This is a genomic window from Yoonia sp. 72, from assembly GCF_034652275.1.
In the GTDB taxonomy this organism is placed as follows: Bacteria; Pseudomonadota; Alphaproteobacteria; order Rhodobacterales; family Rhodobacteraceae; genus Yoonia.
This window is the reverse complement of the sequence record NZ_JAXIWG010000004.1, coordinates 1-223,314: the sequence shown is the minus strand read 5'-3', so window position 1 is coordinate 223,314 and position 223,314 is coordinate 1. Positions and strand designations below refer to the sequence as shown.

The following is a 223,314-nucleotide window of genomic DNA, read 5'->3' as shown; positions in this document are numbered from 1 at the left end:
AGATACGCAATGGCGCAAGCATTGATGGAGCTCAACGACCGGTCTTTGGGGAAGAACCGCATCAAGATGAGCGATGAATCCATCACTGCCAATATGCCGATGATCCGCGAATATGCCGCTGACTATTTGGAAAAGGACTGTCCAAATCCCGCCGCTGTCGAAAAGCTCAGGAAATACCGCGACGGCACCGGCAAGAAGCCTCGCGGTGGCGGGGCATCGCTGACTCCAGAGGCCGCAAACGCGCGGACCATCCGTAAATGGGTGGCTTTGGTCAAGGCGGGGGGCAAGTGGGCTTTGATCGACAAATGCGCAAATCGTGGAAATCATTCCAGCTATTTTTCACCCGAAGAAAATGCGCTGATGATGAAGACCGTCAACGAGTTCTACTTGCACCTGAACGGGCATTCGCCAGGAGCCACCGCTCAAGAAGTGCGCAAGGTATTCACAAAAGAAAACGAGGCCCGTCTTGAAAAAGGGCTGTCCGCTTTGCGCATACCGAGCCGGGAGGCAGTAAGAAAGCTGATCAATAGTCTGGACAAGTTCATGGTTTTGGTCGCGCGTCGCGGCCAGAAAGAAGCCATAAAGTTGATGAAGCCGGTAGGCCAAGGCCTGACGGTTTCAAGACCCTTTGAGCGCGTCGAGATCGATGAGACCAAGATCGATCTGATCACGATCATGGCGCAGAGCGGCCTTCTCGGACTGTTCACCACCGAAGAGCTGACCGAACTCGGTCTGGACAATACAAAAGATCGCTGGTGGCTCGTGGTGGCTATCGATTGCCGCACCAGGATGATCGTAGGGATGCAGCTGACACGCAATCCTACGACCTCGGCAGCACTTGAGTGCTTGCGGATGACCATGACACCAAAAGGGCATTTCGCAGATGCTGTCGGCGCTTTGACGCCTTGGAACGCGAGCGGCAAATGCGAGACCTTGGTCGCAGACAACGGCGTGTTCAAATCCATCCGGTTTACGGATGCCTGCGCCGATCTCGGTGTTGATGTGCTACGCACAATCGCTGGCAGCCCTTCCATGCGCGGCACAATCGAACGACTTTTCCGGACCGCGTCCATGAAGCTGTTCTCCCGGCTGTCCGGCCGGACATTTTCGAACGTCCTGCAGCGCGGTGATCACCCCTCAGAGGATCGTGCTTGCCTTTACCCCGAGGATTTGTGCTTCGCTCTGGTGCGCTGGATTGTGGACATCTATCACAACACCTCACACGAGGGCCTTGGCGGCAGAACCCCCCTGCAACAATGGGAGGCAGACCACGAAGCTGGAAACTACCCGCTCCACGCACTGCCACTGCGGGAACATCAGCGGCTTGCATTTGGCCTCCCACTGACACGACAGTTGCGAAAAGATGGCATCACCATCCTTGGTCTGCGGTATCATTCTGAAGAACTTGCCCGTTGGTTCCTGATCTACGGCAATCAGGACGTTGATGTGCGCTGGGATCATCAGGATATCGGTGCAGTCTCTGTCCATCTCGATGGTCGTTGGATGGAAGTGAAAACCGTCCATGAAGTCAGCCGTCATGATCAACCGTTTGATGGGCTCAGCGCTGCCGAGTGGACTGCCACCAATCGTGCGCTTCGCACTGGTGATCCAAAGCGCAAAGAGTGGGATGAGAACGTTGTTTTCGCCGCGCTCGACGCGATCAAAGACATGAATGCCCAGAAACAACAGGCGTTCAAAATCGTCGATCGCAATTGGAACGAGAAAACGTTCATCGACCGAGAAGCGCTGTTCAGCGGCTTTTCGATCCAGAGGTCCGCACCCAAAACACGCGATTCCGAGGACGGCTTTGGGCGCAGCATTGAGCCACGCGCGCCTCAGAGCGATGCGGTCACAGCTACCGATCCTGCGATCACTCGAAAGTCCAAAAGTGCGGCCCCCAGCAAAATGAAAATCAAGGAGTAACTTCACATGACAACTGATACAGACGCCACGTCGAACGCCGCCGCGCAGATCATCGAACGCCTTCGTGTCATCCACGTCGAAACAGAACGTGACGACGAAATCCGGAAACAATTGAGGCGGCTTCTGAAGGTCGGCCAAGATGGAAATCTTACTGCTGAACCTGCGCGTTTCACCGCGGAACTGGAAACCCATGGGATCCTGCTGATCGAGCCTACCGGTGGGGGAAAGACAACCGCGATCGCAGAGGTCCTCAACAGCTTTGACGTTCTGGAGATCAGTGCAGAAACTGGCGCGCCGCGGGTCGTGCAATGTGCAGTGGAAAATCCAGCCACGCAGAAGAGCGTTGCGATTGCCATCCTGCGAGAACTCGGGATCTCGCGAGTCTCTGACAGGGAAAAGGCGTGGACTTTGTTCGATATGGTGCGGCGGCGCATCGAGGCGACCGGTGCTACGGTCCTGTGGATTGACGAGGCACAGGATCTGTTCCTGTCAAAATCTGCCCGTGAAATCGAGGACACAGTCAAAAACCTGAAAAGCCTTATGCGAGGTCGTGCCGCCGTAATCCTGATCCTGAGCGGCACCGAGCGGTTGGCAGAGATTACCAGCTATGACTCTCAGATTGATAGGCGTTTCTCGAAGATCATTCCCAAGGACCTTGTAATCGGCACTGACGAAGATGCGTTGGACGAGATCATCCGCAATTACTGTGAGCGTGCAAAACTCACCTTCAATCCGGACGGTGCTGTCGTCAGCCGTCTGATCCACGCGAGCAGAAATCGTTTCGGGCGTGCGATCGAAACAACCATCAACGCGATAGAGCAGGCACTGCTTGACGGTGACTCGATACTTGAACGTCAGCATTTCGCCGAAGCTTGGGGCATGAAGGAGACCTGCCCGTGGGATCGCAACGTCTTTGTCGCAGAGGCCTGGCGCAGTATCGAACTTGATGTTCAGGCGAAGGCATTTGAAGCCGCACGCACAGCCCGGCAACTCCGCCGACTTGCATTGGGATAAATCATGGCAATGCTTCCCCAAGTCCCGATTGAAGATGGTGAAAGCCTGGTATCCTGGGCAGCGCGCTCTGCACGGGCCCAGACCAGGATGGACCTGATCTCACTCCTTTCTTTTACCGGCCTGAACCGCACTGCTGTCTTGACGCCCTCGGACCATGACATCGACTGCCTCGCCGACCTGTTCGGCGGCCACGTCGTCCAGATCGCCAATGCCGCAGTCGCGCCTGTCGGCGACTGCATGCGAAGGTTTCAGGCCGAAGTTTTTCGAGCAGACTTTTTGTCTTGGCAAGTCGGCGTTTACTGCCCGGCATGTATTGAAGAGGACACACGCCCTTTTGGTCGTGTTTTGTGGCACCTCGAATCGACAAGGATCTGTTCCCGGCACAAGACCCTGTTGGCAAAATGGGACCTTGCGGCCCCTGATCATATTTTTATGTCGCCGGACCATCTATATGCGGTCAATGGCAGCGTGAAGATACCCAATGGCGACTCGCGCACCGAGGTTTTCGCACCGATGCAGCAGTATGTGGAGGATCGCGTTGCTGGCAATGTTGGACCTTCATGGATGGACCGGCAGCGCATTGATCAGGTCGTTCGCGCGGCGAGGGTTCTTGGCACATCGTTGCTCTACGACCGTCACACCAAACCTGAAGATCTGAGCATTGAACACCTTCTTGAGGCGGAGCGTGCCGGATACGACATTGTGTCTGGCGGAGAGGCCGACGTCATTTCCTGTCTTGGAGATATCTGCCTCGCCGCACGAAAGGCAGGGGCGAAAATCACGCCCCAGTCATCAATGCGGATGCTGACTCAATGGGCTGAACGCAACGAAGATGCCGGCCCCTTCCGCCTGCTTCTGCGTGCATTCATTCTCGAGAACTTCCCGATCGCCGCCGGCACGATCTTGCTGGGGACCGCCGTTCCGCAACGATCACGCCATACCATCGCTACACTTGCATCCGAGTTCGGTATTTCGCGTTTCACCCTCGAACGTGGCCTCGTCCACGAAGGAATTTTGAAGCCCGGAGGCATCAACTCCCGACCCACTATGGTGTTTGACAGCACCGCTGGCGATGCGGTCGCCGTCAGGATCAAGTCATCCATACCCTTTGCGGGTTTAAGCGATTACCTCGGCTGCGAACCGATCGTTGCACGTGCGATCGCGCTGGAGTGTTTTGCAGAGCGGGCATTTCCTGAGGAGCCCAAGGTGGATGAGCGCGAACCGGATATGTTACATCGCTTTACCATCACCTCTCTCGATAAATTTCTGACCGCACTTTTTCGGCGAGCGACCACGGTTGCAGCCGTTCCAAGAGCCGCAGTGCCTTTGGTGCGCGCATCGAAAGAGATGCGCTGGATGGTGGCATCAATCATTAAGTTGGTCGTCAACCGAAAACTGGCAGTGTATCGACTTCGGGATCGGCGAGATTTCGGCGGCCTTCTGATTGATCCAGCAGACCTGAAAAGGATCCTCTATGCGTCACCGGTGTCCCCTCACGTCACAAAAAGCGAAGCGGCGCGACGGCTCGGCGTAGAGGGACTTGCTGTTTCACGGCTGCTCGCGACCGCGAAAAGCAATGGCAGCCCATTTCTTCGTCGTGTCCCGATTCCACTAAACCAGCGCCAGATAAAGATGAATGTATCTCGAGACGACCTCGAGAAGTTCGCCAAAACACACATTTCACTTGGAAGGCTTGCCGACCGTCAAGCATTGCCTGCCCAGAAATTGCTAGCCCAACTCGAGGCAAAGTCGATCCATCCGATTCCCTGCAAGGTCAAGACTGAAGACCTGTTCTATCGCCGATCTGACGTCTAACCGACCGATTCACCTGCGTTTCACTAAGGCCACCCTCTCAGGTGGCCTTTTTTGTTGTCCGAAACCTGGTATTTCGATGGACGCCAATTACCTTGCAAATAGGATATCCTCGCCGCTCCACACAAAATGGGGTGTTGAAAACATAGGCTTTTCAGCTCTTGAATGGGCTTCAATTGACTGGCATTTCATCTTGCGCATGGACATCACCGGCACCCGGTCCTAACTAATCCAGATGACAACCTTACCCGATGTCCGGCTGTTCGACCGGACGACCCCGCCCCACATCCTGACGCTGATCCTGATCACCGGTATCTCGGCGCTGAACATGTCGATCTTCCTGCCCTCCCTGGCGGCGATGACAAGTTATTTCAACACCGAATACGCAATCATGCAGGTATCCCTGTCAGGCTATCTGGCGGCAACGGCGGTGCTGCAGATCTTTGTCGGGCCGCTGTCGGACCGGTACGGACGACGCCCGATCGTGATGGGATCGCTTGTGATCTTCATCCTTGCCACCATCGGCGCGCTTTTTTCCACAACGGTCGAGGCGTTTTTGTTTTTCCGCATCCTGCAAGCGGCGGTCGCCACCTGTATGGTGCTGGGCCGCGCCATCGTGCGCGATATCGTCCCCGATGCGCAGGCCGCATCGATGATCGGCTATGTCACGATGGGCATGGCGCTGGTGCCGATGGTCGGCCCGATGATCGGCGGCGCGCTGGAACAGGCGTTCGACTGGCACGCGACCTTTGTGTTTCTGGTGCTGGCGGGGATCGGCACGCTGGCGCTGGTGCATTACGATTTGGGCGAGACCTTGGCCCAAGGCGGCATGGGCTTTCGCGCGCAGGTGCGGTCCTATCCCGAACTGTTCCGGTCCCCCCGCTTCTGGGGCTATGTGATGTGCGCGGCCTTCGGGTCGGGGGCGTTTTTCGCGCTGCTCGGGGGTGCGTCCTTTGTCGGCACCACGATTTTCGGCCTTTCACCGGTGTGGAACGGCGTGGCCCTCGGCGCGCCTGCTGTCGGCTATGCGATGGGCAATTTCCTGTCGGGGCGTTTTTCGGTCCGGCTGGGGATCAACAAGATGGCGCTCATCGGCACCGGCATCACGATTGTGGGTCTGGGCACCTCGGTCCTGCTGACACTGGCGGGGGTCATTCATCCGCTGGTGTTCTTCGGCTTTTGCACCTTTCTGGGGCTGGGCAACGGGCTGACCTTGCCGAACGTCATGGCGGGCTCGATTTCCGTGCGCCCGCATCTGGCCGGCACGGCCAGCGGGCTGGGCGGCGCGATCATGATCGGTGGCGGGGCAGCCCTGTCGCAATTTGCAGGCAGCATCCTGACGGTCGAATCGGGCACCCTGCCCTTGCAACTGATCATGCTCGTGACATCGGTGCTGGCCTTCCTGTCGGTGGTCTTTGTGGTCTGGCGGGAAAAGCGGATCGCTTGACGCGCGCTTTGCAGCGGCTAATCATAGCCCGCAAAGTTGCAAAGGTGCGTGATGGCGATCCAGAAACTCTATGCGGGTGCCAAGCTGCGCGAATTGCGCGGACGGCTGGCGATGACGCAAAAGGCCTTTGCCGACAAGCTTGGCGTGTCGCTGCCCTATCTCAACCAGATGGAAAACAACAATCGCCCCGTGTCGACGGCGGTGGTGCTGGGGCTGGCGCAGGAATTCGGGTTCGATGTGACCGAACTGCAATCGGGCGACGAGGCGCGCTTGGTCGGCGACCTGCGCGAGGCGCTGGCCGATCCGGTGTTCACCGGCACCGCCCCCGCCTTGGCCGATTTGCGGCTGGTGGCGGCTAATGCCCCCGCCTTGGCCCGCGCCTTTCTGGATCTGCATCGCGGGTATCGCCAGACGCATGAACGGCTCGCATCCCTCGACGAAGCTTTGGGCCGCGAGGACGCCCGCTTGCGCCCCAGCCCTTGGGAAGAAGTGCGCGATTTCTTTCATTATTGCGACAATTACATCGACGCCGTGGACCGCAGCGCCGAGCGGATGGCAGGCCAGTGCAAGCCGGACGAGACGATCGCGCAAGCCGCCACCCGCTTGCTGGGCGCAGCAGGGATCGGCGTGCGCTATGCCGCGAGCGATACGCTGCGCGCCTTTGATCCCGCGACACAGCTGTTGACGCTGTCAGCTTCGGCACATCCGGCGACGCAGACCTTTCAACTTTTGCTGCAACTGGCGCTGGTGACGCAGGCTCCATTGCTGGACGCCACGCTCGACCTCGCGCGGTTCCAGTCCGAGGAGGCACGCAGCATCGCCAAGGTCGGGCTGGCAAACTATTTCGCAGGGGCAGCGCTGATGCCTTACCACGCCTTTCTGCAGGCCGCCCAAGACACGCGGCACGATCTGGAACTGCTCGCAGCACGGTTCGGCGCGTCGCTGGAACAGGTGGCGCACAGGCTGTCCACCCTGCAGCGCCCGGGCGCCAAAGGCATCCCGTTCTTCTTTGTCCGCGTCGATCAGGCGGGCACGATCACCAAACGCCATTCCGCCACGACCCTGCAATTCGCGCGCTTCGGGGGGGCCTGTCCGCTCTGGAACGTGCATCAGGCGTTTGAATTGCCGGGGCAATTCCTGCGGCAACTGGCCGAAACACCCGACGGCGCGCGCTATTTCTGTCTGGCCCGCGATGTCAGCAAATCGGGCGGGTCCTATCATGCGCCCACCCGCCGCTATGCCATCGGGCTGGGCTGCGAGGTGCGGCACGCAGGCGCCATCGTTTATGCCGATCACATGGATATCGCAGCACCTGACGCCTATGCGCCGATCGGGATATCCTGCCGGATCTGCGAACGGCGCAACTGCCATCAACGCTCGGTCCCGCCTTTGGAACGGCATCTGCGCGTGGATCCCAACACCCGCGGGCTGTTGCCCTATCAGCTCGACTGACCAGACTTCTTTTTTCCAAAAATACGGAGCCTGTCCCGGACTTGATCCGGGGAGGTGAGCGCCGGACAGCGTCCGGTGCGAGGGGCTGCGCCCCTTTTTTTGCGGCAAAGCCGCAAACGCTCCGCGGGGGATATTTGGGCTCGGAAGATGCGAAAGATGGGGATTGCAAAATATGTGCCATCCGCCGAATATCACCGCAAGCGGGGAGGATCATCATGGAACTATCGGGCAACCGCGTGATCGCGGCGGATATCAATGCGGTCTGGGCGCATCTGAACAACCCTGATACCCTACGCGCCTGTATTCCGGGCTGCGAGGAATTGACAGGATCGCCCGAGGAAGGGTTCGCAGCAACCGTCAAGCAAAAGGTGGGCCCCGTGTCGGCCACGTTCAAAGGCGAGGTGACGCTGGAAAATGTGATCCCCGGCCAGAGCTACACCATCGTTGGCGAAGGCAAAGGCGGGGTCGCAGGTTTTGCCAAAGGCAGCGCCGATGTCGTGCTTGCCACCGTCGAAGGCGGCACGGAACTGACCTATAACGCAACGGCCAAGGTCGGCGGCAAGCTTGCGCAACTGGGCAACCGGATCATCGGCGGTTTCGCCAAGAAAATGGCCGACCAGTTTTTCGAACGGTTCCAGCAAACCGTAGAAGGCACGGACGCCTGATCAGGCGGCGCGCAGGGCTGACGCGATCGCATCTTTCAGACCCAGCCGCGTCTTGCGCATCGTGATCATATGCGCGTCGTCGGTCGGTTCCACGTCGGTTTCGGCGCGGTGGATGGCGCGGTTGATGTCGTGATACTGGTCGCAAAGCTTTGCGAAATGCGCGTCGGATGTCTTGAGATCGTGCAAGGCTTCGGTCTGGTCGGGAAATTCCTCGTGCAATTCATGCGGAGTATGGGTCATGGGGCGTCCTTTCACTGTGACTGCCCCGACCATAGGCGCGCCACACAGCCCGCGCCTTGATCCCGATCAATTCCGCGCGGCGCGCCAGCCTGCGGCGCGGGCTTCGGCCTCGGAGCAGAACCAGCGTTCGCCTTGTGCCTCGTTGATCACCGTGCGGTCGTAATCGCGGTTGCCGGGGCGGTGGTAGATCCGCCCGCTGTTCGAAATATTACCCTTGATGTTGCAGGCTGGATCGGGGGCGGCAGGCGCGGCATTGCTGGTGGCACGGAAGTCTTCGGGCGCCTCCATCGTCATGGCCCAGAGCCCGCGCGCCGCGACGACGGCGGCTTTTTCGTCCAGATCATAGAGCATTGAATACCGCCGATAGGCGGTGGCCCAGCCCTCAGTGACGATCACCTGCCCCAGATCGACGCCACCGACATCGCAGGTCGCGACCTGTCGGCCATAGCGGTCCACGTCGCGCGTGGTGCAGCGGGCGCGCTGGCCCTCAAAGCGCGCGCGCACCTGATCCGTGACCCAGCGCCCGCAGTCGAATGTCTGCCGCCCCAGCGTGCAGGGTTGGCCCAGTTCGGGGGCATCCACGCCGAAAAGCCGCACCCGTTCGCCGCCGATATCGAACGTGTCGCCATCGATCACGCGGATCGTACCGCTCGGGTTGGCATGGGCCGCCGTCGCAAAAGCAAGGCTCAGAACAATCAGGATTTTCCACATACCCCCGCCCTAGCGGCGGACGGGGGGCCGGATCAATAGACTTTCTTAACCAAGGTTAAGATTTCGTTAAGATCACCTTTGGCTGGTCTGCCAGTCGGGGTGAATCCACGGCTGGTCATTGGCTGGCGGTAGCGGGTTGCGCTGCAGGATGTGATCAGCCGCCTTTTCGCCCACCATGATCGAGGGCGCGTTCAGGTTGCCGTTGGTGATGCGCGGAAAGATCGAACTGTCTGCCACGCGCAATCCGTCCACGCCGATCACACGGGTTTCGGGATCAACCACGGCCATCGGATCATCCACCGCCCCCATCTTGCAGGTCCCGCAGGGGTGATAAGCGCTTTCGGCATGGTCGCGGATGAAGGCGTCAAGGTCCGCGTCCGACTGCGCGGCGTCACCGGGCTGGATTTCGTGCCCGCGGTACTCATCAAAGGCAGGTTGCGCGAAAATCTCGCGCGTGAGCCGGATGCAGGCCCTGAAATCGACCCAGTCCTGCGGGTCGGACATATAATTGAACTGGATGCGCGGATTATCGTTCGGATCAGACGACCGCAGCGTGACCTGCCCGCGCGACGCCGACCGCATCGGCCCGACATGGGCCTGAAACCCGTGGCCTTCGGGCGCGACTTTGCCATCGTAACTGACGGCGATGGGCAGGAAATGGAACTGGATATCTGGGTAATCGACGCCCGCCCGCGACCGGATGAACCCCGCGCTTTCGAACTGGTTGGAACTGCCAAGGCCGGTTTTCCAAAGCAGCCATTCCGCCCCGATCCGCGCCTTGCCCCGCAGGTTCCAATAGGCAAAAAGCGTGACAGGCTTGGTGGCGGCCTGCTGGATGTAAAGCTCCAGATGGTCCTGCAGGTTCTGGCCCACGCCGGGGCGGTCGGCCACGACGGGAATGCCATGTTCGGCCAGATGTGCGGCTGGGCCGATCCCTGACAGCATCAGCAGTTTGGGCGAATTCAGTGGCGAGGCGGCGATGATGACCTCGACATTCGCGCGGATGACCTCGATTTTCTTGCCGCGCGATACCTCCACGCCGACAGCGCGGCCATTCTCGATCACGATACGGCGGGCAAAGGCGCGGGTCAGCGTGCAGTTGGGCCGCGTCAGCGCGGGCCGCAGATAGGCGCTGGCGGCGGACCAGCGGTGGCCTTTGTAGATCGTGGCATCGAACGGGCCGAAGCCTTCCTGCTGTTCGCCGTTGTAATCAGCGGTCAGCGGATAGCCTGCCTGCGCCCCTGCCTCGACAAAGGCGCGGGTCAGCGGGTTTTTGCGCGGGCCACGGGTGATGTGCAGCGGGCCGTCCTTGCCGCGCCAGTCTGGATCGCCGCCATGGCCGCCGTCGTGCCAGTGTTCCATCCGTTTGAAATAGGGCAGCACATCGGCATAGCCCCAGCCCTGCGCGCCGGTTTCGGCCCAATGGTCGAAATCACGGGCATGGCCGCGCACATAGATCATCCCGTTGATCGAGGATGACCCACCGATAACCTTGCCGCGCGGTGTCACCAGTTGCCGGCCGCCCAGATGCGGTTCGGGTTCGGATTTCAGCCCCCAGTCGTACATTTTCATGTTCATGGGATAAGACAAAGCCGCAGGCATCTGGATGAACGGGCCACGGTCGGACCCGCCATGTTCGATGACCAGCACGTTCTTGCCCGCCTCGGCCAGACGGTAGGCAATGGCGCAACCGGCAGACCCAGCGCCGACGATGACGTAATCAGCCTGCATCAGAACGGCGCCTCGAGCTTGTCCATGCGCACATAGACGCTCTTGATCTGGCTGTAGTGGTTGATCGCCGCCTTGGAGTTTTCGCGCCCCACGCCGGACAGTTTCATGCCGCCAAAAGGGGCCTCGACCGGTGCATCGTTGTAGGTGTTGATGTAGCAGGTGCCTGCCTCGAACCCCGCCGCCATGCGATGCGCGCGGGCGAGGTCCGCGGTGAACACGCCAGCGGCCAGCCCGTAGGGCGTGTCGTTGGCGCGGCGCAAAGCTTCTTCTTCAGTGTCGAAATCGAGCACGGACATGACAGGGCCAAAGATTTCCTCGCGCGCGATGGTCATATCGTCGGTGACATCGGCAAAGACGGTGGGCGTCAGGAAAAAGCCCGCCATGTCGGGGATCGTGCCGCCGGTGACAAGCCGTGCGCCTTCGGCCTGTCCTTTGGCAATGAAGCTTTTAACGATGTCGCGCTGGCGGGCGCTGACCATCGGGCCGTAATTCGTGACGGGGTCCTGCGGATCGCCCATAACGACGCCTTGCAGACGTTCGGTCAGGCGGGCCAGAAACGCCGCTTTGATGCCCTTTTGCACGAAAACCCGCGTGCCGTTGGAACAGACCTGCCCCGAGGAATAGAAATTGCCCAGTATCGCGCCCGAGACGGCGGCATCCAGATCGGCATCATCAAAAATGACGAGCGGGGATTTGCCCCCCAACTCCATCGTGACATGGCGCACGCCTTCGGCGGCGGCGGCATAGACCTTGCGGCCTGTCGCGACCGAGCCTGTCAGCGATACCTTGTCGACGCGCGCATCGGTGATGAGGGCTGCCCCGACAGCGCCGTAGCCTTGGATCACGTTATAGACGCCTGCGGGCGCGCCTGCCTCGATCAGGATTTCCGCGACTTTCAGCGCGCAAAGCGGGGTCACCTCGGAGGGTTTGAACACCAAAGCATTGCCGCAGGCCAGCGCAGGCGCGCCTTTCCAGCAGGCGATCTGGGTGGGATAGTTCCACGCGCCGATGCCGACGCAAACGCCCAAGGGTTCGCGGCGGGTATAGACGAAATTGTCACCCAAGGGGATGTGTTCGCCGGTGATGCTCCCCGCCAGCCCGCCAAAGTATTCGAACGCATCGGCACCGGATGTGGCATCGGCGACGGATGTTTCCTGATAGGGTTTGCCGGTGTCATAGGTTTCCAGCATCGAGAGTTCGTGGTTGCGGTCCCGCATAATATCGGCGGCGCGGCGCAGCACGCGGCCACGCTGCGTGCCGGTCCAGCTGGCCCATTCCTTTTGCGCGCGCTTGGCGGCATTCAGCGCCTGTTCGATAATCGCTGGGGTCGCGGCGTGCAGTGTGGCGATCACCTCGCCGGTGTAGGGATAGACCACCTCGATCACGTCACCGGCGGTGTCTTCGACGTAGTGGCCATCGATGAAATGGCTGGCTTTGGGTTGGGTCGTCATAAATCCTCGTCTCTCCACCATTTAGCGGTTTGGAACGCCTCGGGCACTTCACCCGAAAGCGCATCTTCAATCCCCATGGCATCCATGCGATCAAAATACAGGTCGCTTAGGTCCCGCTTCTTGTCACCACACCACGGGCAATAATTGATCGAAGTGACCCACGTTGACCCAAACCGCGCGTAGAGCGCGTAGCTGTCAAATCGCGGGTTGTATTTCACAAGCGCATCTTCGCAGTCGAAGGGGTTGGGATGGTGCGCACAATTGGGTTCGATGTATTTCGCCATGATGTCACAGCAGTGGACCTTTTCTTGTGACAATTTACTCACCCCTCGGGAACCGCTGGTTTTCTTCGAGCACGTTGAGGTCCATGTGGTTGCGCATGTAGCGTTCAGATGCCTTTTGCAGCGGCTGGTAATCCCACGGATAATAGTTGCCGTTGCGCAGGGCCTCGTAGACGACCCAGCGGCAGGCTTGGCTCTGGCGCACATCGGCATCGAAACGGGTAAGGTCCCAGCGGGCGTCCGCCTTGGCGCGCAGCTGCATCAGCGTGCCTTGGTGGGCGGGGTGGTCCGCCAGATTGGTCAGTTCCTGCGGGTCCGCGTCCATGTCGAACAGCTGGTCGGGGTCGAGCGTGCAGCGATTGTATTTCCATTTGCCGTAGCGCAGGCTGACGAGCGGGGCCTGTGACGCCTCGGCGGCGTATTCCATGGCGACGGGTGTGTCGCGGGTGCCGCCCTGCCCCAAAGGCACAAGGCTTTCGCCGCTGGTCCACGGCATGACCTCGGACATATCCACGCCTGCCAGATCGCAGAGCGTCGGCGTCACGTCGATGGTGCTGACGGGGACCCTGTGCAGGCCGGGTTCCATGACGGGGCTCGCGATCATCAGCGGCACGCGGGATGATCCGTCGTAGAAACACATCTTGAACCAGAGGCCGCGTTCGCCCAGCATATCGCCATGGTCGGAGACAAAGAGGATCGTGGCCTCTTGGCGCGTGTCGTCCAGCACTTGCAGGATTTCACCGATCTTGTCGTCCAGATAGCTGATATTGGCAAAATAGGCACGGCGCGACCTGCGGATGTCATCATCGGTGATGATGAAATTGTTCCGGTCGTTGGCGTCCAGAATGCGCTGGCTGTGCGGGTCCTGATCGGCATAGGGGATGGGACCGACCTGCGGCATCAGGTGATCGCAATCCTCATACAGATCCCAGTATTTGCGGCGCGCCACATAGGGGTCATGCGGATGGGTGAAACTGACCGTCAGGCACCAGGGCCGCGCGTCATGGCCGCGCCCCAGATCATAGAGCTTTCGGGTCGCGTGATAGGCGACCTCGTCGTCATATTCCATCTGGTTGGTGATCTCGGCCACGCCGGAGCCAGTGACGGACCCCATGTTGTGATACCACCAGTCGATCCGTTCGCCCGGTTTGCGATAGTCCGGCGTCCAGCCGAAATCGGCAGGGTAGATATCGGTGGTCAGCCGTTCCTCGAACCCGTGCATCTGGTCGGGGCCGACGAAATGCATCTTGCCCGCAAGGCAGGTCTGGTAGCCCGCGCGCCGCAGATGGTGGGCATAGGTGGGGATGGAAGAGGCGAATTCGGCCGCATTGTCATAGACGCCGTTGCGCGATGGCAATTGACCCGACATGAAGGCCGCCCGCGCGGGCGCGCAAAGCGGTGAGGCGGTGTAGCTGTTGGCGAAACGGGTGGACCGCGCGGCAAGCGCCTTGAGATGGGGTGCATGCAGCCAGTCCGCCGGCCCGTCGGGGAACAGCGTGCCGTTCAACTGGTCAACCATGATGATCAGGATGTTCGGCTTGGTCATTGTGTGATGTCTTTCAATTCCATCGCCAGCAGCGCCAGCACCTGTTCAGTCGCATCCGTCGGCCCGGCTCGCCCGCGCGCGAGCCCCTGCCGCAGGTAGGACCCATCGATCAGCCCCGCGATGCGGATTGCGGCGTTTTCGGCGCGATCCCCGATCAGCGGGCGCAGGTCATGCACCAGATTGCTGTGCAGCCGCCGCTGGTAGATGCGCAACAGGCGGTTGGCATCCTCGGATGTCTGCGCGAGGACGTAGAAATTCAGCCAGGCGGCAATCACGTCGGTCTGAAAATTGCCGGAACTGAAGCCCGCGCGGATCACCGCCTCGACCCTTGCCCGCGATCCGTGTGCGCGGCGCAGAGCCTCGCGCACTTCGGCCGCATAGACGCGCAGAACGTGCCGCATCGCCGCCAGAAAGATCTGTTCCTTGCCGCCAAAATAGTGATGCGCAAGCGCCGACGACATACCCGCCCGCTTTGCAATCGCGCTGACGGTCACATCAAGGTTGCCCACAGCGCCGATTTCGTCAATCGTGGCCTGCATAAGCGCGGCGCGACGGATCGGTTCCATTCCTAGCTTGGGCATGTGATCCTCTTTCGGGTTGCAACAAACATCTAATTCGTTCTTTATTGACTCGTCAATCAAGAAAAAACCACAGGGAGTTCACGATGAAACTGAAATCAAGCCTGTCGGCGCTTGCGATTTTTGCCGCACTGCCGGCCTTTGCCGAATGCGATCTTGTCACCTTTTCCGACGTTGGCTGGACCGACATCACCGCCACCACCGCCGCGACGACAGTCGTGCTGGAGGCGCTGGGCTACGAGACAGAGACCAAGATCCTGTCCGTGCCCGTGACTTATATCTCGCTGGCCGAAGGCGATGTGGACGTGTTCTTGGGCAACTGGATGCCGACGATGGAAGCCGACATCGCCCCCTACCGCGAGGCTGGCACCGTCGACACCGTGCGCACCAACCTTGAAGGTGCGAAATACACGCTGGCCGTGAACCGTGCCGCCGCCGATCTGGGGATTGCGACCTTCGCCGATATCGCGGCCAATGCCGATGCCTTGGGCAACCGCATTTACGGGATCGAACCGGGCAATGACGGCAACCGCCTGATCATCGACATGATCGCCGCCGACGCCTTTGGCCTTTCGGGGTTCGAAGTGCTGGAAAGCTCTGAACAGGGGATGCTGGCACAGGTGGACCGCGCATCGAGCCGGTCTGAACCTATTGTCTTCCTTGGCTGGGAACCGCATCCGATGAACGCCAATTTCGATATGGAATATCTCGAAGGCGGCGATGACTGGTTCGGCCCCGACCTGGGCGGTGCCATCGTGGCCACCAACACGCGCGCGGGCTATGTCGAAAGCTGCCCTAATGTGGGCCAGTTCCTGCAGAACCTCGAATTCACGCTGGCCATGGAAAACGAGATTATGGGCGCGATCCTGAATGACGGAACCGAACCATCGGCCGCCGCTACCGCATGGCTGACCGCCAACCCCGAGATCCTGACCGGCTGGCTGGACGGTGTCACAACCCGTGACGGCGGCGACGCGATGGAAGCCGTGAACGCAGCATTGGGTCTGTGATCTGACAGGTGAGGCCCGCATCAGGGCCTCACCCCCAAGCCGGAGGAAGTCGCGTGAACTGGCTGACCGACAATAAAATCCCCGTAGGGCCATGGGCGAAATCGGTCTTTGACTGGCTGAACGCCAATCTGGGCTTTGTCTTCGACCGGATTGCGGCGGTACTCGAATGGCTGATCGACAGCATCCTCTGGGCGCTGCAGACACCGCACCCTTTTGTCGTGGTCGCGGCATTTGCGGCACTGACATGGGTCTTGCAGCGTAGCTGGAAAACCACACTGCTGGTCATCCTCGGCTTCTTCTTCATCCTCAACCAAGGCTACTGGCGCGAAACGATGCAATCGCTGACGCTGGTCTTGTCGGCCTGCGTGGTCTGCATGGGGATCGGCGTGCCCATCGGCATCGCCGCAGCGCACCGCCCGCGGCTTTACCGCGCGATGGTGCCGGTGCTGGACCTGATGCAGACGCTGCCGACATTCGTTTACCTGATCCCCGCCATTGTGTTTTTCGGCATCGGCATGGTGCCCGGCCTGATCGCCACGGTGATCTTCGTGCTGCCCGCACCGATCCGGCTGACCTATCTCGGCGTGGCCTCTACGCCCACCGCCCTGCTGGAGGCGGCGCAGGCCTTTGGTGCCACCAAAAGGCAGGTCCTGTTCAAGGTCGAACTGCCCTCGGCCCTGCCGCAGATCATGGCGGGGCTGAACCAGACCATCATGCTGTCGTTGTCGATGGTGGTGATCGCGGCGCTGGTTGGTGCCAGCGGGCTGGGCGTGCCGGTGATCCGCGCGCTGAATTCGGTGAACACGTCACTGGGGTTTGAATCCGGCTTCGTCATCGTCGTGGTGGCGATTATGCTCGACCGGATGTTGCGGGTGAAACAGAAATGAATGCCGTTGAATTCGACAATGTCAGCATCGTCTTCGGATCGCGGCCACAGACCGCCCTGCCTCTGATGGACGAAGGCCTGCACCGGGCCGAGATCATCGCCCGCACCGATCAGGTCTTGGGCGTTCACGATTGTTCGCTGACCGTCGCACAGGGCGAAATCCTTGTGCTGATGGGCCTGTCGGGGTCCGGCAAATCCACGCTGCTGCGCGCGGTCAACGGGCTGAACCCCGTGGTGCGCGGGTCCGTGCGCGTGCATGACGGCGATCACAGCTACGACGTCACCCATTGCAGCGCGACCGATCTGCGGCGGCTGCGGCAGAAATCGGTGTCGATGGTGTTCCAGCAATTCGGCCTGCTGCCGTGGCGCACGGTGCGCGACAACGTGGGGCTGGGGCTGGAACTGGCCGGGCTGGACAAGGCCAAACTGCATGCCCGCGTCGATCAGGAACTGGCGATGGTCGGCCTGTCCGAGCGCGCGGATGCGCTGGTCGGTGAACTTTCGGGTGGCATGCAGCAGCGCGTGGGCCTTGCCCGCGCCTTTGCCACCGACGCGCCAATCCTGCTGATGGACGAACCTTTCAGCGCGCTCGACCCGCTGATCCGCAGCAAGCTGCAGGACGAACTGCTCGATCTGCAAAAACAGCGCGGCCGCACGATCATCTTCGTCAGCCACGATCTGGACGAGGCCTTCAAGATCGGCAACCGCATCGCCATCATGGAAGGCGGGCGGATCGTGCAATGCGGCACGCCGCGCGATATCTACACGAACCCCGCGAACGACTACGTCGCTGACTTCGTGGCCCACATGAACCCGCTCGGCGTGCTGACCGCGCGCGACGTGATGATCGCGGGCACCAATGACGGGCCGCAGATTGACGTCGACACGCCGGTGCAGGCGATCCTGCAAAAGATCGGCACACAGGCGCTGCAAGTCATGGAAAACGGCCTTCCTATCGGCCAGATCACGCAAAGCTCGCTCATCACGCGCCTCGCGCCCGCGTAAGCTGCCTCTTTCGACTTCTTTTTTCCAAAAATACTCCCGCCGGAGGCGCGCCGGCAGGCGCTCCCTAAACCTTGGTCTGCGTCACCACGGGTGTGACCTGCCTGCGCGCCACCGCCTCGCGCCATGTGATGAAACTGACCGAGGCCATGATGACCAGCCCCCCGAACACGACCCAGCCGTCCACCGCCTCGCCAAAGACGACAGCACCCAGCACCACCGCCCAGACCAGTTGCAAAAACGTCACCGGCTGCGTGACCGTCAGGGGCGCTGCGGCAAAGGCCAGCGTCATCGTGTAATGGCCTGCCGTGGCGAAGCAGGCGACCAGAAACAGCCAGCCCACCTGTTCCATCGTCGGCGTGACCCAGACCGCATAGGCGAAAGGGGCCAGCCCGATGGTGACCGTGATCGACAGCATTCCCACGACGACTGCCGCCGACACCTCGCCCGACAATTGCTTGGCCAGAAGATAACCCACCGCAAACAGCACAGCCGTGCCGAGCATGGCGATATGGCCGGGCTCGACCGCGCGCATCCCGGGGCGCAGGATGATCGCCGCGCCCACCAGCGCGATCAGCACCGCGATCAGGCGACGGGGTGGCAATTTCTCTCCCAGAAACAACGCCGCCCCAAGCGAGACATAGACCGGCGAGAGGTAATTCATCGCCGTGACCTCGGCGATGGAAATGCGCGCCATGGCGTAGAACCACAGGATTACCGCCAGCGTATGCACCACACCCCTGATCCCGAACATCTTCATCTGCCGCCCCGTCAGGCCCGCCGAGAGGATCGGGCGGATCATCGGCAACAGGAACACAAGCCCTAGCACATAGCGCAGGAATGCCGCCTGAGCGGCGGGCACATCATCGCCCACATGTTTGACGATGGCCGTGACGGCGACGAACATCACGCCGGTCAGGACCATCCACATGACGCCCGCAATCGGGCGCGCTGGCTGCAAATCACTCATGTCTTTGGGTCGCACCAATAAACGCCGGATACCAGCGACATTTTCGCACTGGCACAGGGCGCGATCCGCCCTTACCAAAGGGGCATGAAGATACTTTTCCTCGGCGATGTCATGGGCCGGTCAGGCCGGACCGCGATCACCACCCACCTGCCCCGCCTGCGCGCCGACTGGCGGCTCGATTTCGTTGTGGTCAACGGCGAGAACGCGACATCCGGCATGGGTCTGTCCGCGCCGCACGCCAAACTGCTGCTGGAAGCCGGGGCCGATGTCATCACGCTGGGCGATCACGCTTTCGACCAAAAGGACATGCTGGCTTTCGCCGCGCAGGAGCCGCGCATCATCCGGCCTCTGAACTTTTCCAAGGCCGCCCCCGGCGTCGGCGCACGGGTGTTCAATGCCACCAACGGGCGCAAGGTTCTGGTCGCGCAGGCGCTGGGTCAGGTGTTCATGAAACGCCCCTTCGACGACCCCTTCTCGGCGCTTGATACCGTGCTGCGGCAATATCCGATGGGCGGTCAGGTGCAGGCCAGCCTGATCGACATCCATTGCGAGGCGACCTCCGAAAAGATGGCGCTGGGCCATTTCTGCGACGGGCGCGCCAGTATCGTTGTCGGCACCCATACCCATGTGCCCACGGGCGACGCGATGATCCTTGGCGGTGGCACGGCCTATCAGACCGATGCAGGCATGTGCGGCGATTACAATTCGGTCATCGGCATGGACAAGGCCGAACCCCTGCGCCGGTTCATCACCGGCATGCCCAAAGACCGGTTCACCCCTGCGGAAGCCGATGCCACGCTGTCGGGGCTTTACGTCGAAACCGATGACCGCACCGGCAAGGCCACCCGCGTCGCAATGGTCCGGCAAGGCGGCAAGCTTGCGCCGAGCGGTCCTGCATGAGCCGCGAACACGGCACGCTGACCCTTGCGCTGGTGGCCTTGGGTGCTGGCTGGGGGCTAACGCAGCCGCTGACCAAGATCACCGTCACGGGTGGCTATGAACCGTTCGGCATGATCTTCTGGCAGATGCTGACCGGCACGCTGCTGCTTGGGACGTGGCGCTGGCGGACGCTGGGGCGGCTGCCTGTTACACCGCGCACGCTGGCCTTCTGGCTGATGATCGCGACGCTCGGCACGCTGATCCCCAATTCCGCCAGCTACCGCGCGGCGTTCCATCTGCCGGCAGGCGTCATGTCCATCGTGATCTCGACCATTCCGCTGGTGGCTTTTCCGATCGCGCTGGCGCTGGGCAATGACCGTTTTTCGTGGCGGCGGATGGTAGGGCTTGCGCTGGGGCTGGCCGCCGTCGCCTTTATCGCCCTGCCCGAGGCGAGCCTGCCGGACCGCGCCATGGTCGCCTTTCTGCCTTTGGCGCTGATCGCGCCTTTCTGCTATGCGGTCGAGGGCAACATCGTCGCGAAATGGGGCACGGCGGGGCTGGATCCGGTGCAGGTGCTGTTCGGGGCATCCGCCATCGGCGTGGTGATCGCGCTCCCTCTGGCGCTGGCCACGGACCAGTTTCGCGTGCCCACGGCCCCTTTCATCCTCGCAGACTTCACGATGCTACTGGGTGCTCTTATCCATGTTGTCGTCTATACCGGCTATATCTGGCTGGTCGGGCGCGGCGGAGCGGTTTTTGCAGGGCAGATCAGCTATCTTGTTACAGGATTCGGGGTGGTCTGGGCGATGCTGCTTTTGCGCGAACATTATAGCTTGTGGGTCTGGGCAGCGCTGGCCGCGATGCTGGTGGGGCTGACACTGGTGCGCCCGCGCGTTGCCGAAGCGCCTGTGACAGGCCGGGCTTTGGCCCATGACTGACCTTTTCACGCTGTCCCAGACGCAAGAGGCCTGGCTGACCCTTGCCGTGGTCGTGGGCATGTTCGTGCTGTTCCTGCGCGAGACCTTCCCGACCGAGGTTGTGGCCATGTTCGGGGTCACTGTGCTGCTGGTCACGGGCGTACTGCCCTATCAGGCGGCGGTGGATGCGTTTTCGAACCCCGCGCCGTGGACGATTGCGGCGATGTTCATCATCGTGGGGGCCTTGGTGCGCACAGGGGCGCTCGATGCAATGACGCGGTTGGCAGAGCGGCAAGCCAAGGTCAGCCCTGCGCGCGCCATCGGCGGTGGCCTGCTGTTTGTGGCCTTTGCCAGTGCGATCATGAACAACACGCCGCTGGTCGTCGTCATGATCCCTGTCTTTATCCAGCTTTCGCGCAGTTTGGGAGTTTCGGCCTCTAAGCTGCTGATCCCGCTGAGTTATGCTGCCATTGTGGGCGGCACGCTGACCCTGATCGGGACATCGACGAACCTGCTGGTGGACGGGGTCGCGCGGGCCGCGGGGATGGAACCTTTCGGGATTCTCGAGATCATGCCCGTCGGGCTGGTCGTCGTAGCATGGACCTTTACCTATATGTATTTCATGGGTCCGCGCCTGTTGCCCGACCGGCAGAGCATGGCCACGATGCTGTCGGACCGGTCCAAGAAAAAGTTCTTCTCCGAGGCGGTGATCCCCCCCGACAGCAACCTGATCGGGCGTGATGTGACCGGTGTGCAGCTGTTCAAGCGCGACGGCGTGCGCCTGATCGACGTGGTGCGGGGCGATCTGTCGCTGCGGCGTGATCTTGCGAATGTGACCTTGCAGGTGGGTGACCGCGTGATCCTGCGCACGGAAATGACGGAACTGTTGTCGCTTCAGGCTAACAAGGAATTGCGCCGCGTCGATCAGATCTCAGCTGTGGAAACCACCACGGTTGAGGTGCTGATTACCCCCAACTGCAAGATGGCTGACCGCCGTCTTGGGTCGCTGCGGTTGCGGCGGCGCTATGCGGTCTATCCGCTGGCCGTGCATCGGCGCGACGCCAATATCAGCCAGCAGATCGACGATATGACCGTGCGCGTGGGCGATACCCTGCTGCTTGAAGGTGCGCCCGCCGATATCCAGCGTCTGGCCGAGGATATGAACCTCGGCGATGTGTCGGCCCCGTCGCAGCGCGCTTACAGGCGAGGGCATGCCCCGGTCGCCGTTGTGGTTCTGCTGGCCATCGTCGGACTGGCCGCTCTGAACGTGGCCCCGATCCTGATGCTGGCGATGATCGGTGTGACGGTCGTGCTGATAACCGGCTGCATTGACGCGGACGAGGCGTTTTCATTCATCGAAGGCCGGTTGCTGGCGCTGATCTTTGCCATGCTGGGCGTAGGATCGGCGCTGTCATCCTCGGGGGCGGTCGAGATGATCGCAAACGCTGCCTCACCCTATATGATGGCGCTGCCGCCGTTTCTGGTGGTGCTGGCGGTCTATTCACTGGCCAGTCTGCTAACCGAGATGGTGTCCAACAATGCCGTCGCCGTCGTGATGACGCCCATCGCTATCGGACTGGCGGTGGCGTTGGGCGTGGACCCCCGCCCGCTGGTCGTGGCTGTGATGATCGCGGCCAGTGCCAGCTTCGCGACACCCATCGGTTATCAGACGAATACCTTGGTCTTCGGGCCGGGCGGTTACAAGTTCGCCGATTTCCTGCGCTTCGGTATCCCGCTGAATGTCACACTTGCACCCGTCGTGTCTTTTGTGATCCCGCTGGTCTGGCCTTTGTGAGCGGGCTTGCCCCTGCCCTTGCGCTTGTCTTATAGAGGCGCAGATTTACACCTGAGATGACAAGAGGTTTCCGATGGCGGGCCATTCCAAATGGGCGAATATCCAGCACCGCAAGGGCCGGCAGGACAAGCTGCGCTCCAAGCTGTTTTCCAAGCTGGCCAAGGAAATCACCGTGGCCGCCAAGATGGGCGACCCTGATCCCGAGAAGAACCCGCGCCTGCGGCTGGCGGTGAAAGAGGCGAAATCGAACTCTTGCCCCAAGGACGTGATCGACCGCGCGATCAAGAAATCGCAAGGCGGCGATGCCGAGAATTACGACGAAATCCGCTATGAAGGCTATGGCCCCGGCGGGATTGCCGTGATCGTCGAGGCGATGACCGACAACCGCAACCGCACCGCATCGACCGTGCGGTCCACCTTTACCAAGAACGGCGGCAATCTGGGCGAGACCGGATCGGTCGCCTTCATGTTCGACCGCAAGGGCGAGATCGTCTATCCGGCTTCCGTCGCGGATGCCGATACGGTGATGATGGCCGCCATCGAGGCGGGTGCCGAGGATGTGCAAAGCGACGAGGACAACCACGTCATCTACTGTGCGGATGTGGACCTTGCCGAAGTGTCGAACGCACTGGAACCGGCCTTGGGCGAATCGATCTCGACCAAGCTGATCTGGAAGCCCAACATGACCACCGAGGTCGATGCCGAAGGTTTGGCCAAGCTGATGAAACTGCTCGACACGCTGGAAGACGATGACGACGTGCAGCGCGTCACCGCGAATTTCGAGGCGTCCGACGCCGTGATGGCGGCGTTTTCGGAAAGCTGAGTGCTGAGAAACTTTTAAGCCTCCGGCGGGGATATTTGGGCTCCGACGATGATCAGTATGGGTTTAGGCGGGACGCGCAGGTAGCCGACATAGAAATCCTGTGGGGCGCAGGGCTGGTCGGGATTGGGGACATGCCTGCCGTTCATCCTGTCAGGTCATTTACGGGTCGTATTGCCGGTAGCAGGCAGAAAGCCTGCGTAAAGCTGTCAGCGACCGCTATGGCATGTGCTAGGGGAGACGAACGCAGCAGGGTCCGCAAAACCTGCGAGCCCTGCCGCTATTCAACCCAAGCGGGAGATCTAGGCACCCGGCGCGACGCGAACAGCGGGGTTGCGGCCTGAAAGGGTTTTGAGTTCCGCTTCCGTGCTTGTCGGCCCCCCGAGGATCGTCACCAAACGCCATGTGACGCGGCTGACATTGTCGACGGACCTACTGACAAACGACTCTGCGGCCTGAGAACCGGGCATGAACACCCCGTTCTTGTCAAAGAGATAGTATTGCCAGACCGTATATTGGTCCTTGGGAATGTTTGGATCAAAAGATTCAGCCAAGGCATAAAGCCCTGCAGGGTAGTGATTTCTTTCGACCCGTGACTGGAAAGGTGATGCGTATTTCGCAGCAATTGCCGACATTGTCGCCGTCGATGTCGGCGTGTCGAGATGGGTGCTATAATTGAACGCAGCCGCACCGTTGATGCTGCCGCTGTTGCCACCGGGGTTGGCTCTTGCGGCATCCATGACATCTTTGACCGTCTGGCCGGTGTCGGGGATCGTCAACATGACGTTGTAAAAGATCCCGACGACTTGAAGCTGAATATTCATGTCTACTCCTCTGAAAATAAACCTCAGGTGGGAATCATTCTACCTAAGGTTGCATAGAAGAGACTGCATCATTCGTGGTGACGCAAGGTAAATCATTACCATCATCGGGTCTGCAGTTGCGGGTGAGGCTTGCGCAATATCGCCATGACACAGCGACCTGCGGGATGGTCAGGGCGTGATGATCCCCTGCTCGGTCACGATCAGGTCCAGCGGCTGGTCGGTGGACTCAATCGGCAGCGCGGGGTCTTCCTGCGCGGCATAGGCAAAGCCTACGGCCATGACAGGACCCTGTGCGCGCAGCTGTTCCAGCGTGCGGTCGTAAAACCCCCCGCCATAGCCAAGCCGCCCGCCCGTGCGGCTGAAGGCGACCAGCGGCACGATCAGGATTTGCGGGGTCATCTAATCGCCTGTCGCGGGGATCTGTGCGCCGAAAGGGCCGGGCACCATCGCACAATCGGGCTCCCACAGGCGAAAGCGCAAGGGCTGGCCTTTGGCGGTAATGACCGGCACGCCGACGGGGCCGTGGGCGGATGCCTCGGCCATGGCGGGGGTCGGGTCGATTTCGGTGCGCATCGCCATGTAACCCGCCAAGGGGACGCCACGGTAACCCGCCAGAACCTCGCTCAGATAGCCTGCGGTAGCCGCATCAGGCCGATGCACGGCAGCGCGGCGCGCAAAGGCCGCGGTGCGGGCGGCGGATTTGTCCATCACAGCAGCATGATCGAGGCAAGCCCAAGAAAGGCGAAGAAGCCCACGACGTCGGTGACGGTCGTCACAAACGTGCCTGAGGCCAGTGCCGGATCGATCCCGAAACGGTCCATCACCACAGGCACGCCGATGCCGGCAAGCCCCGCGACCAGCAGGTTGATCACCATTGCGACCGCGATCACCACGCCCAGCATTGGCGCATCGAACCAGACCGTGCCCACCACGCCCATCACGACGGCAAAGGCCAGCCCGTTCAAAAGGCCGACCATCGCCTCGCGCCGGATCACCCGCCAGACGTTGGACGGCGTCAGATCGCGTGTCGCCAGCGCACGTACTGCCACGGTCAGCGATTGCGTGCCCGCATTGCCGCCCATGGACGCGACGATCGGCATCAGCACGGCCAAGGCCACCAGCCCCGCGATGGTTTCCTCGAACAGCGAGATCACCAATGACGCAAGGATCGCCGTCAGCAGGTTGACCGCCAGCCACGGAAACCGCTGTTTCGTCGTCTCATAGACATTGTCCGACAGGCTGCCTTCGCCGACACCGGCAAGGCGCAGGATATCTTCCTCGGCCTCTTCTTCGAGGAAGGCCATCGCGTCGTCGATGGTGATGACACCCACGACACGGCCGTCGTCATCGACCACGGGGGCGGTGATCAGGTGATAATGGTTGATCGCCTGCGCCACCTCTTCCACGCCTTGCGCGACGTGGAAGGTGCGGAATGTTTCTTCGGTCAGATCGCGCAGGGGCGTGGCGCGCGGATGGCTCAGGATACGGCCCAGCGTGACATAGCCCACGGCCTTGAGGCGCGGATCGACAAGGATGATGTGGTAGAACTGGTCCGGCAGCACCACGTCCGAGCGCAGGTAATCAATCGCCTCGCCCACGGTCCAGTGTTCGGGCGCGCGCACCAGTTCGGACTGCATGTGCCGGCCGGCCGATTCCTCGGGGTAGGATAGCGCTTGTTCCACCACGATCCGGTCGCTCGCGTCGAGCGCGTCGAGCACGGCCTCTTGCTGGTCCTCGTCCAGATATTCGACCAGATCGACCACGTCGTCGCTGTCCAGATCGCGCAAGGCGGTGGCCAGTTCGGCGGGTGCCAGTTGCTGGATGATCTCTTCGCGCAGGTTTTCATCAAGTTCGGACAGGATGTCGCCGTCGATCCCGCCCTGCCAGAGCGTCAGCAGGTCGCGCCGCTCGCGGCTGTCGATCAGTTCGATCAGATGCGCAATATCGGCAGGGTGCAACGGGTCAAGAAGCGCATCCACCGCCGCCGCATCGCCCTGCATCACAGCGTTCAGCACCTCGGCCACGGTCCGGTCGGTGATGCCGAAGGCCCCTGCGTCTAGCTCGTTGTCGATATCCGCCATCTGGCACCTCCGTTGTCGCGCGCAGCATAGTCAAAGCCACCCCGGGGACAACGCCATTCCCCGATTTACGCAGGCTTTTGCGCAGCCTATAGGGGGTGGATGACAAAACATTTACTTCTTGGCCACACACTGGGGTTTTCCGGTAATCCTCTGTCGGGCGATTGGGCCGATGCGGTGCGATACGACCCCGCAGGTGGCGTGCTGGTGGATGCAGGCCGGATCGTTGCCGTGGGTGACGGGGCGACGCTGAGCAACGCCCATCCCGAAGCGCAGGTCGTGGATTACGCGGGCAAGCTGATCAGCGCGGGCTTTGTCGATGCGCATATGCACTATCCCCAGACCGCCATCATCGCGAGCTGGGGCAAGCAGCTGATCGACTGGCTGAACACCTATACCTTCCCCGAAGAAGCCCGCCTTGCCGATCCCGCCTATGCCGCCGAGATCGCGGTGCGGACGGTTGATCTGGCCGTGGCGCATGGCACCACGACGCTGACCAGCTATTGCACGATCCATCCCGCGAGCGTCGATGCGTTCTTCACAGCCGCTTCCGCGCGCGACATGGCCGTGGTCGCAGGCAAGACCTGCATGGACCGCAACGCGCCCGCCAATCTGCGCGACACGGCACAGGCGGCTTATGACGACAGCAAGGCGCTGATCGCGCGCTGGCACGGCAAGGGACGCGCGAGTTATGCGATCACGCCGCGGTTCTCGCCCACCTCGACGCCGGACCAGCTGGCCGCCCTCGGCGCGCTCTGGGCCGAAAACCCGACCTGCCTGATGCAGACTCATCTGAGCGAGCAATTGCCCGAAATCGCATGGGTGCGCGATCTGTTTCCGGATGCCCGCGACTATCTGGACACCTACGAAGCTTTTGGCCTGCTGGGCGCGCGCGGTCTTTACGGCCATGCGATCCATCTTGAGCCGCGCGAGATTGCGCGGCTGGCCGAAGTCGGTGCCGCCGTCGTGCATTGCCCGACATCGAATACCTTTATCGGGTCGGGGCTGTTCGATCTGATGGGGCTGGCGCGTGCAGGGCTGACCATCGGGCTTGCCACGGACACAGGCGGCGGGTCGTCGTTTTCGATGCTGCGCACGATGGCCGCGGCCTATGAAATCGGGCAGCTGCGCGGTGTGGCCCTGCATCCCGCACAGCTGATGTGGCTCGCGACCGAAGGATCAGCGGCAAGCCTGCACATGACAGGCCAGATCGGGCATCTGGGCGCGGGGGCTGCGGCGGATATCACCGTGCTCGACCTTGCCGCGACCCCCGCCATCGCCCAGCGCAGCGCGCGGGCGGATGACATCTGGGACGCGCTGTTCCCGACGATCATGATGGGCGACGACCGCGCGATTGCCGATGTCTGGATCGCGGGGGTGCGGCAGGGCGCATAAGCGCTGGTTGCATTTCAACTGACAGGTTTTGTCAGTTGTGCAAGGCTATGACGTGATGGCGACATCAACCGGCTTCAGGAGAATCCCATGCCCCACGTCATCGAAACCGTCACCTTCAAGATCAACGACACCGCTAGCCCTGCCGCATTCGTCCAGCTTGCGGCGGCGATGAACAGCTATCTGACCACCTGTCCGGGTTTTCTGTCCCGCCGCCTGTCCGTTTCGGATACGGGCGTCTGGATCGACAATGTCGCATGGGCGGATATGGATGCCGCCAAGGCTGCCGCGGCCAGTATTGAAACAGCGCCGGAGGCTGCGGCCTTCATGGGTGCCATCGACGGGCCAAGTGTCACGATGCTGCACAGCACCGTCGCTGTCGCGGTGAACTGACCACCTATGCAGCGCAGCACGCGACTGGCGGACATTGTGGAGATCATCCGTGACGGACGGCTCCATCTTGCGCGTGATATCGCGGCTGCGCTGAACGTGTCGGTGCGCACGGTTTATCGCGACATCGACACGCTGGTCGCGTCCGGCGTTCCCATCGAGGGTGAACGCGGTGTCGGCTATCTGCTGCGCGATCCGGTATTCCTGCCGCCTTTGGCACTGTCGCTGGCAGAACTGGAGGCGCTGCATCTTGGCATGGCCATCGTGCGCGAAGTGGCGGATGTAGAATTGAAGACGGCGGCGAAAACCCTGCTGGACAAGGTTGGCGAACATGCGTCCAACCGGCGCCGCACGCCCAAGTCATGGGGCTTTGGCGTCTATGAATTCAAGCGCGCGCAGGGCGGGTTCCGGCACATGCCGCTGCTGCGCCGCGCGATCCGTGACGGGCTGAAGCTGCGTATCCTCTATGACGCGCTGGACGGCACCCCGACAGCGCGGATCATCCGCCCGCTGCAAACCGAATACTGGGGGCAAGTCTGGACCTGTTCGGCATGGTGCGAATTGCGCGCCGATTTCCGCGCTTTCCGCATCGACCGCATCACAGACTGCACGGCGACAGGGCAAAGCTTTCGGCCAGAGCCTGGCAAGACCATCGCAGATTACCTGACGCAGGTCGCCGCACAGACAGATCGGGAACCGGACATCGGGTAACCGGATTGCCCGACCTTGGCGAAGAGGTTTAAGGCCTCAACACCCGTCCGCGAATTTCAGCACCCAGATATCGCCCGACCGACCCAGGCCGTAGCTGCGATAGCGCGGGCCGAGCATGTTCGTCAGATGGCCCTGCGACGCGACCCAGGCAGCAAGCACTTCGGCTTCGGAGCGTTGGCCTTGGGCGATGTTCTCGGCCATGGCACCTGCGCTGCATCCGGCGGACCTGATCCTTTGGGCCATCGTGTCACCGTTCGGCCCGCCGGGTGATTGGTGCGCAAAATAGCCCGCCTGCGTCATGTGATCCGCATGGGCCTGTGCGGCGCGCGTCAGACGCGGGTCCTGCCCAAGACCGGACAAGCCACGGCTTTCGCGCAGGTCGTTCAGCGCACCGCCGAATCCTTGCGTGGCGATTGTGGCGGGGACCGACCGTGTCACGGCCTGCTGCTGAGGGATAGGCACCACCACAAAACACCCCGACAAAGCAACAGACGCCACCAAAGCGATTGTGATTCTCATCCCACGCGACCCTTTTGTTCAGATATCTTTTACAACCAGAGAGTTGCGGCAAAGCCAAGGCAGTATTCGGGCATTCGCTGGATGATGCCTCTACCCATACCTGCGCAGGATCGCGAGTGCCGCGGCATGGATCTGGCGATTGGCGGCAGCAAGTACCTGTCCGCCCGCATGCACAGGCGCACCTGACCAATCGGTGACGATCCCGCCAGCCGCCTCGATCACGGCAATGGGGGCCTGTACGTCATAGGCATTCAACCCCGCCTCGATCACCAGATCGACCTGCCCTGCCGCCAAAAGCGCATAGCCATAGCAATCCATGCCATAGCGCGTCAGCCGCACTTGTTGCGATACGGCCTGAAACGCAGCCATCTCGGCGGCGGTGCCGATTTCGGGAAAGGTGGACAGCAGGATCGCCTGATCAAGCGCGCGCGGCGCAAGCGTGGCCAGTGGTGCTGTGCCCATCGGCCCCGTCACATGCGCCTGACCAAAACCGCCCGCGAAACGTTCCGCGATATAGGGCTGGTCGATGATACCGTAAACCGGACCATCCGCGCCACCCACGGCGATCAGCACACCCCATGTGGGCGTGCCGCTGATATAGCCGCGCGTGCCGTCAATCGGGTCAAGCACCCATGTCAGCCCGGATGTGCCCGGGGTCTGGCCATATTCCTCACCAAAGATGCCGTCATGAGGGCGTTCGCGCGCCAGAACCGCGCGCATCGCCTGTTCGGCCGCGCGATCGGCGATTGTGACAGGGTCGAAATGCGCCTCGGCCTTGTTGTCGGCCAGCAGACCGGAGGTGCGAAAATGCGCGAGCGTCACAGGGCGCGCCGCATCGGCCAAAAGATGGGCGACCCGGATCAGGTCGGACTGCGTTGATTGATCCACTTTACCTGCCACCTGTGCTGTGTCCGCAGCCTTGCGGTACCCCAGCACAGTTTGACAGACAAGAGGCGCTTAGGCCGCTTCGCTCAGCACGCGGGCCAGATCGAACAGGCGGCGGCGCTGGTTTTCGGGGATCGCATAATAGGACCGCAGCAATTCCAGCGCTTCCTTGTCGGTCAGGATATCGCCCGGCATATCGTTGCCGGCGACTTCTGCCGCAGGTTGCGCATCATAGCCTTCAAAGAAGAACGAGACAGGCACGCCAAGCACATTAGCGATATCCCAAAGCCGCGAGGCGCTGACGCGGTTCATGCCGGTTTCGTATTTCTGGATCTGCTGGAATTTGATACCAACATTTTCGGCAAGCTGTTGTTGCGTCGTCCCATTCATCCAACGGCGATGCCTGATCCGTTTGCCCACATAGACGTCGACAGGGTGCTTCATCATTATTTCCTTATCAGAAAAACGGCCCGATGATGTGTCATTCAGCGCCGCGATAGTTACCAAAAAAGTGAAAACGCACGGGTTTTCTTCCTGTAATCGATGATGACACCTTTCAGAGCGAACACGCAACGGTTGCAGTCGCTGTCCTGACCTTAAAGACAGGTCACGCGCGAAAAGCAGCGCCCGTGGTCGCGTTGACCGGTCACAGGGTGCTAAAGCTGGAGCTGTCTCACCGTGAAAGGATTCGGACCCATGCGCGCATTTCAGGTATCGTCATTCACCAGCCCGCCCGCCTTGGCCGAAGTCGCAGTGCCAGCCCCCGCTGCGGGCGAGGTCTTGCTCGACATTGCCGCTTGCGGATTGAACTTTGCCGATCTGCTGATGGCCAAGGGATCTTATCAGGACACGCCTGCCCCGCCCTTCACGCTGGGAATGGAAGTGTGCGGCACGGTGATCGCGCAGGGCGAAGGTGTGACCACACCCGCCATCGGCGCCCGCGTCGCGGTGTTCGGCGGCCAAGGCGGCATGGCCGAAAAGGGTGTGTTTCCCGCAGCCCTCTGCCGCCCTGTTCCCGACAGCATGACCGCCGATGTCGCGGCGGGGTTCATGGTGGCCTATGGCACATCGCATCTGGCCCTGACGCAGCGCGCACGGCTGCAACAGGGTGAAACGCTGTTGGTGCTGGGCGCCGCAGGCGGTGTCGGGCTGACGGCGGTGGAAATCGGCAAGGTCATGGGCGCGCGCGTGATCGCCGTGGCACGGGGTGCGGACAAACTGGCTGTGGCGCAGGCGGCTGGCGCGGACCATGTGATCGACAGCGACACGCAGGACATCAAGGCGGCGGTCAAGGCGCTGGGCGGGGCCGATGTGGTTTATGATCCGGTGGGCGGCGATGCGTTCAAGGCCGCGCTTGGCGCGTGCAAACCGCTGGCGCGCTATATCGTCATCGGCTTTGCCAGCGGCGATGTCCCGCAGGTGCCTGCCAATATCCTGCTGGTGAAAAACATCGACCTGATCGGGTTCTACTGGGGCGGCTATCTGAAATTCCGCCCTGATCTGTTGTCCGATTCGCTGGCCGAATTGCTGGGCTGGCTGGCAGAGGGGCGGCTGACCCCGCATATCAGCCACACCCTGCCCTTGGATCAGGCGGCAGAGGCGCTGGAATTGATGCGTAGCCGCGCCTCGACCGGCAAGGTGGTCATTGTGCCATGACAGGGGCTTTGAGCGTATAGAACCCGTCGCGGATGAACCCCGCCAGATCGCGGATCACCGGATTGTCGACGTCGGCGTGATAGAGGTTGATGTTGAAATCGCGCAGATCAGGCAGCGCCCCGCCATGCGCGATCCGTTCGAAATGGCGCGGCTCCGCTCCTGCAAGCATCGTATGAACGGCCAGATCGGCGCTGACCGTCGCTTCGATCGTGCGACTGGAATGGCTTTCGACGGCCATTTCCCAAGGGATGCCCGCCTCGTCCAGACGGCGCTGGACAAAGCCGCGAAAGATGCAGCGGTGTTCATAAGCCAGCCGCAGGGGGCGTTCCTTCCAGACCTGCCCGCCGGGCGCGCCCAGCCAGATCAGCGGGATTGCAGTCAGCGTCTCGCCGTCCTGCCCCACGCTGTCCTCGGTCGTCAGGATCATGTCGATCGCGCCGCGTCGGTATTCGTCCAGCAGGTTGCTAGTAAAGGATGATGACAATTGCACCCGCATCCGCGGATAGGCGGCGGCGAAACGGCGCAAAACCTGCGGGATCACCGGATAGATGATGTCATGCGGCACGCCCAGCGTGACCTCGCCCTCATAAGCCACCGAGGTCAGCTTGCCATAGATCTCGTCGTTCAGGATCAGCATCCGCCGCGCATAGCTGAGCAGCTGTTCCCCCTGCGACGTCAGCGCGATGCCCCGCCCTGTCCGGTCGAGCAGCGGCGCATCAAGCGATTCCTCCAGCCGTTTTAGCTGCATCGACACCGCCGATTGCGTCAGATGCAGCAGGCCCGCCGCCTTGGTCACGCCGCCGGTATCGGCCACCGCCACAAAGGACCGCAGGGCGGTCAGGTCCAGATTGCGCGCCATATCAATATCCCTGATGCTTTACCCATCAAACATTCATTTCTCTTATGACACGCGCACCTCTACATATCAAGCATCAAGATACATACGGCGCTATTCATCAGAAAAGGAAATGTCATGACCAGTCTTTCACAGGCACACACTTGCCCGCAGCCCAAACGGCCCGCGCGCCCGTCTTTTTGGGCGCAGATCACGCAGTCTATCGGCCTGATCCGGCAGCGCCGGTCGCTGGCGGCGCTTGACGCACATATGCTGCGCGATATCGGGATTACCCCCGACGAGGCACAGGCAGAGGCCGCCAAACCGCTCTGGGACGTGCCGCGTCATTGGCGGCTGTGACGCGGATTTGCGCCAGGGTGCGACATTGTTGCGCAAAACGCTCGGATAAGGGGGCTCTTGGGCCGGAAAGTCTTGAATAACGGGGGCATCCTGCCAATATGACGTGCAAGGATGCCGTACCCCGGCGCCGCTGTTTTATTCTGGAGGAAAACATGGCTCAATACGAGACAATTCGCACGGCCGGTGGGGTCCGCACGGCCGCAATCGACGAAGGCCTTCGCGCCCATATGAACAAAGTCTACGGCACGATGTCCGTAGGCATGTTGATCACCTTTGCCGTGGCTTGGGCCGTGGGCACCGCGCCTGCCCTGCTGGGCATGTTCCGTGACCCGATCACGCTGCAGCCCAACATTCTGGGCTGGATCATCATGTTCGCACCATTGGCGATGATCTTTGGCTTCGGCGCCATGATCAACCGCTTCTCGGCTGCTGCCGCGCAGACGTTCTTCTACGCTTTCGCGGCCGTCATGGGCCTGTCGATTGCATGGATTTTCGTGGCCTTCACCGGCATGTCGATCGCGCAGATCTTCCTGATCACCTCGATCGCTTTCGCGGGACTGAGCCTTTATGGCTACACCACGAAAAAGGACCTGTCCGCATGGGGCACGTTCCTGATGATGGGCGTGATCGGTATCATCGTCGCGATGATCGTCAACCTGTTCCTGCAGTCGCCTGCGATCATGTTCGCGATCTCGATCCTCGGCGTGCTGATCTTCGCAGGACTGACCGCCTATGACACGCAGCGCATCAAGTCCGAGTATGTCGCACATGCCGCACAGGGTGATGCGGAATGGCTGGGCAAGTCCGCGATCATGGGCGCGCTGAGCCTCTATCTGAACTTCATCAACATGTTCATGTTCCTGCTGCAACTGTTCGGCAACCGCGAATAAGCGCAGGCAAGACGATCACAGGGGCCGGTGGAAACACCGGCCCTTTTTTGTTGCGCGGGGCTTCGTCACGCAAAAAAAAGGCCGCGCGAACTGCGCGGCCTTTTCACTGTCCCCAAGGGGTCAAGATCACTTACTTGATCTTGCCTTCCTTGTATTCGACATGCTTGCGCACGACGGGATCGTATTTCTTGATCGCCATCTTTTCGGTCATCGTGCGTGCGTTTTTCTTGGTCACATAGAAATGCCCGGTCCCCGCGGTGGAGTTCAGGCGGATCTTGATCGTGGTTGGCTTCGCCATGTTCACTTCTCCGGCTTCGCGGGGCTGGGCCCACGGGTGTATGATTGAAGCTGCCTTTTACCGCGAAGCCCGGCCGAGTCAACCGCAAAGGGGTGTTTCATTGTCGCAGTTTTGCACAACGAACACCCGCACAGGCCCAGCGTGTGTCACCCGCCGCGCGCGCAACCCTGACTATCGATATGTGACGCTAGGTAACAACAGACCACCGAAAACTTCGCAGACCATACGGTTAGCCTTGGTGGCGAACGAATCCAGCGATGTATGAGAAAGCATTCACTTATCACATTCCCGCGAGGACGACATGCAAAGATTCCTTTATTCCGCGACCAGTATCCTGGCACTGGTGACTGCTGCCAACGCACAAGAGACAGGCAATGCGTGGGACGGGTGGTACATCAGCGGCCAGTTCGGCGTGTCACAGCATAAAACCACATACGAAGATATCGACTATGACTGGTACGGGTCGACGATGGACATTCGGTCGTTCGGTGGGCTGGCAGGTGTCGGGGGCGGCTACAACCTTGTGCGCAACAACACATTGATGGGGCTTGCCGCGGACCTGAGCTTTCTGACCAACTCCCGGCAAGATATCTTCTCTACAGACGTGCAGATCCAGAACGATGCCGACCTGCTCGCGACATTGCGCGGGCGTGTCGGCCATGTCGTCGGAGATACGGTTGTCTATACCACGGCAGGTCTCGCCTATGCCAACTTTGAACGCTCCTGGATCGAGTTTGAAGACATTCCTGACAGCTGGCCCGATCTCGGTGCAGGCAAGCTGGGTGTCGCCCTAGGGTTTGGTGTCGAGCAGGCGGTCAACGAGCGGTTATCGATCGGAGGATCGTTCATCACGAGCATCTACGGCGAAAACGACAGTACCAACGAGCTTGACTACACGCTCCGCATCAATGACCGCATCCACACCCTTGCAGTGACCGCAAACTACAGGCTGGGCGACATCGCCAGTCAGCAAGGTGCAACACCTGCTTATGGCACACCGGCCGATTTTTCAGGGGCCTATGCGGGTGCACGCCTGAACGGCGGATTTGCAGATATCGCGACGAGCGATATCGACTTTAACAACCATGGCGGCACCTATGATGTGGGCAATACCGCGGCAACCGGCGCGATCTTAGGCGGGTATAACTGGCAATTGGGTGCAACCGTTGTCGGTGTGGAACTCAACGCCGCGTTTGGCGACATGAGTGCAAGCTACGAAGCCTACAACGGCGACGTCAGCACCTCGATGGACCAGGTGATCAGCCTGCGTGGCCGCGCTGGGATGGCTGCGGGCAACACGCTGCTATATGTCTTGGGCGGGATTTCGGCTGCTGAAGTCGAAAACAGCATCAACGACGGCAACAACGAGATGAACGGCACCTACACAGGCCTGACCGTCGGCGCCGGTGTCGAGCAGTTCTTCAGCGGCAATCTGTCATGGACCGCCGAGGCCAGCTATACAGTGTTCGACGGCACCGATGACGCTGGCAGCGGTGACGATGCCTATTACGGCACCGCTGATCTGACCAGCGTGTCGGCAGGTTTGAATTACTACATCGGCGGCGACAGCCGTGCAAATGGCACGGGCGCCCTTGCGCCGTCGCATGACTGGTCCGGCGCCTATGCAGGTGCCGATTTTGCCCTGCTGGCGAACGAAGGCAGCGTCTGGGACCTTGACTATGTCGAATATGGTGGCAGCTTCGAGATCGTTTCGCTCGGGGCCGGACTGGGCGGCCATGCAGGCTATAACTGGCAGAATGGCAGCTTTGTCTATGGCGTCGTTGGTGATCTTGCGGTCTATTCCAATGACGAAGCCCAGCGCAGCAGTGACTACCGCGAGGTGGTATCCGCGATCAACGTGGCTGGCAGCCTGCGCGGCCGTGCGGGCATCGCATCGGGTGACAGCCTGTTTTTTGCGACAGCCGGTCTGGGCTTTGTCCAGTCCGACCTTGCCCATAACCGACTGCCCGCGCCGGACGTGAGCAGTTACGATCTGAGCGATACGCGCGTCGGTGGTATTGTCGGCCTGGGTGTCGAACATGCGTTGTCAGATACCTTGAGCGTCAAAATGGAAGCGCTGTATTTCGCCTCCAACTCGGACGAATATACCCAAGACCCCGTTCGGGAGTGCAGCGGCCCCATCGGATTTGATGGCGGCGATTGCGCTATGATCGGCACGGATACGAACCTCAGTCTGAAAGTCGGCGTGTCTTACGCCTTCTGATGACCACAAGCCGATATACGACCAGCGCAGTCACCTGCGCTGGTCGATCCAATGCAGCGCGGCGATTGTGAAGCACTGGCACACCGTGTAGCTCTGTTGCATGCCACGGCAGACAGGGACAGCACATCATGACCGTATTTCGCGCCATCTATACGTCCCAGCCCTTTGGCTATGACGAAGCCATCCTCAGCAGCATCCTGATGCAGGCGCGCAAGGCCAATGCCCGCGACGGTATCACCGGTGCGCTTATCTGCCGTGCGGATATCTATCTGCAATGGCTCGAAGGACCAGAGGACAAGGTCCGCGACGCGATTGCCCGCATCAGCCGCGACGACCGCCATCTGGAGGTGAAGGTGCATGTCGCCGAACCCGCGGATGAGCGGGTTTTTGGCGCTTGGGCCATGTTGCACGACCCTGCCAAGACATGGATCTGGTCGCAATCCGAGATCGCCCAAGGCGCGCTCGACCGCGCGACGCCGGAAGAGATCACGGGGTTCTTTCTGCAACTGGCAGAGGCCGGAGAGGCCGGACCTTCCGGCACCTGATCTGACCCGGACGTCATCCGCGACACACTCCGTCGCAAAAGGTCACCGATGCGGCGTTGCGGCGAAGGCGCGGACCACCTGCCTGTGACCAGACTGGGCCGTCACAGGATGCGCGCGGAAGGGTCGGCCATGGTCAAGGTTCTGTCGGGCGTCTGGGCGCTGTTGCTGGGCATCGTGCTGATTATGCTGGGCAACGGGATGCATTTCACCCTGATCGGCCTGCGCGGCGGGATCGAGGGGTTCTCGCCTGCGGCACTGGCGATCGTGACCTCGGGCTATTTCATGGGCTTTCTGTCGGGCGCACGGCTGACGCCCCTGCTGATCCGACGGGTCGGCCATGTGCGCGTCTTCGCCGCTTTGGGCAGTTTCATGTCGGCGGGGCTGATCGCCTTTCCCTTGCTGCCGGACCCGTGGTTCTGGACCATCCTGCGGATCGTCATCGGGTTCTGCATGTCGGGGATCTATGTCGCCGCCGAAAGCTGGCTGAACAACGCTGCCACCAACGATACGCGCGGCAAGCTGCTCTCGGCCTATATGATCGCGCAGACGCTGGGGATCATCGGCGCGCAGGGCCTGCTGACCTTGGGTGACGCTGGCACGTCGGTTCTGTTCATCGGGGCCTCGATCCTTGTGTCTATCTCTTTCGCGCCGATCCTGCTGTCGGTGGCCCCTGCCCCCGCCGTCGAAGTCGCCCGCCCGATGCCCTTGCGCGCGCTCTTTATGGAGTCGCCCTTGGGCACTGTCGGGATTTTTCTGCTAGGCAGCGTTTATGCGACACAGTCAGGGATGGGCGCCGTTTTCGGGACGCAGATCGGGATGACAGCGAACCAGATCGCGCTGTTCGTGGCGATGCTGTTTGCGGGGGCATTGCTGCTGCAATATCCGATCGGCTGGCTGTCGGATGTGATGGACCGGCGCAAGCTGATCTTCGGCGCTGCCGCCATCGGTGCGGGGTCCTGCGCGCTTGGCTGGATTGCGGGGGGCGGTCTGGTGCCGCTGATGGCTGCGGCCTTTTTCGCAGGGGGCGTCACCACGCCGCTATACGCGCTGTTTCTGGCCTATACGAATGATTCCATCGCCCCCGAAGATATGCCCGCCGCATCGGGTGGCCTTGTGTTCACCTTCGGACTGGGCGCGATCATCGGCCCTTTGGTGACGGGGTTTGCAATGCAGAGGATGGGGCCATTCGGGTTCTGGATCGTGCTGGGTGTGACCTTTGCCGCAATCGCGGCCTATGCGCTTTACCGCATGACCCAGCGCGCACCCGTAGCGGTGGCGCAGACCGAAAGCTACCTCAACGTGCTGCCGACCAGCTCGCCCGTAGCAGTCGAAGCCGCCGGTGAATGGGCAGCCGAGAACGCCGAAACGGAGGGGCTGGCACGGTCCTGATTGCGGACAGGATCAGTACAGCGTCTTTTGATAAGCCTCTTCCAACTGCGCATCTTTTTCCGCCAGTTCCGCGGCATCCAGCGGGCGTTCGGCTGTCTGGTCATGCAGCATCTGCATCAGCGATGGCATGGCGCCACGGTCCTGTCTCTTTGCGGGGTCCCACAAGCCCGACCGGCGGAAGGCTTTGGCGCAATGCACGAAAACCTCTGCCACGTGAATCACCACCATCAGGCGCGGGTCGCGGTCATCCATGCGGCCCAGCGCCAGCAGATCGGGGTCGGTGGTTAATTGCGCGGTGCCATTGACCCGCAAGGTTTCTTCGAAACCGGGAATCATGAACAACAGCCCCACCTGCGGATTGCCAATGATATTGGCCAGCGAATCCAGCCTGTTATTTCCCGGCCTGTCCGGCAGTGCGAGGGTGCGGTCATCCAGTACCTGCACGAAACCGGGCGCATCGCCACGCGGGCTGACATCGGCGCGGCCATCTGCCCCTTGCGTGCCAAGGCAGACAAAGGGCGCGCGGGCGATGAAATCGCGCGCATGGGGATCAAGCCCAGGCAGGCTTTTGATCGCCGCGATGGCATGCACCGGCGGGAACAGGGCGCGCAGGGCGGCTTCGTTCGGGATGATATGGGCGGGATCAAGCGGGGTGCGGGTCATGGCGGACCTTGTCAGCAGGGATTCGCCGGGCAGCCTAACGCAAAGGGGATGAATTGAAACGCGCGGATGGCCTGTAAGCCGGATTCTGTCAAGATGGCGAACCACCCTGGATGACCATTCATCTGGAGCGCCTATTGCCAGACGCCCTCTAGCTGCCAACCCGGACCGCTCGGGCTCAAGCCTCCCTGCGGCTGATATCCCGAAGGATCAACACCGCGCGCGGTCCCTATTTGGCATTGCTCCCGGTGGGGCTTGCCGTGCCGGTCCGGTTGCCCGTCCCGCGGTGGGCTCTTACCCCACCGTTTCACCTTTTCCCCCGTGTAGAGGGTAGTCTGTTCTCTGTGGCGCTTTCCCTGGGGTTACCCCCGCCGGGCGTTACCCGGCACCGTGCTTTGTGGAGTCCGGACTTTCCTCGAACCCATGACAGGCCCGCAGCCATCCAGCCATCCGCGCAAGGGCCAGTTAGGCAGCCTGCCCGCCCGCGTCAACGGGGAAACGGTGCGCTAGGTCCGCGATGAGGCCCGCATCGGTGCCATCCAGCGGCCCCTGCGCCCAAGGACGGAACCGCAGGCGGAAGGAGTGCAGCAGCAGATCGGGGTCATCGGTGGCGGTATAGCCAAAGCCGCGCATGGCGGCGGCGAAACCTGCGGGGTCAGCCTGCCCCGCATCCGGCCAGACCGACAGGCCCTGCAGCGCGAGCCTGCGCCAGTCAAAGCGCGGGCCGGGGTCGATCTTGCGGTGAGGTGCCATGTCGGAATGGCCAATGATCCGCTCCGGCGGAATATCCCAGCGCTGCATGATGCCGCGCAAAAGATCCTCCAGCGCATCCATCAGCGGCGCGGCAAAGGGGCTTGTCCCGTCGTTGGCAAGCTCGATCCCGATGGAATGGCTGTTCACATCCGTGACCGCCCCCCAGCGCCCTGCCCCTGCATGCCAGGCGCGCAGGTCCTCGGCAACCAGCGACAGGACGGTGCCATCCTCGGCGATCAGATAATGGGCAGAGACCTGCGTGTCGGGGTTGCACAGCGTGTCGCAGGCGGCAGCAGCGCTGGTCATGGCGGTGTAATGGATCACCACCATGTCGGGCCGCGCGCCATTACGGCGCGGCCCGCAGTTGGGTGATTGCCGGTCCGCGCGGATCAGTTCTGCACGGCACGGCGGAAGGGTTCAGGGTCCCAGCCGCAAGCAAAGCCGTCGCCATCGGGGTCGATGCCAAGACGGTCACGCTCTGGCCCGCCGCGCGCAAGGAAATCGCGCTGCGCGTCATCCGCCGTGGCATAGGCGGCGCAATTGCGCTGGAACCGCGCCTGACCGGACAAAAGCGACCGGCTGTACCATTCCTGCCCGCGCACATTCGGCGCGTTCAACGCATATTCGACGATATTCGGGCCGGTCGCCACAGGACGTTCGGGCAAAGGCTGCGGCGCGATCTGCTGTTGTGCAGCGATAGCGGCCTGACGGCGCTGTGCATCGCTTTCGATCGTTTCACGGCCAGCGACAGCATCAAAGTTCTGTTCGTCGGAGATACCGGTGTTGCTGCGCACAGGCGCTGGCGGCGTGGTCGTCATGGCCGGTTGCGGCGGAAGGTTTGCGCCGGGTGCCGGGAAACCGGAGCCGAAGCCACCTTGGCCAATCCCTGCAGCCGCAAGCTCGCTGGCGGGGATGGCACCGCCGACCGGCCCGATCGGAGCAGATTGCACGGTGGGTGGTGGCGCAAAACCGCCGCCGCCGCCGGCAAGTGCTGCCTCGCGCTGGGCGCGCTCGATCTCGAACGCAGAGCGGTCGTCGAAACCGACACCGCGCGGACGGTCGAACTGCTGCGGCGCGCAGGCGGCCAGAACGAGCGCACCCGCCAAGATCAAGACACCTGTTTTCATTCCTTGCACACCCATATCACCTGATTTCATCCAATCGAAACTACCACCACTTGGCGGGCTTGGCTACAAAGCCCGCAGCCGTTTCCAGCCGGTAGGCGATGTTGAGCAATTCCGCCTCTTCCCACGGCTTGCCGATCAGTTGCAGCCCCAAGGGCAGCCCTTGGGCGTCACGCCCTGTCGGCACCGCGATGCCGGGAAGGCCGGCAAGGTTCACTGTCACGGTAAACACATCGTTCAGATACATCTTGATCGGGTCGGCATCCGCCATTTCACCGATGCCAAAGGCCGCAGACGGCGTCGCAGGCGTCAGGATCGCATCGACACCCGCAGCGAAAGCGTCGTCAAAGTCACGCTTGATCAGGGTCCGTACCTTGCGGGCGCGGTTGTAATAGGCGTCATAGAACCCCGCCGACAGCACATAGGTGCCGACCATGACACGGCGCTGCACCTCCGAGCCGAAGCCTTCGGCGCGTGTCTTTTCATACATCTGCGTGATGCCGTCACCTGCGCCAAGCTTCGCGCGGTGGCCGAAACGTACGCCATCATACCGCGCAAGGTTCGACGATGCCTCGGCGGGGGCGATGACGTAATAGGCGGGCAGCGCGTATTTCGTATGCGGCAGGCTGATATCGACGATCTTGGCACCGGCGTCGCGCAGCATCGCTGTGCCGTCTTCCCAGAGCTTTTCGATCTCGGCAGGCATGCCGTCCATGCGGTATTCGCGCGGAATGCCGATGGTCTTGCCCTTGATATCGCCGGTCAGGGCCGCCTCGAAATCGGGCACGGGCAGATCGGCGCTGGTGCTGTCCTTGGGGTCATGGCCGCACATCGCCTGCAACATGATGGCGCAATCGCGCACGTCCTTGGTCATCGGCCCCGCCTGATCGAGCGACGAGGCGAACGCCACGATCCCCCAGCGCGACACGCGCCCATAAGTCGGTTTCAGGCCGGTGATGCCGGTAAAGGCCGCAGGCTGGCGGATCGACCCGCCGGTATCGGTGCCGGTGGCGGCAAGGCAGAGATCAGCGGCGACAGCGCTGGCCGACCCGCCCGACGAGCCGCCGGGCGTCAGGTTACGGTCGTCGACCTTCCAAGGGTTGATCGCTGGCCCGTAAACGGAGGTTTCGTTGGACGAGCCCATGGCGAATTCGTCCATGTTCAGCTTGCCCAGCATCACGGCGCCAGCGTCGAACAGCTTGCCGGTGACGGTCGATTCGTATTCAGGTTTGAACCCTTGCAAGATGCGGGACGCGGCCTGCGACGGCACACCCTTGGTGCAGAACAGGTCCTTGATCCCCAAGGGGATGCCACACATCGCGGGCGCATCGCCGAACTTGATCCGCACATCGGCGGCCTGCGCCTGCGCCAGCGCGATTTCAGGCGTCTTGTGCACGAAGGCACCCAGCGCATCGGCCCCGTCGATTGCGGTCAGGCAGGCTTGCGTGATTTCGGTGCTGGTCACGTCACCCTTGCGCAGCGCGTCGCGGGCGGCGGAAATGGTCAGTTTGGTCAGATCGGACATTATTCCACCACCTTCGGCACGGCAAAAAACCCTTCACGCGCATCGGGCGCGTTTTTCAACACGGCGGCCTGCTGGTTGCCGTCGGTCACCACATCGGCGCGGCGTTTCAGCCGCTGTGGCGTGACCGAGGTCATCGGCTCGACGCCGTCCACATCCACTTCGTTCAATTGTTCGATGAACCCCAGAATCGCGTTGAATTCGGAGGCAAGCGCGGGCAGCGCATCCTCGGCGACCTCGATGCGGGCGAGCTTGGCCACGCGGCGGGCGGTTTCGGTATCAATCGACATGGGCAGAACTCTCCGGTGCAACTGTCATGCGCGTTTAGCGGTCTCGGGCCGCGCCCGCAAGCATATGGCGGCGGTAAACAAGGATCATCCATGCCAGCATCACGGCGTTGAAGATATGCCACAGGAAATGCGTGCCGAAGGGGATGAGGTTGCACAGGATTTCATCGAGCGACCGCGCGGTGATCGACAGCGCCAGCAGCCCCGCCCCGATCAGGAATCCCCGCGTGATATCGGGCGTTTTTCTCAACGCCAGCCCGTAGATCACCAAGAGGATCGGCACGGTCCAGTAAAATGCGGAAATGCCAAAAAACGGCAGCATCCCCAAAAGCGGGACCGTGATCGCGGCGAAGGGCAAAAACAGTGCTGTTGCCCCCAAGGCGGGCCAGAACCCCAGCCCGATCACATCACGGTGCACGGCGAAAAGGTAAAGCAGGATGAAGGCCCCGATAGGCACAACATCCATCAGTGCGGACCAGGGTGTCGCGAAGGTGTGGAACAGGAAACTGCCCACCCCGATGGCAAAAAGGATCGCAGCCAGCGCGCGTGCCAGCGGCAGCCCCGCCGTGCGCGGCCAGACCCAGAGGGCGGCGACGAGGAAGGCGAGATTGGTCAGCGCGTTGATCGGTTCGGACCAGAAGCTGGGGTCGATCCGTTCGCAATAGGCGTCGATATGGCTGTGCCAGTCCATGAGTGGCCTCTTGAGGATGGGGTGGAAAGACTCTTATGCCTCCGGCGGGAGTATTTGTGGAAAAAAGAAGTTGTGATCAGCGTTTTGCGGCGAAGAAATCGCGCAAGAGCTGTTCGGCCTCGGCGGCGCTGATGCCGTCATAGATTTCGGGCCGGTGGTGGCATTGCGGATGGGTGAAGATGCGCGGCCCCTGCGCCACGCCGCCCGATTTGGGGTCAGCGGCGGCATAATAAAGCCGCGCGATGCGCGCGTTGCTGATGGCGGCCGCGCACATCGGGCAAGGTTCGAGTGTCACGTAAAGGTCGCAGCCCGTCAGCCGTTCCTGCCCCAGCGCGGCACAGGCCGCGCGGATCGCGAGCATTTCGGCATGGGCGGTGGGGTCGTTGCGTTCCCGCGTCCGGTTGCCCGCCTGCGCGATGATTGCTCCGTCGCGCGCGATGACGGCACCCACCGGCACCTCGCCGCGAGCGGCGGCGGCGCGCGCCTCGGCCAGCGCGAGGTCCATATGCGAGCGGAAAACCATTGTTGAGTGATGCCTGCGCGCGCAATCTCTGGCAAGGGCCGATCAAAGCGGCTAAGGGTCAGCCATGAGCAATGATACACCCCAGGGCGACCGGATCGCCAAAGTCCTGTCGCGCGCGGGTGTCGCCAGCCGCCGCGACGCCGAACGCATGATCGCCGAAGGTCGCGTCAGCGTGAACGGCAAGGTCATCACCAGCCCCGCGCTGAATGTCACCGATGCCGACCGGATCGTCGTGGACGGCAAGGCCATGCGCGCGCCCGAGCCGCCGCGCCTGTGGCTTTATCACAAGCCTGCGGGACTGGTGACGACCGAGCGCGACGAAAAGGACCGCCCCACGGTGTTCGCATCCTTGCCCGAGGACATGCCGCGGGTGATGTCGGTGGGGCGCTTGGACCTCAATTCCGAAGGGCTGCTGCTGCTGACCAATGACGGCGGTGTCAAGCGGCGGCTGGAACTGCCCTCGACCGGTTGGCTGCGCCGTTACCGCGTGCGCATCAACGGATCGGTCAGCGAGGCCCGGCTGGAACAGTTGCGCGCAGGCATCACGGTCGACGGCATCCGCTATCAGCCGATGATCGTGACCTTCGACCGCCAGCAGGGGGCGAACGCCTGGCTGACCGTCAGCCTGCGCGAAGGCAAGAACCGCGAAATCCGCCGCGCGATGGAGGCGATCGGCGTGACCGTGAACCGTTTGATCCGTGTCAGCTACGGCCCGTTCCAGCTGGGCAATCTGGAAGCGGGTGCTGTCGAAGAGGTCAAAGGCCGTGTCGTGCGTGACCAGCTGGGGCTGACCGACAAGGATCTGGGCAAGGACAGCGCCAAACCCGCCCCCACACGGGTGCGCAAGCCGGTCAACCGGCCTGTCGCGGGGAAAAAACGGTCAGGCTGATCCTTTCGCCGCAGGAATTGACGCAAAACTCTCGCATTATTGTGCAAGGCTCCTTATCTGGGAAACGACCATGACCGGAGTATCTGCCCCATGTTGCGTCTGATCCTGCTGCTGAGTTTTGTCGCCATTCTGGCGATGGGCTTTCTGGCTGTGCTGGGGGCAGTGCGCATCATGGCGGGCGGTGCCGCAGAAAAGGACCCAGACCCCATGCCCGCCCCCTTTCGACGGATTTCCTATATCGTGCTTGTCGTGCTGATGTTCGGCGTGTCGACCGGCTGGCTGGGATCGGCCTGATGGCAAAACGGTTCGGTGGCAAGTTCAGCCCTTCGGGGGCCGCGTCCGACCCGCGCGAGGCGGCGGTCGATCCGGTGCGCATCAAGGCGGCGGGATCGCGCGGGCGTATCCTTTACGTGCCAGCCGTGGTGCTTGTGTTCACATCTCTGAATGCGGGGCCTGCGGTGCTGGTCACGGCTCTTGCCGGTGCGGGGGTGCTGACGCTGGCGGCGTGGCTTTTGCAGGAAGGTCTGCGCGCCGAAGCCGCCTATGATGCGCGCAAGGTCGCGCGCCGTCCCGCCCTGCCGCGCAAGATGCTGGCCTCGGCGCTGACAGGTTTGGGCGTGGCGATTGCGGCCTATACCGGCGACAGCGGCATCGTGGGATCGGCGCTTTATGGCGTGGCGGCGCTTGCGCTGCATGTCGCGGCTTTCGGGATCGACCCGCTTACTGACAAAAAGGTTGCGGGGCTGGACCGGTTCCAGCAGGACCGCGTGGCGCGCGTGGTGGACGAGGCCGAGGCGCATCTGACCGATATGGCCGCTGCCATCGCCAGCCTGAACGACCGCCGCCTGATCGAACGGGTGGCAGGGTTCCAGCGTGTCGCCCGCCGCATGATCGCCAAGATCGAAGAGGACCCCCGCGACCTGACAGGCGCGCGCCGCTATCTGGGCGTCTACCTGATGGGTGCACGCGACGCGACGGCCAAGTTCGTCGACATCACCCGCCGTGGCCCCGATGCCGAGGCGCGCGCGAAATACGAAGCACTTTTGACCGATCTGGAGCAGAACTTTGCCGCCCGCACCGAAAAGATGCTGGTGGATGACCATGCCGATATGGATATTGAAATCAATGTGCTGCGCGACCGGTTGCAGCGAGAGGGCGTGAGCCTGAAAACGAAAGGGAACGAGTGATGTCCGAATCTACCCGCGAAAAGGCGGCCCAGGCTTTAGCCGAGGTCGAAAAAGTGACTGCTGTCGTCTTGCCCGAACCGTCGCGCGACCTTGTCGTGCTGGAAAGCGCCGATGCGCCGACCAAGGCGGAAATCACCCGCCGGATGGCGGAAATCAACATCGGCGACACCAATTCGATCGTGTCCTTCGGGGCCTCGGCCCAGACCGATCTGCAGGCCATCAGCCAAAGCATGCTGGCGGGTGTGCGCAACAAGGATGTGGGCCCTGCCGGTGACAGCCTGCGCAATATGGTCACGACGATCCGGGGCTTTTCGGTGTCGGAACTCGACGTGCGCCGCCAACGGACCTGGTGGGAAAAACTGATCGGGCGCGCCGCCCCCATCGCCAAATTCACCGCCCGGTTCGAGGAGGTCCAAGGCCAGATCGACAAGATCACCGATGACCTTTTGCGCCACGAACATGTGCTGCTGAAGGATATCGAAAGCCTCGATATGCTGTATGACAAGACGCTGCAGTTCTATAACGAACTTGGTCTCTACATCGCCGCGGGCGAGGCAAAGCTGGCCGAACTGGATGCCACGACCATCCCCGCAAAGGAGGCCGAAGTCCAAGCCGCGCCCGAAGATGCAGCGATGATGAAGGCGCAGGAATTGCGCGATCTGCGCTCTGCCCGCGACGATCTGGAACGCCGCGTGCATGATCTGAAACTGACCCGTCAGGTGACGATGCAATCGCTGCCCTCGATCCGGCTGGTGCAAGAAAACGACAAGTCGCTTGTGACCAAGATCAATTCGACCTTGGTGAACACCGTGCCTTTGTGGGAAACGCAACTGGCGCAGGCGGTGACGATCCAGCGGTCGAGCGAGGCGGCAAAGGCCGTGCGCGCCGCAAACGACCTGACCAACGAACTGCTGACCGCCAATGCGCAGAACCTGCGCGACGCCAACAAGATCATCCGCACCGAAATGGAACGCGGCGTGTTCGATATCAACGCGGTGAAAGAGGCGAACGCGAACCTGATCGCCACGATCAACGAAAGCCTCGAGATCGCGGATGAAGGCAAGCGCAAGCGCGCCGAAGCCGAAGTCGAGATGCAGAAGATGGAAGCCGAGCTCAAGCAGACCCTCGCCAGCGCCCGCGCGCGCAAGACAGGGACTGGAGATGTTATCGGCACTGCGGCCGGCGTCGAGTAGACCGGCATGACGGCTGCACGGCTTATTGTAGCGCTGGCTGTGACGGCGGCTTTTTTGGCGGGGTGCGAGGTTGCGCCCCCGCCAGACCCCGTTTCGCCACCGCAGGCCGTGCCTGCCGTCGTTGTGCCCGCCTTGCCTGCGGTGCGTGCGCCTAGTCTGGCAAGCCGCAACCTGATGGCCCATTACACCGCCTTGCAGACCCAGATGCTGACGCAGAACCTGCTGCGCAGCGATGGCGGGGGGCCGGATACGCCCTTTACCGATACGATGCTGGCGCGCAACTTTGCCCAGATCGCGCTGGCCACGGAATACAAGGACAACAGCGATTTCACCCTCCAGCAGGGTGGTCAGACGACGCTGCGCCGCTGGGAACAGCCGATCCGTATGAATGTTGTATTCAGCGAAACCGTGCCGCTGGCGCAGCGCGATCAGGACCGGACAAGTGTATCCGCTTTTGCCGCGCGGCTGGCACGGCTGACGGGCGTACCGATCAGCCAGACCGACGCGGCCCCCAATTTCCATGTCCTGTTTCTGGACGAGGATGACCGACGGGGTGCGGCTGACAGGCTGCGCGCGCTGGTCCCCGGCATCTCGGACGCGACGGTGCGGGGCATCGTGACGCTACCACGCGACCAGCTGTGCCTTGTTGCCGCCGTGTTCCAGCCCGGCCAGTCCACCTATGCGCAAGCCGTCGTGCTGATCCGCGCCGAACACCCCAACCTGATGCGCGCCGCCTGCATCCACGAGGAACTGGCGCAGGGCATGGGGCTTGCCAATGACAGCGACACCGCGCGCCCGTCGATCTTTAACGACAGCGAGGAATTCGCGCTGCTGACACGGCATGACGAATTGCTGCTGCGCATACTTTACGACCGCCGCCTTGCCGCCGGCATGCCCCCCGCCACCGCCGCCCCGATCGCAGCAGAAATTGCGCGCGAGCTGTTGGCGGCGGGTGCCAGCTGACCTCAACCCACTTAGGGAGACCGCCCATGTCCATTTTTGATTTTCTGTCCGGCCAGTTCATCGACGTCATCCACTGGACCGACAATACCCGCGACACGATGGTCTGGCGCTTTGAACGGCACGGCCACGAGATCAAATACGGCGCCAAACTGACCGTGCGCGAAGGCCAAGCCGCCGTGTTCGTGCATGAAGGGCAGCTGGCCGATGTGTTCACCCCCGGCCTTTATATGCTGGAAACCAACAATATGCCGGTGATGACCAGTCTGCAGCACTGGGATCACGGGTTCAAAAGCCCGTTCAAATCGGAAATCTACTTCGTCAACACGACGCGGTTCTCCAACCTCAAATGGGGCACCAAGAACCCGATCATGTTGCGCGATCCCGAATTCGGGCCGACCCGCCTGCGCGCCTTTGGCACCTATACGGTGCGTGTCGCCGATCCGGCCGTATTCCTGCGCGAAATCGTCGGCACCGACGGTGAATTCACCATGGACGAGATCAGCTACCAGATCCGCAATATCATCGTACAGGAATTCAGCCGCGCGCTGGCGGCGTCGGGTATCCCCGCGCTAGACATGGCGGCCAATACCGCCGATCTGGGCAAGCTGGTCGCCGATGCCATTGACCCCACGCTCAAGAAATACGGGCTGTCCCTGCCCGAGCTGTACATCGAGAACATCAGCCTGCCGCCAGAGGTCGAAAAGGCGCTGGATGCCCGCACCTCGCGCGGGATTGCGGGCAATCTGGACGAGCATCTGAAATGGAAAGCCGCTGAGGCGATGGCCGCCGAAGGCTCTGCCGCAGGACAGGCGATGGGGATGGGCATGGGGGCCGGTCTGGGTATGCAGATGCTCCAGAACACGCGCGGCCCTTGGGGGCCAGTCGCGGCACCACCTGCCCCGCCGCCACCGCCACCGCCGCCCGTCGAACATGTCTGGCACATCGCCGAAGCCGGACAGGTCACCGGCCCCTATTCCAAGGCCGCGATGGGCCGCAAGGTCACCGATGGCACGCTGACGCGCGCCAGCATGGTCTGGACCCAAGGGCAGGACGGCTGGAAAGCCGCCGAGGATGTGACCGAACTGGCGCATCTGTTCACCGTGATGCCCCCGCCCCCGCCCGGCGCATGACACAGCGACGCCTGACAATCCTGCTGCACTGGTCGATGTTCATGATGCTTCTGGCCATGATAAAGGGCGGCACGGCCAATGAAATCCTGCGTTGGGCCTTTGTCGGCGCGGGGGCGATCTGGCTGGCCATGACAGCAGCCAAGGGGATGCTGGGCAAACCCGGCCCCAAGCTGCAAGGCGCGCTGCGGGCGGCCTATCCGTGGATGCACCGCGGGCTTTATGCCGTGATGGCCGCCAGTGTCGCGATCAATGCGGCGGCACTGCTGGGCTTGGCCAGTCTCGATCTGGCGTGGAACAGCCTGTTGGCGCTGCTGATGGTCGGCACGTTCCACGGCCTGTTTCATTTCTGGCGGCATAACGTGCTTTACGACAATGCCCTGCGGATGATGCTGCCGCGCTTCATGCACAAGATCCTATGACACAGACCGATACAATCGACCCCGTCGACCACCGCTTTCCCTGCGATGCCTGCGGCGCGAACATGCGGTTCGATCCGCAATCCAACCAGCTTGTCTGCCGGCATTGCGGCAATACCCAAGAGATGCCGCAGACGGGGACCACGGGTGGCGGCATCAAGGAAATGGATTTCCAGCGCGCCATCTCCCAACGCCTGCCCGAAGCCGATATCGAGATCACCCGCACCATCGCTTGCGACAGTTGCGGAGCGCAATTTGAATTCGACCCCGATACCCATGCCGCCGAATGCCCCTTTTGCGCCAGCCCCGTGGTCAGCGACACTGGCACCCACCGGCATATCAAACCGGCGGGCTTGCTACCTTTCGCGCTGGACGAACCCACCGCGCACAAGGCGATGAACGACTGGCTTGGCAGTCTCTGGTTCGCGCCGAGCGGCCTGACCGAATATGCGCGCAAGGGGCGGCGGATGAACGGCATCTACGTCCCCTACTGGACCTTCGACGCCGATACCGCCAGCCGCTACACCGGCCAGCGCGGGACGCATTACTACGAATCCCGCACCGTCATGCGCGACGGCAAACCCACAACGATCACCGTCCGCAAGACCCGCTGGCGGGCGGTTTCGGGACAGGTCGCACGGTTTTTCGACGATGTGCTGGTGCTGGCGTCAAAATCCCTGCCCAAGAAACACACCGACGGGCTGGAGCCGTGGGACCTCAGCGCGCTGGAACCCTACAAGCCCGACTACCTCGCCGGTTTCCGCGCCGAAGGCTATCAGATCGCGCTCGAGGACGGGTTCACCGAGGCCCGCGCCTATATGGACCGGATGATCGCGCGCGATGTGAAATACGACATCGGCGGCGACGACCAAAGGATCGGGCAGATCGACACGCAAATCAGCGATGTGACCTTCAAACATATCCTGCTGCCGGTCTGGCTGGCCGCCTACAAATACCGCGGGCAAAGCTATCAGTTCGTCGTGAACGGGCGGACCGGACGGGTGCAAGGCGAACGGCCCTATTCGGCATGGAAGATCGCGGGTGCCGTGATCGTCGGTCTGATCTTGGCACTGGTCGCAGGTTTCGTTATCGCTAACACCCAATAGAGGGAGAGATGCGATGATCCTATGCTGTGGCGAAGCCCTGATCGACATGCTGCCGCGCGAAACGGCGGCGGGGGAGGCCTGTTTCGCCCCCCATGCCGGTGGCGCGGTGTTCAACACGGCTATCGCGCTCGGGCGGCTCGGCGCGCCGGTGCAGTTCTTTTCGGGCCTGTCGTCGGATCTGTTCGGCACCATCCTGCGCGACCAGCTTGCCGCCTCTGGCGTGGATGCCAGCCCCGCCGCGATCAGCGACCGGCCCACGACACTGGCTTTTGTGACGCTGACGAACGGCCATGCCTCCTATGCGTTCTACGATGAAAGCACCGCAGGCCGGATGCTGACCCCTGCCGATCTGCCCGACACGCAGGCCGAGGCGCTGTTTTTCGGCGGCATCTCGCTGGTCGTCGAACCCTGTGCGGCCGCCTATGAGACGCTGATGCTGCGCGAGGCCCCGCGTGCGGTCACGATGATCGACCCCAATATCCGCCCCGGTTTTATCAAGGATGAGCCCGCCTATCGCGCGCGGCTGGACCGGATGCTGGCGGTCGCCGATATCATCAAGATCTCGGACGAGGATCTGGCATGGATCAGCGGCGATACCGATGCCGCCGCCTTGCGCGCGAAAACAGGCGCTGCCGTCGTCCTGCTGACGCGCGGCGCGGATGGCGTGACGGTTGTCACCGCAGCCGGCAATTTCGATGTGCCGGCGGTCAAGGCGACGGTCGTTGATACCGTGGGCGCGGGCGATACGTTCAGCGCAGGGTTTCTGGCCAATCTCGACGCACAAGGGCTGCTGACCAAAGCCGCCCTTGCAACAGCAGACCGCGACGCGCTGACCGCTGCCACCGCCTTTGGCGCAAGGGTCGCGGCCATCACCGTCAGCCGCGCGGGTGCGAACCCGCCTTGGGCCTCCGAGCTGTGAGAGCGCTGGTCCAGCGCGTCAGCGCGGCCAGCGTCAGCGTGGACGGGGCCGTGATCGGGCAGATCGGACAGGGCGTCTTGATCCTTGTCTGCGCGATGGCGGGCGACACGCCCGACAAATCCGCCACCCTTGCCGCCAAGATCGCCAAACTGCGGATTTTCAAGGATGACGCGGGCAAGATGAACCAGAGCCTGATCGACACAGGCGGGGCCGCCTTGATCGTTAGCCAATTCACGCTGGCCGCCGACACATCGCGCGGCAACCGCCCCGGTTTTTCCGCCGCCGCCAGCCCAGACCTTGGCCGCACGCTCTATGAGACGTTCATCGCAGATATGGCTGCCTTGGGCATCGCCACCGCCACCGGATCATTCGGCGCGGATATGGCGGTGTCGCTGGTCAATGACGGGCCAGTGACGATCTGGCTCGACATCTAGCATCATCGTTCGAGCGCAAATATCCCCGCCGGAGGCCAGAAAGTCCTTCAGCAGCCTTTCCCCACGACCAGCACCCAATAGGGACCGCGCGCGCCGGTTGTGATGCCGATGCCGAATTCCTCGACCCTTGGGTGCAGCATAATCGTGCGATGACCGGGCGAATTCATCCAGCCGGTAATGATCTGTTCGGACCGTGGATAGCCCCAGGCGATATTCTCGCCCACAAGGCAATCGCTATAGCCCGCCGCGCGGACCCGCTGTTGCAGGTTCGATCCGTCGGTGCCGATATGGGCAAAAAATTCATTGCGGTGCATGTCGCAGGCATGGGTCATCGCCGCACGGCCCAGATCGCGGCTGAACCGCAAAGGCGGCTGGCCGTTGGCCTGCCGGCTTGCGTTCAGACCAGTGGCAATTTCAGTGGCCAGCGCGTCGACATTCTCGGGTGCCATGCAATTGGCCGCAAGGGCCATGTTCGCCGACAGCGCCGCGATCAGCGCCAGCAATAATGTCCGCAAAGCCATCATCAAGCGTCCCCTGCGATGTGTCAAAGGCAGCTAGACCGCGAAATCAGGGCAAGGCTATGGCAAGACGGGGGAAGTTGCGGGGCAATCAGACCTGCAAATTCGGCAGGCGCCGCCCGATCAGGCTGAGCGCGAAGATCGCCACCGCCACGCAGATGATCGACGGGCCGACCTGTGTGTCGAAATGCAAGGCCAGCCGCAGCCCGCCCAGTGCCGACAAGGCCCCGATCCCCATGGCGAAAAAGGCCATCCGTTCGGGTGTGCTGGCAAATCCGCGCGCCGAGGCGGCAGGGATGATCAGCAGCGCGGTGATCAGCAGCGCCCCCACGACCTTGATCGCGACGGCGACGACAGCGGCGACCAGCACGGTCAGGATCAGTTGCTGGCGACGCGGATTGATACCCGCCGCATGGGCCAGATCAGGGTTCAGCGTCGCGGTCAGCATCGCGGACCACTGCCACCAGAGCACCCCCACAAGCAGCGCACCGCCGCCCCAAATCACCGCAAGATCGCTGCGCGTCACACTTAGCACATCGCCGAACAGATAGGCGTCAAGATCGATGCGCTGCCCCGGCACCAGCGTCACCGCGACCAGCCCCAAGGCCAGCGCCCCATGCGCCAGCACGCCAAGGATCGTGTCGACAGCAACCCCCTGCCCGCTCAAGCTATGGATCAGCACCGCCATGCAGAGTGCCACAACCGCGACACCCAGCGTAATCGACGTGCCGAAAAGCAGCGCCATCGCCACGCCCAGCACGGCGGCATGGGCCGTTGCATCGCCGAAATAGGCCATCCGCCGCCAGACCACGAAACAGCCCAAAAGCCCCGCCGCCACGGCCGTGCCCACGGCGGCAAGGGCGGCACGCACCAGAAAATCATCCAGCATTATTCCGCCGCCTCGTGATGGTGATGGCCGTGATCGTGGTCATGTTCATGCCGGTACAACGCCAGCGCACCGCCCGTGCCCGTGCCAAACAATTCGCGATAAGCGGGAGCGGCGGACACAACCTCGGGGGTCCCTTCGCAGCAGATATGACCGTTGAGGCAGATCACCCTGTCGGACGCGCTCATCACCACATGCAATTCGTGGCTGACCATCAACACCGCACAGCCAAGGTCCTGCCGCACGGCAGCGATCTGGCGATAGAAAGCCGCCGATCCAGGCTGGTCGAGCCCTTGGGTCGCTTCATCCAGCATCAACACATGCGGGTCCGACAGGATCGCGCGCGCAAGAAGCACCCGCTGGAACTGCCCGCCCGACAGTTGCGACATCTGCTGGCGTTCCAGTCCGGTCACACCTGCGGCCTGCAACGCCTCGGCCGCGGCCTTGGCAGGCACCGGCCTGGGCAGGTTCAGGAACCGCGCCACGGTGATCGGCAAGGTCGGGTCGATATGCAGTTTCTGGGGCACATAGCCGATGCGCAGGCCGGGCGCACGGGTCACTGTCCCCTTTTGCGGCTTCAGCGCACCGATCAGCAACCGCAACAGGGTGGATTTGCCCGACCCGTTGGGGCCCACGATGGTCACGATCTCGCCCTCGTCAAGCGACATGCTGACGTTCTGCAAGACCTTTGCCCCACCATGGGCAAAGTCGATGTGGCGCGCATCAATCAGGCTCATGCGGCGGCGGTCTGCTGGCAGGCGGGGCAGACGCCCTCGGCCTCGATCACGGTCTGTTCAAGCTGGAACCCGTTGGCGGCGGCGGCCTGTGTCAGGCTGCGCGAACTGGCCTGCGCCTCGGCCACGGTGCCGCATTTGCGGCAGATCATAAAGGCCGCGTCATGGGTCACGCCGGGATGGGCGCAGGCGATAAAGGCGTTCAGCCGCTCGATCCGGTGGGCAAAGCCCTGTTCGACCAGAAAGGCCAGCGCACGGTAGGCGACAGGCGGTTTGGACCCCAGCCCTTCGGCATCGAGCCGCGCCAGCACGTCATAAGCCCCAAGGGCCGCGTGGCTTTCGAGCAGGATTTCCAGCACCCGCCGGCGCACCGGCGTCATGCGGACCTTACGATCCACGCAGGCGCTGTCAGCCGCCGCAAGTGCGGCGCTGATACAGCTGTCGTGATCGTGCCGGGCAAAGGCCATCGGGTCCTGTGACATGGTGCGCCTTGTTATGATATAACATATCAAATATAGCATCAGACCGAAATCACCACAAGGACCACGCCATGATTCGTTTACTGTCCCTCTGCGCGCTTGCGCCCACCGCAGCCCTTGCCGACGTGCCACAGGTGATGACCGATTTCGCCCCCATCCACAGCCTGACAGCACAGGTCATGGGCGATCTGGGCACGCCGGACGTGCTGCTGCCCCCGGGTGCGGACCCGCATGATTTCGCCCTGCGCCCCAGCGATGCCGCCAATCTGGGCGAAGCAGAGGTCCTGATCTGGACCGGCCCGAGCCTGACGCCCTGGCTGACCGACCTGATCGACACGCTTGCCCCGAATGCCACGCAAGTTGCTCTGCTGGACGTCGCCGGATGGGACACGCTGCCAATCCGCGATATCCAGAAATTCGTTGTCCCCGCCGCCGAGGACGACCACGATCACGGCGATCATGACGACCACAAGGACGAACATGATCACGGGCATGATGACCACGCCCACGACGACCATGGACATGACGCGCACGGACATGACGCGCATGCGCATGATGACCATGGGCATGACGAGCACGCTCACGACGACCACGCGCATGATGACCACGCTCACGACGACCATGGGCATGACGACCATGCACATGGCCACGACCACGACCATGACCACGGCGATTTCGATCCGCATGCATGGCTCGACCCCGCTGTCGCACAGGTTTGGCTGGCCGCGATTGCCGATCAGCTTGGCACCGCTGACCCCGACAATGCCGCGACCTATACCGCCAATGCCGAGGCCGCGATTGCCCGCCTGACAGCGCTGGATGCGGAACTGGCCGAACAGTTGGCCCCGTTCGCGGGTCTCGCCTATATCCTGCCGCATGACGGGTATCAGTATTTCGAGGCCCGCTATGGCCTGACCGCCGCCGGTGCGATTTCCGGCATCGACGCGCGCACCCCCGGCCCTGCACAGGTCGCAAGCCTGCGTGACCAGATGGCAGACAGCCAGATCGTTTGCGTGTTCAGCGATGCTGAAATTGGCGACCGTTGGGCGACCGTCGTGACCGAGGGCACCGAGGCCCGCACCGCCCAGATCGACGGTGTCGGCGCGGGTCTGGACAGTGGCCCAGAGCTGTACGAAGCCCTGCTGCGCCGTCTGGCCGATGACTTTGCCACCTGCCTCGGCGATGCGTAAACGGCCCTAGAAATCAGTGGGCGCGCCGCCTTCCGCCTTGCGGCGCGCCACGAAATCGGCCAGCTCTTCCTTGATGGCCACGTCCATCGGCGGGGCCTCGAAGGTCGCAAGAATATCCTTGTAGAGGTGATGCGCGCGTTCTGCCGTGCCGATCGCCCCCGCCGCCTCCCACGCCTCGTGATTGCGCCAGTCGGACACAAAGGGCTGATAGAACGCCTGTTCGAACCGGTCCTGCGTGTGCTGCGTGCCAAAGAAATGGCCGCCCGGTCCCACCTCCTTGATCGCGTCTAGGGCGATGTCGTCAGGCCCTGTCGCGGTCAGCATCGGGTCCATGTAGCGCTGGATCATCTGCACGATCTCGCAATCCATGATGAACTTTTCAGGGCTGGCGATCAGCCCGCCCTCCAGCCATCCCGCCGCGTGATAGACAAGATTGGTGCCAGACTGCACGGCAGACCAGAGCGAATTCGACGTCTCCCACATCGCCTGCCCGTCGGCGAGGTTTGCCGCACAGACGCCCGAGGCCCGCATCGGCAACCCGTAGAACCGCGCCATCTGGCCGGTCATCTGGGTCGCGCGCATGTATTCGGGCGTGCCAAAGGCGGGCGCGCCAGATTTCATGTCGACGTTGCTGGTAAAGGTCCCGATCACGCATGGCGCGCCGGGGCGGACGTATTGGAACAGCGCGATGGCCGACAAAGCCTCGGCAATCGACAGGGTCACGGCCCCCGCCATCGTCACGGGTGCCATAGCACCTGCCAGCGTGAAGGGTGTGACGATGACCGCCTGCCCCCGCCGGATGCAGCGCAGGCAACCGCCGATCATCGGCACGTCATGTTTCAGAGGCGATGTGGAATTGATGTTGGTATACATATGCGGCTTGGCCGCGAACTGGTCTTCGGTCAGCCCGCCCGCGATGCGCACCATTTCCATCGCATCCTCGACGCGTTCGCGCCCCAGCGAATAGGCATGCGCGACCTTGTCGGTCAGCACCATCTTGTCGTGGATCACATCGAGATGCCGGACAGAGGCATGCACATCGACAGGTTCCACCGGATAGCCGCCGGAAAAATGGATGCAGTTGAAATACTGCGTCAACCGCAGAAGGTTCGCGCATTGGTCGCGCGTGCCGGACACTTTGCGCCCGATTTCCAGATCGTGGTAATTGGGTGGCGAGGCGACCGCCCCGAACAGGATATGCTTGCCGCCGATGGTGATCTTGCGGTCGGGGTTGCGCGGGGTGATGTCGAATTGCGCGGGCGCATGGGCGAGCATCTCCATCACCCAGTCGCGGCCCATGCGGACATTGGTGCCGTTGACGGTGCAACCGGCCTGCCGGAACAGCGCCAGCGCCTCTTCGTTCAAAAACTCGATCCCGATATCTTCGAGGATGCGCATCGCACCATCATGGATCGCCTGCACGCCTTCGGGCGTCAGCGGTTCGGTCGGGCGGTCGGTGTTGACCGGCAGGTGCCATGGCATCTGGTCAATCGACGCGGTGCCGCGCCGTGTCGCATTGCCTGCCCGTCCGCCGCCGCGCCGCCGTGTCTTGCCGTCTGCCTGCATTTTGATCCCTGCTCTTTGTCAGGGCAGGATGGCAAAACCCGTGCGCCGATGATGACGGGAAACCGACAAAGGTCGTCGCATTCAGCCCGCGATCAGCTTTTCCCGCCGCAGCCATGCGGGAATATCCGCGATCGTGTCGAGCACGGTATCGGCCAGCCCTTCCAGCTCTGCGCGCGGGGCGGGTCCGGTGAGCACACCGATTGTCAGCATCCCCGCGGCCCGGCCTGCATGCAGATCATGCGTGCTGTCGCCGACCATGATGCAGGCATCAGGTGTTACCCCCGTTGCACGGCAAAAGCCGATCAGCTGCCCCGGACCGGGTTTAGCCCCAAAGCCGCTGTCATAGCCCGCGACAAAGGCGAAATCGGACCGGATGCCGGCCTTGTCCAGATGGCGCAGCGCGGGGCCTTCGGCATCGTTCGTCACCACGCCAAGTGTCAGGCCCAGCTGGCGCAGTCCCGCAGTATAGGCGCGCAGCGGCACCGCCTCGACCTGATCGACCTGTGCCGAACCCGCGTTCATCCGCCCGATCAGCGCGGCCTTGTCGACATCACCGGGCAGCACGTCGATGATCGCATCGGCCACCACATCCACGGTCGAGGCGATGACGATACTGCCCTGATGAAACCTTGCGTTTTCCATGTCATAGCCCAATGCGGCCGCCAGTCTTTCGCACAGGATCGGGTCGTCGCCCGCCTCTGCCACCAGCATGGCGCGCGTCCATGCACCCCAAGTGGCGTTGAAGTCGAACAAGGTGCCGTCCTTGTCAAAGATGATGCCTGCGATCATGCTCGGGTCCTTTCCGGTTCGGCCCGCACCCGACCCGACCCTTGGCCCCGTGTCAAGCGTCAGGTCCAATGCACCTGTTCTGACCCCGGCAAGGCATAGCGCGCGCGCAAAGGCATGTCATAGGCCAGCCCCTGCGCATCGCAGAACGCAATGACCCAATTGTCATCCATCGTCAGGAAATCCAGCACCGCCGCCTGAAACGCAGGTTCTGCCGCTCGGTCGCGCAGATCATCGACCGAGGCACCGCTCGCCCCCAGAAAGGTCGTGCAGATCTCGTCCTGCCCGGCCATCCAGCCCAGCGCCTGAAGGGCTATCACCTGCGCCTGATCCGGTCCCATTCGTCATCCTTTGTTAACTGGAAAGAGTTTTTTAACCAATATGACCGAAACTCAGCATAGGAAACGTCTTTGTTTCCGGATTGAGGACACGGATATGTCAGGACGCATACTGATCGTCGATGCAGTACCGACCAACAGAATTGTGCTGCGCGTCAAGATGCTTGCGGCCCAATTCGCGGTGGAAGCCTGCGCCACCAGCGCCGAGGCGGAGGCGATGATCGCGCAGCATCGACCGGATCTGATTCTCGTCAACCTGTCCGACCCGGCCGAGGACCGGCACGGGTTTTGCAGCGCATTGAAGGCGGACCCAGACACCAGCACTATCGCGATCATTGCTGTGGGCGTTGCAGATACGTCGCGCGCGCGGTTTGCAGCCCTTGATGCGGGGGCCGACGACGTGTTGGCGCGGCCTATGAACGATGCGCTGCTTCTGGCGCGGATCCGCAGCCTGCTGCGCGCGCGCTCTGCGACCGAGGAATTGTTCCTGCGCGACAGCACCAGCCGCGCGCTGGGGTTCTGCGAAAGCCAGACCGCCTTTGTCACACCCGGGCTGGTCACGCTAATCGCGCCGCAGGCAGCACCTGTGCCTGATCTGATCGCCACATTGCATGCGGGGCTGGGTCATCCAGTGGTGATCCAGACCGCAGCGGCAGTATTGCGCGACCATGACGACGCGCCTTGCCCCGATCTGTTCATCATCCCCGCCGCTGATCCCAAAGGCGATGCGGGACCACTGTTCAGCCTTGTGTCGGACCTGCGCAGCCGGGTGGAGACGCGTCTGGCCTCCGTGCTGGTCATGGTGCCTGACGACCGCCCCGAAATGGCCGCGCTGTTTCTGGACCTTGGCGCGGATGATGTCGTGACCCAAGGTGCCCTGCCGCAAGAGGTGATCCTGCGCGCCAAGGCGCTGATCCGGCGCAAGAAACTGCACGACGCCCTGCGCCGCAACCTGCGCGACGGGTTGCAGGCGGCGGTGACCGATCCCCTGACGGGGCTGTATAACCGCCGTTACGTCGATCATCACCTGACACGGATGTCCGAACAATCCGCCGCAGCCGGCCGCGCGCTGGCCGTGATGATGATCGACATCGACCATTTCAAGGCGATCAACGACAGCTATGGCCATGCCGCAGGCGACAGGGTGCTGGTCGCGATCGCCGCACGGCTGCGCGACAACCTGCGCGCGGTCGATCTGGTCGCCCGGATCGGCGGAGAGGAGTTTTTGGTCGCTATGCCGCGCACCAGTGCCGCACAGGCGCAAGGGGCTGCCGACAGGTTGCGCAGGCTGGTGAACCAGACCCCGTTCGATCTGGGCGAAGCGCATGCCCCCATTCAAGTCACGATTTCTGTCGGCGTGGCGCTCAGCGGCGAGGCGGGGCAAGACCAGCCCGACACGCACCGCATCTGCGATCTGGCGGATGCGGCGCTCTATCGCGCGAAATCCGCAGGGCGCGACCGCGTGGCGATGGACCTGACCGCCGCTTAACGCTGCATTTCCTGTTCCACCCTGTCAGCAAAGGCACGGCGGCGCTCAGGCGGCATGGCCGCAATCCTGTCCAGCACCGCCAACCGGGCGCGTGCCTGCACCGCCGACAGCCGTTCTGCCTGAGCCTCCAGCAAGGCCTGCGTGACCGAAGGATCATAAGGTTCGGCGCGCAAGGCGGCAGCAACCGCCGCCATCTGCCCGCGGAAATCATGGCCACGCAAGCTGCGGTCAGCCCGCAATTCGCGCCCGATGGCGCGCCGTTCGTCATCGGACAAGGCACGCGCAACAGGACCGACACCAAAATCGATGCGCGGCGACGCCCGCTCTCCCAGCTGTCCCGACACCATTGCACCCCCGATGATCCCCGCCACCGCAAGGTTCAGCGCCAGCGATACCACCAGCACAACCCGCCAGATCCGCGACGGGCGCGTCTGCACATCAGCCATCGGACAACTCTCCTGCGATCATGAATTCCTCGGCGGACAGTCCCAGACTGACCGTCTCGCCAAAAAGGCCAGCGGCGTAATCGACAACCACGGGCGGCGGGGCGATGCCGATCCAGATGCCAGCGACAGTCGCCGCCGCCAGACTGCCCAAAGCGGGCCAGCCGCCAATCATCGCGCGCATCTGCGCCAGCACCGAAGGCTGCGGGCGCAGCACCGGCGCCGGGCGCGCGGCATCCGCCAGCACCCGCGCGATCAAAGCGTCATCAGGCACGGGCGCCAGATTGCGGGCCTGCGCAAACAGATCGTCCAGCATGTCGTCAGGCGGGTTCGTCATCGTCATACCCCAGTTCTGCCTTGCGCCCCGCCATGATCGCGGAAAGCGCCCGTTTGCCGCGCGCTGTCAGACTTTCGACCGACGCCACGCTGATGTCCATGATCTGTGCGATCTCTGGGTTGGACAACCCTTCGAGATGGCGCAGCGCCACCGCCTGTGCCTGCCGTTCGGGCAGTTGCGCCAAAGCATCCGACAGGGCACGCAACCTTGCGCGGGTCTGCATCTGTGCTGCGACCGACGGCGTGGCATCCAGCGGTTCGGCCACCTCGTCGATGGCCACATGCCGCCTTTTGCGGAGCCGGTCGGTGCACAGGTTCGCAGTGACGCGGTAAAGCCATGTGCTGACCTGCGCCTCGCCCCGCCGCCAGTCGGGCGCGATCCGCCATAGCCGCAGCATAGTGTCCTGTGCGACATCCTCGGCCTCGGCGCGGTTGGCGAGCATCCGCAGCGCCTGCGCCAGCACACGCGGCAACACCCGCAGCGTCAGCGCCCCGGCCGCGCGGGGATCGCCGCTGGCATGGGCCAGCAACAGATCCTCGTCCGAGGCATGGGCGTAAGGGTCGGATACCGCCGTCATTTGTGATCGTGCTAGCGGCATCCGCCCCCCGTGACAATCGGCGACAGGCGGGTGGCCTGCCGCGCGGGTCTGGTTCAGTCGTTCTGGCGCTTGCCATGACGCTCGCCACGCATCTCGCGCGCAGCCTCGATCTCGGCCAATGTCACCATGCCATCGCCATCAGCATCGACGCGGGCGAACATCCGCGCGGCGCGGGTGGCGGCACGTTCCTGCGCGAAAGCGGTGAATTCGGCCAGCGACACAGCGCCGTCACCGTCTGTATCCATCGCGGCAAAATCCGGTCCTTGCCGGTGCCCTTGGGCAACAGCCGCCCCTGCGGTCAGCGCAAGTGTCCCAACCAGCCCTGCAATGATCCATCCATTTTTCATCGTCTGTCCTTTCGAAATCCAGCGGCCCTGTGCCGCTCATGCCTGTTGAACGCAGCGATCCGCCGTTTCCGTCGCGGATCGTTCAAATCCTCCGGCGAAAGCCCGAAAGCGGCGGCCCCGCCCTTTCCTTTTGACCCATGAGACGCCATGTAAAAGGCATGCACAGGAGGGTCCGATGACCGACACATCCAGCCATGCCGCCGAACGCCCCGCAAAACCCGCCATCATGAACGGTTTGCGCAGCCGGTGTCCCAACTGCGGCGAAGGCAAGCTTTTCGACCGCTATCTGCATGTGGCTGACACCTGCCCGAACTGTGGCGAGGAGCTATACCACCACCGCGCCGATGACGGCCCGGCCTATCTGGTGATCCTGCTGGTCGCGCATATCATCGGCTTTGCGATCCATATCATGTGGGTCGCGTGGCGGCCCGACCCTTGGGTGATGGCGACGGTTCTATCGGTGGGTGCGGTGGGGTTGTCGCTGGCCCTGCTGCCACCGATGAAGGGGCTGATGGTCGGCATCCAGTGGTCGCGCCGGATGCACGGGTTCGGCCATAACGCATGACACCCGTGCGCGATGCAGCCACGATCATCGTGCTGCGCGACGCGGGCACACGCCCTGCCGTCCTGATGGGGCAGCGCGGGGCATCCGTAGCCTTCATGCCGGGCAAATTCGTGTTTCCGGGTGGGGCGGTTGACCCCAATGACGGCTGCATCCCCCTGCCCGACCTGTCGCCGCGCGATCACGCAAGGTTGCAGGCCGACAGCAGCCTTGTCCCCGATTGCCTTGGCGCCGCCGCGATCCGCGAGTTATGGGAAGAAACCGGTCAGGTGCTGGGCACCCCCGCCCCTTGGCCCGACCCGCCGCAAGGCTGGCGCGGTTTCGCCGCCACCGGCCACAGGCCCAATGGGGCCGCCTTGCGGTTCTTCTTTCGCGCGGTCACACCCGTCGGCCCGCCGCGGCGGTTCGATGCGCGGTTCTTTCTGGCAGATGCCGCCGATCTGGTGACCGACCCCGATGATTTCGGGCGCGCCGAGGATGAACTGGCCAATCTGCAATGGGTCGCCCTCGACCGCGCGCGCAGCTTCGATCTGCCGTTCATCACGCAGGTCGTGCTGGCGGAACTGGTGGGCTATATCGCGCGCGGCGGCGATCTGCCCGATGTGCCGTTTTTCCGCAACGATGACGAGGCACATCTGGTCAGCCGCCTTGGCGGGCGATCCCCGCTTTAACGCGGCCAGAGTGGGTGCGGCACCGGATCTTTCGCCCGCCACAGATATTGCCGGAAAATCTGGCCGTAGGACCGGAACAGATAGCCACCGTTGCGGCGCAGGTAATGGTCCTTGCGCGACCGATAGAGCGCGGGCAGCGCGTACCATGGCACGGTGGGGTGCATATGGTGCACGACATGCAAGTTGTTGTTCAGGAACAAAAACGCCAGCGGCCCACGATCCTCGATGATCACGCTGCGGCCACTGGCGCGGACATGCGCCTGATGTTCAAGGAATGTGCGCAGTTTCAGCAGCGACAGCCCCAGATAGGCCGCCAGCAGATAGGCCCAGACCGGCATCGGCGAGACGGCGACCAGTGCCAGCACGGCCATCATTACCGGCACGTGCAGCATCCATGTGCGCCTGATCTCCACGCTGTCCTGCCGCCATTCGCAGATCAGAAAACTGGCCGTGCCCACCAGCGGTCCCAGCAAAAGCCGCCCCGCCAGCGTGTTGTTCCACCCCAGCACGACCTGCACGGCGCGCGGCAACCGGCCCCAGACAGCAGGGTCGAGATAGTTGCTTTCCGGATCATCATAAGGGTCGGTAATCACCTCGTCATGGTGATGCGCGCGGTGCGTGGCGGCAAAGCGGCTATAGGGGATGACCAGCGTCAGCGGCGGCCAGACCAGCAGGTCGTTCATCCATTGCGCCCCGAACGGATGGCCATGGATCGCCTCATGCTGGAGCGAGGAATGCAGCGCGATGGCCACCCCCGCCACGATCACCCCTAGCGGCAAAGGCATCAGCCAGAGCGCAGCCAGCCAGACACCGTAGCACCCAAGGATTAATAAAAGCGTAGGCCACTCGATGGTGGAAAATTTATTGGATTTCATAGCCCTAGACTAGCTCACGCATCCGTGTCCGAAAATGTCGTGACTGGTTCACAAAAGTCTGTAGATATGATAATAATCACCAATGGTGCAAAAGATCGACAAACGCGACCGCGCCCGCCTGTTCCGTGACCGGCTGATCGCCGCCATGGACCGGACCGGCACGACACAGGCCGCCCTCGCGCGCCGGACAGGTGTCGACCGGTCGACCCTGTCGCAACTTCTGAAAGATCAGGGCGCACGGCTGCCTAATGCGCAGCTTGTCGCGGAATGCTCCGCCGCCCTTGGCGTCAGCGCGGACTGGCTTCTGGGCCTGTCGGATTTCCCCGAACAGGCCGCCGATCTGGTCGCCGCGGCAATTTCAATGCCCGAGGCGTCCCGCGCGATGGTCGATGACCAGATCTTCGCCTGGCATCAAGAGGCTGCAGGCTACAAGATCCGCCATGTGCCCTCCGGCCTGCCTGACATGCTGAAAACCACCGCCATGCTGCGCTGGGAATATGCGCCCGCCGTGGGCAAGACGATCGAACAGGCGATCGGGGCCAGTGCGGACAGGCTCGACTGGATGCAACGGTCGAAGTCGGATTACGAAATCGCCATACCCCTCTCGGAACTCGACAGTTTCGCACGCGGCCAAGGCTATTACAGCGGCTTGTCCCTCGCCATCCGGCAGGACCAGCTGCGCCGGTTCCGCGACCTGCACGACCAGCTTTACCCCGCCCTGCGCCTGCATCTTTTCGACAAGCGCGAGGTCTATTCTGCCCCCGTCACCGTCTTTGGCCCGCTTCTGGCGGTGATCTATCTGGGGCGCAACTACATCGCCTTTCGCGACACCGAACGGGTCACGGCGATCACACGGCATTTCGACATGCTGGTGCGCGGCGGCAAGGTGGGCCAGCGCGACATGGCCGCGCATTTCGACGCGCTGATCAGTCTTGCGGCACAGGCGGAACCGGCATCAGACGGCTCAGGTCATAGCCGTTGAACGCCAGCATTCCGCGTGCGGCGGCCAGCCTGTCGGCGGGGATCACCGGATCGCGGTTCAGAATCCACCCCGACCGGCCGTCAGGTGCGCCCAGCACCACGGTGCGATAGGTCTCGTCCGCCCACAGCACCCAAAGATCGGCCTCGCCAAAGGGCAGAGATGGAAAGCTGACCTTCAACCGCCCGGGGCCCACAATACCGGCACTGCCTTCGATCACGGACCGCACGGACCCGTCGGGATTGCGGCAGGTATTGCGCACCGAGATCCGCCCGTCCGGCAAGGCGCCATATTCCGCCGTGACCCCGACGCAGCCCGCCTCGAAGGGCACCGGATAGCGCGCGACCTCGTACCATGTACCCAGAAACCGCGCGGGCTCGAACACGGCTTTGGATGAAATCGGCACGGCTGTGTCGCGGTAGACCTCGAACAGCCCGCCGCGCGGCTCGCCGGGTTGCAGGGAACAGCCCGCCAGCAGGACCGCCATCATCACGAAGTTGCGCATCATGGCCCCCGACTTCTTTTTTCCAAAAATACTCCCGCGCGGCGCGCTCCGGTCCCGCTTGGGGGACCGGACCACTGCCCCCTCAATAGGGCTGCGGGTTCGCTTTATGCGCCGCCTCGATCGCGGCCAGCAGATCATCCGTCAGTACGGTATCGCGCCCTGCAAGGATATGCGACAGCTGCTCTTTCGTCGTCGCACCAAAAATCGCCGAGACAGGGAAAGGCCGCGTTGCCTGCCACGCCATCGCCATATGCACCGGATCGACGCCGTGGTCGCGGGCCAGATCAAGATAGACCTGCGTCACAGGCAAGGTGCGCGGCGTCATCCGCCCACCCAGATTGCCATTGATCGACAACCGGCTGCCTGCAGGCACGTCATGCTGGTACTTGCCCGTCAGCAAACCGCAGGCCAGCGGCGAATAGGACAAGAGCGTCACATCCTCGTTCACCGCCATTTCGGCCATGTCGGTGTCATAAAGCCGGCAGAGCAGCGAATATTCGTTCTGCACCGACACCATGCGCGGCAGACCGGCGGCTGTCGCCTGATCGACCCATTTGGTCATGCCCCAGGCGCTTTCGTTGCTCATGCCGATGGCGCGGATCTTGCCGGCCTTGACGCAGTCGTCCAGTGCCTCCAGCACGTCGAGCATGTGATCCATCGTGCGCTGGCGGTCCTGTCCTGACGGATCATAGGTCCAGTTCTGGCGGAACGCATAAGACCCGCGCTCGGGCCAGTGCATCTGGTAAAGGTCGATCACATCGGTCTGCAACCGCCGCAGCGATGCCTCGACCGTCTGCCGGATGATCGCCCCGTCATAGCCGCGCCCCTCGCGCACCCAGCCGGGGTTGTTGCCCGATACCTTGGTCGCGATCACGACCTCGGACCGGCGCCCCGACGTCGCGAGCCACTCGCCGACGATGGTTTCGGACAGGCCCACGGTTTCGGCGCGGATCGGATTGACCGGATACATTTCGGCGGTGTCGAGAAAATTGATCCCCGCTTCCAGCGCCATATCCATCTGCGCATAGGCATCCGCGCGGTCGGTCTGGTTGCCATAGGTCATGGTGCCAAGGCACCAGTCGGTGACCATGATGTCACTGCGGCCGAGTTTGATTTTCTGCATCTGCTTTCCGTTCTCAGAACCGGTAGACCAACCCCAGACGGGTGGTCGTGGTGTTTTCGGTATCGCCATCAGTGATGAAGGACCGGATCAGTTCGCCGCGAAACGCAGTATTGCCCTGCAGATCGAATTCGCCGCCCAAGCCAAGGTTGAGGCCGGTGTCGGTCACGTTTTCATAGATGAACTGGTCAACCCCCGCCGCCCCGAAAGCGGTCAGCGTACCAAAATTGTAGCGCGCGACAGCGCGCAGGCGACGTGTGTCGAAATCGCTGTCCGCGCCCAGCGCAAAGCCCAACTCGCCCTCGACCCCGAAGGCCAGCAGCGACCCGCTGGTGACGACACCGCCCAGCACGGTGACCAGCAGGTCGGATTCGCCTTCATGGGGCAGTGCGTAGTCCCCCCCGATCGCGCCGTAAGCTTCGAACGCATGAACGGGCGTGGACAGGGTCAAGGCAGTGATCACGGCAACAAGTGTTTTCATCGGGGGGCAACCTTTTGTTGAAATCGGGCTTTTGGGGTTGTGTAAGCCGCATGATGGCACGGTGCAACAGATGTCGGGCATCTGGCATCTGCTGCGCGACATCGCTAGACAGGGGCGAAACTTTGCAAGGACGTCGCATGGCCCGCCATCTGATCACTTCCGCCATTCCCTATATCAACGGGATCAAGCATCTGGGCAACCTTGTCGGCAGCCAGTTGCCCGCCGATCTTTACGCACGTTACCTGCGCCAACGCGGGCACGAGGTGCTGTTTCTGTGTGCCACCGACGAACATGGCACGCCAGCCGAACTCGCCGCTGCCAAGGCAGGCAAGCCGGTCGCGGAATACTGCGCCGAAATGCACGACGTGCAGGCGCGCATCGCCGACGGGTTCGGGCTGTCGTTCGACCATTTCGGGCGGTCCTCCAGCCCGCAGAACCACAAACTGACACAGGCCATGGCAGGCCGTCTGGCCGAGATGGGCCTGATCCGCGAAGTGACCGAAGATCAGGTCTATTCCGTGACCGACGGCCGCTTTTTGCCCGACCGCTATATCGAAGGCACCTGCCCCAATTGCGGGTTCGAGTCCGCGCGCGGCGATCAATGCGACAATTGCACCAAGCAGCTTGACCCCACCGACCTGATCAACCCGCGTTCGACGATTTCGGGCGCCACCGATCTGGAGGTGCGCACGACCAAGCACCTCTATCTGCGGCAATCGGAGCTGAAAGGCGCTTTGGCCGACTGGATCGACAGCAAGAAAGACTGGCCGATCCTGACGACATCCATTGCCAAGAAATGGCTGAATGATGGCGACGGGTTGCAGGATCGCGGCATCACGCGTGATCTGGACTGGGGCATTCCCGTGCGCAAGGGCGATCAGGACTGGCCCGGCATGGAAGGCAAGGTGTTCTATGTCTGGTTCGACGCGCCCATCGAATACATCGCCTGCGCGCAGGAATGGCAGGATGCGGGCAAAGGCAGCGGCTGGGAACGCTGGTGGCGCACCGACAAGGGGGCAGATGACGTCCGCTATACCCAGTTCATGGGCAAGGATAACGTGCCGTTCCACACGCTGTCTTTCCCCGCGACGATCATGGGCACGCAGGAACCGTGGAAGCTGGTGGATTACATCAAATCCTTCAACTACCTCAACTATGACGGTGGCCAGTTCAGCACCTCGCGCGGGCGTGGCGTGTTCATGGATCAGGCGCTGGAGATTTTGCCGTCCGATTACTGGCGCTGGTGGCTGTTGTCCCACGCGCCCGAAACATCGGATGCCGAGTTTACATGGGACGCGTTCCAGCAGGATGTGAACAAGGATCTGGCCGATGTCTTGGGCAATTTCGTCAGCCGGATCACCAAATTCTGCCGCTCCAAATTCGGCGAAACCATCCCCGAAGGCGGCACACAGGGTGCGGCCGAAGAGGCGCTGATCGCAGCCCTCACCCAGCGCCTGACCGCCTATCAGGCGCATATGGACGCGATCGAGGTGCGCAAGGCTGCGGCAGAACTGCGCGCGATCTGGGTCTTGGGCAATGAATATTTGCAGGCCAACGCGCCGTGGACCACGATCAAGACCGACACGGACACTGCCGCGATGCAGGTGCGCCTTGGGCTGAACCTGATCCGCCTTTATGCCGTGCTGTCCGCACCCTTCATCCCCGACGCCAGCAAGGTCCTGCTGACTGCGATGCAGACGGATGATGCCACATGGCCCGAGGATATGGGCGCTGCCTTGTCCGCCCTGCCCGCAGGTCACGCATTCACCGTGCCGGACAACTTGTTCCGCAAGATCACGGATGACGAACGCGCCGATTGGGCCGAACGTTTCGCAGGCGTGCGGACGTAAAGGCCCGCTAAAAGGTTGGGCCTTGGCGCGCCACCGCACCAAGGCCTTTTTCGTTACACGTCAGAGAACAGATCGACGGCACCGCGCCGTGCGAAGTATTCGGTCTGGCTGATCGGGCCTGCGCCGTTGACCAGCGTGCGGTAGGCTTCATAGCTTTCGACGATGCGGCGGCCCATGTCGTCGTCGTTGGCCACACTTGCGGTCACTTCGAAAGACACGCGCGACAGCTCGTTCCAGACATCATCGGGCAGACGTGTCGGCTGCACCCCGGATTCCGCCAGCAACTGGACCAGCGCGATCCCGTTGTTGCCATAGAAATCGGCCGTATGCGATGTCAGTTCCGCATCACAGATGGTTTCGAACAGGGCGCGGTCCTGTTCGTCAAGGCTGTTCCACAGATCGAGGTTCATGCCGAAAGACGCCATTGTGCCGGGCTCGTGAAAGCCGGGGTAGATGTAGGTCGTCAGCAGTTTCTGCAAACCGAATTGCAGATCGTTATAGGGGCCGACCCATTCGGTTGCGTCAATCGAGCCTTCGAACAAGGCAGATACGATCCCGTCGGCGGGCAGGTTGACTGCTGTTGCGCCCATCGCGGCCAGAACTTGCGCCCCAAGGCCGGGCAGACGCATGATCAACCCTTCAAAGTCGCCCGCTGTCAGGATTTCCTTGTTGAACCAGCCACCCATCTGGATGCCGGTGCCGCCGCAGGCGAAGGCCTTGACGTTGTAGCCGGCGTTCAGCTCGTCCCACAGCTCTTGACCGCCACCGAACTTTGTCCAAGCAGTCTGTTCGGGGGTCGTCAGCCCCAAAGGCACGGTGGTGAAAAAGTTGAAGCCGCGGTGCTTGTTCTGGAAGTAATATTCGGCGGAATGGTACAGATCGACCTCGCCCGAACCGACCGCGTCATGCACGCCAAAAGCAGGCACCAGTTCACCGGGCCAGTAAAGCTCGATGTTGTAGCGCCCGTCAGAGGCGATGTTGACCTGTTCGGCCAGACGCTTGGCGCTGTCGGCCAGACCGCCCAGACCCGCAGGCCAGGACGAGGCCAGACGCAGGGTCCGGGGGGCACCCTGCGCGATGGCAGGGGTTGCAAGGGCTGCGGCACCCGTCAGGGCTGCGCCGCCGCCCAGCAAGGCGCGTCTGCGCGAGATCGCCTTGGGGTTGGATGGCTGGTTCGGCATGGTCTTGTCTTTCGCTACAGGTGTCATTGTGCCAGCGCCCCTTTGCGCGCCGAAACAAAGGCGGCTTCACCGATTTCGCTCCAGCCGGCGACATCGCCGATGAAGAACAGATACCCGTCAGCCACATCGGCGCCGAGGTTGCCGGACCCGAAGATGTCCGACATCACCTGACTGGCCGCAGCGATCTGCGCGTCCCAGATATCGGCGGGCATGTCGTGGCGGGTGATCGCATCGCCTGCGGCCTGCAGGGCCACGGCGCTGTCATGCATGGTGATCGTGCGGTTCATGCCGTGTTCGGCCATGATGCAACGCTCCACGATGCTTTTCTGGGCGTCCGACATCGCATTCCACGTTGCCAGATTGATCCCGACCGACATAGCGGCAGAGGGACGTCCGGCGTTGGGCGTGGTCATATGCGGGAAGGTCGCAAGCAGGCCTTCGGCCTCCATCTGCGCGACGCTCAGGCCTTCGAACACATCGAGGCTGGCCAGATCGACAGCTTCGGCGCGGATATCGACGACGTTGCCGACACCCATCACGCGCATGGCGTTCACACCCAGCCCGATCGACCCTGCGGCAGCACCGGTCAGATCACCCAAGCCGGTCAGCGGGGCCTTGGACCACAGCGGCAAAGGGCCGTCGTCGCCGATCATGAAGGCTTTGACGCCGTATTCATCGCCCAGAAGATCCAGCAGGAAGCGGCCGTCACCGGCGGACATCCAGCCTTCAAGCTCGCTTGGGCTCATGCCGCCGGGCATGGCGGAAAAGATGCCGAAAGCGGGGTTTGTCCCGACAAAGGCCTCTGTGGCGGACAGGTACATATCGGACCCGCCGGTGGACACGGTATCCAGAAAACCGGCCGCCTCGGTTGTGGGGCTTTCGGTGACAGAGACCGTGATCGTCCCGTTTGAGACTGCTGCCAGACGCGCACCAAGCGCACGGGCCGCATCCGGCCGGTCGGTGACACAAGACAGGGTCACGGCGGATTGCGCCTGCGCCGTCTGTCCCGCGACCACCATGGCACCCAAGCCGGTGCCGAGTAGGGTTCTGCGTTTCATCGTTGATCTTCCTTCGATCGCTTGCCGGGCTGGACCCTGTCCATAACCCGAAGGATTATTCTATCTGGGATGTGGTCGCTTTGGCGGATCAGCGCAGCCACACTTCCACGCGGCGGTTGCTTTCGCGCCCGTCAGCGGTGTCGTTGCAGCCCACGGGTGCCAGCGGTCCATAAGACGCGACCGAGGTCCGCCCCGCCAGCACATCACCGCCCAGCGCCGTCACCAGCGCGTCGCGCACCGAGCCTGCACGCAGCAGCGCCAGACGTTCGTTCAGGTCGAAACGGCCCACGTCATCGGTGAAGCCGATGATCAGGATGTCGCGGTTGCGCGCGGCAGGGCTGTTGAGGAAATCGACCATACGCTGCACGTCTTCCAGCGCCTTGTTGTCGAGGTTGGCAGAGCCGGTGGCAAAGCGGAAGGTCGTCGACAGACGTTCGGCCGTTGCCAGTTCACGCGACAGGTTCTGCACGGCGGCCAATGTCGCACCGGTGCTGGCCGACAGGATCGCCGAGGTCATCCGCGTGCCTTGCAGGCTGATCGGCTGGGCCACGACGCTCTGGTCGACATAGCCCACGCTCTGGATCAGTGGCTGTGCGGCGGGCGATGTCATGAAGTTGAGGAAAGAAGTCTGCGTGCTCGTCAGATCGTCATCGCCCGTATAGGCATAGACACGACGGCTGAGCGGGTATTCTTCGGCCTTGATCGCGAAATCGGTGGCATAGGCCAGCGGTCCGCAGGACTGACGGATCGGCAGCACTTCAGCGCTGCCTGTCTCGGACACGGTGGCGATCGCGATGGCGGTCGGATCGGCCATGACCGCAGCGGCGGCGTCGCTGTCGTCGTTCACGCGTTCGGCGCTGGCGCGCACGCGGGCGCGGTTGGGATCAAGCACCAGTTCCGAAAAGGCGGTATCGACCGAGGACCCCTCGGCAGGCAGCACCATGCGGATCGGGGCATTGTCGCCACCCAGTTCCGACCAGTTGGTGATCCGGCCAGAGGCCACCAGTGCGAGGTCTTCGAGCGAAACGGAGCGGACCGAATTGGTCGGGTGTACGATCGGCACCAGCGCGTCCAGCGCGACGATCCGTTCGCGGCTGACGTCGCGCAAGTCGGTGCCACCGGCGGCAACCACTGTCTGCGCGATGGCCACAGGCACGGGCACCTTGGTCAGCGCTACGTCGATCTGGTCCTGCACCAGCTGGACAAAGGCATCGTCGGCATCGCGCACGGCGACATTGACCGCCCCTGCGGCGCTGTTGGTCTGGGTGTCGAGCATATCGATGCGGGCCACAACGCCTTGATCGTCGGGGACTGACAGGCCCGACAGGCTGCGTGTGCTGGCAAAGCCGTTGACCAGCGCTTGCAACAGCGACGCGGTCTGCGCCTCGGTAACAGCCACGTTGAGGTCAAGATTGACCGACATCTGCGGGCAAGCTTCGCCTGCGCAATTGGTCGCCAGACGCGACAGGCGCAGCTGGCCGATATCGGTGTCGAGCACGAAGATTTCGTCATCAAACGAAACAAGCGTCCCGCTGATCGTGACAGCGTTGTCTTTGCTTGAAATCGTGACTTCCTGCGCATTTGCGATCAGGGGCGTTGCAACCAGGCAGGTCGCAAGCGCCAGTTTCTGTCGGAATTCTCTCATCTCTATGCCTCGGTACTGTTGCTGGCCCGGCGTGATGCCGGCCACTCGTATGAGGCAAAGCGCTAAAGCGCCATTTGGGCAAAAAGATGATACAAATGCGTCATGTTGGCTGATTGTTTCCAAACCGTACGTTATCCCACGGCGGCACGCTATCTTGCGCGAATCCACGTGTTACGCACCAAGCTCCGAGAAACAAACACGGCCTCCGCTCTGCCCGCCCTGTCATTCAGGCAGCATTGTGACATGATTGGGAAGCTGGCAGGATAAGATGGAATGTGCGGTGGCAGACGGCGCATCTCCGGAAAGGAACAAGACTATGATTATCGGCCATATCGGCGCGCGCGCGGGCAGCAAGGGCGTGCCGGGCAAGAATTTCCGCCTTCTGCACGGCAAACCGCTGATTGATTGGTCGCTCGATCAGCTTTTCGCCTGCAACCGCATCGACCACGTCGTCGTGTCGACCGATTCGCCGGAAATCCACGCCCATGCAGTGGCGCGCGGCTGTCTGGATATCGGGCTGCGGCCGGCGCATCTGGCAACCGATACGGCGGCAAAATGGCATGTCTGGCAGCATGCATTGGCGGAAGTAGAGAAACAGACCGGACCGGCGGATGTGTTTGTCGATCTCGACTGCACCTCGCCGCTGCGCTTGCCGCAGGATATCGAGGCAGGGCTGGACCTTTTTGCGCGCGAAAGGCCCGATATGGTCATGTCCTGCGTGGAAAGCCGCAAGAACCCCTATTTCAACATATTGGAGACCGACGCGACAGGCGCGCTGCATGTGTCCAAGCCACTGCTCGGTGGTGTGGTCGCGCGCCAGCAGGCGCCGCAGGTCTATGACCATGTAGGGCTGGTCTATGTGCTGCGCCCCGATTATCTGCGTGCGGCCGCGGGCCTGTTCGAGGGCCGCGTCATCCCGCTGGTGTTGCCGGTCGAACGGGGCTTGGACGTGGATAGCCCGTTTGATTGGGAGATCATCGAATTCCTGATGGGCCGCCAGATCGCGCAAGGCCTGCGCTGACGGGGTGCGGCTGCGCCGCAAAAGGGGCTATGCCCCTCCCCCGGACGGGGTCCGGGGTTCACCCCTGAGTATTTCTGGAAAAAAGAAGTTGGGGGCGCGGGTCTAGCGCCAGCCCTGCCACGGCCAGAGCGCGGCCTGTTTTTCGGCGAAACTTTGGGTCAGCGCGTCGCGGTCGTATTCGTCCCTGATCCAGTCGGCGATCCCGATCGGGGCCTCGGCCGCGCGCGCGGCATAGACGTCGAGGAAATGGTCGAGGATGCCGGTGCTGGTCCGCCGGATATGCACATAGCGAAAGGACAACTGCCGCCGCGCCTGCGCGATGCTCGCCCCTTCGTGCTCCAACAGGTAGATCGCCGCGGCCAGCCCCGTGCGGTCGGCACCCGATTTGCAATGCATCAGAAAGGGGCGTTCCATTGTCACGAAAGCATCAAGCAGATCCAGCAATTCGCGGCGGGCGGGCGCACGGCGGGCGGCCATCTGCACATTGACCAGCGTCAGCCCGAGATTTTCGCAGCTTTCGACCTCGAACAGATAATGTGGCTGCTTGGCCTTGCCGCGCAGGTTGAGCACGGTCTTGATGCCCGACTTTGCATAAGCGGCAAAGCGGGTGTGGTTGGGATGGTTCGACCGGTAGACGCCGGGAGCGACCTGATCGAAATTGTGCCAGCGCCGCCGCAGGATGCCGTGGTCGAGCCAGTCCAGATGCCACTGCGACCGCCGCCGTTCCGCCGGATCGGTGATGTCATGGCCAAAGGAGTTGCGGAACTGCTGTTCCTTTTGCTCGAGCATTTGTTGCAATTTGCGAAACATGCGGGCCCTTGGTCGCTGCTGTCGGGCTGACTTGGACCAACTGGGCGCGCATTGCAATCCCACGCACGAATTGCCCCGCCGTTTGAAACCGCCTAGAAAGCCTCTGACACCTGAACCGGAGACAGTCATGGACATCGCAGGCCGCAAGATCGGACCCGAGCACCCGCCCCTTGTGATCGCCGAGATCGGCATCAACCACGGCGGCGATCTGGCCGTGGCCAAGGAAATGGTGCGCCTTGCCGCCTTGTCTGGCTGCGAGATGGTCAAGCACCAGACCCATATCATCGCCGATGAGATGACCGAGGAAGCCAAGCAGATCTTCCCGCCCAATGCCGATGTCTCGATCTGGGAGGTGATGGAGGCGTGCGCGCTGTCGCTGGACGAGGAAGCGGAGCTGAAGCGCTATACCGAAAGTCTGGGCATGATCTGGATTTCCACGCCGTTTTCGCGGGCGGCAGCGGATTTCCTGCAGGAACTGGACGTGCCTGCATTCAAGATAGGGTCGGGCGAGGCGGACAACCTGCCGCTCATCCGCCATATCGCGCGGATGGGTAAACCTGTCATCATGTCCACGGGCATGCAGAGCATCGAGAGCATCCGCGCCTCTGTCGCCATTCTGGACGGCGCGGGCATCGATTATGCGCTGCTGGAATGCACGAACCTTTATCCTTCCCCGCCCGAGATCGTGTCGTTGCAGGGTGTGACCGACCTGCGCAATGCCTTTCCGCGCGCCGTGATCGGCTTTTCGGACCATTCGATCGGGCCGGATATGGCGCTGGCCTCGGTCGCTTTGGGCGCGTGTATTCTGGAACGGCATTACACCGACACCCGCTATCGCAAGGGACCCGATATCATCAATTCGATGGACCCCGCCGAGTTGCGCTATCTGATCGACCGCTCGCGCGAGATCCACACCGCGCTGCGCAACCCCAAACAGCGCACAGCGGCGGAAGAACCGGTTTACCGGTTCGCGCGTGCCTCGGTCGTGGCGGACCGGGACCTGCCCGCGGGCCATGTCATCACAGAGGCCGACATCTGGGCGCGCCGCCCCGGATCGGGCGAGATTGCGGGCTATGATTTCGACAAGGTGCTGGGCCGCACGACCACGCGCGCCCTGCCCCGCAACACCCAGCTCAGATGGTCCGACCTGGATGGCTGAACTGACCCGCGCGGATCTGGGGGTCTGGCTGATCAATCTGGACCGCGATGCCGAAAGGCTGGCGGGCATGCAGCGGCAGCTGGAGGCGATGGGGCTGGCTTACACGCGATTTCCGGCGATCTATGGCAAGGACCGCGCCGAAGAGCTGGCCCAACGGGTCGATGCCGCCGCCTATGCGCGCAACATGGGCCAAGCGATCCTGCCGGGCAAAATGGGCTGCTATGCCAGTCATGTCGCGGTCTGGGAGGCCTTCGTCGCCTCGGATGCCAAGGTCGCGCTGATTCTTGAAGACGACGTGGTGTTCCATGACGATTTTCTGGACAGCCTTGATGTGGCACTTGCAGGGGCCGCACAATGGGACACGCTGCGGTTCAACTGTATCCGCGCCAAGCTGCCGGTGTCGCAGGGGCGGCTCGGGCACTACCGGTTGAATGCCTATCTGGGACCGTTCACGGGCAATGCGGCCTATCTGTTGCACAAGGAAGTCGCGCGGCGGCTGCTGCCGAACCTCTGGCCGCAGACCCGCGCGTTTGACCATGAGTTGAACCGCTTTTTCCACCATGATTTCCGCCAGTTCGGGCTGGAGCCGTTTTCGTCCCATGTTGATGACGGTGGGGTCAGCGCGATCACGGGGACGGAGTTCGGGCTGGTGCGGAAATTCCCGTGGTATCGGCGGCTGCCGCATTACCGGGTGAAGGCGGGCAATTACCTGCGCAGGGCGTGGTGGCTGGCGCGCAAGGGGCGGATTTGGCCGCACGGGCGGCAGGTCGATTAGGGGATGACATCCGACATCTTTCAGCTGTCCGGCCTTTTGGCACCAGAGACTACGTTCGGCACCCGCGGGCTGCCGCGCGGAGTAACCGTAAAGACGCAGGACTTTTGGGAACGATATGACAGAAGCACATTGATCTATGATTGTGTCTGGCTGCCGCAGGAAAAGGTCCTGCGCCTGTATCTGCCAAAGCCTATCGGGTTTGCCACGCAGCTGAAAGCATCGCGCTTTGCGCTTGATGGCGAGACTGTCAGCATCGCACATTGGCGCAGGTTTCGACAGTATGACGAGATTGATTTCACGGCGCCGCAAAAGCCCTCGCAGCTTGAAGTCGTTACGACGACAGCGTCATCGTCGATTTCTGTGAATGATAATCGATCGGATATCTTTGCAGGCCGGAACGTCCTATATACGATGTTGCGCAACGATGACCTGCGGTGGGTCCATGACTGGGGCCTCGCCCATCAGCGCAATCATGGAACCGATGCAATCCTGATCGCTGATAACGGCAGCACTGCCTATTCTACGGCTGAGTTGTTGCAGACAATTCAGTCAATTCCCGGTATAAAGGTGGCGCACGTCTTGGATATGCCCTTTCCGTACGGGCCATCCCCGCAAAGTTGCCGCGGCGTCGGATTGACGCAGTTCCTTCAGACAGCCTGCCTGAATCTCTGCAGGGATAGGTTTTTCAGCACGGCGCGTGGCGTCCTCGTATGCGACGTCGATGAACTTGTCTTTTCGCGGGATGGGGAAAGCATCTATGACGCGACGGCGAATTCACTCACCAAGTACAAGACGTTTCATGGCCATTGGCGGTTTGCCAATGCGGCAGCCGACGTGTCGCGGCACAAGGATCATGTATTTGCGGATAAAGGCACGGGGCTGTGCGCCAGCAAATACTGCATTGTGCCGGACAGTGTTTTCGGGCGCATGTCTTGGTCAGTGCACAGTCTTGAAAACGTCAACCGTCGTATCTTCCGACCAGGCAAGAGGTTCGGGTTTTACCACTGCCAAAGCATCAGCACGTCCTGGAAATCGCCAAGACATGCAACACCGGCAAATCACACCAAGATTGATCCGGCAACATCCACGTTTCTGGATAAGACTTTTCCGACACCTGTTTAGCGACAGGCGTCAGCGTCGCGGAAACCTGACCTTCATGATATCCCCGCCATGGCGATTATAGCCGTTCACGAAAGTGAATGAGCGGGTGATATGCTTGAGCAGGCGGAGGACCACCTTGCGTTTCCAGAGCTGCTTTGCCGGAGCGCAGATCCTTACCGGCAATTCGGGATAATGCTTCGCAAAAAAGCGCCGCGCTGTTTCGCGGAAGCGGATCGGCAAGGCGCCGTTCGGGTCGGACCAAGGCTTAGCACCCGTCACAAAGTGAACAATCTGCGGATCGATGAATGTATCGAACATCGGCCTGACAATCGCCCATTGCCAGTTCCACGCGGGGTGCAATTCGGCCCAGTTGTCCAGCAAAACGATATTCAGCAAGGTCTGATCCAGTTGCAACAGCGCACCTTCGTGCTTGCGGGCAGCGGCGATGCACTGACTGCGGAGGGCCTGTTCGCGAAACGCGGCTGTATCGATCAGCAAAACACCTGCATTGAAATAGGGGCCAGAGATGCCGACAGCGGTTTGGTCCGGCGTCGGGTGGCGCGGATGCTTGGCCTTGGTGATATCCATGCAGGCGCCGACAGGTCGCCCTGCAAGGTCGAGAGTAAAGACATCGCCTAATGCCTCTCCTGCCACGAACACATCACAATCCAGATAAAGGATACGGTCGTAGTCGGTGGCAAATGCCTCTGGCAGGGCCAAGCGAAGATAGGTGGCAATCGTCAGGCGTTTTGACACCGGCATTCCGTCAAAGGAATCACCCACATCGATCCGGCAGATCCGGATGTCCTGACCGTCCAGCGCAGGCGGCATGTCGAGCGCGTCCAGCGACGCGATGCAGATGTCATAATCCCGCTCCGGGTTGTTGCGCAGCAAGGTGTGGATCGCAAGCGCCGCGTAAGGCAGGTAGTTCTCGTCACAGCAGAACACGACCGCATGTCGTGATTTGGCAGGACGATTTTCCGCAATAACCCGGATATCGGTCATGTATTGAACAGGAAATGCAGCACGTCGCCGTCCTTGACGGTGTAGGTCTTGCCTTCCGCGCGCATCTTGCCCGCCTCTTTCGCGGGCAATTCCCCGCCAAGGGTGACAAAATCATCATAGGCGATGGTTTCCGCACGGATGAAGCCGCGCTCAAAGTCACCGTGGATCACGCCGGCGGCCTGCGGCGCGGATGTGCCCGCTTTGATCGTCCAGGCGCGGGCCTCTTTCGGGCCGACGGTGAAATAGGTCTGCAGGTGCAGCAGGGCGTAACCCGCGCGGATCAGACGGTCGAGGCCCGGTTCCTCCAGCCCCATTTCGTCAAGGAACATCTGGGCCTCATCTGCATCCAACTGGCTGATTTCTTCCTCGATGCGGGCAGAGATCACGACGGATGAATTGCCTTCGGCTGCGGCCATTTCGGCGACGCGCGCGGATTGGCTGTTGCCGGACCCGGCGCTGCTTTCTTCGACGTTGCAGACGTAAAGCACGGGCTTGGTGGTCAGCAGTTGTAGCAGACGCCATGCTTTTGCATCCTCGGCATCGACGGGCACGGTGCGCGCGGGCTTGCCGTCTTCCAGCGCCTTTTGCGCGGCTTCCAGCAGGCGGACCTGTTGCACGGCATCCTTGTCGCCGCCTTTGACCTTGCGGGTCAGGTTCGCCAGACGGCGTTCGATGCTTTCGAGATCCGCCAGCATCAGTTCGGTTTCAATCGTGGCGGCATCCTCGACGGGGTCAACGCGACCTTCGACATGGGTGATGTCGTCATCCTCGAAACAGCGCAGTACATGGGCGATGGCGTCACATTCGCGGATATTGGCAAGAAACTGGTTGCCCAAACCCTCGCCTTTGGAGGCCCCTTTCACAAGGCCTGCGATATCGACGAAGGTCATGCGCGTGGGGATGATCTGCTTTGATCCGGCAATCGCGGCGAGCTTGTCCAGCCGCGCATCGGGCACGGCGACATCACCCACGTTAGGCTCGATGGTGCAGAACGGAAAATTCGCAGCCTGTGCGGCCGCTGTTTTCGTCAGCGCGTTGAACAGCGTCGATTTGCCGACATTCGGCAGACCGACAATCCCCATCTTGAAACCCATGCCCGTCTCTCCTTTGATCCTTGCGCGCTTCTAGGGGGCTACATGCGGGGCTGCAAGCATTTGTCGGGTCATTCTGGCGTGGCGCCCCACACCGCAGCGCTGAGTCCCGGGTTCGGGAATAATTCGCGATCCAATCGCTGGTGGCCCTTTTCTTCAATCACGGTCGGTGCTTCGCCAAACAATGACCGCCCCAAACCCGCCTGTACGTCCGGATCGGCCAATCCGGCAAAAGCCAAAACCGTCGGATAGACGTCCACCATGCTGGCAAGGCGATCAACCACCATACCTGCCGAAGCGAACGCCGGCTCATAACCGACCCCAAAAATAATGAATGTGTTCTCGCGCTCTTCAATAGAGAAATAGCTGCGCAGTGCAGGGTCATGGTTCAAATGGTCCGACAACAGAACCACGACAGTTGGTCGATCACCGCGGGTTGCAATCACATGATCCAGAAAGACCTGTGTGCTTTGTAACGTGCATTTTATTGCCGCGACAACATCACTTGTAGTCTCTGCTTGGCCGGAAGCGGTGCAATCACCCGACAGCAGCGATGTTTTTCCGTGAGGCCCATATGTTTCGACTGTGAGTAGTATTGGCTGGTCTGACCCAATAAGTCGATCATAGACCCGAGTAGCTGCATCAAACACCAGTGCATCATCCAGAATAGGGCCGGAACGTGCATCGCGAAAAACAGCCGCTGGATATTGGCTTTCCATAGCTGCGTAATCCGTGACATCAAAAATGCTATGCGTCCTTAAAAAATGATCCATACCACCAAAAGCCTGCACACCGCCAAATACAAAAGCATTTTGATAGTTCAACCGGTGTGTCAACGTGCTGAGGCACAAGTGGTCACCCAAAAATTCGAACTGCTGTTGAAACCCATATCTGTTTCGCAACCCATTCGGAACAAGCGGCAAACCACATTTGGTTGCTACAATACCCGCAAGCGACCAGCCAGTACCGCGTATTTGGCGGACATTCGAAAAGGTGACACCTTTATCGGCATACTCGTTCAATGGAGCATAGATATCGCCAAAGATATCTTGCCTTCCATAAGCACGCTCTAAACCCTCCAAGTAAATATAAATTATATCAGGGCGAATTTCAGGTTCCAGTTTGACTTCGGGCTCTCGAAGAGCAAACTGGAGATCGCTTTCAATCTCCGGATGAAGTGCGTAGGCCCATGCAAAACGAAGCGCCGGGTTAAAGGTGAGCAAGACAGCAAACGAAACAATTGCAAAAAATCGTGGAAGACCGCTTATACTACCCAGTACGTATCCGGAGAGAATAATCGCAAATACTGCGAAAACGGAGGCGAAGATTTCGAGTTCAAATCCGCGCAACGTGGTCCCTTCCACCCCAAATTGCGTGTGAAAGACCAACGAAAGTACATCGAAGCTCCCAAAGACGCGAACGATGGTCACAAGAGGGATCGATATCAAACCAAGGAAAATAGAAAAAATGATCAATTTGCTTGGTTTTCTGACGATCTTTTCCCGTGCAAGAACGACTGCCACCAACATGATGACGGCCATACTGATTATTAGATCGGCAGCGACAAGAGTCGGCATCATGATCAAAGCCACCCCACACATCGCAAGGGAAAAGAGTGCGATAACAACGGCAATATACTTTATTTTCTGCAATTTTGATCCTAATAAAGTTTATGCTTCTTGCTACGGGCAGTTTGAAAAACATCCGGGACTGGCAAGATCCCATTGATCTTTGCTCCCATGTGCCCCACACGTTCTGCAAAGACACACGGGGGTGGATATGACCAGAATCGATGCCAAATTCAAGCAGTTGCGGACCGAGGGGCGCAAAGCCTTTGTCGCTTATGTGATGGCGGGCGATCCCGATTACGCCACGGGGCTGGAGATCGTCAAAGGTCTGCCTGCCGCCGGTGTCGATATCATCGAACTGGGGATGCCGTTCACCGACCCGATGGCCGATGGCGAAACGATCCAGCTGGCAGGCCAGCGCGCGCTGGCGGCGGGCCAGACGCTGGAAAAGACGCTCGATTATGCACGTGCGCTGCGGCAGACGGACAACACCACACCCATCGTGATGATGGGTTATTACAACCCGATCTATTCGCGCGGTGTGGACCAGTTTCTGGGAGATGCCGTGGCCGCCGGGATCGACGGACTGATTATCGTCGATCTGCCGCCCGAGGAAGACGACGAGCTTTGCATTCCCGCGCAAAAGGCGGGCATCAATTTCATCCGGCTGGCCACGCCCACGACCGATGACAAACGCTTGCCCAAGGTTTTGGAAAACACATCCGGTTTCGTCTATTACGTCTCGATGACCGGCATCACCGGCACCGCCGCAGTACAGACGACCGAAGTGGCGCCGGAAGTGGCGCGGATCAAGGCGAAAACCGACCTGCCCGTGATCGTCGGCTTCGGCATCAAGACGGCCGAGGCTGCGCGTGCTGTCGCGCAGGTCGCGGATGGCGCGGTCGTGGGATCGGCCATCGTGGACCGCATTGCGCGGGGTGACAGTGTCGCCGATGTGCTGGCTTTTGTGGCCGAACTCGCGCAGGGCACCCACGCCGCCTGAGCCATTGCAACACCTCTCCGGATCGGTAATGTATCTTTACCAATCCGGGGAAAAGCCATGCCTGTCATCACCACCATCGCCGACCTCAAGCGCCTGCACAAACGGCGCACACCCAAGATGTTCTATGACTACGCCGAAAGCGGGTCTTGGACCGAACAGACGTTCCGCGAAAACACCTCCGATTTCGACCTGATCCGCCTGCGCCAGCGAATCGCGGTGGATATGACCAACCGGACGACACAAAGCCAGATGATCGGGCAGGATGTGGCGATGCCGGTGGCCCTTGCCCCTGTCGGATTGACGGGGATGCAATGCGCAGATGGAGAGATCAAAGCCGCCAAAGCAGCCGAGAAATTCGGCGTGCCGTTCACCCTGTCCACCATGTCGATTTGCTCGATCGAGGATGTGGCCGAGAACACAACCAAACCGTTCTGGTTTCAGGTCTATACCCTGAAAGACGACGATTTCATGCAGCGCTTGTTCGACCGCGCCCGCGCGGCGGGCTGTTCGGCCATCGTTATCACGCTGGATCTGCAAATTCTGGGCCAGCGGCACAAGGACCTGAAAAACGGCCTGTCCGCGCCGCCGAAATTCACCGTTGCCAGCATGGTTGACCTTGCCACCAAATGGGGCTGGGGCATCGAGATGCTCCAGACCAAACGCCGGTTCTTCGGCAATATCGTGGGCCATGCGAAAGGTGTGTCGGACCCGTCATCGCTGTCGTCATGGACAGCAGAGGCGTTTGACCACGCGCTTGACTGGGACCGTGTGGCGCAACTGATGAAGATGTGGGGTGGGAAGGTGATCCTGAAAGGTATCCTTGACGCCGACGATGCGCGCAAGGCCGCGGCGCTGGGTGCAGATGCGATTGTCGTGTCAAACCATGGCGGGCGGCAGCTCGACGGCGCACTGTCGTCGATCCGCGCGCTGCCTGCGATCCTCGATGCTGTCGGCGACAAGGTCGAAGTGCATTTCGACAGCGGCATAAGGTCGGGGCAGGATGTGCTGAAAGCGCTCGCGCTTGGCGCGAAAGGCACGTACATCGGGCGCGCCTATATCAATGGGCTGGGGGCCATGGGCGAGGCCGGTGTGACCAAAGCGCTCCAGGTGATCCACAAGGAACTGGACACCACGATGGCGCTGTGCGGGCGGCGGGACATCAATGATGTGGACCGCGATATCCTGCTGGTGCCAAAAGATTTCGAAGGCGCATGGATGTAGGCGACGGCGCGAAAGCCCCTACAACCGTGGGGAATTTGCATCGTTTGCCGCTTTTCTATCGTCGGCATAACATGAATTGATTGACCGCGACCAAATCTCGCATATGGCTGACGTGATCGTCGGGGCCGCCGCAAGGCGACCCGGTCGTCAGATCGTAAACCATAAGCGAGGAATAATGATATGCGTATGACCAACGTACTTGCGACAGCCGCCGCTGTTGCCGCCCTGTCCACCACCGCTTTTGCTGGTGGCCTGTCCCCCGAAGTCATGGAAGCCCCCGTTGTGGCCGTTGAGCCTGCGCCTGCCGGTTCCTCGATCAACCCCGCGTTCATCGTGGTTGGCGTTCTGGCTGCCCTGCTGATCGCCGCTTCGCTGGACGACGACGAAGACGAAGTCGAACCACAGGTCTGAATTCAGACAAGCGACGGATGATGTCGAACGCATCATCCGTCATTCCGCGTAGCGACACGACCATTTTTGCCCGCAGCGAGTGACTTGATTGGTTGCCTTTGCTGTCCCGCTTGAACGGTCCTGATCGCAAAGCAGTACTTTACAACAAGGAAACTCAAAATGCGTATGACCAACATCCTTGCGACAGCCGCCGCTGTTGCCGCCCTGTCCACCACCGCTTTCGCTGGCGGCCTGTCCCCTGAAGTCATGGAAGCCCCCGTTGTGGCCGTTGAGCCTGCGCCTGCCGGTTCCTCGATCAACCCAGCTTTCATCGTCGTGGGTGTTCTGGCTGCTCTGCTGATCGCCGCTTCGCTGGACGACGACGAAGACGAAGACGAAACAACGCCACAGTAACAACTGGCGACAAACGACGGGTGATGTCGAAAGCATCATCCGTCACCCCGCCTAGCGACACGCCTTTTTGTGCCCCGCAGCGAATGACCTGACCGGTTGCCTTTGCTGTTCCGCTTGAACGGTCCTGATCGCAAAGCACTTTAAAACAAGGACACTCAAAATGCGTATGACCAACATCCTTGCGACAGCCGCTGCTGTTGCCGCTCTTTCCACCACCGCTTTTGCCGGTGGCCTGTCCCCCGAAGTCATGGAAGCCCCCGTTGTGGCTGTCGAGCCTGCGCCTGCCGGTTCGTCCATCAACCCCGCGTTCATCGTGGTCGGCGTTCTGGCTGCCCTGCTGATCGCCGCTTCTCTGGACGACGACGACGACGAAGAGTCTAACGGCTAAGGCTAATTCCGCCTGAATGCCTATTGTTATCAAGCCGCGTCAGAGAAATCTGGCGCGGCTTTTTCGTGCCGGACGGCGTGCAATCGGGGCGCATACCGGCTTTCTGGCCCGATCAGGGGCAAAATTTGTTGACTGACCCGCCTTGAGCGCAAAGACTGGTCCTGCGACGGACGGGAGCAAACCGACTTAGGTCTAGCAAACGACATGAAGGAGAATGACCCATGCGTATTCTGACAACCCTGACTGCGGCCACAGCGCTTGCAGGTTTCACGACAGCCGCCACAGCCGGTGGCCTGTCCCCTGAAATCATGGAAGCCCCCGTCGTGGCGGCCGAACCGGCACCCGCGCCCGGATCGTCCATCAACCCCGCCTTCATCGTCGTGGGCGTTCTAGCGGCCTTGCTGATCGCCTCGAGCAGTTCGAGCAGCGATGGTGACGGTGAAGGCACGACAAATCCTCCGCTCAATGGATTGCTCCCACCGATGGACGGCCCTGAGCAAACAGGCATGTAACCACTCGGCCTGACGCGAAATAAAGGCATCACACCCAATCTGACCGCGGCGGATATTCCGGCGCGGTTTTTATGTCGTAGCAACCCGCACCACCCGCGCGATACCCGACGGCAGACACACCTCTCAACCCCACGGTAGCAGGGGTCAGCAAGCACGCCACCCTTGATTGCAATGCGATGTAAACCTGCCGCAGCGCCGGTTTTTCGTGCGCTTTTGGGCAGGTCACGGTGCAATTCAAATTGACCGATTCATTTTCTTTCAGAACGTAACGGCAAGGCTGCGGATTAACCACGGCCCTGTCACCTGACCGTTTCATTTTACCGGAGTAATTCAAATGCGTATCCTGACAACCCTGACCGCCGCTGTGACGCTGGCCGCCTTCACCACCGCCGCCTCGGCCGGTGGCCTGTCCCCAGAGATCATGGAAGCCCCCGTCGTGGCACAAGAAGCAGCGCCCGCCGGATCGTCGATCAACCCCGCCTTCATCGTCGTGGGCGTGCTGGCCGCGCTGTTGATCGCTTCGTCGCTGGACGATGATGAGGAAGACGTGCGTCCGCGGCAAATCGAAGATACCTGCACTGCTTGCGACATCGCCTTCGAATAGTACCAAGTCATCGCCCTCGTGGCTACTGAACTGGACCACCCAAGCCACGCCGGAGCTTTCCAGCGTGGCTTTTTCTTGCATTGCAGCGTGACCGCCGCAAAACTCGCAGACAATCCACAGCATCCGCAGTGAAAGGAAACGGTATGCACCCTGTCAAAACAGCCCTCGCCGCGGCCCTGCTGGCGGTTCTTGCCTCCACCTCAGTCGCTGAAACCCAGCCCGCGCAGGTCATGGCCGCGCCCGTCGTCATGGACAACAGGGCCCCCGCAGGCTCTTCGCCCGCGGTCACCTATGTGGTGATCGGAGTGCTGGCGGTATTGCTGATCGGCGCAGCTTTGCAGATGGAGGACAGCCAGCGCAGGCTGCGGGATTTCGACCCGACAGAGACAGAGTAACCGCGCGCCTTTCGGGTCTCAGGTCTGGGGCACGGGGGCGGCTGATCCATGCGCCTTTTGCCGCGACACCAGCACCGCCAGCGGCAAGGTCGCCAGCAACAGTCCCGCCACGACCAGAAACGCGATCCGCAGCCCGAACGCATGGCTCATCAGCCCCATCAGCGTGGGCGCGAAAAAGAACCCCGAAAAGCCGATCACGGCGGTCCGGCTGATCGCTTCGGTGCGCAGGTGCGGCGGCACCAGCTTGCCCACCAGCGCCAGCCCCATCGGCCCGATCACCGACACGCCCAAGCCAAGGATGCCGAAACCGATATAGGCAACCACCGGCGTCGGCGCGAGTGCGGCAATGACGGCCCCGCTGGCCGACAGGATCGACGCGCCAAAGACGACCTTGACCTCGCGCAGGCGTTCGGCAACGGCCTGTCCCGAAAACCGGCCAAAGGCCATCGTCAGGCCCAGCATCGCAGGCCCCAATGCGCCTTCGGCAGCCCCGCCCCCCAGTGTGCGTTCGACATGCAGCGCCGACCACGCCTCGACCGTGGCCTCGGACATGAAAGCGATCAGCACGATCCCCCCGCAGAGCAGGATCGGCCAGAGCGGATAGCGGCCTTTGTAGCCGTCCTCGGCCGCGACATAGGTCACGTCCATCCGCACGAAGGGCATGAGGCATAGCGCAAACAGCGCAAAACCCGCAAAGACGGGCGCAGGCGGCACCCCCGCCTCGCGCGTGACGCCCACGATCAGGGCGGCACAGGCATAAGCGACCGAAAACATCGCATGGTTGGCGTTCATCAGCGGGCGTTTATGCGCGGCCTCGAGTTCGCTGACGCGCGCGTTCATCACCACGTCCAAGAGGCCCGAGGCCAGCCCCACCAGCGCCATCGAGGCCGCAAAGACCATCGGATGCGTGATCTGCGACGGCAAAAGCCACGCGAACGCCAGCGCCGCGATCGCCGCCTGCATCGACCGCGCGCCCAGCCAGCGGTCAAGCTTTGGTGCCAGCCACATCGCGGATACAAGCCCCGTCGCCGACCCCAACAGCAGCGTGCCGAACAGCGCATCCGACGCCCCGAGCTGCGCCTTGATGACAGGCACATGGGCGGCAAAACAGCCCCAGAAAACGCCCACGACGACAAAGGCGGTGGCGGGACGGCGGGACAGAATCAAGGCGCTGCGAATAGACATGGCGCCATGCGTGACGACCAAAATTTCCCAAAGCAAGTTTCAAATCGCGCGCCTGTCGCGGCAAAGGGCGTCACATGGGTCCAGACCCATGCCGCGGGCGGCAAAAACACCTTTTCAAACAGGCAAAACCCCCTTATAGGGCGGGCTTCATCGGGCTCGGACACCCTTGGAGGCGGGCCCCATAACCTAAGGACTATTACTATGGCTGGACAGATTCCTGATCTGAACGCCAAGGTACGCGCGGGGACAGGCAAGGGGGCCGCCCGCCAAGCTCGCCGTGATGGCGAAGTACCTGGCATTGTTTATGGTGGCGGCGTTGACCCGCAATCCATCAGCATCCCTTTCAACTATCTGCTGACGACCCTGCGCAAGGGCCGTTTCATGTCGACCCTCTTCAACCTCAAGGTTGAAGGTCAGGACGACGTGCGCGTGATCTGCCGCGGTGTGCAGCGTGACGTGGTCAAGGATCTGCCGATCCACATCGACCTTTTGCGCCTCAAGCGCACCAGCCGCGTGAACCTGTTTATCCCCGTTGAATTCATCAACGGCGACACATGCCCCGGCATCAAGAAAGGCGGCGTTCTGACCGTCGTGCGCAACGAAGTCGAGATGGACGTGCTGGCAGGCGATATCCCTGACCACCTGACCGTCGATCTGGCGAATGCCCAGATGGGCGACGTCATCCACATCAGCGACGTCACCCTGCCCGAAGGTGCCAAGCCTGTCATCGACCGGAACTTTGTCATCGCCAATATCTCTGCGCCACGTGGCCTGCTGGCTGTCGACGATGCCGAAGAAGCAGAAGCAGACGCCGAATAATCGGCCCTGCAGCGACGTAATTGGGGCACCCTGCGGGGTGCCCTTTTTCATGCGCGGGGTCTGGCGCGCCACTGCAACGCCCTTTAGGTTAGCCGCATGAAATTACTTGTAGGCCTTGGCAATCCCGGCGCGAAATACGCGCAGAACCGGCACAACATCGGCTTTATGGCGATGGACCGGATCGCAGCCGATCACGGCTTTTCGCCGTGGCGGTCCAAGTTTCAGGGGCAGATGTCCGAAGGCCGGTTCGGGTCCGAGAAGGTCACGCTGCTGAAGCCCGAAACCTTCATGAACCTGTCCGGCCAGTCCGTGGGCGAGGCGATGCGCTATCTCAAGCTGACACCTGCCGATCTGGTCGTGTTCCACGATGAAATCGACCTTGCCCCCGGCAAAGTGCGACTGAAAACCGGCGGCGGACATGCGGGGCATAACGGCCTGCGCTCGATCCACGCGCATATCGGGCCGGACTATGACCGTGTGCGCTTGGGCGTCGGCCATCCGGGGCACAAGGATGCCGTGCCGGGTTACGTGCTGCATGATTTCGCCAAGGCCGATCTGGATTGGCTCGACGACGAGATGCGTGGCATCAGCGACGGTATCGCGCATCTGGTCGCAGGCGACGGCGCGCGGTTCCTGAACGCCATCGCGCTGCGCACGGCGCCACCACGGTCGTCCACCAGCGCGCCCAAACCGGCCAAGGCCCCTGCGCCGGAACCGGACCCCGCACCCGACACCCGCAGCGCCATGGCGCGGCTGATGGACAAGTTCCGGTGACAGCCGCCGCCATCAGCGCGGCTTTTGCCACGCAAGCGGCGGCCTGCGACAATCTGGGATCGCCGTTCATGGGGCGGCTGATGCGACTCTGCGCCACCCAAGGCTGGCCTGACGGGGCTGTCACAGACCGCATCTACGGCTGGTCCGGCGATCTTGGACCCAGCGGCCAGTCGGTGCCGCTGCGGTTGGCGGGCGCGCTGCATGCGCTGCACTTGCAAGGCAATGCCACGCTGGCACAGGTCTATCCACCACGCTGCACTGACGATGTGACCCTTTGGGCGGCAGTGGCAAAGGTGCTGGTCAGCGAAGAGGCCGCCATCCTGCGCTGGCTCGACAGCCCGCCACAAACCAACGAGGTGCGGCGGTCCGCCCCCCTGATCGCGCTTGGGCATTGGCTCGCGGACCGCTACGCCTTACCTCTGCGGTGCAGTGAGCTGGGCGCAAGCGCGGGGCTAAACCTGCATTGGGACGATTACGCGCTGGAGATCGGCGGCCAGCATTTCGGACCTGCGACCCCTGCCCTGACGCTGGCCCCCGACTGGACCGGGCCCTTGCCACCTGCCGCACGGCCACAGGTCAGCGCGCGCGCAGGCGTTGATCTGAACCCGCTCGATCCGCGCGATCCTGACGACACCTTGCGCCTGCAAGCCTATCTCTGGCCGGATCAGCCTGATCGGCTGGCGCTGACACAGGCCGCGATGGCCAATGCGCGCACGCCCATCGCCAAGGGTGACGCCATCGATTGGCTGTCAAACCGCCTTGACCATCACGCAGGGCAGACCCATCTGGTCTATACGACCATCGCCTGGCAGTATTTCCCCGCCGCCGTCCAGGCACAGGGTGCCGCCATGATCCATGCTGCAGGCCAGACCGCGCGCAAGGATGCGCCGCTTGCGTGGTTCGGGATGGAACCCGATGGCGCAGGTCCGGGCGCGGCGCTGACGCTCAGGCTTTGGCCCGGCGACTTGACCTTTGCGCTGGGGCGCGCAGATTTTCACGGACGGTGGGTTCACTGGACCCCCGACCAGACAACCAAGAAAGACTGACCCATTGGAAAAAGACCCGTCCTTCAACGTCCTCGGCAGCGCGCTTGCCACCTGCTCGACAGCCCCCATGACCGGCTTTTTCCGCAACGGTGCCTGCGACACCTGCGCACAGGACAACGGCAGTCACACGGTCTGCGCCGTGATGACAGACGAATTTCTGGCCTTTTCAAAATATGTCGGCAACGACCTGTCCACGCCGCGCCCCGAATTCGGTTTTCCGGGGCTGAAGGCGGGCGACGGCTGGTGCCTGTGCGCGGGGCGTTTCCTGCAGGCGCATGAGGAAGGCTGCGCGCCACAGGTTAACCTGCATGCCACCCATGTGCGCGCTCTGGATATCGTGCCGATCGATGTGTTGCGACAGCACGCGCTGCCGTTCGACTAAAGCCTCATCTTCCGAGCATAAATATCCCCGCCGGAGGCAAAAAGTTTTTCTGCCTCCGGTGCGGCGTTAGGCCTTCATATCGAACCCGAGATGCTTGGCCACGGTAAAGATATCCTTGTCGCCGCGTCCGCACATGTTCATCACCAGCAGATGGTCGGCAGGCAGGTCCGGTGCGATCTTCATCACATGGGCCAGCGCGTGGGATGGCTCCAGCGCGGGAATGATCCCTTCAAGCGCACAGCAGAGCTGGAACGCCTCCAGCGCCTCGACATCGGTGATCGAGACGTATTTCGCGCGGCCGATATCATGCAACCACGCATGTTCCGGCCCGATGCCGGGATAGTCCAGACCCGCCGAGATCGAGAACCCTTCGAGGATCTGCCCCACGTCATCCTGCAACAGATAGGTGCGGTTGCCATGCAGCACGCCGGGGCGGCCGCCGGTCAGTGACGCGCAATGTTCCATCTTTTCATTGACGCCTTTGCCACCGGCCTCGACCCCGATGATATTGACGTCCTTATCGTCAAGGAACGGATAGAACAGCCCCATCGCATTCGACCCGCCACCGATGGCAGCGATCAGCGTGTCGGGCAGACGGCCTTCGGCCTCTTGCATCTGGACCTTGGTTTCCTGCCCGATGATGGCTTGGAAATCCCGCACCATCGCGGGGTAAGGGTGCGGCCCTGCCACCGTGCCGATGCAATAGAACGTGTCGCGCACATTGGTCACCCAGTCTCGCAGGGCATCGTTCATCGCATCCTTCAGTGTGCCACGGCCGGATGTGACGGGAATCACCTCTGCCCCCAGCAGTTTCATGCGGAACACGTTGGGTGCCTGCCGTTCGACATCATGTGCACCCATGTAGACCACGCATTTCAGGCCGAATTTCGCACAGACGGTCGCCGTCGCCACCCCGTGCTGGCCCGCGCCGGTTTCAGCGATGATCCGGCTTTTGCCCATGCGGCGGGCAAGGATGATCTGGCCCAGCACGTTGTTGATCTTATGCGCGCCGGTGTGGTTCAGCTCGTCGCGTTTCATATAGATCTTCGCACCGCCCAGATGGGCTGTCAGCCGTTCGGCATGATAGAGTGGGCTGGGGCGACCGACGTAATGGGTCCACAGATGATGCATTTCCGCCCAGAAGGTCGGGTCGGTCTTGGCATGTTCGTATTGCTCTTCCAACTCCAGGATCAGCGGCATCAGGGTCTCGGACACGAAACGCCCGCCGAACTGGCCGAAACGGCCTTTTTCGTCGGGGCCGGTCATGAAGCTGTTGAAAAGATCGTTGGCCATAGGACACCTGTTGTTTTGGGTTGGGACAGACCTAACGCCCCTTGCGGGGGAGGTAAACGCCTAACGCAAGGCGGCACAAAACGCCGCAATCAGCGCGGCATTCTTGACGCCGGGGGCGGATTCGACGCCAGAGGACACATCGACCTGCCGCGCGCCTGTCAGTGCCACAGCTTCGGCCACATTGGCAGGCGTCAGCCCACCGGCCAGCATCCACGGCACCGGCCAGCGCCGCCCCGCGATCAGCCGCCAGTCAAAGGCCAGACCATTGCCACCGGGCAGATCGGCATCCATGGGCGGTTTGGCATCGACGAGCAGCTGGTCCGCCACCTGCGCGTAAGTCTCAAGCGCTGCCAGATCATCCGGCCCCGCCACACCCACGGCCTTCATCACGGGCAGGCCATAGCGCGCCTTGACCTCGGTCACCCGGGCGGGTGTCTCTGATCCGTGCAGTTGCAGGATATCGACGGGCACCTGCGCCAGCAGCGCGTCCAGCTGCGCGTTATCGGCATTCACCACCAGCGCGACCTTGGCCACACCCGCAGGCACAGCAGCGGCAAGGGCAGCCGCCTGCGCCAAAGTCACGTTACGGGGGGATTTTTCAAAAAACACCAGCCCGACATAGGCCGCCCCCGCCTGCACCGCAGCATCGAGCATCGCCGCATCACGCAGCCCGCAGATCTTGACCCGTGTTTGCAGTGACATCAGCGCGTGTTTTCCAGCAGCGCCAGCACGTCATCATCCGATTTCGCCCCAACCGAGGCGGTGCGCATCTGTTGCAGTTCCTGCCGCAGCGCCTCGACCTCGCGGGATTTGGCGCGGGCATCGGCGCGGATGCGGTATTCGCGCACCCATTCCCAGAGGAACCCGATGGCAAGACCCGCGCCCACGCCGATGAAGATCACCACGAACAGGGGCAGTGTCACATCGGGCGCAATCCCCAGCAGATCGCTGAGCCATGCGGGCATGGCGCGGACAGTCACGGGGTCGCGGTTGGCCAGCCCGATCAGAATCAGGCAAAGCGCAACGATGGCCCAAAAGGCATAGCGGATAGTCTTCATCGGACCCTCTTACTGACCGTTCAGACGGTCGCGCAGCAGTTTGCCCGTCTTGAAGAACGGCACGTGTTTTTCATCGACTTCGACCGCTTCGCCAGTGCGCGGGTTGCGGCCCAGACGGGGATCGCGCTTTTTCACAGAGAACGCGCCGAAGCCGCGCAATTCGACGCGGTTGCCCTGCGCCATCGCATCTGTGATCCGGTCAAAGATGGTGTTGACGATCTTTTCGACGTCCCGCTGGTAAAGATGCGGATTTTCATCGGCAATTTTCTGGATCAGTTCCGAGCGGATCATGGCAGCATCCTTTGGTTTGGCAGTACGCAGACAGACGCGATGCCCCAAACTATAGAAACAAAGACCGGATACGGAAAGCACGGCTTTCGTCGGTTTTGCAGTTTTTTGCCGCAAAGCGCCTGAATTTACAGGGAAGTTTGGCGGTTTTCCGCCACGGCGTTGCAGCATCCGCTGTGCCGCATCGCAGCAAACGGTCTCCGATTCGTCCCTGCCCAAACGAAAGCCCCGCCGCAATCGCTTGCGACGGGGCTGAACTTGCAATCTGGGATGGTATTAGTCGCGCTTGAGCGCGGCACCCAGAATGTCGCCCAGCGAGGCACCGGAATCCGAGGAGCCGAACTGTTCGACGGCTTCTTTTTCTTCCGCGATCTCGCGTGCCTTGATCGACAGGCCCAGCTTGCGGGTCTTGCTGTCGATGTTGGTCACGCGCACGTCGACCTTGTCACCGACGCCGAAACGCTCGGGGCGCTGTTCGGCACGGTCACGCGACAGATCGGAACGACGGATGAACGACTTCATGCCTTCGTATTCGACCTCGATGCCGCCGTCTTCGATCTTGGTGACTTCGACGGTGATGATCGAGCCGCGCTTCACGCCGCCAATGGCATCTGCGAACGGATCACCGTCCAGCGCCTTGATCGACAGGCTGATGCGTTCTTTTTCCACATCAACTTCGGCAACCTTGGCCTTGACCACGTCACCCTTGCGGAAATCGCCGATCACGTCTTCGCCACGGCCATCCCATGTCAGGTCGGACAGGTGGACCATGCCGTCGATGTCGCCGGGCAGGCCGATGAACAGACCGAATTCGGTGATGTTCTTGACTTCGCCTTCGACCTCGGTGCCCTCGGGATGGGTTTCTGCGAACACTTCCCATGGGTTACGCTGTGTCTGCTTGAGACCAAGCGACACGCGACGCTTTGCGCTGTCGATTTCCAGCACCATGACTTCGACTTCCTGAGAGGTCGAAACGATCTTGCCGGGGTGGACGTTTTTCTTGGTCCAGGACATCTCGGACACGTGGACCAGACCTTCAACGCCGGCTTCCAGCTCAACAAATGCGCCGTAATCTGTGATGTTGGTCACGCGGCCCTGATGGACCGACCCAAGGCTGAACTTGGCTTCGACGGCATCCCATGGATCGTCCTGAAGCTGCTTCATGCCCAAGGAAATGCGGTGCGTTTCCTTGTTGATCTTGATGACCTGCACCTTGATCGTCTCGCCGATGGCAAGGATCTCGGATGGGTGGTTCACGCGGCGCCATGCCATGTCGGTGACGTGCAGCAGGCCGTCGACGCCGCCCAGATCAACGAAGGCACCGTATTCGGTGATGTTCTTGACCACGCCGTCCACTTCCTGACCTTCGGTCAGGTTGCCGATGACTTCGGCGCGCTGTTCGGCACGCGATTCTTCGAGGATCGCACGGCGCGACACAACGATGTTGCCCCGACGACGGTCCATTTTCAGAATCTGGAACGGCTGCTTCATGTTCATCAACGGGCCTGCGTCGCGCACGGGACGCACGTCAACCTGGCTACCTGGCAGGAACGCGACAGCGCCGCCCAGATCCACAGTGAACCCGCCTTTGACGCGGCCAAAGATCGCGCCGTCAACGCGCTCTTCGTCAGCATAGGCTTTTTCCAGACGATCCCAGGCTTCTTCGCGGCGGGCCATTTCACGGGAAATGACGGCTTCGCCACGGGCGTTTTCGACCTGACGCAGGAACACTTCGACAGTGTCGCCGACTTTGATATCAGGGGCTTCGCCGGGATTTGCGAATTCTTTAAGATCGATACGGCCTTCCATCTTGTAGCCGACATCGATGATGGCCTGGCCCGCTTCGATCGCGATCACCTTGCCTTTGACGACAGACCCTTCTGCGGGTGTGTCCATTTCGAAGCTTTCGTTCAAGAGTGCTTCAAACTCGTCCATTGTATTTGCCATGTGGCGTCGTTTTCCTAACGTTTGGTTTTATACGGGCCGAGCGGTTGTCTCCGCCGGTCTTTGGGTTTCGATTTGGTCGCGGGCCGATGCGAATGTAAAACAACAGGGCCGGTGCTTACCGACCCCGCTCTAGTCTCACGTTCGCGCCTGTTATCGGCGCTTCAACAGGGCGGCGTATAGGGGGGTTTGGCCAGTGAAGCAAGCAGTTTTGCCGCTTAGAACGCGCCAAGCGCGTCCTGCACAGCCGTGAAATAGGCGCCAACCTGCGCCCCGTCGACAAGCGCGTGATGCACCTCGAGCGTCATGGCCATATCGGAGCGTTCGCCATGATCGACGATCCGGCCCCATGTGACGCGCGGGATGCAATCCTGCGGCCCCGGCAGCGCATTGGTGATCGCGGTGTAATCGAGCCACGGCATGCAGGACAGATAGGCCAGATCGTCGCGTTCCCCGTCATTGGGCGCCAGATCAGCCCCCGCAGCGGTCCGGTCGATCAGCGCCTTGGCCTGCCGGTCGAAGCTGTCGAAATCCGCGACAAACGGCACATAGGCATAGCCGAACGATCCCGCCTGCGTCGGCACAGTCATCGACAGGGTGATCATGTCATGGCGGACAACGTCATCGCCGCGAAACCGCATGCAAAGTTCCGGCACCGCATGAAGGCCCGCACCAATCGCATGCAGGCAGGCGCGGTAAGGCGACAGCCCCGCAGCCTTGCGCGCCATCACGGCGCTCACATCAAGGCGCGAGGTCACGGCATAATGCGGGCGGTCATAGGTCCGGAAGAACCGGAACTGCGCAGCCCGCGGCCATGTCGCCAGATCGACCGGATGGCTTGGCATCAGCCACGCGCCGCGGCGACAACCGCGATCGCCTCTGCCACGGCCTGATCGACCGTCATGTCCGAGGTATCAATCAGCACCGCATCCGCTGCCGCCGCCAAGGGGGCTGTCGCGCGGCCTGCGTCGCGCGCATCCCGCGCCTGCACATCCTCGAGCACGAATTCCAGCGTGGTCTCTACACCCTTGTCGCGCAATTCCTTGAACCGGCGTTCGGCGCGGCACTGGGCCGAGGCGGTGACAAACAGCTTCACCTGTGCGCCAGGACAGACCACCGTGCCAATATCGCGGCCATCCAGCACAGCCCCTTCGGGACGCGTGGCAAACCCCCGCTGGAAGGCCGTCAGCGCATCGCGCACAGCCGGGTCGGTGGCCACGCGGCTGGCCGCCTGCGCCACATCCGGTCCGCGCAAGGCGTCGCTGTCCAGATCATCGGGGTCGAGCGCCTGCGCTGCCGCCACAGGATCATCTCCCGCCAGCACACGCGCGCCCACAGCACGGTAAAGCAACCCCGTATCCAGATGCGCGAACCCGAAATGCGCCGCCACCGCGCGCGAGATCGTGCCTTTGCCCGCCGCCGCAGGTCCGTCAATGGCGACGGTAAAGCTCATGCGCTGATCCGCGCGATGGCGGCACCCAGATCATTCATCAGCGGCTCGAAGATCGGGAAAGACGTGGTGATCGGTGCGGCATCATCCACGGTGACAGGCTTTTGCGCGGCCATCCCCATGACCAGAAACGCCATCGCGATCCGGTGGTCGAGACGGCTTGCCACCGTCACACCACCTGGCACATTGCCATGGCCCAACCCGGTGACACGCCACCAGTCAGGGCCTTCGTCCACGGTGACACCCGCAGCCCGCAGCCCCTGCGCCATGGCGTCGATCCGGTCGCTTTCCTTGACACGGAGTTCCTTGACGCCGGGCATGTCTGTCACGCCTTCGGCAAAGGCCGCGACCACCGACAGCACCGGATATTCGTCGATCATGCTGGCGGCACGTTCTGCCGGCACGGTGATCCCGCGCAGGTCGGGCGAATACCGCGCGCGCAGATCGGCCACAGGCTCGCCGCCTTCAGTCCGCAGGTTTTCGAATGTCAGATCGGCGCCCATGTCCTGCAAGGTGGTGAACAGGCCTGCGCGCGTCGGGTTCAGCCCGATATTGGGGACCAGCACGTCCGACCCGGGCACGATCAGCGCCGCACAAACCGGAAACGCCGCCGAGGACGGATCGCGCGGCACCACGATATCCTGCGGCTGCAATTCGGGCTGGCCTGTCAGGGTGATGACGCGGCCTTCCTCGGTATCTTCCACGGTCAGCGTCGCGCCGAACCCCTGCAACATGCGCTCTGTATGATCGCGCGTCGCCTCTTTCTCGATCACGACGGTCTGGCCGGGGGCGTTCAAGCCCGCCAGCAGCACCGCCGATTTCACCTGCGCCGACGGCACCGGAACGACATACCGCACAGGCACCGGATCGGCGGCGCCCACCAGCGTCATCGGCAACCGCCCCCCCGCGCGACCCACCGACCGCGTGCCGAACAGCGCCAAAGGATCAGTCACGCGCCCCATAGGACGGCCATTCAAGGACGCATCGCCGGTGAAGGTCACGGTGATCGGCGTGGTCGCCATCGCCCCCATAATCAGGCGCACGCCGGTGCCGGAGTTGCCGCAGTCGATCACCTGATCGGGTTCCGCAAAGCCGCCTACGCCGACCCCGCGCACCGACCATTCGCCGCCGCCGTGGTCGGTCACTTCCGCCCCGAAAGCGCGCATGGCCTTGGCGGTATCCAGCACATCATCGCCTTCCAAGAGGCCGGTGATCCGCGTCTCGCCCACGCACATCGCGCCAAGGATCAAGGACCGGTGCGAGATCGACTTGTCGCCTGGCACATGGGCCTCACCCTGCAAGGGGCCACAGGCGCTGGACATCATCGGAATGGGGGTCGCATGGGATGACATGAAAACTTCCTTGGTGTTTGCGCCCCCTGATACCGCAGTGCGCACAAAGGGTCCATCACGGCCCCCATCGTTCGAGCATAAATATCCCCGCCGGAGGCCTAAGAGTTCTTAAACCCTGACGAAGGTCAGGTAATGCGGCACACGGCCTTCGCGCAGCGCCTTTTGTTCATAGCGTGTCGAAATCCAGTCAGACCAAGGCTTGCGCCAGTCGGCAGGGGTTTCAGCCAGCCAGTCAAAACCTTGGCGCGGCACCTCTTCCAGCGTCTGGCGGACGTAGTCGGGAATATCGGTGGCCACGCGCAGCACGGCCCCCCGCTTCATCACGCGGTGCAGGGGTGCCAGATGTTCGGGCGTCACAAACCGGCGGCGATGGTGGCGTTTCTTGGGCCAGGGATCGGGATAGTTCAGGAAAGCGCGGGAAATGGACGCGGCAGGCAGCACGTCGAACAGATCGCGCACATCGCCGGGATGCACGGCAAGGTTTTCGACCTCCGCCTTGCGGATCTTGCCCAAAAGCATCGCCACACCATTGATGAAAGGCTCTGCCCCGATGATCCCGATGTCGGGATAGGTCTGCGCCATATGCACCAGATGCTCGCCACCACCAAAGCCGATTTCAAGCCAGACATCCTTGCCCGGAAACAGCGCATCAAGATCAAGGGGGGTGCGGTCGGGGTTGGCCTCCCAACTCACCGGACCGGGCGACAGGGGCTCAAGGTCGTTTTCAAGGTAATCGTGCTGGCTTGCGCGGATCGTCTTGCCACGAAAGCGGCCGTAGAAATTGCGCCATGGTGCGCCGGAAGGGTGATGTGTCTTGGTCATGCGGCGGCGTGTAGCAATCCCGCCGCCGCATGGCAATCTCAGTAAGGTGGGTCTTGACCCACCTTACTTGTCAGACAGCGCGCTTGAGCGCCTCGACCAGATCGGTCTTTTCCCAGCTGAACCCGCCGTCGGCCTCGGGTGCGCGGCCGAAATGGCCGTAGGCCGCGGTGCGCGCATAGATCGGGCGGTTCAATTGCAGATGTTCGCGGATGCCGCGCGGCGTCAGGTCCATGACCTGTGCGACCGCACGTTCAATGGCGGCAGGATCAACCTCGCCCGTGCCATGTGTATCGGCATAGATCGACAAAGGCTGCGCCACGCCGATCGCATAGCTGAGCTGGATCGTGCAGCGTTCGGCCATGCCTGCGGCCACCACGTTTTTCGCCAAATAGCGCGCGGCATAGGCGGCGGACCGGTCCACCTTGGTCGGGTCCTTTCCGGAAAACGCGCCGCCACCATGTGGCGCAGCACCGCCATAGGTATCCACGATGATCTTGCGCCCTGTCAGACCGGCATCGCCGTCAGGACCGCCGATGACAAAAGTCCCCGTGGGGTTGACCCACCATTTGGTCGCGTCGGTGATGAACCCTTCGGGCAGGACCTCGCGGATATAGGGCTCCACGATGGCACGGATATCGGCGCTGGTCTGGCTTTCGAACTGGTGCTGGGTGGACAGCACGATCGAGGTCACCTCGACCGGTTTGCCGCCTTCGTAACGCACAGACACCTGGCTTTTCGCATCAGGGCGCAGGGTGGGTTCCTGACCCGATTTGCGCACTTCTGCCAGACGGCGCAGGATCGCATGGGCATACTGGATCGGTGCCGGCATCAGCGCGTCGGTTTCGGTGGTGGCATAGCCGAACATGATGCCCTGGTCGCCTGCCCCTTCGTCCTTGCCTTCGGCCGCATCGACGCCTTTGGCGATATGGGCGGACTGGCCGTGCAGCAGGTTCGTGATCTCGCAGGTGGCGTGATGGAATTCGTCCTGCTCGTACCCGATATCCTTGATCGCAGCGCGCGCGATCCCGTCGATCCGGCCCATGAAATCGGCAAGTTTCGATTTGTCCGACAGACCGACCTCGCCCCCGATGACAACGCGGTTGGTGGTGGCGAAGGTTTCGCAGGCGACCCGCGCTTGCGGCTCTTCGGTCAGGAAGGCATCCAGCACCGCGTCGGAAATGCGGTCGCAGACCTTGTCCGGGTGCCCCTCGGAAACGGATTCCGAGGTGAAGATATAGTCTTGTCTTGCCATGGGGACGTGCTCCGATATGAAAAACCTGTCACGCCAGGAAGCCGTTGTGACAGAACCAGCCACCCGTCTAGGGTCTGGCCAAGGTGGCGTCAATCGCTATTGCGTTTGCGGTTAATGACGCAGATCGCGATGCCCAGCAGCAACAACAGGCCAACCGGCCAGTCGCCCACAGCCGTATAGGGCGGGGCTGCGCGTACGGCGGGCAGCGGCGTATCCAGCGCCCCGTCTACCCCCAACGGCAGCGAGGCCGTGATGCGGCCCTCTGCGTCGATCATCGCGGAAATGCCGGTATTGGCGACGCGCACCATCGGCAGCCCTTGTTCGATAGCGCGCAGCCGCGCTTGGGCCAGATGCTGATGCGGGCCTGCCGCCTCTCCGAACCAGCCATCGTTGGTGATCAACAGCAACAGGCGTGGGCGGTCGGGGCCGGTCACGATTTCTTCGGCAAAGATACCTTCATAGCAGATCAGCGGCACGGCCAACCCGATCCCGGGGATCGCCACAGGACCCGGCACGGTGCCTGCGGCAAATCCGCCACCGTCGGTCGTGGCCAGCCCGCGGATGCCGAACCGCCCCAATGTGTCGCCAAAGGGGATGTATTCGCCGAACGGCACCAGATGCTGCTTGTCATAGGTGGCGGTGACATTGCCGCCCTGTTCCATGACGACCAAAGAGTTGAAGAACCGCCCCGCGCCGTCCATCCGCTGCACGCCAAAGACCAAGGGCGCACCACGCGCGGCACCGTCCAAGAGGCTCAGATCGTCGATGATGTAATTGAGCAGGTAAGGCACCGCCGTTTCAGGCCAGACGATCAGATCAGGCCGGTCGCCCTGCCCTGACAGTTCCACCAGCCGGTTGACGAATTGCTCGCGATACACGGGGTCCCATTTGAGATGCTGCGGCGCATTGGGCTGCACCAGCCGCACGACAGGCGCGTCATCCGCGATCTGTGGTGCAGGGCCGGGCCGCAAAAGAACTGCGACCAGTAGCAACGCCAGCAGTGCCGCACCGCCCGACCACCACGCCCGCCGTGCGATGCGTGCAAGGGCCAGCGCCGCCAGCAGCGTGATCGCTGTCAGCAGATGCGGCCCGCCGATACCGCTGGCCTGCGCCATCCATGTCGGCACCCAGATATGGCCCAGCAGCGCCCAGGGAAACCCGGTCAGGATCAGGGACCGTGTCATCTCGACCGCGACCAGCAGCAAAGCCAGCATCATCTGGCTGCGTGGCGCGATGCGGGTGGCAAGCCAGCCTGCGACAGCCCAGAACAGGGCCGCGCCAACCGCCATCAGCACCAATGCGAAAGGCGCCATCCAGCCGTGGCGGGCGGCATCCACCAGAAACGGCTCGACGATCCAGCGCAGCGCGAAAGCGAAATAGCCAAGACCGAAAAACCAGACCCGCCATGCTGCGATACGGGCGCCCGCGACGTCACGGTGCAGTATCAGCAGCACGGCCAATGCGGCAATCGTGGCGGGCCACAGATCAAGCGGCGCCTGCCCCAGCGCCGCGATCACGCCCAGCGCGAAAAGCGCGCCAAAGCGCGCCCAGCGCGGCAGCCTGTCAAGCATCGCGGGTGGTGTTCAGACGCACGCGCAGCCGCTTGATACGACGGGGATCGGCATCGACGACCTCGAATTCGGGGCCGTCGGGGTGCTGGATCACCTCGCCACGCGCGGGCAGATGGCCGGACAACATCGTGACCAGACCGCCCAGAGTGTCGATCTCTTCCTCGTCGATATCGTCATGGTCGGTCAGGTTCATGCCGATCTCGGCCTCGAAATCCTCAAGGTCGGTGCGGGCCTGCGCCAGATAGACACCGGGTTTTTCCATGATCCAGCTTTTTGCCTCAGCCACGTCGTGTTCATCTTCGATCTCGCCCACGACCTGTTCGATCAGGTCCTCGATCGTCAGAAGCCCGTCGGTGCCGCCATATTCGTCGATGACAAGCGCCATATGGATGCGTTCGGCCTGCATCTTTTGCAGCAGCACTCCCAGCGGCATGGAGGGCGGAACGAACAGCAAGGGGCGCAGCATGTCGCGCAGGTCCAGTTCTTCCGTCCCGCCGTTGAAGCCATAGCGCAGCGCGAAATCCTTGAGGTTCGCGATGCCGACAGGCGTGTCGAGCGTTGTATCATACACCGGCAGACGGGTCATGCCGCTGTCGCGAAAGGTATTGACCAGTTCATCCTTGGTGATGGTCAGCGGGACGGCGACGATGTCGGTTTTCGGGACCGCCACATCCTCGACCCGCATCCGGCGCAGGTTCAGCATCCCAAGCACAGTGGGTGCGGGCGCTGACAGGCTTTGCGCGGTATCGCTTTTGCTTTCTGTTGAAGCCTTGGGTCCGAACCCAAGTCCAAGTCGGGCCAGAAGGCCCGGTCGTTCCTCTGTCTGGTCCTGCTGCGCGCTTTGCGCTGCGCTAGAAGAACCGTCGCCTTGATCGCCCATTGTGTCCTTTTCCATGAGGCGGCTTGCCCCGTTCAGTCCCTATATGGGTTATCGATACCCATCTTGCCAAGTATCTCGACCTCTAAACCCTCCATCAGGGTGGCATCAAGGTCACGCTCATGGTCAAAACCCAACAGGTGCAGGGTGCCATGCACGAGTAAATGCAGACAATGATGAACGAATTGTGACCCTGCGGCCTCGGCCTCGCGCAGGCAGGTGTCATAGGCGATGGCGATATCGCCAAGCTCGGCGTCCATCACCGGATCAGGCGCAAGCGGCAGTTCGCCGGCCATGGCGGGCGCGCGTTCATCCGATGGCCAGCTCAGCACGTTGGTGGGCTGGGGTTTGCCGCGAAAATCCGCGTTCAACGCGGCGATGCGCGTGTCGTCACAGGCCAGAACCGCAATCTCGAACACCGATGGTTCCAAGCCCAACCGGTCAAGCACCGCATCGCTGGCCTGCTGCGCCAGCGCGTCGATATCCACCGCCGCCCAGCGCGGGTCTTCCACCACGACATCGACGGTCACTTTTCGGCATCCGCCTCGTAAGCTTCGATGATCGCGGCGACCAGCGGGTGGCGCACCACGTCTTTCGAGGTGAAATAGTTAAAGCTGATCTTGGGGATATGCTTTAGCAGGCGTTCGGCATCCCAAAGCCCCGAATTCACCCCGCGCGGCAAGTCGATCTGGGTACGATCGCCCGTAATCACCATGCGCGAGCCTTGCCCCAGACGGGTCAGGAACATCTTCATCTGCATGGTGGTCGCGTTCTGCGCCTCGTCCAGCACGACAAAGGCGTTCGACAGCGTGCGCCCCCGCATGAAGGCCAAAGGCGCGATTTCGATCACCTTTTCCTCCATCATCTTGGCGGCCTGCTTGCCGGGCAGAAAATCGTTCAGGGCGTCATACAATGGCTGCATGTAAGGATCGACCTTGTCCTTCATGTCGCCGGGCAGATAGCCCAGTTTCTCGCCCGCCTCGACGGCAGGGCGCGACAGGATGATCTTGTCGACATGGCCGTTGATCAGCATGTTCACGCCAACCGCGACGGCCAGATAGGTCTTGCCCGTCCCCGCAGGGCCGATGCCAAAGGCCATTTCATGATCGAACAGTGCCTTCACATAGGCCTTTTGCGCATCAGTGCGGGGTTCGACCAGTTTCTTGCGGGTCTTGACCTCGACCCGCGCGATTTCGCCCTTGAACAGTTCGATCTGGTCGGCAGGCCCCGGCGTGCTGGCAAGGCCCATCCGCAATTCGCGGTCGATATCGCCAGCATCCAGCGACCGGCCCTGTTCAAGCCGCTGATAGAGCGATTTGAGCACTTCGAGCGCGTCCTGACGCGGCCCCTGTTCCCCGATCACGGCCAACAGATTGCCACGGCGCAGGATCTGCACACTCAGCTTGTCCTCGATGGTGGTCAGGTTGCGGTCGTATTCGCCGCAAAGGTCGATCAACAAGAAGTTGTCGGGGAATTCCAGAACGGATTCTGTGATATCGTCGGCAGGCGGGGTCAGTGCACCAGTGGCCAAACGGTTCTCCTCTGAGTCTATATATAGCTATCGTGGCAAGTCACACCGCAAGGCGCAAGCCGCCAGATCGCTTTCTCACGCAAATGCCATCAGAAAGTTGCGCAGACCACGCGTCAGGTGTGTCTTGACCCACCCTAGCCGATCAATTCGCCCTTCAGCGAATTGGGGCTGTCCTGCACGATCCGCACGCGGCGCACCTGCCCCAGCACATCGGCGGGCGCATCGGCATAGACGGCGTGCAGGTAATCCGATTTGCCGATCATCTGGCCTGCCTCGCGGCCTGCCTTTTCGAACAGAACCTTCACCTCGCGTCCGATCATGCTGGCCTGCGTCTGTTGTTGCTGGTCGCGCAGCAGGGCCTGCAGGCGTTGGAGTCGCTCATCCATCACATTGTCGGGCAGTTGCGGCTTCTCGGCGGCGGGGGTGCCGGGGCGGGTCGAGTATTTGAACGAATAGGCCTGTCCGTAATGCACATCGCGGACCAGTTGCAGCGTATCCTCGAAATCCTGATCGGTTTCGCCGGGGAAACCCACGATGAAATCGCCCGACAGCAGGATATCGGGGCGGGCGGCACGGATGCGGTCGATCAGGCGCAGGTAATCCGCTGCCGTGTGCTTGCGGTTCATCGCTTTGAGGATACGGTCCGACCCCGATTGCACCGGCAGATGCAGATAGGGCATCAGCTTTTCGCAGGTTCCATGCGCGTCGATCAGCGCCTGATCCATGTCGTTGGGGTGGCTTGTGGTAAAGCGGATGCGTTTGAGCCCGTCAATCTCGGCCAAGGCCCAGATCAGGCCTGCCAGACCGCCCTCATGCCCGTGATAGGCGTTCACGTTCTGGCCCAGCAGCGTCAGTTCACGCACGCCTGCATCGACCAGTTCACGCGCCTCGCGCAGGATGCGGTCGGAGGGGCGCGACACCTCGGCCCCGCGGGTATAGGGCACCACGCAGAAGGCGCAGAATTTGTCGCAGCCTTCCTGCACGGTCAGAAACGCGGTCGGGCCACGTTTGGCCTTGGAGCGTGTTTTCAGCGTCTCGAATTTGTCGTCATCGGGGAAATCGGTGTCGAGCGCCTTGGCGCCCCCCTGCACGGCCAACTCCATCGCGGGCAGGCGGTGATAGCTTTGCGGGCCGACGACCAGATCGACCATCGGCTGACGGCGCATGATCTCTTCGCCTTCGGCCTGTGCCACGCAGCCCGCCACCCCGATTTTCAGATCGGGTTTCGCGTCTTTCAACACCTTCATCCGGCCCAGTTCGGAATAGACCTTTTCGGCGGCCTTTTCGCGGATGTGGCAGGTGTTGAGCAGGATCATATCCGCGTCATCCGCGCGGTCGGTCTGCACATAGCCCTGCCCGCCCAGCGCCTCGGCCATGCGTTCGCTGTCATAGACATTCATCTGGCAGCCATAGGTCTTGATAAAGAGCTTTTTGGGCGCAGTCATGGGGTTCTATCCGGTCTTGGGTCGGGCGTGTTCTAGCGGCTTGGGGCTTTGCTTGCAATGCGGCGCGATCTGGCACAATTTGCGCGGGCCTTTCACGGATGCCCGCCGCCCATGCACTACCCCAGCCTTGCCGCCCTGACCGCCGATGCCGCGCGCGCCTTGTCCAAGGGGCCGGTCTGCCTGATCCTGATCGAGGATGCGGTCGCGGTGGACCAGACGATCCGGCACCATGTGGCGCTTGGGTTCGCCAGCGTGGTCGCGTTCTGCGATCCGGCGATCGCCCTGCCCGACGATGTGCCGCTGCACCGCGTGGATCACGACGTGACCCGCCCCGAGGCCTTGCAAGAGATCGTCAATACCGTCAGTGCGGCAGCACGCGGCGCATGGATATTCTACTGCTACAACGCAGAATTCCTGTTCTTTACCTTCAGCGAGGCCCGCAGCGTGCGCGAGATGCTGACCTTCGTCACCGAGGAACGGCGCGACAGCGTGATGACCCATGTAATCGACCTTTATGCCCGCGACCTGACCGCCCATCCCGATGCGGTGGATTTGCAGGAGACGTGGTTCGACAGCGCGGGATATTTCGCGACACCGCGGCTTGATCCAACGGGCGCGGCGCTTGATCGGCAGGTCGAAGTGTTCGGCGGGCTGCGCTGGCGGTTCGAGGACCATGTCCCCCCCGACCGGCGCAGGCTGGACCGTATTGGATTTTTCCGTGCGGCCAAGGGGGTGGTCATGGGGCCGGACCGCCGGTTCAGCGACCCCGAATACAACACCTATGCCTGCCCGTGGCACCACAGCGTGACCGCCGCAATCTGTTCGTTCCGCGCGGCCAAGGCGTTGCGGCGCAACCCCGGCAGCCGCGACGCGATCGCGGGGTTTCACTGGCCGAAATCGGTGCGGTTCACATGGCAGGCACAGCAGTTGCTGGATCTGGGGATGATGGAACCGGGGCAATGGTTCTGAAGGCCGTTCCTTTGCGGGATTGCCACGACGCATAAGGCCAGTCGGTCGCGCGCTGCACAAGGCCCGCGCGGACGGGGGCCGTGGCGATCAGATGCATGTGCAGGGCGAAATCCTCCGCGTCCCGGATCGGATGGTGCTTGCCCTCGCGCGCCCAGATGCCTGCGCCGGTGATCATATCGCCAGACACCGGCACGTGCCGCGCAAAGGTGGATTTTATCATCCGCCAGCGCCCCGCAACGTCGGCATCGCCCGCAGGCAGGGTCCAGATCATATGCAGTTCCGCAGGCAGGATCACGGCAGCATCGATGCGGAACGGCGCCTGTTTCTGACAAAGCCGCACGACATCACGCAGCAGGCCGATGCGCGCGGTCAGCAGGTCGGACCGCTGGTCCTGCAAACGGACGGTAAAGAAAAAGGTCCCGCCGGGGACGTCGCGCCGGATAAACTGTGTCATCCGGTCAGCTTGGGGCAGAATGGTTAATTTAGCATGTAAGCTGGACGCCGATGCAGCTTACTTGCGGCGCAGCCGGATCACGACATCGACCGATGCAATCTCGGCCCCCGCAGGCGCATGGGGCAGGCGGCGGATTTCCAGCTGCTCCACCGGCGCATCCGTCAGCTGGGCGGTATCTTCCCAATAGAAATGCGGATGATCGGTCATATTGGTGTCGAAATAGCTTTTCGAGCCATCGACCGTGATCTCGCGCATCAGGCCCGCATCGCAAAAGGCGCGCAGCGTGTTGTAAACCGTGGCCAAAGACACTTTTTCGCCCGCGGCACTGGCGGCATCGAACAGGCTTTCGGCGGTGACATGGCGGTTCTGCCCGTCGCCCACCAGCAGCTCGGCCAGCGTCAGCCGCTGCCGTGTCGGGCGCAATCCCGCGCCTGCCAGCCAGTCGGTTCCGCGGTGGTTCTGCATGTCTTTCATCAGGTCTGTCCCTTGCCTCGCCCTTAATATGGGAAGAAACCCGCCAAAATCAAACGAAAAGACGCAAGGCGACCCTTGGTCTTGCCCTCACGGAGCGCGCGGTGATACTGGTCGGATCACACCGCAAACAAGAACGAGACCCCCGCCATGGCCGATTTCCCCACCAGTTTCGACAAAGAAGCCCTTTTGAAATGCGCCCGTGGCGAGCTGTTCGGCCCCGGCAACGCACAACTGCCCGCACCGCCGATGCTGATGATGGACCGGATCACCGAGATTTCGGGCGACGGCGGGTTGCACGGCAAGGGGCATGTGGTCGCCGAATTCGACATCACGCCGGACCTGTGGTTCTTTGACTGCCACTTTCCGGGCAACCCGATCATGCCGGGCTGTCTGGGGCTCGATGGCCTGTGGCAGCTGACGGGGTTCAACCTTGGCTGGCGCGGCTGGCAAGGGCGCGGCTATGCTTTGGGCGTGGGCGAGGTCAAGCTGACCGGCATGGTCCGCCCCGACCGCAAGATGCTGACCTACAAGGTCGATTTCACCAAGGCCCTGCAAACCCGCCGCCTGACGATGGGCGTGGCCAACGGCATCGTCGAGGCCGACGGCGAGGTGATCTATCAGGTGACGGATATGAAAGTGGCGCTCAGCGAGAGTTGAGGGGGGGGGATTTTCAGTCATCATCAATCAAATGCAAATAAAGATGCGAACAATGGCAAGGCTTTTTTGCGAGTGATTTGAGCTATCTATTCGGTTCGTTAGCCAATTTATAATGCGCCTTTGGATCCCTCGAATAATCTCCGGGCACAAATTCCAAAATTCGCTTGCGGCACAGTCGCTCAAGGTCTTTCTTTGAGGTAGCCCATGTTCTACCAGTTAGCCTCTGTGCCTCAGAGACTTGTATCTTCCCGTTTCTATAAGCATATGCTGCGATTTTTATCTCATGCTCTTGCATTAGCCGCCACTGGTCTTCTCCAAAATGAACAGCAACATCCCTATCACTTGAGCGATTACGCTTCTCGTGGTCATTCTGCAAAGTGACTCTCACAACCACCCCATGCAAGGCCTCCTGTCGAAACTCAGGTTCCGGCAAATTGTACTCTGCCATACTATCTCTGATCCGCCGTGTCCCCTCACGCGCCATCTGAACATAGCCAAGATACCGCATAGCATCCATGAAGTGGTGGTTTCTCGATGCACGTAGATCATAAATCGTCTTTTCATTAACCGGCGGAACAAATCCTCCCGGGCTCTCAATCTCCATCCGATTACTAAATATCTTGATTGTCGTGTCTGTACCTGAGAATGAATAAGATCGGTGGACACAAGCATTAACAAGAGATTCGAACCATGCCCACTTTGGATACTCTGGCGTTGTTACAAACTTGCCCTCGGCATTCAACCATGTAACATTGTGTAAAGAATCTTCGATATATTTTGAGGCTTTTTGAATAATTTCGACAACTGAACCTTCAAAGAATCGATCTCTGATTGGCCTATAGCTTTCACCTGAACCTTCTTTCTCTCCGTCAAACCTCTGAACACGGACTCGGCAACCCGGAATAGTCTTACCAGGAAACTTTCCAGCCAAAAGAACTAAAGCATTCAGGGGATAATACTTTCCCTGATCTTTTTCCAGCAGATAGCGGTCGACAAGTATCTCTTCGTTGGACCACTTTTGTCGTTGCTCTCTTGACCGAAATTCATCGCAGAAGTCCTGAATTATAGAAAGGTTGAAATCACTGGGGTAAAGTGCGTTTGCTCTTTCATGCTCAAAAGCCACTTCATTTCTCGTTGCTCTAAAATCTCTTTTCTCTTCTTCAGACATTTTATGTTTTGTATCACCATATCGAATCCATGCCTCAGACTTGTTGGTTTCAACAAGTTTTCCGAGATAAGGGACATACACGACAATGAGATAGTCTTGCTTACCGTCAATTATAACTGGAACACGCTTAAACTCCGGCTTGGCCAACGGACACCGCTGCAAGTGGCAAGTTTCTATCCAGTTAATAATCTTTTGATCTAAAGAACTACATCCGAGAACTTCACCGTTATCGGCGACACCGTAGCATAAAACACCACCGTCCGGTGTATTTGAAAAACAACTTAGATATATCGCAAGATCATCCATCTGAATTTTTCTGGATGATTTATAATCGATCCTTCGATCTTCTGCAAAATGCTGTATCATCCGCTGTGTGAAGCGAACCCAGATGTCACGCGGCGTCCAGAGGCCCGGTTGGTCACTCACAGAAAAAGGTTCGTCAAATGGCAGACTTAATTGGTCATCGTGCATTACTACATCCAGTGTGTCGAGCGGGCTTCGTCATACCAAATGTAGATCAGCCCAAGAGCCACCACATCTAGTATGTCGACCTGTGGTCGACATACTAGATGTGGACTCGGGGCGAGAATACCTAATCTACCGGCAGTATGTCGACCATAGCTCGACATACTAGATTATGATAGCGCCGCCGATCAAGTAAATCTGGCGATTTAAGGATTAAGTGATTTGATTGAGTACGGTAAGCATCGAACACCCTCCCCCACTTGCCCCCTCGCCTCCTCTCCCCTACACACGGGCGAAAGCCAGTTAGGGAGGCCGCATGCGCCGTGTTGTCATCACCGGGTTGGGGATCGTCTCGCCCATCGGGAATAATGCCACCGAAGTCACCGCCGCGCTGAAGGCCGGCACGTCCGGCATCGTCGCTTCTGCGGAAATGGCCGAACACGGCTTTCGCAGCCGCGTGGCCGGCACGCTCAAGATCGACGTGGCCGATCATGTGGACAAGCGCACGTTGCGCTTCATGGGCCCCGGTGCGGCCTATGCCCATATCGCGATGGGGCAGGCGATTGCCGATGCGGGGCTGACGCCGGACCAGATCGTCAACCCGATGACGGGCCTGATCGCGGGGTCGGGCGGCCCGTCCACCTCGGCCATGTTCGCCGCCCATAACGTCGTGACCGAAACGGGCGCGACCAAGCGGATCGGGCCTTTTGCGGTGCCCAAATGCATGTCCTCGACCGTCAGCGCGAATCTGGCGACGGCGCATCAGATCAAGGGGATGAATTTCTCGATCACCTCGGCCTGTTCGACGTCCTTGCATTGCATCGGCATGGCGGCGCAGCAGGTGGCACTCGGCACGCAGGACATCATGTTCGCGGGTGGCGGCGAGGAGCTGGACTGGACGCTGTCGTGCCTCTTTGACGCGATGGGCGCGATGTCGTCGAAATACAACGACACGCCAGAGCGCGCGAGCCGCGCGTTCGACGCAGGCCGCGACGGTTTCGTGATCGCAGGCGGCGGCGCGATGGTGGTGCTGGAAACGCTGGACGGGGCCTTGGCTCGCGGCGCGAAGATTTACGCCGAGGTGACGGGCTTTGCCGCCACCTCAGACGGCGCCGATATGGTCGCCCCCTCCGGTGAAGGCGGCGAACGTGCGATGCGCGGGGCGCTGAAAACCCTGCCCGCTGGCCGCAAGATCAGCTATATCAACGCGCATGGCACATCGACCCCCGTGGGCGACGTGGGCGAGGTCGAGGCCGTGCGCCGCGTCTTTGGCCGCGGCACAACCCCGCCGATCAGCTCGACCAAATCGATGACCGGCCACAGCCAGGGGGCGACGGGTGCGCAAGAAGCGATCTATTGCCTCTTGATGTTGCAGGACGATTTCATCGCGCCGTCCATCAACGTGGAAACACTGGACCCCGCGCTTGATCCGGCGGAAATTGCGACAGTGCGTGTCGACAATGCGGGGCTCGACACGGTGATGACGAATTCCTTCGGCTTTGGCGGGACCAACGGGTCGATGCTGTTGTCGAAATATCAAGGGTAAGACAATGACGATCACATTGCAGGGCAAACGCGGGCTGATCATGGGCGTCGCGAACGATCGCTCGATCGCCTGGGGCATCGCCAAGGCCATGGCCGAGGCGGGCGCGGAACTGGCGTTCTCCTACCAAGGCGAGGCTTTTGGCAAGCGCCTCGAACCTCTCGCGCAATCGGTGGGTTCGGACATCATGGTCGATGTCGACGTGACCGATGACGCCAGCATGGATGCGGCCTTCGCCCTGCTCAAGGACCGCTGGGGCACGCTCGATTTCGTGGTCCATGCTATCGCCTTTTCCGACAAGAATGAACTCACGGGCCGTTTCATCAACACCAGCCGCGAGAATTTCAAGAATTCGCTGGCGATCTCCTGCTATTCCTTCATCGACGTGGCGGCGCGCGCCTCTGCAATGATGCCCGATGGCGGCACCATCCTGACGCTGACCTATCAGGGATCGAACCGCGTCACCCCTTTCTACAACGTCATGGGTGTCGCCAAGGCAGCACTCGAATCCGCCACGCGCTATCTGGCCAATGACCTTGGCCCCCAAGGCATCCGCGTCAACGCGATCAGCCCCGGCCCGATGAAAACGCTGGCCGGTGCCGCCATCGGCGGGGCGCGCAAGACCTACAAGCACACGGAAATGAACACGCCGCTGCGCGCAAATGCCACGCTCGAGGCTGTGGGCGGCACTGCCGTTTACCTCGCCTCAGACGCGGGTGCCTGCACCACCGGCGAGATCATCCGCGTCGATGGCGGTTTCCACGTCTTGGGAATGCCGCAGCCCGACCATCTGGTCTGACCTGCACCTTCTTTTTTCCCCAAATACTCGCGGGGATATGGGAGGGGCGCCCCCATATCCGCCCCGGACTTGATCCGGGGCCTCCCCTGCCGCCTCAGGCAGCCTTGATCGCCACGACCTCGACATCAAAGGTCAGATCCTTGCCCGCCAGCGGGTGGTTGGCGTCCAGCATCACTTCGGTCTCGGTCACTTGCGCGACGGTCACGGGCACCACCTGACCCTGTGGGGTCTGCATCTGCAACTGTGTGCCGGGGTCAAGCGGGATATCGGCGGGGATATTGTCGCGCGGTACGGCTTGCTGGGCTTCGGGGTTGTGGTCGCCATAGGCGTCCGCACAGGGCACATGCACGGTCTTTTTCTCGCCCACGGCCATGCCGGGGATCGCGGCGTCAAGCCCGGGGATGATCTGGCCGGACCCGACCACGAATTCCAGAGGATCACGCCCCGCAGAGCTGTCGAATGTCACCCCGTCCTGCAGGGTGCCGGTGTAATGGATCTGGACGGTATCGCCCGCTTTGGCCTGTGTCATCGCGTCTTTCCTTTCGTTTTCTCAATAAATCGCCCCCTCAACCTAGGAAGGCCTGCCCCCGATTGCAAACCGCTTTGCCTCTTTCCGCCGCGCGCCCGCCGTGCCAAGTTCGCGCCAAAGGGGGCCTGCATGCCGATCACGACCTGTATTTTTGACGCCTATGGCACCTTGTTCGACGTGAACGCGGCGGCGGCCGAGGCGGCCAAGGACCCTGCCTATCCGGCGCTGGCGGCGGTCTGGCCCGCGCTTGCGCGCGACTGGCGGCGCAAGCAGCTTGAATACACGTGGCTGCGCGCGGTGGCGGACCGGCATTGCGATTTCTGGCAGGTCACGCAGGACGGGCTGGACTGGGCGATGGACGCGCAGGGGCTGGACGATCCCGCCTTGCGCGCCCGCCTGCTGGCGCTTTATCGCCAGCTGCCAACCTATGCAGAGGTTCCCGCCATGCTGGCCGCCCTCAAGGCGCGGGGGTTTGCCACCGCGATCCTGTCGAACGGATCGCCCGACATGCTGGACGCCGCCGTCACTTCGGCCGGCATCGCCCCGCAGCTTGACGCAGTGCTCAGTGTCGAAAGCGTGGGCGTCTTCAAACCCCATGCCCGCGTCTATGATCTGGTGGGCGCGCAGTTCGGCTGTGCCAAAGATCAGGTGCTGTTCGTCTCTTCCAACGGCTGGGACGCGGCGGGGGCTGCGGGCTACGGGTTCCGTACGGTCTGGGTCAACCGTGCGGGCGATCCGATGGACAGGCTTTACGCCCAGCCACACCATACCCTGCCCGATCTTGTCACCATTCCGGAGCTTGTCTGATGCCGCATTTCACCACGCCTGACGGCCTGTCGCTGCACTACACCGATGCAGGCACCGGCCTGCCTGTCATCGCGCTCGCAGGGCTCACGCGCAACGGCGCGGATTTCGACCATGTCGCCCCGCATCTGCCCGTGCGCCTGATCCGGCCCGATTATCGCGGGCGCGGGCAATCGGATTGGGCCGCTCCCGCAACCTATACGATCCCGCAGGAAGCCGCCGATGTGCTGGCGCTGATGGATCATCTGGGGCTGGGCCGTGCCGCGATCCTCGGCACCTCGCGCGGGGGGCTGATCGCGATGATGCTGGCGGCCACCGCCAAGGACCGGCTGATCGGGGTCGCGCTGAACGACATCGGACCCGAGATCGCGCCTGCGGGTCTGGCCGTCATCAAGGATTACATCGGCCGCAACCCGGCGCAGAAAACCTATGCCGAGGCCGCAGAAGCGCGCGCGACGCTTTGGACGCATTTCACAGGCGTCCCGATGGACCGCTGGCTGGCCGAGGTGCAGGCGCATTATGCAGAGACCCCCGACGGGCTGGTCATCCGCTATGACCCGCGCCTGCGCGATGCGGTGCTGGCGGCGGGCGCGCAGCCGGTGCCGGACCTCTGGCCTTTGTTCGACACGTTGCAGGGCCTGCCGCTGGCCTTGATCCGTGGCGCGAATTCGGACCTGTTGACGGTGCAGACGGCGGATGAAATGGCCCGCCGCCGCCCAGACATGATCCGCGCCGATGTGCCGGGGCGCGGGCATGTGCCGTTTCTGGATGAACCACAGGCGCTGGATGCGCTGTCTGCATGGCTGGAGAAAATGCAATGAATATCGAGATGATCCGTGCTGCGGCAGAACGGCTCGCAGGCCATGCGCGGCGCACGCCGATCCTGACCTCGCCGTTTCTGGATGCGATCGCGGGGCGACGGGTGTTCGTGAAGGCCGAATGCCTTCAGCACACCGGATCGTTCAAGTTCCGGGGTGGCTGGTCGGCCGTATCGGCGCTGTCGCCCGCCGCGCTGCAAAAGGGGGTGATCGCCTTTTCCAGCGGCAACCATGCGCAAGGCGTGGCCTTGGCCGCGCGCAGCCATAGCGCGCCTGCTGTCATCATCATGCCCGCCGATGCGCCCGCTGTGAAGATCGCCAACACCCGCGCCTTCGGGGCCGAGGTCGTGCTTTATGACCGCGCGACCGAGGATCGTGACGAAATCGGCGACAGGCTGGCCGCCGAACGCGGGCTGACGCTGATCAAGCCCTTCGACGAACCGCTGGTCATCGCGGGCCAAGGCACCTGCGGGCTTGAGATTGCAGCCGAGATGACCGCTTTGGGGGTGACCCGCGCCGATGTGATGGTCTGTTGCGGCGGTGGCGGACTGACCTCCGGCATCGCCCTTGCGCTGGCGGCTGATGCGCCGGGCCTGCGCGCGCGGCCGGTGGAACCCGAAGGGTTCGACGATGCGACACGCTCGCTTGCCAGTGGTCGGATCGAGCGGAACGCACGGCTGTCAGGCTCGCTTTGTGATGCGATCATCACGCCGCAGCCCGGAAATCTGACCTTTCCGATCATGCAGGACCATTGCGGGCCGGGGGTCGTCGTGACCGAGGATCAGGCCTTGCAGGCGATGGCGCTGGCCTTCGACCGGCTGAAAATCGTGTTGGAACCGGGCGGTGCGGTGGCGCTGGCGGCGGCGCTGTTCCATCCGGATGCCAGCGAGGGCGATGCGGTGATCGCGGTCGCCACAGGCGGCAACGTCGATCCTGCGACTTTTGCCAAGGCGCTAGCCTGATGCAGGTCGTCCGCGACGGCGTGGCGCTGGATTATGATGTCAGCGGGCCGGACACTGGCGCGCCTGTGGTCTTTGCCAATGCGCTGGGAACGACCCGCGCGATCTGGGATCAGGTCGCAGCCCTCCTGCCCGCAGGATTGCGGATCATCCGCTATGACATGCGCGGCCACGGCGCGTCGGACGCGCCAGACGGCCCCTACAGCATGGGCCAGCTGGTCAGCGATGCCGAGGCGGTTTGCGATGCCGCGGGTGTGCGCGATGCGCTGTTCGTGGGCCTGTCGGTCGGCGGGATGGTGGCGCAGGGGCTCGCGGTCAAACGCCCCGACCTGATCCGCGCGCTGGTGCTGTCCAACACCGCCGCCAAGATCGGCAACCCGAAACTCTGGCAAGACCGGATCGACACGGTGCGCGCCAAGGGGCTGACGGCCCTGTCGGACGCCGTTCTGCAACGCTGGTTCGCGCGCGGTTTCTACGGCACGCCCGCGATGCAGCCTTGGCGCGCGATGCTGGAGGGCACATCTGTCGCGGGCTACACCGGCACCTGCGCCGCGATTGCAGGCACCGATTTCTACACTCCGACCGCGGGCCTGCGCATCCCGACACTGGGCATCGCGGGGATCGACGACGGATCGACGACGCCGGACCTTGTGCGCGAAACGGTCGATCTGATCCCCGGATCGCAGTTCGTGCTGATGCGGCGTGTAGGCCATCTGCCTTGCGTCGAGGACCCCCAAACCTATGCCGCGCATCTGGCGGATTTCATGAAAGCTGTGGGCCATGTCTGATTTCCTGCTGATCCACGGGTCCTGCCACGGGGCATGGTGCTGGGATGACCTGATCCCGTATATGACTGGCATGGGTCATACGGCGCGCGCTATCGACCTGCCGTCGCATGGGCAGGACAGCACGCCGGCGAGCGATGTCACGCTCGACCTTTACGCCCGCGCGATTGTCGCGGCGATTGATACGCCGGTCATTCTAATGGGGCATTCGATGGCGGGTTATCCGATCACCGCCGCGGCAGAGCTTGCGCCACACAAGATCAGCGCGCTGGTCTATCTTTGCGCCTATGTGCCGATGGCGGGCAAGTCGCTGGCCGATATGCGGCGGATGGCGCCGTCTCAGCCGTTGCTCGACGCGATCATCGTGGATGAGGCGCGTGTGACCTTCCGCGTCGATACGGCGAAAGCGGCCGAGAAGTTCTATCACGACGTCCCGCCAGACCGCGCCGCTTGGGCGATTGCGCAGCTTTGCCCGCAGCCGATCCTGCCGCAGGAGACGCCGCTGGTGCCCACGCACACCCTGCCCCGCCACTATCTGCGCTGCAGCGACGACCGCACCATTCCGCCGGAGTTTCAGACGACGATGACCGCAGACTGGCCCGCAGGCACGGTCGCCGACCTGCCCACATCGCATTCGCCATTCCTGTCGGACCCTGCGCTTTTGGCGCAGCATCTGGACCGGATCGCAAAGTCGGTCTGAATGACGCTTGCAAAGGGGACGGAACGGCCTGAATTTGCACAGATGGACAAACGCCTTCCCGTCACTTTCATTCTGATATCGGTCATGCTGGACGCGATGGGGATCGGGCTGATCCTGCCCGTGATGCCTGCCCTCATCCAAGAGGTCGAGGGTGCGGGGCTGGGGCAAGCCGCTGTCTGGGGCGGCGTACTGGCGACGATATTTGCCGCGATGCAGTTCATCTTTGGCCCGACGCTGGGCAGCCTGTCGGACCGGTACGGGCGCAGGCCGGTGCTGATCCTTTCGCTGGTCATCATGGCGTTTGATTACGTGCTGATGGCGCTGGCGCAGACGATCTGGCTGCTGCTGATCGCGCGGATCATCGGCGGGATCACGGCGGCGACGCAATCGACATCCGCCGCCTATATGGCCGATATATCAAAACCCGAGGAAAAGGCCGCCAATTTCGGCCTGATCGGGGCGGCCTTCGGCATGGGGTTCATCCTTGGCCCGCTGATCGGGGGGATACTGGCGGAATACGGCACGCGCGCACCGTTCTGGGCAGCGGCGGTGCTAGCGGCGGCGAATGCGGTCTTTGGGTATTACGTCCTGCCCGAGACGGTGACCGACCGCATCCGCCGCCCGTTCGACTGGCGCCGCGCGAACCCTTTCGGCGCGTTCCGCAACATCGGCGCATTGCCAGGGCTCAAGCGGCTGTTGCTGATCACCTTCGTCTACACGGTCGCGTTTTTCGTCTATCCCGGCGTCTGGGCCTATTTCGGGGCCGAGCGTTTCGGCTGGGGGCCGGGCATGATCGGGCTGTCGCTGGCGGTCTTTGGTGTGGGTATCGCGGTCGTGCAAGGGCTGCTGATCCGGCCCATCATCAAACGGATCGGGGAACGCCGCGCTGTTATCCTTGGGCTGGGGATCGACGTGGCGGCTTTTGTGGCGCTTGGCTTTGTGACCAACGGCTGGATCGCGCTGGCGCTGACACCGCTCACGGCCTTGGGGTCGATCGCGGGACCAGCGCTACAAGGGATCATGTCGCGCACCGCCGCCGACAACCAGCAGGGTGAATTACAGGGCACGATCACCTCGATCAACGCGGTGGCGACGATCATCGCGCCGCTTTTGGTGACGCAGACCTTCTGGTATTTCACCACGCCCACCGCCCCCGTCTACCTGCCCGGCGCGCCATTCCTGTTGTCAGCCCTGCTGACCATCGGCTGCATCGTGGTCTTTATCCAGACACCACGGCCAAAGCGCGCCCGCGTCATTTAAGGTCGCGTTCAGACTTGCAGTCGAGGGCGGGTCCCTTCAGGTTGGCCGGTGAACCAGACCACAGGACCCATCATGCCCCAGATCAAAGCCGCCGTCTGCCACGCCTTCGGCGCACCCCTGACCATCGAGACCGTGAACCTTGCCGCCCCCCATCATGGCGAGGTTGAGGTCACGCTGAAAGCCTGCGCCATCTGCCACTCCGACGTGACCTATATCGACGGTGGCTGGGGCGGCACCCTGCCTGCGGTCTATGGCCACGAGGCGGCAGGCCATGTCACCGCCGTGGGTGAGGGCGTGCGCGGGCTGGCCTTGGGTGATCCGGTGGTCGTGACGCTGATCCGGTCCTGCGGCACCTGTCCGTCCTGCGCGGGCGGGCGGCCTGTGGCCTGCGAAAGCGATATGGCCAGCGGGCCGCTGACCACAGCGGATGGCGGGCCATTGCATCAGGCGATGAACACGGGCGGCTTTGCCGAACGGGTCGTCGTCAGCCAAAGCCAGGTCGTGAAACTCTCCGATACCATCGGGATGGAGGCCGCGTCGCTGCTCGCCTGCGGGGTCATTACCGGCATTGGTGCGGTGGTGAATGCCGCGCAATTGCGTGCAGGGCAGGATGTGGTTGTGATCGGGACGGGCGGTGTTGGCCTCAATGCGATCCAAGGCGCGCGGATCGCAGGTGCACGCCGGATCGTTGCCGTCGACATGACGCCCGAAAAACTGGAAATTGCCCGCGAATTCGGGGCAACCGACACAGTGCTGGCGACCAGCGACAAGCCATGGCGCGCCGCGAAAGAGGCGATGGGGCGCGGGGCTGATGCGGTGTTCGTGACCGTAGGCGCGATCCCCGCCTACGATCAGGCGCCGCAATATCTGGCCAATGGCGGCAAGGTCATCATGGTGGGCATGCCCCATTCGGGCGCCATGTCCACCTATGAACCCGTGATGCTGGCGGCAACAGGTCAAGGCATGGTCGGGTCCAAGATGGGCGATGTGGTCATCGCGCGGGACATTCCGTGGATGGTCGATCTTTACGAACAGGGGCGGCTGAAACTGGACGAGCTGATCTCGGGCCGCTGGTCGCTGGAGCAGATCAACGAGGCGATTGCCGATACCAAGACGGGGTCAGCCAAACGCAATGTGATCGTCTTCGACTAACCCTCCCATCATCCGAGCCCAGATATCACCGCCGGAGGCATCACGAACCCACCCCGACCACCACAACTGCGATGAAAAACCACGCCCCGGGCCTGACCCGGGGCCTCGCCCTCAGATCAGGGACAAAGCCATGAAACTTGCCGATCTCGACATCATCGTTACCGCCCCCCCTGCCCCCGGCTGGGGCGGGCGGTACTGGATCATCCCCAAGGTCACGACCGACACGGGCGTTGTGGGCTTCGGCGAATGCTATGCGTCTTCGGTCGGGCCAGAGGCGATGAAGGCCGTCATTCGGGACGTTTTCGCGCGGCACATGGCGGGCGAGAACCCCGAGAATATCGAACTGATGTTCCGCCGCGTCTATTCCGCTGGCTTCACCCAGCGCCCTGACCTGACGGTGATCGGCGCGTGGTCGGGGCTTGAGATGGCCTGCTGGGATATTCTGGGCAAAGACCGCGACCGCCCCGTGCATGCGCTGATCGGCGGGCGCACGAACGACCGCATCCGCGCCTATACCTATCTTTACCCCCGCCCGTCACACCCCCTGCCCGATTTCTGGTCCAGCCCCGATATGGCGGCCGAAGTCGCGCTCGACATGGTTGGCCAAGGCTATACGGCCGTCAAATTCGACCCCGCCGGCCCCTATACGATCCGCGGCGGGCATATGCCGTCGATGCATGATCTGTCACTGTCGGTCGCCTTTTGCAAAGCCATCCGCGAGGCTGTGGGCGACCGCGCGGACCTGCTGTTCGGCACCCATGGTCAGTTCAGCACCGGCGGCGCGATCCGGCTGGGCCAAGCCATCGCGCCCTATAGCCCGCTGTGGTACGAAGAACCGATCCCGCCGGACAATGTAGCCGAAATGGCCAAGGTCGCGGGTGCTGTGCCGATCCCCATCGCCACGGGCGAACGGCTGACGACCAAGGCCGAATTCGCGACCGTGTTGCGCAGCGGGGCGGCGACGATCCTGCAACCGGCATTGGGCCGGTCGGGCGGGATCTGGGAGACGAAAAAGATCGCGGCGATGGCCGAGGTCTATAACGCGCAGGTGGCCCCGCATCTTTACGCAGGCCCCGTCGAATGGGCGGCCAATATCCAGCTTGCGGCGTCCATCCCTAACATCCTGATGGCCGAAACCATCGAAACACCGTTCCACATGGCACTCATCAAGAACAGCCTGAGTGTCGAGGGTGGCTATATCCCCGTCCCCACCGCCCCCGGTCTGGGCATCGATTTCGACGAGGATCTCGCCCGCGCGCATCCCTATACCGGCGATGGGCTGCATTTGCAGATGCAGGAAGACGCCATCGGCTATCACGGGGTCAACAGCTTTGCGGGTGGTGCGCCGGTGAAGGTATGATCGTGCGACGCCGTTTTTCATCCCGCACGGTCACGCTGGCAACGGCCTGTCTTGCGCTGCTGGCGGCCTGTGGCGGGCCGTCGTCGCCGTCGTCCTCCTTCAATGCGCCGTCTGCCGACATCGAATGTATGGCGCGCGCGATGTATTTCGAATCCATCCGGTCCAGCCGTGACGGGATGATCGCGGTCGGCAGCGTGGTGATGAACAGGGTCGACTCTGACGCCTATCCCAACACCGTCTGCGGCGTGGTCAGCCAGCGCAACCAGTTCGCCCCCGGCGTGATGACCAAGCCGATGGAAAGCCGCTCGGCTCCGCTTGCAAGGGCGGCGGCGCAATCCGTGCTTGCGGGCGAACGCCACCCCGATGTTGCGGGTGCGATGTTCTTTCATGCCGCGACCTACCGCGCATCGTTCAACAACATGCATTATGTCGTCACGACAGGCGGCAATGCGTTTTACGAACGGCGCAGACCCGAGAACGTGACAGCGCCCCGACCGCTGCCTGCGACCGAAGGTATCACGGGGCGGTGATGGCTTTGCGGTCCCCCGCTCTTTCCAACCACTTCACCCCCCGTTACACTGAACCCCGTTCAGCAGGAGGCAGCATGACAGGCAAGGTAGCAGAAAGGCGCAAGGCGCTGCGCGAGAACCTGATCGAGATCGCAGAGCGTGTGATCGCGACCCAAGGGTTGGGCGCGCTGCGCGCCCGCGATCTGGCAAGCGAGGCAGGCTGTGCCGTAGGCGCGATCTATAACGTCTTTGGCGATCTGACCGATCTGGTGCTGGCCGTGAATGCGCGCACCTTCCACCGCCTTGGCGCGGATGTGGCGGCGTCGCTGGCCGAGGCACCGCAGGACCCTGTCGAACAGCTGGTCGTCATGGCGCAGGCCTATCACCATTTCGCCGCCGCCAACCACCATAGCTGGCGCGCGCTGTTCGATCTGGAACGCGCGCCCGACGCCACCGCCCCCGATTGGTATCTGCAGGAAATGGGGCAGCTCTTCACCTATATCGCCGATCCGTTGCAGGTGATCTTTCCCGACAACGACGCGCAGACCAATGCGCTGCTGACGCGGGCGCTGTTTTCGTCAGTGCACGGGATTGTGCTGTTGGGGCTGGACCGTGCCAGCGCGGGGGTGCCTTCGACAGATATCGACCGGATGATCGCCCTTGTGCTGCGGCAGATCTCAACCACCGGATAATTTTGTGAACATTGTTCATTATTTCTCTTGACGGGAATCATGCCACACATTATCTCCAATTTCATGAACAGCGTTCACGCTGATGAAAACGGAGAGACAGATGTTCAAGACACTTGCCACCCTGATCCACGGGCAGAACGCACGGGCCGAAGACCGCGTTCGCGACGCCTTCGCGATCGAACTGATCGACCAGAAAATCCGCGAAAGCGACAATAGCCTGCGCGCGGCCAAAGCCACGCTTGCCAGCCTGATCCAACGCCAGCGGTCCGAGGAAAAGCAGCACGCGGGCCTCAAGTCCCGCATCGCTGACCTGACCCGCCGCGCGCAGGAGGCACTTGCCAGCGACCGCGAGGACATGGCGTCCGAGGCGGCCCGCGCCATCGCCGCGATGGAAAACGAACTGACGCTGCGCGCCGAAACGCTGGCACGGCTGGATCAAAAGGTCATGCGCCTGCGGTCCTCGATCGAGGCCGGACATCGCCGGATCATCGACCTGAAACAGGGTGCCATTCAGGCCCGCGCCGTGCGCCGCGAACAGGACATCCAGATGCGGATGCACCGCAGCGGTGTGACCTCCTCCAGCGTGGACGAGGCCGAGGAACTGATTGCCCGCGTGCTTGGCCGCGACGACCCGTTCGAGCGGTCAGAGATTCTGGCCGATATCAACCGCGATCTGGACGGCGGCAGCATCACCGACCGGATGGCCGATGCAGGCTTTGGCCATGCCACGCGGTCCACCCCCGATGATGTGCTGGCCCGCCTGAAAGCCGCACAAAAGTAACCCCATTACTTCAAGGAGATCAAAAATGCATACTTCCCGTTCCGACAATGCCCTCATCATGTTCTTCAACGGTGCCGCCGTCGTCGTGGCCTACGCCATGCTCGGCCTCTCGCTCTGGCTGTCGCCCGACGTGCCGCTGTCCACCAAAGGATTTTGGGGCATCGGTGTCCTGCTCTTGACGCTGGCCTTGGTAAATTTCGTCAAATACCGCTTTGACGACCGTCTGTCCGAGGACCGGATCACCCGTCTGGAAGCCGCGCGCAACGAAAAGCTGCTGGCCGAATACGTCAACGCCGACAAGGATATCTGATCCTTGCCCCGCCCGTGCGATCACGGGCGGGGTTCCCCCTTTCCAAAACCGAAACGCTTCGCCAAAGTCACGTTCATGTCATACCTGCGCCAGTTCGCCGCCCGCATCACAGGCCACGCCATCCGCATCTTTGCCCGCGCGATCACGGCGGTGCGCGCGGACTGGCAAGGCATCGAACCCGTGCCGCGCCAGCGCGTCTATTTCGCCAACCACACCAGCAACGCCGACATGCCGATGATCTGGTCCTGCCTGCCCCCCGCTCTGCGGCGCGATGTGCGGCCCGTGGCGGCGGCGGATTACTGGCTGAAGAACAAGCTGCGCGCCTTTGTCGGGCCAGAGGTGTTCAACTGCGTCCTGATCGACCGCCGCCCCGAGGTGGACGACAAACCGATGGACAAGATCCTCGCCGCCCTCGACGAAGGTTCGTCGCTCATCATTTTCCCCGAAGGCAACCGCAACATGACCGACGACCTGCTGCTGCCGTTCAAGGCGGGGCTTTACAACATGGGCCGCGCGCGGCCTGACGTGGACCTCGTGCCGACATGGGTTGCCAACCTGACCAGCATCATGCCCAAAGGCGAGGTGATCCCCCTGCCGCTGATCTGCACCGTCACGTTCGGCGCGCCGATCCATGTGCAGGAGGGTGAAAGCAAGGATGATTTCCTGCGCCGTGCCGCAGATGCACTGGTGGCCCTTGCACCTGAGGTGCGCCCATGACCAGCACCACCGCCGATATCCTGCTGCTGGCTTTTGGCAGTTTCAGCATCCTGATCGCACTGACCGTATTGGGGGAGGTGTTGCGTGCGCGCCAGCCTGCGGACATGCCCAATCCGGTCTTGGAAACCTACATGACCCGCGTGCAAAGCTGGTGGGGCATGGTGGCTTTTGTCGGCATTGCGCTTTTGACGGGCAAGGTAGGGGTGATGATCCTGTTTGCCTTCGTATCCTTCGCCGCCTTGCGCGAATTCCTGACGCTCACGGCAAAGACGCAGGCAGATCACATCGCGCTGGCCTTGGCGTTCTTTGTGGTCCTGCCGTTGCAATATGTCTTTGTCGGCATGGGCTGGACCGGGTTGTTCGCCATCTTCATCCCCGTTTATGCCTTCCTGCTTTTGCCAATCGTGTCCGCCCTGCGCGGCAATGCGAACCGCTTTCTGGTGCGGGTGGCGGAAACCCAATGGGCGCTGATGATTACCGTCTTTTGCGTCAGCCATGTGCCTGCGCTGATGACGCTGGACCTGCCCGATTACAGCGAACGCGCGGTGCTACTGATCGCCTTTCTGGTGATGGTGGTGCAGTTGGGTGATCTGCTGGAATACTTCTTCGGCCGCCGGATCGGGCGCACCAAAATCGCCCCCGGCCTGTCGCCGAAGACATGGGAAGGTGTGGCCTGCGGTGTCACCTGTGCCATGGTCATCGGGGGCTTGCTCAGCTGGATCACGCCCTTTGCGCCCCTTGGCGCGATGGCGATGGCGGGGGCGGCGTCACTGGTCGGCATGTTCGGCAGCATCGTCTTTGCCGCGATCAAGCGGGATCGTGGGGTCAAGGACTGGTCGCATCTGATCCCCGGTCAGGGCGGGTTCGTGGACCAGCTGGACTCTGTGATCTTTGCAGCACCGATCTTTTACCACCTGACGCGGTATTTCTACACCTGACCCCAGAACTGCGGCAGTTTGCCGAGGTTCTTGGCCACCAGCGTGCCGATCCCGCCCACACCATGCCGCCGGATCGCGCGGTAATCCTCGCGGCTTTTGCGGATCATCTGGGCAAAGCTGCGGTTGCTCGCGCCGCCCATCTGCATGCGCACCATGACATGGGGGATATAGGCCAGCCGCACCTGCCCTGTGGTCAAAAACCGCAGCATCCCGTCATAATCCCCCGAAATGCGATAGCTCGTGTCATAGAGCCCTGCGCGGTCGAAAACCTCCCGCCGCAGATAGAGCGTGGGATGCGGCGGCATCCAGCCACGGGCCAGCGCGCGCGGGCTGAACGCGCCTGCCCGCCAGTGCCGGATCACGCGGGACGGATCGGCGCGCGCGACATAGTGCAGATCGCCGTAAGCACCGTCGATGGCGGGGTCGGCCAACACCTCGGCCACGCGCGCCAGAATGGTGCTATCCGCCAGCACGTCATCGGCATGCAAAAGGCCGATCACGTCGCCCGTCGCGCGCCTTATCCCTGCGTTGATCGCCTCGTAAATCCCGCCGTCCGCAGCCGAGACCAGTGCCATGCCCGCCAGCCCCTGCGCGCGCAGAAGTTCGACTGTCCCATCGGTCGAGGCCCCGTCCTGCACGACATGTTCCAGATCAGGATGCGTCTGTGCGCGCAGGCTATCGAGCATCCTCGGCAGGGTCGCAGCCCCGTTGCGCACGGCCGTGACGACCGAGATTTTCATGCAGCATCCTTTCGGGGTTCGGGGAACAGGTTGATCCCCAGCACGGAGTGGATCGCGGCGACGGGGCCTGCCCCCGTCTGCGCCATGCAGCGTTCGACCTCGGCCAGCTTGGCATCGACCAGATAGCGGTACCAGAACCCTTGCAGCACATGAAACGCGCGGGCCTGCGCGCCGTCCCAAAAGCCGCCGCGCAGGATGTAGCGGTAGAGGAAATAGACCCCCGCCCGCATTCCGCAGGGCAGGCGCGCGTAGAGATTGTCCTTGATCCAGCGCTTCGCCCCCGCAGCGCCTGCGGGTGCGGGTTGCACAGGCAGAAACCCGTGCCGCTGGTTGAGGATATCCACCACCTCGCGGCTGGCATAGGCGTTGTGCTTGGCGATCCACCAATCGAGCGGCTTGCGGTTGTCATCGATGATCTGCCCCGACAGATGCGCGACAGGGCCGTTCACGACGATATGTTCATCCATCCAGCGCGCTTCGACCCGGCCGTGCCCTTGGCGGAACAGCCGCAGCATCCGCGCGGGAAACAGGCCGCCATAGCGGACAGGCTGGCCTTGAAACCACATGCTGCGCCCCACGGAGATCCCCGCCGCATCGGGCAGTCCGGCATTGATCTGCGCGGCAAGCTCCGGCGTGACATATTCATCCGCATCCAGCCGCAGCACCCATCCCGCCCCTGCCCCGAGCCGGTCGAGTGCGGCGTTGAACTGCTGCGCGTAATTGGTCCAGGGATGCTGCCAGACCTCTGCCCCTGCCGTGCGCGCAATCTGGCAAGTCGCGTCTGTCGATCCGCTGTCCACGACGATGATCCGCGTGGCGACCCCTTGCAATGACGCCAGCGCGCGGGGCAGATGCAGTGCCTCGTCGCGGGTCAGGATGATGGTGGTCAGGGCGGTCATTGCCGTCTGACCTGCATCGGATTGCCTTGTCCGATATGCCGCGCCGGCAGGTTGCGCAGCGCCACGCCGCGCGCGCCAAGGATCGCCCCTGTCCCGATCACCACCCCCGGGCCGACGAAGGCATCCGCACAGACCCATGCATCCGGCCCGATCACGATAGGCGGGCGCAGCAAGGGGCGTGCGGGGTCGCGCCAGTCATGGCTGCCTGCACACAGATGCGCATTCTGCGACACCGTCGCGCGCGGCCCGATATGGATTGGCCCCAGCGCATAAAGGATCGCGCGATCGCCCACGGCGGCCTGATCCTCGATATGCAGGTGCCATGGGATCGTGATGCGCACCGTGGGATGGATATGCACCCCGCGCCCGATCCGCGCACCGAAGAGCCGCAACAGCCAGACCCGCCAGACCCAGAACGGGCGCGGGCTGAACCGGAACAAGGGCTGGCACAGCCCCCACAGGATGCGCGCCATCTGCGCCCTGGCCGACCAGTTGCGCGCGCGCCGGTTGGCGGTGATGTCGATATGTGTCGTCATGCCTGCACCATCTGGGGCGCGCCCGTGGCAAGCGCGCGGTAGAGCGTGGCGAAGGCTGCCACCATCGCATCGGGCGAGAAATCGCGGATCATCCAGTCGCGCCCGCGTGCTCCCATCGCGGCCAGATCACCTTTGGCCAGCCGCGCGATCGCGGTAGCCAAATCGTCATGCGCAAGGTCGATGCAGGCTCCCGCGCCTATCATATCCAGCCGCTGCCACGGCGTGCCGGTCGTCGTCAGCACCGGCACGCCATGGGCGAGCGCCTCGGCCACGGTGATGGCGAAATTCTCGCTATGGCTGGGCAGCACGAAGAGATCGGCGCGCGCAAAGGCCTGCGTCTTGGCGCTGCCCTGCACATCGCCGTGAAACCGAATACGGGTATTGTCTTGGGCGGCGGCGCGCAGGGCGGTCTCATGCGCGGGGATGCCCGTGCCATAGATGTCGAGCGTCGCCTGCGCAGGCAGGGCTGCGATCAGCAGGTCGATACCTTTCTTGGGATGCAGCCGCCCCAGATACATCAACCGCAGCGCACCTTGCGGGCGGTAAAGGCGCGGCGCAACGTGGGGAATCGTCACGCAATTCGGGATCACGGCCGTCTGGATACCGGACAGGCGCGCGACACTTTGCGCGGCCTCGACCCCGGCCGTGACATGCAGCACGGTGTCAGTCGGGCGCAGGACTTGCGCCACTCTCTCCAACAGATGCTTGGCCTTGATGCGGGGGGCGTCCGGCCAGTCTTGCGTCGCCTGCAACGCACCGCGCGGCGACCAGACCAGCGGTTTGCCCATCGCCCGCGCCAGTGCCAGCACTGGCAAGGTCGGAAAGGAATAGGTCCCCGTCAGATGCACCACATCCGCCCAGATCATCGCGGCAGGCAGAGGCGCGAGCAACCCCGGTGCGATGCTATGCCCCGCGATCCGGCACGCGTAATCCACGCGGTAAGGCAAAGGCACGCGCCGCACCCTGTCGCCCACCGCAGACCCCGCCGCATCGGTCGTCAGCACCCGCAGATCAAAGCCGTGGGTGACGGCGATCCCGTCGCAAATCGCCTTGGTCGAAAAGATCGGCCCGCCCCAGAAGGTCGCGGGATAAAAGCTCGGGGTGACGTGCAGGATGTTCATGCCGCCACCCTTGCGCGCTGGCCGATGATCCGCGCGGGGTTGCCCGCAACGACCGCACCCGCCGGCACATCGCGCGTCACAACCGCCCCTGCCCCGATCACCGCGCCATCCCCGATCCGGCGGCACTGCGGCAGGATCACGGCGCGCAGGCCGATCCAGACGCCCGCGCCAATGGTCTTGACCATCGGCTGCGGCACCGACCAAGGGTCAAGTCCGTGGTCATGGGTATAGATCACCGCCCCTTCGGAAATCAGCGTGCCATCCCCGATCACCAGCCCGCCTGTCGTGTCCAGATGCACATCACGGTTGATCTGCACACCGTCCCCGATGCGCAGCCCGGCGCGGCCTGTCTCGGCAGAGGCTTCAACCCCGCGCCAGATATAGCATCCCGCCCCGATGCTGACCGCGGAGGGATCATCAAACCGCACTCCGGGCTGGAACCGGCTGCCCGCGCCGACCTGCGCCAGCGTTGCACGGTGCCACAGCGTGGCAAGGATCAGCCCCAACCGGCGGTGGATTTGCGCAGGCAGGCGCAGGGCGCGCAGAACACTATTATGCATGGGACAGCCTTTCGGTTGGCACCGCCCGCCAGCGCAGGCGGCGGATGAACAGCGCACGGATCAGCAGGATCAGAATCAATTGCGCCGCGGCCCCCACGACAAAGGCGCTAAAGGAGGATTGCAGGCAGGCCTGCACGAAGGGATAGAACAGCACCGGATAGAGGAACGCCGACCCCGTCCGCGCGGTGCGGCGAGGGTCGAGCAGGAACGCCTCGCCTTTGCGAAACACCCAGCCCAGCGCGGGTGCCACCGCCAGCCCCGCCCAGCCGAAGTTGATAAACGCCTCGCCCGGTCCTGTGACATTGAACGCGCCGCCTGTGGCCAGCCCCATCACCTCGCGCTTGAAATAGACGCCGAGGTCGATGGCGGGCTTGTCCGGCCAGATGTCGCGCGGCACCCAGCCAAAGGCCCACCAGCCATAGCTTTGCCCCAGCAGCATCTGTCCGGGTTCGACATGGCCCGTGACCATGACCGCGACATTGAAATCCAGAAAATAGGTCGATCCGATGATCTGGCGCAGGAGGCTGGCCCCCTCCGCGCCCAGCCGCAGTTCGGTCATATAGGCCGACAGCATCACGATGCCGGTGGCACAGGCCAGCCCCAGAACGCCCTGCCGCCAGCCCAGCCGCCCGCCCAGAATGGCGTGGGTCGCCAGCGCATAGACCGCCAGTTCCACCAGCTCGAACCGGTCGCCCGACACCAGCGCGATCCCGACCAGCGCCGCCGCCAGTGCCAGCGTCATCGCCACCCGCATCGCGGATGGGTGCAGGATCGTCTGCGCGAGACAGAGCACAAAGGCGAATTTGGGGATCACGAACAGCGTCTTGATCCCTGCCAGCGTTGCGCCCACACCATCGGCGTTGACGTTGATCTGCTTGGCGCGGTTCAGCGCGGACAGCAGCCCCGCCTCATGCAGCCCTGTGCCGCGGGCTCGCAGGATCAGCAGGACCGTGACCACCGTCACTGTCAAGGCGAGAGCGACAAGCGCGCCCATCGGCTGCACGCCCGCCGCAACCCCGCGCGCGGCCACGATCCGCGCAGGTGCTGGCTGCGGAGCGCAGGCCAGCAGATAGCCAAGGCAGATCAGCGCCACAAACCCGCCCAGATAGATCGCCCCCACCAACGCCGCCCCCGGAGCGGGATCGAACCTTGCGTAGAACGCTAGGTCGGGGGCCAGGGCATAGGCAAACGCCTTTGCCAGAAATCCCAAGGCGCAGAAATAGCCCAACAGATGCAGGGGCGAGACCCAAGCCAGCAACCCGTGCCGCGCCGCAATCCAGAACGGCAGCAGCGTGCAAAGTGCGGCCAGCGCGATGGTCAGGACATCCGCCATGCGGGCCTCCCCACGAGGCGGGCCAGCGTGTTGACGCCCATGCCGCGCCAGACCCAGACCCACAACAGCGCGGAACAAAGGCTGGTGGCGCAGGCATAGGCCAGCGCGTTACCCATCGCGTCCTGCGGGGCGACCAGCAGGAACAGCGCCAGATAGCACAGCACACCCGCCAGCCGCGCCAAGGCGGCCAGATGCCCGCCGCCTGTCAGGGTGGCCACGGTCGTCCCCTGCGCAAAGGCCAGTTGCACCAGCGTCCCGCCCAGCAGCACCAAAAGAACGGGCACCGGCAGGTCCGGCAGCCAGACCATCAGCACAGGCAGCGCCAGCAGCGTCAGCCCCGCGAGCCCAAGACCCGGCAAAAGGGCAATCCGCGCGCCTGCGTCGCTGGCGCTTTGCAGGGCGTGCAGGTCGCGATCGGCGTGGGCGGCGCTGATCCGTCCCGCGCTGACCCAAGTCGCGACCGACATCGGCAAGGCCACAAGGTTCGCCAGCCGCCGCAGCAGCGCATAGACCCCGATCTGCTCGGGCGTCAAAAACTGGCCGCCGACGACGATATCGACCTGCGCCAGCACCATGCCCAGCACGGATGTCGCCCAGAGGTTCGCTGTCAGCGCTCCCGCGGGTTTGCCTCGCCCAATCAGCGTGGGACGAAGCGGATGCCGCAAGACCAGTAGCGTAGCAAGCAGGCAGATCACGCCAAGGATCAGTGCCGTCCCCCACAGGATCACGGACGGCGCAAGACCCGTCAGTCCGGCCACCCCCAGCGCCAGCACAGGCGCGCCATCGCGCAGGATCATCGACAGATGCACCGATCCCAGCGCGCGCAGGATGCTGGCAAGGCAAGAGGCAAGATTGACCGCGATGGCAGCGGCCAGCACAGCCCGCCACGGAAGGCCTGGCCAGATCAGGGGCAAGACCAGCGCGGCAACGGCGGCGGCAATGAAGGGAAAGACGAAACACAACAAAACGACAGCCCGCGGATGCATTCCCGCGCCGTCACCCAACCGCGCGAGCAAGATGAGCGGCCCGCCCAAACCCAGCACTGTCGCAGCCACCAGCGCCAGCCCCCAAGCGACGATCAGCACGCCGAAGCCGTCAAGCCCAAGCAGGACAACCAGCCCGAGCAGAACCGCGACATTTGCCGCCAGCAAGCCACCCCTGACCATGATGCCAAGACCGGCAGGCTGATGCAGGCAATGTCGCAGGAACGCCATCATGACACGCAAACCACCTAAACCACGCGGTCACCACGACCGCGCCTGTTGAGTGATCCTTCATTGTGATTAATTTTGTCTTAACCAGTTTATGGTTTCAGGAGAGGGCCCCGCAGATTGGAAAGCCCGCCAGATGTCCCGCCCGCCCCTGCCATCATCGGTGCCCGCGTTTGTCGAACTTGACCGTACCGCACCTGTTGATCTCGGCCAGATGCTGCGCGTGGTCTGGGCAGGCAAATGGATCATCGCGCTGATCACCGGCCTGACGGTCTTGATGGCGGGATATTACGGTTTTGCGCTGGCCAGCCCGCGCCATGCCGCCGTGACGCTGATCGACACGCGCGCGGTCCCCGCGCGGATGGGCACAGGCACCACGGCCGAGACCGTGAAACCCGGCACGCATATCCAGCAATTGCTGGCGACACCGACGCTGGAACAGGTGATCAACCGGCTAGATCTGCAGCAGGACCCCGCGTTCAACCGTTATCTGACGCCCGTGCCTGCGCTGTCTGTCACAGGCATCCGCACAAGACTGCGCAACCTGCTACTCGGGCAGGTCGAGGTGCCGCCAGATGCCGCGGCCAAAGCCGCCAAACTGGTGCAGAACCTGCGCAATGCGATCAGCATCGAAAACCCCCGCGACAGCGATTTGTTGCGCGTGACGGTCACCGCAGGCGACCCCGACCGCGCCATCGCAATCGCCAATACGCTCGCGGCGGTCTATCTGGCGGATCAGGTGGCGCAGAAACGGACCCGCGCGGCCGACAGCATGGCGTGGCTGTCCGATCGCACGGATGGATTGCGCGAGGCCCAGACGGCCACGACGGCAGAGATCACCGCCTTGGGCCTGCAAGACCCGCAGCGGCGCGACACTTTGGGGCGGCAGTTGCTGGACACCGCGGCGCGGCTGACCAGCGCCACGGCTGCCCTAGACCGCGCGGGTGACGCGGCAAACCGCCAAAGGCTGACGGCGCAGACCGCAGCGCTTCGGGCCAGCCACGATGATCTGGCCGCAGAGCTGGACGCGCTGACCGCGGCCAGTCAGGCCCGCGATAGGCTGCAGGCCGATCTTGACGCGAACCTTGCCCAGCAGGCGGACTACCAGAGGCTGATGCAAGAGCTGACGTTGCACATGGGCCAGATCGCGCCCGACAGCCGCGTGCTCAACCCCGCGACCGAGGCGCGATACATCGGCCCACAAAAGGTGCTCTTGCTGCAGATCGCGGCGGTTGTGGGTGCCTTGGGCGGGCTGATGCTGGTGGCGCTGCGGCACAGCCTGCGGCGCGGTTTCGGCGATGCAGCCGCCTTGCAGGACACGACCGGCCTGCCGGTGCTGGCGCAATTGCCGCTGTTGCCTTCGCGCAGGCCCGCGCGGCTGCTTGCGGCGCTGACAGCCGCCGATGCCACCGCTGCGACCGAAGGCTATCGCCATCTGCGGACCGCCCTGCTGCTGCGCGGGGCGGCGGTGCCGCAGGTTATCCTGTCGACCTCGGCCATCCCCGGCGAAGGCAAGACCACGCAGGCCATCGGGCTTGCGCATAGCATGGCGAGCCTTGGCAAACGGGTCTTGCTGATCGATTGCGACCTGCGGCAAGGGGCGTTCCGTCGCTATTTCAGGCTGGCGGGCACCGACGGTCTGGCAGCAGTGATCCTTGGCCATATCGCGCTGCAAGCCGCGACCGAACCAAGCCCGATCCCCGGCGTCGATCTGCTGGCGGGCGGCGCGCAACAGGCGACCGGCGCCGAGACCTTGTTTCTGCCGGGGCTTGCCGATGTGATCGCACAAGCGCGCGCAGCCTATGATGTTGTCGTGATCGACGCGCCGCCTGTGGTGCCGGTGCCCGATGCGCTGGCGCTTGCGCGTCATGTCGATGCGGTGGTCTTTGCCGTGCGTTGGGACAAGACGCCCGCCGCAGTCCTGCTGGCCGCCACCGAAAAACTGGCAGCGGCCGAGGTGCAGATCACCGGACTGACCCTGACACAGGTCAACAGCCGCCTGCAGGCGCAACGCGGCGGGATCGGTTTCGCGCGTTACGGGCGGGGGTATTTTCACGCCTGAACGGGTGTCACCGCCATGACATGCCGGCTGGAAAAGCCGATCACATCGCCTGCCCGCATCACCGTGCCCGCGGGCAAATCCGCCGCAATATAGGCCTTGGCGATCCAGTCGAGCGATCCCGCCGCGCTACGCCCGTCGATATTAGGCCGCAGGAATGTCGTGACCGGCCCGACAAGATTGCCTGCAATGCCCGAAGCGGCGGCCTCGCAACCATAGCGCAGATCACCCGTCACCCCGCGCCCGCTCAGCCCCAGACGCCCAGCCGTGCCAAAGGCGATATTCGCGGGGGTCTGGCCTACGAAGTCCGCCAGTGCCACGCTATCCTGCGGTCCGGCGACGGTCTGCACCGCGATGGCCGCACTTTCGCCATCCCAATGCACCAAGGGCAACATCCCCAGATAGAGCCAGTCCACCGTGGCATCCGGCCCTGTCAGCGTGATCTGCACGTCATGGCGCACGGCACCGGGCGTGATGCGGCGGGTCATCTGGCATTCGCCGATATCGCCGCCGCTGGCGCGCTGCCACGTGGTGTTTTCGACCGACACGACCTCGGTGCCCACGGCCAAGCCGGTGCCGGTGGTGACAGGCACGAAAGGTTGCGCATCCAGCATCACGCTGCGCGACACCAGCGCCTCGTGGCCATGGGTCTGACCGCCAATTTCGGTTGCGGCACCAGCGATGACGATGCGTGCGGCATATTCCCGCTCGGACGGATAGTCGATCGCCTGCACCTGCGGATAGGTCGGGCGGTTGTCGGCGCGCCAGTCGATCCCGCCATCGCCGCCGATCCCCGACAGATGCGCAGGCGGTATGGCCCCGCTGACACCCGTCGCGCGGGCGGCATAGAAAGTGCCCTGCCATTGCACCTCGTCGCCCATGACGTAAGGGGTCGCCGGCTGCCAGACAGGGGGCAGGATGCCGTCGTCGGTCAGATCGGCGCTGAGCGCCACGGCCTCGATCATCAGGCTGGTGCCGCCGGGGGTGGCAGCCCCCCCGTGCGACAGGGTCACGGTATGGCTGCCGGTCAGGCCGGTGGCCACGCGGATGCTGCGACGGCGCGCCATGTCGGTGGCGGTGTGCGTGCTGAACGCCTTGAACCCCAGCGCCGCCGGATCGCCGATCGCATCGACCAGCACCTGCGCGCCGTCGATATCGACACGGCAATAGCCGCCGGACGTGCGCCCCGTGAAACAGACCCAGAGGTCGTAGGGCTTTGCGCGGTCCACCGCCACGCTGATCGTAGCCGTCAGCGACGAGGTGCTGACCGCGCGGTTGCCGGTATAGCTGCCCGATAGACCAGAGCCCGAGGATTGCAACTGCGACCAGCCCGCCGACAGCCCGAAAGCCGCCACCGGATAGACCTTGCGCAAGGCACATGTCAGCGTTTCGCGCCATGACAGACGGGTGCCCGCGTTCGCGCCGTCCAGTCGCAGGCAAGCGGCGGTCGCGGGGCCGGTTTCGGTCCAGACAGTCAGCCCGCCTTGCGGACCAAGGCCAAGCGCCACCTGCGCGCCTGTGCCTTTGGCGAAAAACCCCGCCAGCGGGTCGCGCGCGGCGGGTGCTGCATAGGCCGGCGAAAGCTCCAACCCGATCATCGATCAGTACCACGCCACAAGCTGCGCCGTCGTGCCGCTGGCCAGAATCCGCACCGGCCGAATCGACAGCACGGCCCCTGCCGCGACATCATAGGTCACGACCTGCCCGTCCTTGTCTTGCAGGGCCGCCGTGCCCGCGCTTTGCACGAAAATCGCGCGCGGGCGCACCGGCAGGTCCGCGCTGTCCGACGGCGAGACGACATAATGCGCGACGGCGGGCGAAGTCAGGTTGACGTAATCGGCACTGAAAGGATCGGGCATCGGAGACTCCAGATTGGTTGCAGCGGCCATGATGCCGCCTTTGTCTGAAAGCGCCGTTGCGCAACCGCGCGGGACCCAAGGCAACGGTGCTGGCCAAGCCTCGGGGCAGTGCGGTAGAACGCCCCACATGCCTTTGCCCGATCACCTGCCCCCTGATGGCTTTGCCGGCGCGCCGCTCCTGCCCGACCACCCCTTTGTCGCGGTGGGCGACGTGCATGGTCGCGCCGATCTGCTGGCCCCCGTCCTTGACCGCGCGGCAGCGGAAGGCCTGCCTGTCGTGCTGGTAGGCGACTACATCGACCATGGCCCCGACAGCGCGGGCGTGCTGCGTCTGCTGCAGGACCACGCGGCGCGGATAGAGCTGATCTGCCTGCGCGGCAATCACGAAGACCTGCTGCTGCGCTTTCTGCGCCGACCGCGCAAGACCGGCCGGACATGGCTGCGCTATGGCGGGCGGGCGACGCTGGAAAGCTACGGCATCACCGACCTGCCCGAGGATATGCCCCCCGCCGGTTTCGCCCCCATACGCGAGGCATTGCTGGCCACGATGGGTGACACCGTGCCTTGGCTGCAATCCCTTCCCTATTGGTGGCAAAGCGGCAATGTCGCTGTCCTGCACGCGGGGGCAGATCCCGCTTTGCCGCTGGCCGATCAGGTGCCCAAGGCGATGGCCTGGGGACATCCCGATTTCGGCGTGGTGCCGCGCCACGACGGGGTCTGGTGCGTACATGGCCACAGCATCGTGCCGCAACTGACCATCCGCGACGGCGTGGTGTCGATCGACACGGGTGCGTGGAAAACCGGCAATTTGACCGCTGTAATCATCGGCGACGGCAGGGTCCGTCCGTTCTAGGCCCCCTTGCGTGCCAGCACCACGCCGATGGTGCGCCACGCAATCCACAGATCCAGCCGGAACGAGGCATGCGCGATGTAATGCAGATCCGCTGCCACCTTGCGCCTGATCCCGTCGATCCCGTCGACATAGCCCACCTCGGTCTGGGCCAGCCCGCTGATACCGGGCCGCACGCTGTGGCGTTCGGCATAGCCCGCGATGTCGCGCAGATAGACACAAGCATGGTCATAACTGTCGGGCCGCGGGCCGATCAGGCTCATCTCGCCGCGCAGGACGTTGATGATCTGGGGCAATTCATCCAGCCGCGACCTGCGCAGGAACCGGCCCAGCACGGTGATCCGGTCTGCCTCCAGCGCATCGAAGGCCCCGCGTTCGCGCCCTTTCGCGCGTCGCATCGTGCGGAACTTGAAGGCTGCAAAACGGCGGCATTGATAGCCCATCCGGTCTTGCCGGTAGATCAGCGGCCCCGCGTTCAGGAAAGGGTTGAGGACCACCAGCACAGCGCCGACCGGCACAAGAACCATCAGCAGGGCCATGGCCACCGCGCGGTCGAATACCCGCTTGGACAAGGGCGGCAAGCCAGCGCGTGACCATGCCGCATCACTGGCAGGCTGACTGTCGGGACCGGCACGAAACACACTAAGATGAGACACATCCGACATAACCACACACCGCCTTTGTCCTGCTGGCATCGGGCGCGCTGCTGCATCCGGCCTGTACCAAGAATGGCGATTCGTGGTTAAGGACTGGTTAAGTCCAACAGGGTGACGCGGGCTTTCATGCCACTTGCCTTTCCGCGCCGCGCGCCGGACAGTCAACGCATGACCGAAACCGCCGCCACACCTGCCCTGCGCCTTCGCATCGTTTTCGGTGCGGCGGGCATGCTTGGCCCTGGCAAGGCCGAGCTTTTGGAACGCATCGACCGCTGCGGGTCCATCGCCGCCGCCGGACGCGAGATGAACATGAGCTACAAGCGCGCCTGGCAGATCATCGGCATGCTGAATACGATGTTCGGCACGCCGCTGGTGGACAGCACGCGCGGCGGCCCGGGTGGTGGTGGTGCGGTTCTGACCGCCACCGGACGACAGGTGCTGCAGCTTTACCGCGCCATTGAAGACAGCGCCGCCAAGGCGGCAGCGCCCCAGATCGCGCAGTTGCAGGCGATGCTGGGGGATATTCCCGACGAAAAATAACGCTTGCCCGATTTGCACAGAAGCTGCGATATGTTTTACAAAACATATCAGTCAGGAGAGACCGATGCCCCCGTCCCTCGCCCGCTTGCCTTTGACTGGTGCCGCAGCGCTGCTGTTGCTCGCAGCACCGCTGCGCGCGACCGCCGAAGATGTCACGGTCTTTGCGGCTGCCAGCCTGACAGGCGCGCTCGACAGCGTGGCAGAGGCGTGGACAGTCGAAACCGGATTGTCCGTCACCACGTCTTATGCAGGGTCATCGGCGCTGGCCAACCAGATCGTGCAAGGCGCGCCTGCAGATATCTTCATCTCGGCCAGCGTGGACTGGATGGACGCGGTCGCGGCCTCGGGCGATCTGCAGGGCGGCACGCGGCGCGATATCTTGGGCAATACGCTGGTGCTGATCGCGCATGGGCAGGATGTGGCCCCCGTACGTATCGACGCCAGCCTCGATCTGGCGGGCATGCTGGGCGAAGGGCGGCTGGCGATGGCGCTGGTCGATGCGGTACCTGCAGGCATCTATGGCAAGGCGGCGCTGACCTCGCTGGGGCTTTGGGACAGTGTGGCACCCTTGGTCGCGCAAACGGATAACCCGCGCATCGCGCTGTCCTTTGTCGCGCTGAACGAGGCCCCGTTCGGCATCGTCTATGCCACCGACGCCGCTGCCGACGACAAAGTCAGCGTCATCGGCACCTTCCCCACAGGCAGCCATGACCCGATCACCTATCCCGCCACGATCACCGCGCAAAGCGACAGCCCCCATGCCGGGGCATTCCTTGACTACCTGTCATCGGACAACGCGCGTACGATCTGGCAGTCCTACGGGTTCAGCGTGCCGGATTGATGGGGGCCGAATGGGCAAACTGGCTGGGTCCGGCGGAATGGCAAGCCGTGCGCCTGTCGGTCCGCGTGGCGTTCTGGGCGACGCTTGCCAGCTTGCCCTTGGGGATATTTGTCGCCTATGCGCTGGCGCGCTGGAATTTCTGGGGCAAACAGCTGCTGAACGGCATCGTGCATCTGCCGCTGATCCTTCCGCCTGTCGTGACAGGTTATCTGCTGCTGATCACCTTTGGCAGACGGGGGCCGGTGGGTGAATTCCTTGAAGCATGGTTCGGCATCGTCCTGTCGTTCCGCTGGACGGGCGCTGCCGTTGCTGCGGCGATCATGGCCTTTCCGCTGATGGTCCGCGCGATCCGGCTCGCGATCGAGGCCGTAGACCCCAAACTCGAAGCCGCCGCCAGCACGCTGGGCGCATCGCGGGCATGGGTCTTTGCCACCGTAACCCTGCCCCTGATCCTGCCCGGCATCATCGCAGGATCGATCCTTGCCTTTGCCAAGGCCATCGGGGAATTCGGGGCGACGATTACTTTCGTGTCCAACATCCCCGGACAGACGCAGACGATCCCCTCCGCGATCTATGCGTTTCTGCAGGTGCCAGGCGGGCAGGAACAAGCGACGCGGCTGGTCATCATCGCCATTGTGATCGCCATGGCGGCATTGCTTTTGTCCGAATACCTCGCACGGCGGGTCGCAAAACGGGTGGCGGGATCATGACGCTGCGGATCAAGGTGCAGCACGGTTTCGCGGGGTTCGACCTCGATGTCGATCTCGACCTGCCGCCCGGTGTCAGCGTCCTTTTCGGCCCCTCGGGGTCCGGCAAGACAACGGTGATCAATGCCGTCGCCGGCCTTTTGCGCCCCGATCAGGGGCAGATCGCGGTCGGTGATCAGGTGCTGACCGACACGGCGACACCCCGTCATATCGCCCCGCACCGCAGGCGCATCGGCTATATCTTTCAGGACGCCCGCCTGTTCCCGCATCTGAGCGTGCGCCAGAACCTTGCCTACGGGCGCTGGTTCGCGCCGCGCGAGGCGCGCGCCGCCAGCATGGACCGCACGGTCGAGATGCTGGGCATCGGCCATCTGCTGACCCGCCGCCCCGCCACGCTGTCGGGGGGCGAAAAGCAACGGGTCGCCATCGGGCGGGCGCTGCTGTCAGCGCCAAGCCTGATCCTTGCCGACGAACCGCTGGCCGCGCTGGACGAGGCGCGCAAGGCCGAAATCCTGCCCTATTTCGAACGCCTGCGCGACGAGGTGGCGGTGCCCATCCTTTACGTCAGCCACGCCTCGGCCGAGGTGGCGCGGCTGGCCACGACCGTAGTTGCCCTGCGCGCGGGCCGCGTGATCGCCTGCGGACCACCCGCGCAAGTGCTGGGCGATGTCGGTGTGGTCGGCGCGCGCGGTGCGGCGTCGCTTTTGACCGCGCAGGTTGTGGCGCATCACGCCGACGGGCTGACGGAACTGGCGACAGCGGCAGGCACCCTCTGGCTGCCGCGCATCGGTGACGCGGCGGGTGCGACGCTGCGGGTGCGGATCATGGCGCAGGATGTGATCCTGTCGCGCGCCCGGCCTGTGGGGCTGTCCGCGCTGAATATCCTGCACGGCACGATCAGTGATCTGCGCCTTGGCGACGGCCCGGGCGCGATGGTCACGCTGGCCGTGGGCGAGGACCGCCTAGCCGCACGCATCACCCGCCGGTCCGCCGAGGCGATGGGGCTGGCCAAAGGGCAGACCTGTCACGCCGTGATCAAGTCGGTCGCCGTGGCGCCGGACGATGTAGGCACCGGCAGCGTGACATCGGCAACATGACCCGACCGGCCCACCCGTGGTGGTCGTTCGGCGTCGGGACCATTGTCGGCACGGCTGGCGGGCTGATCGGCCTTGGCGGCGCAGAGTTCCGTCTGCCCGCGCTTGTGGGCGTCCTGCGTTTTTCCCCGCGCGAGGCGGTTGCCGTCAATCTGGTCGCCAGTTTCATCGTGCTGGCTGCAGCCTTTCCCTTCCGCATGGCTGTCGTACATTTGGATCAGATCGCACCACATCTGCCAGCGGTTCTGGGGATGCTCGGCGGTGCAATGTCGGCGGCATGGGTCGGTGCGGGCTGGTTGCGCAAGGTGTCCGACAAACTGTTGGGTCGGCTGATCCTGATCCTGCTGGTCTTGTTGGGGCTGGTGCTGATCGCTGAGGGGGTGTTCGTGACCCAGCCTGTCCGCCTTGTCAGCGATCATCTGGTTGCGACTGTGAGTATCGCAGCCGCCTGCGGTATCGTGATCGGCCTTGTGTCGTCGCTGCTGGGAGTGGCCGGAGGCGAGTTGATCATCCCCGTGTTCGTCCTGCTGTTTGGCGTTGACATCAAAGTGGCGGGGTCGCTGTCGATGCTGGTCGGGATGCCCACGATTGCCGTCGGGCTGTTACGGCATTTTGGTGCGGGATCGGTGCTGCGCGACCGCGTGGTCTGGCGTGTGACGATCCTGCCTCTGGGGATAGGGTCGGTGCTGGGCGCTGTGCTTGGGGCGCTTGCGCTCGGCTATGTGCCGTCGCAGACGCTCAAGCTTGGGCTAGGGATCATCCTGATCTGGTCGGCTTGGGGCGTGTTCCGGCACCTTCCCCAAAATCGATAGGCAAGGACGCCGGGACCGCGACCCGACAGCACCCGGACAGCGGCAAAGGCTCAGAGCACGCCGAACAGATAAAGCAGGATGATGACAGGAATCGGCAGGCCGATGAACCACAAAAGAATTCCGCGCATTGTTGTACCTCTCGTGAATGTCGCAATCTCGACATCAAACGCGGCATCTGCGGTCTGGTTCCGTGGCACCGGGCAGGCAATGCGCTTTCAGCCCACCATCCCGCGATTGAACCGTTGTTCGAGCAGCTTGAAGCCTAGCGCCAGCAGGCCTGCGATCACCATATAGATCACCGCCAGCAGCAAGAGCGGTTCATAGATGATGAACGTGTCCTGCCGCACGCGGCTGGACACCGCATAAATCTCGATCACGGTGATTGTCGCGACAAGCGGCGTCGCCTTCAGTTGCAGCACGGTTTCGCCGCCCAAGGTCGGGAGCGCCCGCTGCAGGGCCTGCGGGAACCAAATGCGCCGGAAGATCGCAAAACGGCCCATGCCCATGGACCGCGCAGCCTCTAGCTGGCCACCGGCGACGGATTTGAACGCGCCGCGCATCACCTCGCCCTCGTAACCCGCGAAACTGAGCGACAGGGCTAACAATGCATAGGGCCATGCCTGCCGCAGATAGGGCCAAAGCTCGCTTTCCCTGATCCAGGGGAATTGCGGAAACAGGCTGCCGACGCCGAAATAGATCAGCCACAACTGCAACAGCAGCGGCGTGCCACGGATCACCGTGCAGAACGCGCGCGCGGGTGCTGCCAGAAACCGCGGCCCCGCCGCCTGCGCCAGACCCAAAGGCACCGCTAGCATGAACCCGATCAGGCAACTGAGGCCCAGCAGCCACAATGTCCGCCAGATACCCCGCAATGCCAGATCATAGTAACGCGGAATCCAGTCCCAGCGCATTGAAAGCGCCGCCCAGACCACAAGGCCCAGCGCCACCGCGACCATGACGATCCGGTGCGGCACGAACACCTCTTCTGCAATCCGTTGCCGGTTCATTGCCGCACCTGCCCGCGCCGGTATCGCGCCTCGATCCAGCCGAAGATGCGGCCCGACAGCAGCGTCATCATCAGATAGAGCGCCCCCGCCGCGAGAAAGAATGTGAAATAGGCGCGGGTTGATCCTGCCGCCTGCCGCGTCTCCAGCGTCAGTTCGGAAAAGCCCACGATGGCCAGAAGCGCTGTATCCTTGGTCGCGATCAACCACAGGTTCGACAGGCCCGGCAGCGCCAAAGGCAGCATCGCAGGAATGGTGATGCGCCGGAATGTCTGGACCGCGCCCATGCCATAGGCGCGCGCGGCCTCGTGCTGGCCGCGCGGCACGGACTGGATCGCGCCGCGCAGGACCTCGGTCGCATAGGCGCCCTGCACGATGCCTAGCACTGCGATGCCAGCGACGACGCCAGAAATCTCGACGGGTCGCCGCCCCATGGCTTGCAGTGCTTGATTGAGCAGGTCCGTGCCCGCGTAATAGAGGATCAGGATCAGGATCAGCTCCGGCACCGCCCGCACGACGACCGTATAGACCGACAGCAGATCGCGCGTCACAGGCCCGCCGTGCAGCTTGCCCAGTGCGCCGAACGTGCCGATCAGCAGGCCCAGCGCGAAAGCCCCAAGTGCGATCTGCAGGCTTGCCCATGCGCCGCGCAAAAGATTACCCCCCCAGCCCGGCGGCTGGAGGGACAAAAGACCGACCGATGTTTCCAGCCCCGGCCAGAGGGCATATAGCCAGTCCAACACCCGGTGCGCCGGGCTTAGTTGCCGTAGATCGAGGTGGCGAAGTAACGCGCCGTGATCTCGTCATAGGTGCCATCGGCGATGATCGCGGCGATGCCTGCGTTGATCGCCTCTCGCAGCGCATCATCGCCTTTGCGGATACCCGCGCCAACGCCGGACCCAAGGATCGCTTCGTCCATGGCAACAGCACCTTTCACTTCACAACAGGCACCGGCATCGCTGGCAAGGAAATCATCCATCGCCAGACTGTCGGCCTGTGTCGCGTCGATCCGGCCTGCGGCCAGATCCTGGTTCGCCTCGTCCTGTGTCTGGTAGGTGCGCAATTCAGTGGCCCCTTCGAAATAGGTCTGCGCATAGGTCTGGTGGATGGTCGAGACCTGCACGCCGAGCACGCGGCCTGCCAGCCCTTCGGGCGTCGCGTCCATTTCGGTGTCACGCTGGCCCACGATCACGGTTGGCGTGTTGTAGTAGGGGTCGGAAAAATCGATCGTCTGCAGACGGTCTGCCGTAATCGACATCGAGGCCATGATCGCATCGATCCGGTTCGACAGCAGCGCGGGAATAATCCCGTCCCAAGCGGTAGGCGTCAGCACGCAATCAAGCGCGGCTGCCGTACAGACGGCGTCGATGATCTCGACCTCCCAGCCGACCCAGTTGCCCGCCGCATCGGGCGAGGCGAACGGCGGATAGGGTTCAGCCGCGATACCGATGCGGACCTCTTGGGCCTGCGCCAGACCGGCGACAGCGATCAGGGCGGTGGTCGCGAGAAGGGTCAGTGTCTTCATGATGTCTTTCTCCTTGTTGAACATAAGAGCGCTTTTGCGCTTCTTGCACTTTTGATCATCCCGCAGCACCCGCATCGGCGCGGCGTTGTCCAACGCTGCGGCACGCCAAAGTGCATCGCAACATTTTTGTGATTGTATCTGGCCAAAATGGCAGCAATTATTCAAGTGTATAATTTCAGCAGAAGATGGACGATATGCGCTTTGGTGCCGAAGACCGATCAAAACCCCTTGCAGCCGTCATTATGCGCGCGCCCGGCCCCGCTATGGCCAAGGCCCGCCCGCAGGACTGGCATTATGGCGCAGGGTTCGACCCTGCCCGTGCGGAAATCCAGCATGCGGAACTGGCGCGGATCGTGACCGCCAGCGGGTCAGAGGTGCATTGGATGCCATCCGCCGATGACGGGTTGTCGGATGCGGTGTTCGTGCAGGACCCGTCATTCGTGACCCGCCACGGTGCCGTGATCCTGAACATGGGCAAGGCCTTGCGCCGTGGCGAACCGGACATGCATGCCACGTTCTACGACAGCCTCGGCGTGCCGGTGATCGGTCGTCTGACCGGTGATGCAACAGTCGAATCGGGCGATTGTTTCTGGCTTGATCCGCAGACTTTGGCCGTGGGGCGCGGTGTGCGCACCAATCAGGCAGGGATCGACGCGCTATCCAACATCCTGCGCCCTTACGCCATTACCGTGCAGGCCTATGACCTGCCCTATTGGACCGGCCCCGCCGCCTGCCTGCATCTGATGTCGCTGGTCTCGCCACTCGGCCCCGATATCGCGTTGATTCATGCCCCTTTGCTGCCCTATGCGCTGTGGTCGGAGATGCGCGCGCGCGGCTGGACCCTGCTGCACGCGCCCGAGGATGAATTCATGGCCTCGAACGGGCTGAGCCTGAACGTGCTGGCCCTGCGCCCCCGCGATGTGGTGATGGTCGACGGGTTCCCACAGACCCGCGCCCTGATGGAAAACGCAGGCTGCACCGTTCAGGTGTTCGATGGCGACGCGCTGTGCATCGCTTGCGAAGGTGGCCCCACCTGCCTGACCCGTCCGGTCCTGCGCGCATGACCCCCCGTCGCACCTTCAAGCGCGAAGGCGAGGAGGCGCGCCGTGCTGCGCTGATCGACGCCACGCTGGATTGCATCGCCGAAGGCGGCCCCCAGGCGGCAACCGTGCGCGCGATTGCGATCAAGGCGGGTGTCACACCCGGCCTTATCAAGCACTATTTCGACACCAAGGAAGACCTTGTCGCCGCCGCCCACGAAACCCTGATGACACGCATGACCGAGGCGAGTGCCGCCGCCCTTGACGACCTGCCCGCCGACCCTTTGGCACGGCTGGCGGGGTTCATAACAAATGCGGTCACGCCGCCTGTCGTCGATTCCCGCGCCATGGCGCTGTGGGCGGCTTCCATGCAACTGGTGCCCCGCGATACCGCGATGCGCGACGTGCACGAGGCGACCTATCTCGCGTTCCGCGACCGGCTGGAGGGGATGATCGCTGACGCCCTGCGCACGGCGGGCAAACCCCATGACAGGGCCACGACACGCGCCCTTGCCATCGCGGGCAATGCGCTGCTCGACGGGCTCTGGATCGAGGCGTCCGTCCTGCCCGACCAATTCGCCCAAGGCGAAATGCGCACCATTGCGATCCGCGCCTTTGCGCGGCTGCTTGATCTGAAACTGCCGGAGTAAATGATGCAATATGCAGATGTCACCACCCGCCTTGCCGGGCTGGGGTCGGATAAATGGGTGCTGAGCGCCGCCGCCAATGCGCGCATCCGCGCAGGCGACGCGATCATCAACCTGACCATCGGCGAACCCGATGTGCCGACGCCTGACACGCTGATCCAAAGCGCCATTGCCGCAATGGGCGCGGGGCGCACCGGCTATTCCAACGGTCGCGGCGAGCCCGCGCTGCTGGCGGCGCTGTCGGGCAAGTATAGTGCCCTGACGGGCCGCAATATCGGCACCGACCGTTTTCTTTGCCTGCCCGGCACGCAGACATCGCTGTATCTGGTGCTCACAGCACTTTGCGATCCGGGCTGCGAGGTGATCCTCGGCGATCCGATGTATGCGACCTATGAGGGGTTGATCCGTGCCTCCGGTGCCGTGCCGGTCCCTGTCAGCCTCGACCCCGCCAATGCCTTCCGCCTGCAAGCGGCGGATGTGGCGGCGGCGATCACGCCTGCGACGCGCGTTATCATGCTCAACACGCCGCATAACCCCACGGGCGCGATCTTGCGGCCTGCCGATCTGGACGCGATCTGCGCGCTGGCAGCGGAACATGACCTCTGGGTCGTCTCGGACGAGGTTTACGGCAACCTGACCCATGACGGTGCGGTCTTTACCTCGGCACTCGCCAATCCCGCCTATGAGGAGCGTGTGGTCGTCACCGCCTCGATCTCGAAATCGCATGCCGCTCCGGGGTTCCGGTCAGGATGGGTCTGCGGGCCTGCCGCATTCTGCACCCGCGCCCTGCCCTTGTCGGAAACCATGCTGTTCGGATCACAGCCTTTCATCGCCGACATGACGGCAGAGGCCGTGGCGGGCACGCCCGATCTTGCCACCGCGATGGCCGCCCGCATGGCGCGGCGCGCGGGCATCATCCACGCCGCCCTTGACGGTGTGGCGGACCTGCATGTCCACAAGCCCGAGGCGGGGATGTTCGCCCTTCTCGACATCCGCGCGCTGAGCCGCGATTCCAAAGCCTTTGCGCTGGCGCTGCTGGAGGCCGAGGCCGTCGCCGTCATGCCCGGCGCGTCCTTTGGCAAAGCCTTTGAGGGTTGGCTGCGGCTGGCGCTCAACGCGAGCGACGACGCCACGCGCGAGGCTTGCATCCGCATCAAACGCTTTGCCGAAAGTTGGCCACGATGACCACAGTCGCACAAAGCCTGGTGCGCTGGTTGCAGCACATGGGAACCGAGGTGATCTTCGGCATCCCCGGCGTGCATACGATCGAGCTTTACCGCGCCTTGCCCGACGCGGGCATCCGCCATGTCACCCCGCGCCACGAAGCGGGGGCGGGCTTCATGGCCGACGGCTATGCGCGGGTGTCGGGGCGGTTCGGCGTGGCGCTGGTGATTACCGGACCGGGGCTGACGAATATCCTGACGCCGATGGCGCAGGCGCGCGCGGATTCTGTGCCGATGCTGGTGATTTCCGGCGTGAACCGGCGGGACAGTCTGGGCAAAGGGCTGGGGCATTTGCATGAACTGCCCGACCAGTTGGCGCTGACCAAAACACTGGGGCCTGCCTTTCATTTGGACCAACCCGACGATCTGCCCGCGATCCTTGACCAGATCGCTGTCGCCTTGACCACGGGGCGCGGCGGGCCGGTGCATTTGCAAATCCCGCTCGACCTGATGGCGGCAGAGGCGCCCGATACGCCAAGCCGCATCGCCGACCAAGCCCTCGACGCCCTGCCGGATGTTAGCGCCGCGAATACCTTGTTGGCACAGGCGCAACGCCCTGTCATTGTCGCCGGTGGCGGCTGCCGTCGCGCGGGTGCGGCGCTGCAAGCGCTGGCAGACCGCCTTGGCGCGCCGGTGATCCTGACCACCAATGCGCGCGGGCTGATGCATGGCCATCCGCTGGTCGTGCCTGCCTCCCCCAGCCTTGCGCCAGTGCGCGACCTGATCGCCTCGGCAGATCAGCTGCTGGTGCTGGGGTCCGAAATCGGGCCGACCGATTGGGACATGTATGACGATGGCGGCCTGCCGGACCTTACCCAGATGATCCGCGTCGATATCGATGCCGCGCAACTGGGACGCCACCCCGCCGCCGTCGTGCTGCAAGGCGATCTGGCCGCGATCCTGCCGCAGCTGCAAGGTGCGACCAGCGCAGATGGTGCGGACCGCGCAGCCCGAGCGCGCGAGGCGGCCTTTGCCGCCCTGCCCGCAGGCTATGCCGCCGAGATCGCCGTGCTGGATCGCCTCTGCGACACCTGCCCTGACGCCATCATGGTCGGCGATTCCACACAAGTGATCTACGCAGGCAACCTCTATTACGACCACGACCGGCCCTGCGGCTGGTTCAATGCGGCGACAGGCTACGGCGCGCTTGGCTATGCGCCGGGGGCGGCGGTGGGCGCGGCGCTGGCAGCCCCTGACGCACGCATCCTGTGCCTGATCGGCGATGGCGGGCTGATGTTCAGCCCCGGTGAATTGCTGACAGCAGTCGAAGAAAACCTCGACATCACCTTCATCGTCTTCAACAACGCAGGGTACGGCGAAATCGCCAGCGCGATGAAAGCCGCAGGTGCGCAGGTGCTGGGCTGCACCCCGCGCCCGCCGGACTTCGCGGACATCGCACGCGCCTGCGGCCTGCCGTTTACGTGCACAACGCCCGATGCAATTGACGCCACCACCCCCGGCCCGCGCCTGATCGAAGTCACCCTTCCCCCCGTCACGACGACCTGATCCGGCTGGGCGGCACACCGAACCGCCGCCGGAAGGCCCGCGAAAAGCTGGTGGGATCGACGAACCCGCAGCGCAGCGCAATATCGCGCAGATCGTGGCGCGTATCCGTCACCATCCGCCGCGCCATCTGCAACCGCAGGTCCAGATAGGCCGCCCCCGGCCCCTGCCCCAAGGTCTCGCGGAACAATTGCTCCATCCGGCGCAGGCCCAGCCCCTGCGCGCGCGCAATCGTCTCCAGCGGCAGCGGGTCCTCCAGATGCGCAGTCATCAGCGCCAGCGCCCCCGCCAGCCGCGCATCGCGGGCGACAGGCAACAGGCCGGGGCGCTGCGGGCGGCTGCCATCGGCTTGCGGCTCGTATTGGAACGATGCGGCCACCTGCCCCGCCAGCCCTGCGCCACAGCGCGCGCCGATCAGATGCAGCATCAGATCAGCGGCAGGGGCGGCACCGCCTGCGGTGAAGCGATTGCGCGAGATGACAAAACGGTCCGGCACCACGTCCACTGCGCGATGGGCGCTGGCGAAATCCTCCAGATCCTCCCAATGCACGGTCGCGCGGTGGCCATCCAACAGCCCTGCCCGCGCCAGCACCCAAGGTCCGGCATCCACCGCCCCCACCGCGCGGAACCGCCCCGCGATCCGGCGCAGACCCGCGATCAGGGGGCGCGTCGCGACCTCGGACTGGTTGTAGCCTGCCACGACGATCAGCGCATCGGCACCCTCTGCCGCCGCAAGTGGCCCAATCGCAGGCAAGGCAATCCCGCAGGTCAGCGGCACATCCGCGCCCGAAGGCGACACCACCCGCCAGCGGAACCTGTCCTGCCCCAGATGCCGGTTCGCGTTGCGCAAAGGGTCCAGCACCGACGCAACCTCCAGGATCGAGGCGCGCGGCAGCACCAGCACCGCGATGTCGAGCGGCTGGTCGGACGCCGCAAAGATGGTTTCGGATATCGCCATAAGTCTTTCGTAAATCGCCAAGCCACCCCGCGCAACCCTGCTAGCCTCAAGGCCAAGGAGGACCCATATGCCATTGTCCATGAACCGCGAGGTTTTCATCACCTGTGCCGTCACCGGATCGGGCGGCACGCAGGATATGTCACCGCATGTCCCCCGCTCACCCGCACAGATCGCCGACTCGGCAATCGACGCGGCCAAGGCGGGGGCGGCTATCGTGCATTGCCACGTCCGCGACCCCGAAACCGGCAAACCGTCGCGCGACCCCGCGCTTTACCGCGAAGTGACCGAGCGTATCCGCGATGCGGACACCGATGTGATCCTGAACCTGACCGCCGGCATGGGCGGCGATCTGATGTTCGACGGCACCGAATCCATGCACCGCATGTCGCAGAAATCCGACATGGCGGGCGCTGCGGAACGGGTGCAGCATGTCCTCGACTGCCGCCCCGAAATATGCACGCTCGACTGTGGCACGATGAATTTCGCCGAGGCCGATTACGTCATGGTGAACACCCCCGGCATGTTGCGCGATATGGCGACGCGGATGGTGGCCTCCGGCGTGCGGATCGAGATCGAGGCGTTCGATACCGGCCATCTGTGGTTTGCCAAACAACTGGTGGCCGAGGGCATCATCCCTGACCCCGTGCTGGTGCAACTCTGCATGGGCGTGCCATGGGGCGCACCCGATGATCTGAACACCTTTCTGGCGATGGTGAACAACGTGCCAGCCCATTGGCACTGGTCGGCCTTTGCGTTGGGGCGCAATGAAATGCCCTATGTCGCGGCCTCCGTGCTGGCAGGCGGCAATGTGCGGGTCGGACTGGAAGATAACCTCTACCTGTCCAAAGGCGTGCTGGCCACGAACGCGCAACTGGTCGAGAAAGCGGCAACCATCATTGAAAACATGGGCGCGCGGGTGATCGGGCCGGATGCCGTCCGCGACCGCCTGCACCTGACGAAACGGGCTCCGCTATGAAGGCCGCGATCATCGGCGGCGGCGTGATCGGCGGCGGTTGGGCCGCGCGGTTTCTGCTCAACGGCTGGGATGTCGCGGTCTTTGACCCCGACCCTGACGCACCCCGCAAGATCGCAGCCGTGCTGGACAACGCCAAACTGTCGCTGCCTGCCCTGTCCGATGTGCCGCTGCCCGCGATGGGGCAGCTCAGCTTTGCCGCGAGCTTGGCCGAGGCCGTGACGGGAGCGGATTACATTCAGGAATCCGTCTCCGAACGGCTCGACCTGAAACACCGCGTCTATGCCGAAATCCAGCGCGCCGCGCCGGATACCCCCCTTGGCTCCTCCACCTCCGGCTACAAGCCGTCGCAATTGCAGGAAGGGGCGATCAACCCCGCAACGATCTTTGTCGCCCACCCGTTCAACCCCGTCTATTTGCTGCCTTTGGCCGAGGTTGTGCCCAGCCCCGCCAGCGACCCTGCCCTGATCGAAGGCGTCAAGGATACCCTGCGCAGCATCGGCATGTTCCCCCTGCATGTGCGCAAGGAAATCGACGCCCATATCGCCGACCGCTTTCTTGAAGCGGTCTGGCGCGAGGCGCTCTGGCTCGTCAAAGACGGCATCGCAACGACCGAGGAAATCGACGAGGCGATCCGCATGGGCTTTGGCCTGCGCTGGGGCCAGATGGGCCTGTTCGAAACCTACCGGATCGCGGGCGGCGAAGCGGGGATGAAGCATTTTCTGGAACAGTTCGGCCCTTGCCTGACATGGCCATGGACCAAACTGATGGATGTGCCGGAATTCAACGACGAACTGGTCGACCTGATCGCAGGCCAGTCCGATATGCAATCCGGCCACCACACGATCCGCGAGCTGGAACGCATCCGCGACAGCAATCTGGTGGGTTTCCTGCGGGTGCTCAAAGACCGCGACTGGGGCGCGGGCCGCGTGCTGAAAGCGCATGACGCGGGGCGGCGCGACAGGGTGCAGACGCTGGACGCCGATGCCCCGCTGGTGCGCTTGCAGGTGCTGCCCAGCTGGATCGATTACAACGGGCATATGACCGAAAGCCGCTATCTCTTTGCGGCGTCCGAAACATCGGACACGCTGCTCCGGCTGATCGGGGCGGATATGGATTATGTCGCAGGCGGGCACAGCTATTACACCGCCGAGACGCATATCCGCCATCTGGGCGAGGCAAAACTGGGCGACCATCTGACCGGATCGGTGCAGGTGCTGGCCGCGGATGACAAGCGGCTGCACATCTTCATGACAATCGCCAAGGATGGGCAGGCCGTGGCGACGCTGGAACAGATGCTGCTGCATGTCGACATGGCCGCAGGCAAAACCTGCCCTGCCGCCCCCGCCGTGCTGGAGCGATTGTTCGCGATCCGTGACGCCCATGCGCGCCTGCCGCGCCCCGCTGGTGCGGGCCGCCATATCGGACAAAGGAAAAGCTGATGCATTTCGGCATGACCGATGAACAACGGATGATCGTGGACACGACCCGCGCTTTTGTCGAGGCAGAGCTTTACCCGCATGAAGCGCTGGTCGAACGCACGGGCCATCTGCCGATGGAGCTGGTCCGCGAGATCCAGACAAAGGCGATGGCCGCAGGTCTCTATGCCGCCAATATGCCCGAAGAGGTGGGCGGCGCGGGTCTCGATACCCTGTCATGGCTGCTTTACGAGCGCGAGCTGGGTCGCGCGAATTACGCGCTGCACTGGACCTGCGTGGCGCGGCCCTCGAACATCCTGCTGGCGGGGACAGAGGCGCAAAGGCAGAAATACCTCTATCCCTGCCTGCGCGGCGAGACATGGGATTGTCTGGCGATGACAGAACCGGGGGCCGGGTCCGACCTGCGCGGCATGAAAGCCAGTGCGCGGCAGGACGGGGATGACTGGCTGCTGAACGGGACCAAGCATTTCATCAGCCATGCCGATATCGCTGGCTTCACTATTGCCTTCATGGCGACCGGCGAAGAAGAAACGCCGCGCGGCACAAAGAAAAAAATCACTGCCTTCTTCGTGGACAAAGGCACGCCGGGGTTCACGGTGCGCAACGGTTATCGCAACGTCAGCCATCGCGGCTATTCCAACGCCATTCTGGACTTCGACGATTGCCGCGTGCCCGCCGAAAACATCCTTGGCGAAGTGCACAAAGGCTTCGAGGTCGCCAATGACTGGCTGGGAGCCACGCGATTGCAAGTCGCGGCCACTTGTCTGGGGCGTGCCGACCGCGCGCTGGACCTTGCGGTGCGCTATGCGGCGGAACGGCGCCAGTTCGGCCAGCAGATCGGCAAGTTCCAGGGCGTGAGCTTCAAGCTTGCCGATATGGCGATGGAGCTGAAGGCCGCCGAATTGCTGACATGGGAGGCAGGCTGGAAGTTCGATCAAGGCAGCGTCACCGAAGCCGATATGGCCATGGCCAAGCTGAAGGCCAGTGAAGTGCTGGCGATGGTCGCAGATGAAGCGATCCAGATACACGGTGGCATGGGGTTGATGGACGACCTGCCACTGGAACGGATCTGGCGCGATGCGCGGGTCGAGAGGATCTGGGAAGGCACCAGCGAAATCCAGCGGCACATCATCAGCCGCCAACTTTTGCGCCCGCATGAGGGCTAGCAGGGGGCTGTCTGCCCCCTCGGCGCTGCGCGCCTCACCCCCGAGGATATTTGGGAACAAATGAAACGATATGTTAACCAATCCATGGCAATGTGACCCCGCGGTACAGGGGGGGACCCCGATGACCGCAACAGGTGAAGTTTCCCTGTCCTGCTCATACAGGACAGGGCGACACCTGCCTTTCATTTGTTCAAAAATATCCTGGGGGTCCGGGGGCAAGGCCCCCGGCTGCCTGCACCGCAGGCAGGTGCGGCCATGACTGATCTGGCGCGCCTGCTACGACCGCGCAGCATCGCTGTCCTTGGCGCTGGCTGGGCGGCCAACGTCATTGAACAGTGTCAGCGCATGGGGTTCGATGGTCCCGTCTGGCCGGTGCATCCGACGCGCGACCAAATCGCGGGGGTACGTTGCTTTCCGACGTTGGCCGATCTGCCTGCCGCACCGGATGCCACCTTCATCGGCGTCAACCGCCATGCCACGATCGACGTCGTGGGCGAGTTGGCGGGCATGGGCGCGGGCGGGGCGATCTGTTTCGCCTCGGGCTGGCGCGAAACCGGCGACGGGGACTTGCAGGACCGGCTGGTCGCGCAAGCAGGGGCGATGCCGATCCTCGGGCCGAATTGTTATGGCGTCATCAACTACCTCGACGGGGCGCTTCTCTGGCCGGACCAGCACGGCGGACGGCGAGTGGAACGTGGTGTGGCCCTGCTCAGCCAGTCATCCAACATCGTCATCAACCTGACCATGCAGGCGCGCGGCCTGCCTGTCGCCTATGTCGCTTGTCTGGGAAATGCCGCACAGGTGGGGCTGGCGCAGCTGGCATCCGCCTTGCTGGCGGATGAGCGTGTCACCGCCATTGGGCTATACATCGAAGGGCTCGGCGATGCCGCAGCCTTCGCCGCCGTGGCCGAGGCCGCGCGGGCGGCGGGCAAAGGCATTGTCGCGATCAAATCGGGCAAGACGGTAGCCGCACAAACCGCTGCTGCCTCGCATACTGCGTCGCTGGCAGGGGGCGGTGCGGCATCCTCGGCCTTTCTGCGCCAGATCGGTGTGGCAGAGGTGAATACGCCGGCGGAACTGCTCGAGACACTCAAGATCCTGCATCTGCACGGGCCGGGCTTGGGCAAACGGCTATGCGCGGTCGCCTGTTCGGGGGGCGAGGCGGGGTTGATCGCGGATCTGGCTGCGCCCTTCGGGCTGGACTTTCCGCCACCCGGCCCGGCGCAGGCAGACCGGCTTGCCGCCACGCTTGGCCCGCTCGTGACGATTGCCAATCCGCTCGATTACCAGACCTTCATCTGGGGTGACGGGCCGCGCACGACGGATGTTTTCAGCACCATGCTGGCAGGCTATGACGCGGGGCTGTTCATCATCGACCCGCCGCGCCCTGACCGCTGCGATCCGTCCAGTTTCGCGCCCGCGCTGGAGGCCATCGTGGCGGCGTCGCAGGCCACGGGCAAACCTGCTTTTCCCGTCGCCTCTTTGCCTGAAAACTTCGACGAGGATCGCGCCATCGCGCTGATGGACCAAGGCATCGCCCCGCTGATGGGGCTGGAGACGGCGCTGGCGGCAATGCGCGCGGCGCAGGTCACGGCAGGCGCCACAGGCTGGCGCAACTGGCCCCCCATCCAGCGGACCGGCCTGCCGGCCCTGCTGGACGAGGCGGCGGCCAAGGCTGTGCTGGCGGCAGCAGGAATTGCTGCGCCACGCGGCGTGACTGCACCTACGATCCCCGCCTTGACCGCTGCAGCCAAAGATTTGATGCCGCCTCTTGTTCTCAAAGGACTTGGCTTCGCCCATAAGACCGAGGCAGGGGCCGTGCGTCTGCATCTTGCCACGCTTGACGGGCAGGCCGCGATGCCGGGGGCCACGGGGTATCTGGCCGAGGAAATGGTGACGGGGGCCATCGCCGAACTCTTGCTTGGGGTGCGCCGTGATCCGGTTTATGGCGCAACGCTGACGCTGGGTTTCGGCGGGGTGGCGGCGGAATTGCTGGGCGATACCGTCACGCTGGTCCTGCCCGTGACAGCAGAGGACATCGCGGACGGATTGCGCCGCCTCACACTCTGGCCGCTGCTGGACGGGTATCGCGGCAGACCACGCGCTGATGTCGGTGCGGTGATCCGCACGGCACTGGCCTTGCAGGACATGCTGGCAACCGACAGGATGCTGGAGGAAATCGAAATCAATCCGCTGATGGTTGGGGCAGATTTTGCTTTGGCCGCGGATGCCGTGATCTGGAAGGACACCCCATGATGCAGATGCGCAGCGATGGCCCGGTCCACACCCGCCGCGAGGGTGCGGTTCTCGAAGTCACGCTTGGCCGGCCCAAGGCAAATGCGATCGATCTGGCCACCAGCCGGATCATGGGCGAGGTGTTCCGCGATTTCCGCGACGACGACAGCCTGCGGGTTGCGATCCTGCGGGCGGCGGGCGACAAATTCTTTTGCCCCGGCTGGGATTTGAAAGCGGCTGCCGATGGTGACGCGGTCGATGCCGATTACGGCGTCGGCGGTTTCGGCGGTTTGCAGGAACTGCCGCACATGAACAAGCCCGTCATCGCCGCCGTGAACGGCATCTGCTGCGGGGGCGGGCTGGAACTGGCGCTGAGCTGCGATCTGATCCTTGCCTCGGACAACGCCACCTTTGCGCTGCCCGAAATCCGGTCGGGCACGGTGGCGGATGCGGCCTCGATCAAGCTGCCCAAGCGGATTCCCTATCATGTCGCGATGGACCTGCTGCTAACCGGGCGCTGGTTTGACGCAGAGGAGGCCCGGCATTGGGGGCTTTTGCGCGAGATCACGACGCCCGCCGATCTGCTGCCCAAGGCATGGGACCTCGCCCGCCTGCTGGAAAGTGGCCCGCCGCTTGTCTATGCCGCGATCAAGGAAATCGTGCGCGAGGCCGAGGCTATGCGGTTTCAGGATGCGCTGAACCGGGTGACGAAACGGCAATTCGCGACGGTAGACCGCCTTTACGCTAGCGACGACCAGAAAGAGGGCGCGCGGGCCTTCGCCGAAAAACGCGATCCGGTCTGGAAAGGCCGCTAGACCCGCGGCCGCTGCGCCAGCAACTTTGTGAGGGCGGCTTAGCGACCACTGGCTATCCGCAACGGAAGGCAACAGACCCTGCGCCTTCCGTCGCAAGAGGTCAGGCGGCTTTGCCTTCTGCCTTGGCGTTCACGACCGACTTGGCGAGCGTGGTCAGCTTCTCATCGGTGGCGATTTCTTCCTGCAGGGTCTCGTCAAGCAGGCTTTCGGCCTCGGTCAGGCCCAATTCGCGCGCCCAGGTCTTGAGCGTGCCATAACGGGCGATCTCGTAGTGCTCGACGGCTTGGGCTGCGGCCAGCAGACCGGCATCGAGCGCTGGGCTGTCCTTGAAGTCGCTCATGATTTCCTGCGCTTCGGCGATGATGCCCTCGATCGCATCGCAAGTCTTGCCGCGCGGCTGTTTGCCGATCGCCTCGAACACGCCTGTCAAACGGTCGTATTGCGCCTGCGATTCCTGTTCGTGCTGCTCGAAAGCAGCCTTCAGGTCCGCGTTGTTTGCCGCGCGCGCCATCTTGCGCAAAGCGGTGCAAATCTTGCGTTCTGCATAGTAGATATCCTTGAGTGTTTCGTGAAACAACGTGTCAAGCGTGTGGTTGGCCATTGTGCCTCTCCTTGTGTTGAGCCCGCCATCAACAGGGCGCGGATGGCTTTGTTCCCGGATCCGAACAATCAGGACACAAGGAACAATGGCCGGTACGACGGGTTGAATCCCCCTGACATGGAGGACAAAAGAATGATCACCGCACCCCGCTTGACCCTGACCCTATTGAGCCTGACGCTGGCACCCCCTCTTGCCGCGCAATCGCCTGTCACCGCCTGCGAAAGCCAACAAAGCCTTGAACAGGCGCTGACCAGCGACGGCGAGATCATGCCGGACGATTGCCGCGCGATCAGCGTCGCGCGCCTGTCAAGCGACGGGCAAGAGCTGTGCCTGCTCGATCTTTCAAGCGGGGACGCATCCTTGATCGGCAGCCTGCGGGACGCGGCAGCACCTGATCAATGGTGGATGCTGTGTGCCGACCTGACGGCTAGCGCGCGTGGACAGTGACAGAGGCCGTATTCTTCGATGGCTGGACCGGTCCGCTGCGCATCATCGTGGCGGGGACGGTCGCCTATGCCGGGCTGATCGTCCTGCTGCGGGCCACCGGCAAGCGCACGTTGAGCAAGATGAACGCGTTCGACCTGATCGTCACCGTGGCCTTGGGCTCGACCCTCGCGACGGTGTTGCTGGATGACGCACTGCCACTCGCTGACGGGCTGACCGCGCTCGCGCTGCTGATTTTGCTACAATATGTGATCACCTGGGCGTCCGTGCGGTCCGGAAAAGTGCGCAGCTTCGTGAAGAGCGAACCAACGCTGTTGGTCCGCGACGGCCACCGCCTTCCCGTCGCGATGCGCCGCGCGCGTGTGACCGTGGACGAGGTCGATGCCGCCCTGCGCCAGCACGGCATCGCAGAGATATCAAAGGCGCGTATGGTGGTTCTGGAAACCGACGGATCACTCAGCGTCGTGACATGACGCGTCAAGCAATGGCGATCCCACGAGGACTCGAACCCCGAACCTGCTGATTAGAAGTCAGCTGCTCTATCCAGTTGAGCTATGAGACCGTCAGACTGCGGTATCGCGCGACAAAGGGGCTTTTGGCAAGCCGGAAACGGCGTCAGTGGGTCCAGGCGCCGCGCCGGTTCGTGGCGAAATTTTCACCGTAGCCGCCGGGGCGGATGTTGGGTTTGCGCGATTTGGGCTCTTGCACGATGGCGTCGATTGCGTGTTCGCGGGCGTAATCCAGCGCCGCTTCCTTGCTGTCGAAATAGAGCTTCACTTGCGCCTGTGTGTCGGCGGACGATGTCCAGCCCATCAGCGGGTCGATGCTGCGCGGGGCTTCGGCCACATGTTCCAGCACCCATTGCCGCGTTTTCGCGGTGCCCGAGGACATGGCGGTTCTGGCTGGCTTGTAGATTCGTGCGCGCATCTTTGGCCCTTTCGTCATTGCATGTCATATGCGCAAAAGGCGGGGATTTCGCAAGCCCCGCCAGTGTCGCATCAGGCCCATTCGCCCTTGCGCATGACGGGGATCACCTCGCCGGTCTTGGTGATCCCGTCGATATCCACAGCATCTGACCCCATCATCCAGTCAACGTGGATCAGGCTCTGGTTGCCGCCTTTTTGCTGGAGCTCCTCGGGGGAGTACTCCGACCCGCCCTGGATCGTATCGGCATAGCACTGGCCCAGCGCGATGTGACAGGACGCGTTTTCATCGAACAGCGTGTTGTAGAACAGCGTACCCGACTGGCTGATCGGGCTGGAATGCGGTACAAGGGCTACCTCTCCGATGCGGCAGGCACCGTCGTCAGTGTTTAGCAGCGCCTTCAGCACCGCTTCGCCTTTGGTCGCTGTCGCCTCGACGATGCGGCCTGCCTCGAAGCGGACCTTGATGTTCTCGATCACATTGCCCTGATGCGCGAGCGGCTTGGTGGCCGAAACCACGCCGTCGACCTTGTAGGCATGGGGACAGGTGAACACCTCCTCAGTGGGGATATTGGGCTGGCAGACCACCCCGTTCAGCGCGGGCGATGCCCCGCCTTTCCAGATATGCCCGTCGGCCAGACCCAGCATCAGGTCGGTGCCGGGGCCGGTGTATTTCAGCGCGGCGAAATCGTGGTCGTTCAGCCATTTGACGCGCTTTTTCAATTCTTGCGTATGCGCGGCCCAGTTCGCCACCGGATCGTCGCCGTCAAGCCGCGAGGCTTTGTAGATCGCATCCATCAGCTTGCCCTGCGCCTCTTCCACCGGCAGATCGGGGAACACGCGCGCGGCCCAGCCGGCGCCGGGGAAAGCGACGATGTTCCAGTTTACCTCGAACCCGACGATGGGTGCCATCGCGGGTTTCGCGGCGATGGACGTGGCCTTGGACAGACGCGCGACCTTCGCGGGGTCTTGGTCGGCCAGCAGCATCGGGTCATCGCCCGTGATCGCCATGCGCGCGGCACCGCCTTTATAGGCGGCGGCCAAACCTTCGTAGAACCAGCCGGGCGCGCGGTCGAAACTGGCGTCGTCCGCGTTTTCATACCGCGCGAGCGTGATCGCCTCATCCGTGAAGAACGGCATCACGATCCCTGCGCCCGCTTTGTACGCATGCACGGTAATTGCACGGACCAGCTCGATCGCCGACAAGGGCGCGGTAATCACCAGATCCTGCCCTTTCTGCAGGTTCACGCCGGTGCGCACGGCGACTTCGGCCAAGCGGTCGAGTTTCACGGGATCAATCATGGTCATACCTCTTTCGTTTGCGCGGACCTTAGGCCAGCCGCCGCCCTTGATCCAGTGAGCAAAGACAACAACTATAGGTCAACCAAAGGAATCCCCGCCATGGCCTATGCCCAGACCGACAAATCCCCCGCCCCCGCGTTCCTTGCCAATCCGGCACCGGATGTGCGCACGCGCGACAAGATGGAAGGCGGCAAGCGCTTTGTGCTGAAAACCGACTTTGAACCGGCAGGCGACCAGCCCACGGCGATTGCCGAACTCAGCGCCGGTATTCTGGCAGGCGAGCGCGATCAGGTGCTGTTGGGGGCGACAGGAACCGGCAAGACATTCACCATGGCCAAGATGATCGAGGCGACCCAGCGCCCCGCCATCATCCTTGCACCCAACAAGACACTCGCGGCGCAATTATACGGCGAATTCAAAGGGTTCTTCCCCGACAATGCCGTCGAATACTTTGTTAGCTATTATGATTACTATCAGCCGGAGGCTTACGTCGCGCGGTCCGATACTTTCATCGAAAAGGAAAGCCAGATCAACGAACAGATCGACCGGATGCGCCATTCGGCGACCCGTGCGCTCTTGGAACGCGATGATGTGATCATCGTGGCCTCGGTATCCTGCATCTATGGTATCGGGTCGGTCGAAACCTATGGCGCGATGACGCAGGATATCCATGCGGGCCAGAGCTATGACCAGCGGCAGATCATCGCCGATCTGATCGCGCAAGCCTACCGGCGCAACGATCAGGCGTTCCAGCGCGGCACGTTCCGTGTGCGCGGCGACAGTCTCGAAATCTGGCCTGCGCATTTGGACGACCGTGCGTGGAAACTGTCGTTCTTTGGCGAAGAGCTGGAAAACATCACCGAATTCGATCCGCTGACCGGCACCAAGACCGGCACATTCGACAAGGTGCGCATCTACGCCAATTCGCATTACGTCACGCCGAAACCCACGATGCAGCAGGCCATTATCGGCATCAAGAAAGAGCTGCGGATGCGGCTCGACCAACTGGTCGCCGAAGGCAAACTGCTCGAGGCGCAGCGGCTGGAACAGCGCACCAGTTTCGATCTTGAAATGCTCGAGGCGACGGGTGTCTGCAACGGGATCGAAAACTATTCGCGCTATCTGACAGGCCGCGCGCCGGGTGAACCCCCGCCGACCCTGTTCGAATTCATCCCCGACAATGCCATCGTCTTCGCTGATGAAAGCCATGTGAGCGTGCCGCAGATCGGCGGCATGTACAAAGGCGACTACCGGCGCAAATTCACTCTGGCCGAACACGGGTTCCGCCTGCCGTCCTGCATGGACAACCGCCCCTTGAAGTTCGAGGAATGGGACGCGATGCGCCCGCAATCGGTCTTCGTCTCGGCGACCCCCGCGGCGTGGGAGCTGGAACAGACGGGCGGCGTGTTCACCGAACAGATCATCCGCCCCACGGGTCTGATCGACCCGCAGATTGAAATTCGCCCGGTTGAGACACAGGTCGACGATCTGCTGGACGAAGTGCGCAAGGTCGCCGCTGCAGGCTATCGCACGCTGGTCACGACCCTGACGAAACGCATGTCCGAGGACCTGACCGAATACATGCACGAACAGGGCATCCGCGTGCGCTATATGCATTCCGACATCGACACGATCGAACGGATCGAGATTCTGCGTGATCTGCGCCTTGGCGCCTTTGACGTGCTGATCGGGATCAACCTTTTGCGCGAAGGCTTGGACATTCCTGAATGCGGGCTTGTCGCCATTCTGGACGCGGACAAGGAAGGCTTCCTGCGGTCTGAAACATCGCTGGTGCAAACGATTGGTCGCGCGGCGCGTAACGCCGAAGGCCGCGTCATCATGTATGCCGACCGCATCACCGGCAGCATGGAACGCGCGATGGGCGAAACCGAACGCCGCCGGACCAAGCAATTGGCCTATAACGAAAAGCACGGCATCACGCCGACCACCGTGAAAAAGAATGTCGAGGATATTCTGGCGGGCCTCTACAAAGGCGACGTGGACATGAACCGCGTCACCGCCAAGATCGACAAAGGTCGCGCGGGCGGCAATATCCAGACCGTGATCGAAGGCATCCGCACCGATATGCGCAAGGCCGCCGAGAACCTCGAATTCGAGGAAGCGGCACGGTTGCGGGATGAGCTCAAACGTCTGGAAGCTGTGGAACTGGCCATCGCCGACGACCCGCTGGCGCGCCAGCAGGCGGTGGACAAGGCCGTCGACGACGCCTCGCGCGCGTCAGGGCGCAGCACGGGTGGCCGTGGCGGGATGCGGGGCGGCAAAAGCAGGTATGGAGGGCGCAAGTAAGTGATGGTCCTTGCGCTGGTGCAGCTTGGTGTACCCAAACTGGACGTCAAGATTGATCCGCTGCAACGGACATGCCAGTGAAACTGCCGGTCTATATTCTGACCCTCGCCGATGCTGCCGAACGGCGGCAACCGCTGGTCGATGCGCTGGATGAAATGGGTATTCCATTCACCCTTTGGCACGGGGTGGAAGGGCGACGAGGTTTACCTGCAGACTATGCGCATATGATTGACCGTGCGGCAGCGCGCAAAAAGCTGCGCCGTGAGATGGGCGATGGCGAATTCGCTTGCGCCCTGTCGCATCACCTCATCTATCGCGACATTGTGGAAAAAAGCCATCCTTTGGCGCTCGTGCTCGAAGATGACGCCCGTATCACTCCTGACCTGCGCAACTTTCTGGCGCAGCTGGACAGGGATGACTTCGATCTTGTTCTGCTGGATCACCAGAATGCGCGGATCATTGAAAACGAGCGGTTGCAATTTCCGTCCGGCCAGATCGCCTATCGTGTCATTGTCCAGCCGTATCTGACCAGCGCCTATATCGTCACCCGCCAAGGCGCTGTCGCGCTGGTGGAGGGCAGCCTGCCGATTACTGCACCCGCTGACTGGCCTTTCGACATCAGTCACCTGCGCACCTATGCGATTGATCCACGGATGGTGCGCCAGCAGGGCGGATCGCTGCCGTCCTACCTGAACCATGAACGACCCAACCAGCCCTTAAGGCGCGTGCGCCCTCCTGCCGCCCGCTTCTTGACAGCTGCCTACTGGCGCAAGAAATTCCGCAAGCTGCGCAGCCGCAGAATCTCCTGACTGCAACACGCAATCCTTGCGGGCCGTGCTGATGCGCTGAGCTTGCCCTTGCCGCGCCCGACGCTATCTTTCTGCCATGCGCCTGACCCTCGCCCTTTTCCTCATCGCCACACCCGCCGCCGCGTGGGAGTTTTCGCCCGCGCCTGTCTGCACGCTGACTGATGACACCGGCACCCTGACCGTGACCTATGACGCCAGCTTGCCCGAATATACTGTCACAATCACTCTGCCCGATGGCACATGGTCCGAGGATGCCACATTCGCGATGAATTTTGCGGGCAACCGCCCCGTGTTCATCCAGACCGACCGCCACCGGATCAGCGCTGACGGCCGCAGCCTGACGGTGGCCGACAGCGGTTTCGGCAATGTGCTGAACGGGCTGGAGTTCAACGAGCGCGCCTATGCGATTTCGGGCGATACCACGGTGGGCGTCTCGCTTGACGGGATCGGCCCCGCAATGGCGGCTTTTCGCGCCTGCCCCGCCGCCAACCTTGCATGAAACGCGAACCCGTCAATCCCACCGATGACACCGCCCGCGCGCTGTTGCGGCAGTTGCTGGCAGAGGTGCGGCATGCAGCCCTTGCGGTGACCCATCCCGAAACCGGCGCACCCTATGTTGCCCGCGTGGGGCTGATCTGGGATGGCACCGCCGCGCTGACGCTGGTCTCAACCCTGTCCACCCATACCCAAGCGCTGCTGGTCCATCCGGCCTGCGCCGTACTGGTGGGCGAGCCGGGCGATAAGGGCGATCCGCTGACGCATCCGCGCCTGACGCTGAGCGCGCAGGCCGCGCAGGTCGACAAGTCCGCGCATAAGGACAGGTGGCTGGCCGCTGTGCCCAAAGCCAAGCTCTACTACGATTTCGCCGATTTCCTGATGTTCCGGCTGGTCCCCGTCGGCATCGACCTGAATGGCGGTTTCGGCAAAGCCTATCGCCTAGCGCCGGACGAGCTCTAGCGGCCTGCGCCAGACCACCGCGCCATCCTGAAACGTGCCGCGCAGCACCGCGCCCTTGCGGTCCAGATGCGGAAAATGCACGCGCCAGTCGCGGTACTGGTCGTTGCTGACAATGCGCAGGCCGTGATCCGCCGAAAACGCAAGGATCGCCTGATCCGCGACGACCCCCTTGTCGACCACACAGATATGGTCTGCGGGAATGTCGATAGCGACCGACAGCTTCTTTTCGTTCAGATAGCGGTCCGACAGTTTGTATCCAACGCTCGCGTCGAAAAACACGATCGGGGTATAGCCTTTGGCTTCAAGTTCCCGCAGCACGCGCCAGATGACCTTGGCCGAAGGGTCGCCGCCCCAGTGCATGACATTGGACCCGTCTACGACGATGGCATTGCGCGGGACCTCGCTACGGTCTTCGGGCGCAGGTGCCGGGCGCACGGGGCGGCGGCGCAGCGCCATCAGCACCACAAAGCCGATCAGGGCCGGTAGCAACAAGAGAAGGTCGGAAATCGTCATTCCGCGATCATAAAACCCACCCAAACCGCCGCAAGCAGAGATTGCATCGCCCCACCGCTTGCCAAAGCCTGGCTATATCTATGACTTCCAACTGGTCATATCGCCCAAGCCAAAAGTCGGGGCAGACTGATCTGCAATACGGGCGGCGCGCGCCATGGATTCGCACGCCCTGCACCCCCATCCTTTGCTACGGAGCCACCGGATATGGATACCCTGAATTTCGCCAACGACCCCGGCCATGTGATCGAGGCCGACCGCGCCCATGTCTGGCACCATATCAGCCAGCACAAGGTCTATGAAACCATCGATCCGCGCATCATCGTCGAAGGACGCGGGCTGCGGGTCTGGGACATCAAGGGCAAGGAACATATCGACGGCGTGTCGGGTGGCGTCTGGACCGTCAACATCGGCTATGGCCGCGAACGCATGGGCAAGGCCATCTCGGATGCCGTGACCAAGATGTGTTTCTTTGGTGGGGCACTTGGCACTATTCCGGGCGCGCAATTCGCGGAAATGCTGATCGCAAAGATGCCGGGGCTCGACCGCGTCTACTATGCCAACTCGGGGTCCGAGGCGAATGAAAAGGCGTTCAAGATGGTCCGCCAGATCAGCCACAAACATTACGGCGGCAAGAAATCCAAGATCCTCTACCGCGAACGCGATTATCACGGCACGACCATCGCCAACCTGTCGGCAGGCGGGCAGGACGAACGCAACGCGCAATACGGCCCCTTTGTGCCGGGCTTCGTGCGCGTGCCGCATTGCCTTGAATACCGCTCTCAGGACGGGACCTTGGGCGAGGAATACGCAGCAAACGCCGCAAAGGCGATCGAGGATGTGATCCTTGCCGAAGGTGCCGACACCATTGGTGCGCTGTGTCTGGAGCCGATCACCGCAGGCGGCGGGATCATTGTGCCGCCCAAAGGTTATTGGGAACGCGTGCAGGAACTTTGCCGCAAATACGATATCCTGCTGCATATCGACGAGGTCGTCTGCGGTCTGGGCCGCACAGGCGCATGGTTCGGATACCAGCAATTCGGCGTGCAGCCCGATATCGTGACCATGGCCAAAGGCGTGGCCTCTGGCTATGCCGCGATTTCGTGCTGTGTCACGACAAATGCCGTGTTCGAGATGTTCAAGGACGACACCGACAAACTGTCCTATTTCCGCGATATTTCCACCTTCGGCGGGTGCACCGCGGGGCCAGCGGCGGCCATCGAAAACATGCGCATCATCGAGGAAGAGGACCTCTTGGGCAATTCGACCGCCATGGGCACGCATCTGTCGGGCAACCTGCATGCGCTGATGGACAGGCACAAATGGATCGGCGATGTGCGCGGCATGGGGCTGTTCCAAGGTGCCGAACTGGTCGTGGACCGCGACACCAAGGAACCGCTGGACGAAAAGAAGGTGCAGGCCATCGTCGCCGATTGCATGGCCCAAGGCATCATCATCGGGGCGACGAACCGGTCGCTGCCGGGGTTCAACAACACGCTTCTGTTCGCGCCTTCGCTGATCGCGACCAAGGATGATCTCAACCAGATCACCGAGGCCGTCGATCAGGCGATCACCCGCGTTCTGGGATAGAACGCGCGCTTGCCTTGGCCCTGGGATAAGTCCAGTCTGGACGCATCCTAGGGCCAGTGCATGTCGATTTCCATTGATACCTTCTTTCTTGATGCGGGTGGCGTCGGCACCCTGCAGGCGCGCATCCAGCAAATGGTCGCGCAAGGCATCCTTGCGGGCCGGTTCCGCCCCGGTGAACGGCTGCCATCCTCGCGCAGGCTGGCGCAGCATCTGGGCGTCAGCCGGATCACCGTGACACTGGCCTATACCGAACTGGTGGCGGATGATTACCTGACCGCGCGCGGACGCTCTGGCTATTACGTGTCCGACAATGCGCCCGAACCGCCGGCCTTTGCCGCACATCCGGCGCAGACCGGCACGGTGGACTGGACCCGCACCATCGGCCAGCGCTTTACGCCGGGGCTCAGCAACGACAAGCCCGCCGATTGGGCCAACTACCGCTATCCGTTCATCTATGGGCAGGCCGACCGGACGCTGTTCGATGCCGCCAACTGGCGGCTTTGCGCCTTGCGCGCGCTGGGGATGCGGGATTTCAGCGCGCTGACGGCCGATTATTACGACGGTGACGACCCTGAACTGGTGGATTTCATCAGCCGCCAGACCCTGCCACGGCGCGGCATTCTGGCGAACCCCGATGAAATCCTGATCACGATGGGCGCGCAGAACGCGCTCTGGCTGTCCGCGCAGGTGCTGCTGAACAGCCGCAGGCGGGCCGCGATCGAGGACCCCTGCTATCCCGCGCTGCGCAACATCCTGACGCAATCGCGCTGCCATCTGAGCATCGTGCCGGTGGACCGCGACGGGTTGCCCCCCGAGGCCCTGCCCCACGGGATCGACGTGGTTTTTACCACCCCCAGCCACCAGAGCCCGACAGCCGCGACCATGCCGCTGGACCGGCGCAAGGCGCTGATCGCGCGGGCCGAGGCCGAGGATTTCATCATCGTCGAGGATGATTACGAATTCGAGATGTCGTTTCTGAAAGCGCCCTCGCCCTCGCTCAAATCGCTGGACCCGCATGGGCGGGTGATCCATGTCGGGTCGTTCTCCAAATCGCTGTTTCCGGGGTTGCGGCTGGGCTATCTGGTCGGCCCCGCGCCGTTCATCCGCGAAGCGCGCGCGCTGCGCGCCAGCGTGTTGCGCCATCCGCCGGGGCATATCCAGCGCACGGTCAGCTATTATCTGTCGCTGGGCCATTACGACGCGCTGATCCGCCGCATGAGCCGCGCCTATCACGACCGCCGTCAGGTGCTGGACGCGGCCTTGCAGGACTGCGGGCTGGTGGTGGCGGGGCAAGGGCTGTCGGGCGGGTCATCGGTCTGGGTGCGCACGCCGGATGGCACCGATACAGCCGCACTGGCGCTGGCGCTGCGGTCGGATGGCGTGCTGATCGAGCCGGGCGCGCGGTTTTTTGCAGGCGAAGCGCCACCCACCGAATACATGCGTCTTGCCTATTCCTCTATCCCCGCGGCCCGCATCGGTGAAGGCGTGCGCCTGATCGCAGCGGCCTTGGCGCGGGTGCCGGTATGAGCATGCCTTTTGATCTGGACAGTGGCACGGCGGCCTTGCTCGCCCTTGCCCTGCTGGGCGCGGCCTTTGTACGTGGGTATTCGGGGTTCGGGTTTTCCGCGATCTTCATCGCCTTTGCGGCACTGCTGACGAACCCCCTGCCCCTGATCCCCGTCGTTTTCGCCTGCGAGATCCTGATGACCGCCTTTCAGGCACGCGGCATCCGGACGCATGTCGACTGGCCGCGTGTGGGCTGGCTGATGGTCGGGGCGGCTGTCGCCTTGCCATTCTCGGTCTCGGTCATGCTGTCCGTGGGCGAGGATACCGCCCGCATCGTCATTTCCAGCCTGATCCTCCTGATGGCGCTGCTCTTGTTGTCGGGCTGGACCTTGCAGCGGCGGATCGGCGCACTGGGGCACGGCAGCGTCGGCGTCCTGTCGGGCATTTGCAACAGCGCAGGGATCGGCGGCCTGCCGGTCGCGGCCTTTCTGTCGGCGCAACCGATGCAGGCGGCCACCTTCCGCGCGACGATGATCGTCTATCTGACGGCCCTCGACCTGATCACCTTGCCTTTGTTGTGGATGGGTGGCCTTGTGACATGGGACACTGCCATCGCCGCACTGATGGCGTTTCCGATACTGGGCCTGGGCGTCTGGCTGGGAGGGCGGCGGTTTCTTGCAGCCTCGCCCGCGGCCTTCCGGCAATCGGCGGTTTTGCTCTTGCTGCTGTTGTCAGCCCTCGGTCTGATCCGGGCAATGGTCACATGAAAGGTGCCGCGATGCATGATGATTTTCCCTTTCTGTCGCAGGTGCAGGCGCACTGCCCGCAAAGCCTGCTGGACCGTGCCCGCGCCCTGCCAGTCCCGCGCGTGGCTTTGGTCAATGCAGGCGGTGCGAACCCGCTACAAGGCCTGCGCGAGGCCTGCGATCTGGGTCTGGCGACACCCGTCCTGATCGGTGATACCGCCCGTATTCTGGCCACCGCCGAAGAGATCGGCTGGGACATCACCGGCCTGCCGCTGATCCATGCACCGGGGGCAGAGGCGTCGCAAAAGGCCGCCGAACTCGCCCGTGCGGGCGCGGTCGATGCGATTATGAAAGGGCAGGTCCATACGTCTGTTTTCCTCAAGGGCCTGCTGCCCTCCAGCGCGGGCCTGCGTGACAAGGGCAGCTATTGCGGCCATGTGTTCCACCTGACCATGCCCGGATCCGACCGCCCATTGTTCCTGACCGATTCCGCGCTGAATGTGACACCCGATGTCGCCACTCGGCAGGCCTGCCTGATGCACGCGGTGCGGCTGGCGCAGACGCTTGGCATCACCCGCCCCCGCGCCGGATTGCTGGCCGCGACCGAGGATGTGGTGCCCGCGATCCCCTCTACCGGAGAGGCGGCGGTGATCGCCGCCTGGGCCAAGACTGCCTTGCCCGACGCGATTGTCGAAGGGCCGATGGCGCTCGACCTGATCTTTTCGCGCGCGGCGGCGGCGGCAAAGAACTTTGCCTCCGAGGTCGCAGGCCAGCCCGATATCCTGCTGGTGCCAGAGATCACGACCGGCAACGCGCTGTTCAAGCTGATGTCGCTGGGCATGGGCTGCTGCGCGGCGGGGATCGTGCTGGGGGCGAAAGTGCCGATCATGCTGACCAGCCGGTCACAGACCGCACAGGACCGGATCGCCTCGGCGGCCCTTGGCGTGATTGCTGCGGGGATGCGGGCATGATCCTTGTCGTCAACGCGGGATCATCCTCGGTCAAGGTGGCGCTGTTCGACGCATCCCTTGCGCGGCTGGCCTCGGGCGAGGTGACGGAAATCGGCGGCACTGGCGTTCTGAAGGTCGGTTCCGACCACAGACCAATCAGCGCTTCCGACCATGCCAGCGCCCTAGCCGCATTGCTCGACGCGCTCGACACCGCAGGCCAGCGCCTGACCGCCGCCGCGCACCGGATCGTGCATGGCGGGGCAGACCTTACGGCCCCCACCCGTGTGACGCCCGATGTCATCGCGCAGATCAGCGCCTGTAACGTGCTGGCACCCTTGCACAATTCGCACAACCTTGCAGGCATCGCCGCCATTGCCGACGCGCTGCCCGGCCTGCCGCAATACGCAAGCTTCGATACGGCGTTCCATGCAACGAACCCCGCCATCGCCACGGCCTATGCCCTGCCAGCCGAGGAAACGGCCAAAGGCATCCGCCGCTATGGTTTTCACGGGCTGAGCTACCAAAGCCTTGTGCAATCCTTCGGCGCAGCCCTGCCCGACCGCCTGCTGGCCTTCCATCTTGGCAACGGCGCCTCTCTTTGCGCGATCAAGGATGGTAAATCCGTCGCGTCCTCGATGGGGTATTCCCCGCTCGACGGTCTGGTCATGGGAACCCGCACGGGCCAGATCGACGGCATGGCCGTGCTGCGTCTGGCGCAGGATCACGGGATCGATGGAGCAGGCGACATCCTCAATCGCCATAGCGGGTTGCGCGCCTTGGGCGGCACCAGCGACATGGCGCAATTGCTGCAAACCGACACGGATTCCGCGCGCTTTGCCGTGGATCATTTCTGCTATTGGGCCGCACGGCACGCCGGATCGGCTGTGGTCGCGATGGGCGGTCTTGACGCCGTGGCGTTCACCGGCGGGATCGGTGAAAATGCACCGCAAATACGCAGCCGGATCATGGACCATCTGGCGTTTCTTGGTAAGGTGCACGTGCATGTGATCGCCGCCGACGAGGAACAGCAGATCGCCCGCGATGCGCTGACCCTGTTGGCGCAAGACCAGCCACGCGAAGGAGTCAGCCATGTCCCTTGATCAGCCCCAGCTTGACACATCCCCGCACGTGTCCGACGAGGTGCGCAAGACGACCTGCTACATGTGCGCCTGCCGCTGCGGGATCAACGTGCATATGAAGGACGGCAAGGTCGCCTATATCGAAGGCAACCGCGACCATCCGGTGAACCAAGGCGTGCTCTGCGCCAAGGGGTCCGCTGGCATCATGCAGCACAATGCGCCGTCCCGCCTGCGCGCGCCCCTTCGCCGTGTGGGGGAACGCGGGTCGGGCGAGTTCGAGGAAATCTCATGGGAAGAGGCGTTGCAAACCGCGACCGACTGGCTCGCACCGCTGCGCGCAAATCACCCCGAAAAACTGGCGTTTTTCACCGGTCGCGACCAGTCGCAATCCTTCACCAGCTTCTGGGCGCAAGGCTTTGGCACCCCGAATTACGCGGCCCACGGGGGTTTCTGTTCGGTCAACATGGCCGCTGCGGGCATCTACACGATGGGCGGAGCTTTCTGGGAATTCGGCCAGCCCGACTGGGACCATACCAAGCTGTTCATGCTGTTCGGCGTGGCAGAAGACCACGACAGCAACCCGATCAAGATGGGCATTGGCAAGATCAAGGCGCGTGGCGCGCGCATTATTGGCGTGAACCCGATCCGTACCGGATATAATGCCGTGGCCGACGATTGGGTCGGCATCACGCCCGGCACCGACGGGCTGTTCATCCTCGCGCTGGTGCATTGCCTGATGAGCGCGGGCAAGGTCGATCTCGACTATCTGGCGCAGTTCACCAATGCCTCTGTCCTTGTGAACGAAGACCCCAAATCCGACCAGTTCGGCCTGTTCCTGCGCGATGCCGCTGGCCAGCCGCAAGTGATTGACCGGCGCACAGGCCAGCTTGCACCATGGAACGGCCAAGGGGTCGAACCCGATCTTGCCGCCACCCACCGTGCGGCAGGCATCACGCACCGGCCTGTGTTCCACCTGATGGCCGACCGCTATCTTGATGCGTCTTACGCGCCCGAGGCTGTGGCGGACCGCTGCGGTATCTCGGCCCAGCGCATCCGCGCGCTGGCGGCGGATCTGGCGCGGGTGGCATTTGACGAACCGGTGATCCTCGACCGCCCATGGACCGACTTCCGCGGCAAAAAGCACGCCCAGATGATCGGCCGCCCCGTCAGTTTCCACGCCATGCGCGGGATTTCGGCCCATTCCAACGGTTTCCAGACCTGCCGCGCGCTGCATATGCTGCAGATCCTCCTTGGTGCGGTCGAAACGCCGGGCGGCATGCGGTTCAAACCGCCCTACCCCAAACCCGCCACCGCCCATCCCAAACCGCATGGCAAGGTGACAGCGGGCGCCGCACTCGACGGCCCGCATCTGGGCTATGTGCACGGCCCCGAAGACCTGCTGCTGCACGATGACGGCAGCCCGATCCGCATCGACAAGGCGTTCTCATGGGACAACCCGATGTCGGCGCACGGGCTGATGCATATGGTGATCAGCAACGCCCATGCGGGCGATCCCTACAAGATCGACACGCTTTTCATGTATATGGCGAACATGTCGTGGAATTCGTCGATGAACGTGGGCGGCGTCCACAAGATGCTGACCGACAAGGATGAAAACGGCGACTACGTCATCCCGCGCATCATCTATTCCGATGCCTATTCCTCGGAAATGGTCGCCTATGCCGACCTGATCCTGCCCGACACGACCTATCTGGAACGGCACGATTGCATCTCGCTCCTCGACCGCCCGATCTGCGAGGCGGACGGGGTCGCCGACGCGATCCGCTGGCCCGTTGTCGAACCCGACCGCGATGTGCGCGGGTTCCAGTCGGTGCTCTGCGATCTGGGCGCACGGCTGGGGTTGCCGGGGTTTGTGAATGACGACGGCAGTGCGAAATACAAAGACTATGCCGATTACATCACAAATCACATCCGCCGCCCAGGGATCGGGCCGCTGGCGGGTTTCCGTGGTGCGGATGGCAAGGCCGAAGGGCGCGGCGCGGCCAACCCCGACCAGTTGCAGAACTATATCGACAACGGCGGTTTCTGGATCGCACATGTCCCTGAAAACTGCGCCTACTATAAACCGTTCAGCGCCGAATATCAGGACTGGGCGGTGAAGATGGGCTTTTACGACGTCGTCCAGCCCTATATCTTCCAGCTCTACGTCGAACCCCTGCGCAAATTCCAAGCGGCCGCCGAAGGCAAAGGCCACCGCCAGCCGCCAGACCACCTGCGCGGCCAGATCAAGGCCACGATGGACCCGCTGCCGATCTGGTATCCGCCTTTCGAGGATGGCCATGTGGACCCCATGGAATACCCGGTCCATGCTCTGACCCAGCGGCCCATGGCGATGTATCATTCATGGGGCACGCAGAACGCCTGGCTGCGGCAGATCCACGGGCATAACCCACTCTATGTGCCAACGAAAATCTGGGACCAGCACGGGTTCAAAGACGGCGACTGGGCGCGCGTCACCTCGGCACATGGGTCGATCACCGTGCCGGTCGCTTTGCAGGCAGCGCTGAACGAAAACACCGTCTGGACATGGAACGCCATCGGCAAGCGCAAGGGCGCCTGGGCGCTGGATGAAAAAGCACCCGAGGCAACCAAGGGCTTCCTGCTCAACCACTTGATCCACGAACTTCTGCCGCCGCGCGGTGACGGGCTGCGCTGGGCGAATTCGGATCCCGTAACAGGGCAGGCCGCGTGGTTCGATCTGCGCGTGAAGATCGAAAAGTCGGGCATTCCGAACGAGGCACAACCAATCATGCCCGCCATCACATCACCCGTCCCGCAAGGGCCCAAAGACATCGCATGGACATCCCGCAAATGACCAAAGGCCAAATCCTTCTGCTGATCGCCCTCTTCGTTGCGCTGACGCTGGGCAGTTTCATCTGGTATATCGCCACATGGGATGCCGCCGCGCGCGCGCCGATCGGATAAAGCGCCATGTCCCCGCATCTTCCGAGCCCAAATATCCCCGCCGGAGGCCGCGTATTTCGCCAGAAATGCGCGATCCCGCAGCAGAGGCCAATGCCATGACGCAACTTCCCGCCAGCACCGCCAAGAAACTGGGCCTTGTGATCGACCTTGATACCTGCGTCGGCTGCCACGCCTGCGTGATTTCCTGCAAAGGCTGGAACACCGAAAACTACGGCGCGCCTCTGTCGGATCAAGACGCTTACGGCGCGAACCCGTCGGGCACCTTCCTCAACCGTGTGCATTCCTACGAAGTCCAGCCCGAGGCCGGCACGGCGCAACTGATCCATTTCCCCAAATCCTGCCTGCATTGCGACGATGCGCCCTGCGTCACCGTTTGCCCGACAGGAGCGAGCTACAAACGGGTCGAGGACGGAATTGTGCTGGTCAACGAAAGTGACTGCATCGGCTGCGGTCTCTGCGCCTGGGCCTGTCCCTATGGTGCGCGCGAACTTGATGCCAAGGAAGGCGTGATGAAGAAATGCACGCTTTGCGTCGACCGCATCTACAATGAAAACCTGCCCGAGGAAGACCGCGTGCCCGCCTGCGTGCGCACCTGCCCTGCGGGCGCGCGGCATTTCGGCGATCTGGGGGATGCGGAGTCGGAGGTATCACAACTGGTCGCAGCACGCGGCGGCTTCGACCTGATGCCCGAGCAAGGCACCAAGCCTGTCAACAAATACCTGCCCCCGCGCCCCAAGGACGTGGCGCCCGAATTCGACGTGCTGGCCCCGTTCCTTGACCCCGTGGCGACAGATGGCAAAGGCTTTGCGCATTGGCTGGACAAAGCGCTGTCGGCCCTGCCCGGAGGAGCCAAATAATGCATCCCGCCAAATCCGTCATCATCTTCACGACCTTTTCGGGCCTCGGGTTCGGGCTGCTCTTCTGGCTTGGCATCGGAGCGATCACGCCCACAGGCTGGATGGCCTTCGTCTGGTTCACCATCGCCTATCTTGCGGCGGTGGGCGGATTGCTCGCCTCGACCTTCCATCTGGGCCGGCCCGAACGCGCGATCAAGGCGTTCAGCCAATGGCAGACCAGCTGGCTGTCGCGCGAGGGAATCTGCGCTGTTGCAACCCTGCTTGTCATGGCGGTCTACGGCGCGGGGCTGGTGTTTTTCGACAGGGTGCTGGCACCTTTGGGCTGGATCGGGGCGCTGGGGGCGCTGGCGACCGTGTTCACGACCTCGATGATCTATGCGCAGCTGAAAACCGTGCCGCGCTGGCGGCACTGGTCGACGCCTGCGCTGTTCCTGACCTTGTCGGTCGGCGGAGGGGCCTTGCTGGCGGGACAGGTCACCGAGGCGCTGGTGTTGCTGGCGCTTGCCGCCGGTTTGCAGGTCTATGGCTGGATCACCGGCGACACGGCTCTGGCGCGGTCGGGCACCGATATGGCGACGGCCACGGGGCTTGGCCATATCGGCACGGTCCGCGCCTTTGAACCACCCCACACCGGCACCAATTACCTGATGCGCGAATTCATCCATGTGGTGGGGCGCAAACATGCGCAAGCTTTGCGGGTCATCGCAGCGGTGCTAGCCTTTGTACTGCCGGTCGTGTTCCTGCTGCTGCCCTTCAGCCATATCTGGGGCGCGCTGGCGCTGGTCAGCCATATCGCAGGCGTGCTGGTCCTGCGCTGGCTGTTCTTTGCACAGGCCGAACATGTCGTCGGGCTCTATTACGGCAAGCGCTGAGGGGGCGCTGCCCCCGCCCCGGACAAGGGTCCGGGGCCCCCCGGGATATTTATGCTCGAACGATGCGGTTAGAGGTCCTGTGCCGTACGCACGGACAGGCCCGCGTCGCGCAAGAGGCCGGTGATGTCATCGACATGGCGCTGGTCGCGGGCCTCGATCACGATTTCCAACTCGGCTTTTTTCAGCGACACGCTTTGCATCATCCGCTGGTGGATGACCTCGATCACATTGGCGCCTGCATCCCCGATGATGCGCGAGATCATGGCAAGCTGGCCGGGGCGGTCGTCGATTTCGAACACGAGCCGCGTGATCCGCCCGTCGCGCATCAGCCCGCGCAGGATCAGCGTCGAGAGCAGGCGCGAATCGATATTGCCGCCGCAGATCACAAGGCCGACCTTTTGCCCTTTGAACCGCGCCAGATTGGCCTTGATGACCGCAAGTCCCGCACCGGCGGCACCTTCGGCGACAAGTTTTTCGTGGCTGAGCAGGTCGAAAACCGCGCTTTCGATCTCGCTTTCGCTGGCGCTGTCGATCCGGTCCACATGGGTCTGCATGATCGCGATATTGGCGGGCGCAGGCTGGCGCACGGCGATGCCTTCGGCCAGCGTGGCGCCAGCGAAATGCGGTGCGAACCCTTCGATCTGGGCTTTGGCGGCATCGAACAGATGCGCCTGAGCGCCGATGATCGTGATGGCGGGCTTGACCGATTTCGCCGCCACCGCCATGCCCGCGATAAGCCCGCCGCCGCCCACGGGGACGACGATGCAATCGAGATCGGGCACCTGTTCGAGCATTTCCAGCGCCACGGTGCCCTGCCCGGCCGCGACCACCGGATCATCGAACGGATGGATAAAGGTCAGCCCCTTTTGCGCGGCCAGATCCAGCGTGAACTGCACGCTGCCGTCAAAACCTGTGCCGTGGATCACGACTTCGGCCCCCAGATCGGCAGTGCGCTGGACCTTGTTGAAGGGCGTGCCTTCCGGCATCACGATGGTGGACGGAATGCCCAGCCGTGTCGCGTGATAGGCCACACCCTGCGCATGGTTGCCCGCGCTGCAGGCGATGACGCCCGCCTTGCGCGCATCCGCATCGAGCGTCAGCAGTTTCGCCAGCGCGCCGCGCGCCTTGAACGCATTGGTATGCTGGAGGTTTTCCAGTTTGAGATAGAGATCAATCCCGAGGATATGCGACAACCGCGTCGCGCGGATCGTGGGCGTGCGGATGGTCGCGGGGGCAATCGCCGCATAGGTCTGGGTGATCAGGGCGGCGGTCAGTTCCACGGGTCTTCTCCTGCAAACCGGACCCTGAAGATCATCCGTTGCGGATGCGGACCTCGGTTTGCGCATCAAACAGGTAAAGGCGGGATTTGTCGATGGTCACACCCACGCGCGCGCCCTCGACCGACCGCTCATCGCCGCGTTCCTCGATCACGATGCGTTCGCCGGTGTCGGAGGTGAGGTAAACGAAGGATACGCCACCCAGGCTTTCGGTCAAATCGACGGTATGGGTGTCGCCTGCGGGATCGACGGCCAGATGTTCGGCGCGCATGCCCACAGTGACGGCCCCGCTATAGGAGGCGGGGATCACACCTGCGAAATCGGCTTTCATACCCGGCACGGTGACTGTGCCATCCTTGGCCGTCCCGCCCAGAAAGTTCATCGCGGGTGAGCCGATGAAACCCGCCACGAATTTGTTGTCAGGGTCACGGTAGAGGTCCATCGGTGCGCCGACCTGTTCGATCCGGCCCGCGCGCAGCACGACGATCTTGTCGGCCAGCGTCATCGCCTCGACCTGATCATGGGTGACGTAGATCATCGTCGCCCCGATCTCGCGGTGCAGGCGGGCGATCTCGACGCGCATTTCCACGCGCAATTCGGCGTCGAGGTTGGACAAGGGTTCGTCGAACAAGAACACCTCGGGTCCGCGCACGATGGCGCGGCCGATAGATACGCGCTGGCGCTGACCGCCGGACAGGGCGGCGGGTTTGCGGTCAAGATAAGGTTCGAGTTTCAGGATCCGCGTCGCCTCGGCCACTTTTTCGGTGATGACGGCCTTGGGGTGGCCGTTCATCTTGAGACCAAAGCCCATATTCTCGCGCACGGTCATATGCGGGTAAAGGGCGTAGGTCTGGAACACCATCGCCACCCCGCGCTGTGACGGGTCGAGCCGGGTCACATCGCGGTTGCCGATGACGACAGCACCGTCGGTGGTTTCCTCGAGCCCCGCAACCATACGCAGCAAGGTGGATTTGCCGCAGCCCGAAGGCCCGACGAAAACGCAGAATTCCCCGTCGCCGATGGCCAGATCAATCCCGTGGATGACCTGCACATCGCCGTAGCGTTTGACCACATTCTTCAGCGTGACACCCGACATCGCCTATCTCCCCGTTTGTTCTTTTGCGTCATGATCGGGAAAGCTCCAGCTTTGGGCGTCCCTTGCGATTTTGCTGGCCGTATCCTGCAGGATCGGCACATAGGATTCGAGACCGGCCAGATTGGTCCGGCTGGTCGTGCTGGTCACCGACAATGCCCCTAGCACGCGCCCGCCATCCGACAGGATCGGCATGGCGACACAGATGATTCCGGGTTCATGTTCTTCGCGGTCAAAGCCGTAACCATTGGCGCGGATATCGGACAGTTCAGTGCGCAGCGCGGTAGGCGTTGTCAGCGTGGCGGCGGTGAATCGGTGGAAACTTTGCTGTTCGATCACCGCGTCGATGGTTGCGGGGTCGGAAAACGCCAGCATCACCTTGCCCACACCTGTGCAATAGGCAGGGCCAACCTTGCCGGCCTGACTGAACATCTGCACCGGATTGTTGGCGTTGCGCTTGTCGATATAAAGCACCTGCGCATGGTCAAGCTGGGCCAGATGCACGGTTTCGCCGACAGCGGCACTCAACGCGTCGACATGGGGCCGCGCGATGGGGGCAAGCGTGGATTGTTCCCACGCCGCATGGGCCAGCCGCACCAGTCGCACGCCGGGCGAATAGGTCTGCCGGTCGGGATCATAGGCCAGCATCCGCTGGTTCGTGAGGGTCTGCAAAAAGCGGTAAAGCGTGGGCTTGGGAAAGGACGACGCCGCCAGCACTTCGCTGAAACGCACAGGCCGACCGTAAGCCGCCACCTGATCCAGCACCTCCAGTGCCTTGCCGACCGTCCCGTCGCTTGTCATCTGCTCTCCCTCGCTCCCGCCATGCGGCCTGCGGATTGTTGCAGGCGCGTCATGGCTGTTGACAAGGCTAGCGGCTTTGCGATTAAGTATCAATATGCAAAACCTAGTTTCACATAATGAAACCAAGGTGGACCATGGAAGCACCTAGGGAGGATATAATGCGTTCCATTTTGAAAACGTCGTTCGCGGCGTTCGTTGCAGCGGGCATTGCGGCATCTGCGATGCAGGCCAATGCACAATCGCTGACCGGCACTTTGAGCATTTTCTCGGACATGTCCGACCCGGCACCGCGCGCGGTGATGGAAGACATGGCAGCCCGCTTTGGCGAGATGCACCCGGAGCTGGACGTGCAGGTCACGATCATCGACCGCGAAGCCTATAAAACCCAGATTCGCAACTTCCTGAGCGCGAACCCGCCGGATGTCGCCAACTGGTATGCCGCCAACCGGATGCTGCCTTATGTCGAGGCCGGTCTGTTTGACGACGTGTCCGACATCTGGGAAGGCCAGATGAGCGAAGAGCTCGCCTCGACCAAAGGCGCGCTGACCGTGGACGGGGCGCAGTATGGCGTGCCTTACACCTACTATCAGTGGGGCATCTATTACCGCAAAGACCTGTTTGAACAGTTCGGCCTGTCCGAGCCCAGCACTTGGGAAGAAGAGCTGGCCAACTGCCAGACCCTGCTCGACAACGGCATCAAGTGCTATGCTATCGGGACGCGCTTTTTGTGGACGGCCGGTGGCTGGTTCGACTATCTGAACATGCGCACCAACGGCTATGACTTCCACGCGCGCCTGACCAATGGCGAAGAAAGCTGGACCAGCGACGAAGTCCGCGCGACTTTCGCCAACTGGCGCACGCTGATCGACATGGGCGCCTTCATCGACGACCACCAGTCGCTTGACTGGCAGGAAGCCTTGCCTTTCGTCGTGAACGGCCAGGCTGCCAGCTATCTGATGGGCAACTTCGTCGTCGCACCGCTGCGTGAAGCGGGCCTGACCGATGACCAACTGGATTTCTACCAGTTCGTCGAAATCACCCCCGGTATCCCACGTGGTGAAGACGCGCCGACCGATACGTTCCACATCCCATCGGGTGCCCAGAACAAGGAAGCCGCACGCGAATTCCTGCGCTTTGTGGTCTCGGCCGACAACCAGACGCTGATCAACAACGGTCAGAACCTGGGCCAGCTGCCTGTGAACGCGATGTCCTCGGTCGATGATGACAAGTTCCTGCAGCAGGGTTTCGACATGTTGTCGAACCGTGCGCCGGGCGGGATCGCGCAGTTCTTCGACCGTGACGCACCTGCCGAAATGGCAGCGGCCGGCATGGAAGGGTTCCAGGAGTTCATGGTGTTCCCCGACAACCTCGACGACATCCTCGAGCGGCTGGAAGCCACACGTCAGGACGTTTACTAATCCTCCCACGGGGTGCGCAGCAATGCGCACCCCTCTCGTGCCGGGCGTAGCCTCATCTGCGCCCTGCACAGCTTTTTCCTCTGCAGACAGGCCTGCCCATGACAATTTCCACTGACAGCTACAGCCAGTCCCCGCGCGGCTGGTACAAGCGCAACGAAATTGCCATCACGCCTTGGCTGTTTCTGGCCCCCGGCATGGCGTTTTTCGCGGTCTATGTGATCTGGCCGATCTGGCAAAGCTTTGGCATGTCGCTTTACGACTGGAACGGGCTGGGCGATATCGACACCAACGGCACCTACATCGGGCTCGAGAATTATAACAAGCTGTTCGGCCTGAACGGTGAACGCGCCGACCGCAATTTCCAGATTTCGCTGTGGAACAACGTCAAATGGCTCGTGCTTTACCTGCTGGCGATCCCGCTGGGGCTGTTCATCGCGCTGTTCCTTAACCAAAACGTGCGCGGTATCCGGCTCTACAAGTCGCTTTTCTTTTTCCCTTTTGTCATCAGCCAGGTCGTGGTCGGCCTTGTGTTTTCGTGGTTCTACCTGCCCAACGGCGGGCTGTTCTCGATCATGACCGGCTGGTTCGGCTTTCAAATACAGGGTGGTGTGCTGGGCAATCCGACCACCGCGACATATGGCATCATCGCCGCAGGCCTCTGGCCGCAGACGGCCTATTGCATGATCCTTTACCTGACCGGCCTGAACGCCGTTGACCCCGAACAGGTCGAGGCCGCGCGTCTGGACGGTGCCAAGGGCCGCAAGATGCTGTGGTATGTGATCCTGCCGCAACTCAAGCCCGCGACCTTCATCGCCTTTGTCGTCACGATCATCGGTGCCTTGCGCAGTTTCGATCTGGTCTCGGTCATGACTGGCGGCGGACCTTTCGGGTCCACGCGCGTGCTGTCGTTCTACGTGTTCGAGAAATCCTTGTCCGAACGCGGGCTGCAATACGGCTATGCTGCCGCAGTCGCGGTCGTGCTGTTCATGATCATGCTGGTTTTCATCTCCTACTTCCTGTGGGCGATGTACAAAGACGAAAAAGGGGCACGTTCGTGACTGTTATGTTGAACCCCGTCCCGGGCCTGACCCGGGACCTCCCCTTCACCCCGATCAACAGGTCCCGGATCATGTCCGGGACGGCGGAGCGCTGACATGTTTCCAACGCCTGTCCAGAAAACATCCCCCGCGGTCCGCATCAGTTATCAGGCCTTTCTGCCTGTCGCACTGATCCTGTGGCTGCTGCCCTTGATCGCCGTGATGATGTTCTCGATCAGACCCGCTGCAGATTTCACCGCCGGCAATTTCTGGGGCTGGCCGTCGTCTTTTGAAGGCTTCACCAACTACGGGCGGGTGTTCTTTGAAAGCGCGATGCCGCGCTATCTGCTCAATTCCGTGCTGATTACGGTGCCCACCGTGATCGGCACCGTCGCACTGGCCTGCATGACGGGGTTTGCGCTGGGGGTCTACAAGTTCAAGGGCAACCTCTTGATCTTCTTCATGTTCATCGCGGGCAATTTCGTGCCGTTCCAGATCCTGATGGTGCCCGTGCGCGACCTGACAGTGGACCTCGGGCTTTACAACACCAAGACCGGCCTTGTGCTGTTCCACATCGCCTTCCAGACCGGCTTTGCCACGCTGTTCATGCGCAATTTCATCCGCGCCCTGCCCTTTCCCCTGATCGAGGCTGCCCGCGTCGAAGGCGTCGCCGAATGGCGCATCTTCTGGTATGTCGTTTTGCCGCTGATGAAACCGGCCATCGCCGCGATGGCCGTGCTGGTCTTTACCTTCATCTGGAACGATTATTTCTGGGCCATCGTGTTGACCCAAGGCCCTGAAAGCCAGCCTGTCACCGCCGGGATCACCAGTTTCAATTCGCAGTTCCGCGCCGCCTATCACCTGATGAGCGCGGGCTCCATCGTGGCCGCCCTGCCGCCGGTGCTGATGTTCTTCCTGATGCAGAAACACTTTATCGCGGGCCTCACGCTCGGGGCTGTAAAGTAGAAATACCATGACCCATACCTACCGGATCGACGCTGGGCGCCAGACGCTTGTGCTGGCGGCCATCAATGCCCGCCTGCCGCAGGTCGTCTATTGGGGCGCCCGCCTGCCCGCGGACGAAGACCTTGCCACGCTGCACGCCGCTCACGCCATCGACATCACGGGCGGGATGCTGGATGAAAACCCCGACCTGTCGCTGTGTCCCGAGGCGAGCCGCAGCTTTCCGGGCCAGCCCGGCCTGATCCTGCGCGATGCCACTGGCACACCGCTGCTGCCGATGTTCCGCTTTGCGGATGCGGTGCTGACCGACACGGACCTGCGCCTGACCTTTCGCGATGCGGACAACGGGCTGGACCTGACCTGCACGTTTCAATCCGACCCTGAAACCCATGTGATCACCTGCCAGACCACACTTGACGCGGATCACCCTGTACATCTTGACTGGCTCGCCGCCCCTGTGCTGCCCGGCCCGCAGCACAGCGAGGAGATGATCGACATTTCCGGTCGCTGGTGTGGTGAATTCCAGCTGGCGCGCACGCCATGGTCGCCCGGCATCCGGTTGCGCGAAAGCCGCACGGGCCGCAGCGGCCACGAACATGTCCCCGGCCTGATCGTCCCTTGCCGCGGCGCGACGAATACCCAAGGCGAGGCTTATGCCTTTCACTACGGCTGGTCCGGCGGGCACCGCATGATCGCCGAGGAACTGGCCGACGGGCGGCGGCAAATCCAGTGGGGCCATGCTGCAGGGGCCGAAACCGAAGCTGGGACGCATTTCAGCACGGCGCCGCTTTACATCACCTATTCCGATACCGGCTTGAACGGCTGCGCCGTCGCGTTCCAGCGCCACCTGCGCGACCGGATCGTCACTTGGCCTAAACCCGACACCCCGCGACCTGTGCATTACAACTGCTGGGAAGCCGTCTATTTTGACCATAAACTGCCTGTGCTCAAAGACATCGCCACCCGCGCCGCAGCCCTTGGCGCGGAACGCTTCGTGCTCGACGACGGCTGGTTCGGCAAGCGCGACGATGACACGACCAGCCTTGCCGACTGGACAGTGGACACGCGCAAATACCCCGACGGGCTGCACCCGCTGATCGACCATGTTCACGGGCTGGGCATGACCTTCGGTCTCTGGTTCGAACCCGAGATGATCAACGAGGACAGCGACACCCATCGCGCCCATCCCGACTGGGTGCTGGGCCGTGCAGACCAGACCCGTGGGCGCCAACAACTGGTGCTGAACATGGCGTTGCCTGCGGTGCGCGATTATCTCTATGACCGGATCGCCGCGATCCTGACCGATCATCCGATCGACTATATCAAATGGGACCACAACCGCGTCCTGCCGTCGCCCGATGCCGCGCAGACACGCGGGACCTATGCGCTGCTGGACCGGCTGCGCGCGGATTTCCCGTTGGTCGAGATCGAAAGCTGCGCCTCGGGCGGCGGGCGGATCGACTTTGGCATCATGCAGCGCACGCAGCGTGTCTGGCTCTCCGACAGCAACGATGCGCTGGAACGGCTGCGCATCCAGCATGACGCGGCCCTGTTCCTGCCGATGGCGGTGACCGGCAGCCATGTCGGGCCGCGCGTCTGCCATACCTCGGGGCGGACGCTGGATATTTCTTTCCGTGCATGGGTCGCCGCCCAGCGCCATATGGGGTTCGAGATGGACCCGCGCGAATTGACCGACCACGAGGCCACCGTGCTGGCCGAGGTCACAAGCTGGTGGAAGCACCATCGCCACTGGTTGCACAGCGCCGATATTCTGCGGCTCGACAGCGCTGACCCCGCCGTGATCGCCGAACAGCAACTGGCGCGGGAAAAGGACCGTTTCGTGGTGTTCGCAGGCAAGGCCGCGACCAGCACGCAGATCGTGCCGCGTCCCTTGCGGCTAACCGGACTGGACCCAAAGGCACGCTATCGCGTCAGTCTGGTCAACCGCGACACCGCCCCGCGTCTGTCGCGTGGCGCACCCTTGCTCAAGTCCGAGGCGCTGGTTGTGACCGGCACCTATCTGATGCATCACGGCGTCACACTTCCGTGGTCGTTTCCGGAACGGATGTGGGTGCTGGAAGGGGAAAGACTATGACCGCGACATTCCACGATCTTGCGGATGCGTCGGTGTTCATCACCGGCGGTGGCAACGGCATCGGTGCGGCACTGACCGACGGGTTTCTGGCGCAAGGCGCCAAGGTCGCCTTTGTCGGACGGTCCGACGCCAGCGCCTTCGTGGATGAGATGGATGCCAAACACGGCAACCGCCCGCTGTTCATCCAGTGCGACATCACCGATACCGATGCCTTGCAAGACGCTATCGCCCAGGCCGCGCGCACCCACGGCCCGCTGAAAGCGCTGGTCAACAACGCTGCCAATGACGCCCGCCACGAGGCCGCGACCATCACCCCCGCCTATTGGGACAAGATGCAGGCGGTGAACCTCAAGGCCTATTTCTTTGCCTGCCAGAAAGCGGCCAGCCTCATGGCCCCGCACGGCGCGATCATCAACTTTTCCTCGATCAGCTATATGTTCGGTGCGGCGGATATGATCGCCTATACCACGGCGAATGCAGGGATCACGGGGATGACACGCTCGCTCGCCCGCGAATGGGGGCCGCGCGGGATCAGGGTGAATGCGATAGCGCCCGGCTGGGTCTTTACCGAAAAACAGGAAACCATGTGGGCGACGCCGGAAAGCAAGGCCGCCTTCATGGAACGGCAATGCATCCCGGAACCGATCATGCCCGCCGATATGGTCGGACCGGTGCTGTTTCTGGCGTCCGACGCATCGCGGATGATGACGGGCCAGACCATGGTCGTCGATGCCGGCGTGGTGACCACAGGATGACCGCACCCCTCACCCCCGCATGGATCGCCGTCGATTGGGGCACCTCCAACGTACGCGCCTGGGCGATGTCGGCCAGCGGCACGGTGCTGGCCCAGACCACGTCCGACAAGGGCATGGGCGGGCTGGACCGCGCGGGGTTTGAACCCGCGCTGCTGGCGCTGGTCGGCGACTGGTTGCACGGCCCCACCCCCGTCATCGCCTGTGGCATGGTCGGATCGCGCCAAGGCTGGGTCGAGGCCCCCTATTCCGCCGCACCCTGCCCGCCTTTGGGCGGCAGTCTTGCCATTGCGACCAGCCATGATCCGCGCCTTGCCGTCCATGTCATCCCCGGCGTCAAGCAGCTCCAGCCTGCCGATGTCATGCGCGGCGAGGAAACTCAGATCGCAGGCTATCTTGCCCAGAACAAAGGCTGGGACGGTGTGGTCTGCCTGCCCGGCACCCATACAAAATGGGTCCATGTCAGCGCAGGCGAGATCGTCAGTTTCCAGACCTTCATGACAGGCGAGCTGTTCGCGACACTGGCAGCGCAGACCGTGCTGCGCCATTCCATCGCCGCTGATGGCTGGGACGATGCCGCTTTTGAGTCAGGTCTTGCCGATGCTTATGCGCGCCCTGAAAAGCTGGCCGGTCGGCTGTTCTCGCTGCGCGCGGAAGGGTTGCTGCACGACCTGTCAGGCGCCGCCGCCCGCGCGCGCCTGTCGGGGCTGCTGATCGGGGCGGAGCTGGCCTCGGCCAAACCTTACTGGCTGGGCCAGCAGATCGCCGTGATCGGCGCGGGCGCGCTGGCACGGCTTTACGTGGCAGCGCTTGCGCAGCATGGTGCGCCTGCCACACAGGTCAATGCCGAAGCCGCTACGCTTGCTGGCCTGACCGCCGCCTATCGCCAGTTGAAAGGATAAAGATGGACCGCCCCCTGATCGCCATCCTGCGCGGCATCACGCCGGACGAGGCCGAAGCCGTCACCGCCGCCCTGATCGCCGCTGGCATCACGAAAATCGAGGTGCCGCTGAATTCCCCCGACCCGTTCGACAGTATCGGCCGCATGGCACGTGCCTTTGGCGATGAGGCACTGATCGGGGCAGGCACGGTCCTGTCCACCGATGACGTTGGGCGCGTGGCACAGGTCGGTGGGCGGTTGATCGTGTCACCCAACTGCGACCCCCGCGTGATTGTCGCGACCAAGGCCGCAGGCCTGCAAAGCTGGCCCGGCGTCATGACACCCACCGAATGTTTCGCCGCATTGAAGGCTGGGGCAGATGGGCTGAAGATCTTTCCCGCCAGCCTGATCGGCCCTGACGGGATCAAGGCGATCCGTGCAGTGCTTCCTCAAGGCACGCAGGTCTATGCCGTGGGCGGCGCGGGCGCTAGCAATTTTGCAACATGGATGGCGGCTTCTGCGGATGGTTTCGGCATCGGAACTGCACTTTATCAACCAGGGCTGAGCGTGGCCGACATCAGCGCCCGCGCGCGCGACATCGTCGCCGCCTATGACGAGGCCGCGCAATGATCTTCGACGACACACAATGCACCCTTGGCGAAGGCGCGCTTTGGCATCCGTTGCGCGGCGAATTGTTCTGGTTCGACATTCTGGGCAAACGCCTGCACAGCAAGACGCGGCACTGGCAGTTTGACGAACATGTTTCTGCCGCAGGCTGGGTGGATGCGGACACGCTGATCGTCGCGACGCAAACCGCGCTGATCCGCTTTGATCTGGGCGACGGCAGCCAGACCCCGCTTTGCGCGCTCGAGGCGGATGACCCCGTCACCCGCTGCAACGATGGCCGCGCGGACCCGCAGGGCGGGTTCTGGATCGGGACCATGGGGATCAATGCCGAACAGGGCGCGGGCGCGATCTATCGCTATTACAAAGGCGCGCTGCGCCAGCTTTTTGCGCCCGTCACCATCAGCAATGCGATCTGTTTCGCCCCCGACGGCAAGACCGCCTATTTCACCGACACACCGACGCAAAAGATCATGCGCGTGGCGCTGGATGCTGACGGCTGGCCGCAAGGCGACCCTGCGGTCCATATCGACCTGAGCGCGACCGACTTCCGCCCCGATGGTGCGGTCGTCGATGCGCAAGGCAACCTGTGGAACGCGCAATGGGGGGCGCACCGCGTCGCGGGCTATGCACCCGATGGCACCTTCCTCGAAAGCTACAGCTTTGCCGCCGCGCAAACCTCCTGCCCTGCGTTTGGCGGCGATGACCTGTCGGTCCTGTTTTGCACATCGGCCGCCACAGGGCTGGACGGGCCGGACGAAGGCAAGACATACGCTGTCCCCACACCCTACAAAGGGCAGGCAGAGCATCAGGTGATCCTGTAACCCTGCCCCCTACCTCGCATCTCAAAAGGCTGACACATGCACCGCACGCTTGGCATCTGCTATTACCCCGAACACTGGCCAGAGGCCCAATGGTCCGAAGACGCCGCCCGCATGGTGGACGCTGGCCTGTCCTGGGTGCGGATCGGCGAATTTGCCTGGGCGCGGATGGAGGCCGTGCCGGGCACCCTGACATGGGACTGGCTTGACCGCGCGATCGAGGTGCTGGGTGCGGCGGGGCTGAAGGTGGTGCTTGGCACACCGACCGCCACGCCGCCGCGCTGGATGCTGGACAAATACCCCGACATGCTGGCCGTCGATGCGCAGGGCCGCGCGCGCAAATTCGGGTCGCGCCGACACTATGATTTCAGCCATCTGGGTTACCGCGACGAATGCCGCCGGATCGCGCGTCTGATGGGCGAGCGTTACGGCAAGAACCCCCATGTCGCCGCATGGCAGATCGACAATGAATACGACTGCCACGACACGACCTTGTCCTATTCGGACGCTGCAAGGCGCGGATTTCAGGACTGGCTGGCGCAGAAATACCAATCGCCCGATGCGCTGAACCGTGCGTGGGGCAATGTGTTCTGGTCGATGGATTACGATACATTCGACCAGATCGACCTGCCCAACCTGACCGTGACCGAACCCAACCCCGCGCATGTGCTGGCCTTCCGGCGCTATAGCTCGGATCAAGTGGTGGCGTTCAACAAGGTGCAGGCGGACGAGTTGCGCCGTCACACCGCCGCGCCGCTCATTCACAACTACATGGGCCGGATCACGACCTTCGATCATTGGAAGGTCGGCGCCGATCTGGATATTGCGTCCTGGGACAGTTACCCGATCGGCTTTCTGTCCGACCGGCTGGAAGGCACGGCCAAGGAAAAGGCGACTTTCCTGCGCCAAGGCCACCCCGACATGCAGGCGTTCCATCACGATCTTTACCGTGCTGTGGGCAAAGGCCGGCTCTGGGTCATGGAACAACAGCCCGGCCCTGTGAACTGGGCGCCCTACAACCCAGCCCCCCTGCCCGGCATGGCGCGTCTTTGGGCCTGGGAGGCCTTTGCCCATGGTGCGGAAACCGTCTGCTATTTCCGCTGGCGGCAAGCGCCTTTTGCGCAGGAACAAAACCATGCGGGACTTTTGCGCCCCGACAGCGCGCCAGCTCCTGCGCTTTCCGAATGCCGTCAGGTCGCGGATGAGATCGCAAAGCTGCCCGATGTCGGCACGGCCAAGGCGCAGGCGGCGCTCGTGTTCGATTACGCCAGCGCCTGGGCCTGGGACACCCAGCCGCAGGGGGCCGATTTCGAAGCCTTCCGTCTGGCCTTTGCCGCTTACCGCGCGCTGCGGCGGGCGGGGCTGAACATCGACATCCTGCCGCCCGATTGCGCCGATCTGGCGGGTTATAAACTGGTGCTGGCGCCGGGGCTGATGAAAATCAGCGACCCGTTGCGCCGCGCACTGGCCCGCTTTGACGGCATCGCCCTGATCGGCCCGCGCAGCGACACCAAGACGGATGAATTGAGCATCCCCACCCCGCTTGGCCCCGACCTGCCCGATACCGATCTGTCTGTCGTGCTGACCGAAAGCATCCCGCCCGACGCCAAGATCAAGCTGCAAGGCGGCGGCCGTTTCCGGCACTGGTTCGAACATCTCGAAGGCACGGCACCGGTGCATCTGACCACCAAATCAGGCCAGCCCGCGATCATGGGCGGCGATCATTTGCGCTATCTGGCGGGCTGGCCCGATGATGCGACCTTTGATGCGATCATCGGCGGGCTGTGCGATGCGCTGGACCTGCCCAGCTTTCAGCTGGCCGAGGGATTGCGGATCAGGGACACCGCCACACACCGGTTCGTGTTCAACTATGCACCCAAGGCGCAGGCTTGGGGCGACGTGATCGTCCCAGCGGCGGGCGTGCATTGGGAAGCACTGTGATGCAGGTGTTCGGCACCACCAAGGACGGCAAGACCGCGCATACCATCACGCTGCGCGCGGGCGACCTGACCGTCACCATCTTGACCTATGGCGCGCGGGTGCAGGACCTGCGGCTGGTGGGCGTGGATCACGGGCTGACGGTGGGGTCGGAGGATCTGGCCGATTACGAAGGCGCGATGCTTTACCACGGGGCCATCGTCGGGCCTGTCGCCAACCGGATCAGCACGGCGCGCGTCCGGCTGGACGGTATGATGTACGAACTCGAACGCAACGACGGGCAGGCGCATCTGCATTCGGGGTCCGAAGGTGCACACGCGCAGGTCTGGGATGTGGTCGAGGTGAGCGAAGCCTCTGCGACACTCGCGCTCGACATGCCCGACGGCTTTGCGGGTTTGCCCGGCAAACGGCGCGTGACGGCGGTATTCACGCTGACAGCACCCGCAACGCTGACGCTGGCGATCAGCGCGACCAGCGATGGCACGACGCTGATGAATTTCGCCAATCACAGTTACTGGAACCTTGACGGATCGGCCACTTGGCACGGGCACCGCCTGCGGATCGCGGCGGATCATTACCTGCCCATCGACGACGCCTTTTGCCCGACCGGTGATGTGGCGGATGTGACGGACACCGGCATGGATTTCCGCGACGGCCCAGTGCTGGGCGCGCAGACCCCGCCGCTCGATCACAATTTCTGCCTGTCCGACAGCGTGGAACCGCTGCGCGATGTGCTGTGGCTGACAGGTCAAAGCGGTGTCAGCATGACGCTCGCGACCACGATGCCCGGGATGCAGGTCTTTGACGGCCGCCCCCGCTATGACGCGCTGGCGATCGAGGCGCAGCGCTGGCCTGATGCCCCCAACAACGCACATTTCCCCCAGATCAAGCTGGCGGCGGGTGCGACCTACAGCCAAGTGACACGCTGGACATTCTCAGGCTGACGGTCTGCAGGCAAAGGAGGCGGGACAAACCGGCCCTGCGCCGCTAGGATGTGCCCGACCCACCTGCCAAGGCACAGAATGACGATCACCCACGACGCCGACCTCGCCCATCTGCAGACCATCGGAAAGATCGTGGCGACCACGATGCACCGTATGGCCGCTGCGATGGAACCGGGCATGACCACGGCCGAACTCGACGCGCTTGGCGCTGACCTGCTGGCGCAGGACGGAGCCACGCCCGCGCCACGTGCGATCTATGGTTTTCCCGGCGCCACCTGCATCAGCGTGAACGAGGAAATCGCCCATGGCATTCCCGGGTCCCGCCGCCTTGCACCGGGTGATCTGGTGAATATCGACGTATCCGCATCGTTGAACGGCTACTTTGCCGACACCGGCGCCAGCTTTTGTCTAGGTGCGGCCACGCCCGCGCAGGCGCGTCTGTGTCGCGATGGCGAACAGGCGATGCATATCGGTATCGCGCAGGTCCGCCATGGCCGGCCGCTCGCGGGCATCGGCAATGCCATCGGCGGGTTTGCGGCAAAGCGCGGCTATACGCTGATCCGCAACCTTGCCAGCCACGGGATCGGCCAAAGCCTGCATGAAGAGCCAAGCGAGATTCCGACATGGCCCACCCGTGGCGACCGGCGGCGCATCCATGACGGGATGGTCCTGACGGTGGAGCCGTTCCTGTCGCGCGGCGGGCACTGGGCCGATACCAAAGGCAAGGACGATTGGACGCTTTACAGCACGCCCAAAGCGCCGGTCGTGCAGTACGAACACACGGTGGTCGCCACGCGCAAAGGCCCGATCATCGTGACCTTGCCGCGATAAAGTGCGCCTGCCGATGACGCGGCGCAGCTGTGCAAAACACGGTCGCTGGATGTGCCGTGCTGCTTGGCCCTTTTGCCCGCGCTGCGGCTGCGCTAGACAGCGCAATGCCCATCGCTTTTGCCACGCTTGAAGATTTGCTCAACCACGGGTTCGACACCGTGATCGACGTGCGATCGCCAGCCGAATTCGCGCTGGATCATATTCCGGGCGCGATCAACCTGCCCGCCCTGTCCAACGCCGAACGCGCAGAGGTCGGCACCATCTACAAACAGGTCAGCCCCTTCGAGGCGCGCAAACTGGGCGCATCATTGGTCGCGCGCAATGTGGCCGACCATATCGCGCAGGCGATGGCGGACAAGGACGGCGGCTGGCGGCCCTTGGTCTCTTGCTGGCGCGGGGGGCAAAGGTCGGGGTCTTTCGCGTCGATCCTTGCCCAGATCGGCTGGCGCACCGACACGGTGCAAGGCGGCTACCAGACATTCCGGCGGCTGGTGCAAAAGGCGGTCTACGACACCCCCCTGCCACACCGTGTCATCCTGCTGGATGGCAATACCGGCACCGCAAAAACAGCGCTGCTGGCGCGGCTGGCCGCGAAGGGCGTGCAGGTCGTCGACCTTGAAGCCTTGGCCAACCATCGCGGGTCGTTGTTGGGCGGCGGCGATCAGGGCCAGCCATCGCAGCGGGCGTTCGAGACATCCATCGCGCTGGCGCTGCACCGGCTGGACCCTGCCCGCCCTGTCCTGATCGAGGCGGAAAGCAGCAAGATCGGCCGGTTAATCATCCCGCCTGTCCTGTGGAAAGCAATGTGTGCCGCCAAGCGGATTACTGTGGGCGCGCCGCTTGCTGCGCGCGCCGCCTATCTGGCGCAGGCCTATGCCGATATCGCCGCCGACCCAGAGGATATGGCGCGCAGGCTGATGCCCCTGCGCTATGTCCGTGGGCATGAGGTGGTGGATGGCTGGTTGGGCCTGCTGAGCGCGGGCGATCTGACAGGGTTCGCCGGTGCGCTGATGGACCAGCATTACGACCCTGCCTATGCAAAATCGCGCAAAATCGGGGCTGATGACGTGCTGGCCGATCTGCACAGCGACACGCTCGACGATGCCGGACAGGACAGGCTGGTCGCGGAGATCCTGCCGTTGCTCAGCGCAGACTGATCTGTGGCCCTTCGGTAATCTGCCCGATGATGGCGGCAGTATAGCCCGCCTCGGTCAGGTCGCGCAGCAGGCTATCGGCGCTTTTGGCAGCGACCGCCGCCAGCAAGCCGCCTGCTGTCTGGGGATCAAAGGCCAGATCAGGCACAGCACCGCCGACCATGCCTGCCCCCGTCTGATTGTCGGCAAACAGCGTCGAGCGCACACCTTTCGCCGACAACGCCGCCGCTCCCGCCATCACTGGCACTCGCGTCCAGTCCAGCACAGCCCCCGTTCCAGAGGCATCGCACATCCCCCGCAGATGCCCCAAAAGGCCGAAACCCGTCACATCGGTCATCGCATGGGCCTCCCGCAGGATCGCGGCGGCGGCGGCCTGCGATTGCATCATCAGGTCCAGACAGGCGATCACATCAGCCCCGCGCGCCTGCCCTGCCATGTCACCAGCCATGATCGTGCCGCTGCCGATGGGTTTGGTCAGGATCAGCGCATCGCCCGGCCGCGCGCCTGCGAGTGTGATGGGCCTGTCCACCAGCCCTGTGATCGTGAAGCCGATGGTCAGCTCATCACCCAGTGAGCTATGCCCGCCCACGATCCGCGCGCCTGCCTCGGTCATGGTGGCGGTCGCGGCCGCCATGATCTCGGCCATGGTGCGCTGCTGCAACTCCGCGCTCATCCGTGGCAGGATGATCTGCGCCGTCGCGGCCTGCGGGGTGGCCCCCATCGCCCAGATATCGCCCAAGGCGTGAATGGCGGCGATGCGCGTCATCAGCACCGGATCGGCGGTCAGCGCGCGCAGATGGTCGGTGGTGATGATCTGCCCCGCCTGCACCATGCCCGCGTCATCGCCAAAGGCATCGCCCAGCACCTGCTGCAAGGCTGCACGGCCCACCTTGGCCCCGCAACCGCCACACATCGGCTTGTCGCCCAAGGCCTCGCGCAGGCCAAGGGCCGCGGTTTTCGGCAGAACTGGCCCCTGCATCACGGGCAGGTCGTCAAGCTGCGTCATGAACTTGGCGTCGATCCGGTCCTTGAGCCGCCACAAGAGCCGCCCTTGCCAGACCGTCCCGAACTTTTCCGCCAGCGCCGCTTTCTGGCCCAGCGAGATCAGCTTGAGATAGTCGCGCTGCGGCGTGTAATCGCGCAACTGCCCGCCGGACAAGACCGCGCGCAGGTTGTCGAACAACACAGGCGCCTGCCTCACGGCATAGACCCCTGCCTTGGGGCGGGGGCTGGCCGCCATATGGGCGCAATCGCCCACGGCAAAAACGGACGCGTCACTGGCCTGCAACTGCGCGTTCACTGTGATAAATCCGTCCTGCAGATCAAGCCCCGTGCCTGCGATCCAGTCATGCGGCTTGGCCCCTGCCGCACCGGTGGTGAAATCGCTGTGGATCAGGCGACCGTCTTTCAGCAGCACACCTTCGGGGAACACCTGCGTCACTTCGGCCTGTTCGATGATCTCTACGCCGTAGCCCGCCAGCGCCGCCAGCATCCTTTGCCGCGCCTTGTCGCCAAGGGCGGCCAGCGCACGGCTGCGGTCGATCAGATGCAGTTTCGGGGATCTGTCGCGCAACGCATGCGCCATGGCAAGCGCCAGTTCCGCCCCCGCGACACCACCCCCGATCACGGCGATTTTCGGGGCTTTCGCGCGGGTGCGGTAATCATCCCAAGCCTGCGCAAAGGCCCCCAAGGGTTTGGCCGGAATGCCATGCGCGGCGAAGCCTTCCAGCACGGGCATTTCGGACGTGATCCCTACGTCAATCGCCAGCACGTCATAGGCGATGGGCGGCCGCCCCGGCACGGTGACGGTGCGCGCTGTGCGGTCAATACCTGTCACCGCCCCGTTGATGATCCGCGCCCCTGCGAAACGGGCCAGTTTGACCAGATCGATATCCAGATCATCGCGGCTGTAGTGCCCCGCCACGAACCCCGGCAGCATGCCCGAATAGGCCGCTGTCGGACCGGGGTTGATCACCGTCACCCGCACGCCTGCCAGCGGGTCCATCCCCCATTTGCGCAACACCAGCGCATGGGTATGGCCGCCACCGACAAGCACAAGGTCACGGGTAAAGGGGTATCTATCCATGCAACGCCTTTAGCGCGGCACCTGTCACGGCGATAGCCATTGGCCCGCCCAATCATCGCTTCGTGAATAGGCCGCGCGGCGGTGCTGGTCGCCCAGATGCACAAGGTCGATCTGCATGACATGGCAGGACAGCACGGCAAAGGTCGCAGGGTCGGGCTGTTTCACATAATCCAGCGCCGCCCCGATCGGCGCACCGGGGGGCGGGGTGACGCCATAGCTTTGCTGCGCATGGTCAGGAATCTTGTCCCAAAGCGCGCGGACATCCGCCCCGCTTTGCACCGTAACCTCGGCCTGCAGCCTGATCTGGAGGGCTTGCGGGCGCAGCCAGACATGCAGCGCCACACGCGGATTGGCGGTCAGGCTCGCTAGCTTGGTCGATTGCAGGTCGGTGTGCAGCGTGACCACCGCAGCGCCCTGATCGGCGGATCGCAGCACCATCGTGCGCGCCTCGGGCCAGCCATCAGGACTGACAGTGCAGACTGTGGGCAAACGGCAAGGATGGCGTGCATCGGCCACGCCGCGTGCCAGCATCCCCCAGGCCCGCGTGCGCAGCCCCTCCAGCGTGGTGAACCAGTCAGTCATAGCCTGTCATCTCCAGATAGCCGCGTCCTTGGTGGGTGCCGTGAAACGTCACCGGCCCTTCCCAGTAGGGGACGCTGGTCGTCATCCACGCGTCATCGTTCAGCGCCTCGACCGTCACATCGACACCGCGTGCAGGCAAGGTCAAGCGCCAATGGACCGGCACGCCCGCCGCATTGCTCATCAGCGGTTCCACCTGCAAGGCCCCGTCCGGGTAAGGCGTGGTTTCCCCGTCTGCCGTGATCCATGTCGCAGAGGTGTAATTCATCCCGTCCGTCTGTTGCAGCCGGAAGCCCATCAGCTTGTTGCCATCATCAAACGACAGCGAAAACCAGTCCCAGCCGGTCTGGTTATCCGCCAAAGGCTGCGACGACCATTCGCGGTCCAGCCACGCACTACCCGTGACCTGCACATCACCGGTCGGCAGTTGCAGCGTGCCTGCAATCTCGAAAAACGGCTGCGAATAGTAATAGGACGCCTGCCCCGCCGCCGATTTCACCGAATAGCCGCCCTCGCCGTGGAACACCAAAGGGCCGGTCGCGGTCAGCGTCATGTCATAGCCGAAATCCGCACCCGTCGCGCGCATATGCAGGGTCTGCCAGTCGCCTTCCAGCGCCCAGTCGTCGATCCATGCGCTGAACGGGTCGGCCACGACACCTGCCTGCCCGATCCCGCCCCGCGCGAGCCGTTCGGCGACGAAATGCGCGGTCTCTGTCGTCACCGCCGCATGGCCCATCCAGAGTTGCGGGCTGTCCCAGCCTTCGGCCTCGTAAGGTGCCAAGGCAGAGCGGAACAGCGTCCATTGCAGGCCGTAGGGCGTGCCGTCGGCATCCTCCAGATTGGCGGTCAGATACCACCATTCGATCCGGTAATCAGGATGCGCGCCATGATCGGCGGGGAAATCGAACACTGGGTCAGGGGCGGGGGTGGAAAAACCTTCAACCTCGGTCCCGAGACCCGCGAAACCTTGGGCCAGTGCTGTGACCGGCAACAGGCAGAGGATCAGCGCTTTAGCGTTCATTGGCAAAAACCTTCAGCAGATCGCCGGGCGGTGTGCGCGCCAGCCGCCATGCGGGCCAGCCTGCAGCAAGAACAGCCGCGAGCAAAGCGAACCCGCCCAGACGCGCGTAATCCAGCGGGAAGAGATACATCGGCAACTGCCAGCCAAAGGCCGCAACATTCACAACCGCGAGCAGGACCCACGCCAGCGCAAGGCCCAGCGGCAAGGCCAGCGCCGCTGTCAGCACCGCCAGCATCACCGCGCGCAGCAATTCCAGCCGCCCCAAGGCACCGCGCGTCATGCCCATCGCCCAAGCGGGGGCAAGCTGCGGCACCCGCATCGCGGCCAGGGTCAGCAGGCTCATCAGAATGGCGAAACCGGCGACCGCCAGCGTCAGGATATTCAGCGCGGTGGTGACGGTAAACGTCCGCTCGAAGATCGCGAGCGAGACGGCCTTGATTCCCGCCTGGTCGATAGTCTGGCCAGCGCCGATACCTGTCGCTTCGGTCAGTCCGGTGACAAAATCAGCCGGATCGCCCGCCACGCGCAGCCCGAACTGGCGCGCCTCGATGCCGGGAAATTCCTGCGCAAAGGCATCCAATGCCAGAACAACCTGTCCTATCGGATTGCCGTAATCGCCGTAGATGCCCGCAACCGGCAGGGTCAGGCTGCCGATAGCAACCATATCGCCAAGGCCCAGCGCCCCCCGCCGCGCCAGTTGTTCATTGATGACAACTGCCTGCCCCGCAAAGGTCGCGTACCACGCGTCGGGCGTGCTTTGCAAAAAGCGCCAGTTGTCGCGATAGGTGGCATGGTCGCGGGTGCCGAACACCTCCGCCGGTTGGCCCGCGATCTGCACATCGGCGGACTGGATCGGCAGGACGGCAGCCCCCGCACCTTCGGCAAACGCGACCAGTGCGGCGGTCTGTGCGGCGCTGTCCGTGCTGATATAAAGCTCGGACGCCAGCCGCTGGTCCAGAAAGCCGGTGAAGGTCAGCCGAAAGCTCGACACCATCGTGGACACACCGATATTGGCCGCAATCGCCAGCATCAAGGCCATCAGCGCCAGCGACAGGCCGGGCAATTGCTGGCGCGTGTCAGCCCAGAACCATTGCGCGGTCACACCCCGCGCCCGCCCGCTGGCAAAGGCCAAAACCGCGTTCAGCACCGGCGGCAAGGCAAGGGCTGCGCCGATCAGCAAGGTCCCGAGCAAGGCAAAGCCCGTCACCAAGCCATCCGCGTTGAAGGCCAGCACAAAGGCCACGGCCAGCAGCACCAGCGCCGCCCCCATCTGAAAGCTGGCCCGCCGCCCTGCCGCCATCGCCAGCGCGCGCGGTTGCGCAGCCGCCAAAAGCGGCATCCGCGCGATCCCCCACAGCGCCGATGCGCCCGCGAGCAAGGTCCCAGCAAAGGCAATCCCCAGCCCCGACGCCCACCAACTGGGCCGCAGTTGCAGGGTGCCCGACACATCCGCCCCGTAAAGCCCGCGCAAGGTCGCGGCCACATCGGGCAACAAAAGTGCGGCGATCACATAACCCAAGGCGACCCCGATCACGCCTGCGACCAGCGCAAAGACCAGCAGTTCCGCCAGCATCAACCCGATCAGGCGGTTCAGCGGCAGGCCCAGCGCGCGCAGCGTGCGCACCATGCCGCGCCGTTGTTCAAACGCGAGGCCAATCGCACCATGCACGATGAAAATGCCCACCGCAAAGGACAGAAGGCCAAAGGCGGTCAGGTTCAGATGGAAACTGTCGGTCAGCCCCGCGATATCGGTGCCGCCTTGCGCGGGTTGCAGGGTGAGGTCGGGCGCGATCTGCGCCAAGGGCGGCAGGTCGCGGGGTTGATCGGGCAGCATCAGCAGGCTGTCGATCAGCCCCGCACGGTCCAGCAACCGCTGCGCGGTGCCGATGTCGGCGATGGCGGTGTCATCGGCAAGGTCATCCGAGATCAACACCTCGACCCCATCCAGCCGTGCGGCCGTCGCAGCATTGGCAAAGACTTGATCGCCCCCCGTCAGAAAACCCGCAAGGTTCACATCCCCGCCCAAAGTGACCGGCCCCATGCCTGCAGGGGCTGTCAGCGCCTCGATCCCGATCAGCCGCACGCCATCCAGATCGCCAGACAGCATCGGGCTGACCAGCCAGCCCGCGCGGCGGAGCGTCACGAACACATCCTGCGCGAAGGCTTCGCCGTCACGCGCGACCAGACGGTCATAGCGGCCTTCGTCCAGCGTGCTGGCGGCAGCGTCATAGCTTGCGCGCGCCTCGGCGTTGATCGCCTGCACGCCGGACCAGAGGCCCGTCGCCAGCGCCAACCCCGCCAGCAGCGTGAACAATTGCACCGGATTGCGCCACCAATGCGACAGAAGGGCTGCAAACGCCGCCCGCGTCATGCCACCTGACCCGCGCGCAGATGCAGGCGGCGTTGCAGGCGGGCGGCCAGCACCTGCGAATGGGTAACCATCAAAAGGCCCGCGCCGGTCTCGGCCACCAGTTCCAGCATCATGTCCATAACCGTCGCGGCGGTGGTCTCGTCCAGATTGCCAGTCGGTTCATCCGCCAGCACCAGCTTGGGGCGCGGAGCCAGCGTGCGCGCAATGGCAACGCGCTGTTGCTGGCCACCCGACAGCTGTTCGGGATATTTGCGCAGATGGTCCGTCAGCCCCATCCGTTCGGCCAAGGTCGCACACCATGCCGCGTCATGCCGCCCCGCCAGCCGCGCCTGAAACGCGATGTTGTCGGCGATCTTCAGGCTGGGGATCAGGTTGAACTGCTGAAACACCACACCGACCGTGCCACGCCGCAAGGCCGCACGGCCTGCGTCATCAAGGCTGGCGATATCCTGCCCGTCTAGCATGATCCGGCCCGCATCCGCGCGGTCAAGCCCGCCGATCAGGTGCAACAGCGTGCTTTTGCCACTGCCCGATTCGCCAGTCAGCGCAAGGCTTTCGCCCGCCTCCAGCGTCAGGCTGACGCCGCGCAGCACGGGGAAAGGGCCGTCAGCCGTGGCATAGGTCTTGGTCAGGGTGTCAACGATCAGCAGTGTCATGCAGGTCAATTAACACACGGCTGGCCGAAGGAAACGCTTGGGCTTGCCAAAACTGCCGTGCCGCGACGTTCTGGCTTTTGCGCGCGTGCTGTTACGGTAAGCTGCAACCAATCAACGGGGGAGGATACCATGACCGACATCGTCATTCTGGGCGGCGCACGCACTGCCATCGGCACTTTTGGTGGCGCGCTGGCGGGCACCACGCCCATCGAACTCGGGACAGTGGTGGCAAAAGCCGCTTTGGAACGGTCGGGTATCGCGGGCGACCGGATCGGGCATGTGGCCTTTGGCCATGTCATCAATACCGAACCCAAGGATATGTATGTCAGCCGTGTCGCCGCGATGCAGGCGGGCATCCCCGACAGCGTGCCTGCGATGAACGTGAACCGGCTCTGCGGGTCCGGCGTGCAGGCGATCATCTCGGTCGCGCAATCGCTGATGCTGGGCGATGCCGATTTCGGCCTTGCCGGCGGGTCCGAGAACATGAGCCGCTCGCCCTTTATCATCTCCGACCAGCGCTGGGGCGCCAAGATGGGCGATATCCGCACGCAGGACATGATGCTGGGCGCGCTGAACTGTCCTTTCGGCACCGGCCATATGGGGGTGACGGCGGAGAATGTGGCGGGCGAACATGGCGTCTCGCGCGAAGAACAGGACGCCTTTGCGCTGCAAAGCCAGCAGCGCGCGGCGGCGGCCATCGCAGCGGGCTATTTCGACAGCCAGATTGTGCCGGTCCCGATCCGCAGCAAGCGCGAGACGGTCGATTTCATCCGCGACGAACACCCCAAGGCCACCACGGCCGAGGCGCTCGCCGCCCTGCGCCCCGTGTTCCAGAAAGACGGCAGCGTCACGGCGGGCAATGCCTCCGGCCTGAACGACGGGGCGGCGGCGATTGTGCTGGCGCGCGCCGATGCGGCGGCGGCGGCAGGCCTGACCCCGCGTTTCCGCATTCTGGGCTATGCGCATGCCGGTGTCCGCCCCGAGGTGATGGGCATCGGCCCTGTCCCCGCCGTGCGGGCGCTTTTGGACAAGACAGGACTGGCCGCGGCTGATTTCGACGTGATCGAATCCAACGAAGCCTTTGCCGCGCAAGCATTGGCGGTCAGCAAGGAACTGGGCTTCGACCCCGCCCGCGTGAACCCCAACGGCGGCGCGATTGCACTGGGCCATCCCGTGGGGGCGACGGGGGCGATCATCACCGTCAAGGCGATGTACGAGCTGGAGCGGACAGGCGGCAAACGCGCACTGATCACGATGTGCATTGGCGGCGGGCAAGGGATCGCACTGGCGATTGAGCGGATCTAGCGAGACTGCAGTTACATTCGGCAGCGGCGGACAGGCGTGTCATGCGAACCATGATCCATGCCGCGCTCGACCGTCGCCGAGCAGCAAACTTGACATATCTACTCCAAACGTGTGCGCTGGCGGCCATAGTGTTACCGCGCGAGACACCGACGGATGGCTGACCGACACAAAATGGCGTTTTTCGATTGGGTCATTGCCGCTGGCCTTTGCACGATGGGGGTCTACATCGGCTTGCTGCTTGCTACGCTGATCACGATGGACGGTGCCGCCTTCTGGCTGACCGTGATCTATGTTCTGATCCCGTTCGGTTTCGTATTCTTGTTCATCTATTACATGAACGACTTGGGCGACTGGATTTTTTCAGGCAAGGTCAAGTCCTCTGCCCCGGCGCGGATGCGCAAGCGCAGACCCGTCCTGTTGTATTTCAGCGTGCCCGCAGGTGTCATCATCGGTGTGATCGGCGCACAGTTTGGCTTGGGCGAGCTGCTGTTGTAAGGACAACACCCCTACGCCGGATAATCCCGCGCAAACACCCATGTATCCCCCTCGGACAGGTCCGCGTCATACGCATACCCGCCGCTGGTGAACTGCTTGATCCCCTCCGCCTCCGTCACACGGTTTTCCACGATGAACCGCGCCATGGCCCCCCTTGCGCGTTTGGCGAAAAAGCTGACGATGCGGGGTTTGTCGTCTTTGACTTCCATGAAACTGGGGGTGATGACGCGCAGTTTCAGCGCCTTGCGGTCCACCGCGCCGAAATATTCCTGACTGGCGCAGTTGACCAGCGTATCGGTCCCGACCTCCGCCGCCCGCGCGTTCAGCGCCTTGGCGATGGTGTCGCCCCAATAATCATAGAGCGACGCACCGCGCCGCGTTTTCAGCTTGCTGCCCATTTCCAGACGGTAGGGCTGGATCGCGTCCAGCGGGCGCAGCAGGCCGTAAAGCCCCGACAGGATGCCCAGATGGTCCTGCGCCCAGGCCAGATCATCCTCGGACAGGGTCTTGGCCTCCAGCCCCTGATAGGTATCGCCGTTAAAGGCAAGGGCTGCGGGTTTCACCGCATCGGCCGCAGGGTCGGCCGCGAAAGCCTTGAAACGGTCGCGGTTCAGGCGGGCCAGATCGTCGGAGATCGCCATCAGGCTTTTCAGATCGCCCAAACTCAGGCCCCGCGCGGTTTTCGCCAGCCGCACGGCATCGGCCTGAAACGCGGGCGCAGTGGCAGGCCCCTGCACAGGGTCCATGTCCAGCGATTTGGCGGGGGAAATCACAACAAGCATCACGGCATCCTTTCGACTTTGTCCCAGGATGTAACATGCCTGCGCGCGATGACCAGCACCGGCGGCGCGTCAGTTCAGTTGAAGCTGCAGCGGATAGTGCCCGTTCTCGAACGGGCCGAACATATCGTCCAGATCGGGGTGATCGACAGGTTCACCGGACTGGTCTGCAACAAGGTTCTGCTCGGACACATAGGCGACATAGAAGCTCTGCTCGTTCTCGGCCAGCAGGTGATAATAGGGCTGATCCTTGATCGGACGGCTGTCCTCGGGGATCGCGTTGTACCATTCGTCGGTATTGGCGAACATGGCGTCCACGTCAAAGATCACGCCGCGAAACGGGTGTTTGCGGTGCCGGACGATTTGTCCCAAATGGTACTTCGCGTGCTTTTTAAGCATGATTTGCGCCCTTTCACCCCCTTATAGGGGGATTTCCGCGTCAGAGTCCACGGCTGACGAAAGGGCACAGCCATCGTTTCCGCCGGGGGATTTCCGCGCATTTGCACTGAAAATGTGATGGCCTTGTTGCGCCTTAGGCATTTCCAGATCGGTCCGGGCGCGCTATGGTGCAAAAAAACAAAACATGGCGACGGGCGAATGAGCAGATATCTCCGCGCACTGGCACTCTTGGTGTTTCTTGGCAGTTGCGGCAGCAGCGCCCAGAACTTCTCGGCGCCGCGCAATCTTGACGACGCATGCAGCATCGCGAGCGAGCGACCGCATTATTTCCGGGCCTTTCAGGCGGCCGAACGGAAATACGGCGTGCCGGTGCCCACGATGATGGCGATGATGTATCAGGAAAGCAAATTCATCGGCGATATCCGCCCGCCGCACACCTATGCGCTGGGGGTCATCCCGATCGGGCGGCAATCCTCGGCTTTGGGCTATAGTCAGGCGCTGGACGGCACTTGGCGCGAATACCAGCAAGAGGTTGCCGGATCGCGCGCACGGCGCGAGGATATCAACGCTGCCACCGATTTCATGGGCTGGTACATGACCAAGACCGTCGCCGAAACCGGCGTGCCGCTGAATGACACGCGCAACCAGTATCTGGCCTATCACGACGGGCGTCAGGGCTATCTGCGCGGCACATGGCGGTCGAAAGCATGGCTGATCCGCATCGCGGGCGAAGTCGAGCAGCGCGCGTTCATGTATGACGCGCAACTGCGCGCGTGCCGTCGGCGGTGAATTCCGAGAGAGGCACGCGCATGATGATCCGCATGATTTGCACAGCCACGTTTTTGGCGCTGCCTTTTGCAGGGTCGGCCCATGCGGCGACGGTCAGCTGTTTCACCAATATCGACGGGCAGCCCTATCAAATCTTTTACAACGACGCAGAGCCTTACTATTCGTCGTTCCGCGAACGGTTCTTTAGCCGCGACACCTGCCCCGGTGCCGTGGTCCTCGCCTTTCTGACGCCGGAACTGACCCCGCAGGAGCGTGAAGTCTTCTGTTCCAACTATGATCCCGCCACAAAAAGCCATTCGATGCCCGCGCAGGGCCGCCGCGATGCCTTTGGCCGCTGCGTGGAACCGTCGCGCACCTGCCGTGTGGTGAATGCGACCAAGGATCAGGCGCTCGGGCTTGTCGGTCTGGGCGAAGAGACCGAGGACGCCGAAGAGACCACGCTCACCAACCGGCTGACATCGACCCTGTCGGCGGTGACGCACAGCTCTGGCGCGATGATCCTGTCGGGCAATGCAGGTACAATCGCCAGTCTCTTGCCGCAGGCAGGCAGTGCCGTCGGCTCTGCACTTGCCGCACCCACGGTGCTGGCAGGGGCCGCAGCCAGCGTCGTCGTCATCGGTGGTGCCGTCTATCTGTGCGGCGACTGACAGGCGGTCAGATCAGCCAAAGCACGCCCGCAGTTGCAAGCGAGGCAATGCAAAGCACAGCCGCCAGCGCGGTCATCCGCCAGGCAGGCTGCGAGGCTGTGTCGTGGCTGTCGATCCGCACCTGCGCCTTGTGCGACCGTTGCGCGGCCGCCGCAAAGATCAAAAGTGCGGCAAGGATGAAGATAGAGGCTGTCGCCTTGGCGATCCATGCGGGCTGCAATTCGCCGAACACCGCATGCAGACCGATGGCCACTGCCAGCGCCGTCATGCCCGTCCGCATCCAGCCCGCGAAGGTACGTTCATTGGCCAGAAGCGTGCGGTCCTCGGCCCAGTCAGTGCGGTCCTCGGCCCAGTCTGTCTTGGAATGGCTGGGGTGATCGTCTTGCATGTTGCCTCATTGTGCAGGCTGTCGCTGCATCAATGATCGCCTTGGCCGAAGGTTCCAGCCAAGGCTGCGCTTTTACTCGAAACCGCGCCGGCGCATTTCGGCGTTGATGTTGAACATGATATCCCCGATCACGGCCCCCGTGGTCAGATCGTTCAGCACCAGCGTGGTCTGGGTGCCCAGATCATCGGTGATGATCCACTGGCGCAGCTCGACCGGATTGGCGGTGAACACCATCTGGATATTGCCGTATTGCGGATTATCGGGGTCCTGTGCCGTGACCGTGGTCGTGGTGCCGTCGGACACGACACCTGTCACCATACGCGCGGCTGTCAGATCGACGTTGCGCTGAAGGATGATGTTCAGCGGCGTCTGGTTCAGCGGATAGCGGTCCGGTCCCGTGTTCGAGCGCGGATCAAAGATAGCCAACTGCCCGCCGGTCGCAAGAACCAGCGATTCCTCGGGCGGGTTGTATTCGAACCGGATGCGGCCGGGCCGCTTGATATAGATCTGGCCGGTGGACAACGTGCCGTCGCCGTTGATCTGGGTGAACCCGCCCTGTGCAGTCTGCAACTGGTTGAGATAGTCGGAAATCTGAGGCAGGGTCAGTTGCTGCGCCGAGGCGCCGACCGCATAGACCGACAAAGCGAAGGTCAGAAGAATAGTTGTGATGCGCGTTTTCATATGCCGTACCTATGTTGCGTGAAGGGCTTTTGCACCCTCTGGACAGCCACCACAACAGCAGGTGCGCCCGCGCTAAGCGATATCATGCCGGATGTTTCCCGATAGCGGTTGCAGCGCCAGCCTGTCGTCAAGCAGGAACAGATCGTCGATGAACCGGCCAGTGACACGCCCCAGATGCGGCTTGCCCAACAACTCGGACGGTGCTGTGATTGCCATCTGCAGCGCCTGTTCCAGCGGCAGCCCCACCTGCCCCGCCAGCCGCTGCACCCCCCAGAGCATGGTGGCATGCGCCCCAGCCAGATTGCCTTCGGCGTTGATAAGACGGCCATCGCGTAGTGCGATCCGCTGGCCGTAAAGGTCGAAATGATCCGGCCCGCCGACGGTTGGCATCGCATCCGAGACCAGCACCATCCGCCCCGCAACAGGGCGCGCGCGGCAGGCCAGCGCCACCATCGCATCGTCCACATGCGCCCCGTCGCAGATGATCCCGACATAGGCGTCACTGTTGATCGCGGCACCCGCGAGACCGGGTGCGCGCCCCTGCATCTGCGACATCGCGTTGTAAAGATGCGTGACCGAGCGCGCGCCTGCGGCAAAGGCGGCGTGGGCCTGTTCCGCTGTCGCATCCGAATGGCCAAGCGAGACGATCACCCCCATCTTGACCAGCGCTGCGATCCTGTCGATGGGCACCACCTCGGGGGCAAGGGTCATCATCACGGTCACGCCTGCCGCACGCAGTTTGCGCACGACGCCCAACGTCGCGTCATCGAACGGACGGACATGCTCGGCGGCATGGGTGCCACGGCGCGCGGCGGCGATATGGGGACCTTCGATATGCAGCCCCGCCTGCCCGCAAAGCGCCTTCATCGCGATCACGGCATCGGCGGCCTTGGCCAGAACCGCGGGCGCGTCGGTGATGACAGTGGGCATCAAGGCGACGGTGCCGAAACGGCGGTGGGCGGTGGCAATCGTCATCAGCCCCGCAAGCGTGGGTGCGGCATTGAACAAGACGCCCCCGCCGCCATTCACCTGCAAATCGACGAAGCCGGGGATCAGGACCCCCTGCACGGCGTGCTGCGGTGCATCCAGTGGCACCTCGGCCACGCGACTCATATCCGTCGCACGCCCGTCCACCACCTGCACTGCCATGCCGGACAGCAAGGCGCCATTGTCAAAAACCTGTTTCGGGATGATCCAGCCGTCAGTCATGTGCCACCTGCCATGCGGCATAGGCCGCGCCACGGGCACCACTTGCCGCGCCCCCTTCTGCGCGCAGGATGACAGGACTGCCAAAGCCGTCGAACTGCGCCTGCGCCACTGCTGCCGTCAGATCCGCGACAACCCCCGGAATATCGGACAACCCGCCGCCCAGCACAACGCAATCAGGATCAAGCGTCAGCGTCAGCGTCTGGATCAGATCGGCCGTCAGCGCGCACCACAAATCCCAGACAACCTGCATCGCCGGATCGGTCGCGCGCGCGGCCACGATCTGCGGCGCGCTCAGCTCTTGCCCGGTCAGGGACTTGGCCAGCCGCGCGATCCCTGCCCCGCTGATCAGCGTCTCGATACACCCCCGCCGCCCGCAGGGGCAGGCGACCAGCGGCAGGCCATGCGCCTGCACCAGATGCGCGGGTGCAGACATATGCCCGACCTCGCCGCCAGTGCCCGAGGTGCCCGTTTGCAACCGCCCGGAGCACACATGCCCGCCGCCTACGCCCGTCCCGATGACCAAGGCAAAGACCGACGCATGGGACCGCCCCGCGCCAAAAACCGCCTCGGACAATGCCAGCGCGCGGCTGTCGTTGAGATAGCTGACAGGGCGGCCCAGCGCCTGCGCCAGATCCGCGGGCAGCGGCTTGCCTTGCGCTGGCAGATTGGCGGCAAGCACGACACCATCGCGCGGCCTGACCGCGCCGGCAGCCCCGATCCCGACAGCTACGGGATCACCGCTCATCGAATCCGCCCAGACAACCAAATCACAAAGCGCCGCGACCAAGGCCGGATAGGTGGCTGGGGTCTCGATCCGCCGACGGTCCGCCATCCGCCAGTCGGGGGCGAAAAGCTGCGCCTCGATCTTGGTGCCGCCAAGGTCGATGCCCAGCGCCATCATCGCGCAGCGCCCGTACAAGAAAGGTCAGGTCCAAGGATCATGGCTGCCAGTGATGACGCAAAGGTGAAGGGTGGGCAAGCGCCCGCTGCTGCCGCGCGACAATTGTGGAAAGGGCTATTTGATCCAGACTTCGATCCGGCTGTGCGCGGGTCCGTCCACCTGCCCCTGATAACAGGTCGTGCGGGACACACCACCAAACCCCATCGATGTGACGCTCAGGTCGTTGCCGGAAATGACCCCGGACGCAAAACTGTTGAACGCCGCGGCCATCGCGGCGGCAGCGGCAGACGACCTGTCTATCGCGTCCGCAGGGCCATTCACGCTATCCGCGAAGCCTACGAAAATCACCTGCCGGCCCGCATAATCGGGCTGCGACAGGGCCGCGACAAGGTTCAGCATCATCGCGCGGTTCCACGCGCCTTCGGCGGCGCTGGCTGGCCCACCGGACATCGTGGGTGTCAGCCGCTTGGCTTCGAACAGCGCCTGATACATCTGCGCCGCAACAAGGCGTTCCTCGGGGGCGGGATTGGCGGTCAGCAAGGCGGTCAGCCGGATATTGCGGTCCACGGGCGCCTGCTCGCGCGCTGCGTGATCGACGAACCCCTGCTCGGCCATCAGGTCCTGCACCACATCGGATGTCGCGAAGTCGAACAGCTGCGCCGGCAGTCCGGTCGTCGCAGCTGTGTCGAAACGTGCGACCACGGGTCCGATCAGCGGATAATCACCCGACGCGATGGCGAAATCTGTCGGCGCCAAGGCTATCCCGCAGGACCCGGCGACCGGCAGCACTTTGGCAGGTCCCGTACGGCCGACAGTCACAACGCTGATGCTGCCCGCAAAATCACCAATCGCCGAGGTGATGCCGGTTTCATCGGCCATGGTCAGCACGTTATCCGCAATACCGCGACCCGCAGGTTCCATGACAGTCGCAATGAATGCGTCACGTAACTCGTATGACACGGGCAGTTGCAGCGGCAGAACAGCAAGGTTGGCCCCGCCGATCTGCGACCAGTTGGTCACCTCGCCTGCATAAATCCTTGCAAGATCGTCAATCGTGATCGCATCCACGCCCACGTCACCTGCGGCAACCACCGCGAAAGCCCGCAAGGCGACCATCTGTTGCGCTGGCGCGTCGGCTGTGGCCCAGCCAGCCGGGCCGACATAGGCCTGCGCCGCGCTGCCCGAAAGCCCGGTTGTGGCCAAAACGATGTCGGCAGGATCGTCTCCTGTCGCCAGCGACAGCGTTGCGGCTGTGTCACCCTCACGCAATGTCACTGTGCCATCCCCGTCGATGTCGACAGCGACATTCGTCTGGCCCGCGGCAGCGAAAGCCTCTGCCAGAGCGCGATAGGCCCCCCGATAGGCCCCTGCAGCAAAGCCGACCGCCAGCAGATCCGGGGCGGTCGCGGCATCGACCAGGCTGTCATCAACCACGCCTGCAAAGGCCTCTGCGGTCAGGCCGAATGTATTGCTTGCCAAAATCTCGGCGCAGCCCGCACCATAACAGACCACCGCCGAGGCTGGCACGCTGACCGGGCCAACGGTGGATTGGATCGTGACCATTGTGCCATTGAAACCGGTGATCTCGCCCTCGACGCTGATGAATTCATCGGACGACCGCAATTCGACGACCTGTCCAATCAGCACCGATGGTGCCACGCTGCAAGCGAGGACGGTTGCGAGGGTTCTGAACGATCTCATATGTTGCTCCTGTCGGTGGGTGCCGCCACGAAAGAGGCGGACGTCGTTACCTGTGGAACAAAGCAAGCGATTCTGGCAAAATTTGGATGATCTGCTCAAAAGAGCAGAATTGTCGGCCCCATGGCAACAATCTGTGCCCTAAATGGCTAATCGCGGGGCAAATCGCCCAGCGTAAGCCCCGCGAAGTCAAAAAGCTTGGGGTCCAGCAGATGCGACGGCCGCGCATTCATCAGCGACCGGAACATGACCTGCCTGCGGCCGGGGCTGTTGCGTTCCCAGCCATCAAGGATTTGCTTGACCTGCTGGCGCTGCAACCCGTCCTGCGACCCGCACAGATCGCAGGGAATGATCGGGTAATTCATCGCCTGCGCGAATTTCTCGCAATCCACCTCGGCCACATGGGCAAGCGGGCGGTAGAGGAACAGATCACCTTCCTCGTTCACCAGTTTCGGCGGCATCGTCGCCAGACGGCCACCGTGGAACAGGTTCATGAAGAAGGTTTCCAGAATGTCATCGCGGTGATGGCCCAGAACGACGGCGGAACAGCCTTCCTCGCGCGCGATGCGGTAAAGATTGCCGCGACGCAACCGCGAACAGAGCGCGCAGAACGTCCGCCCCGCAGGCACCTTGTCCATCACGATGGAATAGGTGTCCTGATATTCGATCCGGTGCGGCACGCCCATCCGCTCCAGAAATTCGGGCAGGACCGTGGCGGGAAATCCGGGCTGGCCCTGATCGAGATTGCAGGCCAAAAGATCGACCGGCAACAGCCCGCGCCATTTCAGCTCATAAAGCACCGCCAGCAGGGTATAGCTGTCCTTGCCCCCCGACAGACAGACCAGCCATTTCGGCGTGGTCCCGTCCGTGCGGCGTTCGATCATCCCGTATTGTTCGATCGCTTCGCGCGCATAACGCACAATCCGTTTGCGGAGTTTCTTGAACTCCGTCGTGGTCGGCGCGCCCTCAAACAGCGGGTGTATTTCGGTTTCATCCAGCATAGCCGCGCTATGCCAGATTGCAGCATCTCTGCCTAGAGGCATCCGAACAGGCCCGCGGGCCGTATCAGGAAAAAGACGGAGTGAATGATGCGCCTGATCGCCCTTGCCGCCCTCATGTTTCTGGCCGCCTGCACGGGCAAGCCGTCATTCGACGACCCTGCCCTTAGCGACCGACAGCTCAACCTCGAAGAATTCTTCGACGGCGATCTGGTGGCTTATGGCCAGTTTCAGGACATCCTTGGCACCGTGCGGCGCAGTTTCGTCGTGACCATCGCGGGCGACTGGGACGGCGAACGCCTGCGGCTGGTCGAAGATTTCGTCTATGAGGACGGATCGACCGAGCAGCGCATCTGGACGCTGGTCAAGACCGGCCCCGACAGTTGGGAAGGTACAGCCCCCGGCGTCATCGGCACGGCGACAGGGCTGGAACAGGGCGACAGGTTCAACTGGCAATATGAAATCGACCTGCCCGTGCCATCAGCCGACGGCACCGCCGAGACGCTGCGCGTGACCTTCGATGACTGGATGTGGCTGTTGGCCGACGACCGCTTGCTGAACCTTGCTTATGTCAAACGCTTCGGGTTCGATATCGGCACGGTCACCATTTCGTTCGAAAAGCTGGATTAATCCGGCACGTTGTCGATACCGCTGCGCCCCCAAGGGTGGCAGCGCAGGATGCGCCGGAACGCGAGCCAGCCCCCCTTGATCGCGCCGTGTTTTTCCAGCGCTTCCAGCGCATAGGCCGAACAGGTGGGATGATAGCGGCAGTTGAACCCGACCCACGGCGAAAAGATCAGCCGATAGGCGCGCACAGGCAAGGACAGGACATAGGCAAAGGGCGTCATGTATGGACCTTTCGCAAGGCGCGCCGCAGGTCGGCGACAAGCGCGTCAAAGGGCAAGGATGCCGTCAGCGCATGCCGTCCGACAAGCACATAGTCCCAACCGTCACGCCCATGCGCGGGCAGGACCAGCCTAGCAACTTCGCGCAAACGACGCTTGGCACGGTTGCGGGCCACGGCATTGCCGACCTTCTTGGAACAGGTGTAGCCAACGCGGATGCCCGCCGCCTCGCCCTCGGCGCGTTTGCGGGCCTGCAGGTGGATACCGGGCGTGCCTTGCCGCAACGCATGGGAGGCGCGCACAAAGTCGGCCCGTTTGGTCAGGACCGTCAGACAAACGGAAACCGCCGGAGCGCCCGTGTCAGGCTCAGCCGGCGGTTTCAAAACGCTCAAGACGTGAAAGCGCTTACGCGCTCAGCTTTGCACGGCCCTTGGCGCGGCGTGCGTTCAGGATCTTGCGACCTGCTTTGGTCGCCATACGTGCGCGAAAGCCGTGGCGGTTCTTGCGAACCCGGTTGGATGGTTGGAACGTACGCTTCATCGCGTGTCCTCCGGTTGAAGGCCAAATCCAAGGCAGGATTCGAAGCCGTATTACATGTCAGACCTGCTCCTTAGAGGGGGCGTCGGGTGCTGTCAACGCGCTTGACCGGTCACCGGGACAAGATTCTTGGCCTTGCGACTGAAACATCTGCGCGGTTTGCATCAATGCGGCGTGAGGTGGGTATCGCGGGCGGTACGAAGCATGCATCTAGCGTCGTGACTGCTGCAAAACCGAAAGAACATCCATGACCGACGCCAAGGCCAACCCGATCCTGCGCAAGCTGCCGCTGATCATTATCCTTGTTGCCGCCCTCGCCGGTGCGTTCCTGCTGCGCGACTATCTGTCGTTCCAGGCCCTGTCCGACAACCGCGAGGCGCTGCTGGCATTTCGAGACGCCAACTACCTTGGCACGGTGCTGGCCTTTATCGCGGCCTATGTCGTGATCGTGGCCTTTTCACTACCCGGCGCGACCATCGCCACACTGACGGGCGGCTTTTTGTTCGCGACCTTTCCGGGCGCCTTGTTCAACGTGATCGGGGCGACACTGGGCGCGGTCATCATCTTTCAGGCTGCGCGCTGGGGCCTTGGCGACAAGCTGGCCGCGCGGATGGACACATCCGAGGGTACCGTGAAACGGATCAAGGACGGGATCGACGCCAACCAGTGGGAAATGCTGTTCCTGATCCGGCTGGTGCCTGCGGTGCCGTTCTTTGTGGCCAATCTGGTGCCCGCGCTGGTCGGCGTGCCGCTGTCGCGCTTTGCGATCACCACCTTTCTGGGGATCATCCCCGGGGGCGTTGTCTATACATCGGTCGGCGCGGGTCTGGGCGAGGTCTTTGCACGCGGCGAGACCCCGAATCTCGGCATCATCTTCGAGCCGGCCATCCTTTTCCCCATTCTCGGGCTCTGCGTTCTGGCGGCGCTGCCCATCCTGATCAAGGCCCTGCGCGGCAAGAAAGGTCTTTAACCCATGAACCGGATCACAACGGATATCTGCATCATCGGCGCCGGATCAGGCGGGTTGTCGGTCGCGGCGGGGGCGGTCCAGATGGGCGCCAAGGTCGTGCTGATCGAAGGGCACAAGATGGGCGGCGATTGCCTGAACTACGGCTGCGTGCCGTCCAAAGCGCTGATCGCCTCGGCCAAGCAGGCCTATGCGATGGGGCATGGCGCGAAATACGGAATCGGTGCAGTTGACCCATCAGTCGATTACGCCGCCGCCAAGGACCATGTGGCCGACGTGATCGCCACCATCGCGCCCGTCGACAGCGTCGAACGGTTCGAAGGGTTGGGCGTGCATGTCATTCAGGACTACGGGCGCTTCATCTCGAAAACCGAGGTGCAGGCTGGTGACACGATCATCACCGCACGGCGTTTTGTGGTGGCGACAGGGTCCGGCCCGCTGGTCCCACCGATCCCGGGGCTGGCGGATGTGCCCTATCACACCAACGAGACCATCTTCGATCTGCGCGAAAAGCCCGACCACCTGATCATCATCGGTGGTGGCCCCATCGGCATGGAACTGGCACAGGCGCACCGGCGGCTGGGCTGTCAGGTGACCGTGGTCGAAGGTGCCAAGGCCTTCGGCAAGGACGACCCCGAAACCGCAGCGATCGTTCTTGATACGCTGCGCGAGGAAGGCGTGGTCATCATGGAAGACGCGCAGGCCGAAAAGGTCAGCCAGTCAGACGGCAAGATCACCGTCCACACCCCCAAGGGTGATGTGACCGGCACCCATCTGCTGATCGCGGTGGGACGCAAGGTCAACACCGACAAGCTGGATCTGGAAAAAGGCGGCGTTGCCTATGACCGCAAGGGCCTCAAGGTCGGGCCCAACCTGCGATCGGTGACCAATCGGCGGGTTTATGCCGCCGGTGACGTGGCAGGCGGGCTGCAGTTCACCCATGTCGCGGGCTATCACGCCAGCGTGCTGATCCGGTCGCTTCTGTTCGCACTGCCGTCCAAGCAGCGCACCGACCATATTCCTTGGGCCAGCTATACCGACCCCGAACTGGCGCAGGTCGGTCTGACAGAGGCGCAGGCCCGAAAGAAATATGGCCCCAAGCTCGAAGTGGTGCGGTTCGATTTCCACCACAACGACCGCCTGATCGCCGAACGCAAAACCAAGGGGCTGGTCAAGGTGATGGTCGTCAAAGGACGCCCTGTGGGCGTGTCGATGGCAGGCCATATGGCGGGCGAGTTGATCGGCATGTGGGCCATGGCCATCGCCAACGGGATGAAAATGTCCGCTATCGCACAGACAGTCCTGCCATATCCCACGGTAAGCGAGGTTAACAAACGCGCTGCAGGTGCTTATTTTAGCCCAAGACTTTTTGAAAACCCCACTGTAAAGCGGGTTGTCGGTCTTGTGCAGCGTTGGTTGCCCTGACCTCAGCGAGGGACGATGGTCAATTCTCTTTCAGGGCGATTTCTGATCCTGACAATCATCTTCGTGATGATCGCGGAAATCTTCATTTTCGTCCCCTCGGTCGCGCGGTTCCGCGAGGATTATCTGCTTGCCCGGCTGGAACGGGCGCAGATCGCGTCCCTTGCCGCCGAGGTGGACGCCATGATCAGCCCCGAGCTGGAAGCAGAGCTGCTGCAGAACGCCGAAGTCTACAACGTCGTGCTGCGGCGCGATGAAATCCGCCAACTGGCGCTGTCGTCCAAGCTGCCTGCGCCCATTGCGACCACCTATGACATGCGCGACCCGTCGGGGGTGACGCTTGTGGGCGATGCCTTGCGCACCTTGCTGCAATCAGAAGACCGGATCATCCGCGTCATCGGGAATCCGGTGCGCGACGGTGGCCAGTTGATCGAGATCACGATGGACGAACGCCCCTTGCAGGCGGCGATGCGGGAATACGGGCGCAACATCCTGATCCTGTCAGCCTTCATCTCGGTCGTCACGGCCAGCCTGTTGTTCTTTTCAGTCCAGATCCTGCTGGTGCGCCCGATCAAGGGCGTTGTGGCCCATATGCAGAATTACGCCAAAGCCCCCGAGGATGCCCGCCAGATCATCACCCCCACTGCCCGCGTGCGCGAATTGCGCGACGCAGAAGTTGCGCTGCAAGTGATGCAGACCCAGCTGACGGGCGCGCTGCGGCAGAAAGAACGGCTGGCCCAGCTTGGCGGCGCTGTCGCCAAGGTCAGCCATGATTTGCGCAACATCATGACTTCGGCGCAACTCTTCACCGACCGGATCGGCGGATCGGACGACCCGCTGGTCAAACGGATGGCCCCCAAACTGGTCAATTCCATCACCCGCGCGGTAAACCTGTGCGAAACCACGCTTGCCTTTGGCCGCGTTGATGAACCGGCCCCTGCCCTTGCCCGCGTGAACCTGTCGCGCATCGTCGAGGATGTCGTCGACAGCGAACGGCTGGCCGCAGGCGATTACCCGCTGTCCTTTGCCGAGGACATCCCCGCCACGATGACCCTGCGCGCGGATGGCGAACAGCTTTACCGCGTGATCTTCAACCTTGTGCGCAATGCCCGTCAGGCGATCATGGCCACGGGCGAGCCCGGCGAGATCGGCCTGCACGCGGATGAGGATGAACTAGTCTGGCGCCTGACGGTCCGCGACACAGGCCCCGGCATGCCCCAGAAGGCGCGCGAGCACCTGTTCCAGCCTTTCCAGGGCGGCGTGCGCAAGGGTGGCGCGGGCCTCGGCCTTGTGATTGCCGCCGACCTGATCCGTGGCCATGGCGGTCGACTGGAGCTGCGGGACACCAGTGACAAGGGCACGACGTTCGTCATCCAGCTGCCAAAAGCCGACCTCGCGCTGGCAGATACAACGCAATGACAAGAAATCTGTTTTGCCCCTTGCATCATCCAGCCCCTGAGTCTAAATCCAGCCTCACGCGGATTGGTAGCTCAGTTGGATAGAGTACTTGACTACGAATCAAGGGGTCGGGGGTTCGAATCCTCCCCAGTCCGCCATTAGCCACTCTGGCACTGAAATCTCTCCATTTTTCGGGCAGATTGCCACCCGGTGCAGGGCGGTTTGCAACAGTCGGCTTACCGTAATTCATCCTGAACATGTGTCGAATGGCCAGCACTATGCTGGTCGAGACATTCTGGCGCGCAGGATCGCGGCACGAGGCGTCGTCTTTGATCGCCTTGGTCTGTGCATCTGTCGGGAAACCTGTTGCTGAATAGCCCCTAGTTTGCTAGACGCCTTGCAGTTTCAGTTTCTGCTGCTGTTCGAAGGCGATCGGTGACAGCATTCCGTTCCTAACGTGTTTGCGCTGCGGGTTGTAGAAAAACTCGATGTAGTCGAACACGTCGCGGCGGGCTTCTTCGCGGGTTTTATACTTTCTGCGCCGGATGCGTTCGCGTTTCAGCAAGTTGAAGAAGCTCTCGACGACAGCATTGTCCCAGCAGTTGCCACGGCGGCTCATGCTGGGGAGCAGATTGTGCTGTTCGAGGAACTCCTGCCACTCATAGCTGGTGAACTGGGAACCTTGGTCAGAATGCACGTGGACCTTGGTCTTTGGTTTGCGCCGCCAGACGGCCATGAGCAGGGCTTGCAGCGGCAGGTCGGCATAGGTGCGGCCCTGCATCGACCAACCGATCACCCGCCTGGAAAACAAATCGATCACGACGGCCAGATACAGGAACCCCTCATGGGTGCGAATATAGGTAATGTCCGTGACCCAGAACTGGTCAGGGGCATCGACATCGAACTCCCGGTTTAGGGTATTGGCCGCCACGACAGCAGGGCTGCCACCGTAAGAGCCCGGCTTCTTTTTGTAACCAATCTGGGCCCTTATGCCCGCCAGACGGGCCAACCGCCACGCCCGGTTGGGGCTGATGTCTTCGCCGAGGTCGCACAGATCATCATGCAGCTTGCGGTATCCATACACCTCGCCGCTGTCATCCCAGGCCTGCTTCAGCAGCACGGTTTGACGCTGATCCTCCAGCGCCCGTTGGGAAAGGGGTTCGCGCAGCCACGCATAGAAGCCGCTGGGATGAACAAGCAGCATCCGGCACATCGCCCGGACCGCAAAGATCAGCCGGTTCTCCGCAATGAACGCATACCTCACCGGGATTCCCTGGCGAAGTATGCGGTCGCCTTTTTTAAGATGTCCCGTTCCTCCGTCACTCTGGCAAGATCACGCTTGAGCCTGCGGATCTCGTCGGCCTGCGCATCCACTTCTTTGATCACCTTCGCTGGGCGCGAAAACAGCTTCTGCCAAGTATAGATCGACTTCGTGCTGACGCCCAATCGCTCGGCCACCTCGCGCACCGGGTAACCCCGATCCTCGACTTGGGCCACTGCATCGCGCTTGAACTCGTCTGTGAATTTGTTTGCGGACATCTCGTCCTCCTTGCTTCCAAAATTACCAAGCAAGGCCTCTACAAATCTAGGGGCTATTCATGCTGACCACTGTGGCGATGTCGCCTTCCTGTCTGGCTTCGTCGCTGCGGTAAGGACCATTCCGATCGCGGTGGTATGACGGGCTGTTAAAGAGCACCCACCCCGAACCGACAGAACAATACGCCTTATGATTGCAGCCGCAATCGTGTCGTCATGAACCGGGGCATCTGGAATATGGCCTGCTCAGGGTGCAAAGGTCAGGAATTTCCATGATTTACTGACGACAAAGTGCTCACTGCATGTCAGAGACACCCGGGGCAAAAACCCCGCCCCCCGGCGCGGCAAAAAGGCAGTCGCGGCGTTTTTCAACTTTAACAGGACTATTGACGACTGCCAACTTGCATCCAAAGGTTGTTTCCGCCACAGGTCAGATACAAAAGGCCAGAAGGAAACTCTGATGTCATCAAGTAAACTCCCCCCTGATGGAGAGCGCTATCTTACCGAATTTGAAGGTACGATCGAGCTTGAGCACCTTCACCGGTATCAACTGGCACGGACACTGACAGCGGGGCGTGACGTGCTCGATCTCGCCTGCGGTGAAGGTTACGGATCCGACATACTGGCCGCCACCGCGAAATCGGTCGTGGGGATCGATATCAGCCCCGACGCTGTCGCACATGCAAAGGCGCACTACACGGATCCCAGAATTTTCTTCCGGGTCGGAAGCGCGACTGACATACCGCTTCCGGATGCATCGGTCGATATGGTCGTCTCGTTCGAGACGATCGAGCATCTTGTCGACCACGATCGCATGATGCAGGAATTGCGCCGCGTGCTGCGACCCAACGGGCTTTTGCTGATCTCAAGCCCCAATAAACTCGAGTATTCCGACAAACCCCGCTATACAAACCGCTTTCATCTCAGAGAGCTTTATACGGAAGAGTTTGTCGCGCTCGTCGACCGCTATTTTGCCAAGACCAAGCACTATGGCCAGAAACTGAGCGCTGCATCGCTGATCGCTCATGATACCGACACCGGCCCTTTCCACTTCTTTGCCGGCACGGGCGTCCGGACCGGCATTCCAGAAGCGCGCTATGATCTTATCGTGGCAAGTGACGCGGATCTGCCCGAGATCCCGCATTCTGCCTATGAAATCTCCACGAGTCCGCTGCAACCCTACGCCGCCGAGGCGCTCCAAAAAGAGGCCGCAAAGCAAGCCCTTGCCCTGCGGCAGGAGGTCGAAAGCGCCCAAAAAGCCCTGCAGGACACAAGAGAGAAAGCGGCGCTGGATATTGCCGCGGCCCAACAGGACAGGCACGAGCTTGCCTTGAAACTTGCCGCCAGCGAACGCCGCGCCGATGAACTGCGTGACGCGATCGAAGACGCACAAAGCGCGCTGGAAGCGGCCCATCAGAACGCCGCTTTGGAGACGACCGCAGCGCAGGAGGAACGGCGCGAGCTTGTCGCAAAGCTGGGGTCGATGGAACACTATTGCAGTGAACTGCGTGCAGCAATCGACGAGGCTCAACGCGCCCTGCAAGAGGCCCAGGACAAGGCGACCCTCGATACGGCGGCCGCGCAAGAGGAAATGCGTGAACTTGTCTCGCGACTCGAGGCAAGCGAGCTTTGCGCCAATGAACTGAACCATCATCTCGCGCATGTGATCAACGTGGCCAATGACCTGCTAGGCAGCAAATGGTGGCGCATGACGCGCCATCTTCGGCGGTGGTCGAACAGCTTGCGCAAACGGCGGAACCGTCCCAAGAAATGGTGGCCGGATCGTTTGGTCATGCCCGCCGTGTCGTTGCGTGTCCAACCCGCGGCCGCCCAAGACGATGAATGGCCGACCTATACACCGGTCGCGGGCGTGGTTCCGCCTTTTGGCATATCGAATGATGACCGCAGTATTCCGGTGGTGCCCTATTCCACCGTCAGCGAAGACTTTGTGACATACGCCGACCACGACCCGATCGACGCCGCTGTCCGTGCCATTGCCTTCTACCTGCCGCAGTTCCACCCTTTCGCGCAGAATGACGAATGGTGGGGCAAGGGGTTCACCGAATGGACCAACGTGGGCAAGGCGCGGCCCTTGTTTCCGGGACACTACCAGCCGCACTGCCCGATCCATCTTGGCTATTACGATCTTCGGGTTCCGCAGATCATGCAAGAACAGGCCAGACTGGCCCGCAACTACGGCGTCTCGGGGTTCGCCTATTATTTCTACTGGTTCGCCGGACAGCTTTTGATGGAAACCCCGCTGGAGGCGATGCTGGCCGACCCAGAGGTCGATCTGCCCTTCTGCATGATCTGGGCGAACGAGAACTGGACGCGCCGCTGGGACGGGCAGGATCAGGAAGTGCTGATCGCGCAGGACCATTCGCTCGACGATTCCAGTGCGATGCTGGAATATTTGCGCAAGTTCATGGAGGACGACCGCTATATCCGGGTGAATGGCAAACCGCTGTTCATCATTTATCGCGCGACGCTGATCCCCGATTTCGCCGAAACGCTCAAAATGTGGCGGGCCGAGGCCAAGCGTATGGGGCTGGGCGATCTTTATGTCGTCTCTGCGCAGACATTCGGACATGCCGACCCCAGAGATCTGGGTCTTGATGCCGCTATCGAATTCCCGCCGCATAACATCACCCCCCGCGAGGTCAGTGGCCTGATCCCGCGTCTGGCCAAGGATTTTCAGGGCGGGATCTATGAATACCCCGAGGTCGTCAGCACCGCGACAAGACAGGATGAACCGGATTATACGCTGTTCAGAACCTGCATGTTGTCTTGGGACAATACGGCAAGACGCAACCTTCGGGCATCTGTCTTTACAGATTTCAGCCTGACCCGATACGCACAATGGCTATCATCCAACGTCGAACGCGCAGCCAAAGACCCCCGACGCAGCGATGACGAACGGCTGGTCTTTATCAACGCGTGGAATGAATGGGCCGAAGGCACGCATCTGGAGCCGGATCAAAAGCACGGGTTCGGCTATCTCGAAGCGACAAGATCGGTCATCAGCAACTATCCCAAGGATGCGGGCAGCGTCCTGCGCCCTGCCATCCCCGACACAACCACGGCCCGCTTTGCCGTTGTGGCCCATCTGCACTATGCAGATACATGGCCCGAACTAAGAGACGCGATCGCGGCCCTGCCACAGATCGACGTTTATGTGACGGTCACCAGTATCGACCTTGCCCGCACCATCGTGGCCGATATGCCGTCGGCCATTGTCGAGCTTGTCGACAACCGTGGTCGCGATGTGCGCCCGTTTCTGTTGACCATGCAGCGCATTGCCCATCTTGGCTATCGCGCAGTCTGCAAGGTGCATGGCAAGAAATCGGTCTACCGCGTCGATGGCGACACCCTGCGCCAGCAGCTTTTCGGGTCGCTGATCAATGCCGACCTGATGACCCGCTTTGATGCCGATGACCGCCTTGGCCTGATCGCACCGACAGCCGCGATGCTGGCCCATGATGCCAGAAACATGCAGAGCAATCAGGAGATCGTCGATGCGATTTCAACAGAAATCGGCATCCCCTTCGTCACCGGCCGGTTTGCCGCCGGCACCATGTTCTGGGTCGATCCGCGCGCGATCGCGCCTCTTCTCAAGCTGCGGATCAACGATTTCGACATCGAGCGTGGCTTGGCCGACGGCACCCGCGCCCATGCAATCGAGCGTCTGTTCTGTAACGTGTGCGAAACGCAGGGGTTTGCGGTGGAAACGGTTGGTTGAACGTCGTGCTCGCTCATGCAAACACTGAATTACTTACACTAGGCAGTCCCCGTACCATAACCGTTCAGCGGCTGACCAGTTCGGATTAGCATTATAGAGATCTTCCAGTTGATTGCGCGTGAACCAAAACTCGCTTTTCCGAACATAATTGAACTTATTTTCATTCAATGAGCGGTCAAGAGGCTCTAAGGCTTGGCCTAGAAAATTCTCAAAGTCTGTGTGTAGACTTTCCAGTCGAAGCCAAGTGTTCACTTCTGGAGAGTTGTAGTAGTCAAAGGTTTTATCAGCGCTATTAATCATCCCAGAATTTTCAAAGAATTGCCCACACTCAATCATTTCGCGAGTAGCAAGTAGATTTGGTGGGCGAGAAAATTCATAATGGACTCGGCTGAGAATCCAATCCGGCAGGCGCCTGAATATACAGACGATTCTCTTTCCCTCGGAAGAAAACTCTTGGTCAATCGTCTTTCGATCAATGATGTTCTGGTGCCATATCACATTTGTGTAGTCTATTTCATCAAACTTCACTTCTGGATCGTCGCCAAAGTTTTTGCGAAGGAGCGCCTCTGCTGACGTTCCGCCGCACTTCGGAAAATGAAGCCAGATCCAGTCTTTTCCTACTATCATGCTACCGCGGTCCTCAAGTTTGCGCCTCTACTGACGCTTCGGTTTTCTTTTGCAAGAGCCGCATCGCATTACTTTACGCCTACCACTCTTGTCTGATCTCGTGCATCAGTCACGCCGATGGCGTGCGATCTGCGTGCTTCCATTTCCTTCGGCTAATAGATGGCTCGCCCGCGCAGCGTACGCCGCGCCAACAGACTTATTCTATCAGAGGTAGAGCTTACGCCGCGCTCGTCTGGTGGTCCACCCCACCCGCGCCTGCATGACGTACTTCCGCCGAACCACATCGGCGAATTGCGTCTGACGATGCACCTCAAAAGCTGCTCTCACGTCTCGCAGCCGGTCTGCAGTTCTCTGTTGATGGAAGAAATTCTCGCTCAAAGTGCCGCTGAAACGACGCGACCTTCCCGCCAGTTGACGCAACGCGCAGCTTGGGGGGGTGTCTCTGCCGGATTGAGCTGACCGGTCGAAAGGGGCCGCTCTGCTGTGCAGAGCGGCGCGCGTTCTAGAACTTGCCGATGATGTTGACGAAGACGCCTTCATTTGCGTTTTCGATGGTGCGCAGGTCGTCGGAGACGGCGCCCCACAGATAGCCGACGCCGATCCGGGCATTGGGCGAGATTTCGCGGTAGACGCCCAGAAGTGCTGCGTAATCGGTCGTGTCTGCCGTGTCGTTGTGGAAGGCGCGGAATTCGCCCATCACGTCCCATTTCTGCACGATGCGGTAATCAACGCGGGCCACGCCAAGGTGGCTGAGCGATTCAAAGCTGTCGCCGCTGATCCGGTCGGTCTGCTCGCGCTGGCGCAGGCCGTATTTGAGGCCCAGCGTCCAGCGTTCGTCCAGATCATAGCTCAGCGCTGCGTTCAGGATATGGCTTTGCTGGCGCGGACCGTTCACGTCGCCATCAATATTGACCTGATCGGCACCGGGCTGGTCGTCAAGGAAAGTGTAGCCCAGCAAGGCGTTCAGCCGGTCGTTGTCGACAGGACGGTAGGCATAGCCCAGACGCCCTTCGACATAGCGTCCGTCACGCAGCGACGCATCGTCACCGCGGGACAGGACCAGATCGAGACCCCCGACAAACCGCCAGTCATCCGTTGTCCGGTAGGTGATATCACCGCTGACCAGCCACGAGTCGCGGCGGGTGAAGCGGGCGGGATTGTCAGACCGGTCCTCGCGGTATTCGGTGCGCAGACGGTAGTTCAGGTCCTCGCCGTAATTGTGGTCAAGACCGAAGGACAGGCCGTCACGCGTGACATTGGTGCCATCCGCCTCGCGCGTCTGCCCGCTCAGCAGGCCCACCGTATAGGTGCGCGCATCGCTGGGCGTATAGGTGACGCCATAGGTGCTCAGCATCGACCGCCGGTCGCGCAGGCCGCCCATCACGGTTTCCGTGGTCACCGCCCAAGCGTCGTTGATTTGACGGTCAGCCCCGAATGTCAGGCCACGCCGCCCGGTCCCGAACAGATCCGCCGCCTGGGTCGCGTCCTCACGCAGCCCAAGCCGGTAGGTCGAAGCCGCCGTGGGCCGGTAGGACAGATCAGCCGTGCCGGCAAACCCCTGCGCGCCTGTCGAGACCTGCGCGGACAGCGCCATCGCGTCGGTCAGGTCAACCTCGGCACCTGCGCCGATCCGGCTGTCGCTTGCCACATCGCCGCTGTTGCGCAGGCTGCCCTGGCCAAAGACCCAATAGCTTGCGTCATCTGCCGCATCCCATGTCAGGCGTGCGCCCAGATCGGTGCGCGATCCGTTATCGCCCTCAGGCGCAGTTGCGGCCAGATTGCGCCGCTCCAGATGCGCCAGCTCCACCGCCAGCGTCAGATCGTTGCCCAAGGCGGTCTCGACGCCGACACGGGCTTTCTGCCCGCTGCGATCGGCGTTCTGGCGTGCCTCTTCGGCACCGAAGGTCAGCGTCATGCGGCCAACCCCGACAGAGCCGTCGATGCCATAGCTCGACTGGTCCTCGGCGGCATTGTAGTCGGGCGACCAGAAGCCCGCCTCGCGGTCTTCATACCAGCCCAGCACATAGCCCTGCCCGCCAAAATCCGCCAGATCCTGACGCCCTTCGACGCGGACACCCAAGGCTTGCCGGCCACGCAGACCGGCCGCAACCTCGTCAGCATCCAGATCCAGACCACCCGTCAGCGACGGGCGCGCGTTCAATCCGGGCCCTTCGCTTTGGGCGATATCCACGGACAGATAGGTGCCGTCGTGACGGCGCAACAACAGATCGGCCCCGACAAGCGTGTTGTCGGCAAGACCGGAGGTCTCACGCGCCCCGCTGGCCCCGACCCGCAGTTGCGGCGTTATCCACGCCTCGGCCCGCCCGCCGAAAGTATCGGCAAGCGCGGCACCCGCCGCGGGAACATAGTCATATTGCGCAACCAGATTGACGTTATAGTCGCCAAGTGGCCGGTCAGCGATCAAGCCCGGACCGCCTGCCGAAGGGCTCAGCGGCGCGTTCAGGATCACGACGCCTTGCACATAATCGATCCGGTAGTCGCGCCCTTCGATCAGGCGGCTGCTCGAGACGATCCGCCCCGACAAAGGATCACGCACTTCGACGATCAGCGTTTCGGTGCCGGATTCGATATCGCGGCGCGACAGGAAATAGGAACTGCCGCCCGTGCCACGGAAGATATCGCGCTGCGTCAGCCGGTCGACCTGCGCGGCATAGCCGCTCAGCGCGGCGCGGGCCTCGCCATCGGGCGTGACGGCGTCGCTTTCCCACCGGCCGGACGCGCCATAAAGCGTCCGGTCGGTGCGCACGACACGCGACAGATCGCTTTCAGGCCGGAAATCGCCCCACATGATATGGCTGTTGTCGCGTTCCAGCCGCAAGAACAGCTTGCCGGAGGTCGGGGCAAGGTTTTCCGTCCGGCTGTCGTCACCGGTCGTCACCCAGACATCGCGGTCCTCGATCTGGCGCAGGACCTGATCGGGATGGCGGCGGGTGACGTCACGGAACAGATCGCGCAATTCATCGTCACGCGTATCGACCGACGCGCGCAGACGGGTCCCGTTGGCAAAGACGCCATCGACAAAGCCCGCCACACGGCCAAAACGGTAGGTTTCGTCATTGCCAAGATCGCGGCCCAGCGTGACCTCTGCGATACCGGTCGCAAAGATATCGCGCTGCGGGATTGTCACGGTCTGGGTCTGGCTTTCAGCACCGGCACTGATCGTGACATCATGTGTGCCTGGCGGCAGAATACGCTGGATCACGAAGTTGCGCCGCAAATCCGGCTGGATCTGTTCGCCCATCAGCCGCAACCCGCCCCGCGCGGGCAAATCATTGCCAGAGACAGTCACAACGGCACCCGTCACCGGAATGCCGCGCCGTGCCGTCCGGTCCTCGCCTTCGCCTGCAGCGATGGCCGGTTCGGTCAGGTCTGCCTCGGCAAGACTGCCGTCGCTGCGCACAAGCGGCAAGGCGACCGTTTCGTCGCGCCGCCCCTGGGCATCATAGGCGCGCAGGATAAAGGCCATTCTCTCGGGACCATCCGCCGGCATGGTCCAGTCGACCGTGCCATTCGGTGCGGTCTGCAGAACAGCGACCGGCCTGTGCGGCGCGGCCGGATCGACAACGATGATCTCGGCGCGGTCAATCCACGCAGGATAATTTGTCGAACTGCGGAACGTGATCCTATCTCCGGCCTGGTAGCTGCGCCGCAAATCCATCGTCGCCACGTTCAGGACCGGCTGCGCGCCAAGCCTGTCCACCGTCACGCGCAGGCCCATCTGGCTCAGGCTGCGATCCACCTGGCGCAGACGGTCCGTGGCGGCAATGGCGCCTGCCACATGCTGACGCTCTGTCGTGGCCCCACCATCGATCGAGATCGAAAAGCCCGCAGCCCCCAGATCGCCCGCAGAGCTGTGCCCCGCCGTCGTCGGGCCGGGCCGGCTGACAACCAACCCCGCGTTGTCATGCACACAGCCCGCAGGCAGCGCCCCCGCGACAAGCGCGCAATTGGGCGTTTGCGCCCATGCCGCCGTGCCGCCCAACCCGACAGCCAGTGCAAGGACCGAGACCAAAGTGCCGCGCGGGGCCACTTTTTCAAACTTGTTCAACATCACTCTTTCCTCACTCCTGGCCAGCCGGCGCTGCAAGTCTTTCGACAAGCGTTTCGACTGTCAGCGCATACCGACCGGTGTCAGACCACAAGCGTCTGATTTGCTGTTCGACCGCCTGCAACCGCGCATGGCCCAAGCTGTCCGCTTCGCCCGCCGCAGCCTGATAGCTCAGCCTTATCACCGACGGCCGGGCCGCGACCTGCCCGACAAGGCTTTGCAACCCTGCCTGCAACTCCGGGCTCAGTTCACCGGACTGGCTGAACGCACCGGCCGACAGATCCACGCGTGCAACCGGGATCTGGGCTGCGCCAAAGTTCATCTTGGTCAGCATCCCCGGCGTCAGGCGCACAACGCGCGGATTCTCCGTCGTCATGCGATACCCCAAAGGCAAAGTCCGGTCGTCAAGCCGCAGCATGAGGTTCGACCCGATGTCGCGCGGCAAGGCCGCACAAGGCAGGCTGAACCGGCCATGTTCATCGGTTGTCACCGCAATCCCGTTCGGCGTGACCAGCCGGACACCCGCAAGACCAACCTCGCGACGCGGCTCTGTTGCCTCGGGCTGGGACAATGCCCCCGCCTTGCCGCCGTAATAGGTCTGGTCGGTAATCGCGACACGATCCTCGACAGGCTCGTCATTGAAATAGCCGTCATGGTTGATGTCGTCGAACACACGCCCGATCACCGTCGAACACTGGAACACCGGTTCTGTCACCAGACGCACGGTCGCTGTCGCCACAGGCGTGATCGCAGCCCCCGTGACGGGGTTCACACCCACGGCACGGTTGGTATGGTCTCCAGCCCCGACCGACGGCCCGACATAAAGATCATAGCGCACGACAACAGTTTGCATCGGTGCCAGTTGGATCGCCTGCCACGTCAATTGCTGACCCGCACCCGCAGGCTCTTGTGCAACACCGTCAACCATCCCGCTGCCAGACTGATAGCGGAAGCCCGCAGGCAATATGTCAACAAGATCAAGCTGGACCGCCAGCACATCGGACCTGTTTTCGATCTCCAACTCATAGCCCACCAGATCGCCGACAGCGACCGAGCTGCGCGCAGCCATCTTGCGCAGAAGAAGGCCACCACCACTCAACCCGTTGGCCACCGAGGCCACGTCACTGACAATCACCGGCTCACCTGACGACATGGCCACTCCATTGACCGTGGCCAGCAGGCTGATCGTGCCATTGGTCCCATCTTCCTCGGTGACCGTATAGGTCGTCCCGACGCAAACGAGGTTCACCGTTTGACCCGGCGCCAGCGATACAGTCTCGCAGCTGAAACCCGGCAAAAGCAGGCTCAGACTGGCCGGATCAATCGTCACCTCGGTCAGCGTCACATTGCCCGCGTTCGTCACAGCAAAACTATAGACAATCTGGTCCCCGGCATCGGTGATCGCATTGCCGTTGTTATCAATCACATCGACAACAGTGATGACCAATGCAATCGCGGGATCCTGCGCCAGTGTCACCACAGTCGGCGTGCCGGGGGTCTGCGCGCCCGGAGGCACCGGCGCGCCGGCCGCATCCGTGCCCGCCGCCGATTGCGCGCTCACAGGCACGCCCGCGGGGTCATCGCCCGTCGCTGTCGCAAGGTTCGTCACCCCGCCCGCATCCACATCGGCCTGCGTGACCACATAGCTCGCGCTGAACGCCGCAGAGGCGCCCGGCGCAAGGCTCGCCACGCCCGCCGGCGCGATCGCCGACAGGCCGGGCAGCGGATCGCTGACCGCCACATCCGCCAGCGTCACATTGCCGGTGTTCGTCACGTCGAATGTATAGGTGATCACGTCACCCACAGCGCCCGCGCCACCCAGTGCCGCCGACTTCACCACCGCAATCGC

At 62.8% G+C, this 223,314-nt stretch carries 230 protein-coding genes, 2 tRNA genes, 1 other RNA gene, 1 pseudogene and 1 riboswitch (1 of these 235 only partly in view); of the genes and pseudogenes, 125 read left to right on the top strand and 109 right to left on the bottom strand.

Annotated features, from left to right (window positions below; translation table 11 throughout):
* The 6 genes from VCK47_RS16255 to VCK47_RS16230 form a co-directional block, all read left to right on the top strand.
* Positions 1-1,923, top strand: partial view of a Mu transposase C-terminal domain-containing protein gene (locus VCK47_RS16255; RefSeq protein ID WP_322891449.1) — the 3' portion only. Its footprint begins 309 nt before the window's first position; only the last 1,923 of its 2,232 coding nucleotides appear in the window; the start codon falls outside the window, past its left edge; its stop codon occupies positions 1,921-1,923.
* A 6-nt stretch (positions 1,924-1,929) separates the two neighbouring features.
* Positions 1,930-2,937 carry a TniB family NTP-binding protein gene (locus VCK47_RS16250; protein WP_322891450.1) on the top strand — a complete coding sequence of 336 codons (1,008 nt, stop codon included), beginning with the start codon at positions 1,930-1,932 and terminating at the stop codon, positions 2,935-2,937.
* Positions 2,938-2,940: 3 nt separating this feature from the next.
* The gene (locus VCK47_RS16245; RefSeq protein ID WP_322891451.1) at positions 2,941-4,752 is read left to right on the top strand and encodes a TniQ family protein; all 1,812 of its coding nucleotides are present in this window, start codon (positions 2,941-2,943) and stop codon (positions 4,750-4,752) included.
* A gap of 232 nt (positions 4,753-4,984) precedes the next feature.
* Positions 4,985-6,196 (top strand): multidrug effflux MFS transporter, encoded by a 1,212-nt coding sequence (locus VCK47_RS16240; protein WP_322891452.1) that lies wholly within the window; start codon positions 4,985-4,987, stop codon positions 6,194-6,196.
* A gap of 51 nt (positions 6,197-6,247) precedes the next feature.
* Positions 6,248-7,648, top strand: coding sequence for a helix-turn-helix domain-containing protein (locus VCK47_RS16235; RefSeq protein ID WP_322891453.1), 1,401 nt, complete (start codon positions 6,248-6,250; stop codon positions 7,646-7,648).
* 215 nt (positions 7,649-7,863) lie between these two features.
* Positions 7,864-8,313 carry a carbon monoxide dehydrogenase subunit G gene (locus VCK47_RS16230; protein ID WP_322891454.1) on the top strand — a complete coding sequence of 150 codons (450 nt, stop codon included), beginning with the start codon at positions 7,864-7,866 and terminating at the stop codon, positions 8,311-8,313.
* On the opposite strand, the gene VCK47_RS16225 is transcribed toward VCK47_RS16230, so the two are convergent.
* From VCK47_RS16225 to betI, 7 genes are all read right to left on the bottom strand, one after another.
* Entirely contained in the window at positions 8,314-8,553 is a 240-nt protein-coding gene (locus VCK47_RS16225) for a YdcH family protein (protein WP_322891455.1), read from the bottom strand.
* A gap of 66 nt (positions 8,554-8,619) precedes the next feature.
* Positions 8,620-9,264: a thermonuclease family protein gene (locus VCK47_RS16220; RefSeq protein WP_322891456.1), complete on the bottom strand. Its 645-nt coding sequence runs from the start codon at positions 9,262-9,264 to the stop codon at positions 8,620-8,622.
* Between the two features lie 72 nt (positions 9,265-9,336).
* On the bottom strand, positions 9,337-10,995 hold the full coding sequence (betA, locus tag VCK47_RS16215) for a choline dehydrogenase (RefSeq protein ID WP_322891457.1): 1,659 nt from the start codon (positions 10,993-10,995) through the stop codon (positions 9,337-9,339).
* A complete protein-coding gene (gene betB / locus VCK47_RS16210; protein WP_322891458.1) occupies positions 10,995-12,446 on the bottom strand; it encodes a betaine-aldehyde dehydrogenase in 1,452 nt (483 codons plus the stop codon). Before betB ends, betA begins: the two co-directional genes overlap by 1 nt.
* Entirely contained in the window at positions 12,443-12,772 is a 330-nt protein-coding gene (locus VCK47_RS16205; RefSeq protein WP_416236685.1) for a DUF6980 family protein, read from the bottom strand. Before VCK47_RS16205 ends, betB begins: the two co-directional genes overlap by 4 nt.
* Positions 12,765-14,273, bottom strand: a complete 1,509-nt coding sequence (gene betC, locus VCK47_RS16200) for a choline-sulfatase (RefSeq protein ID WP_322891460.1) — start codon at positions 14,271-14,273, stop codon at positions 12,765-12,767. The genes VCK47_RS16205 and betC overlap by 8 nt, the downstream gene beginning before the upstream one ends.
* Positions 14,270-14,854 carry a choline-responsive transcriptional repressor BetI gene (gene betI, locus VCK47_RS16195; protein ID WP_322891461.1) on the bottom strand — a complete coding sequence of 195 codons (585 nt, stop codon included), beginning with the start codon at positions 14,852-14,854 and terminating at the stop codon, positions 14,270-14,272. Before betI ends, betC begins: the two co-directional genes overlap by 4 nt.
* 83 nt (positions 14,855-14,937) lie before the next feature.
* On the opposite strand from betI, the gene choX reads away from it, so the two are divergent.
* From choX to choV, 3 genes are read left to right on the top strand one after another with little or no spacing between them, the layout of a single operon-like run.
* Positions 14,938-15,861, top strand: coding sequence for a choline ABC transporter substrate-binding protein (choX, locus tag VCK47_RS16190; protein ID WP_322891462.1), 924 nt, complete (start codon positions 14,938-14,940; stop codon positions 15,859-15,861).
* Between the two features lie 53 nt (positions 15,862-15,914).
* Positions 15,915-16,748, top strand: a complete 834-nt coding sequence (gene choW, locus VCK47_RS16185) for a choline ABC transporter permease subunit (RefSeq protein WP_322891463.1) — start codon at positions 15,915-15,917, stop codon at positions 16,746-16,748.
* A complete protein-coding gene (choV, locus tag VCK47_RS16180; RefSeq protein ID WP_322891464.1) occupies positions 16,745-17,752 on the top strand; it encodes a choline ABC transporter ATP-binding protein in 1,008 nt (335 codons plus the stop codon). Before choW ends, choV begins: the two co-directional genes overlap by 4 nt.
* A 64-nt stretch (positions 17,753-17,816) precedes the next feature.
* Here the strand turns inward: choV and VCK47_RS16175 are convergent, their stop codons facing one another.
* Positions 17,817-18,719: a DMT family transporter gene (locus tag VCK47_RS16175; protein WP_322891465.1), complete on the bottom strand. Its 903-nt coding sequence runs from the start codon at positions 18,717-18,719 to the stop codon at positions 17,817-17,819.
* 84 nt (positions 18,720-18,803) lie between these two features.
* On the opposite strand from VCK47_RS16175, the gene VCK47_RS16170 reads away from it, so the two are divergent.
* From VCK47_RS16170 to VCK47_RS16155, 4 genes are all read left to right on the top strand, one after another.
* Entirely contained in the window at positions 18,804-19,619 is an 816-nt protein-coding gene (locus VCK47_RS16170; protein ID WP_322891466.1) for a TIGR00282 family metallophosphoesterase, read from the top strand.
* Positions 19,616-20,536, top strand: coding sequence for a DMT family transporter (locus tag VCK47_RS16165; protein ID WP_322891467.1), 921 nt, complete (start codon positions 19,616-19,618; stop codon positions 20,534-20,536). Before VCK47_RS16170 ends, VCK47_RS16165 begins: the two co-directional genes overlap by 4 nt.
* Positions 20,529-22,310 carry an SLC13 family permease gene (locus tag VCK47_RS16160; RefSeq protein WP_322891468.1) on the top strand — a complete coding sequence of 594 codons (1,782 nt, stop codon included), beginning with the start codon at positions 20,529-20,531 and terminating at the stop codon, positions 22,308-22,310. Before VCK47_RS16165 ends, VCK47_RS16160 begins: the two co-directional genes overlap by 8 nt.
* 73 nt (positions 22,311-22,383) lie before the next feature.
* Entirely contained in the window at positions 22,384-23,133 is a 750-nt protein-coding gene (locus VCK47_RS16155) for a YebC/PmpR family DNA-binding transcriptional regulator (protein WP_322891469.1), read from the top strand.
* 299 nt (positions 23,134-23,432) lie between these two features.
* Here the strand turns inward: VCK47_RS16155 and VCK47_RS16150 are convergent, their stop codons facing one another.
* The 3 genes and pseudogenes from VCK47_RS16150 to mgtE form a co-directional block, all read right to left on the bottom strand.
* On the bottom strand, positions 23,433-23,954 hold the full coding sequence (locus tag VCK47_RS16150) for a hypothetical protein (protein WP_322891470.1): 522 nt from the start codon (positions 23,952-23,954) through the stop codon (positions 23,433-23,435).
* A gap of 168 nt (positions 23,955-24,122) precedes the next feature.
* A pseudogene (locus VCK47_RS16145) lies at positions 24,123-24,662 on the bottom strand (5-formyltetrahydrofolate cyclo-ligase).
* Positions 24,662-26,035, bottom strand: a complete 1,374-nt coding sequence (gene mgtE / locus VCK47_RS16140; RefSeq protein WP_322891471.1) for a magnesium transporter — start codon at positions 26,033-26,035, stop codon at positions 24,662-24,664. The pseudogene VCK47_RS16145 and the gene mgtE overlap by 1 nt, the downstream one beginning before the upstream one ends.
* A gap of 99 nt (positions 26,036-26,134) precedes the next feature.
* Between mgtE and guaD the strand changes: the two genes are divergently transcribed.
* From guaD to VCK47_RS16125, 3 genes are all read left to right on the top strand, one after another.
* On the top strand, positions 26,135-27,427 hold the full coding sequence (gene guaD / locus VCK47_RS16135) for a guanine deaminase (protein WP_322891472.1): 1,293 nt from the start codon (positions 26,135-26,137) through the stop codon (positions 27,425-27,427).
* 87 nt (positions 27,428-27,514) lie between these two features.
* On the top strand, positions 27,515-27,817 hold the full coding sequence (locus VCK47_RS16130) for a hypothetical protein (RefSeq protein ID WP_322891473.1): 303 nt from the start codon (positions 27,515-27,517) through the stop codon (positions 27,815-27,817).
* A 6-nt stretch (positions 27,818-27,823) separates the two neighbouring features.
* Positions 27,824-28,525 carry a YafY family protein gene (locus VCK47_RS16125; protein WP_322891474.1) on the top strand — a complete coding sequence of 234 codons (702 nt, stop codon included), beginning with the start codon at positions 27,824-27,826 and terminating at the stop codon, positions 28,523-28,525.
* Positions 28,526-28,561: 36 nt separating this feature from the next.
* Here VCK47_RS16125 and VCK47_RS16120 read toward each other — a convergent pair whose 3' ends face one another.
* The 3 genes from VCK47_RS16120 to VCK47_RS16110 all read right to left on the bottom strand — a co-directional run bounded on the left by VCK47_RS16120 (position 28,562) and on the right by VCK47_RS16110 (position 30,373).
* Complete coding sequence (locus tag VCK47_RS16120) at positions 28,562-29,044, bottom strand: CAP domain-containing protein (protein ID WP_322891475.1); 483 nt, start codon at positions 29,042-29,044, stop codon at positions 28,562-28,564.
* 90 nt (positions 29,045-29,134) lie between these two features.
* The gene (locus VCK47_RS16115; protein WP_322891476.1) at positions 29,135-29,932 is read right to left on the bottom strand and encodes an inositol monophosphatase family protein; all 798 of its coding nucleotides are present in this window, start codon (positions 29,930-29,932) and stop codon (positions 29,135-29,137) included.
* A gap of 69 nt (positions 29,933-30,001) precedes the next feature.
* Positions 30,002-30,373, bottom strand: coding sequence for a helix-turn-helix transcriptional regulator (locus VCK47_RS16110; protein ID WP_322891477.1), 372 nt, complete (start codon positions 30,371-30,373; stop codon positions 30,002-30,004).
* A gap of 252 nt (positions 30,374-30,625) precedes the next feature.
* Between VCK47_RS16110 and VCK47_RS16105 the strand changes: the two genes are divergently transcribed.
* Positions 30,626-31,585, top strand: coding sequence for an NADPH:quinone oxidoreductase family protein (locus VCK47_RS16105; RefSeq protein ID WP_322891478.1), 960 nt, complete (start codon positions 30,626-30,628; stop codon positions 31,583-31,585).
* On the opposite strand, the gene VCK47_RS16100 is transcribed toward VCK47_RS16105, so the two are convergent.
* Positions 31,572-32,444, bottom strand: coding sequence for a LysR family transcriptional regulator (locus tag VCK47_RS16100; RefSeq protein WP_322891479.1), 873 nt, complete (start codon positions 32,442-32,444; stop codon positions 31,572-31,574). The genes VCK47_RS16105 and VCK47_RS16100 overlap by 14 nt on opposite strands.
* Positions 32,445-32,558: 114 nt before the next feature.
* Between VCK47_RS16100 and VCK47_RS16095 the strand changes: the two genes are divergently transcribed.
* The gene (locus VCK47_RS16095) at positions 32,559-32,780 is read left to right on the top strand and encodes a DUF1127 domain-containing protein (protein ID WP_322891480.1); all 222 of its coding nucleotides are present in this window, start codon (positions 32,559-32,561) and stop codon (positions 32,778-32,780) included.
* A 152-nt stretch (positions 32,781-32,932) separates the two neighbouring features.
* Positions 32,933-33,670: a Bax inhibitor-1/YccA family protein gene (locus VCK47_RS16090; RefSeq protein ID WP_322891481.1), complete on the top strand. Its 738-nt coding sequence runs from the start codon at positions 32,933-32,935 to the stop codon at positions 33,668-33,670.
* A 130-nt stretch (positions 33,671-33,800) separates the two neighbouring features.
* On the opposite strand, the gene rpmG is transcribed toward VCK47_RS16090, so the two are convergent.
* Positions 33,801-33,968 carry a 50S ribosomal protein L33 gene (rpmG, locus tag VCK47_RS16085; RefSeq protein ID WP_007204264.1) on the bottom strand — a complete coding sequence of 56 codons (168 nt, stop codon included), beginning with the start codon at positions 33,966-33,968 and terminating at the stop codon, positions 33,801-33,803.
* Positions 33,969-34,269: 301 nt separating this feature from the next.
* Between rpmG and VCK47_RS16080 the strand changes: the two genes are divergently transcribed.
* From VCK47_RS16080 to VCK47_RS16070, 3 genes are all read left to right on the top strand, one after another.
* Positions 34,270-36,192, top strand: coding sequence for an outer membrane protein (locus VCK47_RS16080; protein WP_322891482.1), 1,923 nt, complete (start codon positions 34,270-34,272; stop codon positions 36,190-36,192).
* A 128-nt stretch (positions 36,193-36,320) separates the two neighbouring features.
* Positions 36,321-36,737: a BLUF domain-containing protein gene (locus tag VCK47_RS16075; RefSeq protein ID WP_322891483.1), complete on the top strand. Its 417-nt coding sequence runs from the start codon at positions 36,321-36,323 to the stop codon at positions 36,735-36,737.
* A 129-nt stretch (positions 36,738-36,866) separates the two neighbouring features.
* Positions 36,867-38,126 carry an MFS transporter gene (locus VCK47_RS16070; RefSeq protein WP_322891484.1) on the top strand — a complete coding sequence of 420 codons (1,260 nt, stop codon included), beginning with the start codon at positions 36,867-36,869 and terminating at the stop codon, positions 38,124-38,126.
* A gap of 12 nt (positions 38,127-38,138) precedes the next feature.
* Here the strand turns inward: VCK47_RS16070 and VCK47_RS16065 are convergent, their stop codons facing one another.
* The 8 genes from VCK47_RS16065 to VCK47_RS16030 form a co-directional block, all read right to left on the bottom strand.
* Entirely contained in the window at positions 38,139-38,789 is a 651-nt protein-coding gene (locus VCK47_RS16065; RefSeq protein WP_322891485.1) for a pyridoxamine 5'-phosphate oxidase family protein, read from the bottom strand.
* A gap of 58 nt (positions 38,790-38,847) precedes the next feature.
* Positions 38,848-39,240: RNase P RNA component class A (gene rnpB, locus VCK47_RS16060), an RNA gene on the bottom strand.
* 11 nt (positions 39,241-39,251) lie between these two features.
* Positions 39,252-39,869, bottom strand: a complete 618-nt coding sequence (locus VCK47_RS16055; RefSeq protein WP_322891486.1) for an N-acetylmuramoyl-L-alanine amidase — start codon at positions 39,867-39,869, stop codon at positions 39,252-39,254.
* 59 nt (positions 39,870-39,928) lie between these two features.
* The gene (locus VCK47_RS16050) at positions 39,929-40,666 is read right to left on the bottom strand and encodes a hypothetical protein (RefSeq protein ID WP_322891487.1); all 738 of its coding nucleotides are present in this window, start codon (positions 40,664-40,666) and stop codon (positions 39,929-39,931) included.
* A gap of 40 nt (positions 40,667-40,706) precedes the next feature.
* The gene (gene gatA / locus VCK47_RS16045) at positions 40,707-42,188 is read right to left on the bottom strand and encodes an Asp-tRNA(Asn)/Glu-tRNA(Gln) amidotransferase subunit GatA (protein ID WP_322891488.1); all 1,482 of its coding nucleotides are present in this window, start codon (positions 42,186-42,188) and stop codon (positions 40,707-40,709) included.
* On the bottom strand, positions 42,188-42,475 hold the full coding sequence (gene gatC / locus VCK47_RS16040; protein ID WP_322891489.1) for an Asp-tRNA(Asn)/Glu-tRNA(Gln) amidotransferase subunit GatC: 288 nt from the start codon (positions 42,473-42,475) through the stop codon (positions 42,188-42,190). The genes gatA and gatC overlap by 1 nt, the downstream gene beginning before the upstream one ends.
* Before the next feature lie 34 nt (positions 42,476-42,509).
* Positions 42,510-43,163, bottom strand: coding sequence for a hypothetical protein (locus VCK47_RS16035; protein WP_322891490.1), 654 nt, complete (start codon positions 43,161-43,163; stop codon positions 42,510-42,512).
* A gap of 76 nt (positions 43,164-43,239) precedes the next feature.
* Complete coding sequence (locus tag VCK47_RS16030) at positions 43,240-43,686, bottom strand: nucleoside deaminase (protein ID WP_322891491.1); 447 nt, start codon at positions 43,684-43,686, stop codon at positions 43,240-43,242.
* Positions 43,687-43,750: 64 nt separating this feature from the next.
* Between VCK47_RS16030 and VCK47_RS16025 the strand changes: the two genes are divergently transcribed.
* The 10 genes from VCK47_RS16025 (at position 43,751) to dtd (ending at position 51,923) form a co-directional block, all read left to right on the top strand.
* Positions 43,751-44,575, top strand: a complete 825-nt coding sequence (locus VCK47_RS16025) for a pseudouridine synthase (RefSeq protein ID WP_322891492.1) — start codon at positions 43,751-43,753, stop codon at positions 44,573-44,575.
* Between the two features lie 90 nt (positions 44,576-44,665).
* A complete protein-coding gene (locus tag VCK47_RS16020; protein ID WP_322891493.1) occupies positions 44,666-44,869 on the top strand; it encodes a hypothetical protein in 204 nt (67 codons plus the stop codon).
* Positions 44,869-45,762 (top strand): 5-bromo-4-chloroindolyl phosphate hydrolysis family protein, encoded by an 894-nt coding sequence (locus tag VCK47_RS16015; protein WP_322891494.1) that lies wholly within the window; start codon positions 44,869-44,871, stop codon positions 45,760-45,762. The genes VCK47_RS16020 and VCK47_RS16015 overlap by 1 nt, the downstream gene beginning before the upstream one ends.
* Entirely contained in the window at positions 45,762-46,955 is a 1,194-nt protein-coding gene (locus VCK47_RS16010) for a toxic anion resistance protein (RefSeq protein WP_322891495.1), read from the top strand. Before VCK47_RS16015 ends, VCK47_RS16010 begins: the two co-directional genes overlap by 1 nt.
* Positions 46,956-46,961: 6 nt before the next feature.
* Entirely contained in the window at positions 46,962-47,918 is a 957-nt protein-coding gene (locus VCK47_RS16005) for a DUF2927 domain-containing protein (RefSeq protein ID WP_322891496.1), read from the top strand.
* A gap of 26 nt (positions 47,919-47,944) precedes the next feature.
* On the top strand, positions 47,945-49,048 hold the full coding sequence (locus tag VCK47_RS16000; protein WP_322891497.1) for an SPFH domain-containing protein: 1,104 nt from the start codon (positions 47,945-47,947) through the stop codon (positions 49,046-49,048).
* Positions 49,045-49,467 (top strand): hypothetical protein, encoded by a 423-nt coding sequence (locus tag VCK47_RS15995; protein WP_322891498.1) that lies wholly within the window; start codon positions 49,045-49,047, stop codon positions 49,465-49,467. The genes VCK47_RS16000 and VCK47_RS15995 overlap by 4 nt, the downstream gene beginning before the upstream one ends.
* On the top strand, positions 49,464-50,570 hold the full coding sequence (locus VCK47_RS15990; protein WP_322891499.1) for a TFIIB-type zinc finger domain-containing protein: 1,107 nt from the start codon (positions 49,464-49,466) through the stop codon (positions 50,568-50,570). Before VCK47_RS15995 ends, VCK47_RS15990 begins: the two co-directional genes overlap by 4 nt.
* A 13-nt stretch (positions 50,571-50,583) precedes the next feature.
* Complete coding sequence (locus VCK47_RS15985) at positions 50,584-51,489, top strand: carbohydrate kinase (RefSeq protein WP_322891500.1); 906 nt, start codon at positions 50,584-50,586, stop codon at positions 51,487-51,489.
* Entirely contained in the window at positions 51,486-51,923 is a 438-nt protein-coding gene (gene dtd, locus VCK47_RS15980) for a D-aminoacyl-tRNA deacylase (protein WP_322891501.1), read from the top strand. The genes VCK47_RS15985 and dtd overlap by 4 nt, the downstream gene beginning before the upstream one ends.
* 47 nt (positions 51,924-51,970) lie before the next feature.
* Here the strand turns inward: dtd and VCK47_RS15975 are convergent, their stop codons facing one another.
* The 4 genes from VCK47_RS15975 to VCK47_RS15960 all read right to left on the bottom strand — a co-directional run bounded on the left by VCK47_RS15975 (position 51,971) and on the right by VCK47_RS15960 (position 54,543).
* Complete coding sequence (locus VCK47_RS15975; protein WP_322891502.1) at positions 51,971-52,444, bottom strand: CAP domain-containing protein; 474 nt, start codon at positions 52,442-52,444, stop codon at positions 51,971-51,973.
* 88 nt (positions 52,445-52,532) lie between these two features.
* Positions 52,533-53,330 (bottom strand): metal ABC transporter permease, encoded by a 798-nt coding sequence (locus VCK47_RS15970; RefSeq protein ID WP_322891503.1) that lies wholly within the window; start codon positions 53,328-53,330, stop codon positions 52,533-52,535.
* Positions 53,330-54,064 carry a metal ABC transporter ATP-binding protein gene (locus tag VCK47_RS15965; protein ID WP_322891504.1) on the bottom strand — a complete coding sequence of 245 codons (735 nt, stop codon included), beginning with the start codon at positions 54,062-54,064 and terminating at the stop codon, positions 53,330-53,332. The genes VCK47_RS15970 and VCK47_RS15965 overlap by 1 nt, the downstream gene beginning before the upstream one ends.
* A complete protein-coding gene (locus tag VCK47_RS15960; RefSeq protein ID WP_322891505.1) occupies positions 54,061-54,543 on the bottom strand; it encodes a transcriptional repressor in 483 nt (160 codons plus the stop codon). The genes VCK47_RS15965 and VCK47_RS15960 overlap by 4 nt, the downstream gene beginning before the upstream one ends.
* A gap of 68 nt (positions 54,544-54,611) precedes the next feature.
* On the opposite strand from VCK47_RS15960, the gene VCK47_RS15955 reads away from it, so the two are divergent.
* The gene (locus VCK47_RS15955) at positions 54,612-55,730 is read left to right on the top strand and encodes a zinc ABC transporter substrate-binding protein (RefSeq protein ID WP_322891506.1); all 1,119 of its coding nucleotides are present in this window, start codon (positions 54,612-54,614) and stop codon (positions 55,728-55,730) included.
* A gap of 6 nt (positions 55,731-55,736) precedes the next feature.
* Here the strand turns inward: VCK47_RS15955 and VCK47_RS15950 are convergent, their stop codons facing one another.
* The 3 genes from VCK47_RS15950 to VCK47_RS15940 all read right to left on the bottom strand — a co-directional run bounded on the left by VCK47_RS15950 (position 55,737) and on the right by VCK47_RS15940 (position 58,423).
* A complete protein-coding gene (locus VCK47_RS15950) occupies positions 55,737-57,296 on the bottom strand; it encodes a trimethylamine methyltransferase family protein (protein WP_322891507.1) in 1,560 nt (519 codons plus the stop codon).
* Positions 57,297-57,377: 81 nt separating this feature from the next.
* Positions 57,378-58,085 (bottom strand): HAD family hydrolase, encoded by a 708-nt coding sequence (locus VCK47_RS15945; RefSeq protein ID WP_322891508.1) that lies wholly within the window; start codon positions 58,083-58,085, stop codon positions 57,378-57,380.
* A 59-nt stretch (positions 58,086-58,144) separates the two neighbouring features.
* The gene (locus tag VCK47_RS15940) at positions 58,145-58,423 is read right to left on the bottom strand and encodes a DUF3572 domain-containing protein (protein WP_322891509.1); all 279 of its coding nucleotides are present in this window, start codon (positions 58,421-58,423) and stop codon (positions 58,145-58,147) included.
* A 94-nt stretch (positions 58,424-58,517) separates the two neighbouring features.
* Between VCK47_RS15940 and VCK47_RS15935 the strand changes: the two genes are divergently transcribed.
* Complete coding sequence (locus tag VCK47_RS15935) at positions 58,518-59,909, top strand: diguanylate cyclase (RefSeq protein ID WP_322891510.1); 1,392 nt, start codon at positions 58,518-58,520, stop codon at positions 59,907-59,909.
* Here VCK47_RS15935 and VCK47_RS15930 read toward each other — a convergent pair.
* The 4 genes from VCK47_RS15930 to VCK47_RS15915 all read right to left on the bottom strand — a co-directional run bounded on the left by VCK47_RS15930 (position 59,906) and on the right by VCK47_RS15915 (position 61,634).
* Positions 59,906-60,355, bottom strand: coding sequence for a periplasmic heavy metal sensor (locus VCK47_RS15930; protein WP_322891511.1), 450 nt, complete (start codon positions 60,353-60,355; stop codon positions 59,906-59,908). The genes VCK47_RS15935 and VCK47_RS15930 overlap by 4 nt on opposite strands.
* Positions 60,348-60,695 (bottom strand): hypothetical protein, encoded by a 348-nt coding sequence (locus VCK47_RS15925; RefSeq protein ID WP_322891512.1) that lies wholly within the window; start codon positions 60,693-60,695, stop codon positions 60,348-60,350. Before VCK47_RS15925 ends, VCK47_RS15930 begins: the two co-directional genes overlap by 8 nt.
* A complete protein-coding gene (locus tag VCK47_RS15920; protein WP_322891513.1) occupies positions 60,673-61,266 on the bottom strand; it encodes an RNA polymerase sigma factor in 594 nt (197 codons plus the stop codon). The genes VCK47_RS15925 and VCK47_RS15920 overlap by 23 nt, the downstream gene beginning before the upstream one ends.
* Positions 61,267-61,340: 74 nt before the next feature.
* Entirely contained in the window at positions 61,341-61,634 is a 294-nt protein-coding gene (locus VCK47_RS15915) for an EF-hand domain-containing protein (RefSeq protein ID WP_322891514.1), read from the bottom strand.
* 175 nt (positions 61,635-61,809) lie between these two features.
* Here VCK47_RS15915 and VCK47_RS15910 point away from each other — a divergent pair, with 175 nt between their 5' ends.
* Both VCK47_RS15910 and VCK47_RS15905 read left to right on the top strand, forming a co-directional pair.
* A complete protein-coding gene (locus VCK47_RS15910) occupies positions 61,810-62,199 on the top strand; it encodes a DUF983 domain-containing protein (protein WP_322891515.1) in 390 nt (129 codons plus the stop codon).
* Entirely contained in the window at positions 62,196-62,867 is a 672-nt protein-coding gene (locus VCK47_RS15905) for an NUDIX hydrolase (protein WP_322891516.1), read from the top strand. Before VCK47_RS15910 ends, VCK47_RS15905 begins: the two co-directional genes overlap by 4 nt.
* Here VCK47_RS15905 and VCK47_RS15900 read toward each other — a convergent pair.
* Positions 62,864-63,742, bottom strand: coding sequence for a fatty acid desaturase (locus VCK47_RS15900; protein ID WP_322891517.1), 879 nt, complete (start codon positions 63,740-63,742; stop codon positions 62,864-62,866). The genes VCK47_RS15905 and VCK47_RS15900 overlap by 4 nt on opposite strands.
* An 82-nt stretch (positions 63,743-63,824) precedes the next feature.
* Here VCK47_RS15900 and VCK47_RS15895 point away from each other — a divergent pair, with 82 nt between their 5' ends.
* Complete coding sequence (locus VCK47_RS15895) at positions 63,825-64,724, top strand: helix-turn-helix transcriptional regulator (protein ID WP_322891518.1); 900 nt, start codon at positions 63,825-63,827, stop codon at positions 64,722-64,724.
* Here the strand turns inward: VCK47_RS15895 and VCK47_RS15890 are convergent.
* The 3 genes from VCK47_RS15890 to VCK47_RS15880 all read right to left on the bottom strand — a co-directional run bounded on the left by VCK47_RS15890 (position 64,669) and on the right by VCK47_RS15880 (position 66,827).
* Positions 64,669-65,229: a lipocalin family protein gene (locus VCK47_RS15890; RefSeq protein ID WP_322891519.1), complete on the bottom strand. Its 561-nt coding sequence runs from the start codon at positions 65,227-65,229 to the stop codon at positions 64,669-64,671. The two genes, VCK47_RS15895 and VCK47_RS15890, sit on opposite strands and share 56 nt — an antisense overlap.
* Before the next feature lie 79 nt (positions 65,230-65,308).
* On the bottom strand, positions 65,309-66,349 hold the full coding sequence (locus VCK47_RS15885) for an aldo/keto reductase (RefSeq protein ID WP_322891520.1): 1,041 nt from the start codon (positions 66,347-66,349) through the stop codon (positions 65,309-65,311).
* Positions 66,350-66,362: 13 nt separating this feature from the next.
* Complete coding sequence (locus VCK47_RS15880) at positions 66,363-66,827, bottom strand: outer membrane beta-barrel protein (protein WP_322891521.1); 465 nt, start codon at positions 66,825-66,827, stop codon at positions 66,363-66,365.
* A gap of 137 nt (positions 66,828-66,964) precedes the next feature.
* Here VCK47_RS15880 and metG point away from each other — a divergent pair, with 137 nt between their 5' ends.
* Positions 66,965-68,677 carry a methionine--tRNA ligase gene (metG, locus tag VCK47_RS15875; RefSeq protein WP_322891522.1) on the top strand — a complete coding sequence of 571 codons (1,713 nt, stop codon included), beginning with the start codon at positions 66,965-66,967 and terminating at the stop codon, positions 68,675-68,677.
* Positions 68,678-68,730: 53 nt separating this feature from the next.
* Here metG and VCK47_RS15870 read toward each other — a convergent pair whose 3' ends face one another.
* The 3 genes from VCK47_RS15870 to VCK47_RS15860 all read right to left on the bottom strand — a co-directional run bounded on the left by VCK47_RS15870 (position 68,731) and on the right by VCK47_RS15860 (position 72,561).
* A complete protein-coding gene (locus VCK47_RS15870; RefSeq protein ID WP_322891523.1) occupies positions 68,731-69,858 on the bottom strand; it encodes a TRAP transporter substrate-binding protein in 1,128 nt (375 codons plus the stop codon).
* A gap of 23 nt (positions 69,859-69,881) precedes the next feature.
* The gene (locus tag VCK47_RS15865; RefSeq protein ID WP_322891524.1) at positions 69,882-70,916 is read right to left on the bottom strand and encodes a hypothetical protein; all 1,035 of its coding nucleotides are present in this window, start codon (positions 70,914-70,916) and stop codon (positions 69,882-69,884) included.
* An 88-nt stretch (positions 70,917-71,004) separates the two neighbouring features.
* On the bottom strand, positions 71,005-72,561 hold the full coding sequence (locus VCK47_RS15860) for a phosphate ABC transporter substrate-binding/OmpA family protein (protein ID WP_322891525.1): 1,557 nt from the start codon (positions 72,559-72,561) through the stop codon (positions 71,005-71,007).
* A gap of 316 nt (positions 72,562-72,877) precedes the next feature.
* Between VCK47_RS15860 and VCK47_RS15855 the strand changes: the two genes are divergently transcribed.
* Complete coding sequence (locus VCK47_RS15855) at positions 72,878-73,582, top strand: acylneuraminate cytidylyltransferase family protein (protein ID WP_322891526.1); 705 nt, start codon at positions 72,878-72,880, stop codon at positions 73,580-73,582.
* 102 nt (positions 73,583-73,684) lie between these two features.
* Here VCK47_RS15855 and VCK47_RS15850 read toward each other — a convergent pair whose 3' ends face one another.
* Positions 73,685-74,392: a tyrosine-protein phosphatase gene (locus tag VCK47_RS15850; protein ID WP_322891527.1), complete on the bottom strand. Its 708-nt coding sequence runs from the start codon at positions 74,390-74,392 to the stop codon at positions 73,685-73,687.
* A 127-nt stretch (positions 74,393-74,519) separates the two neighbouring features.
* Here VCK47_RS15850 and VCK47_RS15845 point away from each other — a divergent pair, with 127 nt between their 5' ends.
* From VCK47_RS15845 to VCK47_RS15835, 3 genes are read left to right on the top strand one after another with little or no spacing between them, the layout of a single operon-like run.
* On the top strand, positions 74,520-75,551 hold the full coding sequence (locus VCK47_RS15845; protein ID WP_322891528.1) for an N-acetylneuraminate synthase family protein: 1,032 nt from the start codon (positions 74,520-74,522) through the stop codon (positions 75,549-75,551).
* Positions 75,544-76,326 (top strand): glycosyltransferase family 25 protein, encoded by a 783-nt coding sequence (locus VCK47_RS15840; protein WP_322891529.1) that lies wholly within the window; start codon positions 75,544-75,546, stop codon positions 76,324-76,326. Before VCK47_RS15845 ends, VCK47_RS15840 begins: the two co-directional genes overlap by 8 nt.
* Before the next feature lie 3 nt (positions 76,327-76,329).
* On the top strand, positions 76,330-77,448 hold the full coding sequence (locus tag VCK47_RS15835; RefSeq protein WP_322891530.1) for a hypothetical protein: 1,119 nt from the start codon (positions 76,330-76,332) through the stop codon (positions 77,446-77,448).
* Positions 77,449-77,457: 9 nt separating this feature from the next.
* Here the strand turns inward: VCK47_RS15835 and VCK47_RS15830 are convergent, their stop codons facing one another.
* The 3 genes from VCK47_RS15830 to VCK47_RS15820 all read right to left on the bottom strand — a co-directional run bounded on the left by VCK47_RS15830 (position 77,458) and on the right by VCK47_RS15820 (position 81,175).
* Entirely contained in the window at positions 77,458-78,432 is a 975-nt protein-coding gene (locus VCK47_RS15830; protein WP_322891531.1) for a glycosyltransferase family 8 protein, read from the bottom strand.
* Entirely contained in the window at positions 78,429-79,526 is a 1,098-nt protein-coding gene (ychF, locus tag VCK47_RS15825) for a redox-regulated ATPase YchF (protein WP_322891532.1), read from the bottom strand. The genes VCK47_RS15830 and ychF overlap by 4 nt, the downstream gene beginning before the upstream one ends.
* A gap of 68 nt (positions 79,527-79,594) precedes the next feature.
* Entirely contained in the window at positions 79,595-81,175 is a 1,581-nt protein-coding gene (locus tag VCK47_RS15820; protein WP_322891533.1) for a sulfatase-like hydrolase/transferase, read from the bottom strand.
* A 127-nt stretch (positions 81,176-81,302) separates the two neighbouring features.
* Between VCK47_RS15820 and trpA the strand changes: the two genes are divergently transcribed.
* From trpA to VCK47_RS15780, 8 genes are all read left to right on the top strand, one after another.
* Positions 81,303-82,094, top strand: coding sequence for a tryptophan synthase subunit alpha (gene trpA, locus VCK47_RS15815; protein WP_322891534.1), 792 nt, complete (start codon positions 81,303-81,305; stop codon positions 82,092-82,094).
* Between the two features lie 57 nt (positions 82,095-82,151).
* Positions 82,152-83,315 (top strand): alpha-hydroxy acid oxidase, encoded by a 1,164-nt coding sequence (locus VCK47_RS15810; RefSeq protein WP_322891535.1) that lies wholly within the window; start codon positions 82,152-82,154, stop codon positions 83,313-83,315.
* A gap of 186 nt (positions 83,316-83,501) precedes the next feature.
* A complete protein-coding gene (locus tag VCK47_RS15805) occupies positions 83,502-83,726 on the top strand; it encodes a hypothetical protein (RefSeq protein WP_322891536.1) in 225 nt (74 codons plus the stop codon).
* Positions 83,727-83,885: 159 nt separating this feature from the next.
* Positions 83,886-84,119, top strand: a complete 234-nt coding sequence (locus VCK47_RS15800; protein WP_322891537.1) for a hypothetical protein — start codon at positions 83,886-83,888, stop codon at positions 84,117-84,119.
* Positions 84,120-84,279: 160 nt separating this feature from the next.
* Positions 84,280-84,507: a hypothetical protein gene (locus VCK47_RS15795; protein ID WP_322891538.1), complete on the top strand. Its 228-nt coding sequence runs from the start codon at positions 84,280-84,282 to the stop codon at positions 84,505-84,507.
* A 221-nt stretch (positions 84,508-84,728) separates the two neighbouring features.
* Entirely contained in the window at positions 84,729-85,019 is a 291-nt protein-coding gene (locus VCK47_RS15790) for a hypothetical protein (protein WP_322891539.1), read from the top strand.
* Between the two features lie 334 nt (positions 85,020-85,353).
* Positions 85,354-85,623, top strand: a complete 270-nt coding sequence (locus VCK47_RS15785; RefSeq protein ID WP_322891540.1) for a hypothetical protein — start codon at positions 85,354-85,356, stop codon at positions 85,621-85,623.
* A gap of 143 nt (positions 85,624-85,766) precedes the next feature.
* Positions 85,767-86,018, top strand: coding sequence for a hypothetical protein (locus tag VCK47_RS15780; RefSeq protein WP_322891541.1), 252 nt, complete (start codon positions 85,767-85,769; stop codon positions 86,016-86,018).
* Positions 86,019-86,036: 18 nt separating this feature from the next.
* Here VCK47_RS15780 and VCK47_RS15775 read toward each other — a convergent pair whose 3' ends face one another.
* A complete protein-coding gene (locus tag VCK47_RS15775; RefSeq protein WP_322891542.1) occupies positions 86,037-87,203 on the bottom strand; it encodes an MFS transporter in 1,167 nt (388 codons plus the stop codon).
* A 201-nt stretch (positions 87,204-87,404) separates the two neighbouring features.
* Between VCK47_RS15775 and VCK47_RS15770 the strand changes: the two genes are divergently transcribed.
* The 4 genes from VCK47_RS15770 (at position 87,405) to VCK47_RS15755 (ending at position 90,224) form a co-directional block, all read left to right on the top strand.
* The gene (locus VCK47_RS15770; RefSeq protein ID WP_322891543.1) at positions 87,405-88,022 is read left to right on the top strand and encodes a 50S ribosomal protein L25/general stress protein Ctc; all 618 of its coding nucleotides are present in this window, start codon (positions 87,405-87,407) and stop codon (positions 88,020-88,022) included.
* Between the two features lie 96 nt (positions 88,023-88,118).
* Entirely contained in the window at positions 88,119-88,796 is a 678-nt protein-coding gene (pth, locus tag VCK47_RS15765) for an aminoacyl-tRNA hydrolase (protein ID WP_322891544.1), read from the top strand.
* Positions 88,793-89,842 carry a DUF2332 domain-containing protein gene (locus VCK47_RS15760; RefSeq protein ID WP_322891545.1) on the top strand — a complete coding sequence of 350 codons (1,050 nt, stop codon included), beginning with the start codon at positions 88,793-88,795 and terminating at the stop codon, positions 89,840-89,842. The genes pth and VCK47_RS15760 overlap by 4 nt, the downstream gene beginning before the upstream one ends.
* Positions 89,843-89,846: 4 nt before the next feature.
* The gene (locus tag VCK47_RS15755) at positions 89,847-90,224 is read left to right on the top strand and encodes a DUF2237 domain-containing protein (RefSeq protein WP_322891546.1); all 378 of its coding nucleotides are present in this window, start codon (positions 89,847-89,849) and stop codon (positions 90,222-90,224) included.
* A 66-nt stretch (positions 90,225-90,290) separates the two neighbouring features.
* Here VCK47_RS15755 and trpB read toward each other — a convergent pair whose 3' ends face one another.
* The 15 genes from trpB to miaB all read right to left on the bottom strand — a co-directional run bounded on the left by trpB (position 90,291) and on the right by miaB (position 105,107).
* A complete protein-coding gene (trpB, locus tag VCK47_RS15750) occupies positions 90,291-91,517 on the bottom strand; it encodes a tryptophan synthase subunit beta (RefSeq protein ID WP_322891547.1) in 1,227 nt (408 codons plus the stop codon).
* Between the two features lie 60 nt (positions 91,518-91,577).
* Positions 91,578-92,219, bottom strand: a complete 642-nt coding sequence (locus tag VCK47_RS15745) for a phosphoribosylanthranilate isomerase (protein ID WP_322891548.1) — start codon at positions 92,217-92,219, stop codon at positions 91,578-91,580.
* Entirely contained in the window at positions 92,219-92,575 is a 357-nt protein-coding gene (locus tag VCK47_RS15740; RefSeq protein ID WP_322891549.1) for a LapA family protein, read from the bottom strand. The genes VCK47_RS15745 and VCK47_RS15740 overlap by 1 nt, the downstream gene beginning before the upstream one ends.
* A 9-nt stretch (positions 92,576-92,584) precedes the next feature.
* On the bottom strand, positions 92,585-92,866 hold the full coding sequence (gene ihfB, locus VCK47_RS15735; RefSeq protein WP_322891550.1) for an integration host factor subunit beta: 282 nt from the start codon (positions 92,864-92,866) through the stop codon (positions 92,585-92,587).
* Positions 92,867-93,139: 273 nt separating this feature from the next.
* The gene (gene rpsA / locus VCK47_RS15730) at positions 93,140-94,810 is read right to left on the bottom strand and encodes a 30S ribosomal protein S1 (RefSeq protein ID WP_322891551.1); all 1,671 of its coding nucleotides are present in this window, start codon (positions 94,808-94,810) and stop codon (positions 93,140-93,142) included.
* Between the two features lie 215 nt (positions 94,811-95,025).
* Entirely contained in the window at positions 95,026-95,652 is a 627-nt protein-coding gene (locus VCK47_RS15725; protein ID WP_322891552.1) for a CatA-like O-acetyltransferase, read from the bottom strand.
* Entirely contained in the window at positions 95,652-96,260 is a 609-nt protein-coding gene (locus VCK47_RS15720) for a (d)CMP kinase (RefSeq protein ID WP_322891553.1), read from the bottom strand. Before VCK47_RS15720 ends, VCK47_RS15725 begins: the two co-directional genes overlap by 1 nt.
* The gene (gene aroA / locus VCK47_RS15715; protein ID WP_322891554.1) at positions 96,257-97,609 is read right to left on the bottom strand and encodes a 3-phosphoshikimate 1-carboxyvinyltransferase; all 1,353 of its coding nucleotides are present in this window, start codon (positions 97,607-97,609) and stop codon (positions 96,257-96,259) included. Before aroA ends, VCK47_RS15720 begins: the two co-directional genes overlap by 4 nt.
* Positions 97,610-97,717: 108 nt before the next feature.
* Positions 97,718-98,431: a tRNA (guanosine(46)-N7)-methyltransferase TrmB gene (gene trmB, locus VCK47_RS15710; RefSeq protein ID WP_322891555.1), complete on the bottom strand. Its 714-nt coding sequence runs from the start codon at positions 98,429-98,431 to the stop codon at positions 97,718-97,720.
* Positions 98,432-98,501: 70 nt separating this feature from the next.
* Positions 98,502-99,683, bottom strand: coding sequence for a methionine adenosyltransferase (gene metK, locus VCK47_RS15705; protein ID WP_322891556.1), 1,182 nt, complete (start codon positions 99,681-99,683; stop codon positions 98,502-98,504).
* Positions 99,684-99,690: 7 nt separating this feature from the next.
* A riboswitch (SAM-SAH riboswitch) is annotated at positions 99,691-99,739 on the bottom strand.
* Between the two features lie 33 nt (positions 99,740-99,772).
* Entirely contained in the window at positions 99,773-101,254 is a 1,482-nt protein-coding gene (gene lnt, locus VCK47_RS15700; protein ID WP_322891557.1) for an apolipoprotein N-acyltransferase, read from the bottom strand.
* A complete protein-coding gene (locus VCK47_RS15695) occupies positions 101,247-102,149 on the bottom strand; it encodes a hemolysin family protein (RefSeq protein WP_416236684.1) in 903 nt (300 codons plus the stop codon). Before VCK47_RS15695 ends, lnt begins: the two co-directional genes overlap by 8 nt.
* A 17-nt stretch (positions 102,150-102,166) precedes the next feature.
* The gene (gene ybeY, locus VCK47_RS15690) at positions 102,167-102,661 is read right to left on the bottom strand and encodes an rRNA maturation RNase YbeY (protein WP_322891558.1); all 495 of its coding nucleotides are present in this window, start codon (positions 102,659-102,661) and stop codon (positions 102,167-102,169) included.
* Entirely contained in the window at positions 102,658-103,662 is a 1,005-nt protein-coding gene (locus VCK47_RS15685) for a PhoH family protein (protein ID WP_322891559.1), read from the bottom strand. The genes ybeY and VCK47_RS15685 overlap by 4 nt, the downstream gene beginning before the upstream one ends.
* A gap of 134 nt (positions 103,663-103,796) precedes the next feature.
* Positions 103,797-105,107, bottom strand: coding sequence for a tRNA (N6-isopentenyl adenosine(37)-C2)-methylthiotransferase MiaB (gene miaB, locus VCK47_RS15680; RefSeq protein ID WP_322891560.1), 1,311 nt, complete (start codon positions 105,105-105,107; stop codon positions 103,797-103,799).
* Between the two features lie 111 nt (positions 105,108-105,218).
* Between miaB and VCK47_RS15675 the strand changes: the two genes are divergently transcribed.
* On the top strand, positions 105,219-106,076 hold the full coding sequence (locus VCK47_RS15675; RefSeq protein WP_322891561.1) for a glycosyltransferase family 2 protein: 858 nt from the start codon (positions 105,219-105,221) through the stop codon (positions 106,074-106,076).
* Here VCK47_RS15675 and VCK47_RS15670 read toward each other — a convergent pair.
* The gene (locus VCK47_RS15670) at positions 106,015-106,530 is read right to left on the bottom strand and encodes an REP-associated tyrosine transposase (RefSeq protein WP_322891562.1); all 516 of its coding nucleotides are present in this window, start codon (positions 106,528-106,530) and stop codon (positions 106,015-106,017) included. The genes VCK47_RS15675 and VCK47_RS15670 overlap by 62 nt on opposite strands.
* Positions 106,531-106,587: 57 nt before the next feature.
* Positions 106,588-107,004 carry an iron response transcriptional regulator IrrA gene (gene irrA / locus VCK47_RS15665; RefSeq protein WP_322891563.1) on the bottom strand — a complete coding sequence of 139 codons (417 nt, stop codon included), beginning with the start codon at positions 107,002-107,004 and terminating at the stop codon, positions 106,588-106,590.
* A 147-nt stretch (positions 107,005-107,151) separates the two neighbouring features.
* Between irrA and fabA the strand changes: the two genes are divergently transcribed.
* Positions 107,152-107,661, top strand: coding sequence for a bifunctional 3-hydroxydecanoyl-ACP dehydratase/trans-2-decenoyl-ACP isomerase (gene fabA, locus VCK47_RS15660; protein ID WP_322891564.1), 510 nt, complete (start codon positions 107,152-107,154; stop codon positions 107,659-107,661).
* Between the two features lie 82 nt (positions 107,662-107,743).
* Here the strand turns inward: fabA and VCK47_RS15655 are convergent, their stop codons facing one another.
* Positions 107,744-109,300 (bottom strand): ATP-binding protein, encoded by a 1,557-nt coding sequence (locus VCK47_RS15655; protein ID WP_322891565.1) that lies wholly within the window; start codon positions 109,298-109,300, stop codon positions 107,744-107,746.
* Between the two features lie 310 nt (positions 109,301-109,610).
* Here VCK47_RS15655 and VCK47_RS15650 point away from each other — a divergent pair, with 310 nt between their 5' ends.
* Complete coding sequence (locus VCK47_RS15650; RefSeq protein WP_322891566.1) at positions 109,611-110,840, top strand: beta-ketoacyl synthase N-terminal-like domain-containing protein; 1,230 nt, start codon at positions 109,611-109,613, stop codon at positions 110,838-110,840.
* A gap of 4 nt (positions 110,841-110,844) precedes the next feature.
* Positions 110,845-111,636, top strand: a complete 792-nt coding sequence (locus VCK47_RS15645) for an enoyl-ACP reductase (RefSeq protein ID WP_322891567.1) — start codon at positions 110,845-110,847, stop codon at positions 111,634-111,636.
* Positions 111,637-111,730: 94 nt separating this feature from the next.
* Here the strand turns inward: VCK47_RS15645 and VCK47_RS15640 are convergent, their stop codons facing one another.
* The gene (locus VCK47_RS15640; protein ID WP_322891568.1) at positions 111,731-112,165 is read right to left on the bottom strand and encodes a peptidylprolyl isomerase; all 435 of its coding nucleotides are present in this window, start codon (positions 112,163-112,165) and stop codon (positions 111,731-111,733) included.
* 129 nt (positions 112,166-112,294) lie between these two features.
* Between VCK47_RS15640 and VCK47_RS15635 the strand changes: the two genes are divergently transcribed.
* The 14 genes from VCK47_RS15635 to VCK47_RS15570 all read left to right on the top strand — a co-directional run bounded on the left by VCK47_RS15635 (position 112,295) and on the right by VCK47_RS15570 (position 123,950).
* Positions 112,295-112,972, top strand: a complete 678-nt coding sequence (locus VCK47_RS15635; protein WP_322891569.1) for a haloacid dehalogenase type II — start codon at positions 112,295-112,297, stop codon at positions 112,970-112,972.
* Positions 112,972-113,790 carry an alpha/beta hydrolase gene (locus VCK47_RS15630; RefSeq protein ID WP_322891570.1) on the top strand — a complete coding sequence of 273 codons (819 nt, stop codon included), beginning with the start codon at positions 112,972-112,974 and terminating at the stop codon, positions 113,788-113,790. The genes VCK47_RS15635 and VCK47_RS15630 overlap by 1 nt, the downstream gene beginning before the upstream one ends.
* Positions 113,787-114,749: a threonine/serine dehydratase gene (locus VCK47_RS15625; RefSeq protein WP_322891571.1), complete on the top strand. Its 963-nt coding sequence runs from the start codon at positions 113,787-113,789 to the stop codon at positions 114,747-114,749. Before VCK47_RS15630 ends, VCK47_RS15625 begins: the two co-directional genes overlap by 4 nt.
* A complete protein-coding gene (gene pcaD / locus VCK47_RS15620) occupies positions 114,749-115,534 on the top strand; it encodes a 3-oxoadipate enol-lactonase (RefSeq protein ID WP_322891572.1) in 786 nt (261 codons plus the stop codon). Before VCK47_RS15625 ends, pcaD begins: the two co-directional genes overlap by 1 nt.
* Positions 115,527-116,231, top strand: coding sequence for an alpha/beta fold hydrolase (locus VCK47_RS15615; protein ID WP_322891573.1), 705 nt, complete (start codon positions 115,527-115,529; stop codon positions 116,229-116,231). The genes pcaD and VCK47_RS15615 overlap by 8 nt, the downstream gene beginning before the upstream one ends.
* Positions 116,232-116,273: 42 nt before the next feature.
* Positions 116,274-117,491, top strand: a complete 1,218-nt coding sequence (locus VCK47_RS15610) for a TCR/Tet family MFS transporter (RefSeq protein ID WP_322891701.1) — start codon at positions 116,274-116,276, stop codon at positions 117,489-117,491.
* Positions 117,492-117,563: 72 nt separating this feature from the next.
* Positions 117,564-118,643, top strand: coding sequence for a zinc-binding dehydrogenase (locus tag VCK47_RS15605; protein WP_322891574.1), 1,080 nt, complete (start codon positions 117,564-117,566; stop codon positions 118,641-118,643).
* Between the two features lie 130 nt (positions 118,644-118,773).
* Positions 118,774-120,003, top strand: coding sequence for a mandelate racemase/muconate lactonizing enzyme family protein (locus VCK47_RS15600; RefSeq protein ID WP_322891575.1), 1,230 nt, complete (start codon positions 118,774-118,776; stop codon positions 120,001-120,003).
* The gene (locus VCK47_RS15595) at positions 120,000-120,533 is read left to right on the top strand and encodes a cell wall hydrolase (protein WP_416236683.1); all 534 of its coding nucleotides are present in this window, start codon (positions 120,000-120,002) and stop codon (positions 120,531-120,533) included. Before VCK47_RS15600 ends, VCK47_RS15595 begins: the two co-directional genes overlap by 4 nt.
* A gap of 74 nt (positions 120,534-120,607) precedes the next feature.
* The gene (locus VCK47_RS15590) at positions 120,608-121,204 is read left to right on the top strand and encodes a TetR/AcrR family transcriptional regulator (RefSeq protein ID WP_322891576.1); all 597 of its coding nucleotides are present in this window, start codon (positions 120,608-120,610) and stop codon (positions 121,202-121,204) included.
* A gap of 100 nt (positions 121,205-121,304) precedes the next feature.
* Positions 121,305-121,985, top strand: coding sequence for a PspA/IM30 family protein (locus tag VCK47_RS15585; RefSeq protein WP_322891577.1), 681 nt, complete (start codon positions 121,305-121,307; stop codon positions 121,983-121,985).
* A gap of 25 nt (positions 121,986-122,010) precedes the next feature.
* Positions 122,011-122,295 (top strand): hypothetical protein, encoded by a 285-nt coding sequence (locus VCK47_RS15580; RefSeq protein ID WP_322891578.1) that lies wholly within the window; start codon positions 122,011-122,013, stop codon positions 122,293-122,295.
* Between the two features lie 75 nt (positions 122,296-122,370).
* Positions 122,371-123,012, top strand: coding sequence for a lysophospholipid acyltransferase family protein (locus tag VCK47_RS15575; RefSeq protein WP_322891579.1), 642 nt, complete (start codon positions 122,371-122,373; stop codon positions 123,010-123,012).
* Positions 123,009-123,950, top strand: coding sequence for a phosphatidate cytidylyltransferase (locus VCK47_RS15570; protein ID WP_322891580.1), 942 nt, complete (start codon positions 123,009-123,011; stop codon positions 123,948-123,950). Before VCK47_RS15575 ends, VCK47_RS15570 begins: the two co-directional genes overlap by 4 nt.
* On the opposite strand, the gene VCK47_RS15565 is transcribed toward VCK47_RS15570, so the two are convergent.
* From VCK47_RS15565 to VCK47_RS15535, 7 genes are read right to left on the bottom strand one after another with little or no spacing between them, the layout of a single operon-like run.
* The gene (locus tag VCK47_RS15565; RefSeq protein ID WP_322891581.1) at positions 123,941-124,690 is read right to left on the bottom strand and encodes a glycosyltransferase family 2 protein; all 750 of its coding nucleotides are present in this window, start codon (positions 124,688-124,690) and stop codon (positions 123,941-123,943) included. The genes VCK47_RS15570 and VCK47_RS15565 overlap by 10 nt on opposite strands.
* Positions 124,687-125,589, bottom strand: coding sequence for a glycosyltransferase family 2 protein (locus VCK47_RS15560; RefSeq protein ID WP_322891582.1), 903 nt, complete (start codon positions 125,587-125,589; stop codon positions 124,687-124,689). The genes VCK47_RS15565 and VCK47_RS15560 overlap by 4 nt, the downstream gene beginning before the upstream one ends.
* Positions 125,586-126,125, bottom strand: coding sequence for an acetyltransferase (locus tag VCK47_RS15555; RefSeq protein ID WP_322891583.1), 540 nt, complete (start codon positions 126,123-126,125; stop codon positions 125,586-125,588). Before VCK47_RS15555 ends, VCK47_RS15560 begins: the two co-directional genes overlap by 4 nt.
* Positions 126,122-127,246: a glycosyltransferase gene (locus tag VCK47_RS15550; protein ID WP_322891584.1), complete on the bottom strand. Its 1,125-nt coding sequence runs from the start codon at positions 127,244-127,246 to the stop codon at positions 126,122-126,124. Before VCK47_RS15550 ends, VCK47_RS15555 begins: the two co-directional genes overlap by 4 nt.
* Complete coding sequence (locus VCK47_RS15545) at positions 127,243-127,806, bottom strand: acyltransferase (RefSeq protein WP_322891585.1); 564 nt, start codon at positions 127,804-127,806, stop codon at positions 127,243-127,245. The genes VCK47_RS15550 and VCK47_RS15545 overlap by 4 nt, the downstream gene beginning before the upstream one ends.
* Complete coding sequence (locus tag VCK47_RS15540) at positions 127,799-129,139, bottom strand: oligosaccharide repeat unit polymerase (RefSeq protein ID WP_322891586.1); 1,341 nt, start codon at positions 129,137-129,139, stop codon at positions 127,799-127,801. The genes VCK47_RS15545 and VCK47_RS15540 overlap by 8 nt, the downstream gene beginning before the upstream one ends.
* Positions 129,124-130,356, bottom strand: coding sequence for a hypothetical protein (locus tag VCK47_RS15535; protein WP_322891587.1), 1,233 nt, complete (start codon positions 130,354-130,356; stop codon positions 129,124-129,126). Before VCK47_RS15535 ends, VCK47_RS15540 begins: the two co-directional genes overlap by 16 nt.
* 130 nt (positions 130,357-130,486) lie before the next feature.
* Here VCK47_RS15535 and VCK47_RS15530 point away from each other — a divergent pair, with 130 nt between their 5' ends.
* Positions 130,487-132,412: a polysaccharide biosynthesis tyrosine autokinase gene (locus VCK47_RS15530; protein ID WP_322891588.1), complete on the top strand. Its 1,926-nt coding sequence runs from the start codon at positions 130,487-130,489 to the stop codon at positions 132,410-132,412.
* On the opposite strand, the gene VCK47_RS15525 is transcribed toward VCK47_RS15530, so the two are convergent.
* Positions 132,403-134,007 carry a hypothetical protein gene (locus VCK47_RS15525; protein WP_322891589.1) on the bottom strand — a complete coding sequence of 535 codons (1,605 nt, stop codon included), beginning with the start codon at positions 134,005-134,007 and terminating at the stop codon, positions 132,403-132,405. The two genes, VCK47_RS15530 and VCK47_RS15525, sit on opposite strands and share 10 nt — an antisense overlap.
* A gap of 3 nt (positions 134,008-134,010) precedes the next feature.
* Complete coding sequence (locus VCK47_RS15520; protein ID WP_416236688.1) at positions 134,011-134,268, bottom strand: spike base protein, RCAP_Rcc01079 family; 258 nt, start codon at positions 134,266-134,268, stop codon at positions 134,011-134,013.
* A gap of 127 nt (positions 134,269-134,395) precedes the next feature.
* Between VCK47_RS15520 and VCK47_RS15515 the strand changes: the two genes are divergently transcribed.
* Positions 134,396-135,121 carry a metallophosphoesterase gene (locus tag VCK47_RS15515; protein ID WP_322891591.1) on the top strand — a complete coding sequence of 242 codons (726 nt, stop codon included), beginning with the start codon at positions 134,396-134,398 and terminating at the stop codon, positions 135,119-135,121.
* On the opposite strand, the gene VCK47_RS15510 is transcribed toward VCK47_RS15515, so the two are convergent.
* Complete coding sequence (locus VCK47_RS15510; protein WP_322891592.1) at positions 135,118-135,783, bottom strand: sugar transferase; 666 nt, start codon at positions 135,781-135,783, stop codon at positions 135,118-135,120. The genes VCK47_RS15515 and VCK47_RS15510 overlap by 4 nt on opposite strands.
* A 159-nt stretch (positions 135,784-135,942) precedes the next feature.
* Here VCK47_RS15510 and VCK47_RS15505 point away from each other — a divergent pair, with 159 nt between their 5' ends.
* The 5 genes from VCK47_RS15505 to VCK47_RS15485 all read left to right on the top strand — a co-directional run bounded on the left by VCK47_RS15505 (position 135,943) and on the right by VCK47_RS15485 (position 139,768).
* On the top strand, positions 135,943-136,314 hold the full coding sequence (locus VCK47_RS15505) for a winged helix-turn-helix domain-containing protein (RefSeq protein WP_322891593.1): 372 nt from the start codon (positions 135,943-135,945) through the stop codon (positions 136,312-136,314).
* 64 nt (positions 136,315-136,378) lie between these two features.
* Positions 136,379-137,155, top strand: coding sequence for a molybdate ABC transporter substrate-binding protein (gene modA / locus VCK47_RS15500; RefSeq protein ID WP_322891594.1), 777 nt, complete (start codon positions 136,379-136,381; stop codon positions 137,153-137,155).
* Positions 137,155-137,865: a molybdate ABC transporter permease subunit gene (gene modB, locus VCK47_RS15495; RefSeq protein ID WP_322891595.1), complete on the top strand. Its 711-nt coding sequence runs from the start codon at positions 137,155-137,157 to the stop codon at positions 137,863-137,865. The genes modA and modB overlap by 1 nt, the downstream gene beginning before the upstream one ends.
* The gene (modC, locus tag VCK47_RS15490) at positions 137,862-138,959 is read left to right on the top strand and encodes a molybdenum ABC transporter ATP-binding protein (RefSeq protein WP_322891596.1); all 1,098 of its coding nucleotides are present in this window, start codon (positions 137,862-137,864) and stop codon (positions 138,957-138,959) included. Before modB ends, modC begins: the two co-directional genes overlap by 4 nt.
* On the top strand, positions 138,956-139,768 hold the full coding sequence (locus VCK47_RS15485) for a sulfite exporter TauE/SafE family protein (RefSeq protein WP_322891597.1): 813 nt from the start codon (positions 138,956-138,958) through the stop codon (positions 139,766-139,768). The genes modC and VCK47_RS15485 overlap by 4 nt, the downstream gene beginning before the upstream one ends.
* A 50-nt stretch (positions 139,769-139,818) precedes the next feature.
* On the opposite strand, the gene VCK47_RS15480 is transcribed toward VCK47_RS15485, so the two are convergent.
* The 4 genes from VCK47_RS15480 to VCK47_RS15465 are packed head-to-tail and all read right to left on the bottom strand — an operon-like array spanning position 139,819 to position 142,297.
* Entirely contained in the window at positions 139,819-139,965 is a 147-nt protein-coding gene (locus VCK47_RS15480) for a hypothetical protein (RefSeq protein ID WP_322891598.1), read from the bottom strand.
* An 18-nt stretch (positions 139,966-139,983) separates the two neighbouring features.
* The gene (locus VCK47_RS15475; RefSeq protein ID WP_322891599.1) at positions 139,984-140,775 is read right to left on the bottom strand and encodes an ABC transporter permease; all 792 of its coding nucleotides are present in this window, start codon (positions 140,773-140,775) and stop codon (positions 139,984-139,986) included.
* A complete protein-coding gene (locus VCK47_RS15470; protein ID WP_322891600.1) occupies positions 140,772-141,515 on the bottom strand; it encodes an ABC transporter permease in 744 nt (247 codons plus the stop codon). Before VCK47_RS15470 ends, VCK47_RS15475 begins: the two co-directional genes overlap by 4 nt.
* Positions 141,516-141,529: 14 nt before the next feature.
* Positions 141,530-142,297, bottom strand: coding sequence for a transporter substrate-binding domain-containing protein (locus VCK47_RS15465; protein ID WP_322891601.1), 768 nt, complete (start codon positions 142,295-142,297; stop codon positions 141,530-141,532).
* 194 nt (positions 142,298-142,491) lie between these two features.
* Here VCK47_RS15465 and VCK47_RS15460 point away from each other — a divergent pair, with 194 nt between their 5' ends.
* Genes VCK47_RS15460 through VCK47_RS15445 form a run of 4 tightly spaced genes read left to right on the top strand, consistent with a single transcriptional unit; the run spans position 142,492 to position 146,713 of the window.
* Positions 142,492-143,361 carry a dimethylarginine dimethylaminohydrolase family protein gene (locus VCK47_RS15460; RefSeq protein WP_322891602.1) on the top strand — a complete coding sequence of 290 codons (870 nt, stop codon included), beginning with the start codon at positions 142,492-142,494 and terminating at the stop codon, positions 143,359-143,361.
* A complete protein-coding gene (locus VCK47_RS15455; protein WP_322891603.1) occupies positions 143,358-143,987 on the top strand; it encodes a TetR/AcrR family transcriptional regulator in 630 nt (209 codons plus the stop codon). The genes VCK47_RS15460 and VCK47_RS15455 overlap by 4 nt, the downstream gene beginning before the upstream one ends.
* 3 nt (positions 143,988-143,990) lie before the next feature.
* The gene (locus VCK47_RS15450) at positions 143,991-145,169 is read left to right on the top strand and encodes a pyridoxal phosphate-dependent aminotransferase (protein ID WP_322891604.1); all 1,179 of its coding nucleotides are present in this window, start codon (positions 143,991-143,993) and stop codon (positions 145,167-145,169) included.
* Entirely contained in the window at positions 145,166-146,713 is a 1,548-nt protein-coding gene (locus VCK47_RS15445) for a 5-guanidino-2-oxopentanoate decarboxylase (protein WP_322891605.1), read from the top strand. Before VCK47_RS15450 ends, VCK47_RS15445 begins: the two co-directional genes overlap by 4 nt.
* On the opposite strand, the gene VCK47_RS15440 is transcribed toward VCK47_RS15445, so the two are convergent.
* Positions 146,700-147,668, bottom strand: coding sequence for a GlxA family transcriptional regulator (locus VCK47_RS15440; protein ID WP_322891606.1), 969 nt, complete (start codon positions 147,666-147,668; stop codon positions 146,700-146,702). The two genes, VCK47_RS15445 and VCK47_RS15440, sit on opposite strands and share 14 nt — an antisense overlap.
* Before the next feature lie 67 nt (positions 147,669-147,735).
* Here VCK47_RS15440 and VCK47_RS15435 point away from each other — a divergent pair, with 67 nt between their 5' ends.
* The 5 genes from VCK47_RS15435 (at position 147,736) to VCK47_RS15415 (ending at position 154,296) form a co-directional block, all read left to right on the top strand.
* Complete coding sequence (locus tag VCK47_RS15435; RefSeq protein WP_322891607.1) at positions 147,736-148,644, top strand: 3-keto-5-aminohexanoate cleavage protein; 909 nt, start codon at positions 147,736-147,738, stop codon at positions 148,642-148,644.
* Positions 148,641-150,083 (top strand): carnitine 3-dehydrogenase, encoded by a 1,443-nt coding sequence (locus VCK47_RS15430; protein WP_322891608.1) that lies wholly within the window; start codon positions 148,641-148,643, stop codon positions 150,081-150,083. The genes VCK47_RS15435 and VCK47_RS15430 overlap by 4 nt, the downstream gene beginning before the upstream one ends.
* Entirely contained in the window at positions 150,083-151,246 is a 1,164-nt protein-coding gene (locus tag VCK47_RS15425) for an acyl-CoA dehydrogenase family protein (protein WP_322891609.1), read from the top strand. The genes VCK47_RS15430 and VCK47_RS15425 overlap by 1 nt, the downstream gene beginning before the upstream one ends.
* Positions 151,247-151,501: 255 nt before the next feature.
* Positions 151,502-153,502, top strand: a complete 2,001-nt coding sequence (locus VCK47_RS15420) for an acetate--CoA ligase family protein (protein WP_322891610.1) — start codon at positions 151,502-151,504, stop codon at positions 153,500-153,502.
* Positions 153,499-154,296 (top strand): carnitinyl-CoA dehydratase, encoded by a 798-nt coding sequence (locus VCK47_RS15415; RefSeq protein ID WP_322891611.1) that lies wholly within the window; start codon positions 153,499-153,501, stop codon positions 154,294-154,296. The genes VCK47_RS15420 and VCK47_RS15415 overlap by 4 nt, the downstream gene beginning before the upstream one ends.
* A gap of 100 nt (positions 154,297-154,396) precedes the next feature.
* Here VCK47_RS15415 and VCK47_RS15410 read toward each other — a convergent pair whose 3' ends face one another.
* On the bottom strand, positions 154,397-154,897 hold the full coding sequence (locus VCK47_RS15410; protein ID WP_322891612.1) for a ferritin-like domain-containing protein: 501 nt from the start codon (positions 154,895-154,897) through the stop codon (positions 154,397-154,399).
* A 132-nt stretch (positions 154,898-155,029) separates the two neighbouring features.
* Here VCK47_RS15410 and VCK47_RS15405 point away from each other — a divergent pair, with 132 nt between their 5' ends.
* Positions 155,030-155,344, top strand: a complete 315-nt coding sequence (locus VCK47_RS15405; RefSeq protein ID WP_322891613.1) for a hypothetical protein — start codon at positions 155,030-155,032, stop codon at positions 155,342-155,344.
* Positions 155,341-155,814 (top strand): DUF421 domain-containing protein, encoded by a 474-nt coding sequence (locus tag VCK47_RS15400; protein WP_322891614.1) that lies wholly within the window; start codon positions 155,341-155,343, stop codon positions 155,812-155,814. The genes VCK47_RS15405 and VCK47_RS15400 overlap by 4 nt, the downstream gene beginning before the upstream one ends.
* Positions 155,815-155,826: 12 nt before the next feature.
* On the opposite strand, the gene VCK47_RS15395 is transcribed toward VCK47_RS15400, so the two are convergent.
* From VCK47_RS15395 to VCK47_RS15385, 3 genes are all read right to left on the bottom strand, one after another.
* Positions 155,827-155,903 (bottom strand) — tRNA-Arg (locus tag VCK47_RS15395).
* Positions 155,904-155,956: 53 nt separating this feature from the next.
* Entirely contained in the window at positions 155,957-156,268 is a 312-nt protein-coding gene (locus VCK47_RS15390) for an ETC complex I subunit (RefSeq protein WP_322891615.1), read from the bottom strand.
* A gap of 71 nt (positions 156,269-156,339) precedes the next feature.
* Positions 156,340-157,572: an aminopeptidase gene (locus tag VCK47_RS15385; protein WP_322891616.1), complete on the bottom strand. Its 1,233-nt coding sequence runs from the start codon at positions 157,570-157,572 to the stop codon at positions 156,340-156,342.
* A 93-nt stretch (positions 157,573-157,665) separates the two neighbouring features.
* On the opposite strand from VCK47_RS15385, the gene uvrB reads away from it, so the two are divergent.
* The 4 genes from uvrB to VCK47_RS15365 all read left to right on the top strand — a co-directional run bounded on the left by uvrB (position 157,666) and on the right by VCK47_RS15365 (position 161,639).
* The gene (gene uvrB / locus VCK47_RS15380) at positions 157,666-159,873 is read left to right on the top strand and encodes an excinuclease ABC subunit UvrB (protein WP_322891617.1); all 2,208 of its coding nucleotides are present in this window, start codon (positions 157,666-157,668) and stop codon (positions 159,871-159,873) included.
* A 71-nt stretch (positions 159,874-159,944) separates the two neighbouring features.
* Positions 159,945-160,682, top strand: a complete 738-nt coding sequence (locus VCK47_RS15375) for a glycosyltransferase family 25 protein (RefSeq protein ID WP_322891618.1) — start codon at positions 159,945-159,947, stop codon at positions 160,680-160,682.
* A gap of 76 nt (positions 160,683-160,758) precedes the next feature.
* The gene (locus VCK47_RS15370; protein ID WP_322891619.1) at positions 160,759-161,181 is read left to right on the top strand and encodes an excinuclease ABC subunit B; all 423 of its coding nucleotides are present in this window, start codon (positions 160,759-160,761) and stop codon (positions 161,179-161,181) included.
* Positions 161,178-161,639 (top strand): HugZ family protein, encoded by a 462-nt coding sequence (locus tag VCK47_RS15365; RefSeq protein ID WP_322891620.1) that lies wholly within the window; start codon positions 161,178-161,180, stop codon positions 161,637-161,639. The genes VCK47_RS15370 and VCK47_RS15365 overlap by 4 nt, the downstream gene beginning before the upstream one ends.
* On the opposite strand, the gene VCK47_RS15360 is transcribed toward VCK47_RS15365, so the two are convergent.
* Entirely contained in the window at positions 161,619-162,152 is a 534-nt protein-coding gene (locus tag VCK47_RS15360; RefSeq protein WP_322891621.1) for an NYN domain-containing protein, read from the bottom strand. The genes VCK47_RS15365 and VCK47_RS15360 overlap by 21 nt on opposite strands.
* Before the next feature lie 204 nt (positions 162,153-162,356).
* On the opposite strand from VCK47_RS15360, the gene VCK47_RS15355 reads away from it, so the two are divergent.
* The 9 genes from VCK47_RS15355 (at position 162,357) to VCK47_RS15315 (ending at position 172,695) form a co-directional block, all read left to right on the top strand.
* The gene (locus tag VCK47_RS15355; protein ID WP_322891622.1) at positions 162,357-163,739 is read left to right on the top strand and encodes an aspartate aminotransferase family protein; all 1,383 of its coding nucleotides are present in this window, start codon (positions 162,357-162,359) and stop codon (positions 163,737-163,739) included.
* 60 nt (positions 163,740-163,799) lie between these two features.
* Positions 163,800-165,266: a PLP-dependent aminotransferase family protein gene (locus tag VCK47_RS15350; RefSeq protein WP_322891623.1), complete on the top strand. Its 1,467-nt coding sequence runs from the start codon at positions 163,800-163,802 to the stop codon at positions 165,264-165,266.
* Entirely contained in the window at positions 165,263-166,012 is a 750-nt protein-coding gene (locus tag VCK47_RS15345; RefSeq protein ID WP_322891624.1) for a TSUP family transporter, read from the top strand. The genes VCK47_RS15350 and VCK47_RS15345 overlap by 4 nt, the downstream gene beginning before the upstream one ends.
* Positions 166,013-166,023: 11 nt before the next feature.
* Positions 166,024-166,962, top strand: coding sequence for a phosphate acyltransferase (locus VCK47_RS15340; RefSeq protein WP_322891625.1), 939 nt, complete (start codon positions 166,024-166,026; stop codon positions 166,960-166,962).
* Positions 166,959-168,041 carry an acetate kinase gene (locus VCK47_RS15335; protein ID WP_322891626.1) on the top strand — a complete coding sequence of 361 codons (1,083 nt, stop codon included), beginning with the start codon at positions 166,959-166,961 and terminating at the stop codon, positions 168,039-168,041. Before VCK47_RS15340 ends, VCK47_RS15335 begins: the two co-directional genes overlap by 4 nt.
* Positions 168,031-170,856 (top strand): molybdopterin oxidoreductase family protein, encoded by a 2,826-nt coding sequence (locus VCK47_RS15330; protein ID WP_322891627.1) that lies wholly within the window; start codon positions 168,031-168,033, stop codon positions 170,854-170,856. The genes VCK47_RS15335 and VCK47_RS15330 overlap by 11 nt, the downstream gene beginning before the upstream one ends.
* Positions 170,838-170,966, top strand: a complete 129-nt coding sequence (locus VCK47_RS15325) for a hypothetical protein (protein ID WP_019954668.1) — start codon at positions 170,838-170,840, stop codon at positions 170,964-170,966. Before VCK47_RS15330 ends, VCK47_RS15325 begins: the two co-directional genes overlap by 19 nt.
* A 95-nt stretch (positions 170,967-171,061) precedes the next feature.
* Positions 171,062-171,823 (top strand): 4Fe-4S dicluster domain-containing protein, encoded by a 762-nt coding sequence (locus tag VCK47_RS15320; RefSeq protein ID WP_322891628.1) that lies wholly within the window; start codon positions 171,062-171,064, stop codon positions 171,821-171,823.
* On the top strand, positions 171,823-172,695 hold the full coding sequence (locus VCK47_RS15315; RefSeq protein WP_322891629.1) for a dimethyl sulfoxide reductase anchor subunit family protein: 873 nt from the start codon (positions 171,823-171,825) through the stop codon (positions 172,693-172,695). Before VCK47_RS15320 ends, VCK47_RS15315 begins: the two co-directional genes overlap by 1 nt.
* Positions 172,696-172,763: 68 nt before the next feature.
* On the opposite strand, the gene VCK47_RS15310 is transcribed toward VCK47_RS15315, so the two are convergent.
* The 3 genes from VCK47_RS15310 to VCK47_RS15300 are packed head-to-tail and all read right to left on the bottom strand — an operon-like array spanning position 172,764 to position 175,866.
* Positions 172,764-173,975 (bottom strand): threonine ammonia-lyase, encoded by a 1,212-nt coding sequence (locus VCK47_RS15310; RefSeq protein WP_322891630.1) that lies wholly within the window; start codon positions 173,973-173,975, stop codon positions 172,764-172,766.
* Between the two features lie 31 nt (positions 173,976-174,006).
* Complete coding sequence (locus tag VCK47_RS15305) at positions 174,007-175,068, bottom strand: sn-glycerol-3-phosphate ABC transporter ATP-binding protein UgpC (protein ID WP_322891631.1); 1,062 nt, start codon at positions 175,066-175,068, stop codon at positions 174,007-174,009.
* Positions 175,069-175,071: 3 nt separating this feature from the next.
* Positions 175,072-175,866: an IclR family transcriptional regulator gene (locus tag VCK47_RS15300; RefSeq protein WP_322891632.1), complete on the bottom strand. Its 795-nt coding sequence runs from the start codon at positions 175,864-175,866 to the stop codon at positions 175,072-175,074.
* 158 nt (positions 175,867-176,024) lie between these two features.
* Here VCK47_RS15300 and VCK47_RS15295 point away from each other — a divergent pair, with 158 nt between their 5' ends.
* The 12 genes from VCK47_RS15295 (at position 176,025) to mnmH (ending at position 189,326) form a co-directional block, all read left to right on the top strand.
* Positions 176,025-177,284: an ABC transporter substrate-binding protein gene (locus tag VCK47_RS15295; RefSeq protein ID WP_322891633.1), complete on the top strand. Its 1,260-nt coding sequence runs from the start codon at positions 176,025-176,027 to the stop codon at positions 177,282-177,284.
* 98 nt (positions 177,285-177,382) lie between these two features.
* The gene (locus VCK47_RS15290; protein WP_322891634.1) at positions 177,383-178,342 is read left to right on the top strand and encodes a sugar ABC transporter permease; all 960 of its coding nucleotides are present in this window, start codon (positions 177,383-177,385) and stop codon (positions 178,340-178,342) included.
* 96 nt (positions 178,343-178,438) lie between these two features.
* The gene (locus VCK47_RS15285) at positions 178,439-179,287 is read left to right on the top strand and encodes a carbohydrate ABC transporter permease (RefSeq protein WP_322891635.1); all 849 of its coding nucleotides are present in this window, start codon (positions 178,439-178,441) and stop codon (positions 179,285-179,287) included.
* Positions 179,288-179,294: 7 nt separating this feature from the next.
* On the top strand, positions 179,295-181,379 hold the full coding sequence (locus tag VCK47_RS15280) for an alpha-galactosidase (protein WP_322891636.1): 2,085 nt from the start codon (positions 179,295-179,297) through the stop codon (positions 181,377-181,379).
* Complete coding sequence (locus tag VCK47_RS15275; RefSeq protein WP_322891637.1) at positions 181,376-182,134, top strand: SDR family oxidoreductase; 759 nt, start codon at positions 181,376-181,378, stop codon at positions 182,132-182,134. The genes VCK47_RS15280 and VCK47_RS15275 overlap by 4 nt, the downstream gene beginning before the upstream one ends.
* Positions 182,131-183,033 (top strand): 2-dehydro-3-deoxygalactonokinase, encoded by a 903-nt coding sequence (locus VCK47_RS15270; protein ID WP_322891638.1) that lies wholly within the window; start codon positions 182,131-182,133, stop codon positions 183,031-183,033. The genes VCK47_RS15275 and VCK47_RS15270 overlap by 4 nt, the downstream gene beginning before the upstream one ends.
* 2 nt (positions 183,034-183,035) lie before the next feature.
* On the top strand, positions 183,036-183,641 hold the full coding sequence (locus tag VCK47_RS15265; RefSeq protein WP_322891639.1) for a 2-dehydro-3-deoxy-6-phosphogalactonate aldolase: 606 nt from the start codon (positions 183,036-183,038) through the stop codon (positions 183,639-183,641).
* A complete protein-coding gene (locus tag VCK47_RS15260) occupies positions 183,638-184,459 on the top strand; it encodes an SMP-30/gluconolactonase/LRE family protein (RefSeq protein WP_322891640.1) in 822 nt (273 codons plus the stop codon). The genes VCK47_RS15265 and VCK47_RS15260 overlap by 4 nt, the downstream gene beginning before the upstream one ends.
* Positions 184,460-184,495: 36 nt before the next feature.
* Complete coding sequence (locus tag VCK47_RS15255; protein ID WP_322891641.1) at positions 184,496-186,397, top strand: beta-galactosidase; 1,902 nt, start codon at positions 184,496-184,498, stop codon at positions 186,395-186,397.
* Positions 186,397-187,338, top strand: a complete 942-nt coding sequence (locus tag VCK47_RS15250; protein ID WP_322891703.1) for an aldose epimerase family protein — start codon at positions 186,397-186,399, stop codon at positions 187,336-187,338. The genes VCK47_RS15255 and VCK47_RS15250 overlap by 1 nt, the downstream gene beginning before the upstream one ends.
* A gap of 78 nt (positions 187,339-187,416) precedes the next feature.
* On the top strand, positions 187,417-188,169 hold the full coding sequence (gene map, locus VCK47_RS15245) for a type I methionyl aminopeptidase (RefSeq protein ID WP_322891642.1): 753 nt from the start codon (positions 187,417-187,419) through the stop codon (positions 188,167-188,169).
* A 104-nt stretch (positions 188,170-188,273) separates the two neighbouring features.
* Complete coding sequence (gene mnmH, locus VCK47_RS15240; RefSeq protein WP_322891704.1) at positions 188,274-189,326, top strand: tRNA 2-selenouridine(34) synthase MnmH; 1,053 nt, start codon at positions 188,274-188,276, stop codon at positions 189,324-189,326.
* Here mnmH and selD read toward each other — a convergent pair.
* From selD to VCK47_RS15215, 5 genes are read right to left on the bottom strand one after another with little or no spacing between them, the layout of a single operon-like run.
* Positions 189,313-191,409 carry a selenide, water dikinase SelD gene (gene selD / locus VCK47_RS15235; protein ID WP_322891643.1) on the bottom strand — a complete coding sequence of 699 codons (2,097 nt, stop codon included), beginning with the start codon at positions 191,407-191,409 and terminating at the stop codon, positions 189,313-189,315. The two genes, mnmH and selD, sit on opposite strands and share 14 nt — an antisense overlap.
* 24 nt (positions 191,410-191,433) lie before the next feature.
* Positions 191,434-191,991, bottom strand: coding sequence for a pyridoxamine 5'-phosphate oxidase family protein (locus tag VCK47_RS15230; RefSeq protein WP_322891644.1), 558 nt, complete (start codon positions 191,989-191,991; stop codon positions 191,434-191,436).
* Positions 191,984-193,009: a lipocalin-like domain-containing protein gene (locus VCK47_RS15225; protein ID WP_322891645.1), complete on the bottom strand. Its 1,026-nt coding sequence runs from the start codon at positions 193,007-193,009 to the stop codon at positions 191,984-191,986. The genes VCK47_RS15230 and VCK47_RS15225 overlap by 8 nt, the downstream gene beginning before the upstream one ends.
* A complete protein-coding gene (locus VCK47_RS15220; protein WP_322891646.1) occupies positions 192,999-195,380 on the bottom strand; it encodes an FtsX-like permease family protein in 2,382 nt (793 codons plus the stop codon). Before VCK47_RS15220 ends, VCK47_RS15225 begins: the two co-directional genes overlap by 11 nt.
* Positions 195,377-196,036: an ABC transporter ATP-binding protein gene (locus tag VCK47_RS15215; protein WP_322891647.1), complete on the bottom strand. Its 660-nt coding sequence runs from the start codon at positions 196,034-196,036 to the stop codon at positions 195,377-195,379. The genes VCK47_RS15220 and VCK47_RS15215 overlap by 4 nt, the downstream gene beginning before the upstream one ends.
* A gap of 129 nt (positions 196,037-196,165) precedes the next feature.
* On the opposite strand from VCK47_RS15215, the gene bktB reads away from it, so the two are divergent.
* On the top strand, positions 196,166-197,341 hold the full coding sequence (gene bktB / locus VCK47_RS15210; protein WP_322891648.1) for a beta-ketothiolase BktB: 1,176 nt from the start codon (positions 196,166-196,168) through the stop codon (positions 197,339-197,341).
* A 153-nt stretch (positions 197,342-197,494) separates the two neighbouring features.
* Entirely contained in the window at positions 197,495-197,836 is a 342-nt protein-coding gene (locus VCK47_RS15205) for a hypothetical protein (protein WP_322891649.1), read from the top strand.
* A gap of 11 nt (positions 197,837-197,847) precedes the next feature.
* Here VCK47_RS15205 and yaaA read toward each other — a convergent pair whose 3' ends face one another.
* A complete protein-coding gene (gene yaaA, locus VCK47_RS15200) occupies positions 197,848-198,618 on the bottom strand; it encodes a peroxide stress protein YaaA (protein ID WP_322891650.1) in 771 nt (256 codons plus the stop codon).
* Positions 198,619-198,687: 69 nt separating this feature from the next.
* Positions 198,688-199,014 carry a heat shock protein HspQ gene (gene hspQ / locus VCK47_RS15195; RefSeq protein ID WP_322891651.1) on the bottom strand — a complete coding sequence of 109 codons (327 nt, stop codon included), beginning with the start codon at positions 199,012-199,014 and terminating at the stop codon, positions 198,688-198,690.
* A gap of 198 nt (positions 199,015-199,212) precedes the next feature.
* Between hspQ and VCK47_RS15190 the strand changes: the two genes are divergently transcribed.
* A complete protein-coding gene (locus tag VCK47_RS15190; protein ID WP_322891652.1) occupies positions 199,213-199,803 on the top strand; it encodes a transglycosylase SLT domain-containing protein in 591 nt (196 codons plus the stop codon).
* Between the two features lie 23 nt (positions 199,804-199,826).
* Positions 199,827-200,450, top strand: coding sequence for a hypothetical protein (locus VCK47_RS15185; protein WP_322891653.1), 624 nt, complete (start codon positions 199,827-199,829; stop codon positions 200,448-200,450).
* Positions 200,451-200,457: 7 nt separating this feature from the next.
* Here the strand turns inward: VCK47_RS15185 and VCK47_RS15180 are convergent, their stop codons facing one another.
* The 6 genes from VCK47_RS15180 to ttcA all read right to left on the bottom strand — a co-directional run bounded on the left by VCK47_RS15180 (position 200,458) and on the right by ttcA (position 206,328).
* Positions 200,458-200,838 carry a DUF202 domain-containing protein gene (locus VCK47_RS15180; RefSeq protein ID WP_322891654.1) on the bottom strand — a complete coding sequence of 127 codons (381 nt, stop codon included), beginning with the start codon at positions 200,836-200,838 and terminating at the stop codon, positions 200,458-200,460.
* A 72-nt stretch (positions 200,839-200,910) separates the two neighbouring features.
* Positions 200,911-201,519 carry an outer membrane lipoprotein carrier protein LolA gene (locus VCK47_RS15175; RefSeq protein WP_322891655.1) on the bottom strand — a complete coding sequence of 203 codons (609 nt, stop codon included), beginning with the start codon at positions 201,517-201,519 and terminating at the stop codon, positions 200,911-200,913.
* 72 nt (positions 201,520-201,591) lie between these two features.
* Positions 201,592-202,728 (bottom strand): N-acetylglucosamine-6-phosphate deacetylase, encoded by a 1,137-nt coding sequence (locus VCK47_RS15170; protein WP_322891656.1) that lies wholly within the window; start codon positions 202,726-202,728, stop codon positions 201,592-201,594.
* On the bottom strand, positions 202,721-203,629 hold the full coding sequence (locus VCK47_RS15165; protein WP_322891657.1) for an ROK family protein: 909 nt from the start codon (positions 203,627-203,629) through the stop codon (positions 202,721-202,723). Before VCK47_RS15165 ends, VCK47_RS15170 begins: the two co-directional genes overlap by 8 nt.
* A 114-nt stretch (positions 203,630-203,743) precedes the next feature.
* Entirely contained in the window at positions 203,744-205,330 is a 1,587-nt protein-coding gene (locus tag VCK47_RS15160) for a PstS family phosphate ABC transporter substrate-binding protein (RefSeq protein ID WP_322891658.1), read from the bottom strand.
* 146 nt (positions 205,331-205,476) lie between these two features.
* On the bottom strand, positions 205,477-206,328 hold the full coding sequence (gene ttcA / locus VCK47_RS15155; protein WP_322891659.1) for a tRNA 2-thiocytidine(32) synthetase TtcA: 852 nt from the start codon (positions 206,326-206,328) through the stop codon (positions 205,477-205,479).
* Between the two features lie 87 nt (positions 206,329-206,415).
* On the opposite strand from ttcA, the gene VCK47_RS15150 reads away from it, so the two are divergent.
* The gene (locus tag VCK47_RS15150; protein ID WP_322891705.1) at positions 206,416-206,955 is read left to right on the top strand and encodes a DUF3833 family protein; all 540 of its coding nucleotides are present in this window, start codon (positions 206,416-206,418) and stop codon (positions 206,953-206,955) included.
* Here the strand turns inward: VCK47_RS15150 and yidD are convergent.
* From yidD to rpmH, 3 genes are read right to left on the bottom strand one after another with little or no spacing between them, the layout of a single operon-like run.
* Entirely contained in the window at positions 206,952-207,173 is a 222-nt protein-coding gene (gene yidD / locus VCK47_RS15145; RefSeq protein ID WP_322891660.1) for a membrane protein insertion efficiency factor YidD, read from the bottom strand. The two genes, VCK47_RS15150 and yidD, sit on opposite strands and share 4 nt — an antisense overlap.
* On the bottom strand, positions 207,170-207,553 hold the full coding sequence (rnpA, locus tag VCK47_RS15140) for a ribonuclease P protein component (protein ID WP_416236682.1): 384 nt from the start codon (positions 207,551-207,553) through the stop codon (positions 207,170-207,172). The genes yidD and rnpA overlap by 4 nt, the downstream gene beginning before the upstream one ends.
* A 22-nt stretch (positions 207,554-207,575) precedes the next feature.
* Positions 207,576-207,710 carry a 50S ribosomal protein L34 gene (gene rpmH, locus VCK47_RS15135; RefSeq protein ID WP_007204042.1) on the bottom strand — a complete coding sequence of 45 codons (135 nt, stop codon included), beginning with the start codon at positions 207,708-207,710 and terminating at the stop codon, positions 207,576-207,578.
* A gap of 244 nt (positions 207,711-207,954) precedes the next feature.
* On the opposite strand from rpmH, the gene VCK47_RS15130 reads away from it, so the two are divergent.
* The 4 genes from VCK47_RS15130 (at position 207,955) to VCK47_RS15115 (ending at position 211,652) form a co-directional block, all read left to right on the top strand.
* Positions 207,955-208,677 (top strand): TVP38/TMEM64 family protein, encoded by a 723-nt coding sequence (locus VCK47_RS15130; protein ID WP_322891662.1) that lies wholly within the window; start codon positions 207,955-207,957, stop codon positions 208,675-208,677.
* Between the two features lie 3 nt (positions 208,678-208,680).
* Positions 208,681-210,099, top strand: coding sequence for a dihydrolipoyl dehydrogenase family protein (locus VCK47_RS15125; RefSeq protein ID WP_322891663.1), 1,419 nt, complete (start codon positions 208,681-208,683; stop codon positions 210,097-210,099).
* Positions 210,100-210,114: 15 nt separating this feature from the next.
* A complete protein-coding gene (locus VCK47_RS15120) occupies positions 210,115-211,515 on the top strand; it encodes a HAMP domain-containing sensor histidine kinase (protein WP_322891664.1) in 1,401 nt (466 codons plus the stop codon).
* A gap of 60 nt (positions 211,516-211,575) precedes the next feature.
* Positions 211,576-211,652 (top strand) — tRNA-Arg (locus VCK47_RS15115).
* A gap of 230 nt (positions 211,653-211,882) precedes the next feature.
* Here VCK47_RS15115 and VCK47_RS15110 read toward each other — a convergent pair.
* A protein-coding gene (locus VCK47_RS15110) for an IS3 family transposase (protein ID WP_416236632.1) occupies positions 211,883-213,033 on the bottom strand; the annotation gives its coding sequence in 2 pieces (ribosomal slippage) (positions 211,883-212,784 and positions 212,784-213,033; 1,152 coding nt in all).
* 457 nt (positions 213,034-213,490) lie between these two features.
* Here VCK47_RS15110 and VCK47_RS15105 point away from each other — a divergent pair.
* A complete protein-coding gene (locus tag VCK47_RS15105) occupies positions 213,491-216,769 on the top strand; it encodes a glycoside hydrolase family 99-like domain-containing protein (RefSeq protein ID WP_322892261.1) in 3,279 nt (1,092 codons plus the stop codon).
* A 33-nt stretch (positions 216,770-216,802) separates the two neighbouring features.
* Here the strand turns inward: VCK47_RS15105 and VCK47_RS15100 are convergent, their stop codons facing one another.
* From VCK47_RS15100 to VCK47_RS15090, 3 genes are all read right to left on the bottom strand, one after another.
* Entirely contained in the window at positions 216,803-217,396 is a 594-nt protein-coding gene (locus VCK47_RS15100; RefSeq protein ID WP_322892262.1) for a hypothetical protein, read from the bottom strand.
* A 502-nt stretch (positions 217,397-217,898) separates the two neighbouring features.
* The gene (locus VCK47_RS15095; RefSeq protein ID WP_322892243.1) at positions 217,899-221,468 is read right to left on the bottom strand and encodes a hypothetical protein; all 3,570 of its coding nucleotides are present in this window, start codon (positions 221,466-221,468) and stop codon (positions 217,899-217,901) included.
* Between the two features lie 10 nt (positions 221,469-221,478).
* Positions 221,479-223,314: hypothetical protein (locus VCK47_RS15090; RefSeq protein WP_322892244.1), on the bottom strand; the 1,836-nt coding region annotated here is incomplete at its 5' end.

Bases quoted from the DNA above. Each gene is read 5' to 3' on its own strand.
- VCK47_RS16250 (WP_322891450.1), top strand. From the start codon at position 1,930: ATGACAACTGATACAGACGCCACGTCGAACGCCGCCGCGCAGATCATC.
- VCK47_RS16245 (WP_322891451.1), top strand. From the start codon at position 2,941: ATGGCAATGCTTCCCCAAGTCCCGATTGAAGATGGTGAAAGCCTGGTA.
- VCK47_RS16240 (WP_322891452.1), top strand. From the start codon at position 4,985: ATGACAACCTTACCCGATGTCCGGCTGTTCGACCGGACGACCCCGCCC.
- VCK47_RS16235 (WP_322891453.1), top strand. From the start codon at position 6,248: ATGGCGATCCAGAAACTCTATGCGGGTGCCAAGCTGCGCGAATTGCGC.
- VCK47_RS16230 (WP_322891454.1), top strand. From the start codon at position 7,864: ATGGAACTATCGGGCAACCGCGTGATCGCGGCGGATATCAATGCGGTC.
- VCK47_RS16225 (WP_322891455.1), bottom strand. From the start codon at position 8,553: ATGACCCATACTCCGCATGAATTGCACGAGGAATTTCCCGACCAGACC.
- VCK47_RS16220 (WP_322891456.1), bottom strand. From the start codon at position 9,264: ATGTGGAAAATCCTGATTGTTCTGAGCCTTGCTTTTGCGACGGCGGCC.
- betA (WP_322891457.1), bottom strand. From the start codon at position 10,995: ATGCAGGCTGATTACGTCATCGTCGGCGCTGGGTCTGCCGGTTGCGCC.
- betB (WP_322891458.1), bottom strand. From the start codon at position 12,446: ATGACGACCCAACCCAAAGCCAGCCATTTCATCGATGGCCACTACGTC.
- betC (WP_322891460.1), bottom strand. From the start codon at position 14,273: ATGACCAAGCCGAACATCCTGATCATCATGGTTGACCAGTTGAACGGC.
- betI (WP_322891461.1), bottom strand. From the start codon at position 14,854: ATGCCCAAGCTAGGAATGGAACCGATCCGTCGCGCCGCGCTTATGCAG.
- choX (WP_322891462.1), top strand. From the start codon at position 14,938: ATGAAACTGAAATCAAGCCTGTCGGCGCTTGCGATTTTTGCCGCACTG.
- choV (WP_322891464.1), top strand. From the start codon at position 16,745: ATGAATGCCGTTGAATTCGACAATGTCAGCATCGTCTTCGGATCGCGG.
- VCK47_RS16175 (WP_322891465.1), bottom strand. From the start codon at position 18,719: ATGAGTGATTTGCAGCCAGCGCGCCCGATTGCGGGCGTCATGTGGATG.
- VCK47_RS16170 (WP_322891466.1), top strand. From the start codon at position 18,804: ATGAAGATACTTTTCCTCGGCGATGTCATGGGCCGGTCAGGCCGGACC.
- VCK47_RS16165 (WP_322891467.1), top strand. From the start codon at position 19,616: ATGAGCCGCGAACACGGCACGCTGACCCTTGCGCTGGTGGCCTTGGGT.
- VCK47_RS16160 (WP_322891468.1), top strand. From the start codon at position 20,529: ATGACTGACCTTTTCACGCTGTCCCAGACGCAAGAGGCCTGGCTGACC.
- VCK47_RS16155 (WP_322891469.1), top strand. From the start codon at position 22,384: ATGGCGGGCCATTCCAAATGGGCGAATATCCAGCACCGCAAGGGCCGG.
- VCK47_RS16150 (WP_322891470.1), bottom strand. From the start codon at position 23,954: ATGAATATTCAGCTTCAAGTCGTCGGGATCTTTTACAACGTCATGTTG.
- mgtE (WP_322891471.1), bottom strand. From the start codon at position 26,035: ATGGCGGATATCGACAACGAGCTAGACGCAGGGGCCTTCGGCATCACC.
- guaD (WP_322891472.1), top strand. From the start codon at position 26,135: ATGACAAAACATTTACTTCTTGGCCACACACTGGGGTTTTCCGGTAAT.
- VCK47_RS16130 (WP_322891473.1), top strand. From the start codon at position 27,515: ATGCCCCACGTCATCGAAACCGTCACCTTCAAGATCAACGACACCGCT.
- VCK47_RS16125 (WP_322891474.1), top strand. From the start codon at position 27,824: ATGCAGCGCAGCACGCGACTGGCGGACATTGTGGAGATCATCCGTGAC.
- VCK47_RS16120 (WP_322891475.1), bottom strand. From the start codon at position 29,044: ATGAGAATCACAATCGCTTTGGTGGCGTCTGTTGCTTTGTCGGGGTGT.
- VCK47_RS16110 (WP_322891477.1), bottom strand. From the start codon at position 30,373: ATGAAGCACCCTGTCGACGTCTATGTGGGCAAACGGATCAGGCATCGC.
- VCK47_RS16105 (WP_322891478.1), top strand. From the start codon at position 30,626: ATGCGCGCATTTCAGGTATCGTCATTCACCAGCCCGCCCGCCTTGGCC.
- VCK47_RS16100 (WP_322891479.1), bottom strand. From the start codon at position 32,444: ATGGCGCGCAATCTGGACCTGACCGCCCTGCGGTCCTTTGTGGCGGTG.
- VCK47_RS16095 (WP_322891480.1), top strand. From the start codon at position 32,559: ATGACCAGTCTTTCACAGGCACACACTTGCCCGCAGCCCAAACGGCCC.
- VCK47_RS16090 (WP_322891481.1), top strand. From the start codon at position 32,933: ATGGCTCAATACGAGACAATTCGCACGGCCGGTGGGGTCCGCACGGCC.
- rpmG (WP_007204264.1), bottom strand. From the start codon at position 33,968: ATGGCGAAGCCAACCACGATCAAGATCCGCCTGAACTCCACCGCGGGG.
- VCK47_RS16080 (WP_322891482.1), top strand. From the start codon at position 34,270: ATGCAAAGATTCCTTTATTCCGCGACCAGTATCCTGGCACTGGTGACT.
- VCK47_RS16075 (WP_322891483.1), top strand. From the start codon at position 36,321: ATGACCGTATTTCGCGCCATCTATACGTCCCAGCCCTTTGGCTATGAC.
- VCK47_RS16070 (WP_322891484.1), top strand. From the start codon at position 36,867: ATGGTCAAGGTTCTGTCGGGCGTCTGGGCGCTGTTGCTGGGCATCGTG.
- VCK47_RS16065 (WP_322891485.1), bottom strand. From the start codon at position 38,789: ATGACCCGCACCCCGCTTGATCCCGCCCATATCATCCCGAACGAAGCC.
- VCK47_RS16055 (WP_322891486.1), bottom strand. From the start codon at position 39,869: ATGGTGGTGATCCATTACACCGCCATGACCAGCGCTGCTGCCGCCTGC.
- VCK47_RS16050 (WP_322891487.1), bottom strand. From the start codon at position 40,666: ATGAAAACAGGTGTCTTGATCTTGGCGGGTGCGCTCGTTCTGGCCGCC.
- gatA (WP_322891488.1), bottom strand. From the start codon at position 42,188: ATGTCCGATCTGACCAAACTGACCATTTCCGCCGCCCGCGACGCGCTG.
- gatC (WP_322891489.1), bottom strand. From the start codon at position 42,475: ATGTCGATTGATACCGAAACCGCCCGCCGCGTGGCCAAGCTCGCCCGC.
- VCK47_RS16035 (WP_322891490.1), bottom strand. From the start codon at position 43,163: ATGGACTGGCACAGCCATATCGACGCCTATTGCGAACGGATCGACCCC.
- VCK47_RS16030 (WP_322891491.1), bottom strand. From the start codon at position 43,686: ATGGTTTTCCGCTCGCATATGGACCTCGCGCTGGCCGAGGCGCGCGCC.
- VCK47_RS16025 (WP_322891492.1), top strand. From the start codon at position 43,751: ATGAGCAATGATACACCCCAGGGCGACCGGATCGCCAAAGTCCTGTCG.
- VCK47_RS16020 (WP_322891493.1), top strand. From the start codon at position 44,666: ATGTTGCGTCTGATCCTGCTGCTGAGTTTTGTCGCCATTCTGGCGATG.
- VCK47_RS16015 (WP_322891494.1), top strand. From the start codon at position 44,869: ATGGCAAAACGGTTCGGTGGCAAGTTCAGCCCTTCGGGGGCCGCGTCC.
- VCK47_RS16010 (WP_322891495.1), top strand. From the start codon at position 45,762: ATGTCCGAATCTACCCGCGAAAAGGCGGCCCAGGCTTTAGCCGAGGTC.
- VCK47_RS16005 (WP_322891496.1), top strand. From the start codon at position 46,962: ATGACGGCTGCACGGCTTATTGTAGCGCTGGCTGTGACGGCGGCTTTT.
- VCK47_RS16000 (WP_322891497.1), top strand. From the start codon at position 47,945: ATGTCCATTTTTGATTTTCTGTCCGGCCAGTTCATCGACGTCATCCAC.
- VCK47_RS15995 (WP_322891498.1), top strand. From the start codon at position 49,045: ATGACACAGCGACGCCTGACAATCCTGCTGCACTGGTCGATGTTCATG.
- VCK47_RS15990 (WP_322891499.1), top strand. From the start codon at position 49,464: ATGACACAGACCGATACAATCGACCCCGTCGACCACCGCTTTCCCTGC.
- VCK47_RS15985 (WP_322891500.1), top strand. From the start codon at position 50,584: ATGATCCTATGCTGTGGCGAAGCCCTGATCGACATGCTGCCGCGCGAA.
- VCK47_RS15975 (WP_322891502.1), bottom strand. From the start codon at position 52,444: ATGGCTTTGCGGACATTATTGCTGGCGCTGATCGCGGCGCTGTCGGCG.
- VCK47_RS15970 (WP_322891503.1), bottom strand. From the start codon at position 53,330: ATGCTGGATGATTTTCTGGTGCGTGCCGCCCTTGCCGCCGTGGGCACG.
- VCK47_RS15965 (WP_322891504.1), bottom strand. From the start codon at position 54,064: ATGAGCCTGATTGATGCGCGCCACATCGACTTTGCCCATGGTGGGGCA.
- VCK47_RS15960 (WP_322891505.1), bottom strand. From the start codon at position 54,543: ATGTCACAGGACCCGATGGCCTTTGCCCGGCACGATCACGACAGCTGT.
- VCK47_RS15955 (WP_322891506.1), top strand. From the start codon at position 54,612: ATGATTCGTTTACTGTCCCTCTGCGCGCTTGCGCCCACCGCAGCCCTT.
- VCK47_RS15950 (WP_322891507.1), bottom strand. From the start codon at position 57,296: ATGCAGGCAGACGGCAAGACACGGCGGCGCGGCGGCGGACGGGCAGGC.
- VCK47_RS15945 (WP_322891508.1), bottom strand. From the start codon at position 58,085: ATGATCGCAGGCATCATCTTTGACAAGGACGGCACCTTGTTCGACTTC.
- VCK47_RS15940 (WP_322891509.1), bottom strand. From the start codon at position 58,423: ATGGGACCGGATCAGGCGCAGGTGATAGCCCTTCAGGCGCTGGGCTGG.
- VCK47_RS15935 (WP_322891510.1), top strand. From the start codon at position 58,518: ATGTCAGGACGCATACTGATCGTCGATGCAGTACCGACCAACAGAATT.
- VCK47_RS15930 (WP_322891511.1), bottom strand. From the start codon at position 60,355: ATGGCTGATGTGCAGACGCGCCCGTCGCGGATCTGGCGGGTTGTGCTG.
- VCK47_RS15925 (WP_322891512.1), bottom strand. From the start codon at position 60,695: ATGACGATGACGAACCCGCCTGACGACATGCTGGACGATCTGTTTGCG.
- VCK47_RS15920 (WP_322891513.1), bottom strand. From the start codon at position 61,266: ATGACGGCGGTATCCGACCCTTACGCCCATGCCTCGGACGAGGATCTG.
- VCK47_RS15915 (WP_322891514.1), bottom strand. From the start codon at position 61,634: ATGAAAAATGGATGGATCATTGCAGGGCTGGTTGGGACACTTGCGCTG.
- VCK47_RS15910 (WP_322891515.1), top strand. From the start codon at position 61,810: ATGACCGACACATCCAGCCATGCCGCCGAACGCCCCGCAAAACCCGCC.
- VCK47_RS15905 (WP_322891516.1), top strand. From the start codon at position 62,196: ATGACACCCGTGCGCGATGCAGCCACGATCATCGTGCTGCGCGACGCG.
- VCK47_RS15900 (WP_322891517.1), bottom strand. From the start codon at position 63,742: ATGAAATCCAATAAATTTTCCACCATCGAGTGGCCTACGCTTTTATTA.
- VCK47_RS15895 (WP_322891518.1), top strand. From the start codon at position 63,825: ATGGTGCAAAAGATCGACAAACGCGACCGCGCCCGCCTGTTCCGTGAC.
- VCK47_RS15890 (WP_322891519.1), bottom strand. From the start codon at position 65,229: ATGATGCGCAACTTCGTGATGATGGCGGTCCTGCTGGCGGGCTGTTCC.
- VCK47_RS15885 (WP_322891520.1), bottom strand. From the start codon at position 66,349: ATGCAGAAAATCAAACTCGGCCGCAGTGACATCATGGTCACCGACTGG.
- VCK47_RS15880 (WP_322891521.1), bottom strand. From the start codon at position 66,827: ATGAAAACACTTGTTGCCGTGATCACTGCCTTGACCCTGTCCACGCCC.
- metG (WP_322891522.1), top strand. From the start codon at position 66,965: ATGGCCCGCCATCTGATCACTTCCGCCATTCCCTATATCAACGGGATC.
- VCK47_RS15870 (WP_322891523.1), bottom strand. From the start codon at position 69,858: ATGCCGAACCAGCCATCCAACCCCAAGGCGATCTCGCGCAGACGCGCC.
- VCK47_RS15865 (WP_322891524.1), bottom strand. From the start codon at position 70,916: ATGAAACGCAGAACCCTACTCGGCACCGGCTTGGGTGCCATGGTGGTC.
- VCK47_RS15860 (WP_322891525.1), bottom strand. From the start codon at position 72,561: ATGAGAGAATTCCGACAGAAACTGGCGCTTGCGACCTGCCTGGTTGCA.
- VCK47_RS15855 (WP_322891526.1), top strand. From the start codon at position 72,878: ATGATTATCGGCCATATCGGCGCGCGCGCGGGCAGCAAGGGCGTGCCG.
- VCK47_RS15850 (WP_322891527.1), bottom strand. From the start codon at position 74,392: ATGTTTCGCAAATTGCAACAAATGCTCGAGCAAAAGGAACAGCAGTTC.
- VCK47_RS15845 (WP_322891528.1), top strand. From the start codon at position 74,520: ATGGACATCGCAGGCCGCAAGATCGGACCCGAGCACCCGCCCCTTGTG.
- VCK47_RS15840 (WP_322891529.1), top strand. From the start codon at position 75,544: ATGGCTGAACTGACCCGCGCGGATCTGGGGGTCTGGCTGATCAATCTG.
- VCK47_RS15835 (WP_322891530.1), top strand. From the start codon at position 76,330: ATGACATCCGACATCTTTCAGCTGTCCGGCCTTTTGGCACCAGAGACT.
- VCK47_RS15830 (WP_322891531.1), bottom strand. From the start codon at position 78,432: ATGACCGATATCCGGGTTATTGCGGAAAATCGTCCTGCCAAATCACGA.
- ychF (WP_322891532.1), bottom strand. From the start codon at position 79,526: ATGGGTTTCAAGATGGGGATTGTCGGTCTGCCGAATGTCGGCAAATCG.
- trpA (WP_322891534.1), top strand. From the start codon at position 81,303: ATGACCAGAATCGATGCCAAATTCAAGCAGTTGCGGACCGAGGGGCGC.
- VCK47_RS15810 (WP_322891535.1), top strand. From the start codon at position 82,152: ATGCCTGTCATCACCACCATCGCCGACCTCAAGCGCCTGCACAAACGG.
- VCK47_RS15805 (WP_322891536.1), top strand. From the start codon at position 83,502: ATGACCAACGTACTTGCGACAGCCGCCGCTGTTGCCGCCCTGTCCACC.
- VCK47_RS15800 (WP_322891537.1), top strand. From the start codon at position 83,886: ATGCGTATGACCAACATCCTTGCGACAGCCGCCGCTGTTGCCGCCCTG.
- VCK47_RS15795 (WP_322891538.1), top strand. From the start codon at position 84,280: ATGCGTATGACCAACATCCTTGCGACAGCCGCTGCTGTTGCCGCTCTT.
- VCK47_RS15790 (WP_322891539.1), top strand. From the start codon at position 84,729: ATGCGTATTCTGACAACCCTGACTGCGGCCACAGCGCTTGCAGGTTTC.
- VCK47_RS15785 (WP_322891540.1), top strand. From the start codon at position 85,354: ATGCGTATCCTGACAACCCTGACCGCCGCTGTGACGCTGGCCGCCTTC.
- VCK47_RS15780 (WP_322891541.1), top strand. From the start codon at position 85,767: ATGCACCCTGTCAAAACAGCCCTCGCCGCGGCCCTGCTGGCGGTTCTT.
- VCK47_RS15775 (WP_322891542.1), bottom strand. From the start codon at position 87,203: ATGTCTATTCGCAGCGCCTTGATTCTGTCCCGCCGTCCCGCCACCGCC.
- VCK47_RS15770 (WP_322891543.1), top strand. From the start codon at position 87,405: ATGGCTGGACAGATTCCTGATCTGAACGCCAAGGTACGCGCGGGGACA.
- pth (WP_322891544.1), top strand. From the start codon at position 88,119: ATGAAATTACTTGTAGGCCTTGGCAATCCCGGCGCGAAATACGCGCAG.
- trpB (WP_322891547.1), bottom strand. From the start codon at position 91,517: ATGGCCAACGATCTTTTCAACAGCTTCATGACCGGCCCCGACGAAAAA.
- VCK47_RS15745 (WP_322891548.1), bottom strand. From the start codon at position 92,219: ATGTCACTGCAAACACGGGTCAAGATCTGCGGGCTGCGTGATGCGGCG.
- VCK47_RS15740 (WP_322891549.1), bottom strand. From the start codon at position 92,575: ATGAAGACTATCCGCTATGCCTTTTGGGCCATCGTTGCGCTTTGCCTG.
- ihfB (WP_322891550.1), bottom strand. From the start codon at position 92,866: ATGATCCGCTCGGAACTGATCCAGAAAATTGCCGATGAAAATCCGCAT.
- rpsA (WP_322891551.1), bottom strand. From the start codon at position 94,810: ATGGCAAATACAATGGACGAGTTTGAAGCACTCTTGAACGAAAGCTTC.
- VCK47_RS15725 (WP_322891552.1), bottom strand. From the start codon at position 95,652: ATGCCAAGCCATCCGGTCGATCTGGCGACATGGCCGCGGGCTGCGCAG.
- VCK47_RS15720 (WP_322891553.1), bottom strand. From the start codon at position 96,260: ATGAGCTTTACCGTCGCCATTGACGGACCTGCGGCGGCGGGCAAAGGC.
- aroA (WP_322891554.1), bottom strand. From the start codon at position 97,609: ATGTCATCCCATGCGACCCCCATTCCGATGATGTCCAGCGCCTGTGGC.
- trmB (WP_322891555.1), bottom strand. From the start codon at position 98,431: ATGACCAAGACACATCACCCTTCCGGCGCACCATGGCGCAATTTCTAC.
- metK (WP_322891556.1), bottom strand. From the start codon at position 99,683: ATGGCAAGACAAGACTATATCTTCACCTCGGAATCCGTTTCCGAGGGG.
- lnt (WP_322891557.1), bottom strand. From the start codon at position 101,254: ATGCTTGACAGGCTGCCGCGCTGGGCGCGCTTTGGCGCGCTTTTCGCG.
- VCK47_RS15695 (WP_416236684.1), bottom strand. From the start codon at position 102,149: ATGGAAAAGGACACAATGGGCGATCAAGGCGACGGTTCTTCTAGCGCA.
- miaB (WP_322891560.1), bottom strand. From the start codon at position 105,107: ATGACTGCGCCCAAAAAGCTCTTTATCAAGACCTATGGCTGCCAGATG.
- VCK47_RS15675 (WP_322891561.1), top strand. From the start codon at position 105,219: ATGCACTACCCCAGCCTTGCCGCCCTGACCGCCGATGCCGCGCGCGCC.
- VCK47_RS15670 (WP_322891562.1), bottom strand. From the start codon at position 106,530: ATGACACAGTTTATCCGGCGCGACGTCCCCGGCGGGACCTTTTTCTTT.
- irrA (WP_322891563.1), bottom strand. From the start codon at position 107,004: ATGAAAGACATGCAGAACCACCGCGGAACCGACTGGCTGGCAGGCGCG.
- fabA (WP_322891564.1), top strand. From the start codon at position 107,152: ATGGCCGATTTCCCCACCAGTTTCGACAAAGAAGCCCTTTTGAAATGC.
- VCK47_RS15655 (WP_322891565.1), bottom strand. From the start codon at position 109,300: ATGCACGATGACCAATTAAGTCTGCCATTTGACGAACCTTTTTCTGTG.
- VCK47_RS15650 (WP_322891566.1), top strand. From the start codon at position 109,611: ATGCGCCGTGTTGTCATCACCGGGTTGGGGATCGTCTCGCCCATCGGG.
- VCK47_RS15645 (WP_322891567.1), top strand. From the start codon at position 110,845: ATGACGATCACATTGCAGGGCAAACGCGGGCTGATCATGGGCGTCGCG.
- VCK47_RS15640 (WP_322891568.1), bottom strand. From the start codon at position 112,165: ATGACACAGGCCAAAGCGGGCGATACCGTCCAGATCCATTACACCGGC.
- VCK47_RS15635 (WP_322891569.1), top strand. From the start codon at position 112,295: ATGCCGATCACGACCTGTATTTTTGACGCCTATGGCACCTTGTTCGAC.
- VCK47_RS15630 (WP_322891570.1), top strand. From the start codon at position 112,972: ATGCCGCATTTCACCACGCCTGACGGCCTGTCGCTGCACTACACCGAT.
- VCK47_RS15625 (WP_322891571.1), top strand. From the start codon at position 113,787: ATGAATATCGAGATGATCCGTGCTGCGGCAGAACGGCTCGCAGGCCAT.
- pcaD (WP_322891572.1), top strand. From the start codon at position 114,749: ATGCAGGTCGTCCGCGACGGCGTGGCGCTGGATTATGATGTCAGCGGG.
- VCK47_RS15615 (WP_322891573.1), top strand. From the start codon at position 115,527: ATGTCTGATTTCCTGCTGATCCACGGGTCCTGCCACGGGGCATGGTGC.
- VCK47_RS15610 (WP_322891701.1), top strand. From the start codon at position 116,274: ATGGACAAACGCCTTCCCGTCACTTTCATTCTGATATCGGTCATGCTG.
- VCK47_RS15605 (WP_322891574.1), top strand. From the start codon at position 117,564: ATGCCCCAGATCAAAGCCGCCGTCTGCCACGCCTTCGGCGCACCCCTG.
- VCK47_RS15600 (WP_322891575.1), top strand. From the start codon at position 118,774: ATGAAACTTGCCGATCTCGACATCATCGTTACCGCCCCCCCTGCCCCC.
- VCK47_RS15595 (WP_416236683.1), top strand. From the start codon at position 120,000: ATGATCGTGCGACGCCGTTTTTCATCCCGCACGGTCACGCTGGCAACG.
- VCK47_RS15590 (WP_322891576.1), top strand. From the start codon at position 120,608: ATGACAGGCAAGGTAGCAGAAAGGCGCAAGGCGCTGCGCGAGAACCTG.
- VCK47_RS15585 (WP_322891577.1), top strand. From the start codon at position 121,305: ATGTTCAAGACACTTGCCACCCTGATCCACGGGCAGAACGCACGGGCC.
- VCK47_RS15580 (WP_322891578.1), top strand. From the start codon at position 122,011: ATGCATACTTCCCGTTCCGACAATGCCCTCATCATGTTCTTCAACGGT.
- VCK47_RS15575 (WP_322891579.1), top strand. From the start codon at position 122,371: ATGTCATACCTGCGCCAGTTCGCCGCCCGCATCACAGGCCACGCCATC.
- VCK47_RS15570 (WP_322891580.1), top strand. From the start codon at position 123,009: ATGACCAGCACCACCGCCGATATCCTGCTGCTGGCTTTTGGCAGTTTC.
- VCK47_RS15565 (WP_322891581.1), bottom strand. From the start codon at position 124,690: ATGAAAATCTCGGTCGTCACGGCCGTGCGCAACGGGGCTGCGACCCTG.
- VCK47_RS15560 (WP_322891582.1), bottom strand. From the start codon at position 125,589: ATGACCGCCCTGACCACCATCATCCTGACCCGCGACGAGGCACTGCAT.
- VCK47_RS15555 (WP_322891583.1), bottom strand. From the start codon at position 126,125: ATGACGACACATATCGACATCACCGCCAACCGGCGCGCGCGCAACTGG.
- VCK47_RS15550 (WP_322891584.1), bottom strand. From the start codon at position 127,246: ATGAACATCCTGCACGTCACCCCGAGCTTTTATCCCGCGACCTTCTGG.
- VCK47_RS15545 (WP_322891585.1), bottom strand. From the start codon at position 127,806: ATGCATAATAGTGTTCTGCGCGCCCTGCGCCTGCCTGCGCAAATCCAC.
- VCK47_RS15540 (WP_322891586.1), bottom strand. From the start codon at position 129,139: ATGGCGGATGTCCTGACCATCGCGCTGGCCGCACTTTGCACGCTGCTG.
- VCK47_RS15535 (WP_322891587.1), bottom strand. From the start codon at position 130,356: ATGATGGCGTTCCTGCGACATTGCCTGCATCAGCCTGCCGGTCTTGGC.
- VCK47_RS15530 (WP_322891588.1), top strand. From the start codon at position 130,487: ATGTCCCGCCCGCCCCTGCCATCATCGGTGCCCGCGTTTGTCGAACTT.
- VCK47_RS15525 (WP_322891589.1), bottom strand. From the start codon at position 134,007: ATGATCGGGTTGGAGCTTTCGCCGGCCTATGCAGCACCCGCCGCGCGC.
- VCK47_RS15520 (WP_416236688.1), bottom strand. From the start codon at position 134,268: ATGCCCGATCCTTTCAGTGCCGATTACGTCAACCTGACTTCGCCCGCC.
- VCK47_RS15515 (WP_322891591.1), top strand. From the start codon at position 134,396: ATGCCTTTGCCCGATCACCTGCCCCCTGATGGCTTTGCCGGCGCGCCG.
- VCK47_RS15510 (WP_322891592.1), bottom strand. From the start codon at position 135,783: ATGTCGGATGTGTCTCATCTTAGTGTGTTTCGTGCCGGTCCCGACAGT.
- VCK47_RS15505 (WP_322891593.1), top strand. From the start codon at position 135,943: ATGACCGAAACCGCCGCCACACCTGCCCTGCGCCTTCGCATCGTTTTC.
- modA (WP_322891594.1), top strand. From the start codon at position 136,379: ATGCCCCCGTCCCTCGCCCGCTTGCCTTTGACTGGTGCCGCAGCGCTG.
- modB (WP_322891595.1), top strand. From the start codon at position 137,155: ATGGGGGCCGAATGGGCAAACTGGCTGGGTCCGGCGGAATGGCAAGCC.
- modC (WP_322891596.1), top strand. From the start codon at position 137,862: ATGACGCTGCGGATCAAGGTGCAGCACGGTTTCGCGGGGTTCGACCTC.
- VCK47_RS15485 (WP_322891597.1), top strand. From the start codon at position 138,956: ATGACCCGACCGGCCCACCCGTGGTGGTCGTTCGGCGTCGGGACCATT.
- VCK47_RS15475 (WP_322891599.1), bottom strand. From the start codon at position 140,775: ATGAACCGGCAACGGATTGCAGAAGAGGTGTTCGTGCCGCACCGGATC.
- VCK47_RS15465 (WP_322891601.1), bottom strand. From the start codon at position 142,297: ATGAAGACACTGACCCTTCTCGCGACCACCGCCCTGATCGCTGTCGCC.
- VCK47_RS15460 (WP_322891602.1), top strand. From the start codon at position 142,492: ATGCGCTTTGGTGCCGAAGACCGATCAAAACCCCTTGCAGCCGTCATT.
- VCK47_RS15455 (WP_322891603.1), top strand. From the start codon at position 143,358: ATGACCCCCCGTCGCACCTTCAAGCGCGAAGGCGAGGAGGCGCGCCGT.
- VCK47_RS15450 (WP_322891604.1), top strand. From the start codon at position 143,991: ATGCAATATGCAGATGTCACCACCCGCCTTGCCGGGCTGGGGTCGGAT.
- VCK47_RS15445 (WP_322891605.1), top strand. From the start codon at position 145,166: ATGACCACAGTCGCACAAAGCCTGGTGCGCTGGTTGCAGCACATGGGA.
- VCK47_RS15440 (WP_322891606.1), bottom strand. From the start codon at position 147,668: ATGGCGATATCCGAAACCATCTTTGCGGCGTCCGACCAGCCGCTCGAC.
- VCK47_RS15435 (WP_322891607.1), top strand. From the start codon at position 147,736: ATGCCATTGTCCATGAACCGCGAGGTTTTCATCACCTGTGCCGTCACC.
- VCK47_RS15430 (WP_322891608.1), top strand. From the start codon at position 148,641: ATGAAGGCCGCGATCATCGGCGGCGGCGTGATCGGCGGCGGTTGGGCC.
- VCK47_RS15425 (WP_322891609.1), top strand. From the start codon at position 150,083: ATGCATTTCGGCATGACCGATGAACAACGGATGATCGTGGACACGACC.
- VCK47_RS15420 (WP_322891610.1), top strand. From the start codon at position 151,502: ATGACTGATCTGGCGCGCCTGCTACGACCGCGCAGCATCGCTGTCCTT.
- VCK47_RS15415 (WP_322891611.1), top strand. From the start codon at position 153,499: ATGATGCAGATGCGCAGCGATGGCCCGGTCCACACCCGCCGCGAGGGT.
- VCK47_RS15410 (WP_322891612.1), bottom strand. From the start codon at position 154,897: ATGGCCAACCACACGCTTGACACGTTGTTTCACGAAACACTCAAGGAT.
- VCK47_RS15405 (WP_322891613.1), top strand. From the start codon at position 155,030: ATGATCACCGCACCCCGCTTGACCCTGACCCTATTGAGCCTGACGCTG.
- VCK47_RS15390 (WP_322891615.1), bottom strand. From the start codon at position 156,268: ATGCGCGCACGAATCTACAAGCCAGCCAGAACCGCCATGTCCTCGGGC.
- VCK47_RS15385 (WP_322891616.1), bottom strand. From the start codon at position 157,572: ATGACCATGATTGATCCCGTGAAACTCGACCGCTTGGCCGAAGTCGCC.
- uvrB (WP_322891617.1), top strand. From the start codon at position 157,666: ATGGCCTATGCCCAGACCGACAAATCCCCCGCCCCCGCGTTCCTTGCC.
- VCK47_RS15375 (WP_322891618.1), top strand. From the start codon at position 159,945: ATGCCAGTGAAACTGCCGGTCTATATTCTGACCCTCGCCGATGCTGCC.
- VCK47_RS15370 (WP_322891619.1), top strand. From the start codon at position 160,759: ATGCGCCTGACCCTCGCCCTTTTCCTCATCGCCACACCCGCCGCCGCG.
- VCK47_RS15365 (WP_322891620.1), top strand. From the start codon at position 161,178: ATGAAACGCGAACCCGTCAATCCCACCGATGACACCGCCCGCGCGCTG.
- VCK47_RS15360 (WP_322891621.1), bottom strand. From the start codon at position 162,152: ATGACGATTTCCGACCTTCTCTTGTTGCTACCGGCCCTGATCGGCTTT.
- VCK47_RS15355 (WP_322891622.1), top strand. From the start codon at position 162,357: ATGGATACCCTGAATTTCGCCAACGACCCCGGCCATGTGATCGAGGCC.
- VCK47_RS15350 (WP_322891623.1), top strand. From the start codon at position 163,800: ATGTCGATTTCCATTGATACCTTCTTTCTTGATGCGGGTGGCGTCGGC.
- VCK47_RS15345 (WP_322891624.1), top strand. From the start codon at position 165,263: ATGAGCATGCCTTTTGATCTGGACAGTGGCACGGCGGCCTTGCTCGCC.
- VCK47_RS15340 (WP_322891625.1), top strand. From the start codon at position 166,024: ATGCATGATGATTTTCCCTTTCTGTCGCAGGTGCAGGCGCACTGCCCG.
- VCK47_RS15335 (WP_322891626.1), top strand. From the start codon at position 166,959: ATGATCCTTGTCGTCAACGCGGGATCATCCTCGGTCAAGGTGGCGCTG.
- VCK47_RS15330 (WP_322891627.1), top strand. From the start codon at position 168,031: ATGTCCCTTGATCAGCCCCAGCTTGACACATCCCCGCACGTGTCCGAC.
- VCK47_RS15325 (WP_019954668.1), top strand. From the start codon at position 170,838: ATGGACATCCCGCAAATGACCAAAGGCCAAATCCTTCTGCTGATCGCC.
- VCK47_RS15320 (WP_322891628.1), top strand. From the start codon at position 171,062: ATGACGCAACTTCCCGCCAGCACCGCCAAGAAACTGGGCCTTGTGATC.
- VCK47_RS15315 (WP_322891629.1), top strand. From the start codon at position 171,823: ATGCATCCCGCCAAATCCGTCATCATCTTCACGACCTTTTCGGGCCTC.
- VCK47_RS15305 (WP_322891631.1), bottom strand. From the start codon at position 175,068: ATGTCGGGTGTCACGCTGAAGAATGTGGTCAAACGCTACGGCGATGTG.
- VCK47_RS15300 (WP_322891632.1), bottom strand. From the start codon at position 175,866: ATGACAAGCGACGGGACGGTCGGCAAGGCACTGGAGGTGCTGGATCAG.
- VCK47_RS15295 (WP_322891633.1), top strand. From the start codon at position 176,025: ATGCGTTCCATTTTGAAAACGTCGTTCGCGGCGTTCGTTGCAGCGGGC.
- VCK47_RS15290 (WP_322891634.1), top strand. From the start codon at position 177,383: ATGACAATTTCCACTGACAGCTACAGCCAGTCCCCGCGCGGCTGGTAC.
- VCK47_RS15285 (WP_322891635.1), top strand. From the start codon at position 178,439: ATGTTTCCAACGCCTGTCCAGAAAACATCCCCCGCGGTCCGCATCAGT.
- VCK47_RS15280 (WP_322891636.1), top strand. From the start codon at position 179,295: ATGACCCATACCTACCGGATCGACGCTGGGCGCCAGACGCTTGTGCTG.
- VCK47_RS15275 (WP_322891637.1), top strand. From the start codon at position 181,376: ATGACCGCGACATTCCACGATCTTGCGGATGCGTCGGTGTTCATCACC.
- VCK47_RS15270 (WP_322891638.1), top strand. From the start codon at position 182,131: ATGACCGCACCCCTCACCCCCGCATGGATCGCCGTCGATTGGGGCACC.
- VCK47_RS15265 (WP_322891639.1), top strand. From the start codon at position 183,036: ATGGACCGCCCCCTGATCGCCATCCTGCGCGGCATCACGCCGGACGAG.
- VCK47_RS15260 (WP_322891640.1), top strand. From the start codon at position 183,638: ATGATCTTCGACGACACACAATGCACCCTTGGCGAAGGCGCGCTTTGG.
- VCK47_RS15255 (WP_322891641.1), top strand. From the start codon at position 184,496: ATGCACCGCACGCTTGGCATCTGCTATTACCCCGAACACTGGCCAGAG.
- VCK47_RS15250 (WP_322891703.1), top strand. From the start codon at position 186,397: ATGCAGGTGTTCGGCACCACCAAGGACGGCAAGACCGCGCATACCATC.
- map (WP_322891642.1), top strand. From the start codon at position 187,417: ATGACGATCACCCACGACGCCGACCTCGCCCATCTGCAGACCATCGGA.
- mnmH (WP_322891704.1), top strand. From the start codon at position 188,274: ATGCCCATCGCTTTTGCCACGCTTGAAGATTTGCTCAACCACGGGTTC.
- selD (WP_322891643.1), bottom strand. From the start codon at position 191,409: ATGGATAGATACCCCTTTACCCGTGACCTTGTGCTTGTCGGTGGCGGC.
- VCK47_RS15230 (WP_322891644.1), bottom strand. From the start codon at position 191,991: ATGACTGACTGGTTCACCACGCTGGAGGGGCTGCGCACGCGGGCCTGG.
- VCK47_RS15225 (WP_322891645.1), bottom strand. From the start codon at position 193,009: ATGAACGCTAAAGCGCTGATCCTCTGCCTGTTGCCGGTCACAGCACTG.
- VCK47_RS15220 (WP_322891646.1), bottom strand. From the start codon at position 195,380: ATGACGCGGGCGGCGTTTGCAGCCCTTCTGTCGCATTGGTGGCGCAAT.
- VCK47_RS15215 (WP_322891647.1), bottom strand. From the start codon at position 196,036: ATGACACTGCTGATCGTTGACACCCTGACCAAGACCTATGCCACGGCT.
- bktB (WP_322891648.1), top strand. From the start codon at position 196,166: ATGACCGACATCGTCATTCTGGGCGGCGCACGCACTGCCATCGGCACT.
- VCK47_RS15205 (WP_322891649.1), top strand. From the start codon at position 197,495: ATGGCTGACCGACACAAAATGGCGTTTTTCGATTGGGTCATTGCCGCT.
- yaaA (WP_322891650.1), bottom strand. From the start codon at position 198,618: ATGCTTGTTGTGATTTCCCCCGCCAAATCGCTGGACATGGACCCTGTG.
- hspQ (WP_322891651.1), bottom strand. From the start codon at position 199,014: ATGCTTAAAAAGCACGCGAAGTACCATTTGGGACAAATCGTCCGGCAC.
- VCK47_RS15190 (WP_322891652.1), top strand. From the start codon at position 199,213: ATGAGCAGATATCTCCGCGCACTGGCACTCTTGGTGTTTCTTGGCAGT.
- VCK47_RS15185 (WP_322891653.1), top strand. From the start codon at position 199,827: ATGATCCGCATGATTTGCACAGCCACGTTTTTGGCGCTGCCTTTTGCA.
- VCK47_RS15180 (WP_322891654.1), bottom strand. From the start codon at position 200,838: ATGCAAGACGATCACCCCAGCCATTCCAAGACAGACTGGGCCGAGGAC.
- VCK47_RS15175 (WP_322891655.1), bottom strand. From the start codon at position 201,519: ATGAAAACGCGCATCACAACTATTCTTCTGACCTTCGCTTTGTCGGTC.
- VCK47_RS15170 (WP_322891656.1), bottom strand. From the start codon at position 202,728: ATGACTGACGGCTGGATCATCCCGAAACAGGTTTTTGACAATGGCGCC.
- VCK47_RS15165 (WP_322891657.1), bottom strand. From the start codon at position 203,629: ATGATGGCGCTGGGCATCGACCTTGGCGGCACCAAGATCGAGGCGCAG.
- VCK47_RS15160 (WP_322891658.1), bottom strand. From the start codon at position 205,330: ATGAGATCGTTCAGAACCCTCGCAACCGTCCTCGCTTGCAGCGTGGCA.
- ttcA (WP_322891659.1), bottom strand. From the start codon at position 206,328: ATGCTGGATGAAACCGAAATACACCCGCTGTTTGAGGGCGCGCCGACC.
- VCK47_RS15150 (WP_322891705.1), top strand. From the start codon at position 206,416: ATGCGCCTGATCGCCCTTGCCGCCCTCATGTTTCTGGCCGCCTGCACG.
- yidD (WP_322891660.1), bottom strand. From the start codon at position 207,173: ATGACGCCCTTTGCCTATGTCCTGTCCTTGCCTGTGCGCGCCTATCGG.
- rpmH (WP_007204042.1), bottom strand. From the start codon at position 207,710: ATGAAGCGTACGTTCCAACCATCCAACCGGGTTCGCAAGAACCGCCAC.
- VCK47_RS15130 (WP_322891662.1), top strand. From the start codon at position 207,955: ATGACCGACGCCAAGGCCAACCCGATCCTGCGCAAGCTGCCGCTGATC.
- VCK47_RS15125 (WP_322891663.1), top strand. From the start codon at position 208,681: ATGAACCGGATCACAACGGATATCTGCATCATCGGCGCCGGATCAGGC.
- VCK47_RS15120 (WP_322891664.1), top strand. From the start codon at position 210,115: ATGGTCAATTCTCTTTCAGGGCGATTTCTGATCCTGACAATCATCTTC.
- VCK47_RS15105 (WP_322892261.1), top strand. From the start codon at position 213,491: ATGTCATCAAGTAAACTCCCCCCTGATGGAGAGCGCTATCTTACCGAA.
- VCK47_RS15100 (WP_322892262.1), bottom strand. From the start codon at position 217,396: ATGATAGTAGGAAAAGACTGGATCTGGCTTCATTTTCCGAAGTGCGGC.
- VCK47_RS15095 (WP_322892243.1), bottom strand. From the start codon at position 221,468: ATGTTGAACAAGTTTGAAAAAGTGGCCCCGCGCGGCACTTTGGTCTCG.